The sequence below is a fragment of the Bradyrhizobium sp. Bra64 genome (genome assembly GCF_024519875.1).
GTDB lineage: Bacteria > Pseudomonadota > Alphaproteobacteria > Rhizobiales > Xanthobacteraceae > Bradyrhizobium > Bradyrhizobium japonicum_G.
This window is the reverse complement of the sequence record NZ_JALJRD010000002.1, coordinates 630,243-860,928: the sequence shown is the minus strand read 5'-3', so window position 1 is coordinate 860,928 and position 230,686 is coordinate 630,243. Positions and strand designations below refer to the sequence as shown.

The following is a 230,686-nucleotide window of genomic DNA, read 5'->3' as shown; positions in this document are numbered from 1 at the left end:
GGCTTTTCTCATGATGCCGTCCTGCGCAAGCGGTTCTTTCCGTCTGCGGCGGGCTTGGTCTCGGCGACGAACACGGCCGGAACCGGCGACGGGATTCGGCTCGCGGCGGCCGCCGGCGCCGCGCTCAACACCGATGCGACCAGCCCGGCCTATTGGGTGCCGGCCTCGCTGTTCCGGCGTCCCGATGGCAGCCGTGGCATCTTCCCGCATACCGTGACGGACCGCGCCAAGCCCGGCGTGATCGCGGTCAATGCCGCGGGCCGCCGCTTCGTCAACGAGGCGCTGTCTTACCACGAGTTCGTGCTCGCAATGCTCCGCGACGGCAATGGCGAGCCGGACCGGCCGTTCTACCTGATCTGCGATCGCCAATTCCTGTGGGCATATGGCCTCGGCCGTATCAAGCCTTTAACGCGTGGTGTCCGGCGCTATGTGGCAAGCCGTGAGTTGATCGAGGCGCCCGACATCGCGCAGCTCGCAGAGAAGATCGGCGTCAAGCCGTCCACGCTCTCGGCGACGGTCGCAAGTTACAACATCGGTGCGAAGGAGGGCCGCGATCCCGAATTCGGCCGTGGCAGCACGATCTACCAGCGCCATCTCGGCGATGCTGCACACAGGCCGAATCCTTGCGTCGCGCCGATCCTCCGCGCGCCGTTCTTTGCCATGCGCATCTATCCGGCGGACCTCGGCACCGCGATCGGCATGAAGGTGGATGCGCAAGGACGCGTGCTGCGCGAGGACGGTACGCGGGTCGCGGGGCTCTATGCCTGCGGCAACGACATGGGCTCGATCATGAACGGCAATTATCCGGGGCCGGGGATCACGCTCGGGCCGGCGCTGACGTTCGGGTACATTGCGGGGCGGCATCTGGCGGAGGGGACGACCACAGCGTCGAGTGCAGCGAGGGCATCTGTCGAGTTGTAGTCTCCACGATCACGGTCATTGCGAGCGTAGCGAAGCAATCCAGACTGTCTCAGCGGAAAGATTCTGGATTGCTTCGTCGCAAGGGCTCCTCGCAATGACGCGGGGAGAGAGCCCGCCCTCTCACCGCTACTCCGCCGCCGCTGCAAAGCGGCTGTTCTCCAGCTCCGCCTCCAGCCGCGCCTTCTCGGCGGCGGCCAGCTTGATGTTGGCTTCCTTGACGTGGCCGAAGCCACGGATGGTCTCCGGCACGCGCGCGAGCCTCGTCAGCAACGGGATCTGTGCGGCATTCAGCCCGGCGATCCGCTGATCGATCATCGCATGATAGTCCTCGACCAGCTTCCGCTCGGTCCGCCGCTCCTCGGTTCGGCCGAACGGATCGAATGCTCCTCCGCGCAAAAACTTCAGCTTGGCGAGCACGCGGAAAGCGTGGATCATCCAGCCACCAAACTCCTGTTTCTGGAGATGACCGGTCGTCTTGTCGCGCTGCGCGAAGATCGGCGGGGCGAGATGGTATTTCAGCGTGAAATCGCCGTCGAATCTTTCGGACACCTTCGTGGCAAAGCTGCCGTCCGTGTAGAGCCGTGCGACCTCGTACTCGTCCTTGTAGGACATCAGCTTGAAGAGGTTCTTCGCCACGGCTTCGGTCAGCTCCGTGGATGCCGGCGAGGCCGCATTCTCCGCCTTCCGCACCTGGGCAACGGCCGCGAGGTAGCGGTCGGCGTACGCCTTGTCCTGATAGCCGGTCAAAAACTCCGCGCGGGTCGCGATGATGTCGTCGAGCGACTTCGTCGGCGCGGATGCCCGGCTCTTGAACTGCAGCACGCTGCGCACCCGCGACATGTCGTGGGCGGCGAGGCGCCCCCAGGTGAAGGCGAGCTTGTTCATCTCGATTGCGGCGCCGTTGATCTCGATGGCGCGGAGCAGAGCCTCCAGCGACAGCGGGATCGCCCCCTTCTGGAAGGCGAAGCCGAGCATGAAGGGGTTGGTCGCGATGCTGTCGCCCATCAATGCGGAGGCAATGCCTGTGGCGTCGATGATGTCGAGGTTCTTCTCGCCGATCGCGTCGCGCAGCACGGTCTGCATCGTGCCCATCTCGAAATCGAGATCGGGATTTTGCACGAAGCTCGCGGTCGGCTGCAGGTCGGCATTGATATAGGCCTTGGTCACGCCACGCTCGGCGCGGCTGAGCGCGGAGGGACCTGCCGAGACGATCATGTCGCAGCCGAGGATGACGTCGGCGCCGCCGGTTGTGATACGGACTGCGGAAATATCCTCCGGCTTCTGCGCGATGCGGACATGGCTCATCACCGCGCCGTTCTTCTGTGACAGGCCGGTGAAATCCAGCGCCGAGCAGCCGCGGCCATCGACATGGGCGGCCATGCCGAGCAGAGCTCCGATGGTGATGACACCGGTGCCGCCGATGCCGGTGACGAGGATGTTGTACGGCACCTCCAGCTCGCGGGCAGGCGGCAGCGGCAAATCGGCGAACAACTGTCCGGAATCGACCGCCGACGTCTTCATGCGCTTCAGGCTGCCGCCATGCACGGTGACAAAACTCGGACAAAATCCCTCGACGCAGGAAAAGTCCTTGTTGCAGTTCGACTGGTCGATCTGGCGCTTGCGGCCGAACTCGGTCTCCAGAGGTTGCACCGAGACGCAGTTGGAGGCCTGCGAGCAATCGCCGCAGCCTTCGCAGACCAGCTCGTTGATGAAGGCGCGCTTGGCGGGATCGGGATAGAGGCCGCGCTTGCGGCGGCGGCGCTTTTCCGCGGCGCAGGTCTGGTCGTAGACGACGACCGTGAGGCCCTTGATGTCGCGCAGCTCGCGCTGCACGGCATCGAGCTCGCGGCGGTGATGGATGGTCGCGCCTTGCGGGAAGTAGTTGCCGTCAGGGTATTTGCTGGGATCGTCGGAGACGATCGCCAGACGCTTCACTCCCTCTGCCCAGACTTGGTGCGCGATCTGGGCGACGTTGAAGGCGCCTTCAGCGGGCTGGCCGCCGGTCATAGCGACGGCGTCGTTATAGAGAATCTTGTAGGTGATGTTGATGCCTGCGGCGGAGGCGGCGCGCAGCGCCAGCAGGCCGGAGTGGGTGTAGGTACCGTCGCCGAGATTCTGGAAGATGTGCTGCTCGGTGGTGAAGGGTGACTGGCCGATCCAGTTCACGCCCTCGGCGCCCATATGTGAGATCAGATCAGTGCGACGGGTCGGCATGCTCAGGGCCATGCCGTGGCAGCCGATGCCAGCCATGGCGCGGCTGCCTTCTGGTACGCGCGTCGATGTGTTGTGCGGGCAGCCCGAGCAGAAGAACGGCGTGCGCGCCAGCTTGATTTGCACAGCGGCCGGAACAGGATTGTCGAACGCCTCGAGCCGCGCCAGCCGCTGCTCCAGCAACGGGCTGTGATGACCGAGCTTTCGCAGCCGCGCCAGGAGTGCGGACGCGACGATGGTCGGCGTCAGCTCGCCTTCGCTCGGCAGCAGCGGCGCGCCACGTTCGTCGCGTTTTCCCGTGACGGTCGGTCGCCTGGACGCATCGATATTGTAGAGGATGCGCATCAGCTGGTCTTCGATGAAGCCGCGCTTCTCCTCGACAACCAGCACGTCCTGAAGACCTTCCGCGAAGCGCTTGGCGCCGCTTTCTTCCAGCGGCCAGGTCATCGCGACCTTGTAGATGCGCAAGCCGAGATCCTGCGCATCCTTGTCGGTAATACCGAGGTCGGCGAGCGCCTGGCGCAGATCGAGATAGGCCTTGCCGGTCGCGACGATGCCGAGCCGCGCCGGCTTTGAATCGAGTACGATGCGGTCGAGCTGGTTGGCGCGGGCAAAGGCCTGCACCGCGGCCATCTTCGGGCCGAACAGGCGCTTCTCCGCATCCAGCGGCGGATCGGGCCAGCGGATATTGAGCCCGCCGGGCGGCATCTCGAAATCGTCGGGGAGCTTGATCTGGATCCGCTCGGGATCGCTGTAGATGGAGGCCGAGCTTTCGACGGTCTCGCTGATCGCCTTGAAGCCGACCCAGCAGCCGGAGAAGCGCGACAGCGCAAAGCCATAGAGGCCGAGATCGAGATAGTCCTGCAGCGTCGCGGGATTGATCACCGGGATCAGCGCCGCCGCGAACACCTGTTCGCTCTGATGCGCCAGCGTCGAGGACTGGCAGCCGTGGTCGTCGCCGGCCAGCGCCAGCACGCCGCCGTTCAGCGAGGTGCCGGCTGCGTTGGCGTGCTTGAGCGCATCAACCGAGCGGTCGACGCCGGGACCCTTGCCGTACCAGATGCCGAACACGCCATCGACCTTGGCGCCGGGAAACAGGCCGACCTGCTGGCTGCCCCAGACGGCGGTGGCCGCGAGGTCCTCGTTGAGGCCGGGGACAAAGGCGATGTCGTGCTGCTGGAGGTGTTCCCTCGCGCGCCACAGCGCATGGTCGTACATGCCGAGCGGGGAACCGCGGTAGCCGGAGATGAAGCCACCGGTGTTGAGGCCCTGGAGCCGGTCGCGTTCGCGCTGCAACATGGGCAGGCGGACCAGGGCCTGAGTGCCGGACAGGAAGATCCGCTTCGATTCGAGCCGGTATTTATCGTCCAGCTCGACTTGCAACAGCGTCATTTCGGAAGTCCTCGTCTCTTGTTCGGCGTGGGGTTGCGCTGCGGGAGGGGGAGCGGCTGCGCGACGCGAATTGTGACAGTCAAGAGCATGGGCCAGCGAAGTCAATATCGCTGGCCGCATCCGTGGCGCTCCTGCTAGTCATGGCTTCCAGTGGAGAGCACCATGGCTGCAAACGCATTCGACACCGAAATCACAGAGACGGCCGAGGCGCTGATCGGGCCGTGGCGCCAGCCGCGTCAGATGCTGCAGGCGCAAACTTACGACGCGCACGCGTCCATCCATGACGATGCGACTGCGCAAAAGCTCGGCTTCAAGGGCGGCACCATCGAGGGGCCGACGCATTTCAGCCAGTTCGCGCCGCTCGGCGAGCGCCTGTGGGGACATGCCTGGTTCGAGAGCGGTTGCCTCTCCGCGCACTATCGCAGCGTCTGCTACGAAGGCGAGGAGGTGCAGGCGATCCTGTCGAAGCCGCTGCCCGGCACGAGCCAGTGTCAGATCCAGATGGTCAAGCGTGACGGCACCGAAGTGCTGCGCGGCACCGCCTCGCTCGGTGATCCGTCAGTGCCGACCGCGCTCGAGACGCGTCTGGCCGAACTCAAGCCGCTCGCCGATCCCGTGATCCTGCGCGACGTGAAGGTGGCGCAAACGAGCAAGCGGCGGGCGGTGCGGATGGCGTTCGACCAGACCATGGGCGATCTCTATCCATTCTCGCTGCAGCAGAAGCTCGCCGTCATCACCGAGGCCTCGCCATACTATTCGAGCGCCAACGATTCTTCTTCGAATCCTTGGCGCAAGGCCATCATCCCGATGGAGATGCTGAGCGTGCTGTTCCAGTACCGCTCCAAGGAGGATCCGCTCACGGCCAAGGGTCCGGCGGTCGGCCTGTTTGCGGATCAGGAGATCAGGCTCATCAAGGGGCCGCTCTTCGTCGACGAAGAATACGAGGTCGAGCGCGAGGTGGTCGCGCTGTCCGGCAGTCGACGCACCGAGAGCGCCTGGATGAGGACGCGCGTGTTCGACAAGGCGGGCACGGTGGTGGCGACCATGCTGCTCAACATGGCGACGCTGAAGGATTCGTATGCACCCTATGAGGACGAGCATCGGCGCCTGTACGGAAGTACTGCCCGCTAGGAAAGCGAGCGCCACCGCCGCTCATCCTTTGAGCAATTGCACGTCGCTCAGCCGTCGCACAGGGAATAAGCAGCCGGTAGTTCTCCTTCTAACTTCCTGACAGCACAGCGAATTTCTTCGGAGATTTCGCTCCGCAGCTATTGTACACAATGGCATGGCGCTTGCAGAACTCCTGGCAAAGAGAGTTCTCGCGGGGCCTGCGTCATGTTGAACTCAGCCAAGCCGACACTGGGCGTCATCAGCGCCGAGCCCGAGCCGATCAAGCTCGACTGGCCCGCCACCGCGCTTCTCATCATCGACATGCAGCGCGACTTCATGGAGCCCGGCGGCTTCGGCGAGACGCTCGGCAACGACGTCAGCCAGCTCGCGCGCGCGGTCAAGCCGATCGGTGCCGTGCTGAAGGCGGCGCGCGACGCCGGCATGCTGGTGATCCACACCCGCGAGGGCCATCTGCCCGATCTGTCGGACGCGCCGCCGGCGAAAGTCGAGCGCGGTGCGCCGTCCCTGCGCATCGGCGATCCCGGCCCGATGGGCCGCATCCTCATTCGCGGCGAGGCCGGCCACGACATCATCCCGGAGCTTTATCCGCTCGACAGCGAGGTCGTGATCGACAAGCCCGGCAAGGGTGCGTTCTACGCCACCGAGCTGACGGACGTGCTGGAGAAATACGGTATCGAGAATTTGCTGGTGTGCGGCGTCACAACGGAAGTGTGCGTCAACACCACCGTGCGCGAGGCCAATGACCGCGGCTACCGCTGCGTCGTCATCTCGGACGGCTGCGCATCCTACTTTCCCGAGTTTCACGAAATGGGCCTGAAGATGATCAAGGCCCAGGGCGGCATCTTCGGCTGGGTCGCGAGCTCAGCTGCGGTACTGGAGGCGATGAAGACTTCGGACATTTCAGCTTAGGGGCATCACCATGAGCACAGGTATGACGGGGACGGCAGGCAAATCTGATCTGAGCAAGTCCGAGTTCAAGCCGGCACTTTGGACACCGGGCGACTGGAACGCGTTTTTCGGCTTCGGTACCAACATCCTCGTCAACATGCTGGTGCTCACGGGCCTGTTGCGCTTTGTGTTGAAGATGCCGGACAGTCTGGTGTTCGGCCGCATCCTGCCCGCGCTCGGGCTGATGATGTGCCTCTCCACCTTCTATTATGCCTTTCTCGCTTATCGTCTCGCGCAGAAGACCGGCCGCAACGACGTCTGCGCGCTGCCCTCGGGCGTCAGCGTGCCGCACATGTTCATCGTCACCTTCGTGATCATGCTGCCGATCACGCTCAAGACCGGCGATCCGCTGAAGGGCTGGTCCGCCGGCCTCGTCTGGGTGTTCTTCCAGAGCTTTATCCTGATGATCGGCGGCTTCATCGCGCCGTTCATCCGAAAGATCACGCCGCGCGCGGCGCTGCTCGGCACGCTCGCCGGCGTCTCCGTCACCTTCATCTCGATGCGCCCGGCGCTGGAGATGTACATGACGCCGCAGATCGGTCTGGTCTGCTTCGCCATCATTCTGGTGAGCTGGTTCGGCGGCGTGAAATATTGGCGCGGCATTCCGGCGGGCCTCGTCGCCATCGCGGTCGGCATGATCATCGCCTGGGGCTCGAACCTGTTCGGCCTCGGTCTCGGCGGATTGAGCATCGCCGGCGTCGGCGCAGCTTTTGCCAATTTCGGCTTCTCGGTGCCGATCCCGGCGGTGGGCCACGTGTTCTCCGGCTTCGAATTCCTCGGCGTCATCCTGGTCACGGCCATTCCGTTCGGCATCTACGACCTCGTCGAGGCCATGGACAATGTCGAGAGCGCGGAAGCCGCCGGCGACGAATATCCGACCACGCGCGTGCTCACTGCCGACGGAATCGTCAGCCTGATCGGCTGCCTGATGGGCAACCCCTTCATCAACGCGGTCTATATCGGCCATCCCGGCTGGAAGGCGATGGGCGGCCGCATCGGCTATTCGGCTGCGACCGGCATCATGGTGGTCGTGCTGGCCTGGTTCGGCATCATCTCGGTGCTGCTGGCGCTGGTGCCGGTGGTCGCGATCTCGCCGATCCTGCTCTATATCGGCATGCTGATCGGCGCGCAGGCGTTCCAGACCACGCCGGTCAAGCATGCGCCCGCGATCGTGCTGGCGCTGACGCCGCATCTGGCCGCCTGGGCCAAGCTCCAGATCGACACGATGCTGGGCTCGACCATGAATGCGGCGGCGACCGTCGGCGGCATGGCCGCCGACAAGGCCGACGCGGTCAAGCTGGCTGCGATCGCCGCGCTGCCGCAGCAGGGCGTATTCTATCACGGGTTAGAGGTGATGGGCGGAGGCTCCATTCTCGGCGGCCTCATCCTGGGTGCGATCGGCGTCTTCATCATCGAGCGCGATTTCGAGAAGGCTTCGGCGTTTGCGCTGGTTGGTGCGGTTCTCACCTACTTTGGCTTCATGCACGGCGAAGCCGTCGGCATCGGTGGCGGCTTTGGCGTGACGCCGGCCGTGGCGTTCGCCTACGCGGTGATGGCCGCCGGTCTGTTCGCGGCCAGCAGGCTCGGCGCCAGCGAGCCCTACGTTGCGCATCCGGAGATGCACGCGGCACCGGCGGAGTAGGCAGGCAAAAACGACGCGGCCGAGCGACATGTAACGCCCGGCCGTTTCATTTCAGCCGCCCTTCACAGCTCCAGCCGTGAGCCCGGCAACGATCTGGCGCTGGGCAAATACCGTCAGCAGCAGCACCGGCAGGGTGACGATCAGCGCCGCAGCCGCCAGCGGCCCCCAGCTCAGCTGGTCGAACGAGATCATGTTGTAGACCGCGACGGGCAGGGTGCGCGTCTCGCGCCCGGCCAGCACGATGCCGAACACGAAGTTGTTCCAGGAGAAGATCACGGCCAGGATGAAGGCGACCGCGATGCCGGGCTTTGCGATCGGCAGCGCGACATGGCGAAACACCTGCCAGCGCGTGGCACCGTCGATGAGGGCGGCTTCCTCCAGTTCCATCGGCGTCGTCTCGAAATAGCCGATCATGATCCAGATCACGATCGGGACCGTCACGACGAGGTGGATGATGATCTGCGGCACCAGCGTGCCGAGCAATCCCAGCCATTGAAACAGCAGGAACAGCGGAATCAGGTAGGACAGGCCGGGCGTAATGCGGGCGATGAGGATCACGATCGCGGATTTGTGCGCGGCCATGCGCGCGATGCCGTAGCCGGCGGGGACGCCGACCAGCAGCGCCAGCGCGGTCGCGCTGCCGGTCACGATCAGGCTGTTGACGAAATAGGTCAGGAAACGGTTGGACGCCAGCACGTCGGCATAGTTCTTCCAGGCGATGCGCTCCGGGAAGAACACCGGCGGGTAGGCGGCATTGTCGACCTCGAATTTGAGCGAGAGCGACGCCATCCAGAGGAAGAACAGGATCGCCGGCGACACGATGACGAACACCGAGAGCCAGAGGCCGATCCTGCCCATGACCTGGCGCAGGTTGATCTGTCGTAGATTGGTCTGGCTTGGGTTCATGCGCCGCTCGAGATCTCGGTCCACAGCATGCGCTGACGGGCGTAGAGCATCACCGCCGCAAGCAGGACAATCAGCAGGAAGAACACGACCGCGATCGCCGAGCCGTAGCCGAGGTCATAATAAGTGAAAGCGACGCTGTAGAGGTAGATGTTGATCGTCTCCGAGGCCGAGCCCGGCCCTCCTTGCGTGATCGCGAAGATGATGTCGAAGCTTTTCACCGCGTCGATCATGCGGATCATGCCGGCGATGAACAGGAACGGCATGATCAGCGGCAACGTGATGAAACGAAAGACCTGCCAGAAGCTTGCGCCGTCGATCTGCGCGCTCTCATAAGGCTCGGTCGGAATTGCGGCGAGGCCGCCGAGCACGATCAGCATGACTAGCGGCGTCCATTGCCAGGTCTCGACCAGCACGAGTGAGGGAATCACGGTTGCAGGGTGGAAGACCCAGAGCTGTGCGGGGATTCCGACCAGCGACAGCAGGTAATTCAGGATGCCGAGCTGGGGATGGAACATCATGGTCCAGACCAGCGCGATCGCGACGGGCGTTGCCATCATCGGCATAATGAAGATGCCGCGCAGGAAGCCGCGGCCGGCGAATTTCTGGTGAAACACCACGGCGGCAAGCGTGCCGAGGATCAGGGGCAGCAACACCGACAGGACGGTGTAAACCATGGTGTGGCCCACCGCCTCGAGGAAGCGCGGATCGCTCGTCAGCCGCAGATAGTTGGAGAGTCCAACGAAGGTGGTGGGCGAGCCGACCTTCCACTCGTTCAGGCTCATCCAGATCGTGAAGACCCACGGGAATATAATGATGGTGAGCACGACGACCAGCGCCGGTACCACGAACGGCCAGTAGGACGGCGGCCGCAACTCCTTCTCCGGCGCGGCATCAGACTGTGCCGCGGCCGGAGCCGATTGTGTCAATGCGCTCACGCCTTTTCGCTACGCTCCAGGATCGGCCGGTACTGCTCGTGCGCCTTCTTCAGCTCGGTCGCAGGATCGGCGCCGGCCAGTGTCGCGGTGATGGCAGCACCGACGAGATCGCGGAATTCGGCGACCGGAATCACGACAGGCAGGCCGAGCTTGCTGATCTTGGCAGAATCGATCACCGATTGCAGCCATTCCTTGGGCATTTTCACGCCCTGCTGGACTGCGGGATCGCCAAGGATCGAGTTGCGGAACGGCACGCCGCCGCCGGCTTGCAACAGCCGCGCGCCCTGCTGCTTCGAGACCGCCCACTGGCAGAGCAGATAGGCGGCTTCCTTGTTCTTGCTCGCCGCCGCAATGCCGAGGCCGTCGCCATAAGTGGCCGAATATTGTCCCTTCGGTCCGGCCGGGACGACGGTATATCCGACCTTGCCGACGACGCGCGAGGCGGCCGGATCCTCCAGCGGCGGCGCCCAGCCGACGCCGTCGATCCACATCGCCGAGCGTCCTTGCGTGAACGAGGCCATCGACTCCATCCAGTTGAAGCCGGCCACGCCGGGCGGAGCGACTTTCGTCAGCAGCGTCTGATAGAGCTTCGTTGCCGCAATCGCTTCCGGACCGTCGGTCAGGATGTTGCCCTTGGCGTCGAGGAATTCGCCGCCATAGTCGAGGAAGAAGTTGGTCCACAACGTCATGTTGGCGTTGCGCAGGCCGCGTCCGACGAAGCCGTAGGTGCCTTCCTTGGTATCCGTGAGCTTCTCGGCGGCCGCAACCATCTCGTCGAGCGTCTTGGGGATTGCGACGCCCTTCTTCTGAAACAGCTCCTTGTTGTAGTAGAGGATGAAATAGTCGACCGACCAGGGCAGCGACAGCATCTGGCCCTTGTCGTTCTTGGCGTATTGCAGGCCCGCGGCCGAGAAATCGCTCTCGACGAGATCGGGCGCGGTCAGCGTCGGGTCTTTCATGTAGGGCGTTAAGTCGGCGAGCCAGCCGCCCTTTTCAAACTGCCGCTTCTGCACGTGATAGCTGAGATGGATGACGTCGAAGCTCGGCCGGCCGGAGGTCAGCTCGATCACCACCTTCTGGCGCTGCTGCTGCTCGGGAATCTGCTCGGATTCCACCTGGATGCCGGTGAGCTCGGTAAATTCCTTGATGTACTTTTGCAGATTGTCGCCGCGCGGGCCCTTGGCGAGGATGACCTCCAGCTTGGTCCCGGCGTATTTCTTCCAATTGACCTCGGCGTGCGCCGGCATTCCGGTCAGGCTGAGTGCGCCCGCCGCCGCGGTGCCCTTCAAGAGCGTACGACGTGATATGTTGTGGTTGGTCACTTCAAATCCTCCCTTTGATTCATTCTCTTTGGGAGGGATACTAGCGACCGTGCCGCGTCTGCCTAGTCCTAATCTACGATCAGGGGCGAACGGCCGGTGTCTCCATTGGCAGGCCGCGCGCCCGCGACATCAGGTAAAGCTCGAGCGCGACCAGCTCGGGCGAGCCGTAATCATAGGCCTGGGCGCGAACGCCGGTCATGCAACTGCGCAACCGGCGCTCGATCGACCCCAGTGTCTGCCACTCCAGGCGGTAAAGCGGATAGCCGGTCGGCTGCGCTTGCGTGATCGGCGCGCCCGCGAGGCGCTTGTCGAAATTGTGGTCGTGGCAATTGGCGCAGGCGAGGTTTAGCTGACCCTCGCGCTGCATGAAAAGGTCGCGGCCCTGTTCGAGGAAGGGCTTGAGCTCCGGATCGCCGCCGGCCGTGATCGGAACGCCGCGGGACTGGTGGGCGACAAAGGCGGACAGCGCCAGTAGGTCGCGGCTCTCGTAGGACAGCGGTGTCGCTTTCTGATGATTGCCCCGGCAGAGGTTGATGCGCTGGTCTAGCGTGACGGGACGCGCTAGCGTCTTGTCGAGGGCGGGATAGCGCGCTGCGACGCCTTTCATGCTGCTCCGGGCATCGCCATGGCAATCCGCACAGGCTTTCTCCGCGCTGCCGGTCTTCTTCGTCCAGAGCGCCTCGCCGTCGAGCACGAACAACATGCCCGGATTGGACGTGTCGTCATCCTGCATCGCGCGGCTGTCCGGACCCATGAAGGAATAGCCGGAGCGGCGCTCGTCCGGCGGAATCTCGCCGGCGAGCAGGGCGGAGTTCGTGGCGAGAAGCGCCGCCGCCGCTATCGCGCGCCAGAAAATCATTCGACCGTGATCGATGCCGATGCGCTGGACGAATAGCCGTTGTCGCCGGTCCACTCGAACTCGAACTTGCCGCTTTCTTTCGCAACCGTGAAGAACGACAGATATGGATTCGCCGCGATTGCCGGGAAGAGGTCGGCGCTGAAGATCTCGGTGCCGTTGTAGCGGCAGGTGAAGCTCGTGACGATGTCGCGTGGTACCAGCGCGCCGTCCGCGGTGTGACGGAAGCCGGTTTCCATGATGTGGGAGGTCAGCGTGCGGATCTCGATGATGTCGCCGCGTCTGGCCTTCGCCGGAACGTTGATGAGCGCGGTCATCAGTTCATCTCCTCGGTGCAGGCGGCGAGCGTCACGACGACGTCGGCGGCAACCTGCCAGAAAGTGTCATCGGAGAGGCGTGCGATCGCGATCACCCTCTGGGTGTCGGCAAGCCGGATCCTCGTCGAAACCTGGGCGCGGCCGGCCGAAAGGCCGAGATGGAAATTGCCGATGTTCGGCTGCGGGTTCTTCTCGTTGAAAACGTGGATGCTCTTGACGTAATCATCCGCGGTCATCGGGCTGGCGACGCTCACGGTCATCGGCACCGTGTTGCCGTTCTCGACCAGCGGTGGAATGTCGAGCTTCACCTTGCCGGTTCGTACAGCGGCTTCGCCGACGATGTTGCGTACCGCGGCGGTGAGCATCGCTGGTGTCGCTTGAAGCGGCTGCAGCGTGACGATCGGAATCGCCCCGGCGGCCGTCACGCCTCCGGCAAGGCCCAGGAATCGTCGTCGCGTGGTCGGCATGAACCTAGTCCCGAAGCGTTGCAAGAAAGGCCACGATGTCCTCGATCTCGGCGGCCGACAATATCGGTTTGCCGACAAAATTGCGCCCGACCCGCACGAGCCCGCCATTGCGATAATAGGACGGCATGATGGTCTGTGGGTTGAAGCGCGCCGCATCGACCAGCCGAAGCCGCAACTGGCTCGCCGACCAGCGGTTCCCGGTCCCCCTAAGGTCGGGCGCGAGGTCACCCTGGAACCGCGTTTCCGGGAAGGGGCCGGAATGGCAGAGGATGCAGGTCGTGGTGCGCGCGAGCACCAGCGCGCGGCCGCGCGCGGTATCGCCGGGCGCGCCGGTGAGCGATTGGCCAATTCCGTCGCCGGTGATCCTGTAGGGCACGAGGTCTTGTGCTTCTGCACCAGAGGCAAGAGTGGCGGCGACCAGCGTTGCGATATGGAGAGATGTCCTAGCCAAAGGTATCCGCCGTGATGGTTTGAAACCAGCGCTCGGCCTCGGCTGCCTCGCGGGCGCGCAGTTCTCGCGGGGCGTCGACCGGGCTGGTCGCGCCGCCCTCGACCTCGGCAAAGATATCGCCTTTGGGCTGGTAATTGCCGGCCAGCGAAAAGCCGTAACCGGGCGCGACGGTGTTGTAGCAGACGCCGGTCAGCCGCGGCGCCTCTGGCGTGCGACCCGCGAGCAGACTGACGATGGCAGCGGCGCAGGCCTTGCCCTGCGCGCTTGCGGCTGACGCCGATTTGGGAATGCCGCCGCCGAGACAGGCATCGCCGACGACATGGATGTTTGGGACGAGCTTCGACTCGAAAGTCGCAGGGTCGATCGGGCACCAGCCGGTCGCATCCGCAGCGCCGGCGATCCCGGCGATGAGGCCGGCGCGCTGCGGCGGGATGACGTTGGCGACGTCAGGGGTGTAGTTGCCGAACTCGGTGACGATGGTCTTGGTCGAAGCGTCAACCGAAGTCACGCGGCCGCCTTGCGACAGCGCGATGCGCTCGATCATGTCGCCGTAGAGCTCCTTCCACGCCCTCTCGAATAGCCGCTGCTGGGAGAAAGTGTCCTTGGCATCCAAGACCAGCACCTTCGAGCGCGGCTTGTTGATCTTCAGGTAATGCGCGATCAGGCTGGCGCGCTCGTAAGGCGCAGGCGGACAGCGCGAGGGATTGGCGGGGATCGTAATGGCAACCGTGCCGCCGTCCGGCATTGCCTCCAACTGCTTGCGCAGTAAAAGCGTCTGAGCGCCGGCCTTCCAGGCGTGCGGCATCTTTTCCGCCGCGGCCTCGTCGTAGCCGGGCAGGGCTTCGAAGTGGAAGTCGATGCCGGGGGAGAGCACAAGACGGTCGTAGGGCAGCGCAACACCATCGGCCGTCAAGATGCTGCGCCGCTGCGTCTCGATCGTGGTCACGGCCTGGCCGATCACGGTGACGCCCTGGGCCGCGAGCTTGTCGTAGCCAAACTGCTGCGCGTCGATGTCGCGCAGGCCCGCAATCACCTCGTTGCTGAAGGGGCAGGAAGTGAAGACTGCATTGGGCTCAATCAGGATGACCTGCAGGTTTCCCTGCGCACGCTTCAGCGCGCGAGCGCAGGCCGCGCCGCCAAAGCCGCCGCCGACCACGACGACGCGGCCTGCGGACTGCGCACGCAGGATCGAAGGTACGGCGAACGATGTGGCCGCGGCGGTGATGCCGAGGACGGCATTCCGCCGTGTAACCGGCGCATTCATGGGCCTCATCCGGAAAATGCCGCGGCGGCCGTCGTGGCCGCCGCGGCGTCTCTTAGGCGAAGGTGATGTTCTGGTCGCGCAACGGCACAGAGCGGATGCGCTTGCCGGTCGCGGCGAAGTACGCATTGAGCACCGCCGGCGCCGCGACGCCAATGGTCGGCTCGCCGACACCGCCCCAGAACCCGCCGCTCGGCACCATCACCGCTTCCACCTTCGGCATCTCGTTGATGCGCATCGAGTTGTAGGTGTCGAAGTTGGTTTGCTCGATTTTGCCGTCCTTGACGGTGCAGCCGCCGTAGAACAGTGCGGAGAGGCCGTAGACGAAGGAGCCGGCGATCTGCCGCTCCACCTGCGCCGGATTGACGACGTAGCCTGGATCGGTGGAGGCGACGATGCGATGCACCTTGATCTTGTTGCCGTCGGTCACCGAGATTTCGGCGGCACCGGCGACATAGCTTCCATAGCCCATGACCTGCGCGATGCCGCGATAGACGCCCTGCGGCGCCGGCGTGGTCCAGCCGATCTTTTCGGCCACGGCATTGAGCACCGCCAGATGCTTGGGATGTTTGCCCATCAGCTTGCGGCGGAATTCGAGCGGGTCCTGCCCTGCGGCCTGGGCCAGTTCGTCCATGAAGCATTCCATGTAGATCGCGTTGTGATTGACGTTGACGCCGCGCCAGAAGCCGGGCGGAACGTGCGGATTGCGCATCGCATGCTCGATCAGGAGGTTCGGCACCGAATAGCCGAACGCGGCCTCGCCGGATTGGGCGACGCCCTGGAATGCAGCCGGATCCATGCCGTTCTGCAGCGCTTCGGGGCGGAGCGAGAACAGGATCGACTGTCCGGACAGGCGGTAGTGCAGCGCGACCAGATTATTGTCGGCATCGAACGCGCCGGTCATCTTGCACTGGGTGATCGGATGATACCTGCCGTGCGCCATGTCCTCTTCGCGTGACCACAACAGCTTGATCGGCGTGCCCGGCATCTGCTTGGCGATTATGACCGCCTGGCGGACATAGTCGGTCTGGCCGCGCCGGCCGAAGCCGCCGCCGGGCATCACCTTGTGCACGTCGCACTTCTCGGCCGGCAGGCCGGACGCCTCCAGCACCGCCGCGAAGGCGGCCTCGCCATTCTGCGTGCCGCACCAGGCCTCGCACTTGTCTGCCGTGTAGAGCACGGTGGCGTTCATCGGCTCCATCGTGGCATGGTTCTGGTAGGGGTAGCTGTAGACGGCGTCGATCTTCCTGGCTGCGCCGGCAATCGCGGCCTTGGCGTCGCCGTTCTTGTTGCCGACATAGGCCGGCTGGCCGTTGTCGAGGCCCTCGGCCAGCCATTTTGCAATGGACTCGCTCGAGACCTTGGCGTTGTCGCCCTCGTCCCAGACGATCGGCAGCGCTTCCAGCGCGGTCTTGGCGTGCCACCAGGTGTCGGCAACGACCGCGACCGCGGTATCGCCGACCTTGACGACCTGCTTGACGCCTTTCATGCCGGCGATCTTGGCTTCGTCAAAGCTCTTCAGCTTGCCGCCGAACACCGGGCAGTCCTTGATCGCGGCGTTCAGCATGCCCGGCAGCTTGACGTCGATGCCGTAGATCATGGCGCCGGTGGTCTTGTCGGCGGTGTCGAGCCGCCTCACGCCTTTGCCGATCAGCTTCCAGTCCTTCGGATCCTTCAGCTTGACGTCGGACGGTGGCGTCAGCTTGGCTGCGGCCTCGGCCACCTTGCCGTAGGTGGTGGTCTTGCCGGATGGCGCATGGGTGATGACGCTGTTCGCGGCGGTGCATTCGGACGCCGGGACTTTCCACGCATCGGCGGCGGCCTGGATCAGCATCAGGCGCGCGGTGGCGCCGCCCTTGCGGACATAGTCGTGCGAAGAGCGGATGCCGCGGCTGCCGCCGGTCGAGAAATCGCCCCAGACGCGCTTGCGGGCAACGCTCTGGCCCGGTGTCGGATATTCGGTCGAGACCTTCGACCAGTCGCATTCGAGTTCCTCGGCGACGAGCTGGGCGAGGCCGGTGAGCGAGCCCTGGCCCATCTCGGAGCGGGCGATGCGGATCACGACGGCATCGTCGGGCCTGACCACGACCCAGGCGCCGATCTCGGGCGAGCCGTCGGCCGCGCGCACCACGGCGGGGCCGCCGAACGGGAGATCGAGGCCGATCGCAAGGCCGGTGCCGACCGCGGCGGTGCCGATGACGAAGGCGCGGCGGTTCATCTTGGGAGAGACGTGCTTGTTCATGGGGCGGCTACTTACGCGCTTGCGATCATGTGGATCGCTTCGCGCACCTGTTGGAAGGTGCCGCAGCGGCAGATATTGGTGATGGCCTCGTCGATATCGGCGTCGGTCGGTTTCGGTCTTTCGATCAGCAGCGCCGCCACCGCCATGATCATGCCGCTCTGGCAATAGCCGCATTGCGGAACGTCCTGGGCGATCCAGGCTTCTTGCACCTTGTGCAGCGAGCTGCCGGACGCCAGTCCCTCGATCGTGGTGATCTTCTTGCCCTCGGCCTCAGCGACCGAGATCCCGCAGGAACGCGTGGCGACACCGTCCATGTGAACGGTGCAGGCGCCGCATTGTGCGATGCCGCAGCCATATTTGGTGCCGGTCAGGCCGGCATTCTCGCGGATCGCCCAGAGCAGCGGCGTATCTGGCTCGACATCGAGTGTGAAGGTTTTTCCGTTGATTGTTAGGTTTGCCATCGCAGTCCCCTGATTGGCCCAATCCACCGATTGAACTCAGGGGCGCAATGTGTCGGGCAAATTGGAACTGTTCAAATCAAGAGTCCGCGGGGTGTCGTCGATGATTTTCGCGCTCGCAGGATGATTAAGGGGCGGGCGGTGTTGCGTCCGCCTGTTTTGCGCGAAAACCTCCGCCCCGGGGTCCGCACCCGAGGCCATTCGCCGCGTCCCTTGTACGCCTGCGCACAGCCTCGGACGACGTCTCCTGCTTTGGCGCGCCAGCCACCATGGAACAATCGGCAACAGTTTGTCCCTTTTGCCGGGATGCAAGACCAAGATGCTCTGCTACACTGGGGCGAAGCCAGAAGGGGTTCCATGAACGTACCGAAGCCTTGCAACGTGCTGATGCTCTATCCGCTCTTCACGGCGGAGTCCTTCTGGAGTTTTGGCGAATCCTGCGAACTGATGGGCGTGAAACGCCCCGCTGCTCCTCTCGGCCTGATCACCGTTGCCGCGATGCTGCCGGCCAACTGGACGGTGCGCCTCATCGACTGCAACACGCAGCCTTTCTGCGACGACGATCTCGCCTGGGCCGACGTCGTCTTCACCGGCGGAATGTTGCCGCAGCAGGCCGACACGTTGCGCCTGATCGACGTATGCCGCGCGGCGGGCAAGCCGGTGGTGGTCGGCGGCCCTGATCCCACCTCCAGCCCCCATGTCTACGAGCGAGCCGACTTCCGGGTGCTCGGCGAGGCCGAAAGCGTCATCGACGAATTCATCGCGGCCTGGGACAGCGGCGCACGCGCCGGCGTCTTCACCGCGCCGAAATTCCAGGCCGACGTCACCTCGACGCCGGTGCCGCGCTTCGACCTGCTCAAATTCGAGGACTATCTCTACCTCGGTGTGCAGTATTCGCGCGGCTGCCCTTTCACCTGTGAGTTCTGCGACATCATCGAGCTCTATGGGCGCGTGCCGCGCACCAAGACGAATGAGCAGATGCTCATCGAGCTCGATAGGCTCTACAATATGGGCTATCGCGGCCATCTCGACTTCGTCGACGACAATTTCATCGGCAACAAGAAGTCGCTCCGGCTGTTCCTGCCCCAGCTCGCCGAATGGCAGCGCGCGCACGGCTATCCCTTCGAATTGTCCACCGAGGCCTCGGTCAATCTCGCCGACGATCCTGAATTGCTCGACCTGATGGGAGCGGCCAATTTCTTCGCTGTCTTCGTCGGCATCGAAAGTCCGGATCCCGCAACCCTGGTCGCGATGCGCAAGAAACAGAACACGCGGCGCAACATCGCCGAGAGCATCCACAAGATCTACGCCGCCGGCATGCTGGTCACCGCGGGCTTCATCGTCGGCTTCGACAACGAGAAGGTCTCGATGGCGGAGGCCATGGTCGATTTCATCGAGGAGGCCGCCATCCCGGTTGCCATGATCGGGCTGCTCTACGCGTTGCCGAACACGCAGCTCACGCGGCGCCTTGCAAAGGAAGGCCGATTGCACGCGGACCACGATCTGGCATCGACGACGGGCGGCGACCAGTGCACCGGCGGCATCAACTTCGATCCGGTGCGGCCGCTCCGCGATATCCTGATGGACTACAAGACCGTGCTCGAGCGTGTCTACAGCCCGGCCGCCTATGCGGGCCGCGTCGACAAGTTGATGACGCTGCTCGACCGGTCCAGGCAGCGCCACGAGCTTGCCGAAGGCGACATCCGCGCCAGGGTCGGGGCGATGGAGACCGTTCATCGCGTGGTCACCTCCATCCCCGACGGGCGCCCGCTTTGGCAAACCTTCATGAACTGCGCCAAGCGCGACACGTCATCGGCGCGGATCGCGGTACAGATGATCGCGGCCTATGCGCATCTCGGACCGTTCTCGCGCAAGGTCATCGATGCCATCGACGTGCGCCTGGCTGCGCTCGACGACGAGACGGTCATCGCGGCAGCGGCGACGGTCGACGCGACAGCCGCGCGGCATCTGGCCTGAGGGTCTTACTTCACCGCGAGCCGCAACAAGCTCATGACGCTGCCGAGCGCGGCAAAGCCGGCGCCGAGCGCAAGTGCCACCGTTGCGCCCTGGTGTCCGGCGAGAGCAAAACAGGCCGCGGCGAGCGCGGCTCCCGTCGTCTGTCCGGTCAGGCGCGCGGTCGCGACGATGCCGGAGGCGCTGCCGCTGCGGTGCGGCGGTGCGCTCGACATCACCGCCTTCATGTTCGGCGCCTGGAAGAAGCCGAACCCCATGCCGCAGATCACCATTCGCCAGATGATGTCGGGGATGGCGGGATTGGCCGGAAGCATCGCGAGCAGCGCCATGCCGAGGCCGAGCAGCACAAGGCCGATGCCGCCCAGCAATCCGACGGCATGGCGATCGGAGAGGCGCCCCGCGATCGGCGCCATGATGCCGACCACCAGCGGCCATGGCGTCATGAAGAAGCCGGTCTCGACCTGCGAGCGTCCCAGCACGTCCTCGAAATAGAACGGCAGCGAGACGAAGGCGAGGCCCTGCACGGCGAAGGAGCACACCGCCGTCGCCGCTGACAGCGCGAACATCGGGCGGCTGAACAGGTCGATCGGCAGCATCGGTGCGGGATGGTCGGCGTGCCGGCGCGTCAGGATGAAGCCGAGCGCGAGGGCCGTGACCAGCTCGACGCCGACGACCACCGGCGACAGATTGTGCGCGGCGCTGCCGATGCCCGTGATGAACAGCCCGAGGCAGGCCGACGCCAGCACCGCGCCGAGAAAATCAAAGCCGTGATCGGCGCGCGGCGTCTTCGGCAGCATCGCAAAGCCGATGCCGATCGCGACGAGGCCGAACGGGATGTTGACGGCGAACAGCCACGGCCACGGCCCGAGCGCCAGGATGGCCGAGGCAATCGAGGGACCGAAGGTGAAGGCGGTCGCGACCACCAGCGCGTTGTGGCCGAAGCCGCGGCCCAGCATCCGGCCGGGATAGACGAAACGCACCAGCGCGGTGTTCACGCTCATGATGCCGCTGGCGCCGAGCCCTTGCAGGGTACGGGCGACCAGCAGGCTGTCCAGCGACCACGCCACCGCGCAGAACAGCGAGGCGATGGTGAAGAGGATCAGGCCGCCGAGATAGATGCGCTGGTGCCCGACAATCTCGCCGAGCGCACCGAGCGGCAGCAGCGTCGCCACCAGCGCGATCTGGTAGACGTTGACGACCCAGACCGACTGCTCCGGCGTGACATGCAGATCGGCGGCAATGGCGGGCAGAGCGATGTTGGCGATCGCGGTGTCGAGCGAAGCCATCGCCAGCGCGGTGAAGATCGCGGCAATGGCCCAGCGCCGCTGCGCAGCGGGCAGGCCGTCGGACACTGTGTGGTCGGGCTCGCGCGCGGCGGCAGGTAACGTGATTGTCATTGCCTTGTTATCATGGACTTGCGCGTTGTTTCGGCGGCGTGGCTGAACGGGACTTTCGGCATGTACTACGCCAAAGGCCGCTTCCACAGGCATATGCTTGCATGCTGTGTATGCGCGAAGGCTGGGCGAAGCCGCCGTGCTCCGGCGTATGATCGTTCTGCTGCTGCAATTTGAGGGGACCGCCATGCAACTCGTCGTTTTGCCCGGTGACGGCATCGGACCGGAGATCACGACCGCGACATCGGGCGTGCTGCGCGCGGCCTCCGAGCGCTTCCAGCTCAATCTGCGGCTGGAGGAGCACGCGGTCGGGCATGCGAGCCTGCAGCAGTTCGGCACGACGGTGCGCCCCGAACTGCTCGACATCGTCCGCGCCGCCGACGGCCTGATCCTCGGCCCGACCGCGACCTTCGACTTCAAGGACGAGGCGCATGGCGAGATCAATCCGTCGCGTCACTTCCGCAAGAGCCTCGACCTCTACGCCAATGTCAGGCCCGCACGCACCTATGCGGGGCGGCCCGGCCGGTGTGGGGATTTCGATCTCGTCGTGGTGCGCGAGAATACCGAAGGCTTCTATGCCGACCGCAACATGGAGCAGGGCAATGGCGAAATGCTGGTCACGCCTGATGTGGTGATCTCGCTGCGCCGGATCACGCGCCTATGCTGCGAACGCATCGCGCACGCCGCCTGCCGTCTGGCGATGAAGCGGCGCAAGCATCTCACCATCGTGCACAAGGCCAACGTGCTCAAGATCGGCGACGGGATGTTTCTCGACATCTGCCGCGAGGCGGCGAAAGCTTATGCCGGCCTCGCGGTCGATGACATCCTCGTCGACGCCATGATGGCGCATGTGGTGCGCAACCCGGATCGGTTCGACGTCATCGTCGCCACCAACATGTTCGGCGATATCCTGTCCGATCTCACGGCGGAGCTGTCGGGAAGTCTCGGCCTCGGCGGCTCGCTCAATGTCGGCGACCGTTATCCTATGGCGCAGGCGGCGCACGGTTCGGCGCCTGATATCGCGGGGCAGGACGTCGCCAATCCGGTCTCGTTGATCCTGTCGACGGCCTTGCTGCTCGCCTGGCACGGCGAGACGAGCGGCGCCGTCCGCTACGAGGAAGCCGCGCGTGCGATCGAGGCGGCGGTGGCGAAAGCGATCGGCGAGGGCAGGGCGACGCGCGACGTCGGCGGCAAGCTCGGCACCATCGCGGCGGGCGCCGCGATTGCGGAGATCCTGCAGGCGGAGTGAGTTGTTCGTGCGGGCCTTTGCGCTTTTTTCTCAGGGTCCAAAACTAAAACGTCGAAAAACAACCCCATGCACAGTAGAAGGTCCCTTGAAGGTTAAGGGTTTTTCGAGTCGCGCCGCGGTGACATTCGCTGCCGCGATCAAGTTGACCCGTCGGGCAAAACACTGGCAGAATGCTATCGTGACAGAGGCCCGGGCGAAGACCAGACCGCGTGTGCATGAATGCGCGATGTGCCCGCTCCCAGATGGGGCAGACCTGTGCAGCCGGCTCCGGCATTTCGCCTCCGACTCGTCGCGGTCAAAACAGGTCGGCGATAAAGCGCTGGTTGCGTAAAACCGGAACTAGAACCCTTGGCTTTTTCGATCATGGCTTTTTGGATAGCGGGCGCGGTTGGATTGGTGATCGCCTATCTCTTGGGTTCTACGCCCACGGGCTATCTCGCGGGAAAACTCCTCAAGGGCATTGATATTCGAGCGCATGGCTCCAGATCCACCGGGGCGACGAACGTATTGCGGACCCTGGGCAAGTGGCCGGCGTTGGCGGTGCTTGTCGCCGATGTGTTGAAAGGCGTGGCGGCCATCATCGTTGCCCGCTCCTTCTGTCCCTGGCTCTATACCGAGCTGTCTGCGACCCCGCCGACAGCGTCTGATTTGCAGATATGGGTGTCATGGGCAGTTTGCCTGGCCGGGATTGCAGCGCTGTTTGGGCATAGCCGCTCGATCTGGCTGAACTTTACGGGCGGCAAATCCGCTGCGACCGGGCTGGGTGTGTTGCTGGCGATGTCATGGCCCGTGGGATTGGGGGCTGCAACAGTCTTCGGCGTCGCGCTGAGCATCACCCGGATGGTTTCCGTGAGCTCGATCCTCGCGGCGTTGACGGCAATCGTTCTGGTCTGCGGGTTTGAGCAACCGTGGCCCTATCGGCTGCTGGTGATCGGAGGCGGCATATACGTGATCGTTCGCCACCGCGCCAACATTCAACGGCTATTGGCGGGGACGGAGCCGCGCCTCGGTCAGAGCAGCGCGGATGCGGAAGCGCAAGCCTAGCGCACGCGTGTAGCGGGGCTTCGATAGGGACCGCTTCTGACCGCGGTTACCCCATCCTGGACCGTCGGCGTCCGAGTGATGGACTCAGAATGTTTTCCGTACGCCGCATAATTGATGTAGCCTGATCGCTCAGCCGCCGACGGGTAGTGCCGAACGCCCGTCTATTCTCAGCGGTATCTTGCGGGGTCTATGGTCTTTCGCTCAACGCGGCTTTAGCCGCCTGTTTTTGTTGAGCCCGAAGTAAATCTTGCGCCCCAATTTTCCGAACATTCCCCGACAGGAGGAAGTCACTATGCATTTCTGTATGACAGGGCAATACACCCCAAAATCTCTCAACAGCATCATGGAAAATCCAAAAACCAACCGGTACGAAGCGGCCAAGAACCTCATCGAAGCCGCCGGCGGAAAATTGATATCTATGTACAGCACCTGCGTCTCTAGGTTGGGCTCAGAGCGCGTCAAAGAGCTGAGCCCAACGCCCCTTGATCGACAAGGTATCTTCAGGCGGCGCCGTCGCGACCCTGCGCGTCGCGACGACGTTGACAGGTCGGGCAAAACACCGTCACGATGCTATCGTGGCACCGATGCACGGATGTTCGTTAGGTTCGCGATCGCGTCTGGGATGTCTCGTGGCTGCTCCGCTGGCGATGCCGTTAGTCCGTTTCCTCAGCGCCAGGTCGCTTGCCGCTGCTGACTGGAGACCGGCTTCCTGAGACGGTCCAGCAACCTTCGCGCATCGTCGAGATCAGGCAAATCAATGCCTTCGGTGAATTTACGATAGATCGGCGCCAGCAACTTTCGGGCTTCAGTATCGCGGCCTTCCCCGCTCCACAGGCTGGCCAAGCTATGCGCAGCGCGCAGCTCCCAAAACGTTGCCTTCTGAGTCTGCGCGGATTTCAGCGCTGAGACAAAGCAGTCCTCGGCTCGCCGGCGATCGGTGGGATTTGCGGTGAGCAGGATCGTTCCCTTGAGGCGTTGGGCCTCGGCAGCCCACCAGTGTTCGCCGGACCGCTCGACCTCGCCGATCGCCTGCTCGGCGAAATCGAGTGCGCGTGCATGATTGCCGGCGCGGGCATAGGCCTCCGCGAGACAGGACAGGTTAAACGAACTCTGAAAATTCGCCCCGGTGTCGCGATGTTCCATGAGCGCAGCGTCCATCAGTGAAATTCCCTCCGTGGCCCGACCGCCCGCGACGAGATTGACAGCCTTCAGGATATTGGCGCGGGAAATGTGGTAGGGGCTGCGCTGCTCGGTGGCGATGGCAAATCCCTCTTCGGTCGCGGCGATCGCGGCCTGCAGGTCGCGTGTGTGGAGGAAGAAGCGTGCCGAGGCCAGCAGCGCCGATACCAGGGTAAAGGGATGGAGGCGGCTTCGCGCGTCGCTCACGGCGGCCTCTCTCGTTTCCGTCGCCAGTTTCAGCTTGCCGAGATAAAGGTAAGTAAGGCTGAGCCAGACCAGCGAAAACGTTCGGATATTATTGCCGGCCATAAATGCGACCGGTGTTTCTTCTTCGTAAAGCGAGAGCCCCTTTTCGAGGTGAAGTCTCGCGTCCTCGAACCTGCCGATGTGCAGATAGGCGGTGCCGGCCTCGTAATGACTAACCATCACGCCGGGCGGGTCAACGCGGCGACGAAGGAATGGCTCTGCAAGCTGCAGGAGCTTTGGCGATTCCGACCGGATCAAGTGATAGTTGCACAGGGCACCGAGCGCCCGAAGCGCTTCGATAGGATAGGCGGCTTCATCGAGCAGGGCCCGCGCCTTTGTCAGCGCGGTGGCGACATCGGGCGAGGCAAATCCTCTGGTCATGATAAAGGTGTTGCCAAGCTCGACCTGGATGCGGGCCTCGAATTGCTGACGGGCCGTCTGATCCGTAATGTTCGGCAGCAGCGTCATGGCCTTTTCCAATTGGGCCTCCGCCTCGATGCCGGCCGAACGAGCAAGCGACTTACGGGTGGACTTGAGCCAGTAATCGATGGCCTTGCCGGAGCTTCCCGCCTCGGTGCAGTGATAGGCAAGCACGTCCGGGTTACGTTCCAGCATTTCGGGAAATTGGCGCTCGAAGATCTCGACGATGCGGGTGTGAATCGCGGCGCGCTGGCTTTTGAGCATGGTGCCGTAAGCGGCATCCTGCACCAGCGCGTGCTTGAACGTGTAAACGGCGTGCGGAACGACGCCGCGCTGGTGCACCAGCCCGGAAGCGACCAGCTGCCTGAGCAGCGGCGCGAGCTCGGCATCGCCGAGATTGCAGACCGCCCGTATCTGCGGGTAAGCGAATTCACGTCCGAACGCCGCTCCGGCCTGCACCACCGCGCGCAGCGAGGCGAGCCGGTCCAGCCGGGCGACCAATGAAGCCTGTAGCGTCGTTGGCACGGCGAGAGACGGCAACGACTGCGTAAGCACGTAGCTGCCGTTTTCCTCGCGCATGATGTCGATTTCCAGAACCGACTTCGTCATCTCCTCGATGAATAGCGGCACGCCATCGGTTCGCGCCACGATCTGTTCGAGCAGGATGGGCGGGAAATCCTTGCCGTTCGCGACCTGTCGGATCACTTCGATGTTGTCGTGCCGGCCAAGCCTGTTCAGCGTCATGACCGTCACGTGGGACTGGCCAAGCCACGGCGGGACGAATTCTGGCCGGTAGGTGATAATGAGCAGAACTGGAAGCGTGCGGATGCGTTCGGTCAGGATATCGAACAGTTCCTGCGTGGTCGGGTCAACCCAATGCGCGTCTTCGAGCACGATCAGCACCGGCTTCTCGGCGGCAAGACCAGCGATCTGGCCGACCAACTGCTCCAATAGCAATTCCTTGCGTCGCTGCGGACTGATCGACAGCACGGACGAACCAGTCTGGCACGGAATCGAGAGCAGCTCACCGAAAAGCGCTGTGTCCCTCGCCAAATTTTGCGACGACGGCGCCAGCAACGCTTTGAGTTTATCGAGCTTGGTAGCATCGCTGTCACCGGCCGAAAGACCGGCCGCATGTTCGAGCTGATTAATGACCGGATAAAACGCAGTCTGGACGCGATGGGGCGAGCACTGCAGGCGCAGGCAATGGTGCGGATCCGCCTTGATCTCCTCCCGCAGGGCGAAAACCAAGCGCGACTTGCCGATCCCGGGCTCGCCATAGACCAGGACCAGCCGGCCCTCGCCAGTCTTGATCTGGCTCCAGCGTCGTTGCAACAGCGCGAGCTCTTCCTCGCGGCCGATCAGCCTCACGGGCTCAGCATGCAGCGCTTCGAAGCGGCTGGTTGCCGTGCTTTCCGAAAGCAGTTGCCAGGCCCTGACCGGATCGACGCTCGATTTCAACCCAAGCGATCCGAGATCGCGATAGGTGAACAGCGCGCCAACGAGGCGATGTGTAGTTGCGGAAATCACCAGCGCACCCGGCTCGGTAACCGCCAAGAGACCGGCCGCCAACGGCAGCACATCACCTATTGCTGCATGGTCGGCAGCAATGCCGATCTCGTTCAGATCGCCGACAATGACGAGGCCGGTCGCAATAGCAACGCGCGCTTGCAACGGCATTTTGGCGTGGAGCCGCAACCCTGCGACTTCCTGGATGACCGCAAGGCCGGCGCGCACTGCGCGCTCCGCATCATCTTCGCGCGCGCACGGGTATCCGAAATAAACGACAACCTTGTCGCCCAAGGATTTGCCGATGAAGCCGTCGTGCCCGGCGATCACTGCCTTGATGCGGTCCTGACAAGCGGACATGAGAAACAGGAGGTCTTCAGGGTCCCGGCCCGATAAATGAGTGCGGGCGCCGATGAGGTCGCAGATCATCACCGAGAGTTGCCGGCGTTCCGGCCGCTCCATCTTGCGCGCCGCGTCGGGTCGATCCGTCGGCTGCGGGGGGGCCGCCGCTTCGCCCCCAGGAAGCGGTTCCCGCTCGCATCGTTCCTCGACCTCGCCCACAAAGCGAAACCCCTTGCGAGGCAGCGTGCGGATCAGGATCTGCCGCTCTCCATCGTCACCTATGGCATGGCGAACCGCGTTAACCTGGCTGCTGAGGGTCGATTCCGAAACGATACGGCCGCTCCAAATCGCAGCCAACAGGTCATCCTTGCTGACCACGCGCTCGCGATTTCGAACGAGATAGAGGAGGAGATCAAAGGTCTGAGGCTCGGCGGCGACCAGCGCAGTCGCACGCCACAATTCCCGGCGGTCCGTATCGAGTAGATACTCCTTGAATGCGTAGATCATTACAATCCCGCCAGCGCCTGCCGTTTCGAAAAACAAAACCAGCAAATTCCCAAGGCAAATCCAAGCATATCCCAAAGACGCCCTCTTGCTCTAGCGCTTATAGGAAGCCCGAAGAGCACAGGAGGCAGCCATGGACGTGTTTTTGACCGCAATCGCGATCTGGATCTCCGCCAATTACGCCCTGCCCGCCAGTCTCAATCACCCGCACATCGAGCGGGTAGCCTCAGTCGAGATGGCGGGGCTTCGCACCAAGGGCCTGCTGTCGGCGCTCCAGCACGAGACCACTGCACTCCACGAGCAGGAATCATCCTTCGAAAAGAGGCGGGACGTGGTCGCTTTCTATGATGACCGGACCAGGACAATCTACCTTTCGGATAAATGGACCGGCACGACGCCTGCCGAATTGTCCGTTCTCGTGCATGAGATGGTGCATCATCTTCAGAACCAGGCCGGCGCAGCTTACGAATGTCCGGCCGAGCGGGAGAAGCTCGCCTACGAGGCGCAGGATAAGTGGCTGCACCTGTTCGGCCGCGATCTCGAGGCCGAGTTTGGAATCAACGGCCTTGCACTTCTGGTTTCGACCTCTTGCGCCATGGCCATGGGGCTGTACTGAGTTCGCGGGCAGCTCCGGCGCCCGCCTCGATGCGACTTAAGGCCTATCCGCCGCCCTGCGCGCTGGAGCTGAAGCGGGCGATTGAGCAGAAGACGCCAATCATCTCGAGCAAAGGTGCGAGCGAAGCAATGAAGAGTTCTTGCCGTTCTCAGAAGAGACTTTCCTAGGCGCAAATCGCATCTGACCCGGCCAAGCAGTGATGTCGCCATTGGACCACGGAGCCGATTCTGTCCGCTCAGGCGAGCAGAGCGGACGTCGCACGCTTTCACCAACCGACCGAATCCGCAGCCCGCCCTCAGAACTGATACCGCCGCAAGCCGCCATCCACCGGGATCACCGTTCCCGTGATGTAGCGGGCCACGGGTGATGCCAGGAACACCGCGAGTGCCGCGAGGTCCTCCGGCTCGCCCCAATAGCCGACCGGGATTTCTTCCTCCGCGAAGCGCTCGCGATAATCCGGCGGGTAGTTGCGGCGGATTTGCTCGCTCATGATGCGCCCGGGCGGGATGCAGTTGATGGTGATGCCGTGCTCGCCGATCTCGCGCGACAGGCCCTTGGCCCAGGCGTGCACGGCGGCCTTGGCGGCGAACGCGGCGTTCAGACCCTCCGGCTCGGACTTGCCGGTGATGTTGACGATGCGGCCCCATTTGCGTTCGATCATCTGCGGCAGCAGCGCATGCGTGATGCGGCGGTAGCTGGTGAAGTTCAGCGCGATCGCCTCGTCCCATTTGCTGTCGGGCGCATCGACGGGCAGGGGGCGGCTGCCGCCGGCATTGTTGACGAGGATGTCGACATGGCCGAGCTCCTTCAGCGCGAACGCCGCGATCTTCTCCGCCGCGTCCTTGGCCATCACGTCCTGCTCGAGCGGCGTGATCAGCCCCCCGCCGACCTCCTGCACCAGCTGGGCGAGCAGCTCGGCGCGCCGGGCCACGCCGACGACGCGCACGCCTTCGGCAGCCAGGCCCTTGGCGATGGCGCGGCCGATGCCGATGCTCGCGCCGGTGACGACAGCGGTTTTCGATTTGAGCCCGAGGTCCATGGTCGCACGCTTTCTTGTTTGCTTTTTTGCCTGTTGCCGTTGGTTTTGCTGTTCGTTTCCTGCCCTGTCCCCGTCAGGGTGATTTGCCCGACCGGGACGAGCAGTGGTAACCAAGAGCCGCGTTGAAGGAAACACGAAAAAAGAAAAGGCGCTGAACGATGGTCTGGGACCCGCAGCAATATCTGAAATTCTCCGGCCACCGGCTCCGGCCCGCGGTCGACCTCTTGATGCGGATTCCGGAATTTGGTCCGAGCACGATCGCCGATCTCGGCGCCGGCGCCGGCAACGTGACGAAACTGATCAAGGAGCGCTGGCCGGATGCGACCGTGACCGGCGTCGAGGGCTCGGCCGAGATGGTAGCCGCCGGCCGCAAGGCGGCGCCGGAGGTGCAATGGTCCCATGAGGATCTCGGCCAGTGGCGTCCGGCCAAGTCATATGACCTGATCTATTCCAATGCCGCACTGCACTGGCTGCCTAATCATGCGGCACTCTTCCCCTCGGTGATGGAGAAGGTCGTGCCCGGCGGCATGCTCGCGGTGCAGATGCCGCGCAACTTTCTGGCTCCCTCGCATGTGCTTATCGGCGAGACCGCCCTGGACGGTCCCTGGCGCTCCAAGGTCGAGCATCTCGTGACCCCGCCGCCGGTCGAGGGGCCGGCCTTCTATCATGATCTTCTTCTGCCCCTGTCCCAAAACATCGATATCTGGGAGACCGAATATCTGCAGGTGCTCGAAGGCGATAACCCCGTGAAGGAATGGACCAAGGGGACCTGGCTGACGCGCTACCTCGATGTCTTGCAGGGCGACGAGAAAGCCGCGTTCGAGGCCGCCTACGGGATGCGGGTCGCGAAGGCCTATCCGAAGAATGCCGCGGGGCAGACGCTGTTCCCGTTCCGGCGCCTGTTCATGGTCGCCCAGCGAAAAGGCTGATTGCACTGCTGCAGTGCGACATAAGCGATCGCTCCACAGGAGGGGAGCAAGCGCCGGGTTGCGTCTGCAACGGCCGTCAAGATAGCTTGGCAGCGGCAAATTGGGCTTAGGTCTAGTTGTTTGGCTGTCGGATTGCTGCCACTACTGAAACCGCAAAACAAGAAAAGAACCCGGTTTTAGAAGTTGTTGGGAGGTTACTTCATGCGCAAGCTGCTTCTTGCGGTCGCTGCCGCTGCTATTCTCGTGGCTCCTGCCGTCGTCCAGGCCCAGAGCCCGATCGTCATCAAGTTCAGTCACGTCGTCGCCAACGACACGCCGAAGGGCAAGGGCGCGCTCAAGTTCAAGGAACTCGCCGAGAAATACACCGACGGCAAGGTCAAGGTCGAGGTCTATCCGAACTCCACGCTCTACAAGGACAAGGAGGAGATCGAGGCGCTCCAGCTCGGCTCGGTGCAGATGCTCGCGCCCTCGACCGCGAAATTCGCGCCGCTCGGCGTCAAGGAATTCGAGGCGCTCGATCTGCCCTGGCTGTTCAAGGACGACGAGACCTATGCCCACGCGATGAAGGGCACGGTCGGCAAGTGGCTGTTCCAGAAGCTCGAGGCCAAGGGCATCTCGGGGCTCGCCTATTGGGACAACGGCTTCCACATGGTCTCTTCGAATCGCCCGCTGATGAAGCCGACGGATTTCCAGGGACTCAAGTTCCGTATCTCCGGATCGAAGATTGCCGACCAGTATTTCCGCCTGATGGGCTCGATCCCGCAGATCATGGCGTTCTCCGAAGTCTACCAGGCGCTGCAGACCGGCGTGGTCGACGGCTGCGAGAACACCGCGTCCAACTATCTGACGCAGAAGTTCTACGAGGTGCAGAAGGACATCACCGTGTCCTATCACGCGCATCTGCAATACGCGGTCATCGTCAATTCGAAATTCTGGAATGGCCTGCCGCCTGATATCCGTACCCAGCTCGACAAGGCGATGGCGGATGCGACCGACTACACCAACTCGATCGCGCGCAAGGAGAACGAAGACGCGCTGGCCGAGATCAAGAAGACGGGCAAGACCACGCTGCATTATCTCTCCGATGCCGACCGCAAGGCGTGGCAGGAAGCGATGCAGCCGACTTATAAATGGGCAAAGGGCCGGGTCGGGCAGGAAGTGCTCGATCTCGTCGCCAAGGAACTCGACGTCAAGATGAACTGACGGCGGCGCTCCTTCAAGAACAACCATGAACGGTCGGGGGTGATCGCACTCCCGGCCGTTTCGCTCTTGAACGACCAGCCTATCCTGGGGGGACCAAGTTGCTGCGCGTGCTGAATCGTTTTCTCAATCATCTCGAGGAATGGCTGATCGCGACGCTGATTGCGGCCGCGACGTTGCTCATCTTCGTCGCCGTGCTGCACCGCTACGGGGCGGGGCTGTCGATCGACATTGCTAAATGGGCGGAGGCCCGCAACTTGACTTTCCTCGCCGTGCCCATGCGAGCGGCGTTCGTCTGGCTCGCCGCGCTCGACCTGTCCTGGGCGCAAGAGCTCTGCATCTACATGTTCATCTGGATGGCCAAGTTCGGCGCGGCCTATGGCGTGCGAACCGGAATCCATGTCGGCGTCGACGTGCTGGTCAATGTCCTTCCCGGCGGGTCGCGCCGCCGCGTGATCACCTTCGGTCTGTTGTGCGGCGCCCTTTTCACTTCCATCGTGTGCTATTTCGGCGCCGCGTTCGTCGGCCAGATGTGGCAGACCGGCCAGCAGTCGAACGATCTCGAAGCGCCGATGTGGCTGGTGTATCTCACGATTCCGCTCGGCTCCGGCCTGATGTGCTTCCGCTTCCTGCAAGTCGCCTGGTCGTTCTATCGCACCGGCGAGCTGCCGCATCACGACATGGCCGGCGTCGAGGGCGTCGAGGCAGACCCGGTTCATCCGGCACCGGTCACGCGCAGTCAGGTGGTCCGGGACGAGCGCAGTCCGCTCGGCTGGATCCTGATGCTGCTGCCGGTCCTGATCGTCGCAGTGTGCTTCGCCCATGCGGCCCATTTGATCACGTTGCCGCAAGGCCTGCGGGTCGCCATCGTTTTCGGTCTCCTGCTGTCATTGATGCTCACGGGCATGCCGATCTCGATCGCGCTCGGACTGACCGTGCTCAGCTTCATGTTCACGCTGACCGACGTGCGAACGGAATCGGTGGCGCTGAAGCTGTTCACCGGTATCGAGAGCTTCGAGATCATGGCGATCCCGTTCTTCATCCTTGCCGGCAACTTCCTCACCCATGGCGGCGTGGCGCGACGGATGATCGCGTTCGCGACCGCGCTGGTCGGTCATTGGTATGGTGGTCTTGCCCTCTCGGGCGTGGTCGCCTGCGCGCTGTTCGCCGCAATTTCCGGCTCGTCGCCGGCCACCGTGGTGGCGATCGGATCGGTGATCCTGCCCGCCATGGTCGCCCAGGGATTCCCGAAACGGTTCGGCGCCGGCGTGATCACGACTTCCGGCTCGCTCGGGATTCTCATCCCGCCGTCGATTCCGATGGTTCTCTATGCGGTCTCCACCAACACTTCGGTGGGCAAGCTCTTCATCGCCGGCATCGTACCGGGGTTGGTGCTCGCCATGCTGCTCGGCGCCACGACGTTCTATCGCGCCTGGCAGAATGACTATCCGCGGATGCCGAAGGCGACGTTCATGCAGCGCCTCGACGCGTTCAGGAATTCGATCTGGGGAATCCTGCTGATCGTGATCGTGATCGGCGGCATCTACAGCGGGCTGTTCACGCCGACCGAAGCTGCCGCCGTCAGCGCGGTGTACGCCTTCATCGTCGCGGTGTTCATCTACAAGGATTTGAAGCTGCGAGACGTGCCGCGGGTGCTGCTGTCATCGGCGAATCTGTCGGCGATGCTGCTCTACATCATCACCAACGCCGTCCTGTTCTCGTTCCTGATGACCTACGAGAATGTACCGCAGGCGCTCGCGCAATGGATGATCGACCAGGGCCTCGGCTGGATCGGCTTCCTCCTCGTCGTCAACCTCCTGCTGCTGATCGCGGGCAACGTGATGGAGCCGTCCTCGATCATCTTGATCATGGCGCCGATCCTGTTTCCGGTCGCGATCAAGCTCGGCATCGATCCGATCCATTTCGGCATCCTGATGACGGTCAACATGGAGGTCGGGCTGTGCCATCCGCCGGTCGGCCTGAATCTCTATGTCGCGTCCGGCATCGCCAAGATGGGCATCACCGAGCTCACGGTGGCGGTCTGGCCATGGCTCCTGACCATGCTGGCGTTCCTCGTGGTCGTCACCTATTGGCCAGGTCTGTCGTTGTGGCTGCCTCGTTTGTTGGGGATGTAGCGGAACCAGCCGCGATTGGCGGCGCCAGCGGGGACGCCGAGGGAAGCGTCTCCATCGGCCTCGCCCGAAGGGCGGCAGATGGCTAACGCACGGTAAACCCGCGCGCTCAAATGCAACTGCCGTGCGGTGAACGCCTTTTTACCGATGTGCGGTAGGACGATGCCAGCAGATGGGGCTGGCATGTTGTTCAACAGAATGGAAACAGGGCGGGCGTCGATTTCCGACGCCGTCTATATGGAAGTGATCGCGGGCCTGCACGGCACGACGATGCCTACCATTCTCGCGGCCGCCTGCCAGGCGATGGTCGGCGCCATTACGACCTACGAGACCGGCGACAAGGTGACGGCGGTCTTGACGGTCGCCGGTGTCGCGGTGGCCATCGTTCGCCTGTTCGAAATTTTTGCGTTCCGGCGCCGCCTCGCGCGGTCGCAGCAGCTCGGTCGGGCCGAGGCTGCGATCTGGGAGCGGTGCTATATTGCCGGCACAGTCGCGACGGCCTTCGTGCTTGGTGTGTTTGCCGCGCGCAGCATCGTGCTGGGTGATGCGCTCTGTTGCGTGATGGCGATCGGCATCGGCTTCGGGTTCGGCGCCGGCGTGGTGGCGCGGCTGGCGCTGCGTCCCGTCGCGGCGTTGCTCGATCTCGTCGCGATCGCCGCGCCGGCCGCGATCGTGACGTTCATGCAGCCCGATCTCCGCCATGTCGGGCTTGGGCTCCTCATCCTGATGTATGTGGTCGCGAGCTTCGAGATGGTGCGGCTGAGCTTCAACGCCTCGATCAGCCAGATCACGCTGAAGCGGCAGTTCGAGCAGCTCGCGCGCTCGGACCCCATGACCGGCGTGTCCAATCGCTCGGTGCTGGCCACGGACTTGCCGCCGATGCTGGCGGCGGGGATGGTTGCGGTCCATACGCTCGATCTCGACCGCTTCAAGGAAGCGAACGACAGGTTCGGCCACCCCGTCGGCGACGCGCTGTTGAAGCAAGTTGCAGGGCGATTGAAGATCCTTGCCACAGCCGACGACCTCGTGGTCCGGATGGGTGGCGACGAGTTCGTCCTGGTGCAGCGCGCGGCGGCTGATGCGGAAGCGGAAGCGATGGCACAGCGGATCCTGCAATCGATCAGCATGCCGTATGATGTGGACGGACAGGCGATCGAGCTCGGCGTCAGCGTCGGCGTCGCCGTTGCGCCGGGCGACGGGCGCACCGCGGAAGCGCTGCTGTCGCGCTCGGACAGGGCGATGTACCGGGCCAAGCAGGACCGCGGCGGCTATGTGCTCGCTCGCGCCTTGCGGATGCCTGACGCGACCGCATCGGCCCAGAGGGTCGCCGAAGGGCTGGCTGCATAAGGAGCAGTTGGAACCACAATCGAGATGCGGTTAGATGCCTCCCCAACAAAGATAAGCCGGGGAGAGCCTTATGAGCAGCTTCGAGACAGCTGATATGCCCAAGGACGCCTCGCCGTCCGTCATCGCGCGGCAAACGGCGATGCTGAATGCGCTGCCGTTTTCCGACACCCGGGATTTCGACGATGCCGCGCGCGGCTTCCTCGGCACGATCGAGAACGCGGAGATCACCAATCCGCAGGGAAGGACGGTCTGGAGCCTCAAGCCTTACGGCTTTCTCTCCACTGAGGCGGCGCCGCCGACGGTCAATCCGAGCCTGTGGCGGCAGTCGCGGCTCAACATGCAGCACGGCTTGTTCGAGGTCGTGCCCGGAATCTACCAGGTCCGCGGGCTCGACATCGCCAACATGACGCTGATCGAAGGCGACAGCGGTGTCATCGTGGTGGACACGCTGACCTCGATCGAGGGCGCGCGTGCCGCGCTCGATCTCTATTTCAGGCATCGCGGCGCGCGGCCCGTCGCCGCCGTGATCTTCACCCACACCCACACCGACCATTGGGGCGGAGCGCGCGGCGTGCTGGAGGAGGATGCGCTCGCCAGCGGCCGGGTGCCGATCATCGCGCCGAACCTGTTCATGGAGCATGCCGTCTCCGAGAACATCATCGCGGGACCGGCGATGCTGCGGCGGGCGCAGTACCAGTTCGGGCCGCTCCTCGCCAAGGGCGCGCGCGGGCAGGTCGATTGCGGCCTCGGCAAGTCGATGGCGACGGGCTCGGTCGCGCTGCTGCGCCCGACCGATTTGATCATGGCGACCGGCGACACGCGCGTGATCGACGGCGTCGAATTCGAATTCCAGATGGCGCCGAACAGCGAAGCGCCGGCGGAGATGCACTTCTTCGTCGCGCGCTACAAGCTTCTGAACCTCGCCGAGAACTGCACGCACAATTTTCACAATCTGCTGCCGTTCCGCGGCGCCGATGTGCGCGACGCGCTGGCCTGGTCGAAATATCTGAACGAGGCCCTGCTGCTCTGGGACGGCAAGGCGGAGGCGATGTGCGGCCAGCACCACTGGCCGGTGTGGGGGCGCGAGCGCATCGGCACGATGATCCGGCAGCAGCGCGACCTCTACAAGTTCGCGCACGACCAGACCATCCGCCTGATGAACCACGGGCTGACCGCGGCCGAGATCGCCGAGACGATCCAGTTGCCGAGGAGCCTGGAGGGCGCCTGGCACGGCCGCGGCTATTACGGCCACATCCGGCACAATGTGAAGGCGATCTACCAGAAATATCTGGGCTGGTACGATGCCAATCCGGTCAATCTCGATCCGCTGCCGCCGGTGGAATCCGGCAAGAAATATGTCGAGTATATGGGCGGCGCCGACGCGATCCTCGCGCGCGCGGCTGCGGACTTTGCCAAGGGCGAATTCCGCTTCGTGGCGCAGGCGCTCGGTCATCTCGTCTTCGCCGAGCCCGGCAATCAGGCGGCGCGTGACCTGCTGGCGGACACGCTGGAGCAGCTCGGCTACGCCGCCGAAAGCGCGACCTGGCGCAACGCCTATCTGTTCGGCGCGCAGGAGTTGCGACAGGGCATGCCGAAGGTGCCGCCGCGCCCGCCGATGCCGCGCGAGACGCTGGCCGCGCTGCGTACCTCCCAGATCTGGGACGTGCTCGGCATCCGCCTCAACGGGCCGAAGGCGGACGGCAAGCACATCGTGCTGAACTGGCGTTTTACCGATACCGGCGAGACGTTCGTGCTGAATCTGGAGAACTCTGCGCTCACCTACACCGAGGGCGTGCAGGCGGAAGGCGCCGATGCCAGCTTCACGCTCGCGCGGGCCACGCTCGACGAGGTGATCGCCAAGCTCACCAGCTTTCCGGAGGCGGTGGCCGCCGGCAAGGTCGAGCTCGCCGGCAACCCGATGCGCCTCGCCGAGCTGATGGGCTTGATGGACGAATTCCCGCGGATGTTCGAGATCGTCGAGCCGAAGCGGGCGGCAGTAACGTAGGCCACCGCTTTCTCCCGTCATTGCGAGCGCAGCCAGAGTCTTTCCACGGAGGCGGTCTGGATTCTTCGCTGTACTCGCAATGGCGGCTGATAGAGTGGGGCACTACCTGCAAACGTCAATGGCCGGGGCGAGCCCGGCCATGACGTCTACCATAGGAGTTGTCGCTACTCGGCGCTGCTCACCAGCTTGATCCGCGGCGCCTGTTGCTCGGCCAGGCTGCGATAGGCCGCGAGATAGTCGAGCGCCATGCGCCGTGCCGTGAAGCGCGTCTCGAACTGCTTGCGAATGGCGGAGCGGTCGAGTTGCGCGAGGCGGCCGACGACGCCGGCCGCGCTGAGGACGTCCTCGACGACGAAGCCGGTCAGCCCCTCGTCGATGATCTCGGGCACCGAGCCGCGGTTGAAGGCGACCACCGGCGTTCCGCAGGCCATGGCTTCGATCATCACCAGGCCAAACGGTTCCGGCCAGTCGATCGGCAGCAGAAGTCCGAGCGCGCCGCTCAGGAAGTCGGACTTCTCGTGATCGCCGATCTCGCCGATGAAATCCACCAGCGGATTATTCTCGATCATCGGCCGGATCAGCTCGTCATAATAATCCTGGTCGGCACGATCGACCTTGGCCGCGATCTTCAGCGGAATGCCGCAATGGGTCGCGATCTTGATGGCGCGGTCGACGCCCTTTTCCGGCGCGATACGGCCGAGCACGGCGAGGTATTCCTGCTTGGCGGGCTTCGGCGTCAGCAGATTCTCCGGCAGGCCGTGATGGATCGTCCTCACCCAATTCGCCTGCGGTACCGGCCGCCGCTGCGCGTTGGAAATCGAGATGACGGGGACCTTCGAGAAGGTTTTGAAGACCGGCTGGTGCTCCGGCAGATCGAGCCGGCCGTGCAGCGTCGTCAGGAACGGCGTCGGCTGCCGGTAGAACATTGACCACGGATAGTAATCGAGGTGGAAGTGGAGGAAGTCGAACTCCTCGTCGTCACATTTCTGCCGCACCCGCTCCAGCATCACCATATGCAGCGCATTGGGATCGCGCACGGAACCGTCGAGGCGAAGCGCCCGCGGCCAGGTTGCATCCAGCTTCGCCGATGTCTGCGAATCGCCGCTGGCGAACAGCGTCACGTCGTGTCCAAGGGCCACCAGCTCTTCCGTCAACCAGTGCACCACCCGTTCGGTGCCGCCATAGAGCTTGGGTGGAACAGCCTCCGTCAACGGAGCTACCTGCGCGATGCGCATTTCGCGATCTCCTCTGCGATCATGATCATTGAAACCCCAGCCTCGGCACCGGCATGCCAAGAGTGGAACGTTCTCGCATGTGCGAAGTTCCTCTTGGCGAACGTTACTTCTTCGACACACTGCGGCGTGGTCGCGATGATGCCATCAGCTCTTCTCACATCGTCCGCATCCGCATGTCGTGATGGTCTTGCCCGGGAACCGAGGCGAAGCGGTCGATGTTCGGTCGACAGTTAAGAACAATTGGAATCATCGCGACGGGGTTGCAGTCACATGGATCATCTTTCTGGATACGCGCGCAGGCCATTTGCCTTTGTCTTGCGCTATCTGCGGCGACGTCTGGCCTCACACCTGGTTATCCTGACCGCTGTCGTTGCAGCCGTCGCCTGCTCCGTGGGCACGCAATATGGCGTCAAATCACTGGTCGATGCTCTGTCGGCGGGACCATCGCATGGTGGCAGCGTATGGCTGGCATTCATTCTGCTCATGTCGCTGATCGCCGCGGACAACTTCCTCTGGCGGATCGCGAGCTGGACAGCGAGCTTTACCTTCGTTCGGGTCACGGGCGATTTGCGTCGTGACATATTTCGTCATCTGACCGGGCATGCGCCGAGCTATTTCTCGGACCGGATGCCGGGCATGCTGACCAGCCGCATTACGGCCACATCCAATGCCGTGTTCACGGTCGAGAACATGTTCGTCTGGAATGTGTTGCCGCCGTGCATTGCCACAGTTGCGGCGATCGGCTTGATTGGAACCGTCAGTCCCTACATGGCGCTTGGCCTGATCGTGATCGCGGGCGGCATGGTGGCCGCCATGTTCCGTCTCGCCGCGGCCGGCAAGCCGCTCCACGACGACTTCGCCGACAAGGCCGCTGTCGTCGACGGCGAGATGATCGACGTCATCAGCAACATGCCTCTGGTCCGCGCCTTCTGCGGCATCCGCCATGAGCACGAGCGGTTTGACGCCACTGTGAACCGGGAACTTACGGCGCGAAGCCGCAGTCTGCGTTATCTGGAGAAGCTGCGCCTGCTGCATGCCGCCGTGACCGTGCTGCTGACCGTCGCCTTGATGGCGTGGGCGGTCACGCTCTGGCAACAGGGCGAGGCGACCACAGGCGACGTCGTGCTGGTCTGTACGCTCGGGATTTCGATCCTCAGTGCGACGCGCGACCTCGCCGTGGCGCTGGTCGATGTCACCCAGCATGTCGCGCGCCTGACCGAGGCGATCGCGACGCTGCTCGTGCCGCATGAGCTGCGCGATCATCCCGAGGCAGAGCCGTTGGTCAAGAACGGCGCCGCGATCGCGTTCAACAACGTCACCTTCGGCTATCCCGGCGGCGAGAAGATCTTCGAACGGTTCAGCCTGCGGCTGCAGCCCGGCCAGCGTGTCGGCCTGGTCGGCCAGTCCGGCGGCGGCAAGTCTACGCTGTTCACCCTGCTGCAGCGCTTCTACGACGTCGACGAGGGCAGTGTCACCGTCGACGGCCAGGACATTTCCATGGTGACCCAGCTCAGCCTGCGGGATGCCATCTCCGTGGTGCCGCAGGACATCTCCTTGTTCCATCGTTCGATCCGCGAGAACATCCGCTACGGCAGGCCCAATGCGACCGACGACGAGGTGCTGCGCGCGGCGATCGCGGCGCGCTGCGACTTCATCGACAGCCTGCCGGAAGGCCTCGACACCATGGTCGGCGACCGCGGAGTCAAGGTGTCCGGCGGCCAGCGCCAGCGTATCGCGATCGCACGCGCCTTCCTCAAGGACGCGCCGATCCTGCTGCTGGACGAGGCGACCGCCGCTCTCGACAGCGAATCGGAGGAAGCCATTCGCGAGGCGCTGTCGCGCCTGATGCGCGGGCGGACCGTGATCGCGATCGCGCATCGGCTGGCAACGCTGCGGAATTTCGACCGCGTGGTCGTGCTGAAGGGTGGTAAGATCATCGAGGACGGCTCGCCCGAGCGTCTGATGCAGGGCCACGGGCCCTATCGTGAGCTGGTCACGCAGGAAATGAGCCGGCTCGCGCAAGCGGCCGCGTAAATCGACAGTCGCGTTCGAGTCGTTTGCGTCTTGAAACAAGCGCAGGGGAGCAGCCCATGGCGGCCGAAGCCGTAACACAACTCGTCTCGGTGACCCGGACCTCGGAACAGGTCGCCGAGCAGCCTTTCTATATTCCGATGACGGGGCCATCGGCGCGACCGCGGCGCTCGCTCAAGCATGACGATACGTTCATCGTGCTCGACAGCCACGGCGACATCGGCGCGTCCGCGGGCGGGCCGGACGGCCTTTTCAACCAGGACACGCGCTACCTGGCGAGGCTCGAGCTCGTGCTCGACGATCTCCAGCCGCTGCTACTCGGCTCGAACCTGCGCGACGACAATTCGGCGCTGACCGTCGATCTCACCAACCCCGACATCTACCGCGGTGGCAGCCTGGTGCTGCAGAAGGACCTGCTGCACATCGTGCGCACGATCTTCCTGTGGCGCGGCACGGCCTATCAGCGCATCGGCGTGCAGAACCATGGCGATCGGTGCGCCAGCTTCGAGCTGACGCTGCTTTTCGGCAACGACTTTGCCGATCTGTTCGAGGTCCGCGGCGAGCGCCGTCCGCGCCGCGGCATCGGCTCGAGCCGGCTGTTGGGTCCGACCGACGTGCTGTTCGATTATCGCGGTCTCGATGACGCCGAGCGGACCACCGGCCTGCACTTCGACCCGCGCCCGACCAAGCTGTCGGTGAACGCCGCGACCTGGCAGCTCGAACTCGACCCGCATCAGTCGAAATCACTGTTCGTCGCCGTCTCCTGCAACCGGCCGATCGCGGAGAAGCCGGCGCGCTTTTTCAGGGGGTTGCTCGCCCATCGCCGCGAGATGCGGCAATCGACGATGGGGGCGGCCAGCATCGAGACCTCCAACAACATCTTCAACGAGGTGCTGTGCCAGGCCATGGCCGACCTCAACATGCTGATGACCGAGACGCCGCAGGGGCGCTATCCCTATGCGGGGATTCCCTGGTACTCGACGACGTTCGGCCGCGACGGGCTGATCACTGCGTTGCAGATGCTGTGGGTCGACCCGCGGATCGCCAAGGGCGTGCTGCGGCGGCTCGCGCATTTCCAGGCGAAGGCGGTCGATCCGCTCGCGGATGCCGCGCCCGGAAAGATTCTGCACGAGATGCGTGGCGGCGAGATGGCGGCGCTGCGCGAGGTGCCGTTCGCGCAATATTACGGCAGCGTGGATTCCACCGCGTTGTTCGTCCTGCTCGCCGGCAGCTATTTCGAACGCACCGGCGACGAGAAGACGCTGACCGAGCTGTGGCCGGCGATCGAGGCGGGGCTGGCCTGGATCGACGGCCCCGGCGACCCCGACAAGGATGGCTTCGTCGAATACCAGCGCGCCACGGAAAAGGGGCTCGCCAACCAGGGCTGGAAGGATTCCTTCGATGCGATCTTCCATGCCGACGGCCAGCTTGCGGAGGGCCATCTCGCGCTGGCCGAGGTGCAGGGGTACGTCTTCGCCGCCAAGCAGCTCGCCGCGCGCTGCGCGCTGTGGCTCGGCAAGCCCGATCTCGCCGGCAAGCTCGAGGCGGAGGCCAAGGCGCTGGCGGAGCGGTTCGAGGCCGCGTTCTGGTGCGAGGAACTCGGTACCTACGCGCTCGCGCTCGATGGCAAGAAGCGGCCCTGCAAGGTGCGGACCTCGAATGCCGGTCAGGTCCTGTTCAGCGGCATGGTCAGCGAGGACCGTGCGCGCCTCGTCGCCGCCGATTTGATGCGGCCGCATTTCTTCTCGGGCTGGGGCATCCGCACCGTCGCTGTCGGCGAGGTGCGCTACAATCCGATGTCCTATCATGACGGCTCGATCTGGCCGCACGACAATGCGCTGATCGCGCTCGGGCTTGCGCGCTACGGGCTCAAGCATTCGGTCGCGCATGTCTTCAAGGGGCTGTTCGATGCCGCGACCTACATGGATCTGCGCCGGTTGCCCGAACTGTTCTGCGGCTTCCGGCGCGAAAAGCGGCGTGGCCCGACGCTCTATCCGGTCGCCTGCGCGCCGCAGGCCTGGGCCAGCGCGACGCCGTTCACGCTGCTGGAGGCGGCGCTGGGCATCGAGTTCGATGTGGCGCGCGGCGAGATTCGCCTGCGCAATCCGCATCTGCCGGCGTTCCTGCACGAGGTGATCTTGCGCGACCTGCGTCTGGGCGAGTCCAGCGTGGATCTGCGCGTCAGCCGCCACGGCGACGACGTGGCGCTCGAGGTGTTGCGCACGCGCGGCCGGATCCAGGTCTCGATCGTGCTGGCGCGCTAGCGGCGCGCCGGGAGGAGGGTGCATGCGTACGGGCAGTTGGATCCTGAGCGTGGCGATCGTCGCGGGATTGACGGTCGCCGTATCGCGGGCCGCGGAGGAGCCACCCGCGACCGAAGCGAAAGCGCCGCCGACGGTACAGCCGCCGGCCTCATCGGTGCCCGTCACGCCGAAGGATGCCGCGCCACCGCCGTCGGTGACGATCATCGGCGCGAGCGACGCGCACGGCGTGCTTGGCCGTGACGTGCTCAGCGCGGCGAATGAGGGCATGGGCCGCATCGTCGACGTCATCGTCGATCGGAGCGGGCACGTGCGCGCCGCCGTGATCGACTTCGGCGGCTTCCTCGGCGTCGGCAGCCGCAAGATCGTGGTGGACTGGAACGCGATGCGGTTCGGCAAGATCGTCAACAAGAAGGACAGCATTACGCTGGAATTGACCAAGGCGCAGGTCGCGGCCGCGCCGGAATACAAGGAAGACGCGCCGATGGTGGTGCTCGGCGCGTCCGGCAGCCTGCAGCCGCTGCAAGCGATACAGTGAGGCACGGGGAGGGATGGCGGCCGGTGCTGTTGTCGGGGAAGCCCAAACATGCAGATCGCGAGGGCCGCGTTGAGCAGGACAACGTTTCGGCACCGCGGCCTGCGGGCATTCCGGCGCCGTCGCGCCAGAGCCTGCGCGGCCTCGACTGGTTCATCTTCTTTCTCGCCGACGTCCAGACCGGATTCGGGCCTTTCATTGCGGTCTATCTGACGACCCAGAAATGGACCCAGGTCGAGATCGGCCTCGTGCTGTCGATCGGCGGCATCGTCGCCCTGATCGGCCAGATGCCGGGCGGCGCGATCATCGATGCCGCGAAATCCGAGCGGCTGGTCGCAGGCCTCGCCATCGCGACCATCGGCTGCTGCGCGCTCGCCTATGCGGCGATGCCCATCTTTCCGGTGGTGGTGGCGGCCGCAACGCTGCACGCGGCGGCAAGCTGCGTGCTTGGACCGGCAATCGCGGCGATCAGCCTCGGCCTGGTCGGCCCGTTCGCGATCGGCGAACGTCTCGGCCGCAATGCGCGCTTTGCCTCGCTCGGCAACGGCGTCGCCGCCGCGGTGATGGGCACGGCCGGCTATCTGCTGTCGAGCCGCTCGGTGTTCCTGGTCACCTTCCTGCTTGCGATCCCGACCCTGATCTCGCTGTCGCGCATCCGTGAAGAGGAAGTCGACATCGCGCGCTGTCACGGCGAACTGCCGCGCGAAGCGCCGGTTCCCGGCGACACCAATATCTGGCACCTGATCCGGCAGCGTCCGCTCATCGTCTTTGCGTTGAGCGTTCTGCTGCTGCAGCTCGCGAACGCCGCGATGATGCCGCTGATGGCGAGCGCCGTGACGGCGCGGTCGAGCCAGTGGGCGACGGTGCTCGTCGCCTTTTGCATCGTCGTACCGCAGGCCATCGTGGCGCTGCTGTCGCCGACCGTCGGGCGCAAGGCGCAAGCCTGGGGCCGCCGGCCGCTGCTGCTGATCGGATTCGCCGCGCTGGCGATTCGCGGTCTGCTGTTCGCGACGGTCCGCGACCCCTATCTGCTGGTGCTGGTGCAGGTGTTCGACGGCATCACCGCAGCGGTGTTCGCGGTGATGATCCCGCTGATCGTGGCCGACGTCGCCTTCGGCAGCGGCCATTTCAACCTCGCTCAGGGTATCGTCGGCACGGCAACGGGCATTGGCGCGTCGCTGAGCACGGCGCTGGGCGGCTATGTCAGCGACAAGTTCGGCAACGCCACCGCCTTCATCGGGCTGGCCGGCGTGGCTGGCGCCGGGCTTCTGCTGATCCTCCTCGTGATGCCGGAGACGCGGCGCATGGGCATGATCGCGGCAAAAAAGGAAATGGCCGGCTGAACCAGGTCAGCCGGCCATGAGTGGACGGGGAAGAAGACGTCAGGCGTCGAGATGGTGCAGGCGCTGGCGGTTGCGAAGCACGATCTGGCGGGCGCCGGAGAAACCCAGAATCCCTTGGGCGTGAAGCTGCGACAGCGCGCGCGACACGGTCTCCAGCGTGAGGCCGAGATAGTCGCCGATGTCGCGGCGGCACATCGGCAGCGCCATCATGCCGGCAACCGCGAGGCGGCGGTCCATTTCGAGTAGGAAGGTGGCAACGCGCTCCATTGCGGTCTTGCGGCCCAGGAGCAGCATGTGGTCTTCGGCGTGGCGAAGCTCGCCGGCGGTCATGGTCCATAGCTTGCGGGCGACCTGAACGTCGGTGCCGGCCGCCTTTTCCAGGCTCGCGCGCTTCACGAGGCGCACATTGGTGTCGATGATGGCCTCGGCAGCGAGGCGATGGGTGGGGCCGGATTCGAGGCCGAACACGTCGCCGGCAAGGTGGAAGGCGCCGATCTGGCGGCGGCCGTCGGAGAGGAGCTTGTAGCTGCGCACGGCGCCTGACACGACCTGGTAGACATATTCGGCCGGTTCGTCCTCGCCGTAGATCTCTTCTTCCTTGCGGTAGGAGAACTCGGTGGCGACGATGCCGACATGGCCCGCGATTGCGCCGAACTGGTCGGTGACGGGAAGGGCGGGGGCAATCTTGCCACCGATCTGGGTGTTGATCGCCTGGGTGTTGAGCGTCTGGGTCAGCATCTGCGCCATCTCCGTTGTGATGACGCCTTGGTACGCGGTATCGGGGGCTTCGAAAATTTCGCGAGATATCTTAAGGGGGGGGCCTTACGTAGAATCCCGTAGGTCAGTTTCCGCGCCTGGCCTGGATGGCGTGGCGGATGCGCTTGACCAGGTTTTCGTCGAGAAGCGGCTTCAAAATCACGTCCTTGACGCCCACGGCTGCCGCCCGGACCGAGATATTCCCGTCGGGATAGCCGGTGATCAGGATCACGGGCGTGCCTTCGTCGGACTGGCGCAGCCGGCCGGCGAGCTCGATCCCGTTGATATCAGGCATCTTGTAGTCGATCACGTAGCAGTCCGCTCCGTGCGCGCCGCTGGCATTGAGCAGCGCGGTGCCGCTCCTGAAGGTCCGCACGGCGAAGCCGTCGGTTTCCAGCAGGAACCGCAGGGATCCCAAGACGGCGGCGTCGTCATCGACCACAAAGACCGTGGGCTGTGTGGGGGACGGCAACCGCTCATGGTGCGAGCTGATCTCAATCATGATGCTTGGCTAGCACAGGGCGCGGGAAACGAGTTGACTTGCCTCAATCGTTCAGCATCCCGGCGCGCATGGCCAGCCGCACCAGTTCCGAGAGGCTGTTGGCCTGCATCTTGGTCATCACGTTGGCCCGGTAGACCTCGATGGTGCGCGGACTGATGTCGTATTCGCGGGCGATCAGCTTGTTGGAGAGGCCCGCGATCAGACCTTCCATGACCTGGCGCTCCCGCGGACTCAAGGAGGCGACGCGGGCGGCGATATCCTGGGCGACGGCCTCGTTCTTGGCCGCAGGCTCGGCCTGGCGAATCGCGGCCTCGATCATGGTGAGAAGACGGTCGTCCTCGAACGGCTTCTCCAGGAAGTCGACGGCACCGAGCTTCATCGCCTCGACCGCCAGTGGCACATCGCCATGACCGGTCATGATCAGGATGGGAAACGGGCTCGATTGCGCCTTCAGGCGCTTCAGAAGCTCGATTCCATCGAGGCCCGGCATGCGCACGTCGGAGACGATGCAGCCGAAGGCGAGGCCGGGCAGGGAATCGAGGAAGGCCTGGGCGTCGTCGAACAGGGTGACGCCGAAGCCGGCGGAATCCAGCAGGAAGTTCAGCGAATCCCGCATCGCCGCGTCGTCGTCGATGACGTAGACATGTCCCTTGGTCGTCATTGATCAGCTCTCATCGGCTGCCGGCAAGGTGAATCGGAATGTTGCGCCGCCCGACGCGTTGCTCTCGGCCCACATCCGGCCGCCGTGAGCTTCGATGATCGAGCGGCTGATGGACAGTCCAACGCCCATGCCGGTTTCCTTGGTGGTGAAGAAGGTCTGAAACAGGTTCGGAATGACATCGCCGTGGAAGCCGGAGCCGGTGTCGGAGACCTCGACCTCGATCATGTCGTCGGCGACGCTCGAGTTGGCGACGACGAGCTCGCGCCGCTCGGATTGTGCCATCGCCTCCAGCGAGTTGCGAAACAGATTGACCAGCACCTGCTGGATCTGCACCCGGTCGGCGAGGACGAGATCGGCGCCGGGATCGAGGCTGAAGCGGAGCTGCACGTTCTGCTCGCGTGCGCCGGCGAGCCCGAGCGCGCCGGCTTCCTCGATCAGCTTGGACAGGCTCTCGACCCGCTTCTCGGATTCGCCGCGGGAGACGAAGTCGCGCAGGCGCCGGATGATCTGGCCGGCGCGCAAGGCCTGCTCCGCCGCGCGGTCCAGCGCGCTCTCGATCTTCGGCGTGTTCGGGTCGATGCTGCCGGCCAGGAGGCGCCGCGATCCCTTCATGTAATTGCTGATCGCGGCCAGCGGCTGGTTGAGCTCGTGGGCGAGCGCGGAAGCCATTTCGCCCATCGCGGTCAGCCGCGAGACATGGACCAGCTCGGATTGCAGCTCCTGGAGCCGCGCCTGGGTCTGCTGGTGCTCGGTGAGGTCGCGGACGAAACCGGTGAAATAGGGCTCGCCGCCGGACTGCATTTCGCCAATCGACAGGTGCATCGGAAAGGTGGTGCCGTCGCGGCGCCTGCCGGTCACGATGCGGCCGATGCCGATGATGTGCGGATCGCTGGTGCTGCGATAGCGGGCGATGTAGCCGTCATGCCGGGAGCGGTCGGGCTCCGGCATCAGGATGCTGACGTTCTGTCCGATCGCCTCGTGCTCGGACCAGCCGAACAGGCGCTCCGCGGCCGTGCTGAACAGCTGCATGACGCCGTGGCCGTCGATGACGATCATGGCATCTGGAATGGTGTGGAGGATGGAGCGCAGGTGGCTCTCGCGCGTGCGCAGCGTCTCCTCGACCTGCTTCTCCTCGCCGATGTCGAGAAAGATTCCGCTGAGATGACGCGCGGCGCCGGCATCATCGCGGATCAAGCCGGCACGCGCCCTGATCCATTGTCCCTTGCCGGACGCTCCGGCGATCCGGAAGGAGACGTCAAAGCCGCCGCCGCGTTCGGAGACGCGCCGGATCGCATCCTCGACGCGCTCGCGATCCTTTGGCTCGAGCCGTGACAGCAAGAGCTGGTAGCTCTCTGGCTGGCCCGGCTCGACGCCCAGCAAGGCTCTGGACGTCTCGGACCATTCCAATTCCATCGATTTGAGATCGAGATCCCAGGTGCCGACGCCGAACCCTTCGATTCGAACGCGGAAGTGCTCGCCCCGACCGTCATCTTGCGGATGCGTAACACGGGTCGGCGACAAGCGATTGCTCCCATCTTCGTGCGGTAGCCCGGATGCCGCTACCGCCGATGCAATGTCGCCCAAGGCCGGGCCGGAGGCAAGTTCGGACGTCTTATTCCATCGGCGGATGCCCCCGCGGTGCCGTGCCCGGCACGTTTGATCTATCTCATTCTGCGGAGCGGCGACAGGCCTACAGTCTCACGAAAGCCCATCGCCCCGGAGATTCCCGATGACATATGCGACCGTGATGGTCAGCCTGGCGCTCGATCAGTCCAACGAGGCGCGCCTTCAGGCCGCCGGCGAACTCGCCGAACGATTCGAGGCAGCCATCATCGGCGTCGCCGCGGCGCAGTTCGCACCGCCGCTCTATTTCGCCGACGGCGTCGAGGCGCAAGCGCTCATCGACGAGGGCGAAGCCTCCGTCAAGCGGCGGCTTGACGGTCTGGAGGCGCAATTCCACGCCGCCACAAAGAATCGCGGCGGGCACGCCGAGTGGCGCAGCGCCATGGATTTTCCGGCGCGATTCGTCCTGGCGCAGGCCCGCTGCGCCGACATCATCGTCAGCGGCGGGCGGAGCCCGGCCTTCTCCGACGCGTTCGCCCTCGCAAGCCCCAAGGATCTGGTGATGCAGGCCGGCCGCCCGCTTCTCGTCGTCCCCGACCGGGCCAACTGGCTCGACCTGCGCAGCGTGCTGGTGGCGTGGAAGGACACGCCGGAGGCGCGGCGGGCGGTGGTCGACGCGCTGCCGATGCTTCGCAAGGCGAGAGACGTCACTATCGCCGGGATTCCGGAGCGCGACGATGACCGTTCGGCGGTGATGGCCGGCGTCACCGATGTCGCCGCCTGGCTCGCCCGTCACGGCGTCACCGCGACCGCGCGCGCCCCGGATGCCGTGGGAGGCGAAACCGCCGCCGCACAACTGGAGAAAATCGCCAGCGACGTCGGCGCCGGCCTGATCGTTGCAGGCGCTTATGGCCATTCGCGCTTTCGCGAACTGATCCTTGGCGGGGTCACCGAGTATCTGGTCACGCAATCCGTCCGCAGCGTGCTGCTGTCGCACTAGGCCCCCATAAGGGCGATTCGAGGAGGACCGGTCGTGTACAAGTTTCTTGAAGAGACCGTCGACGGCTACATGACGCGCAACGTCAAGACGGTAAAGCGCGATCAGGATCTGCTCGCGCTCAGCGAGATGTTCGAGACCGACGATTTCAACTCCTATCCGGTCGCGGACGACGGGCAGGTGGTCGGCATCGTCACCAAATTCGACATCCTGAAATGCTTCGCCTTCACGCCGAGCCAGATGCTGCCGCGCTATCACGACCTGATGAGCCGCAAGATCGGCGACGTCATGACGCCCGAGTTCATCTATGTCAGCCCCGACACACGGCTGACGCGCGTGCTCCAGATCATGGTCGAGCACCGCATCAGGAGCATCATCGTGCTCGACGGCGCACAGAAGCTGGTCGGAATCATCGCCCGCGAGGACGTCATCGCGGCGCTCAAGGCAACTGCACGCGACTGACGCCCTGCCTTTGATTCCTGCGATTCGGGGCTCCCGTGGTTTCACGGGAGCGAGCCGTCGTCGCGCGCGCCGCAGAGCATAAGCGATTGATATCGCTCTTTGATGCGCAAGCGCCTCACATTAACAGAAATCCATCTAGCTTGATTTCAATCAATTCCCCGCGAGGGTGAATGTGGTTTCTGGCCCGTGTTCTTTCGAAAGAGAATCCACATGAGCCAGCCCTCCATCTCCAAGTCCATGACGTCAGGTGAAAGCGGCCTGGCGGCGCTGTTCGCGGTCACCGCCTTCCTCTGCGTGATCGCCTCGGCCAAGGCGCTCGATGCGCCCTTCGCCTTCCACGCCGCGATCGGCGCGGCCGCGAGCCTGGCCGCGGTGTTCGTCATCGTCAACCGCTACTTCGATCGTCCCGCGGCGCTGCCGCCGGCGGAGATCAACGGCCGGCCCAACTACAACATGGGACCGATCAAGTTCTCCTCCGTGATGGCGATGTTCTGGGGCATCGCCGGCTTCCTCGTCGGCCTCATCATCGCCTCGCAGCTGGCCTGGCCCGCACTGAACTTCGACCTGCCATGGACCAGCTTCGGCCGGCTGCGGCCGCTGCACACCTCCGCGGTGATCTTCGCCTTCGGCGGCAACGTGCTGATCGCGACGTCCTTCTATGTCGTGCAGAAGTCCTGCCGCGTACGCCTTGCCGGCGATCTCGCGCCCTGGTTCGTCGTGGTCGGCTACAACTTCTTCATCCTGATCGCGGGCACCGGCTATCTGCTCGGCGTCACCCAATCCAAGGAATATGCCGAGCCGGAATGGTATGCCGACCTGTGGCTGACCATCGTCTGGGTCGCCTATCTGCTGGTCTTCCTCGCCACGATCATCAAGCGCAAGGAGCCGCACATCTTCGTCGCGAACTGGTTCTATCTCGCCTTCATCGTGACGATCGCGGTCCTGCATCTCGGCAACAACCCGGCGCTCCCGGTTTCGGTGTTCGGCTCGAAATCCTACGTCGCCTGGGGCGGAATTCAGGACGCCATGTTCCAGTGGTGGTACGGCCACAACGCGGTCGGATTCTTCCTGACCGCCGGCTTCCTCGCCATCATGTACTACTTCATTCCGAAGCGCGCGGAGCGGCCGATCTATTCCTACCGGCTGTCGATCATCCATTTCTGGGCGCTGATCTTCCTCTACATCTGGGCAGGTCCGCACCATCTGCACTACACCGCGCTGCCGGACTGGACGCAGACGCTCGGCATGACCTTCTCGATCATGCTGTGGATGCCCTCCTGGGGCGGCATGATCAACGGCCTGATGACGCTGTCCGGTGCCTGGGACAAGCTGCGCACCGATCCCGTGCTGCGCATGCTCGTGGTCTCCGTCGCGTTCTACGGCATGTCGACCTTCGAAGGCCCGATGATGTCGATCAAGGTGGTCAACTCGCTCAGCCACTACACCGACTGGACCATCGGCCACGTGCATTCCGGCGCGCTCGGCTGGGTCGGCTTCGTCTCCTTCGGCGCGCTCTACTGCCTCGTGCCCTGGATCTGGAATCGCAAGGGTCTCTACAGCCTCAAGCTCGTCAACTGGCACTTCTGGATCGCCACGCTCGGCATCGTTCTCTACATCTCCGCGATGTGGGTGTCCGGCATCCTCCAGGGCCTGATGTGGCGCGCCTACACCTCGCTCGGCTTCCTCGAATATTCCTTCATCGAGACCGTCGAGGCGATGCATCCCTTCTACATCATCCGCGCCGCCGGCGGCGGGCTGTTCCTGATCGGCGCGCTGATCATGGCCTACAATCTCTGGATGACCGTTCGCGTCGGCGAGGCGGAAGTCCAGATGCCCGTCGCGCTTCAGCCGGCGGAATGAGGAGTTCTCCATGTCGTTCTGGACACGCCACCAAATCTTCGAAAAGAACTCGATCATCCTGGTCGTGGGCATCCTGCTGGTGATCGCGATCGGCGGTCTCGTCGAGATCACCCCGCTGTTCTACCTCAAGAGCACGATCGAGGCGGTCGACGGCGTCAGGCCGTATACGCCGCTGGAGCTCGCCGGGCGCAACATCTACGTCCGCGAAGGCTGCTATCTCTGCCACTCGCAGATGATCCGCCCCTTGCGCGACGAGGTCGAGCGCTACGGCCACTTCTCGCTCGCCGCCGAGAGCATGTACGACCACCCGTTCCAGTGGGGCTCGAAGCGGACCGGTCCCGACCTTGCCCGCGTCGGCGCCAAATATTCCGACGACTGGCACGTGACCCATCTGACCAATCCGCGCGCGATCGTGCCGCAATCGGTGATGCCTGGCTACCCGTTCCTGGGCAAGACCGAGGTCGATCCCGACACCATCGCCGACCACATGCGCACGCTGCGGACCGTCGGTGTACCTTACACCGACGACCAGATCGCGAGCGCAGGCGCCGATCTGAAGGCCCAGGCCGATCCGGACAATTCCGGCAGCGACGCCTTCAGCAAGCGTTATGCCAAGGCCGTCGTGCGCAATTTCGACGGCAAGGCCGGCACCCCGACCGAGATGGACGCGCTGATCGCCTATCTGCAGATGCTCGGCACGCTGGTCGACTTCAAGATCTACAACGAGAAAGCCAATCTTCGCTGAGAAGGCATCACCGATGAAAGCCATCCTGACACTCGACAATCTCGCGTCCGGTCTCGTGACCACGATCTGGACGCCGGTGTTCGTCGCGATCTTTCTCGCGATCGTCGCCTACGCACTTTGGCCTCGCAACAAGGCTGCTTTCGACGAAGCGGCGCGCCTGCCGTTGCGGGAGGAGTAAGAGATCATGACCGATCATCATAGCGACATCGATTCCGTCACCGGCAAGTCCACCACCGGACATGAGTGGGACGGCATCAAGGAGCTCAACACGCCGCTGCCGCGCTGGTGGGTGATCACCTTCTACCTCACCATCGTCTGGGCGATCGCCTACTGGGTCGTCTATCCGGCCTGGCCCCTGATCTCCAGCAATACCACGGGCATGTTCGGATACTCGTCCCGGGCCGACGTCGCGGTCGAGCTCGCCAATCTCGACAAGATCCGGGGTGACAAGATGGTGGCGCTGGGCGCGGCCTCGCTCGCCGACATCGAGAAGGATCCGGCCTTGCTGGCGCTTGCGCGCGCCAAGGGCAAGACCGTGTTCGGCGACAATTGCGCGCCGTGCCACGGCTCGGGCGGCGCCGGCGCGAAGGGCTTCCCGAACCTCAACGACGACGACTGGCTGTGGGGCGGCACGCTCGACCAGATCATGCAGACCATCCAGTTCGGCGCGCGTTCCGGCCACGCCAAGGCGCATGAGGGCCAGATGCTCGCCTTCGGCAAGGATGGCGTGCTGAAGGGCGACGAGATCGTCACCGCCGCCAATTACGTGCGCTCGCTGTCGGGCCTGTCGACCCGCAACGGCTTCGACCCCGCCAAGGGGCAGAAAATCTTTGCGGAGAATTGCGTCGCCTGCCACGGCGACGGCGGCAAGGGCAACCAGGAGATGGGCGCACCCGATCTGACCGACAAGATCTGGCTGTACGGCTCGGACGAGGCGACCCTGATCGAGACGATCAGCCAGGGCCGCGCCGGCGTCATGCCGGCCTGGGAAGGGCGGCTCGATCCCGCCACCATCAAGGCGATGGCAGTTTACGTCCACTCGCTGGGCGGTGGAAAATAGCCTGCCGGCGGCAGGCGGGGGCGAACAAAAGCGCCCCCGCTTGAGCTGGATCAACTGACGCGCGCGCGCCGGGTCTAGGTTCAATCGCACCTTTTCGAAAAGCACCAGGCGATGAACAAGACCGTGAATCCGAACGACCTCACATTGGAAGACGACAACGGGCCGCTCTACGCAGCCCGGAAGAAGGTCTATCCCCAGAGTATCTCCGGCACCTTCCGCCGGATCAAATGGGGCCTGATGGCGTTCTGCCTCGGCGTCTACTACTTCCTGCCCTTCGTGCGCTGGAATCGCGGCCTCGGTGCTCCCAGCCAGGCGGTGCTGATAGACCTTCCCAACAGCCGCTTCTATTTCTTCTTCATCGAGCTGTGGCCGCAGGAGGTCTACTACTTCACCGGGCTGCTGATCGTCGCTGCGGTGGCGCTGTTCCTGATGAACTCGGTCGGCGGCCGCATCTGGTGCGGCTATCTCTGCCCGCAGACGGTGTGGACCGATTTGTTCTATGCCGTCGAGCGCCTGATCGAGGGCGACCGGCGCGAGCGGATGAAGAAGGACAAGTCGTCCGACCCGATGAGGCTCGAGCGCATCTCCGAGATCGTGCTCAAGCATTCGATCTGGCTGCTGATCGCGTGGTGGACCGGCGGCGCCTGGGTGCTCTATTTCAACGATGCGCCGACGCTGGTGAAGGAGCTCGTCACCTTCCAGGCGCCGATGATCGCCTATATCTGGATCGGCATCCTCACCGCGACGACCTACGTGCTCGCCGGCTTCATGCGCGAGCAGGTCTGCACCTACATGTGCCCGTGGCCGCGCATCCAGGCGGCCCTGACCGACGAATGGGCGCTGAACGTCACCTATCGCTACGACCGCGGCGAGAAGCGCACCTCGGTCAAGAAGGCGGCCGAACTGCGCGCGCTCGGTCAGCAGGTCGGCGACTGCGTCGACTGCTATCAATGCGTCGCGGTCTGCCCGACCGGCATCGACATCCGCAACGGGCCACAACTCGAATGCATCCAGTGCGGGCTCTGCATCGACGCCTGCGACAACGTCATGACCAAGATCGGCCGGCCGAAGCGGCTGATCGGCTACGACAACGACATCAACATCCAGCGCCGCCAGGACGGCAAGGCGCCGGTCTACAAGATCGTGCGCGCTCGAACCGTTGTCTACAGCGCGATCATCGCAGCCATCGGCGGTTTCATGATCTACACGCTCGCGACCCGCAGCCTGCTCGACGTCAACGTGTTGCACGACCGCAACCCGGTCGCGGTCAGGCTCAGCGACGGCTCGATCCGCAACGCCTACACGGTGCGTCTCCTCAACAAGAGCGGCTATGACCGCGTCGTTGCGATCGACGCGAACGGTCCGGCCAACTTGACGATTCACGTCGTCGGCGTCGATTCCGTAACGCCGGACCGGCCGATGATCGTGATCCCCCGCGATTCCACCAGCGAGCTGCGACTGCTGGTGACCGCGCCTGCAGAGGGCAATCCGGAGAAGTCGATTCCGGTCCGTTTCCACGTCACCGACATCGGGCTCGGCGAAGCCGCGTCCGCCACCGACAATTTCGTCTCGCCCTAGGATCAGGAGACTACCATGGCCTCCAAGCCGCTGACCGGAACCAAGGTGTTCCTGATGCTGGTCGCCTTCTTCGGAGTAGTGATCGGCGTCAACGTCACCATGATGAAGCTGGCGATCGCGACGCTGCCCGGCACCGACGTCGACAGCCCCTATGCCGCGAGCCTCGCCTACGACAGCGAGATTTCGGCGGCGCATGACCAGGATTCACGCAAATGGAAGGTCAACGCCCATATCGAGCGCCGTAACGATGGCGGCGCCGTTCTACAGGTCGAGGCGCGCGATGCCGCCGGCCAGCCGATCGCCGGGCTGAAATTCGGCGGCCGCCTGGAGCGGCCGACCGACAAGCGCGCCGATCTCGCGGTCGAGTTGTCGGAGTCCGGCATCGGCATCTATCGCGGCAATGCCGCGTCGGTTGCGCCGGGCCAGTGGGATCTGGTGATCGAGGGCGAGGCGCGGGGGACCCGCGTGTTCCTGTCGCGCAACCGCGTGATCCTGAACTGAAGGACTCCGTCATGCACGTCACGCGGGATTTCTCGCATTACGTCCGGACTGCGGGCGAAGGCGTCCAGCACATCGACCTCGCGGTCGAGGGCGTGCACTGCGCCGGCTGCATGGCCAAGATCGAACGCGGGCTGTCAGCCATCCCCGATGTCACCCTGGCGCGTGTGAACCTCACCAATCGCCGCGTCGCGCTGGAATGGAAGGCGGGCACGCTCGATCCCGCCCGCTTTATCGATCGGCTCGAAGAGCTCGGCTACAAGGCCTACCCCTACGAGACCGAGAGCGCGGAAGCGACGGAGGTCGCCGAATCCCGCTTCCTGCTGCGCTGCCTCGGTGTCGCCGCGTTCGCCACCATGAACGTGATGATGCTGTCGATCCCGGTGTGGTCGGGCAGCGCCGGCGACATGCTGCCCGAGCAGCGCGATTTCTTCCACTGGCTGTCGGCGCTGATCGCGCTGCCGGCGGCGGCCTATGCCGGACAGCCGTTCTTCCGCTCGGCCTGGCGCGCGCTGTCGCACAAGACCACCAACATGGACGTGCCGATCTCGATCGGGGTGTGCCTTGCGCTCGGCATGTCCGTGGTGGAGACCATTCACCACGCCGAACACGCTTATTTCGACGCGGCGATCATGCTGCTCACGTTCCTGCTGGTGGGCCGCGTCCTTGACCAGAACATGCGGCGGCGGACCCGCGCCGTCGCCGGCAATCTCGCGGCACTCAAGGCCGAAACCGCGGCCAAGTTCGTCGGCCCCGATGAAATATCGCAGGTGCCGGTGGCGGCGATCCATCCCGGCGACATCGTGCTGCTGCGGCCCGGCGAGCGCTGCGCGGTCGACGGCACCGTGATCGAGGGACGCTCCGAAATCGACCAGAGCCTGATCACCGGCGAGACGCTCTATGTCACGGCCGGGCAGGGCACGCCGGTCTATGCGGGCTCCATGAACATCTCCGGCACACTGCGGGTGCGCGTTTCGGCGGCCTCCGAAGCGACGCTGCTGGCCGAGATCACCCGACTGCTCGACAACGCGCTGCAGGCGCGCTCGCGCTACATGCGTCTCGCCGACCGCGCCTCGCGGCTCTACGCGCCCGTGGTGCACGCCACCGCGCTCATCACCATCCTCGGCTGGGTCATCGCGGGCGCCGGCTGGCACGATGCGATCGTTACCGGCGTGGCCGTGCTGATCATCACCTGTCCCTGTGCGCTCGGCCTTGCGATCCCGACCGTGCAGACGGTCGCCTCGGGCGCAATGTTCAAGGCGGGCGTGCTGCTCAATTCCGGCGATGCCATCGAGCGCCTCGCCGAAGCCGACCACGTCATCTTCGACAAGACGGGCACGCTGACGCTGCCGGAGCTCGAGGTCACGAATGCGGCCGACATTCCCGCCGCCATCTTCGATCTCGCCGGCCGCCTCGCGCTGTCGAGCCATCATCCGGTCGCCGCCGCGGTCGCGCAGGCCGCCGACGCGAAATCGCCGATCGTCGGCGCTGTCGAAGAGGCCGGGCAGGGCGTGCGCGCGACTGTGGACGGCGTCGAGATCCGTCTCGGCCGGCCTTCCTTCTGCGGCGCGGAGGCGTTGATCGGCCGCGCCACGCTCGATCCCGAAGCCTCCATCGTGGCCTTCAGCAAGGGGGCTGAAAAATTCGTGCTTTCGGTGCGTCAAGGTCTGCGCCCGGATGCGCATGCCGTGATCGCGGCGTTGAAGATGCGCAATCTCGGCATCGAGATTCTCTCCGGTGACCGTGAGCCCGCGGTGACGGCGGCGGCCCACGCGCTCGGCATTCCGGAATGGCGCGCCGGCGTCACGCCGGCCGACAAGATCGCGCGGATCGAGGAACTGAAGCAGCGAGGCGCAAAGGTGCTGATGGTCGGTGACGGCATGAATGACGCTCCGTCGCTTGCGGCGGCGCACGTCTCGATGTCGCCGATTTCGGCCGCGCATTTGAGCCAGGCGACCGCCGATCTCGTCTTCCTCGGCCGGCCGCTGGCGCCGGTCGTCGCCGCCATCGATTCCGCGCGCAGAGCGCGGCACCTGATGCGGCAAAATCTCTGGCTTGCGATCGGCTACAACGTCCTCGCGGTGCCGGTCGCGATCAGCGGAATCGTGACGCCCCTGATCGCGGCAGCCGCCATGAGCGGATCGTCGATCCTGGTCATGCTGAATTCGCTGCGGGCGCGCAGCGCCTCTCGGGAGGTCGTGTGATGGAGATTCTGGTCATCCTGGTCCCGCTGGCGCTGATGCTCGGTGGCGCCGGTCTCGTCGCCTTCCTCTGGTCGCTCCGGAGCGGCCAGTACGACGATCTCGACGGCGCCGCCTGGCGCGCCATCGCCGACGACGAGCCGCCGCAGGAAGCTCCGGCCAAGCGTTAGCGCTTCAACGCGAATGTGAGCAGGGCGGCGGCCGCGAGAGCTACGCCGATTCCGGTGACGCACGCATGCCAGCCGAAGGCGTCGAACAGGCGTCCGAGCACGGCCGTGCCGACAAGCCCGCCACAGAAATAGCACGCCAGATAGGTGCCGCTGGCGACGCCTCGATTGTCGGCCGCAGCCTGTCCGACGAACCCGGTGGCGACCGCCTGCGCGAAGAAGGTGCCGATTCCGACCAGGATCATGCCGGCGAGCACTTCGCCCAGATGCGGCGCCAGCAGCAGCGGCAGGCCTAATCCAGCGACGGCCAGCGAGCCCCAGATCGTCGGTCGCGTTCCCAGGCGTGCCGCCACCTTGCCGGCCAGCAACGTCGTGACGACCGACGGCAGGAAGACGAAATAGACGAGGCCGAGGTCCATCATGCCGAGCGACAGCGGCGGGCGGACCAGCACGAAGTTGACGAAAGTGAAGGTGCCGATGAAGGCGAACAGGATGCAGAAGCCGATGCCGAAGGCGGCGCGCAGCCGCGGATTTCGCCAATGCGCGATCATGGCGGGGAGCGGTGATCCCGCCGGCATCATCGTGTGCATCGGTTGAACGTGCTTGATGGTGAAATAGACCAGCACGGCGCCGGCGAGATTGAGGGCTGCAAAGAAATAGAAATTCCAGGCGAGGCCCAGACCGTCGGCGACCGCCGCCGAGATCAGCCGGCCGATCAGGTTGCTCGCGACGTTTCCGGTGATATAGGCGGCAAAAGCGCCGCCGGCGTCCATGGCGCTGCATTGTTCGCCGAGATATGCGAGCGTGAGCGCGAAGGCGGACGCCATGCAAAGGCCCTGCACGACGCGCAGAGCGGTAAAGACGGCAAGATTGGGAGCGGTCGCCAGCAGGCCGGTAGGGATCGCCAGAAACAGGAGGCTGAGCAGGATGCCGGTCCGCCGGTTGATGCGCGGACTGAAGAAGCCGACGACGAGGCTCGCGACGGCCATGCCGAAGGTGCTGGCGTTGACGGCAAAGCCCATCGCTGCCGGCGTGACCCCGTAATGACGGGTCAGCGAGGGCAGGATCGCCTGGGTCGCGAACAGGTCGACGACGGTCAGGAAGGCGGTCAAGCCGATCACGAGCGAGCGAAGCGCGAGCCCCGGCGAATGCGCGTCCATCGGTATCCTGATCGGCTTCATCCGTACGGACAGATCGGTCATGGCGTAGCATCTCCGGTGGGGGATGTGGCGCCCGGCATGCCGGATGGCATGGGGATTTCGGACGCCACATCCTGTAACGAACGCGCTGGGGCCTGAGGCGCTCGTCACATGTTGTGGTCGTGCGGATCCTTGCGGACGTCGCCGACATAGAGAATGACCGTCTCCTTGCCGAGGTTCTTCCACCAGTGCGAGGTGCCGTGGACTTCAGGGCGGAGGTCGCCGGCCTTGTGCACGATCGGATCGATGCAGTTGGAGGCGTGTTCGACGATCTCGCCCTGCTGCACGAAGATCAGGGCAGGGCGGTCGTCATGGCTGTGCCAGGGCACGATGCCGCCGGGCGCGATCGTCAGCTTGCGGAAGCGCAACTCGCGGCCTTCGATATGCGCCGGTTGCTTGCCGAGGTCGATGGCACCGAGCGTGACGTCGGTGACGCCGACGGGCTTGTAGTCGACCATCTGTTGCGCGTTCGGCTTGACCTTGTCGGCCGGACACTCGCCGGCGGACGCCGGTTGCGCCGAAACCATGAGGGCTCCGGCAAGCACGATGCTGGAACAGATCACGCGCGATGCGATGGGATGCTTGAACACGGGGAGGTCTCCTTTGTTGGCCGTGACCCCGCTGGTCGCCGGCGATGGCATCAGCTTCGTCGAAGCAGCCCTTGTGCTGAAATGCCCTCTTGCTCTCGATGCGATAGCCCCGCGCTATCGCGGCGCGATAGGCCGCAGCTATCGAACTGATTGGGTATCGGTATTGCCCCTCGACGAAGATTCGCGCTCGGATGGTGGATGCCCCCTTGCGGGAAGGGGCGAACGCAAAAATAATGCGAACTCCTGCTGCCGGAGCGGAAGATGACCTCACTCTCACCAGCGGATGCCGAACGGCTCAAGCTCGCCTTCCAGCGCTGCCGCGACATGGATGGTACGCTGAACGAACAGCTCCGCGCCTACGCCGATGCCAGCCGCGAGGTCTTTCCGGCCTATGGCGAGGCTGTCGATCGCTTGGTAGCGCGACTGGGCGAGAACGGCGGCGGCGCGACGGCGCCGCTCCCGGGCGATGCGATGCCGCCATTCATGCTGCCGGACGAAAGCGGACATCTCGTCACGCTGCCTGCGCTGCTGGAGAGCGGCCCGGTCGCCGTGATGTTCTTCCGCGGCCATTGGTGTCCTTATTGCCGGCTCAATGTCCGCGCGGTGGTCCAGGCGCTGGATCGCATCGAGGCCATGGGTGCGCGGATCGTCGCAGTCATGCCGGAGACGCAGGAATTCACCGGGCAGCTCAAGGCGGAAGCGGGTGCGCCATTTCCGATCCTGACCGATCTCGACAACGGCTATGCGCTGTCGCTGGATCTCGCGATCTGGCTCGGCACCGAGATCCAGGGCCTGTTGTCCTATCAGGACATGAATAAATTCCACGGCAATGACGGCTGGATGCTGCCGATTCCGGCCGTGTTCGTGGTCGGTCGCGACGGGATCGTGAAAGCCCGCTTCGTCGATCCCGATTTTCGCAAGCGCATGGAGATCGATGATCTCCTCGCGGCGCTGGAGAGCGCGAGTCGGGAGAACTGAGCCTGAAGGTTTGATGGCGCGGCATGTTCTTCCCCCCTCCCACAGGGGGAGGAAGGAAGAAGAGCAGCGATCGTTCTACCAGCTACCCCGCGATCGCCCGCCAGTCCGCACCACGCAGCATCCGCATCACGGCATTGGCCACCGCCGTACGTTGCCGGCCGGCGACGCCGTAGAGACTGACCGTGCGGCGCGCGTCCAGCCCGGTGACTGCGGTGCGTTTCAGGCTCTCCGGCACAGGCGAGGTGCGCGGCATCATGGCGATGCCGATATCGGCTTCCACGAGCTCGATCAGGTCGTGCTCGCTTGAAATCTCGTGGCCCTGATCGACGTCAATGCCGTGCTCTCGCAGGCTCGCGGAGATGCGCCGCGAATGCTCGCAGAAGGTTCGGCTGAGAAATTGTTCCGCGTGCAGATCGTCCAGCTCGATTGTGTCGCGCTCCGCGAGCCGATGCTCCTTGCTCACGACGAGCTCGAAAGCCTCGGTGAACAGCGGCCAGACGTCGAGCCGATCCCAGGATTCATCGATCTCGGCGGCGATGCCGAGCTCGGCTTCACCTTTCTTCAGGAGATCGGCGACCTCGCGGCTCGTTCCGCGCAGGAAGCGCAATTCGAGCCGGTTGAACTGCCGCTTGATCTCGCTGAGATGGGGAATGAGCAGGGCCAGATCGATCGAATGCGCCAGCGCGATGCGCAGTGCGCCGATCTCGCCGCCCTTGAACGAGGAGGCGAGCGAGCGCGCGCCGGCAGCGGCGTCATAGCACTGCTTCAGCAGCGGGTGCATACGCTGGCCGAGTTCGGTCAATTGAGACGCCGGCCGCTCGCGACGGAACAGGTCGCCGCCGAGCTCGGCCTCGAGCTGCTTGATCGCGCGTGTCAGCGACGGTTGCGTCACGTTGCATTCCTCGGCGGCGCGCGTGAAGTTCAACAGCTGCGCCACCGCGAGGAAATAGCGGACCTGGTGCATTTCCATGGATCGGCTCCGAGCAAGACCGGCCGCAAATCTAGCCGATCGGGCCGGGGAAAGACATCCCGCCCGCGATAGCGCGCGCGTATGGTTTCGGAAGCCAGCCGGTATTTCCGTTCGAGCCGGCGGTCCTCCAGAGTTCTGCGGAAGCCCGGACTTGCCATCGCTTTGGGCCATCGTCTTGGGCCATCGTCTTGGGCGATCGCCAACGGAGGATCTTGCCATGAACATCCCGGTGAAACTGCAGACGTCCGACCTCGCACGTGCTCTGGCCGGCAAGGTGGCGCTTGTCACGGGTTCGACCAGCGGCATCGGACTTGGCATCGCCAGAGCGCTGGCCGCAGCCGGTGCCGATATCGTGTTGAACGGCCTCGGTGTCGCGGCCGAGATCGGCCGGACGCGCGAGCAGATCGCCGCCGAATTCGGTGTCAGGGCGAGCTATTCGTCGGCGGACATGACGAGGCCGAGGTCGATTGCCGAGATGATGGCGGCCACGATCGCCGAGTCCGGCCGGCTCGATATCCTGGTCAACAACGCCGGCATTCAGCATATCGCGCCGCTCGACCAATTTCCGGTCGAGAAATGGGACCAGATCCTCGCAATCAACCTGTCATCGGCGTTCCACACCACGCGGCTCGCACTACCCGCGATGCGCGAGAACGGCTTTGGCCGGATCATCAACATCGCCTCGGCGCATGGCCTGGTCGGCTCGCCGTTCAAGGCGGCCTACGTCACGGCCAAGCACGGCATCGTCGGCCTGACGAAGGTCACGGCGCTGGAGACCGCCGAGCAAGGCATCACCTGCAACGCGATCTGTCCCGGCTACGTCTACACGCCGCTGGTCGAGGCGCAGATCGACGGGCAGGCCAGGGCGCACGGCATCTCGCACGATCAGGTCATCCGCGACGTCTTGCTCGCCCAGCAGCCGAACAAGCGTTTTGCCACGGTCGAGGAGCTCGGCGCGCTCTCTGTATTCCTGTCGACCGATGCGGCCGGCTCGATCACGGGAATCGCACTGCCGGTCGACGGCGGCTGGACGGCGCATTAGCATGAGCCGCGGTAGCCTGGGCAGGCGTAACAAGACGCAGCGGCCAGCGAATATTCGATCGGTGCAGGCTCACCAGGAGCGAGACATGAACGGCACGCAGGACAATACGCAACACAAGGGTAAGGACTTGCCGGGCCAGGTCGTGCTCGTGCTTCAGGGCGGTGGTGCGCTCGGATCCTACCAGGCCGGGGTGTATCAGGCGCTGCACGAGGCGGGGATCGAGCCGGACTGGGTCATCGGCACCTCGATCGGCGCCATCAATGCGAGCCTGATTGCGGGCAACGAGCCCGGACAGCGACTTGCACGCCTGAGGGAGTTCTGGAAGCGGATGGAGCAGAACCCGGTGTGGAATTTCCGCACCGCGTTTCCCGATTTCAACGAGAAACTTTCTTATTGGTCGACCGTCACCAATGGCATTCCCGGCTTCTTCCGGCCCAATGCTCTGGCGCACGCCGGCGATTCCTATCCGCTCGGCCCCGACAATGCCGGCTTCTATTCGACCGCGCCGCTCGAGAAGACACTGCTCGACCTTGTCGATTTCAGCCTGGTCAATCGTTGCGCGCCGCGGCTGACGGTTGGCGCGGCCCATGTCCGCACCAGCCAGATGCGCTATTTCGACAGCCGCGATGGTGAGCTGACGGTCAAGCACGTGATGGCCTCGGGCGCGCTGCCGCCGGCATTTCCTGCGGTGCGGATCGATGGCGATCTCTATTGGGACGGCGGCATCCTGTCGAACACGCCGACGGAGGCCGTGTTCGACGACAACCCGCGCAAGGACGCGCTGATCTTCTCCGTGCATCTGTGGAATCCCGTCGGCGCCGAGCCGACCACGATGGCGGAGGTGCTGAATCGGCACAAGGACGTGCAATATTCCAGCCGCATCGCAAGCCAGATCGTCCGCCAGCAGCAGGCTCATCGCCTGCGCCACGTCATCAACCAGTTGGCCGCGCGTCTGCCTGAGAGCGAGCGCAACGATCCGGCGGTTCGTGAACTGGCGAGCTATGGTTGCCCGACACGCATGCACGTCGTGCGCCTGCTCGCGCCGCAGCTCGACCGCGAGAACCACACCAAGGACATCGATTTCAGCCCGTCGGGCATCATGCGGCGGTGGGATGCGGGCTATGCTCACACGAGGTCTGTGCTCGAGCGAAAGCCGTGGGTCGGCGAATTCGACCCGCTCGCCGGTGTGGTGCTGCACGAGCATATGGACGTGCTGCCTATTGCGGCGGAGTGAGGGCGTTGTCCGTCATTGTTCTGCGTCGTGACGATTTCACGAGGACGCAGTCCGGGTTATTGTGGCCGCGTCTTCATCGCGAGGCTTGCAATTGGTCGTTGAGAGCGATCTGGAATTAGCCCTCGATATCGTCCGCGCCAACGCGGCGGGACCGGTTGCCGGCGTGTTCGGTCCGACCTCGGTAACCTGGCAAATCGACCGGGAGGCCGTGATCTTTCTCGGCGCCGGCCGTGCGCTGCTGCTTCAACTCGCGCACCCCTGGGTCGCTGCCGCCATCGCCGAGCATTCGAAAACCTTTGCCGATCCGATCGGCCGTTTCCATCGCACCTTCGACATCGTCTTTGCCATGGTGTTCGGCTCGCTCGACCGTGCCTTGCTGTCGTCCCAGCAGCTGCACCGTCGCCATGCCATGATCGTCGGGCAAATGCCCCAGACGGTCGGTCCGTTCGCAGCGGGATCGCGCTATTGTGCCAACGACATCCCGTCGCTGCGCTGGGTCCATGCCACGCTGGTCGAGACCGCGCTGATGGCGCATGACCTGGTGCTGCCGCAGCTTTCGGCGGGAGAACGCGAGCGCTACTGGGCCGAGAGCCGGACTTTTGGTGCGTTGTTCGGATTGACGGCGGATGATCTGCCGGCGGACTGGGCCGGCTTTGCCGCCTACACCGCGGCGATGGTGCAGTCGGATACGCTCACCGTCAGCCCGGCGGCGCGCGAGATAGCGACGCAAATCTTCAGCGGCGCGCGCCCGTGGCTGCGGCCGCCACGGTGGTATCGCGCGCTCACGGCGAGCCTGCTGCCGGAGCGCTTGCGCGCGGGCTTTGGTTTTGAGCTTTGCGAGCGCGATATCAGGTCCGCCGACAACGCACTGAAATGGATCAGGCGCGTCTATCCGAGATTGCCCGATCGGCTGCGCTATGTCGGTCCCTATCAGGAAGCGCAGGCGCGGCTGCGGGGAGAGCCGCAGCCCGACTGGATGACCCGCTGCCTCAACCGTGCCTGGATCGGGCGGCCGCGGATGGACCAGCGCCGGAAGGGGTGAACGGAGAATGTGGAAACGTCTCGGTCTCACGCCGACGCCAGCTTTCGGTACAGCGCGTTGTAGCTGCCGGCCGAGATGCTCCAGGAGAACGACCGTCCCATCGCGCTGCGGCGCATGGTGTCGAGCTGGTCCTGCGCCATGAAAGCCGAGAAGGCGCGGCGAACGCCGCCGAGGAAAGACTCGTGCGAGGGTTTCGAGAACAGGAATCCGGTCTCGCCGTCGGTGATGGTTTCGGCGAGGCCGCCGGTCTGGTGACCGATTGGCAGCGAGCCGAAGCGCTGGGCGTACATCTGGCTGAGTCCGCACGGCTCGAAGCGCGACGGCATCAATGTGAAGTCGCTGCCGGCGAAGATGCGGCGCGCCTGCGCGTCGTTGAAGCCGATCACGACCCCGATGGAGTCGGGACGGCGGCGATGCGCGTCGATCAGGGCCTGCTCGAGCGCGGGTTCGCCGGAGCCGGTGACCACGATCTGCCCCCCGGCATCGACGATCTCGTCGGCCGCCGCCAGCACGAGGTCGATGCCTTTCTGATGCACGAGGCGGGCGACGATGCCGAACATCGGGCCGCGCGATACCGCAAGCCCGAACTGCTTGCGCACATAGTCCGCATTGGCCTTCTTGCCGACCCAGTCGCCGGCGCCGAACTGCTGGGCGAGCTGGGCGCAGGAGCGCGGGTCCCAGCTCTCGTCGATGCCATTCAGGATGCCGGTGAGCTCCGAAGCGTCGGAGCGGACGCGAAGCAGGCCTTCGAGGCCGCAGCCGAATTCATCCGTGGTGATTTCCCGCGCGTAGGTGCCGCTGACGGTGGTGAGGTGCGAGGCGTAAACCAGCCCGGCCTTGAGGAAGGAGAGCTGATCGTAGAACTCGACGCCGTCGATGTGGAAGGAGCTCTCCGGTGCGCCGATCCGCCGCAACGAGTCCTTCGGGAACAGGCCCTGATAGGCGAGGTTGTGAATGGTCAGGATCGACGGCAGCTTGGCGCCGCGCCAGGCGAGGTAAGCCGGCACGAGCGAGGCCTGCCAGTCATTGGCATGGACCAGGTCTGCTGCCCAATTCTTGTCCAGCTTGCCCATGGCAAGCTCAGCGGCTGCCGAGGCGAAACGAGCGAAGCGGATGTCGTTGTCCGGCCAGTCGCGCCCGGACTCGTCGCCATAGGGATTGCCGGGCCGGTCATAGAGTTGCGAGCACAACAGCACATAGACCGGCAGGCCGTCCTTGGTCGCGGCCCGGCCGAGCGAGCAGGCCGGCATCTCCGCCAACGCCGGACAGCGGCCAACGATCTGAATATGCGTGAGTTGCTCGATGATGTCGCGGTAGCCGGGCAGCATGACCCGGATATCGGCGAAGGGGCGGAGGGCTCGGGGAAGAGCCGCGGAAACGGCTCCAAGTCCGCCGACGCGGACGAAGTCGTCCATCTCTGTCGTAACGAACAAGACCCTCAAGAACTGCTGCCCTCATCCGATCCCGTTTGCTGCTATGCAAGAACGGGTCCAGTTGCCCCTGGAATTCTCAAGCCCGCCTGCCTGACGCGTCCGTTCGGTAAAGACTTTCCTACTCAGCCGCCGCCCTCTAGGGTCGGCGCACCAACAATAGAGAACTTCGATAGTTCCTAAGCGACCGAGCACCGGCAAGGACGTAAGCAGGCATGCCACTAGCAGATAAGCATGAGGGGACGACGACAAAGGCCTTCGCGGGCCTCAGGGTTCTGGATTTTTCGACCACCATCGCCGGCCCCCATTGTGCCCGGATGCTCGCCGACATGGGCGCCGAGGTCATCAAGATCGAGACCGACGGCGGCGAGACGATGCGGACCCGGCCGCCGCTGCGCAAGGGCTGCAGCACCGTGTTCGGCCAGCTCAATGTCGGCAAGAAGAGCGTCGTGCTCGATCTCAAATCCGAAGACGGCAGGGAGGCGGTGCGCCGGCTGGCCGCGACCGCCGACATCCTGGTCGAGAACTTTCGCCCCGGCGTGATGCGCCGCCTGCGGCTCGACTACGACGATCTGCGGCCGGTCAATCCGAAGCTGATCTACTGCTCGATCTCCGGCTACGGCCAGAGCGGTCCCTCGGCCGAGCTGCCGGCCTACGCGCCGGTGATCCATGCGGCCTCCGGCTACGACATGGCGCATCTGGCCTACCAGCCCGGCCGCAGCCGTCCGGACTATTGCGGCATCTACCATGCCGACGTCGTCACCGGCACCTACGGTTTTGGCGCGATCGCGTCGGCGCTCTATCAGCGCACGGTCACGGGCCTCGGCCAGCACATCGACGTCTCCATGCTGGAATCGATGCTGACGCTGACAGTGATCGAGTTGCAGAGCTCGCAGTTCACCGTGAAGCCGCCGCCGCGGCCGATGTTCGGGCCGACCGAGACGGCCAATGGCTACGTCATGATCACGGTCGCGAGCGAGAAGACGTTTCAGGGATTGATGGGCGTGATCGGCCGCCCCGAATGGATCTCCGACCCGCGCTTCTCCGTCTACGCCGCGCGGCGCGAGAACTGGGCCGATTTGATGGACGGTGTGGAAGCCTGGTCGCGCCAACTCACGACCGACGCATGCCTCGTCGCGCTTGGCGCGGCCGGCGTGCCGGCCTCGGCCTATCGAACCGTGTCCGAGGCGCTGGCCGATCCGCAACTCGCGCATCGCCGCGCTCTCTCGTCCGTGGAGGACGCAGGCGGCTCGTTCCAGGTCCTCAATCTGCCGTTCCGGATGTCGGGCGCCGACACCGCGCCGGCCAGAACGATGGCCGTGCTCGGCGAGCACACGGACGCATTGCGCCAGGAAATCGGCCTCGCCGACGATGCCCCAATTCCGTCAGGCAAAACGGCCGTTCAGGGCTGAAGCGGGGCTGAAGAGGGGCCCGCTGCGGCGGGCAATGCGGCCTTGCGCGCGGGCGCCTTGCCACCATCGGCCGCCGTCAACTAGACAGAGGCAAGTTTGTCTCGCCCCTCCGGCCATGGCATGGTGGCGCGGCAACAAGAAGCATGCGGGAGGACGCCGATGAAGAGTTTCAAGGTCGCCGATTTCAAGGCGCCGCTGCAGGAGTTCGACGAGGCCACGCCGCAGCCGTCGGGCACGCAGGTGCTGATCAAGGTGAAGGCCGCCGGCGTCTGCCACAGCGACCTCCACATCTGGGAAGGCGGCTACGATCTCGGCCATGGCCGCAAGCCGCTGTCGCTGAAGGACCGCGGCATCAACCTGCCGCTGACCATGGGTCACGAGACCGTCGGTGAGATCCTGGCGTTCGGACCCGACGTGAAGCCGACCGACCAGGGCGATCTCAAGCTCGGCGATGTCGGCCTCGTCTATCCCTGGATCGGCTGCGGCAAATGCGCGACGTGCCTCGCCGGTGACGAGAACATGTGCCTGACGCCGCGCTCGCTCGGCGTCTATTGCGACGGCGGCTATGCCGACCACATGCTGGTGCCGCATCCGCGCTACCTGCTCAATCTCAGGGGACTCGACCCGGCGTCGGCCGCACCCTATGCTTGCTCGGGCGTCACCACCTACAGCGCGCTGAAGAAGGTCGAGCAGTATTTCGACACGCCGATCGTGATGTTTGGCGCCGGCGGCCTCGGCCTGATGGCGCTGTCGCTGCTGAAAGCGATGGGCGGCAAGGGCGCGATCATGGTCGACATCGACGCCAGGAAGCGCGAGGCGGCGGAGAAGGCCGGCGCGCTCGCAACCGTGGATCCCAAGGCGCCGGATGCGCTGGAGCAACTCGCCAAAAAAGCGGGCGGCCCGATCCGCGCAGTGATCGACCTCGTCGGCAATGCCGCGACGACACAGCTCGGCTTCGATTGCCTCACCAAGGGCGGCAAGCTCGTCATCGTCGGCCTGTTCGGCGGCGGCGCGACCTGGGCGCTGCCGCTGATCCCGATCAAGGCGGTGACGATCCAGGGCAGCTATGTCGGCAATTTGCGCGAGACGCAGGAATTGCTCGACCTCGTGCGCGCCAAGAATATACCGCCGATTCCGGTGACGCGGCAGCCACTCGCCAAGGCCAACGATGCACTGGTGCAGCTGCAGCAGGGCGCGGTGGTCGGGCGCACGGTGCTGACGCCGTAGCCAATGCTCTTTCCGCCGTCATTGCGAGGAGCGAAGCGACGAAGCAATCCAGGGTGTCTGTGCGGACGCATTTCTGGATTGCTTCGTCGCAAGAGCTCCTCGCAATGACGCGCTCCTCTTCGCGCAGGAACTCCAATGTCAGCAAACAACGCCTTCCACATTGCCGTGCTCGCTGGTGACGGCATCGGTCCCGAAGTCATGGCGCCGGCCATTGAAGTGCTGCGCAAGATCGAAGCCAAGTCGGGCCTCAGCTTTCGCTTCACCGAGGCGCCGGCCGGCGCCAACAATTATCTCGCGACCGGCAAGTCGATGCCGGATACGACGATCAAGCTGTGCGAGGAGGCGGACGCGATCCTGCTCGGGGCCTGCGGCCTGCCGTCGGTGCGCTACCCCGACAATACCGAGATCGCGCCGCAGATCGAGCTGCGTTTCATCTTCGATCTCTATGCCGGTGTACGTCCGGCGCGGCTCATTCCGGGTGTGCCGAGCCCGATCGTCGGCGCCGACACGCGCGGCATCGATCTCGTCGTGATCCGCGAGTCCACCGAAGGCCTGTTCGCCTCGATGGGCAAGGGCGTCGTTACCCATGAGGAGGCGCGCGAGACCATGGTGATCACGCGCAAAACCTCCGAGCGCCTGTTCGAGTTCTCGTTTCGCCTCGCCGAGCGTCGCAAGGCGCGCGGCAAGCCGGGGATGCTGACCTGCGTCGACAAGGCCAACGTGTTCAAGGCGTTTGCGTTCTTCCGCAGCATCTTCGACGAAATCGAGAAGCGTCATCCCGAGGTGAAGACCGACCGGCTCTATGTCGATGCCTGCTCGGCGATGCTGGTCAAGCGGCCCTGGGATTTCGACGTGATGGTGATGGAGAACATGTTCGGCGACATCGTCTCCGACATCACCGCGAGCCTGATCGGCGGCCTCGGCATGGCGCCGTCAGCCGACATCGGCGACAAATACGCCGTGTTCCAGCCGTGCCACGGCACCGCGCCTGATATCATGGGGCAGGGCAAGGCCAATCCCACCGGTATGATCCTGTCGGCGGCGATGATGCTGGACTGGCTCGCCGACAAGCACGGCGTCGAGAGCGCGGCGGAAGCCGGCGAGACGATCGAGCGTGCGGTGGATCAGGTTTATGCCGGCGGCATCAAGCCGATGGAGTTCGGCGGCAGCAACGGCACGGCTGATATTACGAAAGCTGTGCTCGCCGCGCTGTAGCCAATACATTTAGAGAAAAGGGGCCCAGTGGGCCCCTTCGTCATTCACCAGCGGCGCCAGTGGCGGTGGCCGCCCCAGCCCCACGGACGCGGACCGTAACCGTAGAAGCGTCGCGGGCCACCGTAATAGCCATAGGCGCGGTAATAGTTCGGACGCCACCAGCAGCGGCCCCAGGCATTGCAGACCATGCGCACCTGATCGACATTCGCGGCCGGACCGCTTGCGACGCGATCGGCCTGCGGGATGCCGTTCGGCATCGCTGCGATCGCTTGTCCCGACGCCAGCGCAGCGCTGCCGAGCGCAGCCAGACCGAGAACGGCAAACTTGATTTTCATCGCAATCTCCCTCGTTGGTGGCGGAAGAACTTGCGGGAGATCAGTTGGTTGCTACCGCAGCGAAGCGGCCGGGGAATTTAATCTTCCTGAATGAAAATTCAGCTTCGCGCGTTCGACGTCATTTGCCCTGGAACTGCGGCGTGCGCTTCTCCATGAAGGCCTGCCGGCCCTCGCGGAAATCCGCACTGTCCATGCAGGCCGTGCCGATCGCCTTGATCGCGTCCATGTCGCGCCCGCTCTCGTCCTTCAGCACCTGCGCGATGGTGATCCTGGCGGCCTTGATTGCGAGCGGGGCGTTCTGCGCGATCGTCTCGGCTACTCCCATGACCTCGCCCCAGAGCAGATCCTCCGGAAACACACGCTCGACGAGGCCAATACGCAACGCCTCCGCCGCATCGATCCGCATGCCCGTGTACATCAGAAAGCGCGCCCAGGACGGGCCGACCAGCGACACCAGGTGCCGCAAGCCGTCATAGCCATAGGCAATGCCGAGTTTTGCCGCGGGAATGCCGAACTGGCTGCCGTGGGAGGCGATGCGGATGTCGGCGAGCATCGCGACCTGCATGCCGCCGCCGAGACAAAAACCCTGGATGCAGGCAATGGTCGGCTTGGGGTAGTCGGCGAACAGCGCGCGCTGGGTGGCGCTGCGTTTGGCATATTCTTCGGACGCGGCGGCGTTGTGCCTGACCTTCTCGAACTGGCTGATGTCGGCGCCCGAGACGAAGGCCTTGCCGCCGGCGCCGCGCAGGATCACGACTCGCACGGCGTCGTCGTCGCGCAAGGCCGTCAGCGCCTCGCCAAATCCCTCCCACATCTCCAGCGACATCGCGTTGCGCTTGTCGGGATTGTTGAAGGTGACCACGCCGACGCCGCCGGCCGTGTGCTGGAGGATCTTGCCGTCGGCGTAGGATATTTCGGTCGTGCTGGACATGTCGGGCATCGCGCTCGCTTTTCGTTGGCGAGGCGCGATGTTCGGCCGGGGGGACGCCAGGGTCAACCGCGGCGAGGGAGGCGGCTTTGCATCCGCCTGTGCCGCGATTGCATGGCCGCTAGCGCGTCATATGCGCGGTCAGCGAGTGGCTGCCGGCATTGCTGAAGAATGCCAGTCGACCGAATGCGGGTCGATCGGGTTGTCGTGGGCGTCGAGCACCTCCATGTGCATGCGCGACAGGTAGGTCGGATCCTTGCGCATGTGCGCGGAGATCTCGGTCTTGGCGATCGAGGAGGGCACCGTCCAGGTCGGATTGAGGACCACGCTGGTGATCTGGGCCGTCAGTGTCGGCGAGGGCTTTCAGTCTTGCCGACGATCACGCGATAGCACCGCACCACCACGTCGTTCTCGACCGCCTCGGCGAAGGCCGCGGGGACGTTGACCACCACATAGCGTCGGACGCGCGGTCTCTGGATTGGGTCGCGACAAGGCCGGAATGGGTTCGCGAAAACCGCGGGCGACGGCGGGAAAAATCGTCAACAAAAAGGGGCGGCATCCGCCCCGGGAAAGACCGCGCGCAAGCGCGCGGGTCCGGATGAGTCCAATCATGTACTCGTCCAATCCGGCCGCGTCCCCGTGACGCGGCGGATTGAACAATCGGCCGAACAGGCGCGAACGCCGATCGGCTCAGGCCTCGTTCGCTGCGATCGATTCCATCAGCGAGACCAGCTGCCGCTGCACCGTCTGGTCCTTGATCTTGCTGTAGGCGCGCAGCAGGCGGAGGCTGAAGGCCGAGTCCAGGAAGAGCAGGCTCTCGACTTCGCGCGCCTTGTTGTCGCCGTCATAGAAGAAGGTCACGGGCACGTCGAGGGAGGTGGCGATCTGCTGAAGCCGAGCCGCGCCGACGCGATTGACGCCCTTCTCGTATTTCTGGACCTGCTGGAAGCTCACGCCGAGCTTCTCGCCGAGCTCGGCCTGCGAGATCTTCATCTCGACGCGCCGCAGACGGATGCGTTTGCCCAGCTCAATGTCGGGCTTGCCGGCACTGCGCTGCTTCATTCTCTTCGCCGCTGTTTTCATTCGTTTTCTCATCGTTCTTCGGTTGAAAATCCCCCGAAGAGCTGGGTCAGGGGTTCGCCCATATACGAGTCCTTGAATTCATGCGGGTGCACGAATTCTTCCTTAAACCACGGGAATCGCGCCGGACTGAAGGCTTCGATCAGCCAGTCAATCATGTGCCGCACTCTCGGAATCCGGCCGCTACCGGGATGGTAGGACAACCAGATATCCAGCGGTCTGTTCAGCTCGACCTCCAGTGGAATCAACTTCCCGCCAAGCGCAATGGCGTAGCTCGGGAATACGCCGATTCCGGCGCCATTCGCGACCGCCCAGTAGTTGGCGCTTGAGACGTTGGTCTTCATGACCAGAAGGTCACGCTCCGGAACGCCGGGGAAGAAGCTCTCGAAAGTTTCCTTGGCGGCGAGCTGGTCGGCGAATTGCAGCACTAGGCGGTGCTTGATCAACTCCATCGCCGTGCGCGGCGCGCCATGTTTCGCAATGTATTTCTCGGAGGCCCAGAACATCAGATGCATGCGGCCGAGCCGCACCAGCTTGACGTCGAGCGCCGAAGGCCGCGCCAAATGGATGGCGACATCGGCCTCGTGGCGGGAGACGTCGGCCGAGCGCATCGCGCAATGCAGATCGACCAGGATTTTCGGATAGGCCTGCTGGAATTCGACCAGCCGCGGGGCGAGCCAGAACGTACCAAGTCCCTCGGTCACGGCGACACGGACCTCGCCAGACAGGGCATTCGCAGTCGAATCGCTGGTGCGCAGCACGTCGAATGCAGCTGCCTCCATCTGCTCGACGGCGGACACCACCAGCGCGCCTTCATCGGTCAGATGGGTGCCGTGCACGTCGCGGGTGAACAGGGTGGTGCCCGTCTGGCGTTCGAAATCATCGATCCGGCGGCGGACGGCATTGATCGACAGCGACAGGCGTTCGGCCGCCGAGCGGAAACTTCCGCATCGGACGACTTCCAGGAAAATGCGGGCCGCATCCCAATCGGAGAGGCCGCTGATGTTTGTTTTTGGGCGTTCCTCCAGTGGAACGCCCCTTTCCGCCAAGGAGTGCATACAAGTCCCTTCGGGTCGCTAAACTGGCAGAATCTTGCGGAAACCACAACCACGGCGGGTTGGGGAATGACGAGTTTTGAACGTCATCCTTACTGTGTCTCAAGTGGTATTCGAGTGCTGCCAAGGGCTGGGAATCGGGCAAGCTATCGTCCGTATGAGGGGTGTGGGCGTGAGTTCCGTTATGAGCCGTAACATGGCTGCGGGATCGTCGGCGCTGTCCGCGATGGACCTCCTTGCGCGAGCACCGGTGTTGCTCTCCGGGATGGATCATTCTCAGCAACCCGGGCGTTCTTTTCCTGGCCGTGTCGATAACAGTGGACGGCGCAACGGGGCGGCGTTCGCCGGAACCGCGTTTTCCACGCGGAAACACATTGAAATCATGTTCAGGGGCGCAATGGCCTCGTGCTATTCTCGATCCCCCAAGGGGGCCAAAGAGGTCGTCACAACCACGTCTCACAGGCCGAATTAACGGAAAGAACGCCGGTGTCGCATTCAGACCAACAATTGCAGTCGGTGCTGGAAACGCTCGTGGAGTGCCGCAGGGTTCTCAATGAGAGCAACAGCCGTGAGTCGGCCGAGCTGCTGTCCATTGTCATCCTCGACGTCAGGATGAAACTCAAAGGAATTGACGGTGCCGATCTCAAGGCATTGTGCGACGAAATGCTGCGGAGCGCCGGAAGCGAACCGCAGCCCCCTTCCAAGCAGACGCAGGACCAGCCCCGGCGTCCGCTGCTCCGCGTGGTGAAGTAGCCGCGCCGCCGAGTCTCGCTTTTTGGCGAGATTTGTGCGCGTCCCGATGCCGCATCTGTGATTGCGGACGGCATCGGGAGGAGCCCTGGTTTTGTGCGCCTCTGTTGCGCATTTTCCGGCATCGGCTACACCTGAGCCGGTTCGGCCCCGGGCCGCGCGCATTCCCCGCGCCGCACCGGGGCCTGAGATGGCTCCGACTGCATCATGCAAAATGTCTCGATCCCGGCGGCGCTGATTGCCGGCCTCGTCAGCTTCCTCTCCCCTTGCGTCCTGCCGCTGGTCCCGCCCTATCTGATCTATCTGACGGGCGCCACGATCGAGCACGTCGAGAGCGACGAGCCGGCATCGGCCTCCAAGCGCGCGATCATGATGTCGGCGCTGCTGTTCGTGCTCGGCTTCTCCACCGTGTTCGTGGCGCTCGGGGCCAGTGCCTCGCTGATCGGCGGGCTGATCCGCGCCTGGTCGGCCGAGCTCTCGATCCTCGCCGGCATCGTCATCATTGTCATGGGCCTGCACTTCCTGGGCTTGACGCGCATCGGGTTCCTGATGCGCGAAGGCCGGCTGCCGATCCCGAAGCCCGTCGGGCTGTGGGGCGCCTATATCATGGGGCTCGCCTTCGCCTTCGGCTGGACGCCCTGCATCGGCCCGATCCTTGCGGCAATCCTCTCGGTCGCCGCGGCTGAAGCGACGGTGACGAAGGGCGCGGGCCTGCTCGCGGTCTATTCGGCCGGCCTCGGCATTCCCTTCCTGATCGCAGCCTTGATGATCGAGCAGTTCTCGAAACTGTTCGCGCGCATGAAGGGCCATCTCGTCAATGTCGAACGCGCCATGGGCGTCCTGATGGTCATCACCGGCATCGGCTTCCTCACCGGCGCCGTCTCGAATGTCAGCATCTGGCTGCTCGAGACGTTTCCGGCGTTGCAGACGATCGGCTAAAGCGCGATGAGATTGGGGCGATCGTCATCGCGCTTTACGATATTGTTTGAGCATGATCTTTTCGGAAAACCGCTTCGCACTTTTCCGGATCATGCTCTAGGCACTCACCGCGAACCGCGCCAGCGCTTCGCGATCGACCTCGATGCCGAGACCCGGACCGTCCGGCACGCGCACGACGCCCTTCGCGTGCTCGATCGGCTCCTTCAGAATCGCCTGCCGGATCGGATGTTCGGTGCGGTCGAATTCGAGCATCGGCTCGAGCGGTGCCAGCGAGGTCGGCGTGTGCGACGGCAGCACGGCGAGAAGCTGGAGCGAGGCCGCGATCGCAATCCCGGTGCCCCAGACATGTGGATTGTAGCGGATGCCGAACGCCTCGCTCATGTCGGCGATCTTCTTGCATTCGGAGAGGCCGCCGGCTGCGCAGGTGTCGGGCTGGGCGATGTCGAGCGCATGGGAGGCAAACAGGTCGCGGAAGCCGAAGCGCGTGAACTCGCATTCGCCGCCGGCAATGGGAATGGAGAGCGCGGATTTCACCGCGCGATAGCCTGCGACGTCCTCCGGCGGTACCGGCTCCTCGAACCATCCGATATCATAGCGCTCGATCAGTCGGCCGAGCCGGATCGCAGCGATCGCGTCATAGGCGTGGTTCGCATCGACCATCAGCGCGACATCGGGGCCGATCGCCTCGCGCACCGCGCGCGTCACCGCGGCATCGTCCGCGATGCCGAAGCCGACTTTCAGTTTCACGGCGCGGAATCCTTCCGCGGCATAACCCGCCGCCTCCTCCGGCAGATATTTCAGTGGATCGCCCGACTTGCGCCGGTAGAGACCGGTCGCATAAGCCGCAACCTCCTTGCGCGCGGCGCCGCCGAGAAGCTGGTGCGCGGGCACGCCAAAATGCTTGCCCTTGATGTCCCATAACGCGATGTCGATGCCGCTCAGGCCCTGGATCACGACGCCCTTCTGGCCGTGATCGCGCAAACGCGCGTAGACCATCTGCCACAAGACGTCGGTGCGCAGCGGATCCTCACCGGTCAGCCATGGTTCGATGCTGCGGACCACTGCCGCCGTCATGCGTGCCGGGCCGTAACATTCGCCCCAGCCGACGAGACCGTCATCGGTCTCGACCTCGACCAGCATCGCGGTGCGCGTGTCGTACCAGGCGCGCGAATAGGCGAAGGGCTGCGAGAGCTTTGCTTCGAGGATGTGCGTGCGAACGCTCGTGATCTTCATTGCCATTCCCCGTTCACCGCGCCTCGTCCAGCGTGCAGATCACCGTGCAGACCACGCCGCGCGGCAGGAAGTCGACGGTCGCCTCGCCGCCGAGCTGGTCGCGCGCGCTGCGCTCGATCAGGCGCGAGCCGAAGCCGCGCTGCACCGGCGCCGTCACCGGCGGGCCGCCGATCTCGGTCCAGATCAGGCGCAGCCGCGGCTTCGGCGCATCGGCGATGACCTCCCATTCCAGCGTGACACGGCCGGTCTCGTTGGAGAGTGCGCCGTATTTTGCGGCGTTGGTGGCGATCTCGTGCACGATCATCGACAGCACCACGGCGAGCCGCGGCGACAGCGGCGCGGCGGGGCCGTCCATCCGGATGCGTTCGGGATTGTTCAGCAGGAACGGTTGAAGCGCGCGGGCAATCACGTCCTTCAGCTCGGAGCCTGCCCATTTTTCCTGGCTCAGCAGGTTATGCGCCTCGGCGAGGGCGCCGAGCCGGCCCTCGAATTTCGCCCGCTCGTCGCGGCTGGCGCTGCGGAAGGTCTGCACGGCGATCGCCTGCATCAAGGCGAGCGTGTTCTTGACGCGATGGTTGAGCTCGTCGATCAACAGATCGTGCAGCATCTCGCCGCGCGCGATCGTGGTCGCCATCCTGACCGCGAAGGTCAGGCCGGTCAGCAGCAGGATGCCGCCGATCAGGCTGGTGATCGCGATGTTGCGCCAGAGCGGGGCAATCAGCGAGCTCTCGGCGACGCCGGCGGCCACCGTCCAGCCCGTCAGCTGCGAACGGGTGTAGGCGGAGGCGAGCGGAATGCCGTCGAGCGACACGGTCGAAAGCGATGCCTCGTTGCTCCGGAACATCGCCGCGTAGAGCGAGGGGGAAGCCCGCTTGCCGAATGTCTCGCTCGGATTGGGAGTGCGCGCGAACACGATGCCCTTGGTATCGAGCAGCGATACGGTCCAGAGCTGGTCGGGCCGCTGCTTTTCCACCAGATGCTGAAAGATGCCGACCGGCGGGCTGAAGCAGAGGTCGTAGATCACCTCGCCATCGCGGAGCACCGGGACCTCGACCGTGAGCACCTGTCGCCCGTTGATCGCGCCGGTGAACAGGTCGGAATATTGCGGCGACCTGGTCGCAAATACCTTCTCGATGATCTCGATATGATCGCGCGGCGGCAGGCTTGCGGTGTCCTCCGTCGCGGAGGAGAACAGCAGCCGGCCCTTGCGATCGGAGATCAGCACGAGGCCGCCCTTGCCGTACTGGTCGACGAAACCGAGCGCGATGCGGCGGAAGTTCTCGAAGTCGTCGTTGCGCAGCGAATTCGTCAGCGCAAGGACTTGCAAGCCGCCGGTCATCCGCTGCACCTCGGAGTCCAGCACGAGGCGCATGCTGCGCACGTTCTCCAGCACGCGGCGGGTCGCGTCGTTCCGGTCCTGCTTGTAATTGTAGACGGCAATGCCGACCGCGAAGACGATCAGCGGCAACATCGTTCCCGTGACCAGAAGGGCGAGCCGGACCGGCAGGGTGAGCTTTGACAAACGCGGGCGTCCCGGTTCCGGCGCAGGAGAGCGCCGGATTTATGATTTTGGGAGACCATAGGGGCGGGATATGCGCTGCGCCATGATTTTCGCATCTGGGCGAGCCGCCCAGCGGCGGGATATTGCAGCGCAGTTCGGGCGCCTGCGCCTCAGCTCAGCTCATGCTGAGTGCGGTCAGTAGGAGACACATGGCGTAAACGGCCGCCAGGCTGAGCCCGGCGATCCGGGCCTCTCGATGCGATCTCATGCGGTCAACTCCGGGGAAGGCGGCCGCCTTGGAGGTGACCGCCCTCGCGCCTTGATCAATCGATTTCCTGAACGACCGTGCGCGAGCCGGGGTCGACGAGCATCACGCGTTCGCCGGAGTAGACATAGCGATACCTCGTGAGGGACGGACCCCAGTCTGCCGGAACGGCCTCGAGTTCGACATCGCTCGGCACTGTCGCGCCGACGATGATCTTTTGCTTCGTCGTCACCGGACGGAGATGGTGCTCGGTGACATAGGATTTGATCCTGGTCCGGTATTGCGGCTCGATCTGAACCGCTGCCGCGTGACCGGTTCCGGTCGTGGTCACCACGGTGGATTGCGCGAAAGCGCCGGTCGACATCAGGACGACAGCGGCGGATAGCAGGAACAGCTTCTTCATATTCTCCTCCTCATACGGATCAGGCGCCGCATCAACATCTCACCGTGCGCGACGTTCCTGCCCACAGGAACAAATTGCCGATTTTTCCCGTTGGTGAATCGACCGGGCCGGAAAGCCCGGCAACTGGAGGAGGAGAGTATGAAGCTGAAAGTAGCGACCGCAGCGCTGATGCTCGCTGCATTGTCCCTGCCGGCGTTCGCGGCCGACGAGTTCTACGTCGTCCAGGACGTCAAGACGAAGAAGTGCACCATCGTCGACAAGAAGCCGACGGACACGACCACGACCGTCGTCAGCCCCTCGGGCACGATCTACAAGTCGCGCATCGAGGCTGAGAGCGGCATGAAGACCGTCAAGGTCTGCACGTCAAACTGAGGAGGATGACAAATGCCGGTTCTGATTCTGTGGGCCGTGCCGGCCGTGCTGGTCATCGGCGGCGGCATCTATCTGATCGGCCACCTGCACTAAGCCGCAGTGGAAGGCGAGCGGGTCTGTGCGTGCAACGCACAGACCCGCAAGTCTTTCGTATCCCAAGTCGTCCGCCTCTTGCTGAATGGGAGGGCCCCCGTAGCCTGCCGCGCGCCGGCGGGAGCGCGAGTTGCAGTGCAACAGCCCGCGCAGGAGCGGCCCCTGCGACGAAGAGTACCTCCCGCGCGCGCGAAATGACTTCCGTCCCGCCGATGTTTTCCCTACGCTTCCCTTTCGCAAGCCGCATACCGGCTGCGCTCACGGCCCGGCTACAGGGCCGGAGCATCAAAGGGAGGGCAGAGGATGAAGCGAAGATCATTTCTCGCTGGGCTCGGCGCGACCACTGCGACGGCCGTGGTCGGCATGCCGTCGATCGCCAGGGCACAGGCGCCGATCACGCTGAACGGTGCGGTCCAGTTCAACGACGACCACGCCTTCAACCGGGCACTGATCCGGTTCGAAGAGCTGGTCAAGAAGTACTACGGCAAGCCGGTCAACTTCACGCTGCACAAGAACTCCTCGCTCGGCCTCGAGAAGCAGTATTTCGAGTACATGTCGCAGGGCAAGGCGGTCGACTACGGCATCGTCTCGCCGGCCCACATGTCGACCTTCGCCAAGGCGGCCCCGTTCATCGATGCGCCCTTCGTGTTCAAGGGCATCGAGCACATGAACAAGGTCGTCGAAGCCAATATCCTGGCGCCGATCGCCGACGAAGTCGCGGCGAAAGCCGAGGTCGTTCTGATCGGGTATGCCGGTGGTGGCATCCGCAACATCTTCGCCAACAAGCCGCTCAAGAATCTCGCCGATCTCAAGGGCCTCAAGGTTCGCGTGCAGGGCGCGCCGATCTGGTCGAAGACCTTTGCGGCGGTCGGCATGAGCCCGACGGTGATCGCCTATAACGAAATCTACAACGCGATCCAGAACGGCGTGATATCGGCCGGCGAAAACGAGGCGGCAGGCGTCGAGGCGATGAAGTTCTACGAAGTGGCCCCGCATCTCAACCTGACACAGCACGCGGTGTCGATCCGGCCGATCTGCTTCTCGGTGAAGACGCTGAAGACCTTGCCGAAGGATTTGCAGGACGCGATCATGAAGGCCGGCAAGGAGGCCGGCGACTACGGCCGTCAGCTCGAATCGAGCGAAGAGGTCGTCAAGCTCGACACGCTCGAGAAGGCCGGCAAGCTCAAGCGCGTTCCGTTCGAGGAGCGGGACGCCATGAAGAAGCTCGCCGACCCCGTGATGGCCGCCTACGCCAAGGAAATCGGTGCGGAAGGCATTTTCGAGAAGATCAACGTCGCCTGAGGTCGTTGCGTCCGTCGACAACAATCCGGGCAGGCCCCGCTTCCTGCCCGGACGCAGCGGACGAACTGCCGCACGGAGCCCAAATGTCTGAAATGCCCGTCCCGTCCGCACCGCTGTGGCGTCGCGTAACGGCGGCCTATGCGAGATTGCTGGAATTCCTGCTGGCCGCCTGCGTCGGCGTCCTCGTCATTCCGGTCACGCTGCAGATCATCTCACGCTACACGCCGTTCATTCCATCCTACATCTGGACTGAGGAAATGGCGCGGTTCCTGTTCATCTGGACGATCATGATCGGCGCGATGGTCGGTGTGCGGGAAGCGCAGCATTTCGAGGTCGACGTGTGGCCTGACCTGTCGCGGCGTGCGGAGGCCACGGTGCGGATCCTCGCGCGGCTCGGTGTGCTGGCCCTGGCGCTGGTGTTCGTCTCCGCCGGCATCGAGTTCACGCGCTTTGCCTGGAACAGAACTTCGGAACTGGCCGATCTGCCGCTTTGGCTGATCCACGTCGCCTGGCCGGTGACCGGCGCGACGTGGATCGCGTTTGCCGGCGAACAGATCGTCGATGAAATGCGCATTCTGGCTGGGGCGGAGCGATGAGCGGCAATGTGCTTTCCGCCGGACAGGCCGCGATGGTGCTGTTCGGGGTCTTCGTCGGCCTGCTCATCGTGCGTGTGCCGGTCGCCTTCGCGCTCGGCCTTGCCTGCGTGCCGATCCTGCTGATCGAGCCGCATCTGTCGCTGATGACGCTCGCGCAGGAAACCTTCAACGCCTACAATTCATTCATCCTGCTGGCGGTGCCGTTCTTCCTGCTGACGGCGAACCTGATGAGCATCGGCGGCATCACCGACCGGCTGGTGGCGTTGTCGCGCTCGATGGTCGGGCACTGGCCGGGGTCACTGGCGCAGATCAACGTCGTGTTGTCGGTGTTCTTTGCCGGCATCTCCGGCTCCTCCACCGCGGATGCGGCGAGCCAGTCGAAAATCTTCATCGACGCCCAGACCAGGGAGGGCTACGACCTTTCGTTCTCCATCGCCATCACTGCGGTTTCTGCGGTGCTTGCAGTCATCATTCCGCCGTCGATCCTGATGATCGTGTGGGGCGGGCTGATCTCGACCTCGATTGCGGCGATGTATCTGGCCGGCATCGTGCCGGGCCTGCTGATCGCGGGCGCGCAGATGGCGACGGTGCACATCTATGCGGTGCGCCGTGGCTACCCGACCTATCCGAAGACCACCTGGGTCGAGATGCGATGCGCCATCTGGCAGTCGATACCGGCGCTGATGACGCCGTTCATCATCGTTGGCGGCATTCTGCTCGGGTGGTTCACGGCGACCGAGTCCGCCTGCGTCGCGGTGCTCTATTCCGTGGTGCTCTCGGCCTTCTTCTATCGCGAGACGGGTCCACGCGAACTGTACAAGGCCTTGCTAGACACCGGGCGTCTGGCCGGTGTCGCGCTGTTTTGCGTGGGCACGGCCAGCGCGTTCGGCTGGCTGCTCGCCTACTACAAGATTCCGCAGGAGCTTCTGGCCAATGTCTCGACATGGGGGATGGGCACCGTCACGGCCGGCTTCTTCATCGCCTTCTGCTTTCTGGTGGTGGGCTGCTTCCTCGACGCCATCCCTGCGATCATCATCGTCGGCACCGTGCTGGAGCCGCTCGCCAGGTCCGTAGAGCTCCATCCGGTCCAGTTCGCGATCATTTCCATCGTATCGCTGGCCTTCGGACTGGTGACGCCACCCTATGGCTTATGTCTGATGATCGCTTGTTCGATCGCCGGCGTGCGGCTGCGTTACGCGCTGAAGGACACGGTGATCATGCTGATTCCGATGCTGCTCGTGTTGGCGGCAGTCATCATCTGGCCAGGCGTGTCGCTGTTCTTGCCGCGTCTGATCGTGCCGGAGATGCTCAAATGAGGGCGCGATATCGCGATCCCGCGGCCGTCGGCCGCGAGATCGATTCAATTGGTTACAGATTGCTCTCGGTGATCGCGGCGTAGACCATGCTGCGCAGCTCGCGCCGGAGCGGATAGGCGCTCGACGGCAGCACCTGCGTCATGAAGATCGCGATCAGCTCCTCGGCCGGGTCGATCCAGAACGACGTCGTGGCCGCGCCGCCCCAATTGTATTCACCGGGGCTGCCGGCGATCAGCGTCTCCGCCGGGCGCATGGTCACGGCGAAGCCGAGGCCGAAGCCGATGCCGTTATAGGTCGCTTCGGAGAACAGCGAGCGCGATACCTCGGGGAGGAAGCGGCCGCCCGGAATGTGGTTGGTCGTCATCAGCGCCAGCGTCTTCGGCCCGATCAGCCTGACGCCGCCGAGCTCGCCGCCATTGAGCAATGCGCGGCAGAAGGTGAGATAGTCGGCGACCGTCGAGCACAGGCCGCCGCCGCCCGAGATGAAGGAGGGCGGGGAGAGGAACGAGCTCTTGGTGGGATCGTCCTGGAGCGTCAGGCCCTCGCGGCGCTGGCCGGCATGGAAGGTCATGCCACCGCCCGGATCGGCCGAGTAGCAGGCGGCGAAGCGATGGGCTTTCGAGGCCGGCACGTGGAAGTCGGTGTCGGTCATGCCGAGCGGATCGAGGATCCGTGTCTTGAGGAACTGCTCGAAGGGAATACCGGAGATCTTGCCGATGAGGTAGCCGAGCACGTCGGTCGCCACCGAGTAGTTCCAGGCTTCGCCCGGCGAGAACTCCAGCGGGATCTTTGCGAGGCTCTCGATCATGGTCTGGAGGGTGCCTGCCTTCTCGACCTCGCCGATCTTTTCAGTGCGATAGGCGGCATCGACGTTGGAGCGCTGCTGGAAGCCGTAGGTGAGGCCGGAGGTGTGGCGCAGCAGGTCGACGATCAGCATCGGCCGCGCCGGCGGCCGGGTCAGGAAGGCCGGCGCGGTGCCGGCGACGAAAACGCCGAGATCCTTCCATTCCGGAATGTATTTGGCGACGGGCTCGTCGATCGCGACCAGCCCTTGCTCGACCAGCATCATGAAGGCGACGCTGGTGAGCGGCTTGGTCATGGAATAGATGCGGTAGATGGTGTCGTCCTTGACCGGCAGCTTGCGCTCGACGTCGGCAAGGCCCTGCACCGAGCTGTGGGCGATCTTGCCGCGGCGATAGACCAGCAAATGGGTGCCCGGGAAGCGGCCGGCATCGATGTAGCGGCTCTTCAGATGCGCATCGACGCGGTCGAGCGCGGCCTTGGACATGCCCACGGATTCGGGCGAGGCGGGGGTAGGGGCGAGCATCGGTTCCTCCGGGCAGTTTTGTCCGACGTTGATAGCCGAAATGGCGGTCTCATTCCAAGCCGGTCGCGCTTAACGCCGGCCGGCCGGTTGGTGTAGGCTCCAGCCTGGAACGCCTCCAAGCAGCCCCAAAGATCCCCAATGGGGCCAACGAGAAAACGCAGGCAAACGCACCATGACCCAGTTCAACGAGACCGAACTCACCGCAGCAGTGGTCGAAAGCTTCGACAAGACGCCGAACCCGCGCGCAAAATTCCTGCTCCAGGAATTGGTGAAGTCGCTGCACGATTACGTGAGCAAGACCGGTCTCACCTTCGAGGAATGGGAATACGCCATCGATTTCCTGACCCGCACCGGCCAGAAATGCACCGACACCCGCCAGGAGTTCATCCTCTTGTCCGACGTGCTCGGCGTCTCCATGCTGGTCGACGCGGTCAACCACCGTGAGCGCGAGGGCGCCACGCAGACGACGGTGCTCGGCCCGTTCTATGTGGGCGAGCACAAGGTGACGGCCCACGGCACCGACATCTCGCCGAACAACCAGACCGGCGAACGGATGTTCGTGCAGAGCCGCGTCACCGATCTCAAGGGCAAGCCGCTCGCAAATGTCCCCGTCGACGTCTGGCACGCCGACGATGACGGCTTCTACGATTCACAGAAGCCGAACTATGACGCGGTCGGCGCCTCCGCGCGGGCGCGCTTCATCACCGACGGCGACGGCCGTTTCTTCTTCCGCACCATCCTGCCGTGCAGTTACCCGATCCCGACCGACGGTCCGGTCGGCGAGATGATCGTGCAGACCAACCGCCACCCGATGCGCCCGGCGCATGTGCATTTCCTGGTCAATGCCAAGGGCTACGAGCCGCTGATCACCCACGTCTTCATGGACGGCGACAAATATCTGGATTCCGACGTGGTGTTCGGCGTCAAGGACGATCTCGTCGCCAAGGTCGAGCCGCGCAACGATCCGGCGATGCCCGACGGCACCAAGGCGAACGGGCAGTGGCACCTGATGAGCTACGAATTCCATCTCAAGCCGGGCGGCGGCATGGCGCCGAAGCCTCTGGGGGTGAAAAGCGAGGAGCCGGCCTGACGATCAGGCGAGCCGCATGCGCCGCCTCTCATGTGCCGAGATAGGCGGCAAGCTCGTCAGGCGTACCCATTGGAAAGGCTTCCTTCAAAAAGTCGAGGAAGGCGGATACGCGCGCGCTGAGCAATCGCCGCGATGGGTAGAGCGTCCACAACGTGATCTCCGGTCCATCGACGTCACCCCAATGCACCAGCGTGCCGGCGGCGATGTCGTGGCTGACAAGAGAAACCGGCAGACATCCGGCGCCGACCCCGGCCCGGACAGCATCGCGGACCATGACCAGCGATGACAGGCGAAGGACAGGATCGACCGCGATGCGGGATCTTCCGACGGGGCCCGTCACGTCCCAAGCCTTAGTCCGATCGCCTGCCCCGCGAACGACAGCGGGAGCCACGACATTGTCCGTCGGTCGTTCCAGGTCAGGGCTCGCCACGACCACCAGCCGGTCGCGCAGAAAAATCCTTCCGACAAGGCTCTCGTCCGGATCCGGATTGACCCGAATGACGAGGTCATAGGCTTCCTCCACCATGTCTACGGCCCGGTCTTCCGTCGTGATCTCGAGCCGGACCTCGGGGTATCTCAGCGCAAACGCAGCGGCGAGCTTGCCCATCGCGGTCTGGGAGAACAGCAGCGGTGCGCTGATCCGCAAGCTGCCCCGCGGCCTGTTGCCGCCCGAAGCGATCGCGGCTGCCGTCTCGTCGAGCTCGGTGAGCAGTGCGCCCGTCCGCTCGTAGAGGGCGCGTCCTTCCTGGGTGAGTTTCAGGGCGCGCGCGCCGCGCTCGAACAGGCGCAGGTCGAGCGCGGCCTCCAGCTCGGCGACCCGCCGGGACAGGGTGGCTTTCGGGCGCCCGGCGGCCCGTGCGGCCCGTCCGAACCCGCCGTGCCGGGCGACGAGATTGAAATCGGCGAGTGCGAGCAGGTCCATCGTTCCACCAGTGAGACAGTCTGTCTAGATATATCATCTATCGGTTCAAATGTGGATCGCTAGTTTCCCGGATGTCTTCTGACCCCAACCCGGAGTGATCCCATGACCATCCTCGTTACCGGCGCAACCGGCACCATCGGCCGTCACGTCGTCGAACAGCTCGTCAAGCGCGGCGCCGATGTCCGCGCCCTTGCCCGCGATCCCGCCAAGGCAAACCTGCCGGCGGGCGTCACCGTCGTGCGGGGCGATCTGCTCGACGTCGACTCGCTCCGCGGCGCTCTCTCGGGTGTCTCCACCCTGTTTCTGCTCAACGGCGTTGTACCCGATGAATTCACGCAGGCGCTGATTGCGCTCAACCTGGCCCGCGAGGCTGGCGTCGAGCGGGTCGTCTATCTCTCGGTGATCCACAGCGATCGCTACGTGAACGTGCCGCACTTTGCGGGCAAGTTCGGCGTCGAGCGGATGATCGAGCAGATGGGCTTCAACGCCACCATCCTGCGCCCCGCCTACTTCATGAACAACGATGTCACGATCAAGGATGTGGTGACCGGCTACGGGATCTACCCGATGCCCATCGGGAGCAGGGGGCTGGCCATGATCGATGCACGCGACATCGGCGAGATCGCGGCCATCGAGCTCCTCCGTCGTGAGCGAGCCGCAGCGCCGCTTCCACTCACTCGCATCAATCTCGTCGGTCCCGAGACGCTGACCGGCGCGAAAGCCGCCGCGGTCTGGTCGGAGGTGCTGGGTCGCGCGATCTCCTATCCCGGTGACGATACCGCCGCCTTCGAGAAGAATCTCAGGCAGTTCATGCCGAGCTGGATGGCCTTCGACATGCGGCTGATGAGCGAGCGTTTCCTCACCGAGGGAATGGTCCCCGAGGCCGGCGACGTCGAGCGGCTGACCGCGCTTTTGGGCCGTTCCCTGCGCTCCTATCGCGACTTCGTCTCCGAGATCGCGGCCTCTGCCTGACGCGGCAAGTGTCGATCACATCAACAAGGATTACGATCATGATCTATTCGACCGCCACCGTTCCGGTGAATCCGCAAGGCGAGACGCCGCTGACCCGCGCGCAAGTCTGGCAAGGCCTGGTTCTCAAGGCCCGCGATGCGCGGCTGTTTCTTCCACCCGATCTTTGCACCCGCTGTGAGGTGGTGGAGGAGAGCGCGACGCACATCGTGCGCGAAGCCACGATCGCAGGCGACGATCTGCGCGAGATCATCAGCTTCGAGCCGGAGCGCAAGGTGACCTTCTTCCAGGCCGCCGGTCCGCGCGAAGGCGCGATCGTCAACGAGCTGTTCGAGGGCGAAGCCGGCGCGCTGCAACTGCGGTTCTATTGCTACACGGGCCTGCGCGGCAAGAAGCCCTTCGGCCCCGAAGAGCAGGCCGAACAGGCGCAGTTCGACAGCGACACGGGCTACAAGGCCGCCCTGCTGTCGACGCTGAAGCGCACACAACAATTGCTCGCCGAAGGCAAGCTCTGATCATCACAACAAACGTGAGCCACGGGACTGCCTCTCCGGAGGCAGCCCGAGGCCACACCCTTGATCAGCGCGCGTGCAGCAGCGCAAGCAGGACGACCACGACGCAGGCGAGCGCCGCCGTGGTCAGCTTCCAGAACATCAGCGGGCTGCGCTCCAAGAGCGGCGTGATCCGCGTGTCGAGATAGGCCGGATTGGGCGTGCGAAGCTCGAAGACGAATTCGGACAGATCCTGGTGCCGCTTGTAGGGATCCGGGTTGAGCGCGCGCCTGAGCGCGCCGTCGACCCACGCAGGCACGTTGCGGTTGTCGTCGGCCGAACGGTACTTGAGCCTTCGCACGTCCGGCTTGCGCCGGATCCTGGCGACCTGCGTGCCATAGGGAAGCTTTCCCGTCAGCATCTGGTAGCAGATCACCGCCAGCGAAAACATGTCGGAGCGCGGCGAGCCGCCCTCGCCGAGAAAATATTCCGGCGCCGTGTACTGAACCGTACCCAGGATGTCGTCGGCCTCGCCCGGCGGCGCGGCCTCTGCGACGCCCGCCACCCTGACCGATCCGAAATCGATGATCTTCGCGGTGCCGGTCTTGTCGATCAGGATGTTGTCGGGCCTGAGATCCTGATGCAGCATCTCCATGCGATGGAAGGCGCGCAGGCCCGATGCGATCTGCTCGATCAGTCCGCGCACGGTTTCGAGATCGGGGCGCGGATTGTCGGTCATCCACTGCCTCAGGGTCTGGCCTTCGACGAATTCGGTTGCGACATAGAGATAGCTGCGCCGCCGCGACTGTGACAGCGGCTTCAGCACGTGCGGACTGTCGATCCGGCGCGCAATCCATTCCTCCATCAGGAAGCGTTTGAGATAGGCGGCATTGTCGCGCAAATCGATCGACGGCAGCTTGAGCGCGACCGGCTGCTCGGTCTCGGCGTCGACGGCAAGGTAGATATGGCTGCGGCTGCTGCCGTGGATTTCCCGGACGATCCTGTAGCCGTCGAACATCGCCCGCGGCTCCGGCAGCGGAGGCAGCGGCAATTGTGAGGTCTGATTGAAGATGCCGGCCGGCTCGCGCTGCGGTACCGCATCGATACGGAGGATCTGGACGGTGATGTTGTCGTCGCTGCCGCGCCGGTAGGCTTCCTCGACGATCGCCTTCGCCGCCCCGTCGAGCTCGGCTGCATGCTCGCCGAGCGCGTTCGTGATGAAGCGCGCATCGACGAATTCATAGGCGCCGTCGGTCGCCAGCAGGAACGTGTCGCCGGCCTCGATCTCGAAACTCTGGTAATCGATCTCGAGCTGCGGATTGATGCCGAGCGCGCGGCCGAGATAGGTCTGCTCTGAGGAGACGATGATCCGGTGATCGTCGGTCAACTGCTCGAGCGCCTTGCCGGCGACGCGGTAGACCCGACAGTCGCCGACATGGAAGATGTGCGCGGTGGTCGCCTTGATGACCATGGCGCTCAGCGTGCAGACGTAGCCCTTGTCGCGGTCATAGGCGTATTGGCTCTTGCGCGTCTGCGCATGGAGCCAGGAATTGGTCGCATCCAGAACGCGGCGCGCGGAGGTCTTCACCGTCCAGGATTCCGACGTGCAGTAATAGTCCATCAGGAAGCTCTTGACCGCCGACTCGCTGGCGATCTGGCTCACCGTGCTGCTGGAGATGCCGTCGGCGAGGACGGCCGCAATGCCCTTCAGGCTGAGCATCGGCTCGTCCGGAATCAGGACGCCGTGAAAATCCTGGTTGACGGGCTTGCGACCCTTGTCGGAATGCTGGCCGACCGAGATGTGAAGTCCGCGGGTCATCGTCATCACCGGCAGAAGGGAGCCTCACCCTGCTCGGGCGAGGCTCCCCTGTCGAGACGTTGTTTGATCAGGCCGCGACGCGGGGATGCGTGGCCTTGCCGGGCTGGCGCTTCGGCAGGGTCATGACGTGCGTGGCGTAGAGCGTCATGCCGGTGAAGGCGAGACCGCCCACGAGGTTACCCAGCACGGTCGGGATCTCGTTCCAGATGAAGTAGTCCATGATCGAGAACTTGGCGTGGAGCATCAGCCCCGACGGGAACAGGAACATGTTCACGACGGAATGCTCGAACACCATGTAGAAGAACACCAGGATCGGCATCCACATCGCGATGACCTTGCCGGGGACCGACGTCGAGATCATGGCGCCGACGACACCGGTCGAGACCATCCAGTTGCAGAGCATGCCGCGAATGAACAGCGTCGCCATGCCGGCCGCGCCGTGCGCTGCATAGCCGAGCGTTCGGCCTTCGCCGATATTGCCGATCGCCGCGCCGACCTTGTCCGGGTCCTGCGTGAAGCCGAAAGTCGTGACGAAGGCCATCATGAAGGCCACCGTAAGGGCGCCCGCGAAATTGCCGATGAAGACAAGACCCCAGTTCCGCAATACGCCGCCGACGGTAACGCCCGGGCGCTTGTCGATCAGCGCCAGCGGCGCCAGCACGAACACGCCGGTCAAAAGGTCGAAGCCCAACAAATAGAGCATCGAGAATCCGACCGGGAACAGCAACGCGCCGATGATCGGCTGGCCCGTGTTCACGTTGATGGTGACGGCGAACCAGGCAGCGAGCGCGAGGATGGCGCCGGCCATGTAGGCCCGAATGATGGTATCCCGGGTGGACATGAAGATCTTGGATTCGCCCGCATCCACCATCTTGGTGACGAATTCCGAAGGCGCGAGATACGACATCAATGGTTCCTTTTGCTCGTGTGAATAGATAGCGCGGCGGTTTCGGACGGTACCGTTGTCAGGCCACTGCCTCCGCACGAGCCGGCGAACCGGGAATCTGCGGGCCAAAGGAATTCGGAATCTCGCTTGGGATCGCGTGACGACGACTGCGCCAAAACGGGCCCAGCGAAGCAATATTGCTCTCCCCGAGTTTCAGCCTTTGGAGGCCTCAACATGTCGGCGGACCGCAGTCGTCGTTGACTGAGTGGTTATTCTGGAAGCAATCCATGTGCCAGATGATGGGCCGGGGATCGCGACGGCCTGCTGGCGCGGTTGTGGCGCGTTTTGGCCACCCTTGCATGCCGAGCGGAGCACCGACGGACCAAGGTTCAGAAGAGACGAAAAGTCAGGTCTGCCTAATTGTTGTGCGGTGCACAAAGACTGAGCGGTTAGCCGAATTTGACGGCGCGCCGAGATTTGTCACCAACAGCCTCCTCGGCACAACGCTCTGTTTTTGCTTGGTATTGTCGAATTGTTCGCTCTGGCACGCTTTTTGTTTGAGAAGGCGCGACGCCATCGATGCCGTCCCTCGAAGATCTCCATCCGAATTGTGACTTCCGCCATCCGGGGCCTCCCCGGAGACGTGCCGCCGTGCGCGTCGTGTGGTCGGCATGTGCGGATGGTCGCTCCGGTCACAAAGGATCACCACATTCAATGACGAAGCCAACTGATCAGTCCTCGCGCAGCGGTCGTCACGGCCACCATCTTGGGGGAGCCAGCGCGAACGCGCTTATGCTGCTCGACCGCCGCACGTTCCTCGCCGCAGGCACCGTCGCCGCGGCGTTTGCTGTCGCTCCCGGCCGCGTCCGCGCCGCCGCGCTCAAGCCCGAAAAGGACGAACTGAAGCTCGGCTTCATCAAGCTCACTGACATGGCGCCGCTCGCCGTCGCCAAGGAGAACGGGTACTTCGAGGACGAAGGTCTATTCGTCACGCTGGAGGCGCAGGCCAACTGGAAAGTTCTGCTCGACCGCGTCATCAGCGGCGAACTGGATGGCGCGCACATGCTGGCGGGCCAACCGCTGGCGGCCACGATTGGCTTCGGCACCAAGGCACACATTATCACGCCGTTCTCGATGGACTTGAACGGCAACGCCATCACGGTCTCGAACGAGATCTTCGCGATGATGAAGCCGAACATCCCGAAGGATGCGAGCGGCAAGCTCGTGCATCCGATCAAGGCCGATACGCTGCGCCCGGCGATCGAGAAGCTGAAAGCCGACGGCAAGTCCTTCAAGATGGGCATGGTCTTCCCGGTGTCGACCCACAATTACGAGCTGCGCTACTGGCTTGCGTCGGGCGGCATCAATCCCGGCTATTATTCGTCCGGCGACGTGACCGGAACGGTCGCGGCCGAAGCGCTGCTGTCGGTGACGCCGCCGCCGCAGATGCCGGCGACGCTCGAAGCCGGCACCATCAACGGCTACTGCGTCGGCGAGCCCTGGAACCAGGCCGCGGTGTTCAAGGGCATCGGCGTTCCCGTGATCACCGACTACGAGATCTGGAAGAATAATCCGGAGAAGGTGTTCGGCATCACTGCGGCCTTTGCCGAGAAGAATCCCAACACCGTGCTGGCCCTGACCAAGGCGCTGATCCGTGCCGCGATGTGGCTGGACGAGAATGCCAACGCCAATCGCGCCAAGGCCGTCGAGCTGTTGTCGAAGCCCGAATATGTCGGCGCCGACAAGGCGGTCATCGCCAACTCGATGACCGGCACCTTCGAATACGAGAAAGGCGACAAGCGCTCCATTCCCGACTTCAATGTGTTCTTTCGCTATTTCGCGACCTATCCCTACTATTCCGACGCCGTCTGGTATCTGACGCAGATGCGCCGCTGGGGGCAGATCGCGGAGGCCAGGGACGACACATGGTACGAGGCAACGGCCAAAAGCGTGTACCGTCCGGACATCTATCTTTCCGCGGCCAAGCTCCTGATCGCCGACGGCAAGGCGAAGAAGGAAGATTTCCCCTGGGAGAGCGACGGTTATCGCGCGCCGACCGCGGAATTCATCGATGGCCTCAGCTACGACGGTCGCAAGCCCAACGCCTACATCGACAGCCTGAAGATCGGTCTGAAGGGCAAGCAGAAGATCGACGGCGCCAAGGTCATCGACGGCTGACGCGCATGAGCCGGGCCGCCGTCAGGCCGGCCCGGCCTCCTTACTCGAAGTCGGGCGATGAACGCCGGGGGACAAGGCTATGGCAGTGGTTACCGACTACATCGACCTGAGCGCAGAGGAACGCAAGCGCGCCCGCCGGGAGCGGGTGTTCGCGCGCATCAACGCGGCGGCGATCTATCTCAACATCCTCGGACTGGGATGGCTCGTGCCGCTGGCACGCATCGCGGCCGGCGACAGCGTCAAGCCGCAGTTGAAGGAGCTGCGCCAGGGATTGCTGGTGCCGTTGATCGGCATCGGCGTCTTCCTTCTAGCGTGGGCCTGGGCCGCGCCGCGGGTCAAGACGTCGCTCGGCGCCATCCCCGGGCCGGCCGAGGTCTGGACGCAGGCCGGAAACCTCTACGCCGATCATCTGGCCGAGCGCGCCAAGCAAGCGGCCTTCTATGAGCGCCAGGACGCACGCAACGCCAAGGTGGTGGCCGACGGTCATCCCGAGGATGTCCGGCATCGCGGCTATGCCGGCAAGCCGACTTATTTCGACCAGATCCTGACCAGCCTCCTGACGGTGGCGCTCGGCTTTGCCGTAGCGACGCTTGTCGCGGTGCCGCTCGGCATTCTGTGCGGCCTCTCCCGGACCATGAACGGTGCTCTCAACCCGCTGATCCAGATATTCAAGCCGGTATCGCCGCTTGCGTGGTTGCCGATCGTGACCATGGTGGTCTCGGCGCTTTACGTGAACCCGTCGGAATTGCTGCCGAAGTCGCTGGTCATCTCCGCCATCACGGTGACGCTGTGTTCTTTGTGGCCGACGTTGATAAACACTGCGCTTGGAGTGGCTTCGATCGACAAGGACCTGCTCAACGTCGGGCGCGTGCTGCAGCTGCCGACATGGCGCACCGTCACCAAGCTGGTTCTGCCAAGTTCGCTGCCGCTGATCTTCACCGGATTGCGACTCTCTCTCGGCGTGGGCTGGATGGTGCTGATCGCGGCGGAAATGCTCGCGCAGAATCCGGGCCTTGGGAAGTTCGTCTGGGACGAGTTTCAGAACGGCTCGTCGCAGTCGCTGGCGCGGATCATCCTGGCTGTCCTGACGATCGGTATCATCGGCTTCCTGCTTGATCGCGTGATGTACGCGCTCCAGTCCGCTTTCACCTTTTCCAGCCAGCGCTGAGGCCCCGATGTCGTTCCTGTCGCTGAAGGGGCTCTGCAAGGGCTACGGTGCCGGCGCCAAGCGCACCAACGTGCTGTCGAACGTCAATCTTGAGGTCGCCGAGGGCGAATTCATCGCCATCGTGGGCTTCTCGGGCAGCGGCAAGACGACGCTGATCTCGGCGATCGCCGGGCTGGTGCAGCCGGATGCCGGCGAGATCACGCTCAAAGGCAAGCCGGTCGCGGGGCCCGGGCCGGACCGCGGCATCGTGTTTCAGTCGTACTCGCTGATGCCGTGGCTTACGGTACGCGGCAACATCGCTCTCGCTGTCGATCAGGTGTTTGCCCGCGAAAGCAAGGCTCAGCGCGCCGGCCGCATCGACCGCTACATCGATATGGTCGGGCTGTCGCACGCGGCGACCCGCCTGCCGGTGGAGCTGTCCGGTGGCATGCGCCAGCGCGTCGCCGTTGCGCGTGCGCTCGCAACCAGCCCTGAGATCTTGCTGCTCGACGAGCCGCTGTCGGCGCTCGACGCGTTGACCCGCGCGAAGCTCCAGGACGAGATCGTTGACATCTGGTCGCGCGAGAAGCGCACCGTGGTGCTGGTTACCAATGACGTCGACGAAGCGATCCTGCTCGCCGATCGCATCATTCCGTTGTTGCCGGGTCCGAACGCCACGCTCGGCCAGCAGTTCAAGGTCGACATCCCGCGCCCGCGCGACCGGTCCTCGATCAACGAGGATCCGCATTTCAAGCGGCTGCGGCAGGCCGTCACCGGCTATCTCCTGGACGTCGTGAACGAGCGCTCGGCCAATGCCGATGCGACGGTTCGTACCCTCCCCAACGTTGTGTCCATCACGCAGATGGACAAGCCGCCGACGGCCTATCAGAAGGCGGCCACTGCGGTCACGTTCAATACAGATCGCTATCTCGAATTCTCCCAGCTCTCGAAGGTCTATCCGACGCCGACGGGGCCGCTGACCATCGTGGAGAACTTCGATCTCAAGGTTCGCAAGGGCGAGTTCATCTCGGTGATCGGTCATTCCGGCTGCGGCAAGTCGACGGTGCTGTCGATGACCGCCGGTCTCAACGAGGTCTCGCTCGGGGGCATCATTCTCGATGGCCGAGAGGTGACGACGGCCGGTCCCGACCGTGCGGTCGTATTCCAGGCGCCTTCACTGTTTCCCTGGCTCACGGCACGTGAGAACGTTGCGCTCGGTGTCGACCGCGTCTATCCGCACGCCACGCGGCGGCAGCGCGACGAGATCGTCGACTATTACCTCGAGCGGGTTGGGCTTGCGGATTCATTCGACAAGTCGGCCGCGGCGATGTCCAACGGCATGCGCCAGCGGGTCGGCATTGCGCGCGCCTTCGCGCTGTCGCCGAAGTTGCTGTTGCTGGACGAGCCGTTCGGCATGCTCGACAGCCTCACCCGCTGGGACCTCCAGGAGGTGCTGATGGAGGTCTGGAAGCGCACGCAGGTGACGGCGATGTGTGTGACCCATGATGTCGACGAGGCGATCCTGCTTGCCGATCGGGTGGTGATGATGACCAACGGGCCGAACGCCCGGATCGGTCACATCATGGAGGTCGACATTCCACGGCCGCGCACGCGAAAGGCCCTGCTCGAGCACCCCAACTACTACCGATATCGCCGCGAGCTGCTCGATTTTCTCGAGGCTTACGAGCATGGAGCCGTGTCAAAGGCGCCGAAGACACAAGCCGTCAATCCAGAAGCGGCGTGAGCAGGCGCGCATGCACGTTCAAATCATTTGCACCAAGCTCAATCCTTGTGCGTCGCACAAGGATTGAGCGAATCGCAAAATTTGCATGCGAAATTGGCCTGCAAACATTTCGGGCAATTCGAACAAGCCTCTGAATTCCCTGTATTTCCCGATAACGCGCAACTGGCACGGAAATTGAAATGCTTTAGCGCGACGCCAACGACGACGTCCCTCAACATCATCAATCAGCATCGTAACTCGCCACCGGGGTGAAGCCCCGGAGCGCGCCTCCGTGGCCGGAGGCTGAGCCTGCAACGACGCAGCGGTGAGACTGGAAGGGATATTCTTCAATGACCAAGAGTCCGACTGGAAATCAAACCTGGATTTCTGACTGGCGCCCCGAAGATGAGGCGTTCTGGAATGCGACCGGCAAGACCATCGCGCGACGCAACCTGATCTGGTCGATCGTGGCCGAGCATATCGGCTTTTCGGTCTGGCTGATCTGGAGCATCGTCACCACGAAGCTGCCGCAGGCGGGCTTCCATTACACCACCGACCAGCTGTTCCAGCTCGTCGCCGTGCCGGGCCTGATCGGCGCGTTGATGCGCTTTCCCTACACCTTCGCGGTGACGACGTTCGGCGGCCGCAACTGGACCATCTTCAGCGCGGCGATCCTGTTCATCCCGACGCTCTCGCTCGCCTATTTCGTGAGCCAGCCGGATACGCCGTTCTGGCTGATGCTGCTGATCGCCTCGACCGCCGGTCTCGGCGGCGGCAATTTCGCCTCCAGCATGACCAACATCTCGTTCTTCTTCCCCGACAAGATGAAGGGATGGGCGCTGGGCCTCAACGCAGCCGGCGGCAATATCGGCGTCTCCAGCGTGCAGCTGCTGACCCCGATCCTGATGACGCTCGCGGTCATCAACCTGTTCCAGGCCACGCCGGTCGACGGCGTGTTCCTTCAGAACGCCGGCCTGATGTGGGTGCTGCCGATCGCGATCGCGGTGTTCGGCGCGGTGTTCTTCATGAACAACCTGACCACGGCGAAGTCGTCGATCAGGAACCAGCTCGCGGTGGTCAAGCGCAGGCACACCTGGATCATGGCATATCTCTATATCGGCACGTTCGGATCCTTCATCGGCTACTCGGCCGCGTTTCCGCTGCTGATCAAGACCCAGTTCCCGCAAGTCACGATCGCGATCGCGTTCCTGGGGCCGCTGGTCGGCTCGCTGTCGCGCCCGTTCGGCGGCTGGCTCGCCGACAGGATCGGCGGCTCGGTCATCACGTTCTGGAATTTCATCGTGATGGCAGGCGCCACGGTCGGCGTGCTCTACTTCGTCGGGCAGAAGGATTTCATCGGCTTCCTGTCGATGTTCCTGATCCTGTTCGTGACGACGGGCATCGGCAACGGCTCGACCTACCGCATGATCCCCTCGATCTTCCGCGAGCAGAATTTGTTCAGGGTGCGCGGCAAGGGCGATGCGGAGCGCGCGATCGCGTTGAAGACGGCGAGCATCGAGAGCGGCGCGGCGGTCGGCTTCATCGGCGCGGTCGGCGCCGTCGGCGGCTATCTGATCCCGAGCGGCTTCGGCAAGTCGATCGCGCTGACCGGCGGCCCGCAGCTCGCGCTGGCGATCTATCTCGGCTTCTACGCCTCCTGCCTCGCACTGACCTGGTGGTTCTACCTGCGTCGCAGCCCGCAGGGCGAAGGCGCGCCAAGCCTTGCTGGAGCAAGGGTGTAACGCTTGGTACGAATCTCGCTTCTCCCCGTACGCGGGGAGAAGCATTGCCCGACAGTTTGACCATGAACCTGGTTCGCAATGGCGCGCACCAAGGCAAACCCAACAGGCAGGAGAATATCATGACGCCAGAACAGATCACCCTCGTCCAGCAGAGCTTCGCCAAGGTCGCGCCGATATCGGAAACGGCCGCGGTGCTGTTCTACGACCGCCTGTTCGAGGTGGCGCCGTCCGTGCGTGCGATGTTTCCCGAGGACATGACCGAGCAGCGCAAGAAGCTGATGGGCATGCTCGCCGCCGTCGTCGGCGGCCTGTCGAACCTGGACTCGATTCTTCCCGCGGCCTCGGCGCTCGCCAAGCGTCACGTCGCCTATGGCGCCAAGGCCGAGCACTATCCCGTGGTCGGCGCGACCTTGCTGTGGACCCTGGAGAAGGGGCTCGGCGAAGCCTGGACGCCCGAACTCGCCACGGCCTGGACCGATGCCTATGGCGTGCTGTCCGGCTACATGATGTCCGAAGCCTATGGCGCCAAGGCGCAGGCTGCCGAATAGGAGATGCCTTGTGAGTGAACCGCTGGTCATCGTCGGCAACGGTATGGCGGCCGCGCGTCTGGTCGACGAGCTCGCCAAGACCGCGCTCGGCCGCTACGCGGTCGCCGTGATCGGCGAAGAGCCGCGGCTCGCTTACAATCGCGTGCTGCTCTCCTCCGTGCTGGCCGGCGAGACCGGCTCGCACGAGATCGAGCTGCGGCCGGCCGACTGGTGGCGCCATCGCGGCGTCACGGTACGCTACGGCTATCGCGTTACCGAGATCGACACCGGCCGCCGCGAGCTCAAGATCGAAGGCGAAGAGAGCATGGAATATTCCAAGCTCGTGCTCGCCACCGGCTCGACCCCGCTGCGGCTCAACGTGCCGGGCGCCGATCTTGCCGGCGTGCACACTTTTCGCGACACCCGCGATGTCGATCTGCTGCTGACGCTCGCCGCGGCCAGGAAACGCGTCGTCGTGGTCGGCGGCGGTCTGCTCGGGCTTGAAGCGGCTTACGGTCTTGCCAAGGCCGGCGCCCCGGTGACGCTGCTGCACCTGATGGACCGGCTGATGGAGCGTCAGCTCGATGCGCCCGCGGCCGATCTGCTGAAGACGCTGGTCGAGCGCAAGGGCATCCGCATCCTGCTCGATGCATCGACTGCCCGTATCCATGGCGAACGTCACGTCGAGGCCGTCGAACTTGCCGACGGCACGCGTATCGAGGCCGATGCGGTCATCTTCGCCGCCGGCATCAGGCCGAATGTGGCGCTTGCCAGGGATGCCGGTATCGCGGTCAACCGCGGCATCGTCGTCAACGACGAGATGCAGACCGCCTCGCCGGACATCTACGCCCTCGGCGAATGTGCCGAGCATCGCGGCACCTGCTACGGCCTGGTCGAGCCCGCCTACGAGCAGGCGCGCGTGCTGGCGCGGCATCTTGCCGGTCGGCCCGCCGCCTATCCGGGCAGCGTGGTCTCGACCAATCTGAAGGTGTCGGGCGTCAGCGTGTTCTCGGCCGGCGATTTCATGGGCGGGGAGGGCAGCGAGAGCCTCGTGCTGTCAGATCGCAGGCGCGGCACCTACAAGAAACTCGTCATTGCCGACGGCCGGCTCACCGGCGCCGTGCTGATCGGCGATACCGTCGATGCGCTCTGGTATCTCGAGCTGATCCGCAATCGCGACAAGGTGACGGCGATCCGTACCGACATGATGTTCGGCCGCGCGCTGGCGCGTCCTTCCAAGGCGGCTTGACAAGGCGGGTTGATATGACAGCGATCGATCCCACGCTCCGCACCACCAAGACGACCTGTCCCTATTGCGGCGTCGGCTGCGGCGTGCTGGCGACCCCCGACGGCAGGGGCGGCGCGGCGGTCGTCGGCGATCCCGATCATCCCGCCAATTTCGGCCGGCTGTGCTCGAAGGGGTCCGCGCTCGGCGAGACCGTCGGGCTGGAAAGCCGTCTGCTCTATCCGATGATCCGCTGCAAGGGCGCGCTCGAGCGCGTTGCCTGGAGCGATGCGCTTGACCACATCGCCCATCGCATGCAGCACATCGTCGCGCGCGACGGCGCCGACGCGGTCGCGTTCTATCTCTCCGGCCAGCTCCTGACCGAAGACTATTACGTCGCCAACAAGCTGATGAAGGGCTTTGTCGGCACCGCCAATGTCGACACCAATTCGCGGCTCTGCATGTCGTCCTCGGTCGCCGGTCATCGCCGCGCCTTCGGCGCCGACACCGTGCCCGGCTGCTATGAGGATCTCGACGAGGCCGATTTGCTCGTGTTCGTCGGCTCGAACGCGGCCTGGTGCCATCCGGTGCTGTTCCAGCGCATGCTGAAGAACCGGCAGGAGCGCGGTGCGCGCATGATCGTGATCGATCCGCGCCGCACCGATACCGCCACGGACGTCGACCTTTTTCTCGGTCTCAAGCCCGGCACCGACACCGCGCTGTTCTGCGGCCTGTTCGTGCATCTCGTCGACCATGGTGCGCTCGATCAGGACTACATCGCGCAATACACCTCGGGCTTCGACGACGCGCTGGCGCGCGCACGCAACATCGCCGGCAGCGTCACCGCGACTGCGCTGGCGACGGGGCTGTCCGAGCAGGACATCGCGACCTTCTTCAAGATGTTCCGCGACACGCCGCGCGTCGTGACGCTCTATTCGCAGGGTGTCAACCAGTCGGCGCAGGGGACAGACAAGGTCAACGCGATCCTGAACTGCCATCTTGCCACGGGCCGTATCGGCAAGCCCGGCGCCTCGCCGTTCTCGCTCACCGGCCAGCCCAACGCGATGGGCGGCCGCGAGGTCGGCGGCCTCGCCAACCAGCTCGCCGCGCACATGAACTTCACGCCGCCCGACATCGACCGTGTCAGGCGATTCTGGAAGGCGCCGCGCATCGCCACCCATGAGGGATTGAAGGCGGTACAGCTGTTCGAGGCCATCAATCGCGGCGAGGTCAAGGCGCTGTGGGTGATGGGCACCAATCCGGCGGTGTCGTTGCCCGACGCCGACTTCGTGCGCGAAGCGCTGAAGAAGCTCGAGCTGTTCGTGATCTCCGAGAACGTGCTCTCCAACGACACGGTCGAGGCCGGCCCGCATGTGCTGCTGCCGGCGCTTGCCTGGGGCGAGAAGTCGGGCACCGTCACCAACTCCGAGCGCCGCATCTCGCGCCAGCGCTCGTTCCTGCCGGCACCGGGCGAGGCGCGGCCGGACTGGTGGATTCTCAGCGAGACCGCCAAACGTCTCGGCTTCGGCGACAGCTTCAATTACAAATCCGCCGCGGATATTTTCCGCGAGCACGCGGCGCTCTCGGCGTTCGAGAACAATGGCAGCCGCGACTTCGATATCGGCGCGCTCACTGCGCTGTCCGATGATGGGTTCGACGCCTTGGACCCCGTGCAGTGGCCTGCCCGCGAAGGCGAGGCACCGGGCGAGCGCTTCTTTGCCGGCGGCGGCTTCTTCACCAATGACGGCAGGGGCCGTTTCGTCGCGCCGGAAGTGCCGGCGCTGCGCGGCGAGACCGGGCCGTCGCGGCCGTTGCGGCTCAACACCGGCCGCATCCGCGACCAGTGGCACACCATGACCCGCACGGGCCTCAGCCAGCGGCTGGGCGCGCATCTGCCCGAGCCGTTCGTCGAGATTCATCCCGACGACGCCAGCAAATACAGCATCGCCCATGACGGCTTCGCCCGTATCACCACCGATTACGGCCAGTGCATCCTGAAGGTCGTCGTCAGCGACCGCCAGCAGCGCGGCACGCTGTTCGCGCCGATCCACTGGAGCGCGATGAATGCCTCGCACGGCCGCGTCGGCGCGCTGGTCGCACCGTTCACCGATCCGTTCTCGGGGCAACCGGAATCCAAGGCGACGCCGGCCGCGATCGCGCCGTATGAATACGTCTTCCGCGGCTTTGCGCTGTCGCGCAAGCAGCTCGATCTGCCGCCGAACCTGATGTGGACCCGCGTCACCGTGAGCGGCGGCTTCGGCTATCTGTTCGCCGACAATGCGGATCTGTCGCGCTGGCCGGCCTGGCTCGACAGCGTTGCCGGCGAGGACGTCGCCGACTATCGCGATTTCGGCGGCGGCGTCTACCGCGCGGCGTCGTTTGTGGGCGACCGCATCGAGACCTGCCTGTTCGTCGGCCCCGCGCATGATGCCGGCGATTGGGAGGTGGTGAAGAGCCTGTTCGTGGCCGACCACGTCACCGACGAGCAGCGCCGCATGCTGCTGTCCGGCAAGTCCAGTGAGGGCGCAGCTTCGACGGGTCCCGTTGTCTGCGCCTGCTTCGGCGTCGGCCGCGGCACCATCTGCGACACCATCGTCGCAGGCGCCCGCACGGCCGCCGAGATCGGCGCAAAGCTCAAGGCCGGCACCAATTGCGGCTCCTGCATCCCGGAGCTGAAGCGCCTGATCGCAACGACGGAGGTTGCGCCGGTGAAGCAGGCCAAGCTCGCGGGCGCCGCGGGCTAGGCGCTGCTCTCGCCGTCGTCATTGCGCGCCAACGGGTCCGCGCGAAGCGCGGCCCGATGACGGGCTCCGTGAAGCAATCCGGAGTTCCTCCGCGGTGGGCAGTCTGGGTTGCTTCGCCTCCGCCTTCGCTCTTCGAGCTACGGCGGACAGGGCGCTCGCAACGACGGGGTTGATGGAGGCGTGCTTCCTATCTTTCCGTCGTCGTCCACCCATTGCCCCGATCAGTTGCTGAAGCGCACCGCCGCCACCATCTACTGCGGCAACATCTCCCTGTGGTAATGGGTCCTGGCTTTCGCCAGGACGACATAGATTTCGGAGACGAACATGAACACACATGCCTTCGGCAAGACCGGCGCCAACGTCTCCGTCATCGGGCAGGGCACCTGGTATCTCGACCACGGCGACCGCAAACGCGCCATCGCTGCGCTTCAGCGCGGACTCGATCTCGGCATGACCCATATCGATACCGCTGAAATGTATGGCGATGCGGAACTCGTCATAGCCGATGCGATCGCGGGCCGGCGCGACGACGTGTTCCTGGTTTCAAAGGTGCTGCCGAGCAACGCCTCGCGGCGCGGAACCATCACCGCGTGCGAGCGCTCGCTGAAGCGGCTGAAGACCGATCGTCTCGATTGCTATCTGCTGCACTGGCGCGGTTCCTATCCGCAGGAAGACACCGTGGCCGCCTTCGAAGAGCTGGTGAAGGCTGGCAAGATCAAATCGTGGGGCGTCTCCAATTTCGACGCAGACGATCTCGACGAGATGCTCGATGTCGCCGGCGAAGGCCGGATCGCCTGCAACCAGGTGCTCTATCATCTGAAGGAACGCGCGATCGAGCATGCGGTGATCCCGTGGTGCGCGCAGCATGGTGTCGCCGTGGTCGCCTATTCGCCGTTCGGTCATGACGATTTCCCAGCTGATGGCAGCAAGGGCGGCGCCGTGCTGGCGCGCATCGCAGAGGCGCGTCGTGCGACACCGCGTCAGGTCGCGCTGAGCTTCCTCACCCGTGCGACTACGGTGTTCGCGATCCCGAAGGCATCGTCTTCGGAACACGCCGGCGAAAATGCCGCGGCCGGCGATCTCATGCTGACGAAAGAGGAGATTGCTGCGCTGGATGCGGCGTTTCCGCGCGGTCCGAAGCCGCGCGGCCTACCAATGCTGTAGTGCAGCAAACGGGCAAATTAACGGAGTATTGACGCGCGCGGACCTCAGCGCATATCGGCATCCTGTTTTCGGAAGTTGTGAAACCGGCGCATTTGTCGTTTTTTAAGGCCGTCCCCGATTCGCATTTTCCAGAGTTCCAGCCGTGACTCCGCCGCCCGCCGCAGCCGTTAGGCTCGACAGTATTTCCGTGCCCATGCCCGAGAAGAAGAGCGTCGGCCGTCGTGCTCCTGCGCGCGTCGATCATCCCTTCAAGGGTATCGCGCTTGTGCTGCTGTCGACGATCTTTCTAGGTTGCTCCGACGTCACCGCGAAATATCTGTCGACGAGCCTGCCGTCGATCGAGATCACCTGGATCCGCTTCGTGACGTTCGCGCTGATGTTCACGCCGGTGATGCTGCCGGGCTCGCCGCTGCATGCGATGCGCACCGAGCGCCTCGGCCTGCAACTGATGCGCGGTGCCGCGCTGCTCGGCTCCTCGCTGTTCTTCATCACGGGCCTGAGCTTCCTCCCCATCGCGGAAGCGTCCGCGACCGGCTTCGTCTCGCCGCTGTTCGTCACCGCGCTGTCGATCGTCTTCCTGAGCGAGAAGGTCGGTATGCGCCGCTGGATCGCGACCGCGATCGGCCTGACGGGCGTGCTGATCATCCTGCGGCCGGGCTCCAGCGCGTTTCACGTCGCCGCGTTCTTCCCGATCATCTCGGCATTCTGCTGGGCCGCGGCGCTGATCCTGACACGCATGATGAGCGGCCGCGAAGCCGTCCTCACCACCATGGCCTATTCCGCGCTCACGGGTCTTGCGATTCTCAGTGTGATGGTGCCGTTCGTCTGGGTGACTCCGACCTGGACTGCAATCGGGCTTGGCATCGTGATCGGCGTTGCCTCGACCGTCGGCCAGTGGATCATCGTGTTGGCCTATCGCTACGGCGACGCCTCGGTGCTGGCGCCGTTCTCCTACACGCAATTGCTCTGGGTCAGCATTCTGGGCTTCTTCATCTTCGGCGAAGTGCCTGATGTCTGGACCGTCGTGGGTGCGGCCTTCATCGTCGCCAGCGGTCTCTACATCGCCCACCGCGAGCGCGTCCGCCGTGCCCAGCTCCTGGTGCTGGAAGAGCGTTCCCCAAACGCCTGAAGCAATATCACGGCTTCCGCTTCGTGCTATCAACGGCTCCAACAACACGGGAGGAGCCGGATGCGCGCTGCGATCTTCAGGAACGGTGAGATTATCGTCGACGAAATGGCCGAGCCGACGCCGGGCAACGGCCAGGTGCTGGTCAAGACGCTCGCCTGCGGCATCTGCGGCTCCGACCTGCACGCGCGCCAGCACGCCCATCGCATGGTGGAGATGGCGCGAAAGACCGGGCGCAAGCCGATGGACCTCACCCGCGACGTCGTGTTCGGCCACGAGTTCTGCTGCGAGATCGTCGACTACGGCCCCGGCACCGCGCGCAAGCTGAAGCCCGGCACACGCGTCTGCTCGCTGCCAGCGCTCGTGACGCCGCAGGGCATCGAAGGCATCGGCTATTCCAACGACAATGTCGGCGGCTATGCCGCGGCGATGCTGCTCAGCGAGCCGCTGCTGCTCGAAGTACCCAATGGACTTGCGCCCGAACATGCCGCGCTGACCGAGCCTCTCGCCGTCGGCGTCCACGCCGTGGCGAAAGCCAACATAAGCGGTGGCGAAGTGCCGCTCGTGATCGGCTGCGGTCCGGTCGGGCTGGCGGTGATCGCGGCGCTCAGGATCAGGGGCCTGCATCCGATCGTCGCCGCCGACTATTCGCCGGCGCGGCGCGCCCTCGCGGCCAGGCTCGGCGCCAATATCGTGGTCGATCCAAAAGTGTCGCAGCCCTATGCGACCTGGGCCGAGCATGCGCAGATGTCCGAGGCCGAGAAGGCGGCGCGGCCGCCGCTGCAGGCGATGCTGCCCGCACTCAAGCCCGCGATCATCTTCGAATGCGTCGGCGTGCCCGGACTGTTGCAGCAGGTGTACGAGGGCGCGCCGCGCGATGCCAGGATCGTCGTGGTCGGCGTCTGCATGGAAAGCGACAAAAGCGAGCCGATGCTCGGCATCATGAAGGAGCTCAACGTCCAGTATGTGCTCGGCTACACGCCGGACGAGTTCGCAGCTTCATTGCGCCTGATCGCCGAAGGGCAGGTGGATGCGGCAGCGATGGTGACGGCGCAAATCGGCATCGATGGCGTCGCAAAAGCCTTCGCCGACCTCGCCAATCCCGAGGCGCACACCAAGATCATCGTGCAGCCGTGGCGGTGACGGTCCTGTAGGATGGGCAAAGCATAGCGTGCCCGCCATTCCCATCACAAGCGCGGACGCATGGTGGGCACGGCGCTACGCGCCTTTGCCCACCCTGCGAGATCTTCTTCAGTACTTCGACGGCACGTACATCTCCGGCGGAATTGGGCCGCGGTGATAGTCCGGATTGCGGACGCGCGGCGGCAGCACCACCGGCACGCGTGCGACCTCCTGGTACGGCATCTGGCTCAGGAAGTGAGCGATGCAGTTGAGCCGGGCGCGCTTCTTGTCCACGGCATCCACGATCCACCACGGCGAATCCGGCAGGTGCGTGTGCTCCAGCATCGTCTCCTTGGCCTTGGTGTACGCCTCCCAGCGGCTGCGCGCCTCGACGTCCATCGGGCTCAGCTTCCACTGCTTCAGTGGATCCCTGATGCGCATGCTGAAGCGGAACTGCTGCTCGTCGTCGGTGATCGAGAACCAGTACTTGACCAGGACGATGCCGGAGCGGATCAGCATCCGCTCGAACTCCGGCACCGTCTTGAAGAACTCCTGGTACTCGTCCTCGGAGCAGAAGCCCATCACCCGCTCGACGCCGGCGCGATTGTACCAGCTGCGGTCGAACAGCACGATCTCGCCGCCGGCCGGCAGGTGCGAGACGTAGCGCTGGAAGTACCATTGCGTGCGTTCGCGCTCGCTCGGCGCCGGCAGCGCGGCGACGCGGCAGATCCTGGGATTGAGGCGCTGGGTGATGCGCTTGATGACGCCGCCCTTGCCGGCGGAGTCGCGGCCCTCGAACAGCACGACGACCTTCTTCTTTTCGCTCTGCACCCAGTCCTGGAGCTTCACGAGCTCGCCCTGGAGCCGCAGCAACTCCTTGAAATAGAGCCTGCGATCCACCGTCGGACTGAGCGTGTCGTTCTCGTCCAGGAGCTCGTCGAGCCGGCTGTCGTCCAGCTCGAGCTCCAGCTCCTCGTCGAGATTGTCGGCCATTTCCTGGTAGATGCGCTCGCGCATGGCGGTGGTGGGGCGATCGGCTGCGGTCATGGGTCATTCTCTCGGCTCGGGTGCCAATCCCCACGACCATCGATGGGGTTTATTGCGCCCATGTGACACCGGCGGCCGGCCGGTTCCGAAATGGGCCGGGCAAGCCGTCACACCGGCAATGCGATCGAATATTTGACCTGGCTCAGCGCAAAGCTCGACTCGATCGAAGCGATGCCGTCGAGCCGGGTCAGCTTGGTCTTCAGGAATGTCTCGTATGACGCGAGGTCGGCCGCGACCACGCGCAGCAGGTAGTCGCGGTTGCCGGTCATCAGATAGCACTCCAGCACCTCGTCCCATTTCGAGATCGCGCGCGCGAAGCGGTTGAGGTCCTCCTCCTTCTGCCGCGCCAGCTTGATCGAGATGAACACGCTGACATGCAGCCCCAGCGCCTTCTGGTCGACGGTCGCGATGTAGCGCGAGATCACGCCGCGCTCCTCCAGCAGCTTGACCCGGCGATGGCAGGGCGAGACCGAGAGCCCGACCTTGTCGGCGAGTTCCTGCATGGTCAGTCGGCTGTCGTTCTGGAGCAAGGCGAGGATCTTGCGGTCGATGGCGTCGAGGTCCGGCATTGGGATGAAACCTGTATTCTGTGGGCATGCTTTGGTAAATTATCCCAATATCAGCGGGTATGGCGCGAAAAATTGAGAAGTTTGGCGCGCTCCGCAGGGGTATGATCGGGGCCTTGTTTTCCGGAGCATCGCCATGCCCGTTGAGTCCGCTCGCCTTGAAACCCTGACCGCGCTGGCCCGCAAGGCGCTGTGGCTGTCGTCATGGACCATCCACCACGCCAACCACATCCGCCCGAACTCGGACGGCCTGAAGGTCGGCGGCCACCAGGCCTCGTCAGCCTCGTTGGCAACCATCATGTCGGCGCTGTATTTCCACGTGCTGAAGCCCGAGGACCGCGTCGCGGTGAAGCCGCATGCGAGCCCGGTGTTTCACGCCATCCAGTATCTGTTCGGTCGCCAAACCCGCGACAAGCTGGAGAATTTCCGCGGCTTCAAGGGCGCGCAATCCTATCCTTCCCGCACCAAGGACGTCGACGACGTCGACTTCTCGACCGGCTCGGTCGGCCTCGGTGTCGCGCAGACGCTGTTCGCCTCGCTGGTGCAGGACTACGTCAAGGCGCATGGCTGGATGAAGGATCGCCGCGAGGGGCGGATGATCGCGCTCGTCGGCGACGCCGAGATGGACGAGGGCAACATCTTCGAGGCGCTTGCGGAGGGCTGGAAGCACGGCCTGCGCAATACCTGGTGGGTGGTGGACTATAACAGGCAGTCGCTCGATGCCGTCGTCCGCGAAGGGCTCTGGGAAAAATTCGAGACCATGTTCCGCAATTTCGGCTGGGACGTGGTGATCGTGAAATACGGCCGCCTGATGCGCGAGGCCTTTGCCGAGCCCGGCGGCGAGGCGTTGAAGCGCTGGATCGACAATTGCCCGAACGCACTCTATGCGGCGCTGTGCTTCCAGGGCGGCGCGGCCTTCCGCAAGCATCTGCACGACGAGATCGGCGACCAGGGCCCGATCACAAGGCTGATCGACAAGCGCAGCGACGACGAGCTACTGGCACTGATGTCGAATCTCGGCGGCCACGACATGGCGAGCATGCTGGACGCCTTCGAATCCATCGACCACGACCGCCCGGTCTGCTTCATCGCCTACACCATCAAGGGCGTCGGCCTGCCGTTCCAGGGCCATAAGGACAATCATGCCGGCCTGATGACGGTCGCGCAGACGGAGAAGTATCGCGAGAGCCAGAATATCCGCCCGGGCCACGAATGGGACAGATACGAGGGCCTCGCGCAGGATGCCGCCGAGCTCGACGCCTTCCTCGCGCGCGTGCCGTTCAACCAGGATGGCCGCCGGCTGACCGCGCCCGTGGTCGAGGTGCCCTCGCAGCTCGCGTTCAAGCCATCGGCGCAGATGTCGACCCAGCAGGGCTTCGGCCTCGTCCTGAACGAGATCGCGCGCGACGACAGTGAACTCGCCAGCCGCATCGTCACGACCTCGCCCGACGTCACCGTCTCGACCAATCTCGGCCCCTGGGTGAACCGCCGCGGCCTGTTCGCGCGCGGCGAGAAGGCGGATTTATTCCGCAGCGAGAAAATTCCCTCCACCTTCAACTGGGACTTCTCGCCCAAGGGCCAGCATCTCGAGCTCGGCATCGCCGAGATGAACCTGTTCATCATGCTCTCCGCACTCGGCCTGTCGCACCAGATCAACGGCGAGCGGCTGCTGCCGGTCGGTACGCTCTACGATCCCTTCATCGAGCGCGGGCTCGATGCGCTGAATTACGCCTGCTATCAGGATGCCCGCTTCATGGTGGCGGCGACGCCGTCCGGCATCACGCTCGCACCGGAAGGCGGCGCGCACCAGTCGATCGCGACGCCGCTGATCGGCATGGCGCAGGACGGCCTTGCCTCGTTCGAGCCGGCCTTCGTCGATGAGCTCGCCGTGATCATGGGTTGGGGTTTCAACCACATGCAGCGCGATCCGGGCGAGGGTGGTTCCGTTTACTTGAGGCTCTCGACGCGCAGCATCGAGCAGGCGCAGCGGATCATGACACCGGAGCTGGAGCAGGGCATCACCGACGGCGCCTATTGGCTGCGCAAGCCGGGCCCGAATGCCGAACTCGTGATCGCCTATACCGGCGCGGTGGCGCCCGAAGCGATCGAGGCGACCGGCTTCATCGGCGAGAGCCGCCGCGACATCGGCCTGCTCGCGATCACCTCGGCCGATCGCCTGCATGCTGGCTGGACCGCCGCGCGAAAATTGCGGCGCGATCGGCGCGGCGTGCAGCATCTCAGCCACATCGAAAAGCTGCTGGCGCCGCTGCCGCGCGACTGCGGCATCGTGACCGTGATCGACGGCCATCCGGCAACCCTCGGCTGGCTCGGCAGCGTTCGCGGCCACCGCGTCGAGGCGCTCGGCGTCGAGCAGTTCGGCCAGACCGGCACCATCGCCGACCTCTATCGCCACTACGGCATCGACGCCAACGCCATCATCGATGCGGCCGAAAGCCTCACCACCGGCGCGCCGGTGCTGCATCGGAAGATGGCAGTGTAATGGAAATAACGGGGTCGTCATTCCGGGGCGCGCGAAGCGCGAGCCCGGAATCCATAGCCACCATCGGGAGTATGGAGTCCGGGCCCGAGCCAAGAGGGCGCGTCCCGGAATGACGACCGAGGGAGCCTTGCCTCGTTCCCGCCATCGGCTCATATAACCTCCGTCCGCCGCAACGCTGGCCCCGCATATGGCGGGTTCAATTGTCGGCGCTTTCGTGCAAGGATGCCTGCCGAAACGCCCCCCAAGCCCCCAAGAAGAGGTTAACGATGGTCAATCGCATGCAATTCTACATCGACGGCGCCTGGGTCGATCCCGCCGTCAAGAAGTCGACCGCCGTGGTCAATCCGGCGACGGAAGAGGCGATGTACGAGGTTGCGCTGGGCTCCAAGGCCGACGTGGACAAGGCCGTTGCCGCCGCCAAGCGCGCCTTTGCAACCTTCTCCCAGACCAGCCGCGAGGAGCGTGTCGCGCTGCTCACGAAAGTCATCGAGATCTACAAGGGCCGTCTCAAGGAGATCGGCGCCGCCGTGTCCGACGAGATGGGGGCGCCGCTGCCGATGGCCGAGAAACTCCAGGCCGGTGCTGGCCTCGGCCATCTCATGACTACGCTCGACGTGCTCAAGAACTATCATTTCGAGGAGCCGGTCGGCACCGCCATGGTGCTGCGCGAGCCGGTTGGTGTGGTCGGCATGATCACGCCCTGGAACTGGCCGCTGAACCAGATCGCCTGCAAGGTCGCGCCCGCGCTTGCCGCCGGCTGCACCATGATCCTGAAGCCGTCGGAGTTCACGCCCACCTCGGCGCTGATCTTCGCGGAGATCCTCCATGAAGCCGGCGTGCCGAAGGGCGTGTTCAACCTCGTCAACGGCCTCGGCCCCGAGGTCGGCGCCGCCATGAGCGAGCATCCCGACATCGACATGATCTCGTTCACGGGCTCGACCCGCGCCGGCATCGACGTTGCCAAGCGCGCAGCGCCGACCGTGAAGCGCGTCAGCCAGGAACTCGGCGGCAAGTCGCCGAACGTCATCCTCGAAGGCGCCGACCTCACGAAGGCGGTGACCGGCGGCGTGATGCACATGTTCAACAACTCCGGCCAGTCGTGCAACGCGCCCTCGCGCATGATCGTGCCGGCCTCGAAGATGAAGGAAGTCGCCGCGATCGCGAAGGCCGTCGCCGACAAGACCAAGGCCGGCGATCCCCGCGCCGAAGGCACCACCATCGGCCCCGTGGTCAATCGCGGCCAGTGGGACAAGATCCAGGGCCTGATCAAGAAGGGCATCGACGAGGGCGCAACGCTCGTCGCCGGCGGCCCGGGCCTGCCCGAGGGCGTCAACAAGGGCTTCTACGTCCGTCCGACCATCTTCGCCGACGTCACCCCCGACATGACGATCGCCCGCGAAGAGATCTTCGGACCGGTGCTGACCATCATCGGCGCCAAGGACGAAGCCGAGGCCGTGCAAATCGCCAACGACACGCCCTATGGGCTCGCGGGCTACGTCACGGGCGCTTCGGTCGAGGACGCCAAGCGCGTCGGCCGGCAGATCCGCGCCGGCAACGTCAACCTGCAGGGCGTGCCCAACGACCGCACCGCGCCGTTCGGCGGCTACAAGCAGTCGGGCAACGGTCGCGAGTGGGGCAAGTACGGCCTCGAGGACTTCCTCGAAGTGAAGGCGGTCGCCGGCTTCAACGCGGCGTAAGCGTTAGCTCCTGAACAGACAGACGCCGGAGCGGGAAACCGCTCCGGCGTTTTTCGTTCCGGCATCTCTAACCGCCGTCATTGCGAGCGAAGCGAAGCAATCCAGAATTGGTCCGCGGAGACAGTCTGGATTGCTTCGTCGCAAGCCCTCCTCGCAATGACGAGAGGCGTGACGACCGAGAACCTATCCCCCCACCGCGCCCTGCGTGTTCACATACAGCGCGTAGATCGACTGGCTCGCGGCCATGAACAGGCGGTTACGCTTGACGCCGCCGAAGCAGAGATTGGCGCAGCGCTCGGGCAGCGCGATGCGGCCGATCATGACGCCATCAGGTGCGAACACCACGACGCCGTCGAGCTCGGGATCGCCCATGCCCCAGCCGCACCAGAGATTGCCGTCGATGTCGCAGCGCATGCCGTCAGGCGTGCCGGGGCCCGCATCGATGTGCACGCGCTTGTTGGAGATCGTGGTACCATCCGCCGAGACGTCATAGGCGAGGATTTTGCGGTTCGGCACGCCCCGCGATTCCACGACGTAGAGGATTTTCTCGTCCGGCGAGAAGCACAGCCCGTTCGGCCCGAGCACGCCCTCGGCGACGATGGTCGCCTTGCCGGTCGCGGGATCGAGCCGGTAGACGTTCGGATCGATCTCGGGCTCGGCCTTGTAGCCCTCGTAATTGCCGAGCAGGCCGAAGGTCGGATCGGTGAACCAGATCGAGCCGTCCGATTTGACAACGACATCGTTCGGCGAGTTCAGCCGCTTGCCGTTGAATTGATCCATCAGCACGGTGATGCTGCCGTCGTACTCGGTGCGGGTCACGCGCCGTCCGCCATGCTCGCAGGTGACGAGCCGGCCCTGGCGATCCCTTGTGTTGCCGTTGGCGAAATTGGAAGGCTTGCGGAACACCGAGACCGCGCCCGTCTCCTCCTCCCATTTGAGGATGCGCTGGTTCGGGATGTCGCTGCACAGGAGGTAGCGCCCGTCGCCGAACCAGACCGGTCCTTCGGCCCAGCGCAGGCCGGTCGTCAGCCGTTCCACCGCCGAAAGCTTCAGCCAGTATTTTTCGAAGCGGGGATCGAGTGCGTGAATGGCCGGATCTGGATAGTAGCTCGCCGGCCGCCAGCCTGACCGCTCCTGGGTGTGGGACGATGCCTCATTCATGTCGGTTCTCTCGTTTCGTTCCCTCTGGACAATGCTGCTATCATTAGAGACACGTGACGGCAAATCGGTTGAAGCAGCGAGGACTGACATGCGCATCTTGATGACGGGAGCTTCGGGCGGAATCGGAACGCGCCTGCGCAAATTGCTGCCGCCGATCTATCCGGATCTGCTGCTCTCCGATATCCGCAAGCCTGCTGATCTCGGCCCGAACGAGCAGTTCAAGGCGGCGGACCTGTCCGACATGGCGCAGGTGGAGGCGCTCTGCGAGGGCGTCGACGGCATCATCCATTTCGGCGGCTATTCGGTCGAAGGCCCCTGGGACGACATCCTCCAGGCCAACATCATCGGCGGCTACAATCTGTTCGAGGCCGCCTACCGCAAGGGCGTCAAGCGCGTGGTGTTCGCGTCCTCGAACCATGCCGTCGGCTTCTATCCGCGTCACCACAAGATCGGCACCGACGTCACGCCGCGCCCCGACGGCCGCTACGGCGTCAGCAAGGTGTTCGGCGAAGCGCTCGGCGCGCTCTATGCCGACAAGCACGGCCTCAAGGTCACCTGTCTGCGCATCGGCAATTTCGGCGACATGCCGCTCGACCAGCGCCGGCTCGCAATCTGGCTGAAGCCGGAGGATCTGGTGCAGCTCTGCCAGATTGGGCTGGAGCATCCCGACATCCATTTCGAGGTGTTCTACGGCGCCTCGCTCAACGAACGCGCCTGGTGGGACAACCACCGCGCCTACGAATTCGGCTACCGCCCCACCGGCCGCGCCGAGGATTTCCGCGACCACGCGCTGGCCGAGCAGGCCAAGCTGAAGCCCGACCCGGTCGGCGACCACTTCCAGGGCGGCGCATTCTGCAGCAACGAGTTCGACGGCGATGCGAGCCGCATCATCGACTGGAACAAGCGGTAGGCGCTTGACCGGATAGCTGAGCTGCCGCCGCGCTCCCTCCCCCCGTTCTTACGGGGAGAGAGTGGGGTGAGGGGCTGTCTCCGCGGGGACGGTGAGAGGCGAAAGAGGCCCGGCGCCCTAAACCACGCGTTTGCCGGCCTGGGCCGCAATCGGCCGCTGCACGAAATACATCAGGATCAGGGAAATCACCGCCGTCGTCACGACGACGTATCCCAGCCGGTCGAAGTGCCGCAGCGTACCGTCGGCCTCCTGCGCAATGAGCGCGGCGGCGAGCACGGAGCCGAGCCCGCCGGAGAGCTGTTGCAGCGAGGCGCCGACCGCGCTGAAGGAGCCGCGTTGCGCCGGCTCGGGGATTGCGGAAATCAACGCCTGCGACGGGATCATGCGGGAAAAGATGCCGACGAACATCAGGACGTTGACCAGGATCGCGACCGTCAGGCTCACCTCGCCGAGATGGGTGTAGATCAGCACCATGACGATGGACATCGCGCTGCCGAAGACGAAGGTGGGGTATTTGCCGAAGGCATCGCTCGCGCGTCCCACCAGCGGGCCGATGAAAATGCTGAACAGTCCGGAGACGAGATAGATCGTCGGCAGATGCACGATATCGATGCCGAGGTTGTGCACGGTGTAGGCGCTGCCGAATGGCATCAGCATGTAGCCGCCGGTCGCCAGCAGCGTCGTCACCGAAAACGCCATCCAATAGCGTGGCTGCGCGAGTGTTGCGATCAGATGCCGGAACGGATTTCTGTCCTGCTTCAGCGCGAGATGGCCGTTCACCGGCTTCATCAGGAACATCACGGCGGCCATCCCGATCACCGACAGGCCGACCAGTGCGCCGAACGCGACTTGCCAGTTCCACTGGTTGGCGAGGAAAAGACCGGCCGGGATGCCCAGCACCTGGCTTGCGGCGAAGGCGGTTTGCACGAAACCCATGACGCGGCCGCGCAATTGCAGCGCAAACAGATCGGTCACGATGGCGAGCACGACCGAGCCGATCACGCCGCCGAACAGGCCGGTGACGATTCGCCCGAACAGCAGCACGTGATAATTGGGCGCCATCGCGCACAGCGCCGTTCCAAGGGTGAAGCCGGCGTAGAAAAACAACAGCAGCCATTTGCGGTCGAACCGGTCGGCAAAGCCGGCCGCCAGGATGCCGGAAACTCCCGCGCTGAATGCGTAGGCCGAGACGGCCACTCCGAACTGTGCGGCCGAAATAGCGAGCGCCGGCATCATGATGGCGCCGAGCGGCGACATGATCATGAAATCGATGATGATCGTGAACTGGACCAGCGCCAGCAGCGCGACGAGGATCGACCGGTAGCGCGTAAAGCCGCGGGACAGCTCTTGCCGCTGGTCGATCGGCTCGGTCAGGGTTTGTTCGGTCATGCCAATTCATTCGGGAGGAAGGAGGGGAGGATTTGCGATTCGGGGTCGGGCGCCGGTCCCTATCTATTTCCGGCCGCGCGCGATTTCGATGGCTTGACAACCAATTTTGATACCGATCTCGACGCGCTGCCTCAGCTCATAGAGAACGAGCGCGTGCAAGGGCCGAGCTCCGGTTTTGGCCGTCCCGCCCATTGATCCAGGTCAACCTTGCTCTCGGCATCTGGGTCTCGATCTGTGCGATCGCGATTCGGCAACCGGTGCCTCGATCGCGGTTCAACGGCGGCAGCGAGGGTCACGACAATGAAAATCAAATTTTCAGCCGTCGTACTGCTCGCGATGATCGTGTCAGGATCGTCGCGAGCCGCAACGCTCAGCGACGCCGAGGCGACGTTTCTCGACCAGCTCGTCACCGCGTCCGCGGTGCTCGAACAACGATGCGTCGGCTACGAGGTCAATGGCGCGGGCAGCGTTCAACTCGGCGCCCGGCTTCTCGGCGGCCCCGAGGCCGCGATGGCCATGATCGACGCCTATGCTGCGGCCATCAAGGCCCGCGATGGCGAGAGCTATGATCCGGGCAAATTCCGCCCCGAGGTGTCCGAGGCGGCCGGCAAGGCGTTCAAGCGCGTGCGGGCGGATTTGATCAAGACCCCGACAAGGGCTTGCGCCGCTTACGGCGATGCCAGCGTGGATCGCGGTCTACTGAGGCGGTACTGAACCGGGACTTGAGGGATTTAGATATCCGCAAACGAAAGGGCCGTCTCGAAAGACGGCCCTTGGTTGTTATTCGACGATCTCGACGATCCGGTGTGTTCGCGGTTCGACCAGCACGGTGCGACCGTTCACCACCGTATAACGATACTCGCGGGCGCCGTACTCGGCCGGCACCTCGTAATAGGTCACGCCCTCTTCAGGAAGAACCGCCCCGACTCTCACGTCCTCGCGATACTGATAGGAAGGGCGTCGCTGTTCGACGACGTAGGAGTGAAAGCGAGGACGCTGATCGACACCAAGGACTCCTGCCACGCCGCCAACGACGCCGCCGACCACGCCACCCACAACCGCCCCAACCGGGCCTGCCGCTCGCTCGCCATCCCGCGCACCGCGTTCGACACCTCCGGGTACGCCCTGGGCCTGGGTCGTTACGGGAAGCAGGACGGCGACGGCAACAGCGGCGGCTCCGACAAAACGGCAAATCATGGCAGCTCCTATGGTGGGGGATTGGTGCAAGACAAGCACCAAGCCGACCATAGGTTCCCCAGCAATGTGGACTGCGGGCGTTATCGCCGGAATGGGCTCGTACGGCCTGCAATTGCAAGCAATCCAGCGCGCTTTACCGCGTACGCTGCACCAACCTTGCTACGGGCTCGCCTGCCGCGAGGGATGTCAAGCACGCAGCCCGATCGCCGGCCGAAATGGCGGATCGTCATCGGACCGCGATATTGCGGCATAGTGGTCAAAGCGCATTGTTTGCGTGGCGAGCCGGTCATCCGGGAGTTTTTGTTGATCATCCCTGCGGCTTGACTGGCGTGTCGGCAAACGCCTTTCGAAGAGCATGCAATCGTTCTGCTAGCGCCATGTTTTCAGCGGCTCGCTCCAGATCACGCCAAAATCCGCCTTTGGCTGAGGTGAGGTGGCCAAGTTGTTCCAAAATGTCGAGCGCCAGCTCCAGTTCGTTGTGATCGAGGAATGCTTGGTATTGAGCCATGAGTGCTACGCGCTCTTGCTCGTGCTGCGGGATGGTCTCAGGCAGGGCGCGCCGCGCGCGCTCAAGCAGCGTCTCGGTAGTCTTCCAGCGTTTGATAAGTTCTGGGTCTGGCATCGAATTATTCCAGTGTGCGGCCGTAGTGTCACCTTGCTCTGGTGTCAGCTCTCCTCCCCCGCAATCCTTGCCAGATAATCCTTCTTGCTGAACTGCATGTGATCGACGCAGAGCTGGGCCAGCGCCCAGCTGTCACGGCCTTTCAACAGCTCGATCATAAGCTCGTGCTGGCGCCGTGACTGCGCGAGGCCGTCGCGGTCGGCGAGATTTTTCGCGCGCATCGGCAGCGTCAGGTTCATGTAGTCCTGCAGCGAGCGCACCAGATAGGGATTGCCGCAGGCTGAAAAGAGGGCGAGGTGGAAAGCGTCGTTGGCCTCGTGGATGCCGCGCAGGTCCTGCACGTCGGCTCTCGCGCAATATTGCCGCTGCAAGGCAGAGAGCTCGTCGATCAGGCCTTGCTGTGCGGGCAGGGGGATCATCAGCGCGGCCTGCCGGGTCAGCATCTCCCGGACCTCGTAGATCTGCCCGACCTCCTCGGCCGAGTAGAACCGCACGGTGGCTCCGACATTCTTCTCGCGGCGGACGATGCCGCGCCGCTCGGCATCCACCAGCGCCTGGCGCACGAAGTGGCGCGAAGTGCCGTAAGCCGACATCAGCGCGTCCTCGGTCAGGCGCGCGCCGGGCGCGAGGCGGCCGAAGATGATGTCCTCCTCGAGCCGCGCGACCACGTCGTCCGGATCGTCGCGCCGGACCGTCATGGCGTCTGCGGTGTGAATGTCGGGCATCCCTCAGCCTCCGGCTCCGCGCCGGTGCCTCCTGTGGAGCAGGGAAGGCCAGGATTGTCAATAATCTGTTCCTTTGGCGGTGCGGCAATGCAGAAATTGCCGGTTGGACGCCTATCTTATTGACAATCGGGGAGCAGACTGTACGACAATGGCATGGTGATTGGAGTGGCATGATGACGAGTGGCTTGCGCAAGGGTCTGACGAGCTACGGCGATGCCGGCTTCTCGCTGTTCCTGCGCAAGGCGTTCATCAAGGCCATGGGCTATTCCGACGACGCGCTTGAGCGCCCGATCGTCGGCATCACCAACACCTACAGCGACTACAATCCCTGCCACGGCAACGTCCCGCAGATCATCGAGGCCGCCAAGCGCGGTGTGATGCTGTCCGGCGCGATGCCGTTCGTGTTTCCGACCATCTCGATCGCCGAGAGCTTTGCGCATCCGACCTCGATGTATTTGCGCAATCTGATGGCGATGGACACCGAGGAGATGATCCGGGCCCAGCCGATGGATTCGGTGATCGTGATCGGCGGCTGCGACAAGACTCTTCCCGCGCAGGTGATGGCCGCGATCAGTGCCGATTTGCCGACCGTGGTCATTCCCGTAGGCCCCATGGTGGTCGGCCATCACAAGGGCGAGGTGTTGGGGGCCTGCACAGATTGCCGCCGGCTCTGGGGAAAATATCGCGCCGGCGAGATGGACGATGCGGAGATCGAGGCGGTCAACGGCCGTCTCGCGCCATCGGTCGGCACCTGCATGGTGATGGGCACGGCCTCCACTATGGCCTGCATGATCGAAGCCATGGGCCTGTCGCTGCCGATGAGCGCGACGATTCCGGCGCCGCATGCCGAGCGCTTCCGTCTTGCGGAGGCCAGCGGCAGGGTGGCCGCGGAGATGGCCAAGACCAAGGGCCCGAAGCCGAGCGAGGTGCTCACGCCGGCGTCTTTTAAAAATGCGCAAGTGGTGCTCCAGGCGATCGGCGGCTCGACCAACGGCCTGATTCATCTGACCGCGATGGCGCATCGCTCGCCGCACCGGCTCGATCTCGCGGTGTTCGACCAGATCGGCCGCGAAGTGCCGGTGCTGGTCGATCTCAAGCCGTCCGGCGAGCATTACATGGAGCATTTCCATCACGCCGGCGGCGTGCCGAAGTTACTGGCGCAGCTCGGCGACCTCGTCGATCTCGATGCCGGGACCATCAGCGGCCAGACGCTGCGCGACATCGTTGCGAATGCGGAAGACGTGCCCGGCCAGGACGCGATCCGCCCGCGCGACAATCCGATCAAGAAGGAGGGCGGGCTCGCCGTCCTGCACGGCAATCTCGCGCCGCGCGGCGCGGTGATCAAGCAATCGGCCGCGAGCGCTAAACTGTTGCAGCACACCGGGCGCGCGGTGGTGTTCGAGTCCGTCGAGGACATGACGCTTCGCGTGGATGATCCCGATCTCGACGTCACCGCCGACGACGTGCTGGTGCTGCGCAATGCCGGCCCGAAGGGCGCGCCCGGCATGCCGGAGGCGGGCTATCTGCCGATTCCGAAGAAGCTCGCGCGCGGCGGCACCAAGGACATGGTGCGCATTTCGGATGCGCGCATGAGCGGCACCGCGTTCGGGACCATCGTGCTTCACATCACGCCGGAATCCGCCGTCGGCGGACCGCTGGCCCTGGTGAAGAACGGCGACATGATCCGCCTCGACGTTGCCAAGCGAAGCATCGAGCTGCTGGTCGACACCGCGGAGCTGGAACGGCGTCGCGGCGCATTGAAGCCCGCGGCTGCGCCGGACGAAGCGCGGCGCGGCTACGCCTGGCTGTTCAACGAGACCATCATGCAGGCCGACGAGGGCTGCGACTTCGATTTCATGCAGAGGACTGGGAAGAAGACCGAGACAGGCTGACCGAGCAACGAACGCCCAGACCGCACAAGCGGCGGGCGATAACACAGGGGGAAACGATGATTGCACGATCCATGCGTGGGTTGGTGGCCATGGCCGCCATGCTGTTCGTCACCGGGGCCGGGGCACAGGAGGTGAAGCATTATCGCTTCGCCTACGACCAGCCGCGCAACACCGGCTATTCCATCGCGGGCGACCTCTTTGCCGACAAGCTCAAGGAATTGAGCAAGGGCACCATGATCATCGACCAGTATCCGGGCGCGCAGCTCGGGCAGGAGCCGCAGGTGCTCCAGCTCGTGAAAGCCGGAGATGTCGAGTTCTCGATCATCTCATCGGCCAACACCGCGACGATCTCGCCGCAAGCCGGCGTGATGTCGCTGCACTATCTATTCCGGGACGAGAACCACGTGGTCAAGGGGCTGGCGGATCCCCGCGTGTTCGAGGCGCTCAAGACCATGATCGACGAGACCACGCAGGGCCTGCATGTGATCGCGACCGGCTCGCAGGGCGTGCGCCACATGTACTCCAAGAAGGAGATCCACAATGTCGGCGACATCAAGGGCCTGAAGATTCGCGTGCAGGCGACCGCGACCGAGGACACCATGTTCCCGGCCTACGGCGCCCAGACCGTGCACATGCCGTTCGGCAGCGTCTACACGAGCTTGCAGACCGGCGTGGTCGACGTCGCCGAGAACAGCATCAACGTGTACCTCGTCAACAAGCACTACGAGGTCGCCCCGGTCCTGAACATCACCGAGCATGAGGCCAACAACGCGCTGGTGTTCATCTCCGACAAGCTCTGGCAGAGCCTGTCGGCCGAGCAGAAGGGGTGGGTGCAGACCGCGGCCAACGAGATCAGCACCAAGGAGCCGCAGAAGGCATTCGACCTCGAACGCACCGCGGCCGACAAGCTGAAGAAGATGGGCGTCAAGATCGTCGACAACGTCGACAAGAAGAGCTTCGCGGCGATCGCCGATCCCTATCTCGACAAGCTCGCCAAGGAACTCGGCCCGCACGCCGAGAAGATCAAGGATCTGATCCGGTCGATCAATTAGGTCGGCGGCCATCCTTCGAGACGCCCGCCTGCGGCGGGCCCTCAGGGTGAGGTCGCGTTTCGCGGCGAGATATCAGACCCTCATGGTGAGGAGCCGGCTGAAGCCGGCGTCTCGAACCATCGAGGCCGAGCACGATCGGCAGCTTCCCAGCTGTCGCAGGCGATAGCTCCGGGACGACGAGGAAGTAGATGGCCATCGCCGACAAGCTGCTCGTTCAGCGCCAGCGCCACCTCAAATGGCGCTGGCTTGACTGGCTCGAGCTCGTGCTGATGATCCTCTGCGGCGTGCTCTGCTTCGGCTTCTCGCTGTCGGTGACCGCCGACATCGTCACCCGCACGATTGGTCATCCCTGGCTGTGGCTTCAGGAGGTGACGTCGACCCTGTTCATCTACGCGATCTTCGTCGGCACGGCGGCAGCGACGCGGCGTAACGACCATCTCTATCTCACCGCGATCTCCGAGGCGATGCACGGCACGCCGCGGCTGATCGTCGAAGTGATCATCCGCCTCGTCGTGCTCGGCGTCGCCTTCTGCCTGATCTGGTACGGCTATCAGAACTATCTCCGCGGTTTCGGCAGCTTTCGCCTGCCGTCGGGCACGCCGATTGCCTCGCTCTATGCGATCATCCCGCTATCGGGCGTCTTGATCGGCCTGTTCACCATCGAGCAGCTCGTCAACGGCCTGCGCAACGGCTTTGACCATTCCGAGCCGCCGGAGGAGGACGGCGCACCCGTCATCACCGACGCGCAGATGAGGGCACAGCCGTGAGTGCACCCATCGTCCTGGCCTTGATGACGATCTGCTTCCTGTCGTTCGGCTATCTCGGCGTGCCGGTGCCGTTCTCGCTGATGGCCGGCGTCTTCATCGGCGCGATCCTGTCGGACGTTTCGCTCGCCGCGATCATCCAGAAGATATTCGACGGCGTCGATTCCGAGGCGCTGCTCGCGATCCCGTTCTTCCTGCTGGTCGGCGAGCTCATGAGCTCGGCCAACGTGGTGGTGCGAATAGCCAACCTGTCGGTGTCGCTGGTCGGGCACATCAGGGGCGGGCTGTCCCAGGTCGTGGTCGTCTTCAGCATGTTCTTCTCGGAGATGTCGGGCTCGACCACCGCCGACGTCGCGGTGATGAGCCGTGCGCTGGGCGGCCCGATGAAGCGCGAAGGCTACGAGCCCGCCTTTATCGCCGCCATCATCGCCTCGGCCTCGACCATCGCGGCGCTGGTGCCGCCGAGCATCACCGCCGTGGTCTATGGCGCGGTGGGCAACGTCTCGATCGCCGGCCTGTTCATGGCAGGCGTCGTGCCGGGCCTGATGATCGGCTTCGGCCTGATGATCTACTGCTATTTCTTCGGCCCCTCCGGCCTGCGCAAGCCGCGCGCGCCGCTGCGGCAGGTGGTGTTCGCGGCCGGCGATGCGGCGTTGCCGCTGATGATCCCGGTGATCCTGCTGGGCGGCATCCTGACCGGCTGGTTCACGCCGACGGAAGCCGGTGTCGTCGCCGTGGCCTGGATCGTCTTGGTCGTGATCCCCGCGCTCAACCGCGGGCACATCAGCAAGATCCCGTATGATTTCTGCCTTGCCGGGCTGATCTTCTCGCTGCCGCTGATCACGATCGGCGCTGCCAATGCGTTCGGCTGGATGCTCGCTTACTTACGCGGTGCGAGCTACATCGCCGACGTCATCACCTCTATCGCCGGCAACGATCCGCATCTGATCATGCTGCTGATGGTGCTGCTGTTCACGGTGGTCGGCGATTTCATCGAACCGGTCCCGACCATCATCATCTTCATGCCGCTGGTCAACACGCTGACGGAAGCCGGCGACATCAACGGCGTGCATATGGGCGTGGTGCTGATCGCCACGCTCGCCTTCGGCCTGATCACGCCGCCTTATGGCCTGGTGCTGCTGATGGCGTCGAAATTCGTCGGCGTCAGTTTCGCAAAAGCGCTCCGCGCGGCACTGCCGATCTACCTCGTGTTCTTCGCGACCATCGCGTTCGCGATCTACTTCCCGAGCGTGGTGCTGTGGCTGCCGCGGCAGGTGCTCCCCGAATCGGTCGGCTGCTTCAAGTCGCCGGCGGGCACGGGGTACATCTGTCCGCGGTGAAGGGCTACTTGCCCTTGCTCGTGAACTTCTTCACGGCGACGCGAAACTCGTCCGTGTTCATCGCCATGATGATCCTGTGCTCCTCGGCGTCGAGCTGCTGCTTCACCGGCGTGGTGGCGGCCTGATAGACCAGCGATTTGGTCCCGGCGATCGCGGCGAGCGGATTCTGTGCCAGCCGCTCGGCGAGCTGCCGCGTCGCCGCCTTCAGCTCGGTCGCCGGAACGGTCTTGGCGACGAGGCCCCATTCGAGGGCCTGCTGCGCGGTGAAATTGTCCTCGGACAGGAAGATCTGCAGCGCGCGGCGGGAGCCGACCGTGCCGACCATGCCGACCGTCGAGCCGCCGTCCGGCGACACCCCGATCTTGGCATAGGCCGGCGTGAACTTGGCGTCGTCGGCGGCGATGCAGAGATCGGTGACGAAGGCGAGGCCCATGCCGGCGCCGGCGGCCGAGCCGTGCACGCTCGACAGCGAAATCTTCGGCATGCGCCGGATCATCTCGATGAAGGCGTGGTAGTGCTTCAGGAGCTCGCCGACGACAGGCGTCACCGTGCCCGCCTCGGCGGCGGCCCCGATGGTCTGCAGATCGCCGCCGGCCGAGAAGGCGCGGCCTTCGCCCTCGATCACCACCACCTTGATGTCGTCGGCGCCCTCGAGATAGGCCGCAAGCTGCTCGAGCTTTTGCGCGATTGCAAGGTTGATTGAATTGAACGCGGCGGGCCGGTTCAGCGTGATGGTCGCGATCGGGCCGTCGATCCGCAGCAGGGCGGGATCATCGGGTCGGGAGACGGGAGCGGTCATTGGAAAATCCCCGGCAGGAGGTCATTTCTGCAACTAAATCGCAGAAGGCGAGGGGTGACAATCCCCGGCGCGAGCGGCCGGCGGAGGCTCTTGCGTCGGCCGGAACGATAGGGTCAAATGCACTGCCTTCGTTGAGGGACGGACACGAGCGCCGGCTCCTCCTGGGCAAGCAAAGCCAAAATCAGCGAGAGAGGAGACGACATGGGTGACGCTCGTGTCTCCGGAAATGGGCTGTTCCAATGACTGATGGTCCGGTGATCATCGTCGGGGCCGGCCATGGCGGCTACCAGGTCGCGGCATCCCTGCGCCAGGCGGGATTTTCCGCTCCCATCTGCCTGATCAATGACGAGGCGCATCTGCCCTATCAGCGGCCGCCGCTGTCCAAGGCCTATATCAAGGGCTCGGCCGGGCCGGAGAGCCTGATGTTCCGGCCGGAGAAATTCTACCATGACCAGACCATCGAGCTGATCGCGGACCGCGCGGTGTCGATCGACCGCGCGGGACGCAAGGTCCTGCTCGCTTCGGGCAAGACGCTGCCCTACGGCCATCTCGTGCTGGCGACGGGCGCGCGCAACCGGCTGCTCGATCTGCCCAACGCGAACCTTCCCGACGTGAAATACCTGCGCATCCTCGACGAGAGCGAGGCGCTGCGAAGCATCATTCCGTCGAAGACCCGCGTCGTGGTCATCGGCGCCGGCTTCATCGGGCTGGAATTCGCGGCCACCGCCCGCATCAAGGGCCTCGAGGTCGACGTGCTCGAGCTCGCCCCGCGCGTGATGGCGCGCGCGGTGACGGCCGAGGTCTCGGAATACTTCCAGCAACGGCATCGCGACGCCGGCATCCGCATTCATCTCGGCGTGCAGGCAACTTCCATCGAGGCCGACGGTGGCAAGGTCACCGGTGTTTCCTTGAGCGACGGAAGGCATCTGCCCGCCGATCTCGTCGTGGTCGGCGTCGGCGTGCTGCCCAATATCGAGCTCGCGGCGGAGGCGGGGCTTCCCGTTGCCGCCGGCATCATCGTCGACGAATTTCTTGCGACGGCCGATCCCGACATCTCGGCGATCGGCGATTGCGCGTTGTTCGCCAGCCCGCGCTTCGGCGGATCGCTGCGGCTGGAATCGGTGCAGAACGCCACCGACCACGCCCGCTGCCTCTCGGCGCGGCTGACCGGCGACCGCAAGGCCTATGACAGCCATCCCTGGTTCTGGAGCGACCAGGGCGAGGACAAGCTCCAGATCGCCGGCCTCACCACCGGCTACGACCGCGTCGTGCTGCGCGGCAGCCCTGCGAACAAGGCGTTCTCCGCGTTCTGCTACAAGGGCGACAATCTGCTCGGCATCGAATCGATCAACCGCGCCGGCGATCACATGTTCGGCCGCAGGTTGCTCGGCATGGACCGCTCGATCACGCCGGCGCAGGCCGCCGACGAAAGTTTCGATCTGAAGAGCGCGCTGGCGTGATCAGCCGGCGCTGAGCACCGCCGCCACTTCCGCAGCCGTCGGCATCGACGGCCCGGCGCCCATGCGCTGCACACTGATCGAGGCAGCGATGTTGGCATAGGCGAGTGCCGCGCGCAGCGGCGCGCCATCGGCCAGTTGTGCGGCAAGCGCGCCCACGAAGCAATCGCCGGCGCCCGTCGTGTCGACCGCCTTCACCACGCGGCCGGGCACCGCAAGCTCATCGCGTCCAGCGAGCGCGAGCAGGCCGCGCTTGCCGAGGGTGACGCAGATGGTCTGGTCATCTCGTGCCTGAAGCTGCCGCGCCACGGCGATGATCCGCGCGGCCTCGTCGCTCTCGGAGAGCTCGGCGCCGGCGAAGAAGCCGAGCTCGGTCTCGTTCAGCACGAGGATGTCGACGAGCGCGAGCAATTCGCTCGACATTTTCTGCGCCGGGGCCGGGTTGAGCAGCGTGATCGCACCGGCCTCGCGCGCCCGATGGAAGAACGCGGCGATCGTGGGCAGGGGAATCTCGAACTGGCTGACGGCGACGTCGCCCTGCACGAGCGGCACGACACGGACATCCTCGGCGCTGAGCAGCGAATTGGCGCCGGGGATGACGACGATGGTGTTGTCCGCCTCCGCCACCGTGATGATCGCAGTGCCGGTGTGGGCCTGGGGGGTCTGCTGGAGATAGCCGAGGTCGATGCCCTGGTCGCCGAGAAATGTCCTCAGCTCGGCGCCGAACGAATCCTGGCCCAGCCGTCCGATCAGCGTGGTGCCGGCACCGAGCCGCGCCGCCGCCACGGCCTGGTTCGCGCCCTTGCCGCCCGGGAAATACAACACCTGCTTGCCGGCGACGGTCTCGCCCACCCTGGGGTGGCGATCGGCCGTCGCCACCACATCCATGTTGATGCTGCCGGCGACGAAGACGCGCCCCATGCGAGACCTCAGCGAACCCTAAACCCTGATTTCGAACTCGTGCCGGACCTTGGCGATGTCGACAAGCGTCGGCAGGCCGGCCTCGTTGCCGAGGCGCTGGATCTTGAAGGTGGAGGCGGCGCGGGCAAAATCGAAATGTTCGCGCCAGCTTTTGCCGGGATGGGCAAGGTAGGAATAGACATAGGCGCCGTGGAAGACGTCGCCGGCGCCGTTGGTGTCGATCACGCGCTCGCGCGGGATCGGCATCGCCGGCATGACCTCGACCGCGCCTGTCTCGTTGTACCAGAGCAGGCCCTTCTCGCCCATGGTGATGCCGCCGATCTTGCAGCCGCGGCTCTTGAGGTAGTCGAGCATCTTCTCCGGCGTCAGGTCCATCTGCTCGCACAGGCGCTCGGCGACGATGGCGACGTCGATGAATTCGAGCAGCTCGTGCGTGTTGGTGCGCAGGCCGCCGCCGTCGAGCGAGGTCAGGATGCCGGCCTCGCGGCAGACTTTTGCGTAGTGGAGCGCGGCATCCGGCTGATGGCCGTCGACATGCAGCACGCGGCAGCCGCCGAGATTGAGCATCGGGAATGGGTGGATGTGATCGTCGTCGCGGCAGCGGACGATGGCCCGCTTGCCGTCCTTGGGCATGATGAAGGAGAGCGAGGACTGGTTGACCTTCCGCCCATGCAGCGAGATTCCGTACTTTGCGCACATGTCCATGAACATGCGGCCGAGCCAGTCGTTGGCCGCGGTGGCGATGAGATCGGGCACGATGCCGAGCTTGGCGCAGCAGAACGCCGCCGTGACCGCATTGCCGCCGAAAGAGACCGCGTAGTCGGTCGCCACGTGCTTCTCGTCGCCGGTCGGCATGTGGTCGGTAATGAAGACGACGTCGATATAGGTCTGTCCGATGAAGAGAGCCTGCATTGCTTGTCCGTGATGCGCTTTGTGGTCCCGGCCGGCGCGCTTACTGTAACACCGGTTCCGCCGAGGGGCCGCTGAAATTATTCGCAAAACCGCCGCCCGAAGCGCTTGAGGTCGGCATGGGGCCGGAATACGACCATGACAGGGCAATGCCAAGCCCGGGCAAACGCCGTCTTTCGGTCCATGGTTCCGGGTCGATCAACGGGGGGAAAGATGATCACCGGTCTCGATCACGTCGTCGCTCTGGTCAGGGACATCGGTGCGGCCAGGGCGGCCTATCAGACGCTGCTCGGACGGGCGCCGGCCTGGCAGAATTCGGGCGAGGGCGCCGACCGGGTGCTGTTCACCCTTGCCAACATGACGATCGAATTGATGGCGCCGAGCGGCTCCAGCGTCATCGCCGACCGCATGCGCGCGCTGCTGGACGACCAGGAAGGCATGCTCGCGAGCCTGTGCTTTCGTGTCGCGGACATGAGCAGGATGCACCGGCGGCTGGAGCGGGTGGCGCTCAAACCGGATCCGGTGGCTGAGGTCGAAAGCGGCGACGCGGAGAGCGGCGCGGTCCTGCACTGGAAACGGACGCGCGCGGCCACCGAGTTGACGCGCGGGTTGCGCATGTTCTTCCTCGAACTTGCCGACGAGCGCCCACTCTCGCCCGCGACCGACATCGCGCCGATCGACGCGCTCGACCACGTCGTGATCACCACCGAGGATTCCGAGCGTGCCGCCGCGCTCTACGGCGCGCGGCTCGGGCTTGATCTGGCGCTCGACCGCTCGCATCAGGACTGGGGCCAGCTGATGTTCTTCCGCTGCGGCGATCTCGTCGTCGAGGTGGTGCGCCGCCCCGTCGCGGGCGGCGACCTCACGCGCGACCGTCTCTGGGGCCTGAGCTGGCGGGTGGCCGACATCGACGCCACGCGCGCCCGACTGATCGCCGGCGGCCTCGACGTCACCGAGGTCCGCAACGGCCGCAAGCCGGGCACGCGGGTGATGACGGTGCGGAGCGGCACCTGCGGCATCCAGACCGTGCTGCTGGAGCGCTCGCCGAAGCCGGTGGATTGAGGCCGGTCTCTCCGCTCGTCATTGCGAGCGTAGCGAAGCAATCCAGCATCCCTCACCGGAGACAGTCTGAATTGCTTCGTCGCAAGGGCACCTCGCAATGACGGCGCGCGCGTGTTACACGGCATCCTGACAGCACCCAGCGAGCGACCGGTTTGGCGATAGCGAAGGCAAAGCGAACTCTGAAATGGCAGCGCGATCCCGAGGGGATGCGGCTGCGCATTCTCGAAGCCGCCAAGCAGGAATTCTCGGCTCACGGGCTCGCCGGCGCCCGCGTCGACCGGATCGCGGCCAAGGCCGGCGCCAACAAGCGCATGCTCTACTATCACGTCGGCAACAAGGACGAGCTCTATCTCACGGTGCTCGAAGGCGCCTATGACAAGATCCGCAGCGAGGAAAGGGGGCTCGATCTCGAGCATCTCGATCCGCCCGAGGCGATCCGGCGCCTGATCGAGTTCACCTGGAATTACTTCCTGCGCAATCCCGAGTTCCTGTCGCTGCTGCAGACCGAGAACCTCGCGCGCGCAAAGCACCTGAAGCGCTCGACCAAGGTCAAGTCGATGCACTCGCCCTTCGTCGAGATGATCCGCACCGTGGTGCGGCGCGGCGTCGACAGCGGCGACTTCCAGGTCGCGGTCGATCCGGTACAGCTCTACATCTCGATCGCGGGACTTTGCTTCTTCTATCTGTCGAACTCGGCGACGCTGAGCGTGATCTTCGGCCGCGATCTGCTGGACAAGAAAGCCAAGGACGAGCGGCTCGCCCACATGGTCGGCCTCGTGCTGGCGGCGCTGACGGGGCAGTCGACCGCGCTGTTCGACGTGGTGAAAGCGCCGAAAAAGCGCGCGACGGTGGCGCAGACGGTTTAGCGGCGCAATTCGCGCGCCGCCCAACGGGTACGCTCCCGCCTCACCAATCTCTCACCGCGCCCGCGAAAGCGGGCGATCCAGTATTCCAGACACGGTGAAGGAATACGGATAGGCCGCGGCGTCCTGGATTGCGCCTTCGCGGGGAATGACACCGAGGATGCGGCGCCACCAACGCATCCTCCGAATCCCGGAACCCCGGCGCAAACGTCACAGGGAAAGGGCTGGACAGTATTTATCCAACGGGTTAATTTCTCCCCAGAACGAACAAGAATGCCGGGAGTGAGACGTGGCTGAGTTGAAGCCGCAAAGTGCGGTGTCCAAGATGCTGAATGCGGCCTGGGTTCGGCCGTTCTTGTTCCTCGTCTTCATCGTCGTCGCCTGGGACCTGGCGATCCGGCTGTTCAGGATCCCCGCCTACCAGATCCCGTCGCCGGGCGATGTCCTTGCGGTGCTGCGCACCGACTGGCCGGAACTGCTGCGGCAATCCTGGCCGACGACCTATGCGACCGTCTGCGGCTTCCTGCTGTCGGCGCTGTTCGGCATTCCGGTCGCGATGCTGATCGCGGGGTCGAAGACGGTGGAGAGCTACGTCTATCCGCTGCTGGTGTTCTCGCAGTCCGTGCCGAAGATCGCGATCGCGCCGCTGTTTGTGGTGTGGTTCGGCTTCGGCATCATTCCGAAAGTGATCTCGGCGTTCCTGCTCGGCTTCTTCCCGGTGGTGGTTTCCGCCGTCCAGGGCTTCAAATCTGTCGATCCCGATATGGTCGATCTCGCCCGCGCCATGCAGGGCAGCCGTTTCCAGGTGTTTTGTGCCGTGAACCTGCCGCATGCGCTGCCGGCGATCTTCTCCGGCCTCAAAGTATCGGTGACGCTGGCCGTGGTCGGCGCCGTCGTCGGCGAGTTCGTCGGCTCCAATTCCGGCATCGGTTATGTGATGCAACGCTCGATCGGAACCTTCGACCTTCCGACCATGTTTGCAGCGCTCGTGATCCTGGCGCTGCTCGGCGTGATGCTGTTCTGGATCGTGGACCGGATCGAGAAGCTGGTCATTCCCTGGCATGTCAGCCAGCGCGAGGACGTGATTTTCGCAGCATAATTAAAGCAACGAGCGGCCAGCAACGGCCCAAGCAACAGAACATAAGTAACAGCACATAAGCAACAACGACAAGGGAGAGTGACGATGAAGCGGTGGATAGGAGCTGTCTCTGCGGCGCTGATGGTGTTCGCGGCCATGCCGGCGCAAGCGGCCGACAAGGTCGTGCTGATGCTGAACTGGTACGTCTATGGCGAGCACGCGCCGTTCTATTACGGCAAGGCCAAGGGCATTTACGCAGCCGAAGGCATCGATCTCGAGATACAGGAAGGCCGCGGCTCCGCTGCGACCACGCAGGCGGTCGCCGCCAAGACCGCCGACTTCGGCTATGTCGACGTGCCCACCATGATGCGCGCCGCGATCAAGGGCGCACCTGTGGTCTCGACCGGTGTGCTGCTCCAGACCAGCCCGATGTCCGCGATGGGCTTCGTCGACAAGAACATCAGGAAGCCCGAAGACATCAAGGGCAAGACGGTGGCGATCACGCCGGCCGACTCCATGACCCAGATCTGGCCGCTGTTCCTGAAGAAGACCGGCCTCAAGGAAAGCGACTTCCAGACGGTCGCCGGCGACGGCCAGACCAAGCTCAACGCGGTCATCAACGGCCAGGCCGATCTTCTGCTCGGCTACGTCATGGACCAGTCGATGAAGATCAAGGACGCCACCGGCAAGGATGTCTATCCGATCAAGTTCGCCGACTACGGCATCAACATGGTCTCCTCGGGCATCATCGCCAACTCCGACTACGTGAAGGCCAATGCCGACCTCGTCCGCCGCTTCATGTCGGCGACGACCAAGGCGGTCGAGGCCGCCGAGAAGGAGCCGAAGGCGGCGGCGCAGTCGATCCTCGATGCCAACCCCAAGGGCGGCAAGATCGATACCCTGACGCAGGGCTTTGAGCTGACCGTTCCGCTCTACCGGACCCCCGAGACCAAGAGCAAGCGGCCATTCCAGGTCACCGACCAGAACATGACTGATACGGTCAACCTCATGGTCGAATATGGCGGGCTCGATGCCAAGGCCAAGGAGAACCCGAAAGCCTTCTACACCAACGACTATCTGCCGAAGAGCGGCTCGTGAAACCAGCGACTATATCGAGTGACACCGTGCAGCCGGCCGCGCATCTGAGACTGGTGAGCGACCGGGCTGCCGGCGATGCGTCGGGCATCAGGCTATCAGGCGTGTCGAAGACCTACCGGACGCGCGACGGCGATGTGCCGTCGCTGCGGCCGCTCGACTTCCACATCAACGACGGCGAGTTCTTCGTCGTGGTCGGCCCGTCCGGCTGCGGCAAGTCCACGCTGCTCAAGCTGATCTCGGGATTGCTGCCGCCGACGGCGGGCGAGATCCTGGTCGAGGGCGAGAAGGTGACGGCGCCGCACGGCAATGTCGGCATCGTCTTCCAGAACGCGCTGTTGCTGCCATGGCGCAACATCCTGTCCAACGTGATGCTGCCGATCGACATGAAGCGGCTGCCGCGGCAGACATATCTCGACCGCGCCAAGGCGCTGTTGAAGCTGGTCGGGCTGGAAGGCTTCGAGAAGAAGCTGCCCTGGCAGCTCTCCGGCGGCATGCAGCAGCGCGCCTCGATCTGCCGCGCCCTGGTGCATGATCCCAGGATCATGCTGATGGACGAGCCGTTCGGCGCGCTCGATGCGCTGACGCGCGAGCGCATGAATGTCGAGCTGATGCGGATCCAGCGCGAGACGAAGAAGACCGTGCTGCTGATTACGCATTCGATTCCCGAGGCCGTGTTCCTCGCCGACCGCGTGCTGGTCATGACCGAACGGCCCGGCGCGGTCGCCGCGATCTACGACGTGCCGCTGCCGCGCCCGCGCTCGCTCGACGTGATGGCCGATCCGGTGTTTACCGAGCTCGTGCAACGCATCCGCAAGCACTTCTTTTCACAGGGTGCATTGGACTAGGTGGTTATGGTGTTCTCTGAACGGGCCATATGCGCGGTGCGCTCCCTCCCCCGCCTGCGGGGGAGGGCTGGGGAGAGGGTGTCTCCACTCGCGAGAACCCCCAAGGGAAGAAAGCCCTCACCCGGCGCTGCGCGCCGACCTCTCCCGCAAGCGGGAGAGGTGCACTGCCACCTGAGTCACATCTCGGGAGCCAGGTAACACCATGGCCCCCCGCCTGAAGCTGCGAGGCATCGCCTTCTTCGAACGACCCGTGCATTTCGCGCGGCCGTTCCGCTTTGGCGCCATCACCATCAACGCGACGCCGCAGCTGTTCGTGCGGGTCGAGATCGAGGTGGAGGGCAGGGGCAGTGCGGTCGGCGCCAGCGCCGAACTGCTGGTGCCAAAATGGTTCGACAAGCGGCCGGAGCTGTCGCCGGCGCAGACGGTCGACGGCCTGCGGCGCTCGCTTCAGATCGCACGCGGTCTTTATCTGGCGCGCACTGGATTTCAGACCGCGTTCGATCTGCATGCCGCGTGCCTCGGCGCCCAGGTCGCGACTTGTGCGAAGAAGAACATTCCGGCGCTCGCGGCGGCTTATGGCCCCGCGGAAATCGACAAGGCGATCCTCGATGCGCTGCTCCGGGCCGCCGAGACCAGCTTTTTCGACGGCATGGCCGGCAACATTGCCGGCATCGATGCGCGGCTTTCGCCAGACCTGAAGGAAACGGATGTTACGACGTTTCTCTCCGCCCGGAAGCCGCTGCCGCGCGTTGCTATCAGGCATACCGTCGGCCTCGACGACATCGTCGAAGGCAAGGGCGGCGTTGCCGATGTCCATGAGAACGCCGGCGCGAGGTACTTCAAGCTGAAGCTGTCGGGTGACCCATCGGCCGATGCGACGCGGCTGGCACGCATCGGCACGGAGCTCGAGGCGCTTGGTCATGACTATAAGGTGACGCTCGACGCGAACGAGCAGTACGCCGATCTCGACGCACTGCATGCCCTGGTCAATCGCCTCGATCATGACGCCGCATTGCGGCCGATCGCCTCGCGCCTGCTCTATGTCGAACAGCCGATGCCGCGCGACATCACCCGGCAGTCGCCGCTCGGCTCGCTGGCTGCACGCGGCTTCATCATCGACGAGGCGGATGATTCCTATGACGCCTTCCCGGCGGCGAGGGCCCTCGGCTATCACGGCATCTCCTCGAAATCCTGCAAGGGCCTTTACAAGTCCATCGTCAACGCAACGCGCGCGGCGAAGTGGAGTGAGGGCGGAGAGAGGTTCTTCGTAACCAGCGAGGACCTGACCTGTCAGCCCGGCCTTGCCGTCCAGCAGGATCTCGCGCTTGGCGCTCTGATCGGCGTCACCCATGCCGAACGCAACGGCCATCACTATGTCGATGGCTTTGGCGAGGCGCCCGCCGCCGAAGCGCAGGCCTTCGCGGCCGCACATCCCGATCTCTACGCCGATGCCGGGCAGGGCATCCGGCTCTCCATCCACGACGGCGATCTCCTGACGGGATCGCTTCACGCTGCGGGGTTTGCGACGTCGGTCGATCCGGACTGGCCGGCGCTCCGCCCGCTCGAACAGCCAACATCACTTCAGGAGCAATTGGCATGACCACCCAACGCCTCGGCCTCATCATGAACGGCGTCACCGGCCGCATGGGGCTCAACCAGCATCTGATCCGCTCGATCGTCGCGATCCGTGAGCAGGGCGGCGTCCGCTTGAAGAACGGCGACCGCATCATGCCCGATCCGATCCTGGTCGGCCGCAGCGCCGAGAAGGTCGAGGCGCTTGCCAAGCGCTACAACATCACGCGCTGGACCACCGACCTCGACGCCGCGCTCGCCGACAAGAACGATACCATGTTCTTCGACGCCGCGACCACGCAGGCCCGGCCCGGCCTGTTGACCCAGGCCATCAATGCCGGCAAGCACGTCTATTGCGAGAAGCCGATTGCGACGAACTTCGAGGAGGCGCTCGAGGTCGTCAAGCTTGCCAACGCCAAGGGCGTCAAGCACGGCACGGTTCAGGACAAGCTGTTCCTGCCCGGCCTGAAGAAGATCGCCTTCCTGCGCGATTCCGGCTTCTTCGGCCGCATCCTCTCGGTGCGCGGCGAGTTCGGCTATTGGGTGTTCGAAGGCGGCTGGCAGGAGGCGCAGCGGCCGTCCTGGAATTATCGCGACGAGGACGGTGGCGGCATCATTCTGGATATGGTCTGTCACTGGCGCTACGTGCTCGACAACCTCTTCGGCAATGTCCAGAGCGTGGTCTGCATCGGCAATACCGACATTCCCGAGCGCTACGACGAGCAGGGCAAGAAGTACAAGGCGACGGCAGACGATTCCGCCTATGCAACCTTCCAGCTCGAGGGCGGCGTCATCGCCCATATCAACATGTCCTGGGTGACGCGCGTCTATCGTGACGACCTCGTCACCTTCCAGGTCGACGGCACGCTCGGCTCCGCGGTCGCGGGTCTCTCCGATTGCATGATTCAGGCGCGGCAGGCGACCCCGAGGCCGGTGTGGAATCCCGACGAGAAACGGTTGCACGATTTCTACGGCGACTGGCAGAAGCTGCCCGACAACGTCACCTACGACAACGGCTTCAAGGAGCAGTGGGAGATGTTCATCCGCCACGTCTACGAGGATGCGCCCTACAAGTTCACGCTGCTCGAAGGCGTCAAGGGCGTACAGCTCGCCGAATGCGCGCTGAAGAGCTGGAAGGAGCGGCGCTGGATCGACGTCGCCCCGATCAAGGTCTGAGGAGGCAGACATGAACAAGCCCGTCCTGCCAATGTCGTCCCTATCGCTGAAGCTGCCGAAGGCCGATCGCTCGATCGAGACCTACCGGCTCGCGGCGTCGCGAACGTTTCCGGCCAAGCTCGAGGGCCCGCTGAACCGCATCGCGTTCTCGGCCGTCCATACCGTGACCGATCCCTTCGCCGACAACGATCCCTGGCTCTCCGCCGCGGTCGACTGGGACAAGACCATCGCCTTCCGCGAGCACGTCTGGGACCTCGGGCTTGGCGTCGCCGAAGCCATGGACACCGCGCAGCGGGGCATGGGGCTGGACTGGCCGACCTCGCTGGAGCTGATCACGCGCTCGGTGTCCGCCGCGAAGCGGCGCAACGCGATGGTGTTCTCCGGCGCCGGCACCGATCATCTCGCGGTCGAGGATGCCAAGAGTCTCGACGACGTGATCCGCGCCTATGAGGAGCAGATTTCGGCGGTCGAGAAGGTCGGCGGCCGCATCATCCTGATGGCGTCGCGCGCGCTGGCCAAGCTCGGCCGCAACGCCGACGATTATGCAAGAGTCTATGACCGGGTGCTGTCGCAGGTTCGCGAGCCCGTGATCATCCACTGGCTCGGCGACATGTTCGATCCGGCGCTGACGGGATATTGGGGCACCAAGGATCTCGACGGGGCGATGGACACCGCCGTGGCCATCATCAACAACAACGCCGCCAAGGTCGATGGCGTCAAGGTCTCGCTGCTCGACAAGCAGCGCGAGATCGACATGCGCCGTCGCCTCGACAAGCGCATCAAGATGTATACCGGCGACGACTTCAACTATGCGGAGCTGATCGCCGGCGACGAGCAGGGCTTTTCCCATGCGCTGCTCGGCATTTTCGATGCGATCGCACCGGCGGCCTCCTACGCCCTGTCGCGGCTTGCGGCGGGTGACGAAGCCGGCTTCCACGACGTGCTGGGGCCGACGGTGCCGTTGTCGCGCCACATCTTCAGGGCGCCGACACGCTTCTACAAGACAGGCGTGGTGTTCATGGCCTATCTCAACGGCCATCAGGACCACTTCACCATGGTCGGCGGGCAGGAGAGCACGCGCTCGACGCTGCATCTGGCCGAGCTGTTCCGGCTGGCCGACAAGGCCGGGCTGCTTGCCAATCCGGAGCTGGCGACGCGGCGGATGAAGGCGGTGCTCTCAACGCACGGAATCGAATCCTGATGCGTGATTTCTCGTCCGACCATCGCTGGCTGTCGCTGAACACGGCGACGGTCCGCAAGCAGGGTGACCTCGTTCAGATCATCGATGCCTGTGCAAAGCACGGCATCCGCGCCATCGATCCCTGGCGCGACCAGGTCGCAGCCGTCGGTCTCGATCGCGCCGCGCGCGCGGTGCGCGAGGCCGGCCTCGAACTGTCGGGCTATTGCCGCGGCGGCATGTTCACCTCCGACGCGTCGCGCCGGGGCGAGGTGCGCGACGACAACCGGCGCTGTGTCGATGAAGCCAAGGCCATGGGTGCACCCTGCATCGTGCTCGTCGTCGGCGGCCTGCCGCAATATTCGCGGCCGGGCAGCGAGGTTTCGAAAGATATCGTGGCGGCGCGCGGGCAGGTCGAGGATGCCTTGGCCGAGATGCTAGACTACGCGAGGCAAGCAAAACTGCCGCTGGCGATCGAGCCGCTGCATCCCGCCTATGCGGCCGACCGCGCCTGCGTGAACACGACAAAGCAGGCGCTCGACATCTGCGACCGGCTCGACCCTGGCCGCAGTGGCATGCTCGGCGTCGCGCTCGACGTCTATCACATCTGGTGGGATCCGGAGCTGATGGGTCAGATCGCGCGCGCCGGCAAGAACCGCCTGCTCGCGTTCCATGTCTGCGACTGGCTGGTGCCGACCAGGGACATCCTCAACGACCGCGGCATGATGGGCGACGGCGTCATCGACATCAAATCGGTGCGCGCCGCGGTCGAGGCGCAGGGTTTTGCCGGCTTTTCGGAGATCGAGATTTTCTCCAACGACTGGTGGGGCAAGCCGATGGATGAAGTGCTGCGCACCTGCATCGAACGGCACAAAACGGTCGTTTAGCCTTCCCCGGTATCCATCGCGCGCAGCGCCGCTGATCGCCTGAACTATCAAACGGTTGCACGGAGTCGCCGGGGCATCTCGCGGCGACCGCCGCCTACTGTGCATGGGGTTGTTTTCGACTTTTTTGTTGTGGGGCCTCAGCCGATCGCGCAGGGCACGCTCAAAAACCCGCGGAACCGCACCCGTCCGCCCCGCACCGGCCGCCCGCTGACGGCATAATCCGGGAAGCGCGCCAGGAAGCGCGAGATCGCGATGGCGCCTTCCAGCCGCGCCAGCGCCATGCCGGCGCATTGATGCGCGCCGGTGGCGAAGGCGAGATGCCGGTTCGGCGACCGCGCGACATCGAAGCGTTCGGGATCCGGAAACTGCGCGGGGTCGCGGTTGGCAGCTCCAATGCACAGCGTCACCGACGTGCCGGCATCGAGCACGACGCCGCCGAGCTCGACCCGTTCGGTGGTCATGCGGTTGCCGAGCTGGTTCGAGCTTTCATAGCGCAGCATCTCCTCGACCGCGGTCTTGATCAGATCCGGGTTGTCGATCAGCCGCTGCTTCTGGTCCGGATTGCGGTGCAGCGCCACGAGGCCGTTGCCGATCAGATTGGTGGTGGTCTCGTGACCGGCATTGAGCAGGAAGATGCAATTGTGCAGCAGCTCCTTCTCGGTCAGCCGCTCGCCGTTCTCCTCCCCCTGGATCAGGCGCGTCAGCACGTCGCGCTCGGGATTGCCGGGCTTCTCGCGCCGGCGCGCAACCAGCGTTTCGAGATAGGCCAGGAAGTCCTTAACCGCCGTGTTGCCGCGCGCCGCCACTTCGCTGGACACCACGGGTTCGAGCGCACCGAGGATCGCCAGCGACCAGTCGCGCAGTGGCGTGCGCTCGTCATGGGGCACGTCGAGCAGATTGCCGATCACTTCGATCGGGATCGAGGCGGCGAAATCCTCGATCAGCTCGCAGGCACCCTTGGCGGCAATGGCGTCGAGCAGGCCGTCGACCAGCCTGACGATATCAGGCTCCATCCCCGCGATCGCGCGCGGTGACAGCGCGCCCATGATCAGGCGGCGCACGCGCGTATGCGCCGGCGGATCGTTGAAGACGAGGCTGGTGGTGTGGTGCTCGTAGAGCGGGGTGTCGCCGTATTTCGGCGCGAACTCGCGCTTCTTGTCCGAGCTGAAAGATTTGGTGTTCTTGTAGGTGGTGACGAGGTCGTCGTAGCGGGTCAGGAACACGGTGCCGTTGGGGAGGCGCTTGACCGGCTCGTTCTCCCGCAGTGCACGATAGGTCGGGTAGGGATCGTCGTAGAATTCCGCCGTCAGCTTCTCCAGATCAAAATGAGCCGCCAGTTCTTTCGCATCTGCGTTCATGCCGCCATACTCGCCGGTTGAGACCGATATGCTGTTTTCGCTCTTTCGAGCGGTTGGGATCACCGTCTACAGTCGGGTCCTGATTTGCAAGCCGACCGGACAGGAAAATGCACGCCCGCGCTGACGCTGCCGAGACGACGGCGCCGACATGGCCCGACGATATCTTCGCGACCTTGCAACGCTTCGATGTCCGGCAGGTGCCTTACGTGCCCGACGCCGGCCATTCCAGGCTGATCAACCGCGTGCTGGCTTCATCCTCGATGCGCGGCATTCCGCTCACGACGGAGGAGGAGGGCGTGGCACTTCTCGCCGGTGCCTGGACCGGCGGACAGCGCGGCGTCCTGTTGATGCAATCGAGCGGGGTCGGCAATTGCATCAACATGCTGTCGCTGATCCCGATCCTGCGTTTTCCGTTCCTCACGCTCGTGACGATGCGCGGCGAGTGGGGCGAGTTCAATCCGTGGCAGGTGCCGATGGGATCGACCACGCAGGGCGTGTTCGAACTCTCCGGGGTCAAGGTGCTGCGCGCCTCCGATGCGGCCGAGGTGCCGGCCGTGCTCGAGGCGGCGTCGGCGCAGGCCTACAACGCGCTCACGCCCACCGCGGTCCTGCTGTCGCAGCGCCTGATCGGCGCCAAGGTCTTCACCAAATGAGCAAAGCCAATCTCCTCGACCGCCGCCAGGTGGTGTCCTCGTTGCTTGCGCACCGCAAGGATGTGGTTGCGATCGGCGGCCTCGGGGCCTCCACCAACGACATGTGCGCGGCCGGCGATCACGCCCGCAACTTCTATCTCTGGGGCGGCATGGGCGGCGCTGCGATGATCGGGCTGGGGCTCGCGCTGGCGCAGCCGAAGCTGCCGGTGCTGGTCATCACCGGCGACGGCGAGATGCTGATGGGCATGGGGAGCCTTGCCACCATCGGCCTGCAGAAGCCGCCCAACCTCTCGATCGTCGTGCTCGACAACGAGGCCTATGGCGAGACCGGCGGCCAGACTAGCCACACCTCGGCGGCCGCCGATCTCGTTGGCGTCGCCAGGGCCTGCGGCATCGAGGACAGCCGATCCGTCACGACCATGGCCGAGGTCGAAGCCTTCGCCAAAGCCGTCCACGACGTCGCGGCGGGTCCGCGCTTTGCCAATGTGAAGATCGACAGCGCCAATCTGGAGCGGATCTTGCCCAGCCGGGACGGGACCTACATCGTCAACCGGATCCGCGGTGACCTCGGCTTCCAACCGATCTAGGTGCGCGTTCCGGCGCACTGGTCTGCACGGTGGCCGTGCAGGCGAGGCCGATTTCCACTGAAACTACAACGCACTCAGGTTGCGATGCAGCATAGTGCTTGACTTTTGCGTGGGTGAGTGCTTACTCACCGCGCATGAGCTCACTGCGAATGACGAGCGACCTGAGGCGTCAATTGATCCTCGGCGCCGCAAAGCGCTGCTTTGCCCGACACGGCTATACCGGCACCACGACGAAGAGCGTGGCGGCTGCGGCTGCCATTTCCGAGGCGCTGCTGTTCAAGCATTTCCCGTCCAAGGCGGCGCTCTACGCCGAGATTCTCAGCGACGAATGCGAGGCGGACCCGGCATTGATGGAGTTGCTCGAGCGGGAGCCCTCGACGGCCACCCTGGTCGAACTGATCCGCGGCATGGTCCAACATTTCCTCCACATCGCCGACGGGCCCGACCAGGAAGAGGCCCAGCGCCTGCGACTGATGGCCACGAGCCATTTGGATGACGGCGAATTCGCCCGTTTGCTATACGCCAAGATCGAGACGCTGATCGGGGCTGTTTTCGTCGCTTCGCTCGAGCGCGCCGTTGCCGCCGGGGACGCGCGGCCGTGCGCTGGCGATCCGCTCAACCTGTTCTGGTTCGCGCATCATTCAGTGATGACGGCTGCGCTGACCAGGCTGCCGGCCACGCCCTGCCTCGCCTACGGCAGGGCGAACGATCTCGAGCGGCAGCTGTGTGAGTTTCTCCTGAGGGGTATCGGACTTAACGACGCCGCAATTGTTTCGCATTTGGGCCGCAATCAGGCCAGTTGTGCGGGCAAGACGGCGATTGCAGAAAGTGCATGACATGAACATCGTAACCGAACACAAGATTTCGGGCGAACCGATCGACAACAAGGCTCCCAAGCGTCCGGTCCGGCCGGTGCTCTGGTTCATCATCGTCGGCACGCTCCTGGGCGTGCTCGTGGGCGGCCTCGTCTGGTTCAATTATTTCCGCGGCCAGATGATCAAGCAGTTCTTCGCCAACAACAAGCCGCCGCCGACGGCAGTCAGCGCGGCCGAAGCGAAGTCCGAGGTGGTGCCGAACCTGCTCACCGCGGTCGGCTCCCTTGTCGCCGTCCACCAGGTCGATGTCAGCGCCGACGTCAACGGCCGCGTCACCGAAATCAAGTTCGAACCGGGTACCCATATCGAAGCCGGTACGCCGCTGGTGCAGCTGTTCGACATGCCGGAGCAGGGCGACCTCGCCAATTACAAGGCGCAGGCGACCGTCGCGCAGCTGTCGCTCGACCGCGCCAAGCAATTGGCCTCGCGCCAGTTCGGTCCGCAGGCGACCGTCGACACCGCGCAGGCCGCCTACGACCAGGCGCTGGCCGGCATCGCCAAGACCGAGGCCTTGATCTCGCAGAAGCTGGTCCGCGCGCCGTTCTCCGGCGATCTCGGCGTCCGCAAGGTCGAGGTCGGCCAGTATCTGACGGCCGGCACGGCCATCGTGTCGCTGACCGATCTGTCGGAGCTGTGGGCCAACTTCACGGTGACGGAAAAGGATTCCGGCAACCTCAAGGTCGGTCAGGTCGTCAGGCTGAGGGTCGACGCCTATCCGGGCCGCACCTTCGAGGGCAAGATCACCACGATCGAGCCGCAGATCGCGACCGATACCCGCAACATCCGCGTGCAGGCGACCATTGCCAATCCGGAGAAGATCCTCAAGCCCGGCATGTTCGTGACCACCACCGTGGTGCTGCCGGACAAGCCGGCGGTGATCACCGTGCCGGAAACGGCGGTCGACTACACGCTGTACGGCGACTCCGTGTTCGTGATCACCGAGAAGAAGGATGCGGACGGCAAGACCAGCCTTTCCGCGGTGCGCACCTTCGTGCAGACCGGCAACCGGGTCGAGGGTCGTGCTGAAATCCTCAAAGGCCTGAAGCCGGGCGACAAGGTCGTCGCCGTCGGCCAGCTCAAGCTGCAATCGGGCGCAGCGGTGTCGATTTCGACCGACCCGGCTCCGGCAATCCCGGCGCAACCGCCGCGTTACTGACATGTGCTCGCGTGATCCGGCCTGGCCGGATCACGTTTCTTGAGACAAAGAGATCGAGATCGACGCGATGCGCTTTACCGACATTTTCATCAAACGACCGGTGCTGTCGGTCGTCGTCAGCCTGCTGATCCTGCTGATCGGCCTGCGCGCGGCGATGGTGCTGCCGATCCGGCAATATCCGAAGCTTTCGAACACGGTCATCAACATCACGACCGTGTATCCCGGCGCGTCCGCCGACCTGATCCAGGGCTTCATCACCACGCCGATCGAGCAGGCGGTCGCCTCCGCCGAGGGCGTCGATTACATCACCTCGTCCTCGGTGCTCGGCACCTCGACGATCCAGGTCTACATCAAGCTGAACTTCGATCCGAACCAGGCACTCACCGAGGTGCTGGCCAAGACGAACTCGGTCAAATACCTGATCCCGAAGGAATCCAACGATCCGATCGTCACCAAGACGACGGGCCAGACCACGGCCGTGATGTATCTCGGCTTCTCGTCCGAGGAACTGTCGGGATCGGCAATCTCCGACTATCTGACGCGCGTGGTGCAGCCGGTGCTGTCGACCGTCGACGGCGTCGCCTCGGCCGACATCCTCGGCGGCCAGACTTTCGCGATGCGGCTGTGGCTTGACCCGGTAAAGATGGCCGGCCGCAACGTCTCGCCGGCCGATGTGGCGGCGGCGATCGCCGCCAACAACTTCCAGTCCGCGGCGGGCCAGACCAAGGGCTACCTGATCGTCTCGAACATCTCGACGAATACCGGCCTCACCGACGTCAACCAGTTCAAGAAGATGATCGTCAAGGCCAAGGACGGCGGCTTCGTACGGATGGAGGACATCGCGACCGTCGAGCTTGCGGCTCAAAGCACGGACGCGAGCGTCGCCTTCAACGGCGAGCACGCGATCTTCATCGGTGTCCAGGCAACCCCGCAGGGCAACCCGCTGACGCTGGTCAAGGGTGTGCGCGCGCTGTTCCCCGAACTCGAGCGCAATTTGCCGCCGTCGATGAAGATGAAGGTGGCCTACGATTCGACCAAGTTCATCCAATCCTCGATCGACGAGGTCGAGAAGACGTTGGGCGAAGCCGTGATCATCGTGATCGTGGTGATCTTCCTGTTCCTGGCGTCGTTCCGTTCGGTCATCATTCCCGTCGTCACCATTCCGCTGTCGATGATCGGTGTCTGCACGCTGATGCTGGCGCTCGGCTTCAGCTTCAACCTGCTGACGCTGCTTGCCATGGTGCTCGCGATCGGCCTAGTGGTCGACGACGCCATCGTCGTGGTGGAGAACATCCATCGGCATCTGGAAGAGGGCAAGACGCCCGTGCAGTCGGCCTTGGAGGGCGCGCGCGAAATCGTCGGTCCGGTCGTCTCGATGACGATCACGCTCGCGGCCGTGTACGCGCCGATCGGCTTCCTGGGCGGCCTGACCGGTTCGCTATTCCGCGAATTCGCCTTCACGCTTGCCGGCTCGGTGATCGTGTCCGGCGTGATCGCGCTGACGCTGTCGCCGATGATGTGCTCGGTGCTCCTCAAGAATGCCGAAGAAGGTCGTTTCGCCAAGCTCGTCAACAGGGTCTTTGGCGCGGTCACGCGGTGGTACGGCCGCAGGCTCGACCGCTCGCTCGACTACAAGGCCATTACCGGCCTGTTCGCGGTGACCATCCTCGGGCTCGTCGGCTTTCTCTACATGCACACCTCGAAGGAGCTGGCGCCGGAGGAAGACCAGGGCATCGTGTTCGCGGTGACGAAGGCGCCGAAATACGCCAACATCGACTATGTCGATTTCTATGGCGAAAAGCTCGACAAGGAGTTCCAGAAATTCCCCGAGACCGATCTGCGCTTCGTGCTGAATGGCATCAACGGCCCGCAAGGCGGCATCGCCGGCATGCTGCTGAAGCCGTGGGACGAAAGGAAGCGTTCCTCGATTCAGCTGAAGTCACTGGTGCAGGCCGAGCTCTCCAAGATCGAAGGCGTTCAGGCCTTCGCGTTCAACCTGCCGCCGCTACCGGGCGGGCCGGGCGGCCTTCCCGTGCAGATGGTGATCAACTCGACCGCGGGCTTCCAGGCCGTCTTTGAGCAGATGGAGAAGCTGAAGGACGCCGCCCGCAAGAGCGGCATGTTCATCGTCTCCGACAGCGATCTCGCCTATAATCAGCCGACTGTAACGGTGAAGATCGACCGCACCAAGGCTCAGGATCTCGGCGTCAACATGCAGAACGTCGGCAGTGCGCTCGCCGTGCTGCTTGGCGGCAACTATGTCAACCGCTTCAATCTCGAGGGTCGTTCCTACCAGGTGATCCCGCAGGTGCCGCGCGGCCAACGGCTCTCGCCGGAAGCGCTCGGCGGCTTCTACGTGACGACCAATACCGGTCAACAGCTTCCGCTGTCGACCCTGGTATCGATCGAGACGAAGACCGCCCCCAATTCGCTGACCCACTACAATCAGCTCAACTCGGCGACCTTCTCGGCGGTGCCGATGCCGGGCGTGACTGTCGGCGCGGCGGTCGACTTCCTCGAAAGCGAGGCCAAGAAGCTGCCACAGGGATTCAGCCACGACTATCTCGCAGACAGCCGGCAGTATGTGCAGGAGGGCAACCAGCTCGCGATCACGTTCGGCTTCGCACTCGTCATCATTTTCCTGGTGCTGGCGGCGCAGTTCGAAAGCCTGCGCGACCCGCTCGTCATCATGATCTCGGTGCCGATGGCGATCGTGGGCGCGCTGATCCCGCTGTTCTTCGGCGCAGCGACCATGAACATCTACACCCAGGTCGGTCTGCTGACGCTGGTTGGTCTGATCACCAAGCACGGCATCCTGATGGTGGAGTTCGCCAACGAGCTCCAGGTCAACGAGCGGCTCGACCGCCGCTCGGCCATCGAGATGTCGGCTCGCATCCGGCTGCGGCCGATCCTGATGACGACGGCCGCGATGGTGACGGGCCTGATCCCGCTGCTGACCGCGACCGGCGCGGGTGCGGCCAGCCGTTTCTCGATCGGTCTGGTGGTCGTCGCCGGCATGTCGATCGGCACGCTGTTCACGCTGTTCGTGCTGCCTGCGGTGTACGTGGTGCTGGCGACCGACCATCGCGCGGCGGCCGATTCCGAGCGGAATAAGCAGGTCAACGATCTCGATCTCGGCAACAAGGCGCTGCGGCCGACCTGAGGTCACAGATCAGCGAACCGGAGGGCGGCGGCGGCCAACCCGTTGCCGCCCTTTTTCGTTATCGCCCGGGGTCATCCGCGGTTCCGCCGGCGAGACAAGGAGCGGCCTTCTTGCTAGGTTTGGCAGGATGAGCCTTTCCCTCCATCCCGATACCTCGCAAGCGAGGACGCTGCCAAGCGCGGCACCGGATGGCGCCGCCTCCGGAGCGGCGGCGGGGCAGGGGATCAGGACGCGACTTTTCACCAAATATGTCGCGCTGTTCGTGGCCGTTGTCGCCATCGCGCTGCTGGCCAACGGCCTGTTCGAGGTCTTCTTCTACTATCGCGAGCACAAGGCCGCTTTGATCCGGGTCCAGCATGAGCAGGCCGAGGCGGCAGCGGCCAAGATCGGCCAGTTCGTCAAGGAGATCGAGAGCCAGCTCGGCTGGACCACGCAACTGCCCTGGTCGGGGGGCTCGATCGAGCAGCGCCGGTTCGACGCGCTGCGGCTCTTGCGCCAGGTGCCTGCCATCACCGAGCTCGCTCAGGTGGATTCGACCGGCAAGGAGCGATTGCGGGTCTCGCGGCTGGCGATGGATGCGATCGACAGCGGGATCGACCTGTCGGGCGATCCGAAGTTCACCGAGGCGGTTGCGCACAAAGTATATTACGGGCCGGTCTATTTCCGCAGGGAGTCGGAGCCTTACATGACGCTGGCGCTCGCCGGCCCGCGCAAGGATGCGGGTGTGAGCATCGCGGAGGTGAACCTGAAGCTGATCTGGGACGTCGTGTCCCAGATCAAGGTCGGCGAGCACGGACATGCCTATGTGGTCGGCCCGGAGGGACGCCTGATCGCACATCCCGATATCAGCCTGGTCCTGCGCAACACCGACATGTCCGGCCTCGCGCAAGTGCGCGCTGCGCTGGCCGGAGCTACCGTGGACGCGCTCTCCGAGGCGCGCAACATCCAGGGACAGAAGGTGCTGACCGCGTCGGCGCCGATCGCGCCGCTGCACTGGACCATGTTCGTCGAGCTGCCGGTCGAAGAGGCCTATGCCGCACTCTATGCCGCGTTGCAGCGGCTCGCGATCGTGCTGCTCGCAGCCTCGATCTTCGCGGTGCTCGCCGGGATATTTCTGGCGCGTCGCATGGTCGGGCCGATCCAGGCGCTGCGTCGCGGCGCCGAGCGGATCGGGGGCGGCGATTTCGCCCAGCGTATCTCGATCAAGACGGGCGACGAGCTCGAAGGGCTCGCCGACCAGTTCAACGACATGGGCGCGCGTCTGCAGGAATCCTATGCTGACCTCGAGAACAAGGTCGAGCAGCGCACCGCAGAACTCCGGCAATCTCTGAACGATCTGCGCGCCGCGCAGGATCGTCTGGTCCAGACCGAGAAGCTCGCTTCGCTCGGCCAGCTCACGGCGGGCATCGCACACGAGATCAAGAACCCGCTCAATTTCGTCAACAATTTCTCCGCGGTCTCGACCGAGCTGATCGACGAGCTCAACGAGGTGCTCGACGCGGCAAAGCTCGACGGCAAGACGAAGCAGGAGGCCGATGAGCTGACCGGCATGCTCAGGGGCAATCTCGAGAAGGTGGTGCAGCACGGCAAGCGCGCCGATTCCATCGTCAGGAACATGCTGGTGCACTCGCGCCAGGGTTCCGGCGAACATCGCTCCGTCGATATCAATGCGGTCGTGGAGGAGAGCCTCAATCTGGCCTATCACGGCGCGCGCGCCGAGAAGCCCGGCTTCAACGTCACGCTCGACCGCGACTTCGATCCCGCTGCCGGTATGGTCGATATCTACCCGCAGGAGATCTCGCGCGTCTTTCTCAATCTGGTCTCGAACGGCTTCTATGCCACCGCCAGGCGCAAGGAGAGGGCCACGGACGGTTTCGAACCCACCCTGCGCGCGACGACGAAGAATCTTGGCGACAAGGTCGAGGTCCGCATTCGCGACAATGGCACCGGCATTTCACAAGAGGTGAAGGAGAAGATGTTCAATCCCTTCTTCACGACCAAGCCGGCCGGCGAGGGCACCGGGCTCGGCCTTTCCATGAGCCATGACATCGTCGTGAAGCAGCACGGCGGCACGATCGACGTGAACACCGAGTCCGGTGTATTCACCGAATTCATCATCACCCTGCCGCGCATGATGGCGGCAGACGGAACTACTGGAGACAAGGCTTGAACGTTTACATCCTGGTCGTCGATGACGAGCCTGACGTCGAGGCGCTGTTCCGGCAGCAGTTCCGGCGCGATCTGCGCGCCGGCCGTTTCCAGATGGAATTCGCGCCGTCCGCGCCGGATGCGCTGAAGCTCGCCGCCGAGGTGCGCGATCCTTCGCTGATCCTGATTCTATCCGACATCAACATGCCCGGCATGAGCGGGCTCGACATGCTGCCAAAGGTGCGTGACGCGCACCCGAACGTTCCCGTCATCATGATTACGGCCTATGGCGACGCGGAGACGCGCAGGAAGGCGATCGAGCGCGGCGCGGTCGGACTTCTCACCAAGCCGATCGATTTTGCGCTGCTGCGGCAGGAAATCGACACGCGGCTCGAGCAGGCCGCATGACCGCCACCATCCTCTTCGTCGACGACGAGCCGGATCTCGAGGCGCTGGTCCTGCAAAAATTCCGCAGACAGATCCGTGATGGGCTCATCGACATCATGTTTGCTCGCGACGGTCTCGAGGCGCTGCAATCGCTCGAGCGGAATCCGCATGTCGACATGGTGGTCTCCGATATCAACATGCCGCGGATGGACGGGCTGTCGCTGCTGGCGAAGCTCCAGGAAGCCGAGGACAAGAAGTCCACCATCATCGTCTCGGCCTATGGCGACATGAGCAACATCCGCACGGCCATGAACCGCGGTGCGTTCGACTTCCTGACCAAGCCGATCGACTTCGTCGACCTGGAGATGACGATCCAGAAGACCGTTCGCCATATCGAGATGCTGCGGGAGGTTCGGCGCCGACAGATGGAGGCGGAGCGCGCTCATGCTGCCCTGTCGCGCCATTTCTCGCCCGAGCTCGCCAAGCGTCTGGCGGCGGGGGGCGAAGGTGAGGGCATCGAGGTGCAGTGGCGCGACGTCGCGACCATCTTCACCGACATCGCCGGTTTCACCTCACTGGTCGAGAGCGCGCCGCCCGAGATGCTGGGAGAGCTCCTCAACGAATATGTCGGCGGGATGACCGAAGTCGTCTTCGCGCATGAGGGGACGGTCGCAAAGATCATCGGCGATGCGATCCAGGTGCTGTTCAACGCGCCCGGCGACCAGCCCGACTATGCGACACGCGCGGTCGCCTGCGCCCATGATCTCGATGCCTGGGCGCAGGGCTTTTGCGCGCGCCAGAAGGCCAAGGGTGTGAATTTCGGCACCACCCGTATCGGCATTCACGCCGGGCCGGCGCTGGTCGGCAATTTCGGCGGAAACCGGTTCTTCGACTACACCGCGTATGGGGATTCGATCAACATCGCGGCGCGGCTGGAAGGCGCCAACAAGCATCTGGGGACACGCATTTGCGTCAGCGCAAGCGCCGCCAAGGCGGCCGAGAATTTTCAAGGCCGTCCCGTCGGTGAGCTGATGCTGCGCGGACGCAGCGAGCCGTTGCGTGCATTCGAGCCGTTGCCGCAGGAAAAATTCGAGGCGCCGGAAACGGCGCTCTATTCCGAGGCTTTCGGCAAGATGGAGGCGGGCGACGTCGCGGCCATGCCGGCCTTTGCCGCGCTGGTCGGCATGCACGCCGACGATTCCCTGGCCGGCTTTCACCTGAAGCGCCTGCTCAATGGCGCCAAGGGCATTCGCATCCAACTGGACTAGGAGTTCAAGATGAATCGTGACTTCGCCGCCGGCAATTATCGTTTCATTCCGTCCGTGTTCCAGTATTCGGCCGGTGCGGCCGCGGACGATGGCTATGAGATCGAGCGCGTCCGGTTCGACCGCCTGGTGCCGCTCGCCGAGGGATTTGCGCTCGCGGCAAAGTACATCCAGGAAGCGGGACGGCCGCTGACGGCCTTCTGCGCCTGCGAACTGCGCTCACCGGCGGCCTTCAGCGAAGAGGGCTTTCGCGCGTTCAACCTGCACTATGTGAAGACACTGTCCGAATGGGGTATCTTCGACGGCAGCACCAATCCGGTGGCACGCAGCAATGTCTGCCCCGAGATCGATCCGCCGTCCGAGCCGTCGTTCTATGCCTTCTCCTTCACGCGGCCGACAAGCTCGAAGGCACCGAGCTTCGTCATCGCCGGCGGTGCCGAGGCGCGCGAGGGCGGCGGGACCTATGTCGAGCGCACGGTGCGCTACCGCGACCTCAGCCCGGAGGGCCTTCGCGAGAAGGTGCGCTTCACCACGACGTCGCAGATGGAAAACCGGATGACGGCGTTCGGCTTCGGCTGGAAGGACACCACCGGCGTACAGGCCTATTCGGTGCACGACTTCCACCACGCGCTGGTCGACGAACTGGTCCGCCGCGGCGCGCTGCGGTCCGGCCTGACCTGGCACTTTGCTCGCCCGCCGGTGGTCGATCTCGAATACGAGATGGATTGCCGCCGCGTGCTGCGGGAGATCGTGATTTGAGGTCCTCATCCTGAGGAGCGGCCGTCAGGCCGCGTCTCGAAGGATGGCTCCAGGTGACAGTCGGGCCTTCATGGTTCGAGACGCGCGTAAGAACGCGCTCCTCACCATGAGGGAGATCTAAAGCGCGATGAGATTGGGATGAATCGTCATCGCGCTTTAGGTTCTTGTTTGAGCATGATCTTTTCGGAAAACCGCTTCGCACTTTTCCGGATCATGCTCTAGCGCTGGCGCGGGTCGAGGGCGTCGCGCAGCCCGTCGCCGAGCAGGTTCAGCGACAGCACCACGAGGAAGATCGCAAGCCCCGGCCAGATCGCCATCCACGGCGCCTGGGTCAGGAAGCGTTGCGCCGCATTGAGCATGCTGCCCCAGGACGGCGCCGGCGGCTGCTGGCCGAGGCCGAGGAACGACAGCGCGGCTTCGGCGATGATGGCGGCCGCAATCGACAGCGTCGCCTGCACCAGCAGCGCAGGCAGGATGTTCGGCAGGATATGCGAGAATGCGATCCGCCACGGTGGATTGCCGAGCGCGCGCGCCGCCTCGACGTAGTCCTCGGCCTTGACGACCAGTACCTGGCCGCGGGTCAGGCGGATGAAGATCGGCGTTGCCGAGATGCCGATCGCGATCATGGCATTGCCGAGGCTCGGCCCGAGGAATGCGGCGAGCGCGATCGCCAGGATCAGGAACGGGCAGGCCAGCATCGCGTCCGTGATCCGGCTGATCAGCGCGTCGGTGAAGCCGCCGCGATAGCCGGCGACGAGGCCGAGCGGCACGCCGATGCCGAGCGCGATCGCAACCGAGATCAGGCCTGCGAGCAGCGATGCCCGCGCACCATGGACGACGCGGCTCAGGATGTCGCGGCCGAGCTCGTCGGTGCCGAACCAGTGTGCCGCGGTCGGCGGCTTGCGCACCAGGCTCCAGCTCGTTGCAATGGGATCATAGGGCACGACAAGCGGCGCGAGCAGCGCGAGGGCAATGAACATCGTGATCACGACGAGTCCAAACACGGCGGCCTTGCGCTTGAACAGCCGCCGCCGGGCGCGGCGTGCCGGGCTGTCGAGCTCGTAGGCTTGCGTGGCGGGGCTGGCTGGCAGCGCAGCGTCTGTCATCGCCTAACCCCTCAGCCGCGGATTGACGAGGACATAGGCGACGTCGGCAACGAGGTTCAGAGTGATATAGATCGTGGCCGTCACCAGCACCACGCCCTGCACCACCGCATAGTCGCGGTTAAACACGGCGTCCACGATCAGCTTGCCGAAGCCGGGAATGGAGAAGATCTGCTCGGTCAGCACCGCGCCCGACAACAGCGTGCCGAGCTCGAGCGCGCCGAGCGTGATGATGGGCGTCAGCGCGTTGCGCATGGCATGCTTGAGGATCACCGAGCGCTCGGACAGGCCCTTGGCGCGCGCGGTGCGGACATAATCGCTCTCCAGCACCTGGAGCATGGCGCTGCGGGTATGCCGCATCAGGACCGCGGCGATCGCGTTGCCGAGCACGAAGGCGGGCATGATGGTGGCCGCCAGGCTCGCGCGCCAGTTCTCGGTGAGCGGCACGTAGCCGGAAGCCGGCAGCCAGCCGAGCTCGATCGAGAACAGGAAGATCAGCATGATCCCGAGCCAGAAGTTGGGCATCGAGATGCCCCACAGCGCAAACAGGTTCGCGCCGTAGTCCCAGGCCGAACCCTTCTTCACGGCGGCGACGATGCCGGCGGGAATGCCGATCAGGAACGCGATCACGATCGCCATCGAGCCGAGCTGCAGCGTCACCGGCAGCTTCTGTGCGATCAGCTCGCGCACCGGCATCTTGTTGCGCAGCGACTCGCCGAAATCGCCCGACAGTACGCCCTTGATCCAGTAGGCGTATTGCACGGGGACGGGTTGATCGAGCCGGTACTGGTGACGGATCTGCTCGATTACCGCCGGATCGCGCTCTTCGCCCGCCATCACCAGCGCGGGATCGCCCGGCAGCAATTGCTGAAGCGAGAAGATCAGCACCGAGACGAAGAACAGCGTCGGTACGATCTGCGCAAGGCGGCGGGCGATGAAGTTCAGCATTCTCGCGGCGTCACTTCAGCTTGAGCCCGATGACGCGGACGAGGCCGTCGGGCATCTGCTTGTAGCCTTCGAGCCTCGTCGTATGCGCGATGATGATGCGCCGGTGGTAGAGGTACAGCAGCGGCTCTTCCTCCTGGACCAACTTGGCCAGGGTCTCATAGCTGGCCTTGCGCTTGGCGGGGTCGGTGATCGATCGCGCGTCCTCCAGCGCCTTGTCGGCCTGCGGATTGTTCCACGCGCCGTAATTCTGCGGCGCGCCGCTGTGCAGGAAGACGTAGGTGTTGCCGTCGGGATCGACGCGCCCGCTCCAGGCGAGCATGTAGGCCTGGTAATCGCCGGCCTCGGCCTGCTTGAGCCCGGTTGCGAATTCGGTGACGCGGAGCTTCATGTCGAACCCGGCTTCCGCCGCCATCGACTGGATCACCTGCGCCGGCGTCTCGGTCTCCGCGCCCTTGGGCACCAGAAAGTCGACGCTGACGGGCGGTGTCACGCCGGCTTCCTTTAGCAGCGCCTTGGCCTTCTCGACGTTGCGGGGACGGACTGGAAGCGATTTTTGGTAGTAGGGATGATCAGGGTTGACCCATTGATTGCCGACTTGAAACTCGCCGTTGAACACAACCTGGTTGATCGCGTCGCGGTCGATGGCGAGGTCGAGAGCCTGCCGCACCTTGGCGGACTGGCTGAGCGGCCCCTTGGCCTTGTCCTTGCCGATGTTGAGGGTGATGCCCTGATAGCCGAGCTCGATGGCGGTCGCGACCTTCAGCCGCGAGTCGGCTCGCACCTCCTTCAGATCGGTGGCGAGCACGCGCTCGATCAAATCGAGGCCGCCGGACTTCAGGTTCGCGAGCCGCACGGTGGCGTCGACGATCGGCTGGAATACGATCTTGTCGATGAAGACGTTGTCCTTGTTCCAGTAGTCGGCGAATTTCTCGAACACGATGCGATCCTGCTGCACCCGTTCGACGAATTTGTAGGGGCCGGCGCAGACCGGGCGCAGGCCGAACTTGTCGCCGGCCTCTTTCGCCGCTTTCGGCGACATCATCATGCCGGCGCGGTCGGTGAGCTGGGCGAGCAGCGGCGAGAACGGCGACTTCAGGACCAGCTTGATCGTGAGCGGATCGACGACCTCGATATGATCGACCGAGGCCAGCTCCGGCTTGCGGAACGAACCGGGCAACGTCAGATGCCGCTCCAGCGAGAATTTGGCGGCTTCAGCGTCGAAGTGTTCGCCGTCGTGGAATTTAACACCGGGCCGCAGCTTGATGACGAGGCCCTTGCCGTCGTCGACGGTTTCGCTCGACAGCGCGAGCTGCGGCACGATGTTGAGCTTCTCGTCGATGTCGAACAGCTTGTCGCAGAACGCGGAGAACACGATGCGGCCGACATAGGTGCGCGCCATCGTGGGATCGAGGATGTCGGGGTCCTCGGCGAGGCCGATGCGCAGCGTGGTCTGGGCCTGTACGGCTCCGATCGACAGCAGGACGGCGGCGGCCGTTACGGCCAGGCGAAACATCTTCATCGGACAATCCCCATTGCTTCGGCTATTTCGTTGTGGACGCGGCGCATTGTATATTAACCCCGGCCGGGCGCCCGCCTTCCGTCTTTCGGCTGAAGGCGGCGACCAATTTCGACAGCGTCGGCGAAAATCCGCCGTCGGTCGGCAGAATGGCGTCGGCAGACGGCAGCTCCGCCGTGCGGTGGCAGGCGGTGGCGTGGCCCGCGCCGTCAGCCAGGAGCGCAGGCGCTTCGCTGCGGCAGCGCTCGACAACGAAGGGGCAGCGGGTATGGAAGCGGCAGCCGGCGGGCGGATTGAGCGCGCTCGGGATCTCGCCCTCCAGCAGCACGGTCGCGCGCTTCGCCTTCGGCTGCGGCAGCGGGATCGCTGACAGCAGCGCCCGGCTATAGGGATGGCGCGGTGATGCGAACAGCGCATCGGCCTCCGCCGTCTCGACGATCTGGCCGAGATTCATCACCGCCACGTGGTCGGCGATGTGCTTGACCACGGCGAGATCATGCGAGACGAAAATGTAGGCGAGGCCGAGCCGGTCCTGCAGCTCGCGCAAAAGGTTGAGGATCTGCGAGCGGATCGAGACGTCGAGCGCCGAGACCGGCTCGTCGCAGATGATCAGTTTTGGTTCGACCGCGAGTGCCCGGGCGATGGCGATGCGCTGGCGCTGGCCGCCGGAGAATTCGTGCGGGTAGCGCCGGGCCAGCCGAGGCTCCAGCCCGACCAGCCGCAAGATTTCCTCGACGCGTTCGCGCCGCCGCGCAGCCGGCACCAGATCGTGCAGCGCCAACGGCTCGGCCAGGATCTGGCCGACCGTCATGCGCGGATTGAGCGAGGCGTAGGGATCCTGGAAGATGATCTGCGCCTCGCGGCGGAACGCGCGCAGCGCTCCGGCGTCGAGAGCAAGCAGATCGCGGCCTTCGAAACGGATTGCACCTGCATCCGGTTCGATCAGCCGCAGCACCAGGCGGCTGACGGTGGATTTGCCGCAGCCGGATTCGCCGACCAGTGCCAGCGTCTTGCCGGCTTCGAGTGAGAAGCTGACGCCATCGACGGCTTTGACATGCGCCAGCGCCCTGCCGAACAACGAGCGCTCGGCAACGAAATGCTTGACCAGGCCTTGGACCTCGAGCAGCGCCATCACGACACCAGAAGTTCGAGCGGCGCGCGGATGCAGCGCGAGAGGTGGCCGGCGCTGATTTCGACGAGCGGCGGCGGCGTCCTAGTGCAGGCGTCCAGCACGAAAGGGCAGCGTGCACTGAACCGGCAGCCCGCCGGCGGCTGCGCCATGTTCGGCACCATGCCCTCGATCGTCGCGAGCTGCTCGGCGCGATGGTCGAGCCGCGGGATCGAGCCGAGCAAGCCGACGGTGTAGGGATGCTGCGGCGCGGAGAACAATTCGTCCACCGTCGCGCGCTCGACGATCTCGCCCGCATACATCACCGCGACCTCGTCGCAGACCTCGGCGACCACGCCGAGATCGTGGGTGATGAGGATGATCGCGGCGCCGCTCGCCGCCTTCAATTCCCGCATCAGTTCGAGAATCTGCGCCTGCAGGGTGACGTCGAGCGCAGTGGTCGGCTCGTCCGCGATCAGCAGCTGCGGGTCGCAGGCCAGCGCCATCGCGATCATCACGCGCTGGCGCATGCCGCCGGAAAGCTTGTGCGGGTAGTCGTCGATCCGCCGCTCGGCCGAGGGAATGTGGACGCGGCGCAAGAGCTCGATCGCACGCTCGCGGGCGCTCTTTCGCGAGCCGCCGCGATGACGCAGGATCGTCTCGATGATCTGGTCGCCGATCGTGAAGCTCGGATTGAGCGAGGTCATCGGCTCCTGGAAGATCATCGCCAGCCGGTTGCCGCGGAGGTCGCGCAGCGTCTGGTCCGAGGTTTTCAGCAGGTCAAAACCGTCGAAGCGGATCGCGCCTGAGATCTCCGCGTTCTGTTTCGGCAGCAGGCCCATGATTGCGAGTGACGTCACGCTCTTGCCGCAGCCGGATTCGCCGACGAGGCCGAGCGTGGCGCCATTGGCGACGCTGAGATCGACACTGTCGACCGCATGGGTGACGCGGCCGTCGTCGCCGTGGAAGCGGATGCGCAGATCCTCGATCTCGATCAGTGGGCTCGTGCTCATGATCGTCTTGCACGCGCTGCGGCGATGCTGGCGTCGATGACGCTGCGATCGGTGTTGCCGGCCGGGTTCTGCCGCGTCGGCATGGAGGCGCGAAAATGCACCCAGAGTTCCTGGCTGACCCCTTCGAGCCGCTCGAGCTCGCCGAGCGGGTCGGGATGATCGTCGGAGCGAATGTCCAGCGCCGCCCATTCCTCCTCGCCGTGGATCAGCAGCGCCGCCGATTGCTTGCCGCGCTTGTCGCCGCCGGCCGCTTCGCCCGCGCGCATGGCAGCGAGCAGGCGGCGCGGGAAGGGCAGGCTGTCATTGGCAATGTAGGTTTTTGCGGTCTCGTCGAGCACGTCAGGGCCGGCCAGCATGTTGCCGGCGATTGAGAAGCCGCTCCCTGCGATGTGGCCGCACCAGTCGACGCAGTCGCGGCCCGTATGGGCGGCGATCTCGCCGCTCGCATCCATGAGGTGGATTTGGCGGCTCTCGCGGCCGTCGTCGGTCGCGAGCAGCGCGGCAAGCACGTCATGCGCATTCAGGCCCTCGCGCAGCAGCTTGACGCCGTCGATGCCATAATAGGGATTGACGAAAGCTTGCGTCGCGATGGCACCGAGGCCGGCCGCGATATAAGGGACCCGTGCGCCGACGGCGAAGAAGCGCGTGGCGACGGCGATGCCGAACTGGCCGGTGGCAGGATCGCGCGCGATGATCGACCAGGTCATGTGTTGCCTTCAACGCCCCGCGGCGTAACCTTGCATGCCGCGCGGGTTGGCCGCGGCGCGCCGCCGCACTCCGACGCGCGAAGCCGCCGTGAGACGGCCTTCCGACCAGTCGGGGCCGACTTCCACGATATGTCCGCGTTCGCGAAGATTCTCGATCGTCGCCTTCGGCACGCGGTTCTCGACCACGAGCACGCCGGGGCGTGCGGTGCGCGGCCAGAACGAGATCGGAAAATGCTCGGAATGCCAGGCCGGCGCGTCGATCGATTCCTGGAGATTGAGATTGCAATGGACGTGGCGCAGGAAGAATTGCGTGATCCACTGGTCCTGCTGGTCGCCTCCGGGCGAACCCCAGGCGAGATACGGCTCGCCGTCGCGCAGCGCCATGGTCGGCGACAGCGTGGTGCGCGGCCGCTTGCCCGGCGCGAGCGCGGCGGGATGGTCTTCCTCCAGCCAGAACATCTGAGCGCGGCTGCCGAGGCAGAAGCCGAGCTCGGGTATGATCGGCGACGATTGCAACCAGCCGCCCGACGGCGTCGAGGACACCATGTTGCCGGCCTTGTCGATGATGTCGAAATGCACGGTGTCGCCGCGTACCTCGCCGAATCGCCCGACCGTCGGCTCGCCGGCGCCAAGCGCGCCGACCGCCTCGCGTTGCCCCTCGGCGCGGCGCAACTTCACCACACCGCCAAAACCTTCGACCGAACCGGGAAGGAAGTCGAGCGAGGCCTTGTCCGTGACGAGCTTGCGGCGCTCGTCGTTGTAGGTGTCCGACAATAGCGTCGCGATCGGGATCTCGGTGAACTTGGGATCGCCGTAGAATTTTTCGCGGTCCGCAAAGGCGAGTTTTGCGCATTCGATCTGGAGATGGATGAACTCCGGTCCGGTCGGATCGAGTCCGTCGAGCGCAAAGCCCTTCAACAGCGCGAGCTGTTGCAGCGTCACGGGACCCTGGCTCCAGACGCCGGCCTTGCAGACGGTGTAGCGGCCATAATCGTAGGTCAGCGGCGCCTCGACGGTCGGTTGCCACCGCGCCATGTCGTCGGCCGAGAGCACGCCGCGATGTGGCGAGCCGCTGACGTCCATCACGTCCTGGGTGCGGCAGAACTTGTCGATGGCTTCCGCAACAAAACCCTGCGACCAGGATTTTCGTGCACGCTCGATCTCGGCGTCGCGGCCTCCGCCGCCGCTCTCGGCTTCGCTCAGGATGCGGGCGTAGGTTGCCGCCAGCGTCTTGTTGGTGAACAGCGTACCGGGCTTCGGCACTTCGCCGTTCGGAAGATAGACCGCGGCAGAGGTCGGCCAGTGCTTGCGGAACAATTGTTCGACGGTCTGGATCGTGGCGCAGGCGCGCTCGACCAGCGGATAACCGTCGCGGGCATAGGAGATCGCGGGCTCCAGCACGTCGCGCACGCGCATCGTTCCGTAGTCGCGGAGCAGCATCATCCAGGATTCGAAGGTGCCGGGCACGCAGGCGGCGAGCAGGCCGGTGCCGGGCACCATGTCGAGACCCTCGTTCTTGTAATGCGCGATGGTGGCGCGCGCCGGCGCCGGACCCTGGCCGCAGATCACCTCGGTGCGGCCGCGTTTCACGTCGTGCACGATGATCGGGACGTCGCCGCCGGGGCCGTTCAGATGCGGTTCGACCACCTGCAGCGTAAAAGCGGTGGCGACGCCGGCGTCGAAGGCATTGCCGCCCTTTTCCAGAATGGCCATGCCGACGGCCGTCGCGATCCAGTGGGTGGTGGCGACGACCCCGAAAGTGCCTTCGATCTCGGGCCTCGTCGTGAACGGATCGGGATTGACGTTGCTGGCCATGGGTTACCTCAGTTGCGGCGCGCGCAATTGATCACAGGGAATGCCGGGTCGCCAATGCGCTGCTAGCATGGCACGCGCGCGTCACGCAGGCACCGGCGCGGTGTTGACGGCGTGGCAGGCGATGCCGTCGATCAGTGCCGGGACTTCCTTGCGGCAGAGATCGAACGCCAGCGGACAGCGCGGGTTGAAGGCGCAGCCGGACGGCGGATTGATCGGGTTCGGGATCTCGCCCTTGACCGGGATGCGCTGGCGACCGCTCATCGCAAGATCGGGCACGGCGCCCAGCAGCATCTTGGTGTAGGGCATGCGAGGACGGGCGAACAGTTCACGCCCCTCGGCGATCTCGACAATGCGGCCGAGATACATCACGCCGACCCGGCTCGCCATGTGGCGGACCACGGCGAGGTTATGGCTGATGAACATGTAGGTCAGGCCGAGCTTGTCCTGGAGGTCGCGCATCAGGTTCAGGATCTGCGCCTGCACGGAGACGTCGAGCGCGGAGGTCGGCTCGTCGCAGACGATGAACTCGGCGTCGGAGGCGAGTGCCCGCGCAATCGCGATGCGCTGGCGCTGGCCGCCGGAGAATTCGTGCGGGAACTTCAAGCGGTCGTCGGGATGCAGACCGACGAGGCTGAGCAGCTCGCCGACCCGGGCCTGGATGTCGCGCTCGCCCTGGATCAGGTCGAAGGCACGGATCGGCTCGGAGATGATGGCATCGACCCGGAAGCGCGGGTTCAGGCTCGCATAGGGATCCTGGAAGATCATCTGGATGCGGCGGCGCAGCTTTCGCCGCGCTTGGGCCTGCCGCGGATCGGTCATCGAGATGCCGTCGATCAGGACGTTGCCGGAACTCGGCGGCAGCAGGCCGACGACCATCCGCGCCACCGTGGTCTTGCCCGAACCGGATTCTCCGACCAGCGCAAAAGTCTCGCCCTTCCTGATGTCGAAAGTGACGCCGTCGACGGCCTTGAGATATTCGAGATGGCCGCCCTCGAGCACGCGGTTGAGCCAGGGCTTTGAGACGTCGAAGACGCGGCGCAGATTTGTGGCCTGGACGAAGGGAGTGCTCATGCCGCGCTCTCCGCCGGCACGCTGTCATAGAGATGGCAGGCGACGGATTGCGTGCCGCGCGGCAGCGGCTCCGGCCTCTCCACGCGGCAGCGATCGAAAACGAATGCGCAGCGCGGATTGAACGAGCAGCCCCGCGGGATCGCCGACAGCCGCGGCATGGAGCCGGGAATTTGCACGAGACGCTTGTCGTCGCCGGCAAGCGTCGGGATCGCGCCCATCAAGCCCTTGGCGTAAGGGTGCAGCGGATTCCTGACGACGTCCTGTACGGGGCCGATCTCGGCGACGCGGCCGGCATACATCACCGCCACGCGGTCGGAGGTCTCGGCGATCACGCCCATGTCGTGGGTCACCAGCATCACCGCGGTGCCGTGGTCGCGCCCGAGCCGCTTGATCAGCGAGATGATCTGCGCCTGCACGGAGACGTCGAGCGCGGTGGTGGGCTCGTCCGCGATGATCAACTCCGGCTCGGCGCAGATCGCGAGCGCAATCACCACGCGCTGCCGCATGCCGCCGGAGAATTCGTGGGGATAGCCGTCGATGCGTTTCTCCGGCGCTGGGATGCCGACCTCGGCAAGCAGGTCGATGGCACGACGGCGTGCAGCTGTCTCGGAGAGATTCAGATGCGTTCTGATCGTCTCCACGATCTGGTCGCCGACCCGGTACAGTGGATTGAGCGAGGTGAGGGGATCCTGAAAGATCATGCCGATGCGTTTGCCGCGAATACGGCGGATCTCCTCCGGCGGCAGATTGTCGATGCGCAGGCCTGCGAGACGAATCTCGCCGCCGGCGATGCGGCCGGGCGGATCGATCAGGCCGATCACCGAAAGGCCGGTGACGGATTTGCCGGCGCCGGATTCGCCGACTACGCCGAGCACCTCGCCCTTGGCAATGTCGAAGGAGACGTCGTCGATGGCGCGCAGCGTGCCGCGGCGGGAGGCGAACTCCACCTTGAGATTGCGTACGGAGAGAACAGGTTCGGTCATGGGCGACGCACACTCATCGAAGTTTTGGGTTGAGCGCGTCGCGCAGCCAGTCGCCGAGCAGGTTGATGGAGAGGATCAGCGCGGCGAGCGCGAACCCCGGGAAGGCGACGATCCACCATTCACCAGCGAACAGATAATTGTTGCCGATGCGGATCAGCGTGCCGAGCGAGGGCATGGTGTCGGGCAAGCCGACGCCAAGGAAAGACAGCGTCGCCTCGGTGATGATGGCGAGCGCGAGATTGATGGTGGCGATGACGAGGATCGGGCCCATTGTGTTCGGCAGCACATGCCGCAGCATGATCACGGGGGCAGGCAGGCCGATCAGCTGCGCAGCGGCCACGTAGTCCTTGTTCTTCTCGACCATCACGGAACCGCGCACGGTCCGGGCGTACCCGACCCAGAAACTCAGGCCGATCGAGATCACCAGCACCACCAGCATGCTGGTGGCATCCAGCCGGTTGCCGAGGATCGATTTCGCGATGCCATTGACCAGCAGCGCGATCAGGATGGCGGGGAAGGTGAGTTGGACGTCGGCGATCCGCATGATCACGCTGTCGACCGCGCCGCCGAAATAGCCGGCCATCAGGCCGAGCGCGATGCCGAGCGCACCGGCGAAGATCACGCCGGCCATGCCGACGGCGAGCGAGATACGCATGCCATAAAGGATGGCGGAGAATACGTCGCGGCCCTGCTCATCGGTGCCGAGCAGGAACGGGCTCTGGCCGTCGGCTGTCCATAGTGGTGAAATCCGCGAGTTCATCAGCTGAAGTTGCGCCGGATCGAACGGGTTCTGTACCGCAAGCCATGAGGCAAAGATCGCAAGCAGGAAGAACAAGACCGTGATGGCGGCCGCAACCATGGTGAGCTTGGAGCGGCGGAAAGAATAGAAGACGTCGCTGTCGAGCGCGCGGCTGAGCCAGCCGCGGGCGGCATGCGCCGGCGGCGCGCCCTGCTTGTCGGAATTGGAGACGACTGCGTCGGACATGCAGGCTGCCTTACGTGGCGCGGCCGACGGTCGAGCGCAAGCGCGGATCGACCACGGTGTACAGGATGTCGACCACCAGATTGATGGTGACGAAAATCAGCGAGACCATCAACAGGTAGGCGGCCATGATCGGGATATCGACGTTTTGCACGGCCTGAACGAACAGAAGTCCCATGCCCGGCCACTGGAACACGGTTTCGGTGATGATCGAAAATGCAATAACCGAGCCAAACTGGAGGCCTGCTACCGTGATCACGGGAATGAGCGTGTTCTTCAGTGCGTGGCCGAAATGGATGGCGCGTGTGGTCAACCCCCGGGCGCGCGCGAAGCGGATATAGTCGGTTCGCAGCACTTCCAGCATCTCCGCGCGCACCAGTCGCATGATCAGGGTCATCTGGAACAGGCCAAGCGTGATCGAGGGCATGATCAGCGCCTTCAGGCCCGACAGCGTGAGCAGGCCCGTGGTCCACCAGCCGAGCTTGACCACCTCGCCTCGGCCGAACGAGGGCAGCCAGCCCAATGTCACCGCGAACAGATAGATCAGGAGGATGCCGATCAGGAACGTCGGCAGCGAGATGCCGATCAACGAGACCGCCTGGAATAATTTGGCGAGCGCGGTGTCGCGCTTGAGCGCCGAATAGACGCCCATCAGGATGCCGAACACCATTGCGAATATGGTCGCGCAGATCGCGAGTTCGAGCGTCGCGGGCATGCGCTCCATCAACAGCGTCGAGACCGGCTGGCGGAATTGGTAGGAGACGCCGAACTTGAACTGCGCGGCGTCGCCGAAATAGCGCACGAACTGCACCGGCACGGGATCGTCAAGGCCGAGCGACTTGCGCACGGCTTCGCGTTCGGCCGCCGACGTGTCGATCGAGACGATCTGGTTCACGGGGTCGCCGGCGAAGCGGAACATCGAGAACGCGATGATGCCGACGGCGAACATGACGCCGATGGCCTGAAGGGCGCGGCGAAGAGTGAAAGCGAGCATGCCTTCCACTATCCTTGGGTGTGCGTACGGCCAACGTGCCTGTCAGCCGAAAAAAGGAAAGGTCCCGGAAGCCTGACGCCGCCGGGACCTCGTGATCAACGGACGCTATTCCTTCTTGGTCGCCCCGCGGAACATGACCAGATTGTCGGCGCGCTGCGGCAGGTCCACCTTCTTCGATACGCCCCAGGCGAGCGCCTGCTGGTGTAGCGGGATGTAGGCCCAGTCCTTGATGCTGATCTCATAGGCTTGCTTGATCAGCTGGTTGCGCTTGGCGGCGTCGGTCTCGACCAGCACCTTGTCGGTGATGGCGTCGAACTCCTTGTTGCAATAGCCGCCGAGATTGGCCTCGCCCCGCGAGGATTTCGCATCGTCGCGGCAGCCCATGATGTCATAGAGCACGTTGTGGGAGTCCATCGTGCTCGGAGTCCAGCCCAGCAGGTAGAACGAGGTCTGGTAGCCGCCCTGCTTCAGCACCTTGGCGAAGTACTGCGCCTTCGGCTGCGCCAGCAGGTTGATCTTGACGCCGATGCGGGCGAGCATGCCGACGACGGCCTGGCAGATCGCGGCGTCGTTGACGTAACGATCGTTCGGGCAATCCATCGTGACCTCGAAGCCATCCGGGTACCCGGCCTCGGTCAGGAGCTTCTTGGCGCCATCGGGGTCGAATTTCGGCCGCGTGAACTCCTTGGACAGCGCGTACAGCTCCGGCGCGATCATCAGTGCCGACGGCGTCGACAGCCCGCGCATCACGCGCGTCTTGATCAGCTCGATGTCGATCGCCTTGTAGAACGCCTCGCGGACGCGGACGTCCTTGAACGGGTTCTTGCCCTTGATGTTGGAGTAGAGCAGCTCGTCGCGAGTCTGATCGAAGCCGATGAAGATGGTGCGCAGCTCCGGCCCCTTCAGCACATGGGCATTCGGGCTGGAATCGACGCGGGAAATGTCCTGGACCGGCACCGGCTCGATGACGTCGACCTCGCCCGAGAGCAGCGCGGCGACGCGGGTGGCGTCGGAGGCGATCGGAGTGAAGATGATCTCTTTCAGGTTGCCTTCGACCTTGCCCCAGTAGTTGGGATTGGCCTTGAACACCGTCTTCACGCCGGGCTGATGGCTTTCGATGATGAAGGGACCGGTGCCGTTCTCGTGGAGCGAGGCGTAGCTCGGCGTGGTCGCCGCCACCGGCGTCGGATCGACGACGTTGTTCTCCTCGGCCCATTTCTTGTCCATGATGTACCAGACGTCCCATGCCGAATGCAGGATGGGATTGGGCGAGGGCAGGATGAAATCGACGGTGTAGTCGTCGACCTTGACAACCTTGACGTCGGGCGCAAGGCGGGTCTGCATATTGGACCCCTTCTTGCGGACGCGATCGGCGGAGAACAGCACGTCGTCGGCCGTGAAGGGGTCGCCGTTGTGGAACTTCACGCCCTTCCGCAAATGGAAGCGCCAGCGGGTCGGCTCCAGGGTCTCCCAGCTCTCCGCCAGCGCCGGAATGATCTTTAGATCCTTGTCGCGGGCGGTGAGGCCTTCATAGGCGTGACCGAGATGGGCGTGGGTGGTGCTCTCGTTGAGCGTATAGGGATCGAGCGACTTCAGGTCGCCCTGGTTGGCATAACGTAGCGTCTGGCTCGACGCCGGCGAGACCGCCAACGCAAGCATACCGGCGAGCGTCGCCGCAAACAGACTTCGACCGACTGACATTCTTGACCCTCTCCACTCTGCCGCGCCGTGATTTTTGATTGTTCGGCGGGCGTCCCAATCCATGTTGCCCAGAGTTCTCGACCCGTGCAAGCGCCATTCCAGCAAGGAACGCGCCAAGTTGCACCGCTTTGCAGCAATGCTGACCGACAATTTAGCGGCGAGAGGCGCACGGGCGACATTCGACTTTCGACCTGCGAGGTCCCGGCATAACGAGGGAAATCGCCCCGCAGGCGCCCGGCGGGCATGTACATGGCGAAGCGTTTTGATTGACCATATCCGCCGATAGCCAAGTCCGGCGCCCGTCCGTCTGCCTCAGGTCGCTTGCGTCACATGCCATGTCGCGGCGATACTGTGCCAGGCCGCTCGAATCTCAACCGGAGGGGACATGAAAGTTAACATCGAAATCGACTGCACCCCCCTCGAGGCCCGCCAGTTCTTCGGATTGCCGGATGTCTCGCCGATGCAGGTTGCCGTCATGGAAAAACTGCAGCAGCAGGTCTTGAGCAATATCGACAAGGTCTCGCCGGAATCGCTGATCCAGAGCTGGTTCACCTTCGATCCCAAGATCGCCGAGCGGTTTCAGGACATGTTCGTCACCATGGCCGGCCTCGGCGGCACGCGCAGCGGCGACAAGAAGAAGTAATGCCGTCCGGGCCGGACGGGCCGCAGACCTCAGACCGGCTGCGGCCGCCGGGCCTTGGCTTGCTGCTCGCGGAGGCCCGTGGGCTCTTCGAATTCAATGCCAGCCTGCTGCTGTCGCCGGTCCTGATGCGCGCGCCCAAAGGCGATGGCCATCCGGTGCTGGCGCTGCCGGGCTTTCTCGCCAGCGACCTCTCGATGGCGCCGATGCGGCGTTATCTCAGCGAACTCGGTTATGGGGCACATGCCTGGCGGATGGGCCGCAATTTCGGCGGGCTTGGACGGATACGGGATTCGCTCCGCGCCCGTCTCGCCGAAATCCACGCTGCGAGCGGACGCAAGGTCAGCCTGGTCGGTTGGAGCCTTGGCGGCGTCTATGCGCGCGATCTCGCGCTCCAGGCGCCGGAGATGGTCCGTTACGTCATCACGCTCGGTAGCCCTTTTGCCAACGATGTTCGGGCGACCAATGCGACGCGGCTCTACGAGGCGCTGTCCGGAGAGCAGGTGGAGGATTTTGCCGAACTGCGCGCGGCGATCGCGGGCGATCTGCCGGTGCCGGCGACGTCGATCTATTCGCGCGCCGACGGTGTCGTGAACTGGCGGACCTGCCTGCTGCGTCCTTCCGACCGTGCCGAGAACATCGAGGTGCACCTGGCGAGCCATATCGGGCTCGGGGTGAACCCTGCGGCGCTGTGGGCGGTGGCGGACCGCCTGGCGCAACCGGAGGGGGAGTTCTGGCCATTTGACCGGGCAGGGCCGTTTGCCATTGCATATGCCCCGCCGGAACAGGCAATATCGGCCTGACGAGAAGCGCCGGGAAAGGCGCCCGTCAAAACTCGCGGAGGGAACCATGGCCGACGGTAAGAAGCTGTCGTCGCTGGACGCATCATTTCTTTATCTGGAAACGCCGGAAATGCCGATGCATGTCGGCAGCATGGCGATCTTTCGGTTGCCCGACGACTACAAGGGCGACTTCTTCGAAGACTTCAAGGCGATGATCGTCTCGCGCCTGCACATCGCGCCGATCCTGAGGGCGCGGCTGGAGAAGGCGCCGCTCGACATCGATCATCCGTCCTGGGTCGAGGACGACCAGTTCGACATCGACCGCCACATCTTCCGCGCCAGCCTGCCGGCGCCGCACGATCGCGCCACGCTCGAGCGCATCGTCGGCTGGATGCACGCCAAGCTCCTGAACCGCGCCCGCCCGCTCTGGGAGTTCTACGTGTTCGAGGGCATGAAGGACAACGAGGTCGGCCTCTATTCCAAGATGCATCATGCCGCCATCGACGGCGGCGCCGGCGCGGCGCTGACCAACATGATCTACGACATCTCGCCGATCCCCCGGAAGGTCGATCCGCCGACGGCAGGAGCCAAGCCCGGGCAGGAGCCGCGCGATATCGCCGCGAACCTGCTCGATTCCTATCAGCAGCTCTTCACCCAGCCGCTCGATGCCTCGGCGGCCGCCAAGAATCTCCAGCTGCCGCGCACCGGCAAGAGCGACATCGGCTCGATCCTGTTCGACAACGCGATGTACCAGATCGAGAGCGCGGTACGTTTTGCCGGCAACATCCCGACCATGGTCAAGAGCGTCTCCGACGTGCTCGGCAAGATTTCCGATCCGAAGTCGCGCGAGAGCCTGGCCAGCATGGTGTCGCCGCCGACCATGCTCAACAAGTCGATCTCGTCCGAACGCAGTTTTGCCGGCGTGTCGATCTCGCTGTCGCGATCCAAGGCGCTGGCCAAGCAGGCCGGCGGCAAGCTCAACGACGTGGTGCTCGCGCTCGCTTCCGGCGTGGTCCGGCGCTACCTTCAGCAATACGGCACGCTGCCGGCGAAGTCGCTGACCGCGGCGGTTCCGATTTCGTTGCGCGAAGAGGGCAACACCGAAGCCAACAACCAGGTGTTCGGCATGATCTGCTCGATCGCGACCAACATCGACGATCCCAAGGCGCGGCTGGAAGCCATCATCGCGCAATCGACCAAGTCCAAGGAAATGTCGCATCCATTGCGTGCCTTGATGCCGCAGGTCTCCAACATCTCGATGCTGGGTGCGCCGATCATCGTCCAGATCATGGCGCTGCTCTACAGCCGCTCCGACCTGTCGGACGTGCTGCCGCCGGCGGCGAATATCACGGTGTCCAACGTGCCGGGACCGCGGCAGACGCTCTATGCCGCCGGCGCCGAGCTCTTGCACATCTTCCCGGTGTCGATCTCGACGCACGGGCAGGCGCTCAACATCACCGTGCAGAGCTATCGCGATCAGCTCGATTTCGGCTTCATCGTCGGCGCCAACGTCATTCCGCATGTGCAGGTGATGTGCGATATGCTGCCGGAAGAATTCGCCGCGCTGGAGGCGGCCTATGCGCCGCCGGCGGCGGACATCAAGGGCGCCGCGGAGTAGGAATGTGTCGATGATCGAAATGCCGCCGCTCCAGTTCGCGCAGACGAACGGAATCCGCATGGGCTACTACGAGGCGGGCCCGGCCGATGACAAGCCGCCGATCGTGCTGTGCCATGGCTGGCCCGAGCTCGCCTTTTCCTGGCGTCACCAGATCAAGGCGCTGAGCGAGGCCGGCATCCGGGTGATCGCGCCGGACCAGCGCGGCTATGGCGCGACCGACCGGCCGGAGCCGGTCGAGGCGTATGACATAGAACATCTGACAGGCGATCTCGTCGGACTGCTCGATCATCTCAACATCGATAAGGCGATCTTTGTCGGTCACGACTGGGGCGGCTTCATCGTCTGGCAGATGCCGCTGCGGCACATCGACCGGGTCGCCGGCGTGGTCGGCATCAATACGCCCCATACCAACCGCGCCTGGGCCGATCCGATCGAGCTCCTGCGCGCGCGCTTCGGCGACAAGATGTACATCGTGCAGTTCCAGGACCCGGCGCGTGAGCCTGACAGGATCTTTGGCAGCCGCGTCGAGCAGACCTTTGACGCCTTCATGCGCAAGCCGGCGCCGCGCCCGGCAGATGCTCCGGCGGAGGAAGTCGTCGCTGGTGTCGGTGCCTCGCCGCGGCTGAACCTGGCATTCCCGCAAATGATCGCGGGCTATGATGCCAAGCACGATCCCCGGACGCCGATCCTGTCGGCGGAGGAGAAGAAAGTGTTCGTCGATGCCTTTACCAGGACCGGATTCACCGGCGGCATCAACTGGTATCGCAACATGTCGCGCAACTGGGTGCGCTCCGAGGGGCTCGATCATACGGTGCGCGTGCCGTCGTTGATGATCATGGCCGAGAATGATGCGGTGCTGCCGCCGTCGTCCGCCGATGGCATGGAGAAATTCATTCCCGATCTGGAAAAGTACCTGGTCCGCGACAGCGGCCATTGGACGCAGCAGGAGAAGCCTGAGGAGGTCAGCGCCAGGCTGATCGAATGGCGTAGAAGGCGGTTCGGCTAATTCGTCATTGCGAACTCGTCATTGCGAGGAGCGAAGCGCCGAAGCAATCCAGACTGCTCCGCGGATATATTTCTGGATTGCTTCGCTTCGCTCGCGATGACGACATTGAGGCAGGGGGACTACATTTCGATGTCATCCAAGAACCGTCTGGATCCGATCCCGCAGCCGCCGACCAAGCCGGTGGTCGGCAACATGCTGTCGCTGGACTCGGCCGCCCCCGTGCAGCACCTGACGCGGCTTGCGAAGGAGCTGGGCCCGATCTTCTGGCTCGACATGATGGGCTCGCCGATCGTCGTCGTCTCCGGCCATGATCTCGTCGACGAGCTCTCCGACGAGAAGCGGTTCGACAAGACGGTGCGTGGCGCGCTGCGGCGCGTGCGCGCGGTGGGCGGCGACGGACTGTTCACGGCCGACACCCGGGAGCCGAACTGGAGCAAGGCGCACAATATCCTGCTCCAGCCCTTCGGCAACCGCGCCATGCAGTCCTATCATCCGAGCATGGTCGACATCGCCGAGCAGCTCGTCAACAAATGGGAACGGCTCAACGCCGACGACGAGATCGACGTGGTCCACGACATGACGGCGCTGACGCTGGACACGATCGGCCTGTGCGGCTTCGACTACCGCTTCAATTCGTTCTACCGGCGCGACTACCATCCCTTCGTCGAGTCGCTGGTGCGCTCGCTCGAAACCATCATGATGACCCGCGGCCTGCCGTTCGAGCAGATCTGGATGCAGAAGCGGCGCAAGACGCTGGGCGAAGACGTCGCTTTCATGAACAAGATGGTCGACGAGATCATCGCCGAGCGGCGCAAGAGCGCGGAAGCGATTGACGACAAGAAGGACATGCTGGCCGCGATGATGACCGGCGTCGACCGCTCGAGCGGCGAGCAGCTCGACGACGTCAACATCCGCTACCAGATCAACACGTTCCTGATCGCGGGCCACGAGACCACCAGCGGCCTGCTGTCCTGCACCCTCTATGCGCTGCTCAAGCACCCGGACATCCTGAAGAAGGCCTATGACGAGGTCGACCGCGTCTTCGGCCCTGATGTCAATGCGAAGCCGACCTACCAGCAGGTGACGCAGCTCACCTACATCACGCAGATCCTGAAGGAGGCACTGCGGCTGTGGCCGCCGGCGCCCGCTTACGGTATCTCGCCGCTCAACGACGAGACCATTGGCGGCGGCAAGTACAAGCTCCGGAAGGCCACGTTCACCACCATACTGGTGACGGCGTTGCATCGCGATCCCTCTGTCTGGGGACCGAACCCCGACGCCTTCGACCCCGAGAATTTCAGCCGCGAGGCGGAAGCCAAGCGGCCGATCAATGCCTGGAAGCCGTTCGGCAACGGCCAGCGCGCCTGCATCGGCCGTGGCTTCGCCATGCACGAGGCCGCGCTCGCACTCGGCATGATCCTCCAGCGCTTCAAGCTGATCGATCACCAGCGCTACCAGATGCACCTGAAGGAAACGCTGACGATGAAGCCGGAGGGCTTCAAGATCAAGGTGCGTCCGCGCGCCGATCGCGAGCGCGGCGCCTATGGCGGGCCCGTAGCGGCGGCTTCGGCGCCGAAGGCGCCGCGTCAGCCGACCGCGCGTCCCGGCCACAACACGCCGATGCTGGTGCTTTACGGCTCCAACCTCGGCACCGCCGAGGAACTCGCGACGCGGATGGCCGACCTTGCCGAGATCAACGGCTTTGCCGTGCAACTCGGCCCGCTCGACGATTACGTCGGCAAGCTGCCGCAGGAGGGCGGCGTGCTGATCATCTGCGCCTCCTATAACGGCGCGCCGCCGGACAATGCGACGCAGTTCGTCAAATGGCTCGGCGACGATCTGCCAAAGGATGCCTTCGCCAATGTGCGCTATGCCGTGTTCGGCTGCGGCAACAGCGACTGGGCGGCGACCTATCAATCGGTGCCGCGTTTCATCGACGAGCAATTGTCGGCGCATGGCGCGCGCGCAGTCTATCCTCGCGGCGAAGGCGATGCGCGCAGCGATCTCGATGGCCAGTTCCAGAAATGGTTCCCGGCGGCCGCGCAGGTCGCGACCAGGGAATTCGGCATCGACTGGAATTTCACCCGCACCGCCGAGGACGATCCGCTCTACGCGATCGAGCCGGTGGCGGTGACCGCGGTCAACACCATCGTAGCCCAGGGCGGCGCGGTGGCGATGAAGGTGCTGGTCAATGACGAGCTGCAGAACAGAGGTGGGTCCAATCCGTCCGAGCGTTCGACGCGTCACATCGAGGTGCAGCTGCCGTCCAACATCACCTACCGCGTCGGCGATCATTTGAGTGTCGTTCCGCGCAATGACCCGACACTGGTGGATTCGGTCGCCCGCCGCTTCGGCTTCCTGCCGGCAGACCAGATCAGGCTTCGCGTCACTGAGGGCCGCCGTGCGCAATTGCCGGTCGGCGATGCCGTGTCGGTCGGCCGCCTGCTCAGCGAGTTCGTCGAGCTGCAGCAGGTGGCGACACGAAAGCAGATCCAGATCATGGCCGAGCACACCCGCTGTCCGGTCACCAAGCCGAAGCTGCTGGCCTTCGTCGGTGAGGAAGCAGAGGCGGCCGAGCGCTACCGAACCGAGATTCTGGCGAGACGCAAATCGGTGTTCGACCTGCTGCTCGAATACCCGGCCTGCGAATTGCCGTTCCACGTCTATCTGGAGATGCTCTCGCTGCTGGCGCCGCGCTACTACTCGATCTCGTCCTCTCCGTCGGTCGACGCGTTACGTTGCAGCGTCACCGTCGGCGTGGTCGAGGGGCCGGCCGCCTCCGGGCGCGGCACTTACAAGGGCATCTGCTCGAGCTATCTCGCCAACCGGCGCACGGGCGATGCGATCTACGCCACCGTGCGCGAGACCAAGGCCGGCTTCCGGCTCCCGGATGATTCGTCCGTGCCGATCGTCATGATCGGCCCGGGCACGGGACTGGCGCCGTTCCGCGGCTTCCTCCAGGAGCGCGCCGCGCGCAAGGCGAAGGGCGCCACGCTCGGCCCGGCCATGCTGTTCTTCGGCTGCCGCCATCCTGATCGGGATTTTCTCTACGCGGACGAGCTGAAGGCGTTCGCGGCCGATGGCGTCACCGAGCTGTTCACGGCCTTCTCGCGCGCAGATGGACCAAAGACCTACGTGCAGCACGTGCTCGCCGCGCAGAAGGACAAGGTCTGGCCGCTGATCGAGCAGGGCGCCATCGTCTATGTCTGCGGCGACGGCAGCAGGATGGAGCCCGACGTGAAGGCGGCCCTCGTCGCGATCCACCGCGAGAAGAGCGGCAGCGACGCCGTGGCGGCTGCGCGCTGGATCGAGGAGATGGGCGCGACGAACCGGTATGTGCTGGACGTCTGGGCGGGAGGGTGATTGTTGGTCCGACCGTGCTAAAGCTCTCGCATGATTCCCTGGGAAAAGATCGATACCGCGAAAATCCCCGGCTCCGACGAGGAGCTCCGCCTGATGCGGCGCGGCAAGGAGTTTTCCATCAAGCTCGGCACCAACGAGCTGATGAACAACCGACTGTCGGGCTCGGAAGCCGCACTCGCGACGCTTGCGGCGAAGCAGATCGAGATGGTCGCAAAACCTGTCGTTCTCATCGGCGGCCTCGGCATGGGTTTTACGCTGCGCGCGGCGCTCGCCGTGCTGGGAGGCAAGGCGAAGATCGTGGTGTCCGAGCTCGTGCCGGCGGTGGTCGCCTGGGCGCGAGGCCCGATGGCGCAGGTTTTTGGCGATAGCCTCGATGATCCCCGGGTGAGCATCCGGGAGACCGACGTCGGTGAAATCATCCGGGCGCAACGCTCGACCTTCGACGCGATTCTCCTCGACGTCGACAATGGGCCGGAGGGACTGACCCGCAAGGGCAATGACGCGCTCTATAGTGCGAGCGGATTGAAGGCGGCGAAGACCGCGCTGCGGCCGGGCGGGGTGCTGGCTGTCTGGTCCTCTGGGCCCAACCCTGCATTCGCCAAGCGGCTTGGAAGCGCCGGCTTCGACGTCAACGAGGTCAATATCCGCGCCACCGGCAGGGGTGGCGGCGCGCGTCATGTGATCTGGATGGCGAAAAAGAGCTAGGCCGCCTGCGCAGTCCCCAGTTCGATCCGTCAGAACATCGTGTTGCTGTTGGCGGGAATTTCGGGGACGGCCTGGACGACGTCCCAGTGTTCCACGATCTTGCCGTTCTCCAGCTTGAAGATGTCGACAATCGCATTGCCCCTGGTGCCGGGTTCGCGAACCGCGTGAACGTGCAGGATGACGTAGTCGCCATCCACGAAGCTGCGCTTGATCTCGCTGTGCGAGTTCGGGAATTTCTCGCGCAGGAAGCCGATGAACTTTCGGAAGCCGTCCGGACCGTCGGCCGCGTTCGGATTGTGCTGGACGTAGCGGTCGCCGACATAGGCGAGGGCTGCATCGGCGTCCTTCTGGTTGAGGCCCTTCTCGTAGAAGGCAAGCACGGCGGCGCGGTTGGCTTCTTCCTGCGCGCTGGCGGCGATCGCGGCGCCGTTGCCGAGGGACAGCATGAGAATGGAAGCCGCAATCATTGCGACGGACCGGACGATGAGACGCATGTGAGCTCCGAGAGGCCGCGGCCTCTGTCTTGCGATTGAGGGAGGCCTGTATAGCTTTCGTGCCGGCCTGCGTTAAGAGAGTAACCGGAAGCTCACATGGTTACCGCGAGGAGACCTCCGCCGGTCTACGCCGCCTGCGCTGCCGCACCATGCGCGTGCTTGTCGATGGCACCGATGATCTCGGGCCAGAAGCGCATCGGCAGCGCGTGGCCCATGCCTTCGATCATCAACAGCTTTGCGCCGGGAATTGATGCTGCCGTGTCCTTGCCGCCTTCGGGATGGACCAGGGGATCGACCGTGCCGTGGATCACCAGCGTCGGCGTCTTCACGCCATGCAGCCGCTCCTTGCGGCTGCCGGAGGCGAGCACCGCGCGGAGCTGCCGGCCGACGCCGGCGGGATTGAGCCCGCGCGCGAACACGCGTTCGGCACGGCCGGGGTCGAGCGCCTCCTCTTCCGGGAAGGACCCGGCGCGCAAGATGTTCCAGGTCTGGCCGTAGCGGACGATGAACTCCTCCTTGCTGCGCGGCGGCGGCGCCATCAGCATCGCGGCGGCCTCGCGTGTCGGCGGCGGCACGCGCGGATTGCCCGTCGTCGACATGATCGAGGTCAGCGAGCGCACGCGCTCGGGAAACGACAGTGTCACCTCCTGCGCGATCATGCCGCCCATCGAGGCGCCGACCAGATGCGCCGACTTGATGCCAAGTGCATCCATCAGCCCGACCGTGTCTTTCGCCATGTCGATCAGCTTGTAGGTTGCCGCGACGGGAATCTTGAGGAAGCGCAGCTTCAATAGCTCGAGCGGCGTCAGGCGCTTGCCGCCGGTGAGGTGGCTCGACTTGCCGATGTCGCGGTTGTCGAAGCGGATCACGCGAAAGCCATGCGCGGCGAGCTGCTCGCAGAACGCATCGTCCCAGTGGATCATCTGGGCGCCCAGCCCCATGATCAGCAGCAGCGGCTCGGCATTGTCGTTGCCGAAAATCTCGTAGCAGATATCGATGCCATTGGCGCGGACGGTCTGGGGCGGCTGATGGGCGGTCACGGATGCGTTCCCTCGGCTTTTGATCGATTGTGTATCGCACGGTTTCCCGCCGCAATGAAGCATGCGCGACACCGCGCCGCCGCTTGCCGGTTGACCGGCACCTCGCAACGGTGTGGTATGACGGAAAAAGAAGGGCGTCGAAGCTCTCGATTTCAGGAGGACGCCGATGACCGACAAGACCAACGACCCGGTCGCCATGTGGCAGAAGATGATGGGCGAGATGGAGAAGGGCTTCAACTCCTTCGCCAACCAGGCCATGTCGTCGCCCGAGTTTTCACTAGCCATGAACCGGGCCGGCGGCGTTGCTGCAGGTGCTCAGAAGCAGCTTGGCGAGCTCATGGAGAAGTATCTGGTCTCGATGAACCTGCCGAGCCGGGAGCAGGTCACGGCCCTTGCGGAACGGCTGCAATCCATCGAAGCCCAGGTCGGCGAGATGAAGTCGATGCTGAGCCAGATGGCGGCGAGTTCCGGCATCTCGCAATGCCTCGACGGGGCGCCGAAGCCGCCGCGGACGAAGCGTCCGCCCTCGGAAAACGGAGGGCAGACATGAACGCGCCGGCGGGACTTGATTTGGCGTCGATCCCGGAGCGCATCCAGTCCGAGGTGCAGCGCGCGATCCAGCGCAGCATCAAGGGCGTCGAATATTTTTCGACCTCCGGGCCCACCCTCGGCTCGACGCCGAAGGACGTGCTGCATTCGCGCGGCACGATGAGCCTCTATCACTACCGGCCGATGTCGGACGAGATCTACCGCGTGCCGGTGCTGATCGTGATGGCGACCACCAACCGCGGCTACATTCTCGACCTCGTGCCGGGCCAGAGCTTCATCGAGTTCCTCTTGAAGCGCGGCTACGACGTCTACATGCTGGACTGGAGCGCGCCGCGGCCGGAGGAAAAGAGCCTGCGGATGGAAGACTATGTCCTCGACTTCATCCCGGACTGCGTCCGCCGCGTGCAGCAGGATTCCGGCGAGCAGGACGTCTCCGTGATCGGTTACTGCTTCGGTGGCGTGCTGTCGTTGCTCTACGGCTCGATCTTCATGGACGGGCCGATGAAGAATTTGATCTGCTTCACCACGCCGATCGACTTCCGCGAGATGAAGCTGTTCTCGAATTTCTCCGACCGCCGTTATTTCGACGTCGACCGCCTCGTCGACAGCGTCGGCAACGTGCCGCCGGAGATGATCCTGTCGTCGTTCGAGATGCTGCGCCCGGCCTCGCGCGCGGTGAGCCAGATCCAGCTCTGGGAAAACATCTGGAACGACGAGTTCGTCAAATCCTACCGGATGTTCGACCGCTGGGCGACCGACACGCTGCCGCTGGCTGGCGAATATTTTCGTACGATCACCAAGGACCTGATGTGGGACAACAAGCTGTTCAACGACACCATGTCGGTTGGCGGCCGCGCGGCGAAGCTCGCGAACATCAAGGTGCCGTTCCTGCATGCGGTCGCCGAGCACGACCACATCGTGCCCTATGACGCCGCAAAGCACCTGATCGCCAAGATCGGATCCGGGGACAAGGAAGAGGTGATGCTGAAGGGCGGTCACGTCTCGCTCGTCGCCGGCGCCAATGCGGTGAAGCGGCTGTGGCCGAAACTGGATTCCTGGCTTGGGAAGAGATCGACATGAGCGAGCAGCGTTCCTATCCGCGTCACGTCAAGACCGATGCCGGAGATATCGAGATCCGCCTGATGTCGCCCGCGGACGAGGCCGCCGTGCTCGCCTTCGGCAAGGGCCTGCCGACCCACGATCTCCTTTTCCTGCCTCGCAACATCAGCGAGCCAAAAGTGCTCTCGGCCTGGGTCAAGGAGATCGAGCGCGGCGCGATCACGAGCCTGCTCGCGGTGAAGGACGGCAAGGTCGTCGGCTGCGGCACGCTGGTGCGCGATCCTCACTCCTGGTCGCCCCATGTCGGCGAGATCCGGATGGTCGTCTCGCTCGACGTGCGCGGGAAGGGGGTGGGGCGGGCGTTGTCGCAGGAGACCTTTGCGCTCGCGCTCGGCGCCGGCCTCGAAAAGCTCTCGGTCCAGATGACGGTCGACCAGCAGGCGGCGATTGCCGTGTTCGAAAGCCTCGGCTTCAAGGCCGAGGCGCTGCTGCGCGACCACGTCCGGGACGTCGACGGCAAGACGCACGACATCGTCGTGCTCGGCCACAACATTGCGCAGGTCCAGGCACAGATGGAAGCCTATGGGCTTCCGGGCGCCGTCCAGCACTAGGTTCCCAGCGGGGCCCGACTGGCTACGAAGGCACCATATTGCCTACCCTGAAGGCTATTCACGATTTCGTGATATCGCAGCGCAATATGAATATTGCATCGCACAATTAACTATGCCATATAAGCAGTGCCCCGGGCCAATGAGGACGGGGTGAGCCCATAGCTCAACCAATGAGGATGGAGAAAACCCCATGACCACCGAAACCAACACCGCTTTCGAGGGCTTCAAAGACGCTTTCAAGAACATCCAGAACCTGGAAGTTCCCGAGGCTGCCCGCGAATTCGTCAAGAAGTCCGCCAGCACCGCCAAGGATCGTGCTGCCGAAGTGTTCGCTGGCTCCGAGCGCGTGACCGCCGCCGTCGAGAACGCGGTGACCGAGTCCGTCACTGAAGCCGGCAAGATCAGCCGCAACATCCAGCAGGCGATCTTTGAGGACGCCGAGGCGTTCTTCTCGGGCATCGACAAGCTGGCGTCCGCCAAGTCGTTCAGCGAAGCCGTCGAGATCCAGTCCAGCCTGCTCCGTGCACGCGGCGAAGCCTTCGTCTCGCGCGCCAAGGCGACCACCGACTATCTCGGCAAGCTCGCCACCAACGGTGCGAAGTCCGCTCAGGACAATTTTGCCAAGGTCTACAACAAGACCGCCTGATCTGTCTGGACGAGAAACTGAATTTGAGGCCCGCTTCGGCGGGCCTTGTTTTTTGCCTTGCCGTCATTGCAAACGAAGCGAAGCCATCCGGACTCTTTCTGCGGAACGATTCTGGATTGCTTCGCTTCGCCTGCAATGACGGGTACTGTGATGCAGTCATGACTCCATCGGGCAGCTTCTCCTTCGACTCCCCCGGCGATGCCGAACGCGCGGCCGAACTGCGCCGAGTGAAGGCGCTGGCTACGCTGGTGCTGGCCTCGACGCTTCTGCTGTTCGTCGTCGCGAAATGGCTTCTCCCCGTGCATCCCGTATTCGGCTTCATCGCCGCCTTCGCGGAAGCTGCGACCATTGGCGGGCTCGCCGACTGGTATGCCGTGGTCGCGCTGTTCAAGCGTCCGCTTGGCCTGCCGATCCCGCACACCGCGATCATCCAGAGCAACCAGGCCCGCATCGCCGACAAGCTCGGCGAATTCATCCAGGTGCATTTCCTCGAGGCCGGTCCCGTCGAGGCCAAGCTGCAGGAGATCGACTTCGGCTCGTTCGTTGCGGACTGGCTGCGCGATCGCAAGCGCAGTGACGACCTGGCGCGCTTTGCGTTGCGCCTGCTGCCCGAGGCCTTCTCCGCGACCGAGACCTCCGGCCTGATGACCTTCATCATCCGCCGCATGTCCTCGCAGCTCCAGGCGATCGACCTGGCGCCGCTCGCGGCCGGCACGTTGCGCGGCTTTGTTGCGGAGGGGCGGCACCAGATCCTGTTCGACGATCTCCTGCGCGTGATGCACGAGACGCTGAACCAGAAGGAGACGATGGCGATAATCCGCGACAAGGTGCGCGCGGAGTTGCCGACCCTGCTCAGGCTCTATCGTGCCGACAAGTTTCTGGTGAACAAGATCGTTGCGTCGGCGACCGCCTTCTTCAATGAGGTGCGCAGCGATCCCAAACATCCGTTCCGGAGTGAGTTCGACCGTATGGTGCTGAGCTTCGTCGACCGGCTCGGCACCGACCAGGCCTATGTCGAACGCATCGACGGCTTGAAGCGCGACCTGCTCGCACGGCCCGAGCTTGCCGATCTCGCCCGCACGGTCTGGGCCAACACGCGGTCCTTCATCGAGCGAAGCGCGAGCGGCGAGACGCAGGTATTGCAGCATCATCTCGCCGGCATGTTCGTCGCCGCCGGCGAAGCGCTCGCCGGCGATGCCGAGCTGCGCGGCGAGATCAACAAGGGCCTGGTGGCGGTGCTGCGCAGTTTCGTCGCGGACCAGAAGAGTGGCGTCTCGACCTTCATCTCCGACCAGGTCAAGGCGTGGGACATGGCGCAGCTGATTTCGCTGATCGAGATCAACATTGGCCGCGACCTGCAATACATCCGCTTCAACGGTTCGCTGATCGGCGGGCTCGCTGGTCTTGCGCTCTACTCCGTAGAATTCCTGCTTCGATTGTTGTGACTTTTGCGTCACGCACGTTGGCATTCACGCGCCGGCCTATTGTGGCCTTTGGCTTCACCCGCTTGAATGTCGGGAACCGGCGCCCTAGCTGATTCATGTTGCGCTGCGGAACGTTCGAGAAGCCGGCGTGTTGGAATTCAACCCATTTGCCGGCATCGCAGCCGGTGACCTTTTCAGCAATTCTTCCGAGGGACCATTGATGACCGCTACTGCCCAGACGCTGCGTCCGCCGTCCCGTACTCTGATGTTCCTGGAAGGGCGCGCGATCCACGAGTTCGGTGCATTCCTCGGCTCACTGCCGCTGCTGAGCCTTGCGTCGCGCGGCGATGGGCATCCGGTGCTGGTGCTGCCGGGCCTTGTGGCCTCCGACACGTCCACACGCGCACTGCGCACGTTTCTGGCGGGCAAGGGCTATGCGGTGAGCGGCTGGCGCCAGGGCCGCAACTATGGCCTGCGCGAGGGCGTGCAGCACGCGATGGTCGATCTGGTCCAGGAGCTCAGCGATACCCATGGCCGCAAGATCAGTCTGGTGGGCTGGAGCCTCGGCGGCCTCTACGCGCGCCAGCTCGCCAAGATGATGCCGGAGCGCGTGCGCCAGGTGATCACGCTCGGCAGCCCGTTTGCGGGCAATCCCCATTCCACCAATGCCTGGCGCGTCTATGAATGGGCGAGCGGGCGGAAGTCCGACGAGGTCGATCCGCAGTTCGGCGGCGAGCTCGCCGTGCCGCCGCCGGTGCCGACCACCGCGATCTTCAGCCGCACCGATGGCGTCTGCGCCTGGCAGGGCTGCATGGAGAAGGCGGGCGCGCAGACCGAGAGCATCGAGATCGAGAGCAGCCATTGCGGCATGGGTCATCATCCGGCCGCGGTCTATGCGGTCGCCGATCGCCTCGCGCAGAAGGAAGGCCAGTGGCGGCCCTTCGACCGCAGCGGCTGGCGCAGCCTGGCCTATCCCGACCCGCATCGGTAGTGCACGTCCTCACCTCGCCCCGTGACAACGGGGAGAGGGAGAGCAACAGCGTCGCTCCCGTCCATTGTCGCGCCAGCACCAAACGCGCTATGCCTCGCGCATGGCGCATCCGTTGTCCCGCATCATCGACCAGCTCAAGCGCGAGCCGTCGCGCACCGGCTCCATCGTCATCACCGTGTTCGGCGACGCCATCGTGCCGCGCGGCGGCTCGGTGTGGCTCGGCACGCTGCTGGAATTCTTCGAGAGTCTGGCCATCGACAGCGGCGTGGTGCGCACGGCGATGTCCCGGCTCGCAGCCGATGGCTGGCTGACGCGCGAAAAGGTCGGCCGCAACAGCTTCTATCGCCTGGCCGATAAGGGGCAGCAGACCTTCGCGGCCGCCACGCGTCACATCTACGATCCGCCGCCATCTGACTGGACCGGACGCTTCGAGCTGCTCCTGATCGGCAATGGCGAGGATCGCGACGCCTCGCGCGAGGCGCTGCGCAACGCCGGCTTCGGCAGCCCGCTGCCTGGTGTGTGGGTTGCGCCGTCGGGCGTGCCGGTGCCGGACGAGGCCGCGGGCGCGATCCGGCTGGAAGTCTCGGCCGAGGATGACAGCGGCCGCCGTCTGCTCAGCCAAAGCTGGCCGCTCGACCGTACCGCGGACGCCTATCTGAAATTCATGAAGACGTTCGAGCCGCTGCGCGGCGCGCTCGCGCGCGGCACGAATTTGTCCGGGGCCGACGCGTTCACCGCGCGCATTCTCCTGATCCACTATTATCGCCGTGTCGTGCTGCGCGATCCCCTGCTGCCCCAGAGCCTGCTGCCGCCGGACTGGCCGGGGCGGGCTGCACGCGAACTCTGCGGCGAGATGTATCGCGCGCTGCTTGCCCCGTCCGAACAATGGCTTGATGGCCATGGAACCAACGAAAGAGGGCCATTGCCGCCGGCCCGGAAGCTTCTGGAACGCAGATTCGAGGCCTGATCGACATGTTACAGAAATATCTTGCATGAGATAATTCTTGTTATATATTGCCTCCCAATAAAACGGGAGGATGCGCATGTATACCCAGGCGCTGAACACGGCCGAGGCGGATGACCGCAGCCTCGAGGACGTAGCCAAGGCGGCCCAGTTCCAGGCCCGCATCGACGCCGAGGAGCGCATCGAGCCGAACGACTGGATGCCGGCGGCCTATCGCAAGACGCTCACCCGTCAGATCTCCCAGCACGCCCATTCCGAAATCGTCGGCATGCTGCCCGAAGGCAACTGGATCACGCGCGCGCCGACGCTGCGCCGCAAGGCGGCGCTGCTCGCCAAGGTGCAGGACGAGTGCGGCCACGGGCTCTATCTTTATGCCGCCGCGGAGACGCTTGGCGCCTCGCGCGAGGAACTGGTCGATGCGATGCTTGCCGGAAAGGCCAAGTACTCGTCCATCTTCAACTATCCGACGCTGACCTGGGCCGACATCGGCACCATCGGCTGGCTGGTGGACGGCGCCGCGATCATGAACCAGATCCCGCTGTGCCGCTGCTCCTACGGTCCCTATGCGCGCGCGATGATCCGCGTCTGCAAGGAGGAATCGTTCCACCAGCGCCAGGGCTACGAGATCATGCTGACGCTGTGCCGCGGGTCGGACGAGCAGAAGGCGATGGCGCAGGATGCGCTGGATCGGTGGTGGTGGCCGGTGCTGATGATGTTCGGCCCGCCCGATGCCACCAGCCAGCATAGCGACACCTCGACGAAGTGGAAGATCAAGCGCTTCTCCAATGACGAGCTGCGTCAGAAATTCGTTGATGCCACCGTGCCGCAGGCGCAATATCTCGGCCTCACCATTCCCGATCCCGGCATGACGCAGGACGCAGACGGGCACTGGCGCTACAGCGCGATCGACTGGACCGAATTCAAGCAGGTGCTTGCCGGCAACGGACCTTGCAACCGCGACCGCATGGCCGCGCGCCGCAAGTCGCACGACGAGGGCGCCTGGGTGCGCGAGGCTGCCGCTGCCTATGCCGCAAAGCGCGCGCAGCGTCAGACCGCACAAGCTGCGGAATAGGGAGATCACGATGACCACGCCGAACACGCCGCTGTGGGAAGTCTTCATTCGCAGCCGCAACGGGCTTGCGCACAAGCATGTTGGCTCCCTGCATGCCAGCGACGCCACCATGGCGCTCCAGGCCGCCCGCGACATCTACACCCGCCGCGGCGAGGGCCTGTCGATCTGGGTCGTGCCGTCGACCGCGATCACCGCCAGCGATCCCGCCGAGAAGGGGATGATGTTCGAGCCGGCGGAATCGAAGATCTACCGGCATCCGACGTTCTATGAGGTGCCGGAAGAAGTGGGGCACATGTGATGCCTGTCGCCAACATCCAGGTCTCCGAAACACCGCTGGTGCTCTATGCGCTGCGCCGCGCCGACGATGCGTTGATCCTCGGTCATCGGCTGTCCGAATGGTGCGGGCATGCGCCGATGATGGAAGAGGACATGGCGCTCTCCAACATCGCGCTCGATCTCATCGGCCAGGCGCGCGAGCTCTACACCTACGCCGCCAAGGCTGAAGGCAACGACAACGACGAGGACAAGCTCGCCTACCTGCGCGATGTCAGGCAGTACCGCAATCTGCTGCTGGTCGAGCAGCCGAACGGCGACTTCGCCCAGACGCTGGTGCGGCAGTTCTTCTATTCCGCTTTCGCCGACCTCTATTGGCGCGCGATGATGACATCGCGCGACACGACGCTCGCGGCGATTGCCGCGAAGTCGGAGAAGGAGAGTGCCTATCACCTGCGGCACGCCTCGGAGTGGATCATCCGTCTCGGCGACGGCACCGAGGAGAGCCATGCCCGTGCGCAGGCCGCGATCGATCATCTCTGGGCGTTCACCGGCGAGATGTTTGCCGTCGACGATGGCGAACGCGCCTTGATCCATGCGGGTATCGCCGTCGATCCGGGTGTTCTGCGCGGCCGCTGGCTGAAGATGCTCTCCGATGTCGTCAGCGAGGCCACGCTTGAGCTGCCGCAGAACGACTGGATGCAGCAGGGCGGCCGCGTGGGCCGGCACAGCGAACATCTCGGCCATCTCCTGTCCGAGCTGCAGTCGATGCAGCGCACTTTCCCGGGGCTGGCATGGTGACGGTGCTGGAATGCGATAGCGAGCTGCGCCAGCGTGCCTGGGACGCCGCGGCCAGCGTTGTCGATCCCGAAATTCCGGTGCTGAGCATCGCCGATCTCGGCGTGCTCAGAGACGTCGTTCTCGACGGCGATCATGTCGAGGTCGCGATCACGCCGACCTATTCGGGATGTCCGGCCATGAACATGATCGCGCTGGAGATCGAGGTCGCGTTGGAGCGCGCCGGATTCCGTGGCTCAAAGGTGCGCACGGTGCTGTCGCCTGCCTGGACCACCGACTGGATGAGCGATGAGGGTCGGCAGAAGCTGCGTGCCTACGGCATCGCCCCGCCGCAGGCCTCCAACTCGCGCCGCGCGCTGTTCGGCGAACAGGCCGTCGCTTGCCCGCAATGCGGCTCGGACAATACCGAACTGTTGTCCGAATTCGGCTCGACTTCCTGCAAGGCGCTGTGGCGCTGCAAGGCCTGTCGCGAGCCCTTCGATTACTTCAAGTGTCATTGAGTTGAACGAGATGCCAGCCACATTGTCATTGCGAACGCAGCGAAGCAATCCAGACTGTCTCCGCGGAAGCAGTCTGGATTGCTTCGTCGCAAGAGCTCCTCGCAATGACGGCGGTGAGGCCGATGTAGGGTGTCCATGATGTCCGCAGCCGCCCCCCGCTTCCATCGTCTGGCCGTCAGCGATCTCCGCCGCGAGGCGTCCGACGCCGTCTCGATGACCTTCGCGATCCCGCGCGAACTCTCCGATGACTATGCTTTCAACCCCGGCCAGTATCTCACGCTCCGGACCATGCTCGATGGCGAGGAAGTGCGCCGCTCCTATTCGATCTGCTCCGGTCCCGATGACGGTGAAATCCGCATCGCTGTGAAGAAGATCGACGGCGGCGCGTTTTCGAGCTGGGCCGCCGATGAACTCAAATGCGGCGACGAACTCGACGTGATGACGCCGACCGGCCGCTTCGGCGTGGTCGCGCCGGCCGATACGGGGCGGATCCATGTCGGCTTTGCCGCAGGTTCCGGCATCACGCCGATCCTGTCGATCGTCAAGGGCATCCTCGCACGCGAGCCGGACAGCCGCTTCTTCCTGTTCTACGGCAACCGCGCGACCGACAACATCATGTTCCTCGAAGCACTCGAGGAGCTCAAGGATCGCTTCATCGACCGCCTCTCGATCTTTCACGTCATCTCCGGTGAAGAGCAGGACATCCCGATCCTGCATGGCCGGCTCGACGGCGACAAGGTGAGGGTGCTGCTGCGCTCGCTGGTGCCGGCGGCAAGCGTCGATCACGTCTTCATCTGTGGTCCGTCCGGCATGAGCGAGGACATCGAGGCGACCTGCCGTGATCTCGGCATCGCGGACGAGCGCATCCACGTCGAGCGCTTCGTCTCCGAGTTCGGCGGCAAGCCGCGGCCGAAGAAGGCCGTCGCCCCGGATGCGCCGCCGAAGGCGATCGCATCGCTGATCATCGACGGCAAGCGCCGCGACGTGCCGGTCGCCGAGGACGAGGCCATCCTCGATGCCGCGCTTCGCGCCGGCGTCGATCTGCCCTTCGCCTGCAAGGGCGGCATGTGCTCGACCTGCCGGGCAAAACTGGTCGAGGGCGAGGCACCGATGGACATCAACTATTCGCTGGAACCCTGGGAGCTGAAGGCCGGTTTCGTCCTGACCTGCCAGGCAAAGCCTTCGTCGGCGCGGGTCGTCGTCGATTACGACCACGTTTGACAGTGCGAGCCAACCAGAACAACATCATGAGCAAGCCATTGGCCGGGAGAAGCGCGTGAACGTCAAAGCCGCCCTGTCGCCTGAGGATGTTGCCCGTGCCTGCGCCGACGCGATGTGGGCGGAGGACGATGCTTCCAAGGGCCTCGGGATGGAGATCGTCGAGATCGGCCCAGGCCTTGCAACGCTCGCAATGACGGTCCGGCCGGACATGGTCAATGGCCAGCGCATCGCTCATGGCGGCTTCATCTTCACGCTGGCCGATTCCGCTTTCGCCTTTGCCTGCAACTCGCACAACGACCGCGTCGTCGCGGCCCAGGGCCAGATCACCTTCATCAAGCCGGGCTTGCTCGGCGACCGCCTCGTTGCGAGAGCAAGAGAGATTACTCGGAGCGGCCGCTCCGGCATCTACGACGTGCGCGTCACCGCCGGCGATACCGTCATCGCGGAATTCCGCGGACATTCGCGCGTCATTCCCGGCAATTGGCTGCCGGCACACGACGAATAAAGAAAAGAACAGATCAATGCGGGGAAACCAGGATGGCTCTGACGAGGCTCAAGGCAGGTGGCGACGCCTATAGCGCCGAGACGGACGCGCACGAGCGCGCCTCGCGCGACGAGATCATGGCGCTCCAGAAGGAGCGGCTGGCCTGGTCGCTGAAGCACGCCTATGACAACGTCGCGCATTATCGCAAGGCTTTCGACAAGGCCGGCGTGCACCCGTCCGACTTTCGCGAACTGTCCGACCTCGCGAAATTCCCGTTCACGGTGAAGACGGATCTCCGCGACAACTATCCCTTCAACATGTTCGCAGTGCCGCGCGAGAAGCTGGTACGCGTACATGCCTCCTCCGGCACCACAGGCAAGCCGATCGTGGTCGGCTATACGCAGGCCGACATCGATACCTGGTCCGCGGTGATGGCGCGCTCGATCCGCGCCGCTGGCGGCCGCACCGGCATGATCATCCACAACGCCTATGGCTATGGGCTCTTCACCGGGGGGCTCGGCGTCCACTATGGCGCGGAGAAACTCGGCTGCACCGTGGTGCCGATCTCCGGCGGCATGACCGAGCGGCAGGTACAGCTCATCAACGATTTCCGGCCCGACATCATCACGGTGACCCCGAGCTACATGCTGGCGATCCTCGACGAGTTCAAGCGCCAGAAGCTCGATCCGCGCCAGTGCTCGCTCAAGGTCGGCATCTTCGGCGCCGAGCCCTGGACCAATGCGATGCGCGGCGAGATCGAGGACGCATTCGACATGGACGCGACCGACATCTACGGCCTGTCCGAGGTGATCGGCCCCGGCGTCGCGCAGGAATGCATCGAGACCAAGGACGGCCTGCACATCTGGGAGGATCATTTCTATCCCGAGGTGATCGACCCCGAGACCGGCGCGGTGCTTCCCGACGGCGAGAAAGGCGAGTTGGTTTTCACCTCGCTCACCAAGGAAGCCTTTCCGGTGATCCGCTATCGCACCCGCGACCTGACGCGGCTGCTGCCGGGCACGGCGCGGCCGGGCATGCGGCGCATGGAGAAGGTGACCGGGCGCTCGGACGACATGATCATCCTGCGTGGCGTCAATCTGTTCCCGACCCAGATCGAGGAGGTGTTGCTCGCGACCGACTGGTGCGGCGGGCATTTCATCATGGAGCTGACCCGCGAAGGCCGCATGGACGAGCTGACCATCATTGCCGAAGCGCGGCCGGAGAGCTGGGACGGCCGGGGTCTGGTCGACCACGCGGACCGGATCTCGACCCACATCAAGAACACCATCGGCATCAGCTCCCGGGTGCAGGTGGTCGCGCCGGCCACGCTGGAGCGTTCGCTCGGCAAGGCCAAGCGCCTCTACGACAAGCGGCCGAAGGATTGACTTGACCATCCGTAAGGGCGACAAGGCCCGCGAGAAATCGCGGGTCTTTTCCATGTCACCAGCCGATAGCAAAGCCGTCGAGGCGCGCTGCGTGCGCCTCAATGCCAAGGCCGAGAGCGCCGCGGCGCTTGCGCCCGCGGTCGAGCGTCAGAATTTAACACGCGGTCCAGGCGACCTCCTGATCGAGGTGAAGGCAGCCGCCGTCAATCCGTCCGACATCAAGGCCGCGACCGGGCTGATGCCCTATGCCGTATTCCCGCGCACGCCCGGCCGCGACTACGCGGGCGTGGTGATCGATGGGCCGGCCGATACGATCGGCCGCGAGGTGTTCGGCTCATCCGGCGATCTCGGCATCCGCCGCGACGGCACGCACGCAAGCCATCTCGTTGTGGAAGCCGACGCGGTGGTGGAGAAGCCGAAGGCGCTGTCCTGGGAGGAGGCGGCCGGCATCGGCGTGCCTTTCGTCACCGCCATGGAGGGCTTTCGCCGCGCCGGCGTGCCGAAGAATGGCGAGATCGTTCTGGTGTTCGGCGTCAACGGCAAGGTCGGTCAGGCTGCGGTGCAGATCGCGACCTGGCAGGGCGCGCGCGTCATCGGCGTGGTGCGCAAGGCGGAAGCCTATGAAGGCCATGCCAATGGGCCCATCGAAGTGATCGACGCTTCCGCGACCGATGTCGCGACGCGCGTGCGCGAAGTGACCGGCGGCAAGGGCGCCGACATCGTCTTCAACACGGTCGGCGATCCCTATTTCCAGGCGGCGCACAAATCGCTCGCACTTCGCGGCCGCCAGATCCTGATCGCCGCGATCGACCGCATCGTGCAATTCAACATCCTCGAATTCTACCGGGGCCAGCACACCTATGTCGGCATCGACACACTCGGCCTGTCCTCGGTGGCAACGGGCGCCGTGCTGCGCGATCTCGGCCCCGGCTTTGCGAGCGGCCATCTTAAGCCGTTTCCGATTAGGGCGAATGCCGTCTATCCGCTGGAGCGCGCCAAGGAGGCGTATGTCGCGGTTGCCGGCTCGTCGCGGGATCGCGTGATCCTGAAGCCGTAACACGTCGTCATTGCGAGCGCAGCGAAGCAATCCAGAAATGTATCCGCGGAGACAGACTGGATTGCTTCGCTGCGCTCGCAATGACGGAGAATGACGAGAGATCTGAGAACAGCCGATGGAATCCACCCAACTCGTCATCCTCGCCGGCCTCGTCATCGGCCTGATCTATGGCGCCGTCGGCCTGCTCAGCGGCTTCTGCCTGATGAGCAGCATGCGTGGCTGGCTGGCCGGGGGAGACGGGCGGCTGGTGCGCACTTATGCGCTGGCGATCGCGGTTGCGATCGGCGCGAGCCAATTCCTCGCCGGCAGCGGTATGGTCGATCTCGGCAAGTCGATCTACCTGCAACAATCCTTTTCCGCTCCGGTGCTGTTCCTCGGCGGCCTGCTGTTCGGTTATGGCATGGTGCTGTCGAACGGCTGCGGTTCGCGTGCGCTGGTGCTGCTCGGCCGCGGCAATCTCCGCTCCTTCGTGGTGGTGATCGTGCTTGGTATTGCCGCTCAGATGAGCCTCAAGGGGCTGATCGCGCCAGCGCGCATTGCGCTGGTTCAGGCTACGCAAACCACTGTCGCCGCCAATTCGCTGCCGTCGTTGCTGGTGACGTTCGGTCCGGGCGACGCGGTCTCGCGCGTGCTGGCCGCGACCGTGATCGTCGTTGGGCTGATCCTGTTTGCTTTCGCGCATCCAAAGTTCCGGCGTTCGCCGGGCCAGATCGCGGCCGGCGCTATCGTCGGTGTCCTCGTCGCCGCCGGCTGGTTCGTCACCGGCTTTCTCGGCGCCGACGACTTCAATCCCGTGCCGGTGACCTCGCTCACCTTTATCGCGCCGATCGCGGATGCGCTGCAATACGCCATGCTCTCGACCGGCCTGACGCTCAATTTCGGTATGGCGACGGTCGGCGGCGTATTCGCCGGCAGTCTCGTGACTGCGCTCGCGACGGGCAGCTTTCATCTCGAAGGCTATTCTTCGCCGCGCCACATGCTGCGCTCGGCCGGTGGGGCCGCGCTGATGGGCATCGGCGGGGTGATGGCGTTCGGCTGCTCGATCGGGCAGGGGCTCACAGGCGTATCGACGTTGGCGCTGGGCTCGTTCGTCGCGGTTGCCGGCATCCTGCTCGGCACGACGGCTGGCCTGCGCGGAAGCTTGCGCGTTCAGCCCCTCGCGGTCGCCTGACCGCGCAGCAGCCGGTCGCCCAGCGTCGCAAGGCCGATACCGGCGACGATCAGCCCGGCTGCGACAGCAAGACTGATGTCGATCGGCTCGCCCAGCAGGATCGCGGCACTGGCGATGCCGACGAGCGGTGTCCCGGTGGTGCCGAGCGACGTCGTCAGCGCCGAGATGCTCTTGTTGACCATCGACATCGCCCAATAGGCCAGCGCCGTCCCGATCAGTCCGGAGTACAGGAACAGCAGGACGAGCCGCCACGACCATTCCGCATGCGGCAGGCCGTCCGTGACGGTCGCGCTGACGGTCAGCACGATCGTTGCGACGAGTACCTGCCAAATCAGCAACTGGAGCGGGGATGCGATCCAGCGATGCGCGCGGATATAGATAATGTTCGCGGCCCAGGACATCGCGGCCAGGATGACCATGCCGGCGCCGAGCACGACGTTGCTATTGGTCCAGTCGATCGATGCCGGGTTCAGGATCACGGCAAGGCCGATCAGTCCGAGCAGGGCGCCGGCAAGTTTTGGCGCGGTCAGCGTATCCTTCCCGAGCAGGGGCGCAGCGATCGCGACCCAGAGCGGCGTGGTGTAGCCGAGCACGATGGCCTTGCTCGCGGGCAAGAAGCGCACGCCGGCCGCAACCAGGACCGAGAACACCGTCATGTGCAGCAGCGCGACGCTCAGAACCACAGGAATGTCGCGACGCTCCGGGATCACCAGATTGTTGCTCAGTCCCAGGATCACGAACAATCCGGCCAGCGCGATCCAGCTTCGGATCGCCGACGTCCACAGCGGCGGAAGGAACTGGACGAGCTGCTTCGTCACCGACCAGTTCACGCCCCAGGCCAGCACGACGATGAGGAACAGGCCGACGGCCGTGCGGGGTGAGAGGAAGTTCATCGCAAAATCCTTGAAGCAGTCCAGCCCGGCGGATAGCATCTCGATTGGCACCAGAAAAAGTGCCAGATCGGAAAGGAATAAGGTGCCAGTTTCGGAAAGCATGATTTCTGCCCTGATCGACCTGAGGCGGGCCGATGATGACGGGCTGGTGGCTCAGTTGACCAGCCAGCTCCGAGGCCTGATCGCGACCGGCCGTCTCCACAAGGGTCGTGCGCTGCCGTCGAGCCGCCGGCTGGCGAGCGATCTCGGCGTTTCCCGCAACACGGTCACCTACGCGTTCGAACAGCTCGCCGCCGAGGGATATCTCGAGGCATCGCATGGCCGTCGCCCGGTGGTGACGGTCGACGGCGGCGCGCACGGTGAAGGGGTGGGGGCGTTCGTATCCGGCGTGCGCTCCGCAAAGCCGCGGCTCTCCCCGTGGGCTTCGAAGCTCAAGCAGACGGACTGGCCGATGTCCTATCAGGCACCGCTCAAGCCGTTGCGTCCGGGGCATGGCGATTTCAGGGAGTTTCCGAGCGAAGTCTGGGCCCGCTGCCTGCGCCGCAGCGCTGTGCGCGCGGCCAAGCGTGAACTCGGGCCGGTCAACCGGACCCGCCTGCGCGAGGCGCTGGCGCATTATCTGGCGACCAGCAGGGGCGTTCACGCCACTGCGGACCAGATCATGATCCTGCCGAGCGCGCAGGCTGCGCTGACGTTGATTGCGGCGTCGCTCATCGCGCCCGGCGATGACGTCTGGGTCGAGAATCCCGGTTATCCCGGCGCCACGGCTGCCTTCCTTGCGTCCGGCGCACGCGTCACCGGCATGAGGCTGGACGAGCAGGGTATGCAGCGAATGCCCGGAATAGCCACGCCAAAGCTCATCTTCATGACACCATCTCACCAGCACCCGACCGGGCGGCTGATGTCGCTGGCCCGCCGCACCGAGTTTCTCAGGTTGAGCCGGCCCGGCAAGACCTGGATTGTGGAGGACGATTACGACGGCGAATTCCACTATGACAGCCGGCCAGTGCCGGCCTTGCAGGGCCTCGATGCCCATGGCCGCGTGTTCTATGTCGGCACGTTCTCGAAGGCGATGACATCGGACATCCGGCTTGGCTATCTCGTCGTGCCGCCGGCGCTGGTCGGGACCCTGGAAATCGCGCAACGGCACATCGGGCTGATTGCTTCCAGCCATATCCAGGAAGCGCTCGCCGAGTTCATCGCCGACGGGCATTTCCTCGCACATCTGCGCCGCGTGCGCCGGCTCTATCACGCACGCCGCGATCATCTCGTCGAGGGCCTGGAGCGCCATCTTGGTGGGGCGCTTTCGGTCGAGGTCCCCTCGGGCGGCATCCAGCTCGTCGCGCGCCTCAAGCGCGGCCGCGCTGATCAGGCGGCGGTCAAGCTGCTGGTCGAAGCGGGCGTCGAAACGCGTGCCTTGTCCAGCCTGTCGTTGGGTCGGCCGCGCGATCACGGCCTGCTGCTCGGCTTTGCGGCCTGGCGCGAGAACGAGATCAGCGCGGCACTGCGGACGATGGCGGCGTGCTTCTAGAGCATGATCCGGAAAAGTGTGAAGCGGTTTTCCGAAAAGATCATGCTCAAACAATAGGGCGCTAGTCCACGGCCTTGGTCACGATGCGGATCTCCGAGGTCAGCGTCCGGTGCACCGGGCACTTGTCGGCGATCTCCATCAACTTCTTTCGCTGTTCGGCATCGAGCGCGCCGTCCATGGTGATGTCGCGTTCGATCTGGTCGAGCATGCCGTCGCGTGTTTCGCACTCCTCGCAGTCCTTGGCGTAGATCTTGGAGTGCTTCAGCGTGACCGTGACGCGGTCGAGCGGAAGCGACTTGCGTTCGGCATAGAGGCGCATGGTCATGGATGTGCAGGCACCGAGACCGGCAAGCAGGAAGTCATAGGGGCCGGGGCCGGCATCCTCGCCGCCGGCGGCGACGGGCTCGTCCGCCACCAGATGATGCGGCCCGACCGTGATGATCTGGTTGAATTTGCTCTTGCGCGTCTCCTGCACCACGACCTGGCGCGGCGCCTCAGGGAGATCCATCGCCTTCGCGGGTTTGGCCATCTCGATGTACCGGCTCGCCCAGGCCGCGATCACGTCGGCCGCATAGAGCGCGTCGGCGGGCTTGGTCAGGAGATGATCGGCGTGGTCGAGCGAGACGAAGCTCTTGGGGTGCCTGGCTGTAACGAAGATCTTGGTCGCATTGTCGATGCCGACGGTATCGTCGACCGGTGAATGCATCACCAGCAGCGCCTTGTGCAGGCCGGTGACGTCCTTCATCAGCTCATGCTCGGCGACGTCGTCGAGAAACTCACGCCTGATCCGGAACGGGCGGCCCGCGAGCGAAACCTCGACTTCGCCTTGGGCGCGGATGCTGTCGAGATGCTCCTTAAACAGGCCGGTGACGTGCGCGGGATCGGAGGGCGCTGCGATGGTCGCAACTGCCTTGGCTTCGGGGATTTGTCCGGCTACCGCCAGGACCGCGGCGCCGCCGAGGCTGTGACCGATCAGGATCGACGGCGCCTTGCGGACGCTACGCAGATGATCGGCGGCGCGCACGAGATCGGCGACGTTGGAGGAGAACGTCGAATTGGCGAAATCCCCCTCGCTGGAGCCGAGCCCCGTGAAGTCGAAGCGCAGCACCGCGATGCCTCGGGCTGCGAGCGCGACCGAGATGCGCTTGGCCGCCAGCGTGTCCTTGCCGCAGGTGAAGCAGTGCGCGAACAGCGCAAAGGCCGCTGGCTCACCGTCCGGCAGTTCGAGTGCGGCCGAAAGCTGATGGCCGCCTTCACCCGTGAACTGAAAGCGTTCCGTCGACATGGGCTTTCCCCCCGTTTCCAAACTCTAATCGTCGGAGTAGCGCTGTTCGGCCCAGGGATCGCCGCGGTTATGATAGCCGCGGACTTCCCAGAAGCCCGGCGCATCCTCGGTCAGGAATTCGATGGCTTGCAGCCATTTGGCGCTCTTCCAGAAATACAGATGCGGCACGACCAGCCGCACCGGGCCGCCATGCTCTTCGGTCAGCGGCTTGCCGGACCAGCTATGGGCGAGCAGCGCGTCCTCGGCGGCAAAGTCTTCCAGCGCGAGGTTGGTGGTGTAGCCGTCATGGGAATGCAGCACGACGAAGCGTGCATCGTCGCGCGGCTGGCAGGCCGCCAGCAGTTCGCGCGTCGCAAGCCCTTCCCATTGGTTGTCGTAGCGCGACCAGGTGGTGACGCAGTGGATGTCGGAGGTGAACTGCACCTGCTTCTGGGCGGCAAACTCGGCAAAGGTCCAGAACACCGGGTTCTCGATCGCACCGTAGACGTCGAGCCGCCAGCGCTCGCGCGAAATCGGTGGCATGACCCCCAAATCGAGGACCGGCCAGTCCTTGGTGAGATGCTGGCCGGGCGGCAGCCGCTGGTCCTCGGGACGCGTGGTCCTACCGGTGAGGAAGCGGCCTTCGCGCGCCCATTTCTCCTTGGTGCGCGTCAGCTTGCTGTCGGGCGGCTCGTTGTCGTCGGCCATGACCTACTCGTGGCGGTGCATCGCGGAGGCGTGCTTGGTGTCGCGCATGGTGGAATAGATGATCAGCGACAGGCAGATGATGCCGGCAAGATAGTAGTAGAACCACGCCTCATGCCCGATGCTCTTGAAATACAGCGCGATCGCGGGAGCGGTGCCGCCAAAGATCGAAACCGTGATCGCATAAGGCAGGCCGACGCCGAGAGCGCGGACGTTGGTCGGAAACAGCTCGGCCTTCACGACGGCGTTGATCGAGGTGTAGCCGGCGACGAACAGCCATGCGGCGCAGATCAGGATGAAGGCCATGAAGGGCGACTTCGACTCCTTCAGCGTCATCAGCAGCGGCACGGTCGCGAGCGTGCCGGCGACACCGAAGAAGATCAAGAGCGGCTTGCGCCCGATCTTGTCGGAGATCGCGCCATAGATCGGCTGGAGGATGGTCGCGAAGATCAGCGTGCCGAAGATCACGAAAGTGGTCTGGTCCTCGGTGAGCCCGACCGAGAGCTTCACGAAGGTCTGCATGTAGGTGGTGAAGGTGTAGAACGCCGCGGTGCCGCCGGCGGTGAGGCCGACCACGAGCAAAAGCTCCCGCGGATATTTCAGCAAATTGGCGAGCGAGCCGGTCGGCTTCACGACCTTCCTGGCTTCCTCGAACGCCTCGGTCTCGTGCAGGCCGCGCCGCATCACCGCCGCGAAGATCGCGAGCGCCGCGCCGATCGCGAACGGGATGCGCCAGCCCCAGGCCTTCAGTTCTTCGGGCGTGAGGAAGACCTTTTGCAGGAGCAGCAGCACGATGATCGCGGTGAGCTGGCCGCCGATCAGGGTGACGTATTGGAAGCTCGAATAGAAGCCGCGGTGCTTGGGATCGGCGACCTCGCTGAGATAGGTCGCGCTGGCGCCATATTCGCCGCCGAGGCTCAGGCCTTCGATCACGCGGGCAAGCGCCAGGATCACCGGCGCGGCAAAGCCGATCGACGCATAGGTCGGCGTCAGCGCAATGATCAGCGAGCCGAAGCACATGAAGACGACCGACAGCGTCAGCGAGATGCGCCGGCCGAAATGGTCGGCGATATAGCCGAACAGCCAGCCGCCCAACGGGCGCATCAGGAAGGTCGCCGCGAACACCACGGCGACGTTCAATTGTTGCACGACGGGGTCGTTGCCCGGGAAGAAGGCCGGGGCGAAATAGAGTGCAAACGCCGTGTAGGCGTAGAAATCGTACCATTCGACGAGATTGCCGATCGATCCGATGAAGATCGCCTTGATACGGCGCTTGGCGTCGGCGATGTCAATGTGGTCGGAGGCCAGTTGGGTAGCTTGCTCAGTCACGTCCGGCCTCTCCGCATCGCTGTTTGGAGAGGCCTACATCGCCTTTCCGAGCAGAAATGGCAACTGGCGGGGGCCTCTCACCGTGCCCTGCGACCAGGTCACGGTGCCTGCCGGATCGAGGGCGAAGTCCGGAATCCGCTTCAGCCATTCCTCCAGCGCAACCTGCATCTCCATCCGCGCCAGGTTGGAACCGACGCAGCGATGGATGCCGAGGCCGAAGGCGGCGTGTCGGTTCTCGCGGCGGTCGATCACGACTTTGTCAGCGTCCGGAAACACGCTGGGATCGCGGTTGGCAGCCGGGAAGGACAGCAGCACCATGTTGCCCGCCTTGACCGGGCAGCCGGAGATCGTGGTCTCCTTGACCACCTCACGCGCCATCGTCACCGGCGAGTAGGCCCGCAGCAGCTCCTCCACGGCGGTCGGGATCAGGCCCGGCTCGGCGATGAGGCGCTCGCGGTCGGCCGGCGTCTTGGCGAGATGCCAGAGCGACGAGCCGATCGCGCTCCAGGTGGTATCGATGCCGGCGATCAGGAGCAGGCGCAGCGAGCCCAGCACGTGGGACTCTTCCAGCGGCTGGCCTTCCTTGTCCCTGGCATTCATCAGATAGGAGATGAGGTCGTTGGTCGGCCTCGATCTGCGTTCCTCGATGTGTGTCCTGAAATAGGCGCTCATCTCCTGCACGGCTTGGAGCAGCTTGGTCTCGTCCTTGATGCCGAGCTCGAGGATCATGTGGATCCAGTTGACGAAAAGGTCGCTGTCGCTCTCGGGAATGCCGAGCATGTGGGCGATCGCGCGCACCGGAATGTGCTTGGTGTAGCGCGCTGCCGCGTCTACCCGGCCTTCGGCGATGAAATCGTCGATCAGCTCGTTGCAGATGGCGCGTACGCGCGGCTCGAGCTTCTTCATTGCGTCCGGCGTGAACGGCGGCAGCAGCAATTGCTTGGCCGGCTTGTGCACGGGCGGATCGGAGGTGATCGGCGGTGCGGCGTTCCTGGCGACCTCGGGCCGGACGTCGCGGACGATGATGCGGCGTGAGGAGAAATGCTCGGTGTCGTTGGCGATCTCGCGCACCGCCTCGTAGGTCGTCGGCATGTAGCATCCGAGAAAACGCTCGGTGTGCACGATCGGGCTCGCGGCGCGCAAATCGTCCCAGATCGGGAAGGGATCCTCCGTCCATTGCGGATCGGTGTGGTCGAAATCATGGATCCAGTCGGTCACGGGCGGATGGGCGGCGGGCTGGCTGACGTCGGACATGGCAGGAAATCCCTTGGGGCTCGTTCGGGAAAGGCACGTGGGGCGCGGGCAGGGGCTGCGCTACTCTTCGATCACGTCGATTGCGATTTCCGGACAGTTTGATTTGGCAAGCCAGGCCTTGTCTTCGAGGCCGGGCGGGACCGTGCCGTCGCCGGCTTCATGGGCGTTGCCGTATTCGTCGAGCTCGAACAGCTCCGGCGCCAGCGCCTTGCAGCGTGCGTGTCCCTGGCATTTGTCGGGATCGACGCGAACCCTCAGTCGCTCTGTCATGGCGGCTTCCTCGGTCGTATGCACGCTGGCCCGGAAGGCGGCGCGTTCCTCTTGTCAATCTTTTGTCCACGGCATTTGCCGCTGGTCTTAAGTTATATGCTATTACATTCGTCGCAGGCTTCCCCTGTCAAGTGCAAACTTATAGGCTCGGCGCAACATGCGTTCACAACTTGCCCGCAAGCCAGGGAATCCCTACCACCATGGCGATCTGCGCGACGCCCTGATCAAGGCCGCGCTGCGCGAAGCGGAACAGGGTGGGGCCGAGGCGATCAGCATCAAGGCGCTGGCAAAGCAGCTCGGCGTCTCGCAGCCGGCGCCATACCGGCATTTTGCCGATCGCGAGGCGCTCCTCACGGCGATAACGGCAGAGGCGTTCCGGCAGTTCAGCGCGATCCTGCGCGAGGCGATGGCGAAGCCGTCCAGGCAATCGAAACTGTCGCGATTGGCGCAGGCGACGCTCGATTTCGGGCTGCGTCGCAACGGTATCTACCGCTTGATGTTCGCGTCCCGCACCGTGTCATGCGCCGCCAAGGGCAGCGAGCTGCACGAGGCGACGCGCGAGACCTTTGCGCTGGTGATCGAAGCTTTGGAAGCGCCGGCCGTCGGTTTCTTGCGCGAACGGCAGGCGCTGAAGATCTGGGCGGCACTGCACGGTGTGGTGATGCTGGCCGAGCAGGGCCTGTTCACCGGCGAGGCCGCGCATGCCACGCGCGAGGAGCTGGTCGAGGATTTCGTCAGCGAAACGAAGGCAGCGCTCGCGGTCGCGATCCGGGGCGCGCGTCAGAAGCCAAAGGTCCGCGCCTAGGCCTTCGCCGCAAGCAGCTTCATCAGCTTCTGCACTGCGCTGTCCGGCGTGGTCACGACGGGGCGGCCGGTGGTCTCAGCAACCAGCGGAGCCGTTGCCGCGATGCTGAACTGCGCCAGCGCGACGACGTCGCAACCGCGCAAGTCCTTTGACGCTTCTGCAATCAGCCGGTCGTGCGTGGCGCGGTCGCCGCGGTCGAGGGCGGCCAGTGCGCCTTCGGCAAGTTTCGGCACGACCTCGACGGAGGCGGGAAACTCGGGCGGCATCGAGGCCAGGGTCGGTGGGAAGGTGGAGAGCAGGCCGATCCTTTTGCCCATCGTCACCGCCTGCTCGATCATGGCTTCGTTCGGCTTGAGCACCGGGATCGGCGCATGCGCCTGCGCGACCGCCTCGATGCAGGGGCCGAAGGCCGAGCAGGTGAACAGGATTCCGTCCGCGCCCGTTGCTGCCGCATAATCGCCGAGCGCGAGGAAGCGATCGGTCATGGCATCGCTGAGCGCGCCGTCACGCGCCAGATCCGCCGACAGACTGTCGTCGAGCAGGTTCATCAGCCGCGCCTCTGGCCACGCCTGCGCGAATGCCGCCTCGATCGGCGCGATGGAATGCTTGAGGGCGTGGATCAGGGCGATGCGCATGGGGTTTCTCTTTGTCCTCTCCCCGCAAGCGGCCGCAAGCGGGGAGAGGTGAACTTCCTACTTGAACGGCACCGCGTACATCAAGCCGCCCTTGGTCCAGAGGCCGTTGAGGCCGCGGTCGAGCTTGAGCGGGCTGGCCTTGCCGACATTGCGCTCATAGATCTCGCCATAATTGCCGGTAGCCTTGATCGCCGTGACCAGCCATTTGTTGTCGAGCCCGAGCCGCGAGCCGAGATCGCCGGAGGCACCGAGCAGCCGCTGGATCGCGGGTGTCTGCGACTTCGCCATCTCGTCGACATTGGCCTGCGTCACGCCGAGCTCTTCGGCCTCGATCAGGCCGTAATGCAGCCAGGTGATGATGTTGCTCCAGACCTCGTCGCCGTTGCGGGTGAAGGGGCCGAGCGGCTCCTTGCTGATGGTCTGAGGCAGCACGACGTAGTCGGCCGGATTTGGCGCTGCGGTCGTCACCGCGCCCGCGAGGGCGGAGGCGTCCTGGGTCATGGCATCGCAGCGGCCGCCGAAGAAGGTCTGGTACATGGTGTCGACGCGGTCGAACACCAGCGGCTTCCAGTCGATGCCGTTGGCGCGGCCGTAATCGCCGAGCGTAACCTCGTGCGTGGTGCCCTGCGCGACGCAGACGGTGGCGCCCTTGAGGTCCTTGATCTCCTTTACGCCGAGGTCCTTCTTCACGACAAAACCCTGGCCGTCGTAGAAATTGATCGGCCCCTGCTGCAGGCCCAATGTCACGCCGCGCAGATAGGTCTGCGTCGAGTTGCGATAGAGCACGTCGATCTCGCCCGATTGCAGCGCGGTGAAGCGGTTCTGCGCGGTCAGCGAGACGTAGCGCACCTTGCTGGCATCGCCCAGCACGCCGGCCGCGAGCGCGCGGCAATAGTCGACGTCGAGTCCCTTGTAGTTGCCCTGCGAATCCGGCGCGGAGAACCCGGCAAAGCCGGCGCTGACGCCGCATATCAGCGTGCCGCGGCTCTTCACCGTGTCGAGCGTCGCTGCCTCCGAGACCACCGCAGATGCCGCGAGCAGGCCCGCCGCAAGAACCACTTTCCTCATCATGATACTCTCCCCTCAGTGATTGACACTACGCAACACGTTGTCGACGGCCGTGCCGAGCTTGTCGACGATCTGGTCGATCTCATCAGTCGAAACGATATAGGGCGGCGCCAGCAGCACGTGGTCGCCGCGGACGCCATCCACCGTGCCGCCGCCGGGATAGCAGCCGAGCCCGTTGGCGAAGGCCTCTGCCTTGATCTTCTGGTTCAGCTTGAGCGCCGGATCGAATGAGGTGCGGCTGGCGCGATCGGCGACGAGCTCGATCGCCCAGAACAGCCCGCGTCCCCTGATATCGCCGACATGGCGGTGATTGCCGAAGCGGTCGATCAGGCGCTGTTCGAGCTGCTTGCCGCGCTCCTTGACGCGCTCGAGAAGACCGTCCTCGCGGATGACATCCTGCACCGCGAGCGCGGCTGCGCAGGCGAGGGGATGCGCCAGGTAAGTGTGGCCATGCTGGAACGCGCCGGAGCCGGCGCGGATGGTGTCGATGATCCTTCCGCTTGCGAGCATCGCACCGATCGGCTGGTAGCCTCCGCCGAGACCCTTGGCGATCGCCTGGATGTCGGGCGCGATGCCTTCCTGCTCCCATGCGTGCGTGGTGCAGGTGCGGCCCATGCCGCACATGACCTCGTCGAGGATGAGCAGCGCACCGTGCCGGTCGCAGATCTCTCGTACCGCCTTGAAGTAGCCGTCCGGCGCGGTTACCGCACCGGCGGTGGCGCCGACGACGGGCTCGGCGAGAAACGCTGCAACGGTGTCAGGGCCGAGCCGCTGGAATTCGGCCTCGAGCTCGGCGGCGAGCCGCGCCACGAATTGCGCATCGGACTCGCCATCGTGCTTCTCGTGATAGGCAAAGGCTGGCGTCACATGGCTGAAAGCGCCGGAGAGCAGCGGCGCATAGGGCGCGCGACGCCAGGCGTTGCCGCCTGCCGCGAGCGCGCCGAGCGTGTTGCCGTGATAGCTCTGGCGCCGCGCGATGAAATGCTGCCGCTGCGGCTCGCCGCGCTCGATGAAAAATTGCCGAGCGAGCTTGATGCTGGCTTCGATCGCCTCGGAGCCGCCGCTGACGAAATAAGCGTAGGCGAGACCGCCGGGCTCATGGCCGACAAGCGTCTCGGCCAGGGCTTCGGCCGGCTCGGAGGAAAAGAAGGCGGTGTGCGCATAGGCCAAGGTCGAGGCCTGCTTCGCCATCGCCGCGATCACGCGCGAATGCTGGTGGCCGAGGCAGGAGACCGCAGCCCCGCCGGAGGCGTCGATCACGCGCCGTCCGTCCTCGGCAAAAAGATAGACGCCTTCGCCGCCGATCGCCTTGGGCGGCGTCTCACGCAACGAGCGGTGCAGCACGCGGCTGGTGCGAGAGGCCATGGATTAATCCTTCTCCGAGACGTAGGTGGAGGCCGCGGCGAGCCGCGCCTCGGTATTTTCCAGGCGCTTCTTCGCGGCCGTGCCGCCGAGCGAGAACGTCACCGCGGCGAGCGACTGCGCGATCGCGATGGCGCCGGTCAGACTCGGGAAGAAGCCGGGCGAGGCGGCGGCCTCGAACAGCAGCACGTGGTCGGCACCCTCTGCCATCGGTGCTGTCACGCTGTCGGCGATCGCGATCAGCTTCGCGCCGGCGCGATAGGCGGCCTGTGCGACGCGAACGCTCGCATGCGTATAGGGCATGAAGCCGATGACGATGACGATCTCGCCGGGACGGATCGCGCCGAGATCGAGATCGTCGGGGCCCGATGCACCGACGATCTGCACCTGTTCGGGACGGAACAGCCGCAGCTCGTAGTTCAGCAATTCCGCGACGCTACGGCAACTTCGGTAGCCCGCAATCCAGATCCGCTTTGCGTCGTGCAGCATGCGGGCCGCTTCCGCGATCGGAGGCACCGGGATGCGCGGAAGGCCCGCGGCCTCGGCCTCGAGCTTGTCGGTGACGAGCGTGACGTCGGCATTGGGGCCGTGGCGGCGGCCCTTGGCGCGGATGGAGAAGGGCGCTATCTGCGCCGGCCGCCGCGCCTCCGTCAGCGCCGCGCGCAATTCGTCCCAGCCGGAATAGCCGATCGCCTTCGCAAGCCGCGTGAAGGCCGCAGGGTCGGCGCCAGCAACCGCTGCGAGATCGCGCATCGAACGGGTGGTGGCGTCGTAATCATTGGCGGCGACGAAGCGTCCGACCTCCTGCAGCCGCATCGGGAGCGATGGCAATGCAATGCGCAGTTCGCTCAGCGGCGAGGATTTAGCGGGCTCGGCCATGAAACATTTGTTGCACGATTTGAAGAATGGTGCAACAGTTGACGTGCGCCGCCGGAAATCGTTGTCTTGAGAAGGATTTTTGTGCTGTGACTTCGGACGCTCCAAGACCGCCGCCGCGCCGCCGCTTCTTAGGCGCCTTCGGGCGCCGCGAGCTGCAAGGCCTGTTCTGGCAGGTCCTGGTGGTCGGGATCGTAGTCGGGGTCATCGTCTTCCTCTGGTCCAACACCGTCACCAACCTGTCGGCCCGCCGCATCACCACCGGTTTTGCCTTTCTGGGCCGCGAGGCCGGCATGCCGATCGCGGACAGCCTGCTCACCTACAATCCGAGAAACACGTATCTGTGGGCCTTCGTCGTCGGCATCGCCAACACGCTGCGCGTCGCGGTGATCGGCATCGTGCTTGCAACCATTCTGGGGACGCTGATCGGCATTTCGCGGCTGTCGGCCAACTGGCTGTTGTCGCGGCTGGCAGCCGTCTATGTCGAGACGCTCCGCGACATCCCGCTGCTGCTCCAGCTGCTGTTCTGGTACGTGCTGATGCAGACGCTGCCCGCCGCGCGCGCGGCGTTCCGGCCCGTTGAGGGCGTGTTCCTGTCCAATCGCGGCCTGATCCTGCCGGCGATCCCGATCGGGGCGCCGCAGCTCTGGGTGCTCGGCACGGCAGTGCTCGGGCTTGTGGCGTACTTTCTGATCCAGCGATGGCTGGTCGCTCAGCAGATGCGCGATGGCAAGCCGCGGCCGGCCTGGCCCTTTGCGGTCGGCCTCGTCCTCGCGCTGCCGACGGCAGTATCCGTGGCGCTCGGCGTGCCCTGGGCGATCGAATGGCCGGAGTTGCGCGGCTTCAACTTCGTCGGCGGGTTGACGCTCGCGCCGGAATATTTCGCGCTGCTGATCGCGCTCGTCACCTACACCTCGGCCTTCATCGCCGAGATCGTGCGCAGCGGCATCCAGTCGGTGCCGCGCGGCCAGTGGGATGCCGCCAATGCGCTCGGACTGCGTCGCAGCTTCATGCTGCGGCAGATCATTCTGCCGCAGGCGTTGCGCGTCATCGTGCCGCCGATGACGAGCCAGTATCTCAACCTGACCAAGAACTCTTCGCTGGCAGTGGCGATCGGCTACCAGGACGTGGTCTCGATCGCCAACACCACGCTGAACCAGACCGGGCAGGCGATCGAGGCGATCGCCCTGATCATGGCGGTGTTCTTGACCATCAGCCTCGGCATCAGCTTCTTCATGAACTGGTACAATTCGCGCATCGCGCTGGTGGAGCGCTGACCATGACGGCGATCACCGACATGCCGGAGTTGCCGCGCGCGGCCCGCCGCCCGCAAATCGGAAACCCGGTGCTGCGCTGGCTGCGCGCCAATCTGTTCTCGTCGATCCCGAACGGCATCCTCTCGGTCGTGCTGCTGGCGGTGCTTGCCAAGGGTATCTTCAGCTTCGTGCAATGGGGCATCGCCAATGCGGTCTGGTTGACGCCGGCAAACGATTCCAGCGCTTGCCGGGCGGTGCGCGGCGTCGGCGCCTGCTGGGCGATCATCCCCGAAAAATATCGCTTCATCCTGTTCGGCACCTATCCGTTCGACGAGCAGTGGCGGCCGGCGCTGTCGGTGCTGGTTTTCATCGCGCTGTTCTATCTCTCCACGCGCCGCGCCCTGTGGCGGCGCGAGCTGGCCTATCTCTGGATCGGGGCGCTGGCGCTGATCAGCATGCTCATGTGGGGCGGTGTGTTCGGTCTGTCCTTCGTTTCTCAGGACCGCTGGGGCGGCTTGCCGGTGACGCTGATCCTGGCGACCTTTGGTCTGGCCTTCGGCTTCCCGCTCGGGATTCTCGTCGCGCTCGGCCGGCGCTCAAGGCTGCCGGCGATCCGCTCGCTCAGCGTGCTCTATGTCGAATTGATCCGCGGCGTACCGCTGGTGAGCCTGCTCTTCATGGCGAGCGTGATGTTTCCGCTGTTCATGCCGAACGGATTCAACATCGACAAGCTCTTGCGCGCGCAGATCGCGATCATCCTGTTCGCAGGCGCCTATCTGGCCGAGGTCATTCGCGGCGGCCTCCAGGCGGTGCCGCGCGGGCAGTATGAGGCGGGCGATGCGCTCGGGCTATCCTACTGGCGCAAGCATCGCCTGATCGTGCTGCCGCAGGCGATCCGCCACGTCATTCCGCCGCTGGTCAACACCTTCATCGCCTTCTTCAAGGACACCAGCCTCGTGCTGATCATCGGCATCTTCGATCTGCTGACGACGGCGAAGACGGCGATCATCGATCCGGCGTGGCAGCAGTTCTCGGTCGAGGTCTACATCTTCGTCGCCGCGATCTATTTTGTCTTTTGCTTTGCGATGTCGCGGTACAGCCGCAGCCTGGAGGCGACCAGCGGGAGGTGATCCTCCGCCTCTCCCCGCAAGAGCGGGGCGAGGGAGCGCACCGAGTGCGTGGCGTGCCGATTGTCTTACTTCTTCACCTTCGGGTCGATCGGCGTCGTTTCGCGCAGGCCCAGAATATCCTCCAGCACCTTCGCGCCCGCGATCACCTGCGCATCCGCGCGGGGCGCCCCGACCACCTGCACGCCGACGGGCAGGCCCGAAGCCGTGAAGCCGCAGGGCAGCGACAGCGATGGGCAGCAGGCCAGCGTGATCGCATAGACGATGCCGAGCCATTCGACGTAATTGTCGAACTTCTTGCCGGCGCATTCGGCGACATAGCGGTGCTCGATCGGGAAGGGCGGCACGATCGTGGTCGGCACCAGCAACAGATCGTAGGTCTTGAAGAACTCGATCGCGCGTGCGGTCATGCCGACGCGCTGCGCCTCGGCGCGCTCGAGTTGCTCGACGGTGAGCTTGAGACCCTCCTCGATGTTCCAGATCACTTCGGGCTTGAGCAGGTCGCGCTTGGTGCGCAGCAACTGCGCCTTGCTGATGGCGAAGTCGAAGGCGCGCAGCACGTGGAAGCACTCATGCGCCTCGCGCCAGTCCGGATGCGCCTCCTCGACGATCGCGCCGGCTTCCGCGAAGCGTTCAGCCGCCTTGCGCGTGATCGCCTTGACCTCGGGATCGACCGGCGTGATGCCGAGATCGGGCGAATAGGCGATGCGCTTCGGCTTGTTGCCCGAGCGCGCCGCCGACAGGAACGAGGTCGCCGGCGCCGGCAGCGACAGCGGATCGGCCGCGTAGTCGCCGCTCATGGCATCCAGCAGCAGCGCGAGATCCTCGACGTTGCGCGCCATCGGGCCGAGGACGCCGAGATTGCGGTCGATCGCCGCTTTCGGCGTATGTGCAACCCGGCCGATGCTTGGCCGCATGCCGGCGATGCCGCAGAAAGCTGCCGGGCTGCGCAGGCTGCCGCCCATGTCCGAGCCCTGCGCGAGCCAGGCCATGCCGGTTGCGAGCGCCACGGCGGCGCCGCCCGAGGAGCCCGCGGCGGACTTGGATGTATCCCAGGGATTGAGGGTCGCGCCGAACACCTCGTTGAAGGTGTTGGCGCCGGCTCCGAACTCCGGCGTGTTGGACTTGGCGTAGACCACCGCGCCGTTACCTTCGAGGTTCTCCACCATGAGGTCGGACTGTTTGGGCACATTGTCCTTGAAGATCGGCGAGCCCTGCGTGGTCAGAACGCCCGCAACGTCGGTCAGGTCCTTGATGGGCACCGGCAGGCCTGCGAGCAGCCCGCGTGCGCCGGCCGGCTTCTGCATCAGCGCCTTGGCGCTGTTCCGCGCGCGATCGAAGCACAGCGTCGGCAGCGCATTGACCTTGCCGTCGACGTCGCTGATGCGTTTCTCCAGCACATCCAGCAGCTCGAGCGGCGAGACGTCGCCGGACCGCAGCTTGTCGACGACGGCGCATGCGGTTTCACGGATCAACTCTTGAGACAATTATTCTACTCCTACTCTTGCAAAAGGTCGGAAATACTAACCCCATCCCGCGCTGATCCCGCCGTCCACCGTGTAGATCACGCCCGACGTGTAGCCCGCGCGGTCCGACGCCAGGAACGCCATGAGATCGCCGATCTCGCGCGCATGCGCAGGCCTGCCGAGCGGCAGGCTCTTCTGGAATTCCTTGTAGCGGCTCTCGTCGCCGAACTGGTGCTTCGCACGCGTCTTGAGCAGCGTGACGTGACGGTCGGTCCCGACCGGGCCGGGGTTGATGCCGACCACGCGGATGTTGTCGGCGAGGCTCTTGCCGCCGAGCGCGCGGGTGAAGGCCATCAGTGCGGCATTGCCGGCGCTGCCGCAAATGTAGTTCGCGTCGAATTTCTCGCCGGCCGCGCCGATGTCGTTGACGATCACGCCGCCCCCCTTCGCCTTCATCTGCGCGTAGATCTGCCGCGTCAGGTTGATGTAGCCGAACACTTTCAATTCCCAGGCGTGCCGCCATGTCGCCTCGTCGATCTTGTCGATCGAGCCGCCCGGGATGTCGCCGGCGTTGTTGACGAGAACGTCGATGTCGGCGGCTTCCCTGGCGAGCCGCGCCAAATCCTCGGCCTTGCGCAGGTCCACGATGCTGGTCGCGGCATCGATCTTCTGCGCGGAGCGCAAGCGGTCCGCCAGCGCCTTGAGCTGCTCGCCGTTGCGGGCGGCGAGCAGCAGATGCGCGCCTTCCTCGGCAAATGCCTCGGCGGCGGCTGCGCCGATGCCCTTGGACGCGCCCGTGATCAGGACGCGCTTGCCACGCAGATGCAGATCCATGGGATGTACTCACTCGGTGGGAACGGAATGAAATCAGTAGGCGGTCGGCCGCGCCACGGTCAACATTGCAGTGCAGCGTTGCACTGTCGCCGCGTTTGGTCCATTGCAGTGCGGTCAAAAGGACGGCGGTTGCCGGACCAAAAAGGGACGTTCTCGATGAGCAAGAAACAATACCGGATCGCGGTCATACCCGGCGACGGCATCGGCAAGGAAGTGATGCCCGAGGGACTGCGTGTTTTGGAGGCTGCCGCCAAGAAACATGGCGTATCCCTGCATTTCGACCATTTCGACTTCTCGTCCTGGGACTATTACGAGAAGCACGGGCAGATGATGCCGGATGACTGGAAGGAGAAGATCGGCAAGCATGATGCGATCTACTTCGGTGCGGTCGGCTGGCCGGCCAAGATTCCGGATCACGTCTCGCTGTGGGGGTCGCTGATCAAGTTCCGCCGCGAGTTCGATCAGTATGTGAATTTGCGCCCGGTGCGTCTGATGCCCGGCGTGCCGTCGCCGCTGGCGGGCCGCAAACCCGGCGACATCGATTTCTGGGTCGTGCGCGAGAACACCGAAGGCGAGTATTCCTCGGTCGGCGGCCGCATGTTCCCGGACACCGACCGCGAGTTCGTGACGCAGCAGACGGTGATGACCCGCGTCGGCGTCGATCGCATCCTCAAGTTCGCGTTCGAGCTCGCCCAGTCGCGGCCGAAGAAGCACCTGACCTCGGCGACCAAGTCGAATGGCATCTCCATCACAATGCCCTATTGGGACGAACGCGTGGAGGCGATGGCGAAGAAGTTTCCGGGCGTGAAGTGGGACAAGTACCACATCGATATCCTCACCGCGAACTTCGTGCTGCATCCAGACTGGTTCGACGTCGTGGTCGGCTCGAACCTGTTCGGCGACATCCTCTCCGACCTCGGCCCCGCCTGCACCGGCACGATCGGCATCGCGCCTTCGGGCAACATCAATCCCGAAGGCGATTTCCCCTCGGTGTTCGAGCCGGTGCACGGCTCGGCGCCCGATATCGCGGGGCAGGGCATCGCCAACCCGATCGGCGCGATCTGGTCGGGCGCGATGATGCTCGAGCATCTCGGTGAGAAGGAAGCCGGCCGGTCGATCGTCGATGCGATCGAGCGCACGCTGGCCGAACGCACGCTGCGTACCAAGGATCTCGGCGGCAACGCCGACACCACCGCCTGCGGCAAGGCGGTCGCGGACATGGTGGATTAGTTCGCTGTTTTACCCTCTCCCCTTGTGGGAGAGGGTGGCTTCGATGCGAAGCATCGAAGACGGGTGAGGGGGGTCTCTCCGTGGAGACAGCGCTCTCATTTGGGAAATTATTCGTCGCGGAGCGAACCCCTCATGCGTCGCTTCGGGCCACCTTCTCCCACAAGGAGAGAAGGGGAAGCAGCACGTCGCATCAGGCCAATCAACCTGCGATCTTCTCGATCGCAGCCTGATCGAGCCCGAACTTCTTCCCGGCTTCAAGAATCTCCTGCCACGTGGTCGGGTCGACCGGGATGCCTTCAGCCAGCCGCTTCTTCTTGGTCTCGCGCTCGGGCTCGCCGGCGATCCTCACCTTGTCGACGCCGGGGGCGGGCGGCGAGCCGGTGTGCCAGGCGACGAAGCTCTCGACTTCGCGCGCCAGGTTCTCGCCGGTGCCGAGCTTGCCCGGATCGATGATGATCGAGAGCATGCCGTTGAGGACGTTGTGCTTGCCGTCGGACGGGCCCTTGACCGCCTGCCCGCCGGAGAGCGCGCCGCCGAGGATTTCGCATACCAGTGCGAGCCCCGAACCCTTGTGCTCGCCGAACGGCAGGATGGCGCCGTGCGGCGAGATCACGGTGTAGCGCGGATTGACGGTGGGCTTGCCTTCGTTGTCGATGATGGTGCCGGGCTCGAGTTCGACGCCCTTGTTATGGGCGACGCGGGTCTTGCCCTGCGCGATCCTGCTGGTGGCAAAGTCGAGCACGATGGGGTCCTTGCCCCTGCGCGGGATGCCGACGCAGAACGGGTTGGTGCCGTGGCGCGCATCGCTGCCGCCCCAGGGCGCCACGATCGGGCGCGAGATCACGTTGACGAAGTGGATCGAGACCAGCCCGTGGTCGATGCACTGCTCGGCCCAGTGGCCGATGCGGCCGATATGGTGCGAGTTCGAGAGGCCGACGAGACACACGCCGTTGCGCTTGGCGCGCTCGGCCGCCAGCTCCATCGCTTCATGACCGATCACCTGGCCGTAGCCGGTGAGGCCGTCGAGGGTGAGAAGCGGACCGGTGTCGAGCACGATCTTGACGTGCTGGTTCACGGCGAGGCCGCCCGTGGTGACGCTCTGGACATAGCGCGGGATCATGCCGACGCCGTGCGAGTCGTGCCCCTTGAGATTGGCCTCGACGAGGTTCGTCGATACGAGCTCGGCCTCGCGGTCCGAAGATCCGCCCGCCTTGACGATTGCGCGGATGGCGTTAGTGAGGGGCTCAGCCCTGATGGTGCGGTAATCGGCCATTGTTGTTGCTCTTATCCCTTCACGATCCGGCGGCAGTGGACCAACGCCGCTTCAATCAGGTTTTCGCTCGCCTCCGGTGTGCGGAAGGCCGAATGCGCGGACAGCGTCACGTTTGGAATCTTCGTCAGCGGGTGGTCCGCAGGCAGGGGCTCGATGTTGAAGACGTCGAGGCCGGCATGGCGGATGTGGCCGGACTTCAGCGCGTCGATCATCGCGGCCTCGTCCACGACTGCGGCGCGGGCGGTATTGACGAGGATGACGCCGGGCTTCATCGCAAAAATCTTCTCGCGGGTGATCATGCCGCGGGTCTCGTCGTTGAGCAGCAGATGCAGCGACACCACGTCGCTACTTGCCAGCACCGCGTCGAGATCGGTGAACTCGACGCCCGGAAAGCTCTTGGGCGAGCGGTTCCAGGCGATCACCTTCATGCCGCTGCCCGATGCGATGCGCGCGACCTCGGCGGCGATGCCGCCGAAGCCGATCAGGCCGAGCGTCTTGCCGGTGAGCTGCATGCCGTCCTCGCGCAGCCAGTTGCCGCCGCGCATCTCGCGATCCATCATCGCGATGACGCGGGCCGAGGCCCACATCAGTGCGATCGCGGACTCCGCCACCGCGGTGTCGCCATAGCCCTTGATCAGATGCACGGAGATGCCAAGCTCTGCCAACTCTTCCGGGTTCATGTAGCTGCGCGCGCCGGTGCCGAGAAACACGACGTGCTTGAGCCCAGTGCACTTCTTCGCGACCTCGGTGGGAAGCGCCGTGTGATCGACGATCGCGATCTCGGCGCCATCGAGGATGTCAGGATATTGCTCGGGCTTGATGTCGGGGTCCCTGTGGATCCGCACTTTGGGGTCCCCGGGCCGCTCCAGCCGCTCCATGATCACGGCGAGGGCTTCGTTGGCATCGACGAAAACTCCGCGCATGGTCTTTCTCCGGTCAGGATGCGACGCCGGCGATCGCCAGCACCGTGTGCATGAGAACGTTGGTGCCTGCGGCGCAGTCGGGCTGCGTGGCGTCTTCCAGCTCGTTGTGGCTGATGCCGTCCTTACAGGGCACGAACACCATCGCAGCGGGGATGATAGTGTTGAGATTGCAGGCATCGTGGCCCGCGCCGGAGGTGATGCGGCGAGAGGAATAGCCGAGCGTCTTTGCGGCATTCTCGACTGCCGCAATCAGCTTGGGGTCGAAATGCGTCGGCGGCTTGCGCCAGACGAGGTCGATCTTGACCTCGACCTTGCGGCGCGCGGCGATCTCGGCAATGGCGGCACGGAGGTCGCGGTCGAGCGCATCCATGATCGCGCCATCCGCACTGCGGCAATCCATGGTGAAGGCGATCTCGCCTGGAATGACGTTGCGGGAGGGATTGGCGATCACGGCCTCGCCGATGGTGCCGACCGCTTTCGGCCCGTGCTTCTTCGCAATAGCTTCCATTGCCAGCACGATCTCGGACAGTGTCGCCAGCGCATCGCGCCGCAGCGGCATCGGTGTCGAACCCGCATGGCTTTCGAAGCCGGAGATCTTGCCGTCGTACCAGAGCACGCCCTGGCCGGAATCGACCACGCCGATGGTCTTGCCCTCGGCTTCCAAAATCGGGCCCTGCTCGATGTGCAGCTCGACGAAGCAGCCGAGCTTCTGGAAGCCGACCGGCTTGTCGCCGCGATAGCCGATGCCGTCGAGCGCCTGACCGACGGTCGTGCCTTCGGCGTCCTTGCGCGAGAGGATGTCGTCGGTGGTGAAATCGCCGACATAAGCCGCGGAGGCCATCATCGCCGGTGCGAAGCGCGAGCCTTCCTCATTGGTCCAGTTGACGACGCAGATCGGCGCCTCGGTCTCGATGCCGGCGTCGTTCAGCGTGCGGATCACTTCCAGCGCGCCGAGCGTACCCAGAATGCCGTCATACTTGCCGCCGGTGGGCTGGGTATCGAGATGCGAGCCGATGCCGACGGGCAGCTTCGACATGTCGCGTCCCTTGCGCAGGCCGAACTGTGAGCCGAGCGCATCGGTGTGCACCTCGAGGCCGGCCTCCTCGCAGGCCTTGCGGAACCAGTCGCGCACCTGCTTGTCTTCCGCGCTCAGGGTCAGCCGCCGCACGCCGCCCTTGGCCGTTGCGCCGAATTGTGCGGTCTCGTGGATGGAGCCCCAGAGGCGGGCGGAATCGATTTGCAGATTGGTGGCGGCTCGGCTCATGCGGTCGGTCTCTCGATTGTCCGGCGCCTGTTTCAATGACGCGCCGGCGCGGCCTCGTCAACCGCGAGGCTGCTCTGCGCAATCTGCCGTGCAAGCTCGGCGACGCGCTCGATTGCCACGACGTCGGGTGAGGCGAGCCAGCTTGCCGTGAAGGTCAGCGGCGCGATGGTGAGATCGGTGTCGAGCAGCTGCAACCGCCCGTCGGCGAGCTCGTCCTCGACGATGGCGTCGGGGATCACGGCGATGCCGAGCCCTTCGACCGCCATGTGGATGACCGTTGCCAGCGAAGCAGAGGCGTGCAGACGGATCGGCGGCAGCTCCGGCCGGTCGAACACTTCGCGCACGACTTCGTAGGGCCGGGTCTTGCGCGGGAAGGTGATGATCGGAAACCGCGCCAGCTCGGCCCTGGTCACCGGGCCGCTGCCGAACCCGAGCGAGGGGCTTGCGAGAAAGCCGATCGGATAGTCGGCGAGCACGCGATTGTGCACGCCGGAAGTCGACAGCGGTCCCACCACGAAGGCCAGCTCGATCTCCTGCGCGAGCAGGCGTGCGGTGAGGTTCGGCGTGATGTCGACCTCGATCTCCAGCGACAGGTTCGGGTAGACCTCGTTCATGCTCTTGACGAGCCGCGGCAGCCAGGTGTGCACGATGGTCTCGGCGACACCGAGCCGCATCACGCCGCGCATCGCCGAGCGGTCGCCGATCTCGGCTATCATCGCGGCGCGCAGGCCGATCAGCTTCTCCGCATAGACCATCATCTGCCGGCCGCTCGGCGTCGGCGACGCCACGCGATGATCACGGTTGAGGAGTTTCACCCCCATCTCGCGTTCGAGCTGAGCGATGCGCTGGGAGATCGCGGGCTGGGTGGTATTGAGCCTTTGTGCGGCGCCGCGAAAGCTGCCGAGCTTCACAACCCAGAGGAACGTCTCGATTGACCGGAAGTCCAGCATTGGAAGGATTTTCCTGTTCGATAAACAAAATTTATCGATCTTGATTAGAAACGACGATTAGACTTTATAACACGCTTGGTGTTGGCTTGTCTTTGTCGAGTTTATAGGCAGGTCGATCTCATGACTGTTTTGGTGGCAGCGCAGCAAACTGAAACGCCCGACACGCTCCCGAGCCGTACGGCGCGGCTCGCCTACCGCGAGGGGCTGGTCGCCTCCACCGCCGGCGTTGCCTCCGGCTTCGTCCAGGGCAATCTGGCGATCCTTCCGGCGGAATATGCCAGCGCCTTTCACCGCTTCTGCCAGCTCAATCCCAAGCCGTGCCCGATCATCGGCATGTCCGATATCGGCAGTCCGCACATTCCGGCGCTGGGCGCCGATCTCGACATCCGCACCGACGTGCCGCGCTATCGCGTCTGGCGCGACGGCGAGGTCGTCGACGAGCCGACCGATGTGACCAAGCATTGGCGCGACGATCTCGTGACCTTCGTGCTCGGCTGCTCGTTCTCGTTCGAGGAGGCGCTGCTCGACGAGGGCATGCCGATCCGTCACATCGAGCAGAACGTGCGCGTGCCGATGTACCGCACCAACATCGCTTGCGGCGAGTCTGGTCCGTTCGCGGGTCCCATGGTGGTGTCGATGCGTCCGTTCAAGCCGGCGGATGCGATCCGCGCGGTGCAGATCACCTCGCGCTATCCCGCCGTGCACGGCGCGCCCGTGCACCTCGGTCATCCGCATCTGATCGGCATCAAGGACATCGCCAGGCCGGACTACGGCGACCCGGTGCCGGTTGCCGAGGACGAGATCCCGGTGTTCTGGGCCTGCGGCGTGACGCCGCAATCGGTCATCAATGCCGCCAAGCTGCCGTTCGCGATTACGCATTCGCCCGGTCTGATGCTGGTGACGGATCTCAAGAACAGGACCATGGCCGTGATTTAGTAGGCAGCGTTTGCTGCTTGTTCGGGCTTTACCGCATCCATCAATCGCTTCATTCGATCAGCCGAAATTCAGAAACAGGGGACTATGCCATGACGATTACTCGCCGCGACGTGTTGTTGGGAGCTACCGCCACTGCCGCGCTGGTGCCGCTGGCAGCGCGGGCACAGACTTCGGAAGTCGTTATCGGCGTGATCTACCCGTTCTCCGGCGGCAGCGCGCAGCAGGGCGTCGACGCACAGAAGGCCTATGAGACCGCGCTCGAGGTCATCAACAAGGACACCGATTTCGACCTGCCGCTGGCGAAGGGCGAGGGCTTGCCGGGTCTCGGCGGCGCCAAGATCCGCCTCGTGTTCGCCGATCACCAGGCCGACCCGCAGAAGGGCCGCGCCGAGGCCGAGCGCCTGATCACCCAAGAGAAGGTCTCCGCCATCATCGGTACCTATCAGAGCGCGGTGGCCGTCACCGTCAGCCAGATCTGCGAGCGCTACCAGATCCCGTTCGTCTCCGCCGACAACTCGTCGCCGAGCCTGCATCGCCGCGGCCTCAAATATTACTTCCGCGCGTCCCCGCACGACGAGATGTACTCGGCCGCGATGTTCGACTTCTTCGATGCCATGAAGAAGAAGGGCGCCAAGATCGAGACGCTGTCGCTGTTCCACGAGGACACCATCTTCGGCACCGATTCGGGCAACGCCCAGGCCAAGATCGCCGGTGAGCGCGCCTACAAGATCGTCACCGACATCAAGTACCGCGCCAACTCGCCGTCGCTCTCGGCCGAGGTGCAGCAGCTCAAGACCGCCAATGCCGACGTTCTGATGCCCTCGAGCTACACCACCGACGGCATCCTGCTGGTCAAGACCATGGCCGAGCTCGGCTACAAGCCGAATGCGATCGTGGCACAGGACGCCGGCTTTTCCGAGAAGGCGCTCTACGACGCCGTCGGCGACAAGCTCGAAGGCGTGATCTCGCGCGGCACCTTCTCGCTCGACCTCGCGCAGAAGCGCCCCATGGTCGGCAAGGTCAACGACATGTTCAAGGCGAAGTCGGGCAAGGATCTCAACGACCTCACCTCGCGCCAGTTCATGGGCCTGATCGTGCTGGCCGACGCCATCAACCGCGCCAAGTCGGCCGACGGCGAGAAGATCCGCGACGCGCTGGCCGCGACCGACATCCCGGGCGAGCAGACCATCATGCCCTGGAAGCGCATCAAGTTCGACGAGACCGGGCAGAACAACGATGCTGACCCGGTGCTGCTGCAATATGTCGGCGGCAAGTTCGTCACCATCTTCCCGCCGCAGGCAGCGATTGCCGAGGCGATCTGGCCGATGAAGTAAGCGTTTTCGGAGAGCGGGAGCACAGACGGCAGCTCCCGCCCTCATCCTGAGGAGCGGGCGCAGCCCGCGTCTCGAAGGACGAGGGCTGGGCCATCCTTCGAGACGCGCGCTTGTGCGCGCTCCTCAGGATGAGGATGAATTTCGGGGGACAGACTTTTGACAGCCCAAGCCATTATCCAGAGTCTCGCGAGCGGCCTGCTCATGGGCCTGCTCTACGGACTGATTGCCGTCGGCCTCGCGCTGATCTTCGGCCTGATGGACGTCACGAACTTCGCTCATGGCGAGTTCCTGATGATCGCGATGTACCTGTCCTTCTTCCTGTTCGCATTCTTCGCGATCGACCCCCTGCTGTCGGCGCCATTGGTCGCCGCGGCCATGTTCGTGTTCGGAGCGGTGGTCTATCTGCTCGTTGTACGCTTCGCCATGCGGGCCAAGGCCAATGCCGGCATGGTGCAGATCTTCACCACGTTCGGCCTTGCCATTCTCATGCGCGGCCTCGCGCAGTTCTTCTTCACGCCGGACTATCGCAGCATTCCGCAGTCCTGGGCCGGCGGCAAAACCGTCTCGGTCGCCGGCATCTTCCTGCCGGAGCCGCAGCTGATCGGCGCGGCGGTCTCGATCGCCGCCTTTGCCGCCCTCTATTTCTTCATCCATCGCACCGATTTCGGCCGCGCGCTGGAAGCCACCCGCGAGGATCCTGGCGCGGTCGCACTGGTCGGCATCGACAAGAACCGCGTGTTCGCGTTCGGTTGGGGCCTCGGCGCCGCGCTGGTCGGTCTCGCCGGCGCGATCATGGCGGTGTTCTTCTACATCTATCCGGACGTCGGCGCGTCCTTTGCGCTGATCGCCTATGTCACGGTGGCGCTCGGCGGTTTCGGCAGCGTGTTCGGCGCGTTTGCCGGCGGCATCATCGTCGGCCTCGTCGAAGCGACCACCGCTTTGGTGCTGCCTCCCTCTCTGAAATCGGTCGGCATCTACGCGGTTTATCTGCTGGTCGTCTTCATCCGGCCGCGCGGCCTGTTCGGGTCAATGTGATGGACAAGACTTTTGCCGCGCGGCGCCGCCGCGACCTCATCATCGCCGCGGCTCTGGCCGGGCTCGCAGCGCTCGCGCCGCTGTTCATCAAGGATGTCTACGTCCAGAACATCCTGATCCTGACCCTGATGTACGCGGCGCTGTCGCAGAGCTGGAACATCCTCTCCGGCTATTGCGGGCAGATATCGCTGGGACACGCGCTCTATTTCGGCATCGGCGCCTACACCACCGAGCTTCTGTTCACCAAGTTCGGCGTGCTGCCCTGGTTCGGCATGCTCGCCGGCGGCGTGATCGCGGCCGTGATTGCGATGGGGCTCGGCTATCCGTTCTTCCGCCTGCGCGGCCACTACTTCGTGATCGCCACCATCGTGATCGCGGAGATCGGGCTGCTCCTGTTCCAGAACTGGGAATGGGCAGGAGCCGCGATGGGAATCACCGTTCCGGTGCGTGGCGACAGCTGGCTGAAATTCCAGTTCATGCGCAGCAAGCTGCCATACTTCTATTTTGCGCTGGCGCTGTGCAGCCTCGCCTGGTTCGTCACCTGGTGGCTCGAAGACTCCAAATGGGGCTTTTGGTGGCGCGCGGTGAAGGACAATCCGGACGCCGCCGAAAGCCTCGGCGTCGTCGTGTTCAACTCCAAGATGGGTGCGGCTGCCGTCTCCGCTTTCCTGGTCGCCATCGGCGGCGCCTTCTATGCGCAGTTTCTCGCTTATATCGATCCCGAGAGCGTCATGGGCTTCCAGTTCTCGCTGCTGATGGCGCTGCCGGCCGTGCTCGGCGGCATCGGCACCTTGTGGGGGCCGGTGCTCGGCGCTGCCATCCTGATCCCGATGACGGAGCTGACGCGCTCTTACATCGGCGGCTCCGGTCGCGGCGTCGACCTCATCGTCTATGGCGCACTGATCGTGGCGATCTCGCTGGCCCTGCCGCAGGGACTGGTGAGCCTGTTTTCCCGTTCAAAGGCGAAGGGAGCCACGCGATGACCGCGCTGCTCGAGACCCGCGGCGTCTGGCAGCGCTTTGGCGGCCTCGTCGCCAACAGCGACGTCTCTATCTCGGTCGGCCGCGGCGAGATCGTCGGCCTGATCGGCCCCAACGGCGCCGGCAAGTCGACGCTGTTCAATCTCATCGCCGGCGTGCTGCCGCCGACGCAAGGCTCGATCTGGTTCGACGGCAAGGATGTCACCAGCCTGCCGGCGGCCGAGCGCTGTCAGCGCGGCGTCGGGCGCACCTTCCAGGTCGTCAAGAGCTTTGAGACCATGACGGTCATCGACAACGTCATCGTCGGCGCGCTGGTGCGCAACACGGTGATGCGCGAGGCCCGCCGCAAGGCGCATGAGGTGCTGGAGTTCACCGGCCTTGCCGCGCGCGCCGACGTGCTCGCGAGCGATCTCGTGCCGGCCGAGAAGCGCCGCCTCGAAGTCGCCCGCGCGCTGGCGACCGAACCGAAGCTGCTGCTGCTCGACGAGGTCCTCACCGGCCTCACGCCGACCGAGGCGCAGACTGGTGTCGCTCTGGTGCGCAAGGTGCGCGATGCCGGAATTACCGTGCTGATGGTCGAGCATGTCATGGAGATCGTGATGCCGCTGGTCGACCGCGCCATCGTGCTCGACCTCGGCAAGGTGCTGGTCGAGGGCAAACCCGCCGACGTCGTTCGCGATCCCAAGGTGATCAGCGCATATCTGGGGGATCGTCATGCTGTCAGTGCATGAAGTCACGACCGCCTATCAGGGCCTGGTCGCGATCTCCGCGGTCTCGATCGAGGTCCAGAAGGGCGAGATCGTCTGCGTCGCGGGCGCCAACGGCGCGGGCAAGTCGACCCTGCTGAAATCCATCGCCGGCGCCGAGCGCCCGCGTTCGGGTACGGTGACGTTCGACGGCAAGCGCCTCGACGGCATGGCGCAGCATCACATCACGGCCACCGGCATCGCCTATGTGCCGGAGAACCGCCGCCTGTTTCCGCGCCTGTCTGTGCGCGACAATCTTCGCCTCGGCAGCTATCTCTATCGCGGCGAGGCCGACCGCGAAGCGCCGCTCGATCTCGTCTTCACGCTGTTCCCGCGTCTGTCCGAGCGCCTCGAGCAGCGCGCCGAGACTCTCTCCGGCGGCGAGCAGCAGATGCTCGCGATCGGCCGCGCGTTGATGACGCGCCCGCGGCTTCTGATGCTGGACGAACCCTCGCAGGGCATCATGCCGAAGCTGGTCGACGAGATATTTCAGGCGGTGCTGCGCATCCGCGATGCCGGCATGACCGTGCTGATCGTCGAGCAGCGCATGGCGGAGTGCCTCGAGATTGCCGACCGCGCCTACATCCTGCAAACCGGCCGCGTGCTGATGCAGGGGCCGGCGGCTGAGATCAGGGGTAATCCGGACGTGCGCAAGGCGTATCTGGGGCTGTAAGGCACATTGGCCGCTCCGTCATTGCGAGCGAGCGAAGCAATCCAGAGTCTTTCCGCGGAGGGATTCTGGATTGCTTTGCTGCGCTCGCAATGACGAGGTTGGAGCCAGGATCAATGCTCGTGCCCATGCTCCGGCAACGCCACCCCGAACACCTTCATCAAATCCGTCACCTGTTCCGGCGACAGATAGCGCGGGTTCATCCCGCGTAGCAGCAGATACAGCTTCGCCGTCTCCTCCAGCTCCTCGGTCGCGAACACCGCCGCTTCCAGCGTGTCGCCCGCAACGACCGGCCCGTGATTGGCGAGCAGCACGGATGAATATTTCCCCGCCAGCCCCTTGATCGCATCCGCAACCGCCGCATCGCCGGGGCGGTAATAGGGCACGAGCGCAGTGGCGCCGCATTTCATCAAATAATAGGCCGTCATCGGCGGCAGCGCGGCCCGCGGGTCGATCTCGGGCAGCATCGAGAGCGCGACCGAATGGGTGGAGTGCAGGTGCACGATCGCCCGTGCGCTCTCGCGCGTGTCGTAGAGTGCGGTGTGCAGCGGAACTTCCTTGGTCGGCGCGTCGCCCGAAACCAGCAGGCCTTGATCGTCCAGCCGCGACAGCCGCGCCGGATCGAGGAAGCCGAGCGAGGCGTTGGTGGGCGTCACCAGCCATCCGCCATCGTGCATCTTGACGCTGATATTGCCGGAGGAGCCCGGCGTCAGCCCGCGCTCGAACAGGGACCGTCCGAAGCGGCAGATCTCCTCGCGCAGCCTTGTCTCGTTGCTCATGGCCGTCATGCCCGCTTGTCTCACGCTTTGGCAGCGCGGCCAAGCCGTGTTATTCGAGATGACGAGCTGCCGCAAAGGGCGGCCGCCCGGGAAACGTTCGCAAGGATCAGTTGCATGTCCGCCTCCACGTCACAAAATCAGCGTATCGCCGTCATCGGGCTCGGCTCGATGGGCTATGGCATGGCGACCTCGTTGAAGCGCGCCGGCCATGCTGTCACTGGCTGCGACGTTTCGGCTGATGCGGTGGCACGGTTCGTGACGGATGGCGGCGCCGGCGCCAACACGCCGGCCGAAGCGGCCAAGGGCGCCGATATCGTCGTCAGTGTCGTCGTCAACGCCGCGCAGACCGAAACGATCCTGTTCGGCAAGGACGGCGTCGCCGAGACCATGCCGAAGGACAGCGTCTTCGTATCTTCCGCCACGATGGACCCGGATGTGGCGCGTCGCCTTGCAAAACAGCTGGAGGCGAGCGGCAGGCTCTATCTGGATGCGCCGATCTCCGGCGGGGCGCAACGCGCTGCGCAAGGCGAGCTGACGATCCTCGCCTCCGGCAGTGCGGCCGCGTTCGCGAAAGCGCGGCCCGCGCTCGATGCCATGGCCGCAAAGCTCTACGAGCTTGGCGATGCCGCAGGCCAGGGCGCTGCGTTCAAGATGATCAACCAGCTGCTCGCCGGTGTGCACATCGCCGCCGCCTCCGAGGCGATCGCGTTCGCCGCAAAACAGGGCCTCGACATCCGCAAGGTCTACGAGGTGATCACGGCATCGGCCGGCAATTCCTGGATGTTCGAGAACCGCATGCCGCACGTGCTGGACGGCGACTATTCGCCGCGCAGCGCGGTCGAGATCTTCGTCAAGGACCTCGGCATCATCCAGGACATGGCGCGCAGCGCCAGATTCCCGGTGCCGGTCTCGGCCGCCGCGCTCCAGATGTTCCTGATGACATCGGCCGCCGGCATGGGCCGCGACGATGATGCGTCGGTGGCGCGGATGTATGCGCAGGTCACCGGCGTCAAGCTTCCCGGCGACAAGTAGAAGAGGATTCCAATGCCCCGTTTCGCCGCCAATCTCTCGATGATGTTCACCGAGGTGCCGTTCCTCGATCGGTTCGATGCCGCCGCGGCAGCCGGCTTCACCGCGGTCGAATTCCTCTTTCCCTATGAGCATCCGGCCGAGGCGGTCGGCGAGCGGCTCAAGCGCAACGGCCTGACCCAGGCGCTGTTCAACCTGCCGCCCGGCGATTGGAATGCGGGCGAGAAGGGTTTTGCTGCGCTCCCGGCGCGCTTCGCCGATCTCAAGGCCAGTCTCGAGACTGCGCTGCCTTACGCCAAGGCCACCGGCGTCAAGCGGCTGCACCTGATGGCGGGCCTCGCCAATCGCGGCGAGCGCGTCGCGATCGAGGCGTTCTACAAATCGGTGGCGTGGGCGGCTGAGTTCTTCGGGCCGCACGGCATCGACATCGTGATCGAGCCGATCAATGCCCGCAACGTGCCCGGCTATTTCCTCAACGATTTCGGCTTCGCGCGCGACCTGATCCAGGAGTTGCGGCTTCCGAACCTCAAGCTCCAGTTCGATATCTATCACTGCCAGATCATCCATGGCGACGTCACGATGCGGCTGCGCGAGATGATGCCGATCGTCGGCCACATCCAGGTCGCCAGCATCCCCTCGCGCAACGAGCCCGATGGCGAGGAGCTGAACTATCCGTTCCTGTTCGACGAACTCGACCGGCTCGGCTATGCCGGCTTCGTCGGCTGCGAATATAATCCGCGCGGCAAGACCACCGACGGCCTCGCCTGGTTCAAGCCTTATGCGGGAGTAAAGCCGTGACACTTGCGTTGGGCTGCATCGCCGACGACTACACCGGCGCCTCCGATCTCGCCAACACGCTGACGCGCGCCGGCCTGCGCACGGTGCAGACCATCGGCGTGCCCGCCGACGACCTCGCACTGCCCGAGGTCGACGCCGTCGTAGTGTCCTTGAAGAGCCGTTCAATCGAGGCCGGTCTTGCCGTGTCGCGCTCGCGCGCGGCGGAGACATGGCTGCGCGGCCGCGGCGCGAGCCACGTGCTGTTCAAGATCTGCTCGACCTTCGATTCCACCGATGCCGGCAACATCGGCCCGGTGATGGATGCGTTGCGCACCTATGGCGGCGAGGGTGTCGTTCTGGTGACGCCGGCCTTCCCGGAGACCGGCCGCACCGTCTACCAGGGCAATCTGTTCGTCGGCGCCGTGCCGCTGAACGAGAGCCCGCTGAAGGACCATCCGCTCAACCCGATGCACGATTCCAACCTGGTCCGTGTGCTGGCGCGCCAGAGCAAGACGCAAATCGGCCTCGTCGACCTCGCGACCGTCACGCGCGGTGCGGAGGCGGTACGGGCACGCCTTGCGGAATTGTCGGGCAAGGGCATCGGCGCCGCCATCATCGACGCCGTGTTCGACCGCGACCTCGAAACCATCGGCCTCGTCGCCGCCGGGCACCGGCTGTCTGTCGGCGCCTCCGGCATGGGTCTTGGGCTGGCGCGGGCGCTGGTGTCGACAGGCAAGGTCAAATCGACGGCGGCGAGCAGCGAGGCGGGGGCAGCGGTCGGCGGACCTGCGGCCTGTCTTGCAGGGAGCTGTTCGCAGGCGACGCTCCAGCAGATCGCCAATGCCGAAGGCGTCATGCCGGTGCTGCATCTCGATCCGGACCGTATTATTGCGGGCAAGGACGAGGTGCAGCGCGCGCTGGCCTGGGCGAAGCCGCGACTCGCCGACGGTCCGGTCCTGATCGCATCGAGTTCGACGCCGGATCAGGTCGCAGCGCTCCAGGCGCGCCACGGCCGCGACGCGGCCGGTCATGCCATCGAGCAGGCGATGGCGGATATCGCCGAGGGTCTGGTGCGGGCCGGCGTCAAGCGCCTGATCGTGGCCGGCGGCGAGACATCCGGCGCCGTGGTCGATCGGTTGAGAATTCCCGGATTTCTCGTGGGGGTCGAAATCGCGGCGGGCGTGCCGGTGTTGCGCGCGGTCGGCGCAGAGGCAGGCGAGATGTTGCTCGCCTTGAAGTCAGGCAACTTCGGTGGCGCGGCGTTTTTCACGGATGCGCTTGGACTCATGCGCTGAGCGCAGGGCATTCTTAGCGCCACGTTCATTTGTTTCGGGCTTCCGTACTCGTACGGAGTCGTAGTTAACATCTGCTCAGGTGCCCTGGTGTTGGATGTCGGTGCTGCTCCCTTTGGTTGATTCGTAAAACCTCGGCCGCGCCGGCGCGCCAGCACAAAGAGACCCGATTATGCTCACCACCATTTCCATCCGCGCCAAGATCATCAGTGTCGTGGCGTTCCTGCTGGTCGCGATGGCCGGCATGGGCCTGCTCGCCGTCATGAAGATGCGGGCCATCAATGCCAACACCGTCGACATCACCACGAACTGGATGCCCAGCGTGCGTGTGATCGGCGACCTGCGCGCCGGCGTCATCACCTACCGCAACGTCATCCGGGAGCACATGCTGGCGGAGACGCTGGAGGAGAAGCTGGCGGCCGAGAAGACGCTGGCGACGGTGGTCGAGGCGAACACCAGGTTTCGCAAAGCTTATGAGGCGATGATCACCTCGCCCGACGAGAAGGCTCTTTACAGTCAGTGGTCCAAGAGCTGGGAAGACTACAAAAAGGGCACCCAGGAAGTCATGGCGCTGTCGCGTCGGGATGCAGGCAAGGTCCCGCATGACGCGCATGAGCTGAACTCCAAGACGGTCAACAAGATCGGGCTCGAGGCTGACACCATCCTGGCCAAGGACATCGAACTCAACACCAAGGGCGGCGATCAGGCCTCCGCCGACGCCTCCGATACCTATTATTACGCCTTCATGCTGGTCGCGATCATTCTCGGTGCGGCCGTTGTCATCGGGATCGGGGTCGGCTTCTATCTCGTCCAGGACGTCTCCAGCGGCATCAACTCGATCGTCGAGCCGATGCAGGCGCTGGGCAAGGGCGACCTTTCCGCCGAAGTCCCGCACCGCGGCGAGAAGACGGAGATCGGCGCCATGGCCGACGTGCTCCAGATCTTCAAGGAAGCGCTCATCGCCAAGAAGGCCGCCGACGAGGCCGCCGCCGCTGATGCCGAAGCCAAGATCGAGCGCGGCCGCCGCGTCGACAACATCACCCGCGAATTCGAAACGATGATCGGCGAGATCGTCCAGACCGTGTCGTCGGCTTCGACCCAGTTGGAGGCCTCCGCCTCGACGCTGACCTCGACCGCCGACCGTTCCCAGCGGCTGGCGACCACGGTTGCCGGTGCGTCGGAGGAAGCCTCGACCAACGTGCAGTCGGTAGCCTCGGCGACCGAGGAGATGGCCTCGTCGGTCGGCGAGATCAGCCGCCAGGTCCAGGAATCGGCCCGCATGGCGGGCGACGCCGTCGGCCAGGCCCGCGCCACGACCGAGCGCGTCAGCGAGCTGTCCAAGGCCGCCTCGCGCATCGGCGACGTCGTCGAGCTCATCAATACCATCGCCGGCCAGACCAACCTCTTGGCGCTGAACGCGACCATCGAAGCCGCCCGTGCCGGCGAAGCCGGCCGCGGCTTTGCGGTGGTGGCCTCCGAAGTGAAGGCGCTCGCCGAGCAGACCGCGAAGGCGACCGGCGAGATCGGCCAGCAGATATCCGGCATCCAGGCGGCGACCAACGATTCGGTCGGCGCCATCAAGGAAATCTCCTCGACCATCGAGCGCCTGTCGGAAATCTCCTCGGCCATTGCGGCTGCGGTGGAAGAGCAGGGCGCGGCGACCCAGGAGATCGCCCGCAACGTGCAGCAGGCGGCGCAGGGCACCCAGCAGGTCTCCTCCAACATCACCGACGTGCAGCGCGGCGCAACCGAGACCGGCACAGCCTCGTCTCAGGTGCTGTCGGCGGCGCAGATGCTGTCGAACGACTCGGGACGGCTGAAGAGCGAAGTCGGCAAGTTCCTAACCAACGTCCGCGCGGCGTAAGCTTCCGCGCCAATCACCCATCGACGAAAGAGCGGCGCCGCAAGCGCCGCTCTTTTTTGTTGCGGCGGTAGCATGATGTCGCCTGCAGGTAGCATCGTGAGGTCTTGCCGTATTCTTACGGGAAGGCCGTTTCATCGATAGTTAAATTCGGCTTACAAGAATAGGCCAAGGACCGCCGGTAGCAGCCCTGATTGGAATCATCTCACACTCATCCGTCTTTGGGGGCCTCGATGCGCAAGAATTTTCCTGTCACCACGGTCGAATATCCCGTTAGTGACGAGACGCTGATCGTCTCCAGGACCGACCTCAAGGGCAAGCTCGCCTACTTCAACGACGACTTCCTTGCTGCTGCTGGCTTCACGTCTTCGGAGCTTATGGGGCAGCCGCACAATATCGTCCGTCACCCCGACATGCCGCCGGAGGCGTTCGACAACCTCTGGGACACGCTGAAAGCCGGCAAGCCGTGGCTCGGCGCGGTCAAGAACCGCCGCAAGAACGGCGATTTCTACTGGGTGCTGGCAACTGCATCGCCGATCCGCGAGAACGGCCAGGTCACCGGCTATACATCGATCCGCACCAGACTGCCGGCCGACCAGCGCAAGCTTGCCGAGGAAGTCTACGCCGCGATTCGCGACAAGAAGCCCCATGGCTATCGCATCGACGGCGGCATCATTCGCCGGCGCTCGCTGCTCGACCGCTTCAGCGTCTTCACCAGGACGGTGAAGGCGCGCCTCGTGACCACGATGGTCCTCCAGCTGCTCTTCGTGCTCGCGCTCGGCATCGGCGGGGGGCTCTCGACCAGCGGTTCGACCAGCCTGAGCCTGGCGCTGCTCGCCGTCGCCGGAGCTGCCGTCCTCGGCTTCGCCGGATTTGCGACCATGCGCGCCATTCAAGGGCCGATGCAGCAGCTCAACGACACCCTGGTCAATCTCGTCCAGGACAAGCTGGACAACCGCATCGTCGTCGAGCGGGACGACGAGATCGGCGAGGCGCTGCGCAACCTCCAGACGGTGCAGACCATCATCCGCTTCAGCCGCGACGAGGTGCAGGCGGTGCAGCGCCGCGCCGAGGGACAGCGCAAGGCCGACATGACCAAGCTTGCCGATGGCTTCGAGGCCGCGATCGGGGAGATCGTGGAAACCGTATCGTCGGCCGCGACCGAGCTCGAAGCATCGGCCTCGACGCTGTCGTCGACCGCCGGCCGTGCGCAGGAACTGGCGACCGTTGTTGCCGCCGGCTCCGAGGAAGCCTCGACCAACGTTCATTCGGTGGCAACGGCTGCCGAAGAGATGTCTTCCTCGGTCCACGAAATCAGCCGTCAAGTCCAGGACTCCGCGCGGATCGCCGGCGAGGCCGTCAGCCAGGCACACGCCACCACCGACCGAGTCAGCGAGCTGTCGCGGGCCGCATCCCGGATCGGCGACGTCGTCGAGCTCATCAATGCCATCGCAGGTCAGACCAACCTGCTGGCACTGAATGCCACGATCGAAGCGGCGCGCGCCGGCGAGGCCGGCCGCGGCTTCGCCGTGGTGGCATCCGAGGTAAAGGCGCTGGCCGAGCAGACCGCGAAGGCGACCGGCGAGATCGGCCAGCAGATTGGCGGCATCCAGGCGGCGACGCAGGATTCGGTCACCGCAATCAGTCAGATCAGCGACACCATCGCGCGCCTGTCGGAAATCTCCTCGGCGATTGCGGCTGCCGTGGAAGAGCAGGGTGCCGCGACCCAGGAGATCGCCCGCAACGTGCAGCAGGCGGCCAACGGCACCCAGCAGGTCTCTTCCAATGTCGGCGACGTCCAGCGCGGCGCATCCGAAACCGGATCGGCGTCCTCGCAGGTGCTGTCGGCGGCGCAGATGCTGTCCCGCGATTCCAACCGCCTCAAGCTCGAGGTCGGCAAGTTCCTGAATTCCGTCCGCGCGGCGTGAGGCGCTCGGCCGCATAGCTGCGATGCCGATTTCGCAGTGCGGTAGCAGGGAAGTGAAAGCAGGAAAGCCGCCGGTCATTAGCGTTTCCGGCGGTGCTCGGGTAAAGGGAAAAGAGGATCCCCGCGGGGGCGGATTCCGTATCCCTGCCTGACCTGGAATTGCCTGGCGAATGATTGCTCTGGTCCGTATTGCCCTGAGCCGGCCCTACACGTTTGTCGTGCTCGCGCTCCTGCTCCTGATCATCGGACCGCTGGCGGCGCTGCGGACGCCGACCGACATCTTTCCGGACATCCGCATCCCCGTGATCGGCGTGGTCTGGCAGTACACCGGCCTGCCGCCCGACCAGATGTCGGGCCGCATCACCACGCCATTTCAGCGCGCGCTGACGACGACAGTCAACGACATCGAGCACATCACCGCCAACTCCTATAACGGCTTTGGCATCATCAAGATCTTCTTCCAGCCCAATGTCGACATCCGCACCGCCAACGCCCAGGTCACCGCGATCTCGCAGACGCTGATCAAGCAGATGCCGCCGGGCGCGACGCCGCCATTGATTCTGAACTACTCCGCCTCGACCGTGCCGATCATCCAGGTGGCTCTGTCGGGCGATGGCCTCACCGAGCAGAACCTCGCCGACATCGGCATCAACCAGCTCCGCACGCCGCTGGTCACCGTGCCCGGCGCGGCGATCCCATACCCCTTCGGTGGCAAGCTGCGTCAGGTCCAGATCGACCTCGACCCGACCGCGCTCCAGTCTCGCGGCCTGTCCGGACAGGACGTCGCCAACGCGCTCGCCGCGCAAAACCTGATCACGCCGGTCGGCACCCAGAAGATCGGCCAGTTCGAATACAACATCCAGCTCAACAACTCGCCGCTCAAGATCGAAGAGCTCGGCAATCTGCCGATCAGGACCGTCAACGGCGCGATGGTATATGTGCGCGATGTCGCGACCGTGCGCGACGGCAATCCGCCGCAGACCAACATCGTCCACGTCGACGGCAACCGCTCGGTGCTGATGATGGTCTTGAAGGCGGGCGCGACCTCGACGCTCGACATCATCGCCGGCATCAAGCAGAAGGTGATCGACGTCAAGGACCAGCTGCCCGACGCGCTGAAGATCGGCTTCATCGGCGACCAGTCGGTGTTCGTCCGCGGTGCGATCGAAGGCGTCGCGCTCGAAGGCGTGATCGCGGCGCTGCTCACCAGCGTCATGATCCTGCTGTTCCTCGGCAGCTGGCGCTCGACCGTCATCATCGCGGTCTCGATTCCGCTGTCCGTGCTCGGCGCCATCATCATGCTGTCGGCGATCGGAGAGACGCTCAACATCATGACGCTCGGCGGCCTGGCGCTCGCGGTCGGCATCCTCGTCGACGACGCCACCGTCACCATCGAGAACATCAACTACCATCTGGAGCAGGGCAAGCCGGTCGAGCAGTCGATCCTCGACGGCGCCAACCAGATCGTGACGCCGGCCTTCGTCTCGCTGCTCTGCATCTGCATCGTGTTCGTGCCGATGTTCTTCCTCTCCGGCGTCGCCCGCTTCCTGTTCGTGCCGATGGCCGAAGCGGTGATGTTCGCGATGATCTGGTCGTTCATCCTGTCGCGCACCCTGGTGCCGACCATGGCGAACTACCTGTTGCAGGCGCATGTCCATCACGAGGGCGGACCGCCGAAGTCACGCAATCCTTTCGTCTGGTTCCAGCGCGGCTTCGAGGCGCGGTTCGAGCGCATCCGCGGCGGCTATCATGACTTTCTCGGCCTCGCACTGGCCCATCGCGCGGTGTTCGTGATCGGCTTCCTCTGCGTGGTCGGCGCGTCCTTCGCGCTGGTGCCGTTCCTCGGGCGCAACTTCTTCCCCGCGGTCGATGCCGGCAACATCCTGATGCATGTCCGCACCCAGGTCGGCACCCGCGTCGAGGAGACTGCCAACCAGCTCGCCGACGTGCAGAAGGCGATCCGCAAGCTGATCCCGGGCGAGATCGAGACGCTGACCGACAACATCGGCATGCCGATCTCCGGCATCAACATGACCTACAACAACACGGGTGTAATCGGCCCGCAGGACGGCGACATCCAGATCAAGCTGAAGGAAGGCCACAAGCCGACCGAAGAGCATGTGCGCGTGCTGCGCGAGCAGCTGCCGCGGCTGTTCCCGGGCGTCAGCTTCGCCTTCCTGCCGGCCGACATCGTCAGCCAGATCCTGAACTTCGGCGCGCCGGCGCCGATCGACCTGCAGGTTCGCGGCGCCAATATCAGTGCCAATTTCGCTTATGCCAACAATCTGCTGGCCAAGGTCCGCAGGATTCCCGGCGTTGCCGATGCGCGCATCCAGCAATCGCCGAACAATCCGACCTTCAACATCGATGTCGACCGCACTCGCGCGCAATTTGTCGGTCTGACCGAGCGCGACGTCACCAACAGCCTCGTGGTCAATCTCGCCGGCTCCTCGCAGGTCGCGCCGACCTACTTCCTCAATCCGGACAACGGCGTGTCCTACTCGATCGTGATGCAGACGCCGCAATACCAGATCGACTCGCTCAGCGCGCTCCAGACGCTGCCGATCACCGCGGCCGGCAATGCGCAGTCGCCGATCCTCGGCGGCATCGCCGACATCAAGCGCTCGACGTCGAGCGCGGTGGTCTCGCAATACGACATCCAGTCGATGGTGCAGATCTTCGCCACGACCTCGGGGCGCGATCTCGGCGCGGTCGCGACCGACATCCGCAAGCTGATCGCCGATACCGCCAAGGAGGTGCCGAAGGGCTCCTCCGTCGTGCTGCTCGGCCAGGTGCAGACCATGAACAGCGCCTTCACCGGCCTGCTGTTCGGCCTGCTCGGGGCGGTCGTGCTGATCTATTTCCTGATCGTCGTGAACTTCCAGTCCTGGTCCGATCCCTTCGTGATCATCACGGCGCTGCCGGCCGCGCTCGCCGGCATCGTCTGGATGCTGTTCGCGACCGAGACGACGCTGTCGGTACCGGCGCTGACCGGCGCCATCATGTGCATGGGCGTCGCCACCGCCAACAGCGTGCTCGTGATCTCGTTTGCTCGCGAGCGCTACGAGGAACTCGGTGACCCCGTCGCCGCTGCCCTCGAAGCGGGATTCGTCCGGTTCCGCCCGGTGCTGATGACCGCGCTCGCCATGATCATCGGCATGGCGCCGATGGCGCTGGGGCTCGGCGAGGGCGGCGAGCAGAATGCACCGCTCGGCCGGGCCGTGATCGGCGGCCTGATCTTTGCAACCTTCGCCACGCTGATGTTTGTTCCCGTGGTGTTCAGTATGGTACACAAGAAGCAAGGCGCCAAGGCCGCCTCCCCCTCGGAGACCCCGCATGTCACCCACTGAATCCCGCTCCCCGGTGTCGCGCCGGAAACTGGGCATTTTCGGCGTGGTGGTGCTGATTGCGGCTGGCTTCGTCGTGGGCACCGGCATCCGGGCCCGCGAGGAGCAGGGCTCCAAGCTGAAGGAATGGACCGACGATCAGGCGGTTCCCAGCGTCGCGGTCACGCTGCCCAACGCCAGGGCTCTTAACGCCAACCTCGACCTGCCGGGCCGGTTGGAGGCCTATTACCGTGCCCCGATCTTCGCCCGCGTATCCGGTTATTTGAAGAGCTGGAGCGCCGATATCGGCGCCCGCGTCAAGGCGGGTCAGGTGATCGCCGAGATCGAGGCGCCCGACCTCGATCAGCAGCTCTTGCAGGCCCGCGCCGATCTCGCCAGCCAGCAGGCCAGCGCCCGGCTGTCGGAGGCAACGCTCAACCGCCGCAAGACGCTGGTCGCCTCCAATTTCGTCTCCGCGCAGGAGATCGACGAGCGTACCGCCGATCTCTCCAACAAGAACGCCGCCGTGCATTCGGGGCAGGCCAATGTCGAGCGGCTGGAAGCGCTGGCCGGCTACAAGAAGATCACGGTGCCGTTCGACGGCGTGGTCACCGCGCGCGACACCGATGTCGGCGCGCTGATCAATGCCGGCGGCGGCTCGGGCCCGGCGATGTTCGTGGTCTCCGATATCACCAAGCTGCGCGTCTACGTCAACGTGCCCCAGAACTACGTGCCGGCGATCAAGATCGGCGCCAAGGCCACCCTCGTGATGCCGGAATATCCGAACCGGACCTTCCAGGCGACGGTGGAGGCCTCCTCGCAGGCCGTCGACGTTGCCTCCGGCACCACGCGCATGCAGCTTGGGCTCGACAATTCCAGCGGCGAGCTGATGCCCGGCGGCTATGCCAGCGTGAAGCTGAGCCTCCAGCGCGATTCCACCCCGCTCAGTATCCCGGCAAGCGCCCTGATCTTCAACGGCAACGGCTTGCGCGTCGCGACCGTCGGCGCAGACGACAAGGTCTTGTTCAAGCCGGTGACGATAGCGCGCGACCTTGGCCGCGAGATCGAGCTCGCCTCGGGCATTGCTCCCGACGACCGCATCATCACCGCCCCGCCGGACGGCCTGTCCGACGGCGACCCGGTCCGCGTGACCGGCGCCAAGGGCAAGCCGGCCACGGCGTCGGAGAAGCAGGCGCCGAAGGGGTAGGGCTGTCTTGTAGGGTTGGGCAAAGCGAAGCGTGCCCATCACTCTATGCGATCCCGAAAATCATGGTGGGCACGGCGCAAGTGCGCCTTTTGCCCACCTACGAGCGCTACGCCACCCGCCACTCCGGAACGCCATCGGCGGCCATCGCGATCTCTCCGAGCGAGCCGACCGGCGTGCGGTCCATATTGAGCAGATGCGCCAGCGTCGCCGTGTCGCTCGCCGGAATCCGCGCCAGCGTGCGCCGGTCGTCTTCGGTGCGCAGCATCACCACGCCGTGCTCGACATCGCCACCACGGCCGTAGAGCACCGTAAAGCTCTCGACCTTACCCTTGCCGCCGGCGTCCGTGACGAACTCCGGCACCGCGCGCTTGTTGCGGTCGGCGTCCGCCTGCACGCTCGTCTCCTGCGCCAGCGCCTGACGCGGCGGCATCTTTGAAACCACCAGCGCGTGATGCTTGGTAACGAAGCCGCCCTGGCCGTAGAGCAGGCCAAGCCTTGCGCCGTCGCGCAGGCGCCGCACCATCGCGCAGGCCGCATGCGTCATGTAGGTGTTGAGCGGCGCACCGAAGAAGGTGAGGCCGCCGGTCACGGTCGGCTGCACGTCGGCGGATAGGCCCAGTGTCCGACGCGCCATCTTGGGCACGCACGGGAAGCAGCTGTACAACTCGATCGCGTCGAACGCCTTGCCGTCGCCGCCGGCAAGGTCCATCGCAGCCTTCAAGACGGCGTTCTGCGGATGGCTCTCGAAAAACTGGTCGCGCAGCAGATAGTCGCGCGGCTCTTCCGCCGAGGCGCCGCCGAGCGGGTAGACGAGCTTGTCCTCGGCAATGCCGGCCGCGCGGGCCTTGGCGAGGCTGGTCAGCAGCAGCGCACCGCCCATGTTGACGCTTGGGTTGGCCACCATCAGCTTGTTGTAGGGCCACGCGATCAGGCGGTTGTCCGCGGTCGGCGTCGTGATCTCGTCAGGCGCATAGCGCCGCTTCAGCCAGGCATTGGGATTTTGCGCGGCGGCTTCCGAATAGCGCGACCACAGCGTTCCCGATTCCGCCATCGCTTCGCGCGGCGTCTGGCCCCAGTGCGCGGAGGAGGCCGCCTCATAGAAGGGATAGACGGTGACGGGGCGGAACACGCCGAGCGTCACGGCCAGCGGTTTCTGGAACGCCGCGCCGCGCTTGGGCTCCTCGACGTCATGGGCAAACGGTGTCCATGGCAGCTTCGCGCCTGCGCGCTCCGCCTTGGTCGCGGTCGACTGCGCTTCCGCGCCGCAGATCGCGGCCACCGTGCATTCGCCGCGCGCGACGCGCTTTGCCGCCTCGTGGATGTAGCGGATCGGGCTCTCGCCGCCGACCGGGCCGTAATAGCAATGCGCAGGCGCAATGCCGAGCCGCTGCGCCAAAAGCTTCTCCGGATCGCGATAGCGCCAGCTCAGGAAGTTGACGACGTCGAGCGACTGCACCTCGCCGAGCAGCTTTGCGCCGGCATCCTGCTCGGCGCGCCGCAGCGCCTGTTCAAGCAGGTCGAGCGGCTCGAGGCCCGCGGTGATCTCCTTCGGGCGGTCGACGATCTCGCCGATGCCGACGATGACGGGGATGCGGTCTTCGGGGATATTGGTCTTGTCGGTCATGGCCTCAATTCACGATATCGGTTGTTTCGTCATTGCGAGCGAAGCGAAGCAATCCAGACTGCCTCTGCGGAAGGACTCTGGATTGCTTCGATGCGCTCGCAATGACAGAAGGGATCACTCCGCCACCAGGGCATTCATGTGCTCGACGGCCTCGGCAAAATCTTCCTTGAACTCCTGCACCACGGCACCGGCCGACCTCACGCTGTCGATCAACCCGACGCCCTGGCCGACGAAGTAACTCACGAGATCGCGCGCCCTTGCATTGCCGCTCGCCGCCGCGCGGTCGATCGAGTTGAAGGCGTCGCGGCTGATGATGCTCTGCAGCGGCATCGGCAGCGCGCCGGGACTTTCCGGCGCGCGGTCCCAGGCATCGGTCCAAACCGAGCGAAGCTGCCGCGCCGGCTTCCCGGTGCGGCCCTTCGAGCGCACCGCATCGCGCGAGGACGCCGCAATCATCTTCTCGCGAAAGATCTCCGTGGTCTCGGCTTCGACGGTCGCGAGCCACACCGAGCCGGTCCATGCACCGGCGGCGCCCATGGCCATGCAGGCCGCCATCTGCCGACCCGTCATGATGCCGCCGGCGGCCAGCACCGGCACGTCGCGGATCGGCTTGATCGCCTTGATCACCTCCGGCACCAGCACCAAGGTCGAGACCTCGCCGCAATGGCCGCCGGCCTCGGTGCCCTGCACGACGAGGATATCGACACCGGCTGCAACCTGGCGCAGCGCGTGCTCCTTGGCGCCGACGAGCGCGGCAACCGGCACGCCATGCGTCTTGCCCATCTCGATCATCGCCTTCGGCGGTACGCCCAGCGCATTGGCGATCAAACGGATCGGATGGTTGAAAGAGACCTCCAGGAGTTGCAGCGCCGTCTTCGCATCGAATGGCTGCGGCTGGTTGTCGGCCACGTTGGTTGCGGTCAGCTCGATGTCGTACTTCTTAAGGAGGCCTCGCGTGTAGTCGCGGTGCTCCTGCGGCACGCGCGCCTCCAGGCTCTTCCACGTGACGTCCTTCTCGCCTGCGGTCGAGATGTTTTCGGGGATCAGCACGTCGACGCCGTAGGGCTTTCCGTCGACGTGCTCGTCGATCCATTTCAACTCGCGCTCAAGCGTATCGGGCGTGTGCACGGTCGCGCCGAGCACACCAAAGCCGCCGGCGCGGCTGACGGCGGCGACGACATCGCGGCAATGGCTGAAGGCGAGCAGCGGGAACTCGATGCCCAGCATGTCGCAGATTGGCGATTTCATCGTTCTCTCCCGGCGGCCTCGCGTTCTTGTTGCTTGCGCTGGCGAAGCAAAGGCGACGCTAGCCTATCGCCGCTCGCGATGCCATTCCGGATTCGGCCGAGCATCTTGCGTGTAGACGCCGCGCGGTACGCTGGCCGTTCCGCCGCGCAAAATAAGCAGGGCAGCAGGCGCCGATAAGCCTCTTGCGCTTTCGCCGACCTGAGAGAATGCTGGTGCCAACAACAGAAAACAACAAGGGAGCGCCAGCCGATGTCGTCAGCGCAAGCGAGTCCGGTCCAGGCCACGGAAGCCTATGACGTGGTCGTCGTCGGCGCGGGTTTCGCCGGCATGTACATGTTGCACCGCTTGCGCGGTCTTGGCTTCTCGGTGCGTGTCTACGAGCGGGGCGGCGGCGTCGGCGGCACCTGGTACTGGAACCGCTATCCCGGCGCGCGCTGCGATGTCGAGAGCATGCAATATTCCTACTCGTTCTCGGACGAGCTGCAGCAGGAATGGGACTGGAGCGAACGCTACGCGCCGCAGCCCGAGATCCTGAAATACGCCAATCACGTCGCCGACCGTTTTGATCTGCGCCGCGACATCCAGTTCGACACCGGCGTCGAACGCGCGGTGTTCGACGAGCATGCGAGGCGATGGGCGGTGACGACAGCCGACGGCAAAACGGTTCAGGCGCAATTCGTCGTGCTCGCGACCGGGTGCCTCTCGAATGCGCGCAAGCCGGACATCGAGGGTCTCGAGACCTTCAAGGGCGCTGTCTATCACACCGGCAGCTGGCCGCACGGAGGCGTTGACTTCACCGGCTTGCGCGTCGGCCTGATCGGCACGGGATCATCGGGGATTCAGTCCGCACCAATCATCGCCGAGCAGGCCAGGCACCTCACGGTGTTTCAGCGCACGGCCAATTTCTCGATTCCTGCCCGCAATGCCGCGCTGACCGACGAGGAGCGCACCACGTTCCGCGACAACTATCCGCAGATCCGCCGCTTCGCCCGTGAAGTCGCGCGCAACGGCATTTTCGCCGAGCAGCCGGACTGCGGGGCGCTCGACGACAGCGACGATGCCAGGCTCCGGAAGTACGAGGCCCGCTGGGAGCGCGGCGGACTCACCTTCATGTATGTCTACAACAATCTCGGCCTCGACCGCGCAGCGAACGACACCGCGGCGAATTTCGTCCGCGGCAAGATCGCCGAGATCGTGAAGGCCCCCGAAACGGCAAAGCTGCTGCAGCCGGATAGCCATCCGATCGGCACCAAGCGCATCTGCATCGATACCGGCTATTTCGCGACCTTCAACCGGCCGAATGTCTCGCTGGTCGACATCAAGGCCAATCCGATCCAGGAGATCACGGCGAACGCGGTCCGTGTCGCGGAGGAGGACCACGAGGTCGACGCACTCGTGCTCGCGACCGGCTTCGACGCCATGACCGGATCCGTCGCGAAGATCGACATTCGCGGCCGTGGCGGGCAGGCGCTGAACCAGAAATGGGCGGAAGGCCCGAAGACCTATCTTGGGCTGATGAGCGCCGGCTTTCCAAATCTCTTTATCATCACCGGGCCCGGCAGCCCCTCGGTGCTCTCCAACATGATCGTGTCGATCGAGCAGCATGTCGACTGGATCGCCGATGGCCTCGTCCACATGCGCAAGCAGGGCCTTGCCACGATGGAGGCGGGCAGGGATGCCGAGGAGAAATGGGTGACCCATGTCAACGAGGTCGCCCATGGCACGCTCTATCCGCAGGCCAATTCCTGGTACATGGGCGCCAACATCCCGGGCAAGCCGCGCATCTTCATGCCCTATATCGGCGGAGTCGGGGTCTACCGGCGGATCTGCGACGAGGTCGCGGCGAAGGGCTATGAGGGATTCGTGATGGAGCGGGCGGAGCAGCCGCGCAGGGTGGTGACGGGTTAGGCCAGATGCATGACGCCGGCCTGAGGCCCGCGCCGGACGCAGAGCCGGCAGGACTTGTCATCGGCCAATCGCGGGCTAATTAATGCAGGCGCATCTTTCCGCCGGAGCCCATCGCATGACCGACACCCCTTACGTGCCGCCCAAGGTCTGGACCTGGAACAAGGAGAACGGCGGGCAGTTCGCCAGCATCAACCGCCCGATCGCCGGCCCCACCCATGACAAGGAGCTGCCGGTCGGCAAGCACCCCTTCCAGCTCTATTCGCTGGCGACGCCGAACGGGGTCAAGGTCACCGTGATGCTGGAGGAACTGCTGGCGCTCGGGCACAAGGGCGCCGAATACGACGCCTGGCTGATCAGGATAGGCAATGGCGACCAGTTCGGCAGCGGCTTCGTCGACATCAATCCGAACTCCAAGATTCCGGCGCTGATGGACCGCTCCGGCCCTGAGCCGATCAGGATATTCGAGTCCGGCTCGATCCTGCTCTACCTCGCCGAGAAGTTCGGCGCCTTCCTGCCCAAGGACATCAAGACCCGCACCGAGGCGATGTCCTGGCTGTTCTGGCAGATGGGCAGCGCGCCCTATCTCGGCGGCGGCTTCGGCCATTTCTACGCCTATGCGCCGACCAAGATCGAATACGCCATCGACCGTTTCGCGATGGAGACCAAACGCCAGCTCGACGTGCTCGACCGGCGCCTCGCCGACAACGAATATCTCGCCGGCAGCGAGTATAGCATCGCCGACATCGCAGTGTGGCCCTGGTACGGCGCGCTCGCCAAGGGGCTGGTCTATGGCGCCGGCGAATTCCTGTCCGTGCAGGACTACAAGCACGTGCAGCGCTGGACCGACCAGATCGCCAAGCGCCCGGCCGTCAAGCGCGGCCGCATGGTCAACCGCGTCTCCGGCGATCCCGCCAGCCAGCTCCACGAGCGGCACGATGCGTCCGATTTCGAGACCAAGACGCAGGACAAGATCGCGCCCGCGATGTAGGGCGGTGCCGCTTCATCTCGCCCCGCTTGCGGGGCGAGGGAGCGCGCCTTCGCCGCGACGCGCCTACTTCCCCTTCGCGCCTTCGGCCGCCGGAAACACC

Annotated in this window: 202 protein-coding genes and 1 pseudogene (2 of these 203 only partly in view); 123 read left to right on the top strand and 80 right to left on the bottom strand. The window is 64.6% G+C overall.

Features of this window, described 5'->3' with window-relative positions; translation table 11 throughout:
- Window positions 1-921: the 3' portion of an FAD-dependent oxidoreductase gene (locus tag NR187_RS11440; protein WP_211382602.1), read on the top strand. It extends 810 nt beyond the left edge of the window; 921 of the gene's 1,731 nt are visible here — the last part of the coding sequence; its start codon lies off the left edge, out of view; its stop codon occupies window positions 919-921.
- Window positions 922-1,047: 126 nt separating this feature from the next.
- Here NR187_RS11440 and NR187_RS11435 read toward each other — a convergent pair whose 3' ends face one another.
- The gene (locus tag NR187_RS11435; protein WP_256806514.1) at window positions 1,048-4,524 is read right to left on the bottom strand and encodes an indolepyruvate ferredoxin oxidoreductase family protein; all 3,477 of its coding nucleotides are present in this window, start codon (window positions 4,522-4,524) and stop codon (window positions 1,048-1,050) included.
- A 162-nt stretch (window positions 4,525-4,686) separates the two neighbouring features.
- Here NR187_RS11435 and NR187_RS11430 point away from each other — a divergent pair, with 162 nt between their 5' ends.
- The 3 genes from NR187_RS11430 to NR187_RS11420 all read left to right on the top strand — a co-directional run bounded on the left by NR187_RS11430 (window position 4,687) and on the right by NR187_RS11420 (window position 8,245).
- Window positions 4,687-5,655 (top strand): hypothetical protein, encoded by a 969-nt coding sequence (locus NR187_RS11430; protein ID WP_256806512.1) that lies wholly within the window; start codon window positions 4,687-4,689, stop codon window positions 5,653-5,655.
- Between the two features lie 204 nt (window positions 5,656-5,859).
- Window positions 5,860-6,564 carry a cysteine hydrolase family protein gene (locus tag NR187_RS11425; protein WP_211382605.1) on the top strand — a complete coding sequence of 235 codons (705 nt, stop codon included), beginning with the start codon at window positions 5,860-5,862 and terminating at the stop codon, window positions 6,562-6,564.
- A 10-nt stretch (window positions 6,565-6,574) separates the two neighbouring features.
- Entirely contained in the window at window positions 6,575-8,245 is a 1,671-nt protein-coding gene (locus NR187_RS11420; protein WP_211382606.1) for a regulator, read from the top strand.
- Between the two features lie 51 nt (window positions 8,246-8,296).
- On the opposite strand, the gene NR187_RS11415 is transcribed toward NR187_RS11420, so the two are convergent.
- The 10 genes from NR187_RS11415 to NR187_RS11370 form a co-directional block, all read right to left on the bottom strand.
- On the bottom strand, window positions 8,297-9,151 hold the full coding sequence (locus tag NR187_RS11415) for a carbohydrate ABC transporter permease (protein ID WP_249128933.1): 855 nt from the start codon (window positions 9,149-9,151) through the stop codon (window positions 8,297-8,299).
- Complete coding sequence (locus NR187_RS11410; protein WP_256806511.1) at window positions 9,148-10,086, bottom strand: carbohydrate ABC transporter permease; 939 nt, start codon at window positions 10,084-10,086, stop codon at window positions 9,148-9,150. Before NR187_RS11410 ends, NR187_RS11415 begins: the two co-directional genes overlap by 4 nt.
- Window positions 10,083-11,408 carry an ABC transporter substrate-binding protein gene (locus NR187_RS11405; RefSeq protein WP_211382608.1) on the bottom strand — a complete coding sequence of 442 codons (1,326 nt, stop codon included), beginning with the start codon at window positions 11,406-11,408 and terminating at the stop codon, window positions 10,083-10,085. The genes NR187_RS11410 and NR187_RS11405 overlap by 4 nt, the downstream gene beginning before the upstream one ends.
- A 79-nt stretch (window positions 11,409-11,487) precedes the next feature.
- Window positions 11,488-12,267 (bottom strand): sulfur oxidation c-type cytochrome SoxA, encoded by a 780-nt coding sequence (soxA, locus tag NR187_RS11400; RefSeq protein ID WP_211382609.1) that lies wholly within the window; start codon window positions 12,265-12,267, stop codon window positions 11,488-11,490.
- Window positions 12,264-12,581, bottom strand: a complete 318-nt coding sequence (soxZ, locus tag NR187_RS11395; protein WP_211382610.1) for a thiosulfate oxidation carrier complex protein SoxZ — start codon at window positions 12,579-12,581, stop codon at window positions 12,264-12,266. The genes soxA and soxZ overlap by 4 nt, the downstream gene beginning before the upstream one ends.
- Entirely contained in the window at window positions 12,581-13,048 is a 468-nt protein-coding gene (locus NR187_RS11390; protein ID WP_211382611.1) for a SoxY-related AACIE arm protein, read from the bottom strand. Before NR187_RS11390 ends, soxZ begins: the two co-directional genes overlap by 1 nt.
- Window positions 13,049-13,052: 4 nt before the next feature.
- Window positions 13,053-13,499, bottom strand: coding sequence for a sulfur oxidation c-type cytochrome SoxX (gene soxX / locus NR187_RS11385; protein ID WP_211382612.1), 447 nt, complete (start codon window positions 13,497-13,499; stop codon window positions 13,053-13,055).
- The gene (locus tag NR187_RS11380) at window positions 13,492-14,763 is read right to left on the bottom strand and encodes an NAD(P)/FAD-dependent oxidoreductase (RefSeq protein ID WP_211382613.1); all 1,272 of its coding nucleotides are present in this window, start codon (window positions 14,761-14,763) and stop codon (window positions 13,492-13,494) included. Before NR187_RS11380 ends, soxX begins: the two co-directional genes overlap by 8 nt.
- A 52-nt stretch (window positions 14,764-14,815) precedes the next feature.
- Entirely contained in the window at window positions 14,816-17,002 is a 2,187-nt protein-coding gene (locus tag NR187_RS11375; RefSeq protein WP_211382614.1) for a xanthine dehydrogenase family protein molybdopterin-binding subunit, read from the bottom strand.
- Window positions 17,003-17,013: 11 nt separating this feature from the next.
- Window positions 17,014-17,463 carry a (2Fe-2S)-binding protein gene (locus NR187_RS11370; protein WP_256806508.1) on the bottom strand — a complete coding sequence of 150 codons (450 nt, stop codon included), beginning with the start codon at window positions 17,461-17,463 and terminating at the stop codon, window positions 17,014-17,016.
- A gap of 354 nt (window positions 17,464-17,817) precedes the next feature.
- Between NR187_RS11370 and NR187_RS11365 the strand changes: the two genes are divergently transcribed.
- Window positions 17,818-19,437, top strand: a complete 1,620-nt coding sequence (locus NR187_RS11365) for a B12-binding domain-containing radical SAM protein (RefSeq protein WP_211382616.1) — start codon at window positions 17,818-17,820, stop codon at window positions 19,435-19,437.
- Between the two features lie 5 nt (window positions 19,438-19,442).
- Here the strand turns inward: NR187_RS11365 and NR187_RS11360 are convergent, their stop codons facing one another.
- Window positions 19,443-20,831 (bottom strand): MFS transporter, encoded by a 1,389-nt coding sequence (locus NR187_RS11360; protein WP_211382617.1) that lies wholly within the window; start codon window positions 20,829-20,831, stop codon window positions 19,443-19,445.
- 184 nt (window positions 20,832-21,015) lie between these two features.
- On the opposite strand from NR187_RS11360, the gene NR187_RS11355 reads away from it, so the two are divergent.
- Window positions 21,016-22,077, top strand: coding sequence for an isocitrate/isopropylmalate dehydrogenase family protein (locus NR187_RS11355; protein WP_256806506.1), 1,062 nt, complete (start codon window positions 21,016-21,018; stop codon window positions 22,075-22,077).
- Between the two features lie 363 nt (window positions 22,078-22,440).
- Entirely contained in the window at window positions 22,441-23,121 is a 681-nt protein-coding gene (gene plsY, locus NR187_RS11350) for a glycerol-3-phosphate 1-O-acyltransferase PlsY (RefSeq protein ID WP_256806583.1), read from the top strand.
- 666 nt (window positions 23,122-23,787) lie between these two features.
- On the opposite strand, the gene NR187_RS11345 is transcribed toward plsY, so the two are convergent.
- Complete coding sequence (locus tag NR187_RS11345; protein ID WP_256806504.1) at window positions 23,788-27,324, bottom strand: AAA family ATPase; 3,537 nt, start codon at window positions 27,322-27,324, stop codon at window positions 23,788-23,790.
- Window positions 27,325-27,454: 130 nt separating this feature from the next.
- On the opposite strand from NR187_RS11345, the gene NR187_RS11340 reads away from it, so the two are divergent.
- Window positions 27,455-27,937, top strand: a complete 483-nt coding sequence (locus NR187_RS11340; protein WP_211382620.1) for a DUF6647 family protein — start codon at window positions 27,455-27,457, stop codon at window positions 27,935-27,937.
- A gap of 295 nt (window positions 27,938-28,232) precedes the next feature.
- Here NR187_RS11340 and NR187_RS11335 read toward each other — a convergent pair whose 3' ends face one another.
- Window positions 28,233-28,976: an SDR family NAD(P)-dependent oxidoreductase gene (locus NR187_RS11335; RefSeq protein WP_211382621.1), complete on the bottom strand. Its 744-nt coding sequence runs from the start codon at window positions 28,974-28,976 to the stop codon at window positions 28,233-28,235.
- Between the two features lie 158 nt (window positions 28,977-29,134).
- Between NR187_RS11335 and NR187_RS11330 the strand changes: the two genes are divergently transcribed.
- From NR187_RS11330 to NR187_RS11305, 6 genes and pseudogenes are all read left to right on the top strand, one after another.
- Window positions 29,135-29,905, top strand: coding sequence for a methyltransferase domain-containing protein (locus NR187_RS11330; RefSeq protein WP_256806498.1), 771 nt, complete (start codon window positions 29,135-29,137; stop codon window positions 29,903-29,905).
- Window positions 29,906-30,106: 201 nt separating this feature from the next.
- A complete protein-coding gene (locus tag NR187_RS11325; protein ID WP_211382623.1) occupies window positions 30,107-31,108 on the top strand; it encodes a DctP family TRAP transporter solute-binding subunit in 1,002 nt (333 codons plus the stop codon).
- Window positions 31,109-31,215: 107 nt separating this feature from the next.
- Window positions 31,216-31,740: pseudogene (locus NR187_RS11320) on the top strand (TRAP transporter small permease); the annotation flags it as partial.
- Window positions 31,741-31,959: 219 nt separating this feature from the next.
- Window positions 31,960-33,240, top strand: coding sequence for a TRAP transporter large permease (locus NR187_RS11315; RefSeq protein ID WP_249128988.1), 1,281 nt, complete (start codon window positions 31,960-31,962; stop codon window positions 33,238-33,240).
- 180 nt (window positions 33,241-33,420) lie between these two features.
- Window positions 33,421-34,584 carry a GGDEF domain-containing protein gene (locus tag NR187_RS11310; protein WP_211382625.1) on the top strand — a complete coding sequence of 388 codons (1,164 nt, stop codon included), beginning with the start codon at window positions 33,421-33,423 and terminating at the stop codon, window positions 34,582-34,584.
- Window positions 34,585-34,654: 70 nt separating this feature from the next.
- Entirely contained in the window at window positions 34,655-36,589 is a 1,935-nt protein-coding gene (locus tag NR187_RS11305; RefSeq protein ID WP_256806497.1) for an alkyl/aryl-sulfatase, read from the top strand.
- A gap of 164 nt (window positions 36,590-36,753) precedes the next feature.
- On the opposite strand, the gene NR187_RS11300 is transcribed toward NR187_RS11305, so the two are convergent.
- Window positions 36,754-37,824, bottom strand: coding sequence for a glycosyltransferase family 4 protein (locus tag NR187_RS11300; protein WP_211382627.1), 1,071 nt, complete (start codon window positions 37,822-37,824; stop codon window positions 36,754-36,756).
- A gap of 270 nt (window positions 37,825-38,094) precedes the next feature.
- Between NR187_RS11300 and NR187_RS11295 the strand changes: the two genes are divergently transcribed.
- Genes NR187_RS11295 through NR187_RS11280 form a run of 4 tightly spaced genes read left to right on the top strand, consistent with a single transcriptional unit; the run spans window position 38,095 to window position 43,994 of the window.
- On the top strand, window positions 38,095-39,858 hold the full coding sequence (locus tag NR187_RS11295; RefSeq protein WP_256806495.1) for an ABC transporter ATP-binding protein: 1,764 nt from the start codon (window positions 38,095-38,097) through the stop codon (window positions 39,856-39,858).
- A gap of 56 nt (window positions 39,859-39,914) precedes the next feature.
- Entirely contained in the window at window positions 39,915-42,119 is a 2,205-nt protein-coding gene (locus NR187_RS11290) for an amylo-alpha-1,6-glucosidase (RefSeq protein ID WP_256806494.1), read from the top strand.
- Window positions 42,120-42,141: 22 nt separating this feature from the next.
- Complete coding sequence (locus NR187_RS11285; protein ID WP_256806492.1) at window positions 42,142-42,654, top strand: PRC-barrel domain-containing protein; 513 nt, start codon at window positions 42,142-42,144, stop codon at window positions 42,652-42,654.
- 23 nt (window positions 42,655-42,677) lie between these two features.
- On the top strand, window positions 42,678-43,994 hold the full coding sequence (locus NR187_RS11280) for an MFS transporter (protein WP_211382631.1): 1,317 nt from the start codon (window positions 42,678-42,680) through the stop codon (window positions 43,992-43,994).
- Window positions 43,995-44,033: 39 nt separating this feature from the next.
- Here NR187_RS11280 and NR187_RS11275 read toward each other — a convergent pair whose 3' ends face one another.
- The 4 genes from NR187_RS11275 to fixL form a co-directional block, all read right to left on the bottom strand.
- Complete coding sequence (locus tag NR187_RS11275) at window positions 44,034-44,732, bottom strand: helix-turn-helix domain-containing protein (RefSeq protein ID WP_211382632.1); 699 nt, start codon at window positions 44,730-44,732, stop codon at window positions 44,034-44,036.
- A gap of 103 nt (window positions 44,733-44,835) precedes the next feature.
- A complete protein-coding gene (locus NR187_RS11270) occupies window positions 44,836-45,252 on the bottom strand; it encodes a response regulator transcription factor (protein WP_211382633.1) in 417 nt (138 codons plus the stop codon).
- 43 nt (window positions 45,253-45,295) lie between these two features.
- A complete protein-coding gene (fixJ, locus tag NR187_RS11265; RefSeq protein WP_211382634.1) occupies window positions 45,296-45,913 on the bottom strand; it encodes a response regulator FixJ in 618 nt (205 codons plus the stop codon).
- Between the two features lie 3 nt (window positions 45,914-45,916).
- Window positions 45,917-47,434: a sensor protein FixL gene (gene fixL, locus NR187_RS11260; protein WP_256806486.1), complete on the bottom strand. Its 1,518-nt coding sequence runs from the start codon at window positions 47,432-47,434 to the stop codon at window positions 45,917-45,919.
- Between the two features lie 208 nt (window positions 47,435-47,642).
- On the opposite strand from fixL, the gene NR187_RS11255 reads away from it, so the two are divergent.
- The 10 genes from NR187_RS11255 to ccoS all read left to right on the top strand — a co-directional run bounded on the left by NR187_RS11255 (window position 47,643) and on the right by ccoS (window position 57,047).
- Window positions 47,643-48,476, top strand: a complete 834-nt coding sequence (locus NR187_RS11255) for a universal stress protein (RefSeq protein WP_256806484.1) — start codon at window positions 47,643-47,645, stop codon at window positions 48,474-48,476.
- Between the two features lie 33 nt (window positions 48,477-48,509).
- Complete coding sequence (locus NR187_RS11250; RefSeq protein WP_256806482.1) at window positions 48,510-48,935, top strand: CBS domain-containing protein; 426 nt, start codon at window positions 48,510-48,512, stop codon at window positions 48,933-48,935.
- Window positions 48,936-49,145: 210 nt separating this feature from the next.
- Window positions 49,146-50,795, top strand: a complete 1,650-nt coding sequence (gene ccoN, locus NR187_RS11245) for a cytochrome-c oxidase, cbb3-type subunit I (protein ID WP_211382638.1) — start codon at window positions 49,146-49,148, stop codon at window positions 50,793-50,795.
- 10 nt (window positions 50,796-50,805) lie between these two features.
- A complete protein-coding gene (gene ccoO / locus NR187_RS11240; protein ID WP_211382639.1) occupies window positions 50,806-51,540 on the top strand; it encodes a cytochrome-c oxidase, cbb3-type subunit II in 735 nt (244 codons plus the stop codon).
- Between the two features lie 13 nt (window positions 51,541-51,553).
- Window positions 51,554-51,718 (top strand): cbb3-type cytochrome c oxidase subunit 3, encoded by a 165-nt coding sequence (locus NR187_RS11235; protein WP_211382640.1) that lies wholly within the window; start codon window positions 51,554-51,556, stop codon window positions 51,716-51,718.
- A 6-nt stretch (window positions 51,719-51,724) separates the two neighbouring features.
- Window positions 51,725-52,600: a cytochrome-c oxidase, cbb3-type subunit III gene (gene ccoP, locus NR187_RS11230; RefSeq protein ID WP_211382641.1), complete on the top strand. Its 876-nt coding sequence runs from the start codon at window positions 51,725-51,727 to the stop codon at window positions 52,598-52,600.
- A 111-nt stretch (window positions 52,601-52,711) separates the two neighbouring features.
- Window positions 52,712-54,178: a cytochrome c oxidase accessory protein CcoG gene (ccoG, locus tag NR187_RS11225; protein WP_211382642.1), complete on the top strand. Its 1,467-nt coding sequence runs from the start codon at window positions 52,712-52,714 to the stop codon at window positions 54,176-54,178.
- 15 nt (window positions 54,179-54,193) lie between these two features.
- Window positions 54,194-54,679 (top strand): FixH family protein, encoded by a 486-nt coding sequence (locus NR187_RS11220; RefSeq protein ID WP_211382643.1) that lies wholly within the window; start codon window positions 54,194-54,196, stop codon window positions 54,677-54,679.
- Between the two features lie 11 nt (window positions 54,680-54,690).
- A complete protein-coding gene (locus tag NR187_RS11215; protein WP_211382644.1) occupies window positions 54,691-56,880 on the top strand; it encodes a cation-translocating P-type ATPase in 2,190 nt (729 codons plus the stop codon).
- The gene (ccoS, locus tag NR187_RS11210) at window positions 56,880-57,047 is read left to right on the top strand and encodes a cbb3-type cytochrome oxidase assembly protein CcoS (protein ID WP_008550618.1); all 168 of its coding nucleotides are present in this window, start codon (window positions 56,880-56,882) and stop codon (window positions 57,045-57,047) included. The genes NR187_RS11215 and ccoS overlap by 1 nt, the downstream gene beginning before the upstream one ends.
- Here ccoS and NR187_RS11205 read toward each other — a convergent pair.
- Both NR187_RS11205 and NR187_RS11200 read right to left on the bottom strand, forming a co-directional pair.
- A complete protein-coding gene (locus NR187_RS11205) occupies window positions 57,044-58,246 on the bottom strand; it encodes an MFS transporter (RefSeq protein WP_211382645.1) in 1,203 nt (400 codons plus the stop codon). The two genes, ccoS and NR187_RS11205, sit on opposite strands and share 4 nt — an antisense overlap.
- Window positions 58,247-58,350: 104 nt before the next feature.
- Window positions 58,351-58,770, bottom strand: coding sequence for a cupin domain-containing protein (locus NR187_RS11200; protein WP_372703058.1), 420 nt, complete (start codon window positions 58,768-58,770; stop codon window positions 58,351-58,353).
- A gap of 324 nt (window positions 58,771-59,094) precedes the next feature.
- Here NR187_RS11200 and NR187_RS11195 point away from each other — a divergent pair, with 324 nt between their 5' ends.
- Window positions 59,095-59,811 carry a peroxiredoxin-like family protein gene (locus tag NR187_RS11195; RefSeq protein WP_256806471.1) on the top strand — a complete coding sequence of 239 codons (717 nt, stop codon included), beginning with the start codon at window positions 59,095-59,097 and terminating at the stop codon, window positions 59,809-59,811.
- A gap of 82 nt (window positions 59,812-59,893) precedes the next feature.
- Here the strand turns inward: NR187_RS11195 and NR187_RS11190 are convergent, their stop codons facing one another.
- A complete protein-coding gene (locus NR187_RS11190; protein ID WP_256806469.1) occupies window positions 59,894-60,781 on the bottom strand; it encodes a LysR family transcriptional regulator in 888 nt (295 codons plus the stop codon).
- 217 nt (window positions 60,782-60,998) lie between these two features.
- Between NR187_RS11190 and NR187_RS11185 the strand changes: the two genes are divergently transcribed.
- From NR187_RS11185 to NR187_RS11175, 3 genes are all read left to right on the top strand, one after another.
- On the top strand, window positions 60,999-61,823 hold the full coding sequence (locus NR187_RS11185) for a 3-hydroxybutyrate dehydrogenase (RefSeq protein WP_211382649.1): 825 nt from the start codon (window positions 60,999-61,001) through the stop codon (window positions 61,821-61,823).
- Between the two features lie 85 nt (window positions 61,824-61,908).
- Window positions 61,909-63,057, top strand: a complete 1,149-nt coding sequence (locus tag NR187_RS11180; RefSeq protein ID WP_211382650.1) for a patatin-like phospholipase family protein — start codon at window positions 61,909-61,911, stop codon at window positions 63,055-63,057.
- Window positions 63,058-63,148: 91 nt separating this feature from the next.
- Complete coding sequence (locus NR187_RS11175) at window positions 63,149-64,099, top strand: oxygenase MpaB family protein (RefSeq protein WP_211382651.1); 951 nt, start codon at window positions 63,149-63,151, stop codon at window positions 64,097-64,099.
- 26 nt (window positions 64,100-64,125) lie between these two features.
- Here NR187_RS11175 and glgA read toward each other — a convergent pair whose 3' ends face one another.
- A complete protein-coding gene (gene glgA / locus NR187_RS11170; RefSeq protein WP_211382652.1) occupies window positions 64,126-65,541 on the bottom strand; it encodes a glycogen synthase GlgA in 1,416 nt (471 codons plus the stop codon).
- A 203-nt stretch (window positions 65,542-65,744) separates the two neighbouring features.
- Here glgA and NR187_RS11165 point away from each other — a divergent pair, with 203 nt between their 5' ends.
- The 3 genes from NR187_RS11165 (at window position 65,745) to NR187_RS11155 (ending at window position 69,383) form a co-directional block, all read left to right on the top strand.
- Window positions 65,745-66,941 (top strand): CaiB/BaiF CoA-transferase family protein, encoded by a 1,197-nt coding sequence (locus NR187_RS11165; RefSeq protein WP_211382653.1) that lies wholly within the window; start codon window positions 65,745-65,747, stop codon window positions 66,939-66,941.
- Between the two features lie 159 nt (window positions 66,942-67,100).
- On the top strand, window positions 67,101-68,168 hold the full coding sequence (locus NR187_RS11160; protein WP_256806467.1) for an alcohol dehydrogenase: 1,068 nt from the start codon (window positions 67,101-67,103) through the stop codon (window positions 68,166-68,168).
- A 135-nt stretch (window positions 68,169-68,303) separates the two neighbouring features.
- Window positions 68,304-69,383, top strand: coding sequence for an isocitrate/isopropylmalate dehydrogenase family protein (locus NR187_RS11155; protein ID WP_211382655.1), 1,080 nt, complete (start codon window positions 68,304-68,306; stop codon window positions 69,381-69,383).
- Window positions 69,384-69,427: 44 nt separating this feature from the next.
- Here the strand turns inward: NR187_RS11155 and NR187_RS11150 are convergent, their stop codons facing one another.
- From NR187_RS11150 to NR187_RS11130, 5 genes are all read right to left on the bottom strand, one after another.
- Window positions 69,428-69,718 (bottom strand): hypothetical protein, encoded by a 291-nt coding sequence (locus tag NR187_RS11150; RefSeq protein ID WP_211382656.1) that lies wholly within the window; start codon window positions 69,716-69,718, stop codon window positions 69,428-69,430.
- A gap of 118 nt (window positions 69,719-69,836) precedes the next feature.
- Window positions 69,837-70,658 (bottom strand): enoyl-CoA hydratase, encoded by an 822-nt coding sequence (locus NR187_RS11145; protein ID WP_211382657.1) that lies wholly within the window; start codon window positions 70,656-70,658, stop codon window positions 69,837-69,839.
- A 129-nt stretch (window positions 70,659-70,787) separates the two neighbouring features.
- On the bottom strand, window positions 70,788-70,973 hold the full coding sequence (locus NR187_RS11140) for a hypothetical protein (RefSeq protein WP_256806466.1): 186 nt from the start codon (window positions 70,971-70,973) through the stop codon (window positions 70,788-70,790).
- 363 nt (window positions 70,974-71,336) lie between these two features.
- Window positions 71,337-71,708 carry a helix-turn-helix domain-containing protein gene (locus NR187_RS11135; protein ID WP_211382658.1) on the bottom strand — a complete coding sequence of 124 codons (372 nt, stop codon included), beginning with the start codon at window positions 71,706-71,708 and terminating at the stop codon, window positions 71,337-71,339.
- A 29-nt stretch (window positions 71,709-71,737) separates the two neighbouring features.
- Entirely contained in the window at window positions 71,738-72,784 is a 1,047-nt protein-coding gene (locus NR187_RS11130; RefSeq protein WP_211382659.1) for a LysR family transcriptional regulator, read from the bottom strand.
- A 483-nt stretch (window positions 72,785-73,267) separates the two neighbouring features.
- On the opposite strand from NR187_RS11130, the gene NR187_RS11125 reads away from it, so the two are divergent.
- Together NR187_RS11125 and NR187_RS11120 are read left to right on the top strand one after the other, a co-directional pair.
- The gene (locus tag NR187_RS11125; RefSeq protein WP_211382660.1) at window positions 73,268-73,534 is read left to right on the top strand and encodes a hypothetical protein; all 267 of its coding nucleotides are present in this window, start codon (window positions 73,268-73,270) and stop codon (window positions 73,532-73,534) included.
- A gap of 204 nt (window positions 73,535-73,738) precedes the next feature.
- Complete coding sequence (locus NR187_RS11120) at window positions 73,739-74,470, top strand: cytochrome c biogenesis CcdA family protein (protein ID WP_211382661.1); 732 nt, start codon at window positions 73,739-73,741, stop codon at window positions 74,468-74,470.
- Window positions 74,471-74,566: 96 nt separating this feature from the next.
- On the opposite strand, the gene NR187_RS11115 is transcribed toward NR187_RS11120, so the two are convergent.
- The 3 genes from NR187_RS11115 to NR187_RS11105 form a co-directional block, all read right to left on the bottom strand.
- The gene (locus NR187_RS11115) at window positions 74,567-75,703 is read right to left on the bottom strand and encodes a mandelate racemase/muconate lactonizing enzyme family protein (protein ID WP_211382662.1); all 1,137 of its coding nucleotides are present in this window, start codon (window positions 75,701-75,703) and stop codon (window positions 74,567-74,569) included.
- Window positions 75,704-75,716: 13 nt separating this feature from the next.
- Window positions 75,717-77,174 (bottom strand): sensor histidine kinase, encoded by a 1,458-nt coding sequence (locus NR187_RS11110; RefSeq protein WP_211383523.1) that lies wholly within the window; start codon window positions 77,172-77,174, stop codon window positions 75,717-75,719.
- A gap of 353 nt (window positions 77,175-77,527) precedes the next feature.
- Entirely contained in the window at window positions 77,528-77,872 is a 345-nt protein-coding gene (locus NR187_RS11105) for a DUF1236 domain-containing protein (RefSeq protein WP_211382663.1), read from the bottom strand.
- Window positions 77,873-78,010: 138 nt separating this feature from the next.
- Here NR187_RS11105 and NR187_RS11100 point away from each other — a divergent pair, with 138 nt between their 5' ends.
- From NR187_RS11100 to NR187_RS11085, 4 genes are all read left to right on the top strand, one after another.
- Window positions 78,011-78,244, top strand: a complete 234-nt coding sequence (locus tag NR187_RS11100) for a hypothetical protein (RefSeq protein WP_211382664.1) — start codon at window positions 78,011-78,013, stop codon at window positions 78,242-78,244.
- Between the two features lie 396 nt (window positions 78,245-78,640).
- Complete coding sequence (locus tag NR187_RS11095; RefSeq protein WP_211382665.1) at window positions 78,641-79,639, top strand: TRAP transporter substrate-binding protein; 999 nt, start codon at window positions 78,641-78,643, stop codon at window positions 79,637-79,639.
- Between the two features lie 83 nt (window positions 79,640-79,722).
- Window positions 79,723-80,235, top strand: coding sequence for a TRAP transporter small permease (locus tag NR187_RS11090; RefSeq protein ID WP_211382666.1), 513 nt, complete (start codon window positions 79,723-79,725; stop codon window positions 80,233-80,235).
- A complete protein-coding gene (locus tag NR187_RS11085; RefSeq protein WP_211382667.1) occupies window positions 80,232-81,551 on the top strand; it encodes a TRAP transporter large permease in 1,320 nt (439 codons plus the stop codon). Before NR187_RS11090 ends, NR187_RS11085 begins: the two co-directional genes overlap by 4 nt.
- 52 nt (window positions 81,552-81,603) lie before the next feature.
- Here the strand turns inward: NR187_RS11085 and NR187_RS11080 are convergent, their stop codons facing one another.
- Window positions 81,604-82,878, bottom strand: coding sequence for a serine hydrolase (locus NR187_RS11080; RefSeq protein WP_211382668.1), 1,275 nt, complete (start codon window positions 82,876-82,878; stop codon window positions 81,604-81,606).
- 172 nt (window positions 82,879-83,050) lie between these two features.
- Between NR187_RS11080 and NR187_RS11075 the strand changes: the two genes are divergently transcribed.
- Window positions 83,051-83,968: an intradiol ring-cleavage dioxygenase gene (locus tag NR187_RS11075; RefSeq protein WP_211382669.1), complete on the top strand. Its 918-nt coding sequence runs from the start codon at window positions 83,051-83,053 to the stop codon at window positions 83,966-83,968.
- Between the two features lie 28 nt (window positions 83,969-83,996).
- Here NR187_RS11075 and NR187_RS11070 read toward each other — a convergent pair whose 3' ends face one another.
- Window positions 83,997-84,890 carry a LysR family transcriptional regulator gene (locus NR187_RS11070; protein ID WP_211382670.1) on the bottom strand — a complete coding sequence of 298 codons (894 nt, stop codon included), beginning with the start codon at window positions 84,888-84,890 and terminating at the stop codon, window positions 83,997-83,999.
- 102 nt (window positions 84,891-84,992) lie between these two features.
- Between NR187_RS11070 and NR187_RS11065 the strand changes: the two genes are divergently transcribed.
- On the top strand, window positions 84,993-85,862 hold the full coding sequence (locus NR187_RS11065) for an SDR family oxidoreductase (RefSeq protein ID WP_211382671.1): 870 nt from the start codon (window positions 84,993-84,995) through the stop codon (window positions 85,860-85,862).
- 38 nt (window positions 85,863-85,900) lie between these two features.
- Complete coding sequence (locus tag NR187_RS11060) at window positions 85,901-86,374, top strand: SRPBCC family protein (RefSeq protein WP_211382672.1); 474 nt, start codon at window positions 85,901-85,903, stop codon at window positions 86,372-86,374.
- 64 nt (window positions 86,375-86,438) lie between these two features.
- Here NR187_RS11060 and NR187_RS11055 read toward each other — a convergent pair whose 3' ends face one another.
- Both NR187_RS11055 and NR187_RS11050 read right to left on the bottom strand, forming a co-directional pair.
- The gene (locus NR187_RS11055) at window positions 86,439-88,175 is read right to left on the bottom strand and encodes a bifunctional protein-serine/threonine kinase/phosphatase (RefSeq protein WP_211382673.1); all 1,737 of its coding nucleotides are present in this window, start codon (window positions 88,173-88,175) and stop codon (window positions 86,439-86,441) included.
- 61 nt (window positions 88,176-88,236) lie between these two features.
- Window positions 88,237-89,076, bottom strand: coding sequence for a formate/nitrite transporter family protein (locus NR187_RS11050; protein WP_211382674.1), 840 nt, complete (start codon window positions 89,074-89,076; stop codon window positions 88,237-88,239).
- A gap of 693 nt (window positions 89,077-89,769) precedes the next feature.
- Between NR187_RS11050 and NR187_RS11045 the strand changes: the two genes are divergently transcribed.
- The 10 genes from NR187_RS11045 (at window position 89,770) to NR187_RS11000 (ending at window position 103,774) form a co-directional block, all read left to right on the top strand.
- Window positions 89,770-91,233 carry a CmpA/NrtA family ABC transporter substrate-binding protein gene (locus NR187_RS11045; RefSeq protein ID WP_211382675.1) on the top strand — a complete coding sequence of 488 codons (1,464 nt, stop codon included), beginning with the start codon at window positions 89,770-89,772 and terminating at the stop codon, window positions 91,231-91,233.
- A 79-nt stretch (window positions 91,234-91,312) separates the two neighbouring features.
- Complete coding sequence (locus tag NR187_RS11040; RefSeq protein WP_211382676.1) at window positions 91,313-92,401, top strand: ABC transporter permease; 1,089 nt, start codon at window positions 91,313-91,315, stop codon at window positions 92,399-92,401.
- A gap of 7 nt (window positions 92,402-92,408) precedes the next feature.
- Complete coding sequence (locus NR187_RS11035; protein WP_211382677.1) at window positions 92,409-94,124, top strand: ABC transporter ATP-binding protein; 1,716 nt, start codon at window positions 92,409-92,411, stop codon at window positions 94,122-94,124.
- Window positions 94,125-94,453: 329 nt separating this feature from the next.
- Window positions 94,454-95,845, top strand: coding sequence for an MFS transporter (locus NR187_RS11030; RefSeq protein ID WP_211382678.1), 1,392 nt, complete (start codon window positions 94,454-94,456; stop codon window positions 95,843-95,845).
- Window positions 95,846-95,964: 119 nt separating this feature from the next.
- The gene (locus tag NR187_RS11025) at window positions 95,965-96,393 is read left to right on the top strand and encodes a globin family protein (protein ID WP_211382679.1); all 429 of its coding nucleotides are present in this window, start codon (window positions 95,965-95,967) and stop codon (window positions 96,391-96,393) included.
- 10 nt (window positions 96,394-96,403) lie between these two features.
- Entirely contained in the window at window positions 96,404-97,621 is a 1,218-nt protein-coding gene (locus tag NR187_RS11020) for an NAD(P)/FAD-dependent oxidoreductase (RefSeq protein WP_211382680.1), read from the top strand.
- A gap of 14 nt (window positions 97,622-97,635) precedes the next feature.
- Window positions 97,636-100,341, top strand: coding sequence for a nitrate reductase (locus NR187_RS11015; protein WP_211382681.1), 2,706 nt, complete (start codon window positions 97,636-97,638; stop codon window positions 100,339-100,341).
- Window positions 100,342-100,665: 324 nt separating this feature from the next.
- Entirely contained in the window at window positions 100,666-101,505 is an 840-nt protein-coding gene (locus NR187_RS11010) for an aldo/keto reductase (protein ID WP_211382682.1), read from the top strand.
- A 187-nt stretch (window positions 101,506-101,692) separates the two neighbouring features.
- On the top strand, window positions 101,693-102,634 hold the full coding sequence (locus NR187_RS11005) for a DMT family transporter (RefSeq protein WP_211383524.1): 942 nt from the start codon (window positions 101,693-101,695) through the stop codon (window positions 102,632-102,634).
- A gap of 60 nt (window positions 102,635-102,694) precedes the next feature.
- Window positions 102,695-103,774, top strand: coding sequence for a zinc-binding dehydrogenase (locus tag NR187_RS11000; protein ID WP_211382683.1), 1,080 nt, complete (start codon window positions 102,695-102,697; stop codon window positions 103,772-103,774).
- Window positions 103,775-103,882: 108 nt separating this feature from the next.
- On the opposite strand, the gene ppk2 is transcribed toward NR187_RS11000, so the two are convergent.
- Window positions 103,883-104,800, bottom strand: a complete 918-nt coding sequence (gene ppk2, locus NR187_RS10995) for a polyphosphate kinase 2 (protein WP_256806457.1) — start codon at window positions 104,798-104,800, stop codon at window positions 103,883-103,885.
- A 107-nt stretch (window positions 104,801-104,907) separates the two neighbouring features.
- Window positions 104,908-105,369 (bottom strand): Lrp/AsnC family transcriptional regulator, encoded by a 462-nt coding sequence (locus NR187_RS10990; protein WP_014497003.1) that lies wholly within the window; start codon window positions 105,367-105,369, stop codon window positions 104,908-104,910.
- Between the two features lie 133 nt (window positions 105,370-105,502).
- On the opposite strand from NR187_RS10990, the gene NR187_RS10985 reads away from it, so the two are divergent.
- Window positions 105,503-107,866, top strand: coding sequence for a transketolase (locus tag NR187_RS10985; protein ID WP_256806452.1), 2,364 nt, complete (start codon window positions 105,503-105,505; stop codon window positions 107,864-107,866).
- 266 nt (window positions 107,867-108,132) lie between these two features.
- Window positions 108,133-109,563: an aldehyde dehydrogenase family protein gene (locus NR187_RS10980; RefSeq protein WP_211382686.1), complete on the top strand. Its 1,431-nt coding sequence runs from the start codon at window positions 108,133-108,135 to the stop codon at window positions 109,561-109,563.
- A 183-nt stretch (window positions 109,564-109,746) separates the two neighbouring features.
- Here the strand turns inward: NR187_RS10980 and NR187_RS10975 are convergent, their stop codons facing one another.
- Entirely contained in the window at window positions 109,747-110,724 is a 978-nt protein-coding gene (locus NR187_RS10975; protein WP_211382687.1) for an SMP-30/gluconolactonase/LRE family protein, read from the bottom strand.
- Between the two features lie 88 nt (window positions 110,725-110,812).
- Here NR187_RS10975 and NR187_RS10970 point away from each other — a divergent pair, with 88 nt between their 5' ends.
- Window positions 110,813-111,634, top strand: a complete 822-nt coding sequence (locus NR187_RS10970) for an NAD(P)-dependent oxidoreductase (protein WP_249128935.1) — start codon at window positions 110,813-110,815, stop codon at window positions 111,632-111,634.
- A gap of 117 nt (window positions 111,635-111,751) precedes the next feature.
- On the opposite strand, the gene NR187_RS10965 is transcribed toward NR187_RS10970, so the two are convergent.
- The gene (locus NR187_RS10965) at window positions 111,752-113,023 is read right to left on the bottom strand and encodes an MFS transporter (protein ID WP_256806447.1); all 1,272 of its coding nucleotides are present in this window, start codon (window positions 113,021-113,023) and stop codon (window positions 111,752-111,754) included.
- Between the two features lie 300 nt (window positions 113,024-113,323).
- On the opposite strand from NR187_RS10965, the gene NR187_RS10960 reads away from it, so the two are divergent.
- Window positions 113,324-113,737, top strand: a complete 414-nt coding sequence (locus tag NR187_RS10960; protein WP_256806445.1) for a hypothetical protein — start codon at window positions 113,324-113,326, stop codon at window positions 113,735-113,737.
- A gap of 66 nt (window positions 113,738-113,803) precedes the next feature.
- On the opposite strand, the gene NR187_RS10955 is transcribed toward NR187_RS10960, so the two are convergent.
- The 3 genes from NR187_RS10955 to NR187_RS10945 form a co-directional block, all read right to left on the bottom strand.
- A complete protein-coding gene (locus tag NR187_RS10955; protein ID WP_211382690.1) occupies window positions 113,804-114,220 on the bottom strand; it encodes a DUF1236 domain-containing protein in 417 nt (138 codons plus the stop codon).
- 307 nt (window positions 114,221-114,527) lie between these two features.
- Window positions 114,528-114,842, bottom strand: a complete 315-nt coding sequence (locus NR187_RS10950; RefSeq protein WP_211382691.1) for a hypothetical protein — start codon at window positions 114,840-114,842, stop codon at window positions 114,528-114,530.
- A 44-nt stretch (window positions 114,843-114,886) separates the two neighbouring features.
- A complete protein-coding gene (locus NR187_RS10945) occupies window positions 114,887-115,567 on the bottom strand; it encodes a GntR family transcriptional regulator (RefSeq protein WP_211382692.1) in 681 nt (226 codons plus the stop codon).
- A 173-nt stretch (window positions 115,568-115,740) separates the two neighbouring features.
- Here NR187_RS10945 and NR187_RS10940 point away from each other — a divergent pair, with 173 nt between their 5' ends.
- The 4 genes from NR187_RS10940 (at window position 115,741) to NR187_RS10925 (ending at window position 120,615) form a co-directional block, all read left to right on the top strand.
- Window positions 115,741-117,459 carry an IlvD/Edd family dehydratase gene (locus tag NR187_RS10940; RefSeq protein WP_211382693.1) on the top strand — a complete coding sequence of 573 codons (1,719 nt, stop codon included), beginning with the start codon at window positions 115,741-115,743 and terminating at the stop codon, window positions 117,457-117,459.
- 56 nt (window positions 117,460-117,515) lie between these two features.
- Window positions 117,516-118,511, top strand: coding sequence for a TRAP transporter substrate-binding protein (locus NR187_RS10935; RefSeq protein WP_211382694.1), 996 nt, complete (start codon window positions 117,516-117,518; stop codon window positions 118,509-118,511).
- Window positions 118,512-118,699: 188 nt separating this feature from the next.
- Entirely contained in the window at window positions 118,700-119,278 is a 579-nt protein-coding gene (locus tag NR187_RS10930; protein ID WP_211382695.1) for a TRAP transporter small permease, read from the top strand.
- Window positions 119,275-120,615 (top strand): TRAP transporter large permease, encoded by a 1,341-nt coding sequence (locus NR187_RS10925; protein WP_211382696.1) that lies wholly within the window; start codon window positions 119,275-119,277, stop codon window positions 120,613-120,615. The genes NR187_RS10930 and NR187_RS10925 overlap by 4 nt, the downstream gene beginning before the upstream one ends.
- Window positions 120,616-120,619: 4 nt before the next feature.
- Here the strand turns inward: NR187_RS10925 and NR187_RS10920 are convergent, their stop codons facing one another.
- The gene (locus NR187_RS10920; protein WP_211382697.1) at window positions 120,620-121,414 is read right to left on the bottom strand and encodes an enoyl-CoA hydratase/isomerase family protein; all 795 of its coding nucleotides are present in this window, start codon (window positions 121,412-121,414) and stop codon (window positions 120,620-120,622) included.
- Between the two features lie 239 nt (window positions 121,415-121,653).
- On the opposite strand from NR187_RS10920, the gene NR187_RS10915 reads away from it, so the two are divergent.
- Complete coding sequence (locus NR187_RS10915; protein WP_256806442.1) at window positions 121,654-122,874, top strand: NAD(P)/FAD-dependent oxidoreductase; 1,221 nt, start codon at window positions 121,654-121,656, stop codon at window positions 122,872-122,874.
- On the opposite strand, the gene rbsK is transcribed toward NR187_RS10915, so the two are convergent.
- Together rbsK and NR187_RS10905 are read right to left on the bottom strand one after the other, a co-directional pair.
- On the bottom strand, window positions 122,875-123,792 hold the full coding sequence (gene rbsK, locus NR187_RS10910; protein WP_256806441.1) for a ribokinase: 918 nt from the start codon (window positions 123,790-123,792) through the stop codon (window positions 122,875-122,877).
- Between the two features lie 18 nt (window positions 123,793-123,810).
- Window positions 123,811-124,704 carry a sugar kinase gene (locus NR187_RS10905; protein ID WP_211382700.1) on the bottom strand — a complete coding sequence of 298 codons (894 nt, stop codon included), beginning with the start codon at window positions 124,702-124,704 and terminating at the stop codon, window positions 123,811-123,813.
- Window positions 124,705-124,914: 210 nt separating this feature from the next.
- Here NR187_RS10905 and NR187_RS10900 point away from each other — a divergent pair, with 210 nt between their 5' ends.
- From NR187_RS10900 to NR187_RS10860, 9 genes are all read left to right on the top strand, one after another.
- The gene (locus tag NR187_RS10900) at window positions 124,915-125,763 is read left to right on the top strand and encodes a VOC family protein (RefSeq protein WP_211382701.1); all 849 of its coding nucleotides are present in this window, start codon (window positions 124,915-124,917) and stop codon (window positions 125,761-125,763) included.
- A 158-nt stretch (window positions 125,764-125,921) separates the two neighbouring features.
- On the top strand, window positions 125,922-126,629 hold the full coding sequence (locus tag NR187_RS10895; protein ID WP_211383526.1) for a TetR/AcrR family transcriptional regulator: 708 nt from the start codon (window positions 125,922-125,924) through the stop codon (window positions 126,627-126,629).
- A gap of 286 nt (window positions 126,630-126,915) precedes the next feature.
- On the top strand, window positions 126,916-127,725 hold the full coding sequence (locus tag NR187_RS10890; RefSeq protein ID WP_211382702.1) for an ABC transporter permease: 810 nt from the start codon (window positions 126,916-126,918) through the stop codon (window positions 127,723-127,725).
- A gap of 84 nt (window positions 127,726-127,809) precedes the next feature.
- A complete protein-coding gene (locus NR187_RS10885; protein ID WP_211382703.1) occupies window positions 127,810-128,802 on the top strand; it encodes an ABC transporter substrate-binding protein in 993 nt (330 codons plus the stop codon).
- Complete coding sequence (locus NR187_RS10880) at window positions 128,799-129,647, top strand: ABC transporter ATP-binding protein (RefSeq protein ID WP_256806440.1); 849 nt, start codon at window positions 128,799-128,801, stop codon at window positions 129,645-129,647. Before NR187_RS10885 ends, NR187_RS10880 begins: the two co-directional genes overlap by 4 nt.
- 202 nt (window positions 129,648-129,849) lie before the next feature.
- Window positions 129,850-131,247, top strand: coding sequence for a hypothetical protein (locus NR187_RS10875; RefSeq protein ID WP_256806439.1), 1,398 nt, complete (start codon window positions 129,850-129,852; stop codon window positions 131,245-131,247).
- Window positions 131,244-132,395, top strand: coding sequence for a Gfo/Idh/MocA family protein (locus NR187_RS10870; protein ID WP_211382706.1), 1,152 nt, complete (start codon window positions 131,244-131,246; stop codon window positions 132,393-132,395). The genes NR187_RS10875 and NR187_RS10870 overlap by 4 nt, the downstream gene beginning before the upstream one ends.
- A gap of 10 nt (window positions 132,396-132,405) precedes the next feature.
- Window positions 132,406-133,596, top strand: coding sequence for a dihydrodipicolinate synthase family protein (locus NR187_RS10865; protein ID WP_211382707.1), 1,191 nt, complete (start codon window positions 132,406-132,408; stop codon window positions 133,594-133,596).
- Window positions 133,596-134,459: a sugar phosphate isomerase/epimerase gene (locus NR187_RS10860; protein WP_256806438.1), complete on the top strand. Its 864-nt coding sequence runs from the start codon at window positions 133,596-133,598 to the stop codon at window positions 134,457-134,459. The genes NR187_RS10865 and NR187_RS10860 overlap by 1 nt, the downstream gene beginning before the upstream one ends.
- 137 nt (window positions 134,460-134,596) lie before the next feature.
- Here NR187_RS10860 and NR187_RS10855 read toward each other — a convergent pair whose 3' ends face one another.
- On the bottom strand, window positions 134,597-135,817 hold the full coding sequence (locus NR187_RS10855) for a cytochrome P450 (RefSeq protein ID WP_256806437.1): 1,221 nt from the start codon (window positions 135,815-135,817) through the stop codon (window positions 134,597-134,599).
- Between the two features lie 107 nt (window positions 135,818-135,924).
- Here NR187_RS10855 and NR187_RS10850 point away from each other — a divergent pair, with 107 nt between their 5' ends.
- The 9 genes from NR187_RS10850 (at window position 135,925) to NR187_RS10810 (ending at window position 146,810) form a co-directional block, all read left to right on the top strand.
- Window positions 135,925-136,470, top strand: a complete 546-nt coding sequence (locus NR187_RS10850) for a phosphonopyruvate decarboxylase (protein WP_256806436.1) — start codon at window positions 135,925-135,927, stop codon at window positions 136,468-136,470.
- A complete protein-coding gene (locus tag NR187_RS10845; protein WP_256806435.1) occupies window positions 136,467-137,057 on the top strand; it encodes a thiamine pyrophosphate-dependent enzyme in 591 nt (196 codons plus the stop codon). The genes NR187_RS10850 and NR187_RS10845 overlap by 4 nt, the downstream gene beginning before the upstream one ends.
- A 134-nt stretch (window positions 137,058-137,191) precedes the next feature.
- A complete protein-coding gene (locus NR187_RS10840; protein ID WP_256806580.1) occupies window positions 137,192-137,893 on the top strand; it encodes a TetR/AcrR family transcriptional regulator in 702 nt (233 codons plus the stop codon).
- Between the two features lies 1 nt (window position 137,894).
- Complete coding sequence (locus tag NR187_RS10835; protein WP_211382712.1) at window positions 137,895-139,088, top strand: efflux RND transporter periplasmic adaptor subunit; 1,194 nt, start codon at window positions 137,895-137,897, stop codon at window positions 139,086-139,088.
- 67 nt (window positions 139,089-139,155) lie between these two features.
- The gene (locus tag NR187_RS10830) at window positions 139,156-142,251 is read left to right on the top strand and encodes a MexW/MexI family multidrug efflux RND transporter permease subunit (RefSeq protein WP_211382713.1); all 3,096 of its coding nucleotides are present in this window, start codon (window positions 139,156-139,158) and stop codon (window positions 142,249-142,251) included.
- A gap of 127 nt (window positions 142,252-142,378) precedes the next feature.
- Complete coding sequence (locus tag NR187_RS10825) at window positions 142,379-144,421, top strand: ATP-binding protein (RefSeq protein ID WP_256806434.1); 2,043 nt, start codon at window positions 142,379-142,381, stop codon at window positions 144,419-144,421.
- Window positions 144,418-144,807, top strand: coding sequence for a response regulator (locus tag NR187_RS10820; RefSeq protein ID WP_211382715.1), 390 nt, complete (start codon window positions 144,418-144,420; stop codon window positions 144,805-144,807). The genes NR187_RS10825 and NR187_RS10820 overlap by 4 nt, the downstream gene beginning before the upstream one ends.
- Window positions 144,804-146,054 carry an adenylate/guanylate cyclase domain-containing protein gene (locus tag NR187_RS10815; RefSeq protein WP_256806432.1) on the top strand — a complete coding sequence of 417 codons (1,251 nt, stop codon included), beginning with the start codon at window positions 144,804-144,806 and terminating at the stop codon, window positions 146,052-146,054. Before NR187_RS10820 ends, NR187_RS10815 begins: the two co-directional genes overlap by 4 nt.
- Before the next feature lie 9 nt (window positions 146,055-146,063).
- Window positions 146,064-146,810 (top strand): hypothetical protein, encoded by a 747-nt coding sequence (locus NR187_RS10810; protein WP_256806431.1) that lies wholly within the window; start codon window positions 146,064-146,066, stop codon window positions 146,808-146,810.
- A 218-nt stretch (window positions 146,811-147,028) separates the two neighbouring features.
- On the opposite strand, the gene NR187_RS10805 is transcribed toward NR187_RS10810, so the two are convergent.
- The 12 genes from NR187_RS10805 to NR187_RS10750 all read right to left on the bottom strand — a co-directional run bounded on the left by NR187_RS10805 (window position 147,029) and on the right by NR187_RS10750 (window position 160,751).
- Window positions 147,029-147,916 carry an ABC transporter permease gene (locus NR187_RS10805; RefSeq protein WP_256806430.1) on the bottom strand — a complete coding sequence of 296 codons (888 nt, stop codon included), beginning with the start codon at window positions 147,914-147,916 and terminating at the stop codon, window positions 147,029-147,031.
- 3 nt (window positions 147,917-147,919) lie between these two features.
- Window positions 147,920-148,861, bottom strand: a complete 942-nt coding sequence (locus tag NR187_RS10800) for an ABC transporter permease (protein ID WP_211382719.1) — start codon at window positions 148,859-148,861, stop codon at window positions 147,920-147,922.
- A 10-nt stretch (window positions 148,862-148,871) separates the two neighbouring features.
- On the bottom strand, window positions 148,872-150,380 hold the full coding sequence (locus NR187_RS10795; protein ID WP_256806429.1) for an ABC transporter substrate-binding protein: 1,509 nt from the start codon (window positions 150,378-150,380) through the stop codon (window positions 148,872-148,874).
- 22 nt (window positions 150,381-150,402) lie between these two features.
- Window positions 150,403-151,509 carry an ABC transporter ATP-binding protein gene (locus NR187_RS10790; RefSeq protein WP_211382721.1) on the bottom strand — a complete coding sequence of 369 codons (1,107 nt, stop codon included), beginning with the start codon at window positions 151,507-151,509 and terminating at the stop codon, window positions 150,403-150,405.
- Window positions 151,509-152,498 carry an ABC transporter ATP-binding protein gene (locus tag NR187_RS10785; protein WP_211382722.1) on the bottom strand — a complete coding sequence of 330 codons (990 nt, stop codon included), beginning with the start codon at window positions 152,496-152,498 and terminating at the stop codon, window positions 151,509-151,511. The genes NR187_RS10790 and NR187_RS10785 overlap by 1 nt, the downstream gene beginning before the upstream one ends.
- On the bottom strand, window positions 152,495-153,205 hold the full coding sequence (locus NR187_RS10780; protein WP_211382723.1) for a DUF1028 domain-containing protein: 711 nt from the start codon (window positions 153,203-153,205) through the stop codon (window positions 152,495-152,497). Before NR187_RS10780 ends, NR187_RS10785 begins: the two co-directional genes overlap by 4 nt.
- Window positions 153,206-153,214: 9 nt before the next feature.
- Entirely contained in the window at window positions 153,215-155,020 is a 1,806-nt protein-coding gene (locus tag NR187_RS10775; RefSeq protein WP_211382724.1) for a gamma-glutamyltransferase family protein, read from the bottom strand.
- A gap of 81 nt (window positions 155,021-155,101) precedes the next feature.
- Window positions 155,102-156,091: an ABC transporter ATP-binding protein gene (locus NR187_RS10770; RefSeq protein ID WP_211382725.1), complete on the bottom strand. Its 990-nt coding sequence runs from the start codon at window positions 156,089-156,091 to the stop codon at window positions 155,102-155,104.
- Complete coding sequence (locus NR187_RS10765; protein WP_211382726.1) at window positions 156,088-157,074, bottom strand: ABC transporter ATP-binding protein; 987 nt, start codon at window positions 157,072-157,074, stop codon at window positions 156,088-156,090. Before NR187_RS10765 ends, NR187_RS10770 begins: the two co-directional genes overlap by 4 nt.
- Before the next feature lie 13 nt (window positions 157,075-157,087).
- A complete protein-coding gene (locus tag NR187_RS10760) occupies window positions 157,088-158,059 on the bottom strand; it encodes an ABC transporter permease (protein WP_211382727.1) in 972 nt (323 codons plus the stop codon).
- Window positions 158,060-158,069: 10 nt separating this feature from the next.
- A complete protein-coding gene (locus NR187_RS10755) occupies window positions 158,070-159,050 on the bottom strand; it encodes an ABC transporter permease (RefSeq protein WP_211382728.1) in 981 nt (326 codons plus the stop codon).
- A gap of 105 nt (window positions 159,051-159,155) precedes the next feature.
- Window positions 159,156-160,751 carry an ABC transporter substrate-binding protein gene (locus tag NR187_RS10750; protein WP_211382729.1) on the bottom strand — a complete coding sequence of 532 codons (1,596 nt, stop codon included), beginning with the start codon at window positions 160,749-160,751 and terminating at the stop codon, window positions 159,156-159,158.
- Between the two features lie 385 nt (window positions 160,752-161,136).
- On the opposite strand from NR187_RS10750, the gene NR187_RS10745 reads away from it, so the two are divergent.
- The 6 genes from NR187_RS10745 to NR187_RS10720 all read left to right on the top strand — a co-directional run bounded on the left by NR187_RS10745 (window position 161,137) and on the right by NR187_RS10720 (window position 168,865).
- Window positions 161,137-161,394: a DUF6489 family protein gene (locus NR187_RS10745; RefSeq protein WP_211382730.1), complete on the top strand. Its 258-nt coding sequence runs from the start codon at window positions 161,137-161,139 to the stop codon at window positions 161,392-161,394.
- Window positions 161,394-162,194: a triacylglycerol lipase gene (locus NR187_RS10740; RefSeq protein ID WP_256806428.1), complete on the top strand. Its 801-nt coding sequence runs from the start codon at window positions 161,394-161,396 to the stop codon at window positions 162,192-162,194. Before NR187_RS10745 ends, NR187_RS10740 begins: the two co-directional genes overlap by 1 nt.
- 46 nt (window positions 162,195-162,240) lie before the next feature.
- On the top strand, window positions 162,241-163,791 hold the full coding sequence (locus NR187_RS10735; RefSeq protein ID WP_256806426.1) for a wax ester/triacylglycerol synthase family O-acyltransferase: 1,551 nt from the start codon (window positions 162,241-162,243) through the stop codon (window positions 163,789-163,791).
- Between the two features lie 10 nt (window positions 163,792-163,801).
- A complete protein-coding gene (locus NR187_RS10730; RefSeq protein WP_211383528.1) occupies window positions 163,802-164,797 on the top strand; it encodes an alpha/beta fold hydrolase in 996 nt (331 codons plus the stop codon).
- Window positions 164,798-164,926: 129 nt separating this feature from the next.
- The gene (locus NR187_RS10725; protein ID WP_256806425.1) at window positions 164,927-168,160 is read left to right on the top strand and encodes a bifunctional cytochrome P450/NADPH--P450 reductase; all 3,234 of its coding nucleotides are present in this window, start codon (window positions 164,927-164,929) and stop codon (window positions 168,158-168,160) included.
- 30 nt (window positions 168,161-168,190) lie between these two features.
- Window positions 168,191-168,865, top strand: a complete 675-nt coding sequence (locus tag NR187_RS10720) for a spermidine synthase (RefSeq protein ID WP_256806424.1) — start codon at window positions 168,191-168,193, stop codon at window positions 168,863-168,865.
- 29 nt (window positions 168,866-168,894) lie between these two features.
- Here the strand turns inward: NR187_RS10720 and NR187_RS10715 are convergent, their stop codons facing one another.
- On the bottom strand, window positions 168,895-169,359 hold the full coding sequence (locus NR187_RS10715; RefSeq protein WP_211382735.1) for a nuclear transport factor 2 family protein: 465 nt from the start codon (window positions 169,357-169,359) through the stop codon (window positions 168,895-168,897).
- 125 nt (window positions 169,360-169,484) lie between these two features.
- Window positions 169,485-170,399: an alpha/beta fold hydrolase gene (locus NR187_RS10710; RefSeq protein ID WP_211382736.1), complete on the bottom strand. Its 915-nt coding sequence runs from the start codon at window positions 170,397-170,399 to the stop codon at window positions 169,485-169,487.
- A gap of 166 nt (window positions 170,400-170,565) precedes the next feature.
- On the opposite strand from NR187_RS10710, the gene NR187_RS10705 reads away from it, so the two are divergent.
- From NR187_RS10705 to NR187_RS10630, 16 genes are all read left to right on the top strand, one after another.
- Window positions 170,566-170,949 (top strand): hypothetical protein, encoded by a 384-nt coding sequence (locus NR187_RS10705; protein WP_256806423.1) that lies wholly within the window; start codon window positions 170,566-170,568, stop codon window positions 170,947-170,949.
- On the top strand, window positions 170,946-172,028 hold the full coding sequence (locus tag NR187_RS10700) for an alpha/beta hydrolase (protein WP_211382738.1): 1,083 nt from the start codon (window positions 170,946-170,948) through the stop codon (window positions 172,026-172,028). Before NR187_RS10705 ends, NR187_RS10700 begins: the two co-directional genes overlap by 4 nt.
- Window positions 172,025-172,618 (top strand): GNAT family N-acetyltransferase, encoded by a 594-nt coding sequence (locus tag NR187_RS10695; protein ID WP_211382739.1) that lies wholly within the window; start codon window positions 172,025-172,027, stop codon window positions 172,616-172,618. The genes NR187_RS10700 and NR187_RS10695 overlap by 4 nt, the downstream gene beginning before the upstream one ends.
- A gap of 190 nt (window positions 172,619-172,808) precedes the next feature.
- Window positions 172,809-173,264 carry a phasin gene (locus tag NR187_RS10690; RefSeq protein ID WP_211382740.1) on the top strand — a complete coding sequence of 152 codons (456 nt, stop codon included), beginning with the start codon at window positions 172,809-172,811 and terminating at the stop codon, window positions 173,262-173,264.
- 158 nt (window positions 173,265-173,422) lie between these two features.
- Window positions 173,423-174,709 carry a DUF445 domain-containing protein gene (locus tag NR187_RS10685; RefSeq protein WP_211382741.1) on the top strand — a complete coding sequence of 429 codons (1,287 nt, stop codon included), beginning with the start codon at window positions 173,423-173,425 and terminating at the stop codon, window positions 174,707-174,709.
- A gap of 199 nt (window positions 174,710-174,908) precedes the next feature.
- Window positions 174,909-175,679, top strand: coding sequence for an alpha/beta fold hydrolase (locus NR187_RS10680; RefSeq protein WP_256806422.1), 771 nt, complete (start codon window positions 174,909-174,911; stop codon window positions 175,677-175,679).
- A gap of 100 nt (window positions 175,680-175,779) precedes the next feature.
- Window positions 175,780-176,646, top strand: coding sequence for a phenylacetic acid degradation operon negative regulatory protein PaaX (gene paaX, locus NR187_RS10675; protein WP_211382743.1), 867 nt, complete (start codon window positions 175,780-175,782; stop codon window positions 176,644-176,646).
- Window positions 176,647-176,722: 76 nt separating this feature from the next.
- Complete coding sequence (gene paaA, locus NR187_RS10670; RefSeq protein ID WP_256806421.1) at window positions 176,723-177,715, top strand: 1,2-phenylacetyl-CoA epoxidase subunit PaaA; 993 nt, start codon at window positions 176,723-176,725, stop codon at window positions 177,713-177,715.
- Window positions 177,716-177,725: 10 nt separating this feature from the next.
- Window positions 177,726-178,013 carry a 1,2-phenylacetyl-CoA epoxidase subunit PaaB gene (paaB, locus tag NR187_RS10665; RefSeq protein ID WP_092186062.1) on the top strand — a complete coding sequence of 96 codons (288 nt, stop codon included), beginning with the start codon at window positions 177,726-177,728 and terminating at the stop codon, window positions 178,011-178,013.
- Window positions 178,013-178,789, top strand: a complete 777-nt coding sequence (paaC, locus tag NR187_RS10660; protein WP_211382745.1) for a 1,2-phenylacetyl-CoA epoxidase subunit PaaC — start codon at window positions 178,013-178,015, stop codon at window positions 178,787-178,789. Before paaB ends, paaC begins: the two co-directional genes overlap by 1 nt.
- On the top strand, window positions 178,783-179,286 hold the full coding sequence (gene paaD / locus NR187_RS10655) for a 1,2-phenylacetyl-CoA epoxidase subunit PaaD (protein WP_256806420.1): 504 nt from the start codon (window positions 178,783-178,785) through the stop codon (window positions 179,284-179,286). Before paaC ends, paaD begins: the two co-directional genes overlap by 7 nt.
- Window positions 179,287-179,424: 138 nt before the next feature.
- Window positions 179,425-180,507: a 1,2-phenylacetyl-CoA epoxidase subunit PaaE gene (paaE, locus tag NR187_RS10650; RefSeq protein WP_211382747.1), complete on the top strand. Its 1,083-nt coding sequence runs from the start codon at window positions 179,425-179,427 to the stop codon at window positions 180,505-180,507.
- A gap of 55 nt (window positions 180,508-180,562) precedes the next feature.
- Window positions 180,563-181,012, top strand: coding sequence for a hydroxyphenylacetyl-CoA thioesterase PaaI (gene paaI / locus NR187_RS10645; RefSeq protein WP_211382748.1), 450 nt, complete (start codon window positions 180,563-180,565; stop codon window positions 181,010-181,012).
- 32 nt (window positions 181,013-181,044) lie between these two features.
- Window positions 181,045-182,376: a phenylacetate--CoA ligase PaaK gene (paaK, locus tag NR187_RS10640; protein ID WP_211382749.1), complete on the top strand. Its 1,332-nt coding sequence runs from the start codon at window positions 181,045-181,047 to the stop codon at window positions 182,374-182,376.
- A gap of 52 nt (window positions 182,377-182,428) precedes the next feature.
- The gene (locus NR187_RS10635) at window positions 182,429-183,433 is read left to right on the top strand and encodes a zinc-binding alcohol dehydrogenase family protein (protein WP_256806419.1); all 1,005 of its coding nucleotides are present in this window, start codon (window positions 182,429-182,431) and stop codon (window positions 183,431-183,433) included.
- 115 nt (window positions 183,434-183,548) lie between these two features.
- Complete coding sequence (locus NR187_RS10630; RefSeq protein ID WP_256806418.1) at window positions 183,549-184,604, top strand: YeeE/YedE family protein; 1,056 nt, start codon at window positions 183,549-183,551, stop codon at window positions 184,602-184,604.
- Here NR187_RS10630 and NR187_RS10625 read toward each other — a convergent pair.
- Window positions 184,583-185,497 carry a DMT family transporter gene (locus tag NR187_RS10625; protein ID WP_211382752.1) on the bottom strand — a complete coding sequence of 305 codons (915 nt, stop codon included), beginning with the start codon at window positions 185,495-185,497 and terminating at the stop codon, window positions 184,583-184,585. The two genes, NR187_RS10630 and NR187_RS10625, sit on opposite strands and share 22 nt — an antisense overlap.
- Window positions 185,498-185,597: 100 nt before the next feature.
- On the opposite strand from NR187_RS10625, the gene NR187_RS10620 reads away from it, so the two are divergent.
- Entirely contained in the window at window positions 185,598-187,028 is a 1,431-nt protein-coding gene (locus NR187_RS10620; protein WP_211382753.1) for a PLP-dependent aminotransferase family protein, read from the top strand.
- Between the two features lie 61 nt (window positions 187,029-187,089).
- On the opposite strand, the gene NR187_RS10615 is transcribed toward NR187_RS10620, so the two are convergent.
- Genes NR187_RS10615 through NR187_RS10595 form a run of 5 tightly spaced genes read right to left on the bottom strand, consistent with a single transcriptional unit; the run spans window position 187,090 to window position 191,850 of the window.
- Window positions 187,090-188,313: a bifunctional alpha/beta hydrolase/OsmC family protein gene (locus NR187_RS10615; RefSeq protein ID WP_256806416.1), complete on the bottom strand. Its 1,224-nt coding sequence runs from the start codon at window positions 188,311-188,313 to the stop codon at window positions 187,090-187,092.
- A 24-nt stretch (window positions 188,314-188,337) separates the two neighbouring features.
- Window positions 188,338-189,000: a sulfite oxidase-like oxidoreductase gene (locus NR187_RS10610; protein ID WP_211382755.1), complete on the bottom strand. Its 663-nt coding sequence runs from the start codon at window positions 188,998-189,000 to the stop codon at window positions 188,338-188,340.
- A gap of 3 nt (window positions 189,001-189,003) precedes the next feature.
- Window positions 189,004-190,326, bottom strand: coding sequence for an MFS transporter (locus tag NR187_RS10605; RefSeq protein ID WP_211382756.1), 1,323 nt, complete (start codon window positions 190,324-190,326; stop codon window positions 189,004-189,006).
- Between the two features lie 33 nt (window positions 190,327-190,359).
- Window positions 190,360-191,580, bottom strand: a complete 1,221-nt coding sequence (locus NR187_RS10600; protein ID WP_256806414.1) for a cytochrome P450 — start codon at window positions 191,578-191,580, stop codon at window positions 190,360-190,362.
- Between the two features lie 60 nt (window positions 191,581-191,640).
- Entirely contained in the window at window positions 191,641-191,850 is a 210-nt protein-coding gene (locus tag NR187_RS10595; protein ID WP_045008980.1) for a ferredoxin, read from the bottom strand.
- Window positions 191,851-192,007: 157 nt separating this feature from the next.
- On the opposite strand from NR187_RS10595, the gene NR187_RS10590 reads away from it, so the two are divergent.
- Window positions 192,008-192,655, top strand: a complete 648-nt coding sequence (locus tag NR187_RS10590; RefSeq protein ID WP_211382758.1) for a TetR/AcrR family transcriptional regulator — start codon at window positions 192,008-192,010, stop codon at window positions 192,653-192,655.
- Here NR187_RS10590 and NR187_RS10585 read toward each other — a convergent pair.
- Genes NR187_RS10585 through NR187_RS10570 form a run of 4 tightly spaced genes read right to left on the bottom strand, consistent with a single transcriptional unit; the run spans window position 192,652 to window position 196,599 of the window.
- On the bottom strand, window positions 192,652-193,290 hold the full coding sequence (locus NR187_RS10585) for an aspartate/glutamate racemase family protein (protein WP_256806412.1): 639 nt from the start codon (window positions 193,288-193,290) through the stop codon (window positions 192,652-192,654). The genes NR187_RS10590 and NR187_RS10585 overlap by 4 nt on opposite strands.
- A gap of 57 nt (window positions 193,291-193,347) precedes the next feature.
- On the bottom strand, window positions 193,348-194,361 hold the full coding sequence (locus NR187_RS10580) for an amino acid ABC transporter substrate-binding protein (RefSeq protein ID WP_211382760.1): 1,014 nt from the start codon (window positions 194,359-194,361) through the stop codon (window positions 193,348-193,350).
- Between the two features lie 12 nt (window positions 194,362-194,373).
- Window positions 194,374-195,723 (bottom strand): aspartate aminotransferase family protein, encoded by a 1,350-nt coding sequence (locus tag NR187_RS10575; protein ID WP_211382761.1) that lies wholly within the window; start codon window positions 195,721-195,723, stop codon window positions 194,374-194,376.
- Between the two features lie 3 nt (window positions 195,724-195,726).
- Window positions 195,727-196,599, bottom strand: coding sequence for a MurR/RpiR family transcriptional regulator (locus NR187_RS10570; RefSeq protein ID WP_256806411.1), 873 nt, complete (start codon window positions 196,597-196,599; stop codon window positions 195,727-195,729).
- Between the two features lie 86 nt (window positions 196,600-196,685).
- Between NR187_RS10570 and NR187_RS10565 the strand changes: the two genes are divergently transcribed.
- Together NR187_RS10565 and NR187_RS10560 are read left to right on the top strand one after the other, a co-directional pair.
- A complete protein-coding gene (locus NR187_RS10565; RefSeq protein ID WP_256806410.1) occupies window positions 196,686-197,873 on the top strand; it encodes an amino acid ABC transporter permease in 1,188 nt (395 codons plus the stop codon).
- 2 nt (window positions 197,874-197,875) lie between these two features.
- A complete protein-coding gene (locus NR187_RS10560) occupies window positions 197,876-198,982 on the top strand; it encodes an amino acid ABC transporter permease (protein WP_256806409.1) in 1,107 nt (368 codons plus the stop codon).
- A gap of 65 nt (window positions 198,983-199,047) precedes the next feature.
- Here the strand turns inward: NR187_RS10560 and NR187_RS10555 are convergent, their stop codons facing one another.
- Both NR187_RS10555 and NR187_RS10550 read right to left on the bottom strand, forming a co-directional pair.
- Entirely contained in the window at window positions 199,048-200,466 is a 1,419-nt protein-coding gene (locus tag NR187_RS10555) for an amidase (protein WP_211382764.1), read from the bottom strand.
- 36 nt (window positions 200,467-200,502) lie between these two features.
- The gene (locus NR187_RS10550; RefSeq protein WP_211382765.1) at window positions 200,503-201,279 is read right to left on the bottom strand and encodes an SDR family oxidoreductase; all 777 of its coding nucleotides are present in this window, start codon (window positions 201,277-201,279) and stop codon (window positions 200,503-200,505) included.
- 156 nt (window positions 201,280-201,435) lie between these two features.
- On the opposite strand from NR187_RS10550, the gene NR187_RS10545 reads away from it, so the two are divergent.
- A complete protein-coding gene (locus tag NR187_RS10545) occupies window positions 201,436-202,509 on the top strand; it encodes a tartrate dehydrogenase (protein ID WP_211382766.1) in 1,074 nt (357 codons plus the stop codon).
- A 199-nt stretch (window positions 202,510-202,708) separates the two neighbouring features.
- Here NR187_RS10545 and NR187_RS10540 read toward each other — a convergent pair whose 3' ends face one another.
- Genes NR187_RS10540 through NR187_RS10525 form a run of 4 tightly spaced genes read right to left on the bottom strand, consistent with a single transcriptional unit; the run spans window position 202,709 to window position 206,919 of the window.
- Window positions 202,709-203,782, bottom strand: a complete 1,074-nt coding sequence (locus tag NR187_RS10540; protein WP_211382767.1) for a malate/lactate/ureidoglycolate dehydrogenase — start codon at window positions 203,780-203,782, stop codon at window positions 202,709-202,711.
- Window positions 203,783-203,793: 11 nt separating this feature from the next.
- Window positions 203,794-204,705, bottom strand: coding sequence for an NAD(P)-dependent oxidoreductase (locus NR187_RS10535; protein WP_211382768.1), 912 nt, complete (start codon window positions 204,703-204,705; stop codon window positions 203,794-203,796).
- Window positions 204,706-204,718: 13 nt separating this feature from the next.
- Window positions 204,719-205,969 carry a Zn-dependent hydrolase gene (locus NR187_RS10530; protein WP_211382769.1) on the bottom strand — a complete coding sequence of 417 codons (1,251 nt, stop codon included), beginning with the start codon at window positions 205,967-205,969 and terminating at the stop codon, window positions 204,719-204,721.
- A 32-nt stretch (window positions 205,970-206,001) separates the two neighbouring features.
- Window positions 206,002-206,919 (bottom strand): LysR family transcriptional regulator, encoded by a 918-nt coding sequence (locus NR187_RS10525; protein WP_211382770.1) that lies wholly within the window; start codon window positions 206,917-206,919, stop codon window positions 206,002-206,004.
- A gap of 120 nt (window positions 206,920-207,039) precedes the next feature.
- Here NR187_RS10525 and NR187_RS10520 point away from each other — a divergent pair, with 120 nt between their 5' ends.
- From NR187_RS10520 to NR187_RS10495, 6 genes are all read left to right on the top strand, one after another.
- The gene (locus tag NR187_RS10520; RefSeq protein ID WP_256806408.1) at window positions 207,040-207,855 is read left to right on the top strand and encodes a putative hydro-lyase; all 816 of its coding nucleotides are present in this window, start codon (window positions 207,040-207,042) and stop codon (window positions 207,853-207,855) included.
- A gap of 89 nt (window positions 207,856-207,944) precedes the next feature.
- Window positions 207,945-209,189 carry an ABC transporter substrate-binding protein gene (locus NR187_RS10515; RefSeq protein ID WP_211382772.1) on the top strand — a complete coding sequence of 415 codons (1,245 nt, stop codon included), beginning with the start codon at window positions 207,945-207,947 and terminating at the stop codon, window positions 209,187-209,189.
- Between the two features lie 156 nt (window positions 209,190-209,345).
- The gene (locus NR187_RS10510) at window positions 209,346-210,224 is read left to right on the top strand and encodes a branched-chain amino acid ABC transporter permease (RefSeq protein WP_211382773.1); all 879 of its coding nucleotides are present in this window, start codon (window positions 209,346-209,348) and stop codon (window positions 210,222-210,224) included.
- On the top strand, window positions 210,224-211,207 hold the full coding sequence (locus tag NR187_RS10505) for a branched-chain amino acid ABC transporter permease (RefSeq protein ID WP_211382774.1): 984 nt from the start codon (window positions 210,224-210,226) through the stop codon (window positions 211,205-211,207). Before NR187_RS10510 ends, NR187_RS10505 begins: the two co-directional genes overlap by 1 nt.
- Complete coding sequence (locus NR187_RS10500) at window positions 211,204-211,935, top strand: ABC transporter ATP-binding protein (RefSeq protein ID WP_211382775.1); 732 nt, start codon at window positions 211,204-211,206, stop codon at window positions 211,933-211,935. The genes NR187_RS10505 and NR187_RS10500 overlap by 4 nt, the downstream gene beginning before the upstream one ends.
- A complete protein-coding gene (locus NR187_RS10495; RefSeq protein WP_211382776.1) occupies window positions 211,919-212,623 on the top strand; it encodes an ABC transporter ATP-binding protein in 705 nt (234 codons plus the stop codon). The genes NR187_RS10500 and NR187_RS10495 overlap by 17 nt, the downstream gene beginning before the upstream one ends.
- A gap of 110 nt (window positions 212,624-212,733) precedes the next feature.
- On the opposite strand, the gene NR187_RS10490 is transcribed toward NR187_RS10495, so the two are convergent.
- Window positions 212,734-213,408, bottom strand: a complete 675-nt coding sequence (locus NR187_RS10490; RefSeq protein ID WP_256806407.1) for an aldolase — start codon at window positions 213,406-213,408, stop codon at window positions 212,734-212,736.
- Between the two features lie 105 nt (window positions 213,409-213,513).
- On the opposite strand from NR187_RS10490, the gene ltnD reads away from it, so the two are divergent.
- The 7 genes from ltnD (at window position 213,514) to NR187_RS10455 (ending at window position 224,818) form a co-directional block, all read left to right on the top strand.
- A complete protein-coding gene (ltnD, locus tag NR187_RS10485; protein ID WP_256806406.1) occupies window positions 213,514-214,431 on the top strand; it encodes an L-threonate dehydrogenase in 918 nt (305 codons plus the stop codon).
- Window positions 214,432-214,443: 12 nt separating this feature from the next.
- A complete protein-coding gene (gene otnI / locus NR187_RS10480) occupies window positions 214,444-215,226 on the top strand; it encodes a 2-oxo-tetronate isomerase (RefSeq protein ID WP_211382779.1) in 783 nt (260 codons plus the stop codon).
- The gene (gene otnK / locus NR187_RS10475) at window positions 215,223-216,500 is read left to right on the top strand and encodes a 3-oxo-tetronate kinase (protein WP_211382780.1); all 1,278 of its coding nucleotides are present in this window, start codon (window positions 215,223-215,225) and stop codon (window positions 216,498-216,500) included. The genes otnI and otnK overlap by 4 nt, the downstream gene beginning before the upstream one ends.
- A 169-nt stretch (window positions 216,501-216,669) precedes the next feature.
- Complete coding sequence (locus NR187_RS10470; RefSeq protein WP_256806405.1) at window positions 216,670-218,361, top strand: methyl-accepting chemotaxis protein; 1,692 nt, start codon at window positions 216,670-216,672, stop codon at window positions 218,359-218,361.
- Window positions 218,362-218,591: 230 nt separating this feature from the next.
- Window positions 218,592-220,286, top strand: coding sequence for a methyl-accepting chemotaxis protein (locus tag NR187_RS10465; RefSeq protein WP_211382782.1), 1,695 nt, complete (start codon window positions 218,592-218,594; stop codon window positions 220,284-220,286).
- A gap of 169 nt (window positions 220,287-220,455) precedes the next feature.
- Window positions 220,456-223,635 carry an efflux RND transporter permease subunit gene (locus NR187_RS10460; protein ID WP_256806404.1) on the top strand — a complete coding sequence of 1,060 codons (3,180 nt, stop codon included), beginning with the start codon at window positions 220,456-220,458 and terminating at the stop codon, window positions 223,633-223,635.
- Window positions 223,622-224,818 carry an efflux RND transporter periplasmic adaptor subunit gene (locus NR187_RS10455; protein ID WP_211382784.1) on the top strand — a complete coding sequence of 399 codons (1,197 nt, stop codon included), beginning with the start codon at window positions 223,622-223,624 and terminating at the stop codon, window positions 224,816-224,818. Before NR187_RS10460 ends, NR187_RS10455 begins: the two co-directional genes overlap by 14 nt.
- 106 nt (window positions 224,819-224,924) lie before the next feature.
- Here NR187_RS10455 and NR187_RS10450 read toward each other — a convergent pair whose 3' ends face one another.
- Together NR187_RS10450 and NR187_RS10445 are read right to left on the bottom strand one after the other, a co-directional pair.
- The gene (locus NR187_RS10450) at window positions 224,925-226,442 is read right to left on the bottom strand and encodes an acetyl-CoA acetyltransferase (RefSeq protein WP_211382785.1); all 1,518 of its coding nucleotides are present in this window, start codon (window positions 226,440-226,442) and stop codon (window positions 224,925-224,927) included.
- Window positions 226,443-226,556: 114 nt separating this feature from the next.
- Complete coding sequence (locus NR187_RS10445; protein ID WP_256806403.1) at window positions 226,557-227,690, bottom strand: nitronate monooxygenase; 1,134 nt, start codon at window positions 227,688-227,690, stop codon at window positions 226,557-226,559.
- 249 nt (window positions 227,691-227,939) lie between these two features.
- Here NR187_RS10445 and NR187_RS10440 point away from each other — a divergent pair, with 249 nt between their 5' ends.
- Together NR187_RS10440 and yghU are read left to right on the top strand one after the other, a co-directional pair.
- Complete coding sequence (locus NR187_RS10440) at window positions 227,940-229,598, top strand: NAD(P)/FAD-dependent oxidoreductase (protein WP_211382787.1); 1,659 nt, start codon at window positions 227,940-227,942, stop codon at window positions 229,596-229,598.
- 115 nt (window positions 229,599-229,713) lie between these two features.
- Entirely contained in the window at window positions 229,714-230,586 is an 873-nt protein-coding gene (yghU, locus tag NR187_RS10435) for a glutathione-dependent disulfide-bond oxidoreductase (RefSeq protein ID WP_256806402.1), read from the top strand.
- Between the two features lie 63 nt (window positions 230,587-230,649).
- Here the strand turns inward: yghU and NR187_RS10430 are convergent, their stop codons facing one another.
- A protein-coding gene (locus NR187_RS10430) for a flavin reductase family protein (protein WP_211382789.1) crosses the window boundary here: on the bottom strand, window positions 230,650-230,686 show its end. 581 nt of this gene lie beyond the right edge of the window; only the last 37 of its 618 coding nucleotides appear in the window; its start codon lies beyond the right edge, outside the window — the gene reads right to left on this strand; the stop codon is at window positions 230,650-230,652.

Excerpts from the sequence above, each read along its gene's own strand:
- NR187_RS11435 (WP_256806514.1), bottom strand. The coding sequence starts at position 4,524 with ATGACGCTGTTGCAAGTCGAGCTGGACGATAAATACCGGCTCGAATCG.
- NR187_RS11430 (WP_256806512.1), top strand. The coding sequence starts at position 4,687 with ATGGCTGCAAACGCATTCGACACCGAAATCACAGAGACGGCCGAGGCG.
- NR187_RS11425 (WP_211382605.1), top strand. The coding sequence starts at position 5,860 with ATGTTGAACTCAGCCAAGCCGACACTGGGCGTCATCAGCGCCGAGCCC.
- NR187_RS11420 (WP_211382606.1), top strand. The coding sequence starts at position 6,575 with ATGAGCACAGGTATGACGGGGACGGCAGGCAAATCTGATCTGAGCAAG.
- NR187_RS11415 (WP_249128933.1), bottom strand. The coding sequence starts at position 9,151 with ATGAACCCAAGCCAGACCAATCTACGACAGATCAACCTGCGCCAGGTC.
- soxA (WP_211382609.1), bottom strand. The coding sequence starts at position 12,267 with ATGATTTTCTGGCGCGCGATAGCGGCGGCGGCGCTTCTCGCCACGAAC.
- soxZ (WP_211382610.1), bottom strand. The coding sequence starts at position 12,581 with ATGACCGCGCTCATCAACGTTCCGGCGAAGGCCAGACGCGGCGACATC.
- NR187_RS11390 (WP_211382611.1), bottom strand. The coding sequence starts at position 13,048 with ATGCCGACCACGCGACGACGATTCCTGGGCCTTGCCGGAGGCGTGACG.
- NR187_RS11380 (WP_211382613.1), bottom strand. The coding sequence starts at position 14,763 with ATGAATGCGCCGGTTACACGGCGGAATGCCGTCCTCGGCATCACCGCC.
- NR187_RS11375 (WP_211382614.1), bottom strand. The coding sequence starts at position 17,002 with ATGAACAAGCACGTCTCTCCCAAGATGAACCGCCGCGCCTTCGTCATC.
- NR187_RS11370 (WP_256806508.1), bottom strand. The coding sequence starts at position 17,463 with ATGGCAAACCTAACAATCAACGGAAAAACCTTCACACTCGATGTCGAG.
- NR187_RS11365 (WP_211382616.1), top strand. The coding sequence starts at position 17,818 with ATGAACGTACCGAAGCCTTGCAACGTGCTGATGCTCTATCCGCTCTTC.
- NR187_RS11360 (WP_211382617.1), bottom strand. The coding sequence starts at position 20,831 with ATGACAATCACGTTACCTGCCGCCGCGCGCGAGCCCGACCACACAGTG.
- NR187_RS11355 (WP_256806506.1), top strand. The coding sequence starts at position 21,016 with ATGCAACTCGTCGTTTTGCCCGGTGACGGCATCGGACCGGAGATCACG.
- plsY (WP_256806583.1), top strand. The coding sequence starts at position 22,441 with ATGGCTTTTTGGATAGCGGGCGCGGTTGGATTGGTGATCGCCTATCTC.
- NR187_RS11345 (WP_256806504.1), bottom strand. The coding sequence starts at position 27,324 with ATGATCTACGCATTCAAGGAGTATCTACTCGATACGGACCGCCGGGAA.
- NR187_RS11340 (WP_211382620.1), top strand. The coding sequence starts at position 27,455 with ATGGACGTGTTTTTGACCGCAATCGCGATCTGGATCTCCGCCAATTAC.
- NR187_RS11335 (WP_211382621.1), bottom strand. The coding sequence starts at position 28,976 with ATGGACCTCGGGCTCAAATCGAAAACCGCTGTCGTCACCGGCGCGAGC.
- NR187_RS11330 (WP_256806498.1), top strand. The coding sequence starts at position 29,135 with ATGGTCTGGGACCCGCAGCAATATCTGAAATTCTCCGGCCACCGGCTC.
- NR187_RS11325 (WP_211382623.1), top strand. The coding sequence starts at position 30,107 with ATGCGCAAGCTGCTTCTTGCGGTCGCTGCCGCTGCTATTCTCGTGGCT.
- NR187_RS11310 (WP_211382625.1), top strand. The coding sequence starts at position 33,421 with ATGTTGTTCAACAGAATGGAAACAGGGCGGGCGTCGATTTCCGACGCC.
- NR187_RS11305 (WP_256806497.1), top strand. The coding sequence starts at position 34,655 with ATGAGCAGCTTCGAGACAGCTGATATGCCCAAGGACGCCTCGCCGTCC.
- NR187_RS11300 (WP_211382627.1), bottom strand. The coding sequence starts at position 37,824 with ATGCGCATCGCGCAGGTAGCTCCGTTGACGGAGGCTGTTCCACCCAAG.
- NR187_RS11295 (WP_256806495.1), top strand. The coding sequence starts at position 38,095 with ATGGATCATCTTTCTGGATACGCGCGCAGGCCATTTGCCTTTGTCTTG.
- NR187_RS11290 (WP_256806494.1), top strand. The coding sequence starts at position 39,915 with ATGGCGGCCGAAGCCGTAACACAACTCGTCTCGGTGACCCGGACCTCG.
- NR187_RS11285 (WP_256806492.1), top strand. The coding sequence starts at position 42,142 with ATGCGTACGGGCAGTTGGATCCTGAGCGTGGCGATCGTCGCGGGATTG.
- NR187_RS11275 (WP_211382632.1), bottom strand. The coding sequence starts at position 44,732 with ATGCTGACCCAGACGCTCAACACCCAGGCGATCAACACCCAGATCGGT.
- NR187_RS11270 (WP_211382633.1), bottom strand. The coding sequence starts at position 45,252 with ATGATTGAGATCAGCTCGCACCATGAGCGGTTGCCGTCCCCCACACAG.
- fixJ (WP_211382634.1), bottom strand. The coding sequence starts at position 45,913 with ATGACGACCAAGGGACATGTCTACGTCATCGACGACGACGCGGCGATG.
- NR187_RS11255 (WP_256806484.1), top strand. The coding sequence starts at position 47,643 with ATGACATATGCGACCGTGATGGTCAGCCTGGCGCTCGATCAGTCCAAC.
- ccoN (WP_211382638.1), top strand. The coding sequence starts at position 49,146 with ATGAGCCAGCCCTCCATCTCCAAGTCCATGACGTCAGGTGAAAGCGGC.
- ccoO (WP_211382639.1), top strand. The coding sequence starts at position 50,806 with ATGTCGTTCTGGACACGCCACCAAATCTTCGAAAAGAACTCGATCATC.
- NR187_RS11235 (WP_211382640.1), top strand. The coding sequence starts at position 51,554 with ATGAAAGCCATCCTGACACTCGACAATCTCGCGTCCGGTCTCGTGACC.
- ccoP (WP_211382641.1), top strand. The coding sequence starts at position 51,725 with ATGACCGATCATCATAGCGACATCGATTCCGTCACCGGCAAGTCCACC.
- ccoG (WP_211382642.1), top strand. The coding sequence starts at position 52,712 with ATGAACAAGACCGTGAATCCGAACGACCTCACATTGGAAGACGACAAC.
- NR187_RS11220 (WP_211382643.1), top strand. The coding sequence starts at position 54,194 with ATGGCCTCCAAGCCGCTGACCGGAACCAAGGTGTTCCTGATGCTGGTC.
- NR187_RS11215 (WP_211382644.1), top strand. The coding sequence starts at position 54,691 with ATGCACGTCACGCGGGATTTCTCGCATTACGTCCGGACTGCGGGCGAA.
- ccoS (WP_008550618.1), top strand. The coding sequence starts at position 56,880 with ATGGAGATTCTGGTCATCCTGGTCCCGCTGGCGCTGATGCTCGGTGGC.
- NR187_RS11205 (WP_211382645.1), bottom strand. The coding sequence starts at position 58,246 with ATGACCGATCTGTCCGTACGGATGAAGCCGATCAGGATACCGATGGAC.
- NR187_RS11200 (WP_372703058.1), bottom strand. The coding sequence starts at position 58,770 with ATGGTTTCGGCGCAACCGGCGTCCGCCGGCGAGTGTCCGGCCGACAAG.
- NR187_RS11195 (WP_256806471.1), top strand. The coding sequence starts at position 59,095 with ATGACCTCACTCTCACCAGCGGATGCCGAACGGCTCAAGCTCGCCTTC.
- NR187_RS11190 (WP_256806469.1), bottom strand. The coding sequence starts at position 60,781 with ATGGAAATGCACCAGGTCCGCTATTTCCTCGCGGTGGCGCAGCTGTTG.
- NR187_RS11185 (WP_211382649.1), top strand. The coding sequence starts at position 60,999 with ATGAACATCCCGGTGAAACTGCAGACGTCCGACCTCGCACGTGCTCTG.
- NR187_RS11180 (WP_211382650.1), top strand. The coding sequence starts at position 61,909 with ATGAACGGCACGCAGGACAATACGCAACACAAGGGTAAGGACTTGCCG.
- NR187_RS11165 (WP_211382653.1), top strand. The coding sequence starts at position 65,745 with ATGCCACTAGCAGATAAGCATGAGGGGACGACGACAAAGGCCTTCGCG.
- NR187_RS11160 (WP_256806467.1), top strand. The coding sequence starts at position 67,101 with ATGAAGAGTTTCAAGGTCGCCGATTTCAAGGCGCCGCTGCAGGAGTTC.
- NR187_RS11155 (WP_211382655.1), top strand. The coding sequence starts at position 68,304 with ATGTCAGCAAACAACGCCTTCCACATTGCCGTGCTCGCTGGTGACGGC.
- NR187_RS11150 (WP_211382656.1), bottom strand. The coding sequence starts at position 69,718 with ATGAAAATCAAGTTTGCCGTTCTCGGTCTGGCTGCGCTCGGCAGCGCT.
- NR187_RS11145 (WP_211382657.1), bottom strand. The coding sequence starts at position 70,658 with ATGCCCGACATGTCCAGCACGACCGAAATATCCTACGCCGACGGCAAG.
- NR187_RS11135 (WP_211382658.1), bottom strand. The coding sequence starts at position 71,708 with ATGAAGCAGCGCAGTGCCGGCAAGCCCGACATTGAGCTGGGCAAACGC.
- NR187_RS11130 (WP_211382659.1), bottom strand. The coding sequence starts at position 72,784 with ATGCACTCCTTGGCGGAAAGGGGCGTTCCACTGGAGGAACGCCCAAAA.
- NR187_RS11120 (WP_211382661.1), top strand. The coding sequence starts at position 73,739 with ATGCAAAATGTCTCGATCCCGGCGGCGCTGATTGCCGGCCTCGTCAGC.
- NR187_RS11115 (WP_211382662.1), bottom strand. The coding sequence starts at position 75,703 with ATGAAGATCACGAGCGTTCGCACGCACATCCTCGAAGCAAAGCTCTCG.
- NR187_RS11110 (WP_211383523.1), bottom strand. The coding sequence starts at position 77,174 with ATGTTGCCGCTGATCGTCTTCGCGGTCGGCATTGCCGTCTACAATTAC.
- NR187_RS11105 (WP_211382663.1), bottom strand. The coding sequence starts at position 77,872 with ATGAAGAAGCTGTTCCTGCTATCCGCCGCTGTCGTCCTGATGTCGACC.
- NR187_RS11100 (WP_211382664.1), top strand. The coding sequence starts at position 78,011 with ATGAAGCTGAAAGTAGCGACCGCAGCGCTGATGCTCGCTGCATTGTCC.
- NR187_RS11095 (WP_211382665.1), top strand. The coding sequence starts at position 78,641 with ATGAAGCGAAGATCATTTCTCGCTGGGCTCGGCGCGACCACTGCGACG.
- NR187_RS11090 (WP_211382666.1), top strand. The coding sequence starts at position 79,723 with ATGTCTGAAATGCCCGTCCCGTCCGCACCGCTGTGGCGTCGCGTAACG.
- NR187_RS11085 (WP_211382667.1), top strand. The coding sequence starts at position 80,232 with ATGAGCGGCAATGTGCTTTCCGCCGGACAGGCCGCGATGGTGCTGTTC.
- NR187_RS11080 (WP_211382668.1), bottom strand. The coding sequence starts at position 82,878 with ATGCTCGCCCCTACCCCCGCCTCGCCCGAATCCGTGGGCATGTCCAAG.
- NR187_RS11075 (WP_211382669.1), top strand. The coding sequence starts at position 83,051 with ATGACCCAGTTCAACGAGACCGAACTCACCGCAGCAGTGGTCGAAAGC.
- NR187_RS11070 (WP_211382670.1), bottom strand. The coding sequence starts at position 84,890 with ATGGACCTGCTCGCACTCGCCGATTTCAATCTCGTCGCCCGGCACGGC.
- NR187_RS11065 (WP_211382671.1), top strand. The coding sequence starts at position 84,993 with ATGACCATCCTCGTTACCGGCGCAACCGGCACCATCGGCCGTCACGTC.
- NR187_RS11060 (WP_211382672.1), top strand. The coding sequence starts at position 85,901 with ATGATCTATTCGACCGCCACCGTTCCGGTGAATCCGCAAGGCGAGACG.
- NR187_RS11055 (WP_211382673.1), bottom strand. The coding sequence starts at position 88,175 with ATGACGATGACCCGCGGACTTCACATCTCGGTCGGCCAGCATTCCGAC.
- NR187_RS11050 (WP_211382674.1), bottom strand. The coding sequence starts at position 89,076 with ATGTCGTATCTCGCGCCTTCGGAATTCGTCACCAAGATGGTGGATGCG.
- NR187_RS11045 (WP_211382675.1), top strand. The coding sequence starts at position 89,770 with ATGACGAAGCCAACTGATCAGTCCTCGCGCAGCGGTCGTCACGGCCAC.
- NR187_RS11040 (WP_211382676.1), top strand. The coding sequence starts at position 91,313 with ATGGCAGTGGTTACCGACTACATCGACCTGAGCGCAGAGGAACGCAAG.
- NR187_RS11035 (WP_211382677.1), top strand. The coding sequence starts at position 92,409 with ATGTCGTTCCTGTCGCTGAAGGGGCTCTGCAAGGGCTACGGTGCCGGC.
- NR187_RS11030 (WP_211382678.1), top strand. The coding sequence starts at position 94,454 with ATGACCAAGAGTCCGACTGGAAATCAAACCTGGATTTCTGACTGGCGC.
- NR187_RS11025 (WP_211382679.1), top strand. The coding sequence starts at position 95,965 with ATGACGCCAGAACAGATCACCCTCGTCCAGCAGAGCTTCGCCAAGGTC.
- NR187_RS11015 (WP_211382681.1), top strand. The coding sequence starts at position 97,636 with ATGACAGCGATCGATCCCACGCTCCGCACCACCAAGACGACCTGTCCC.
- NR187_RS11010 (WP_211382682.1), top strand. The coding sequence starts at position 100,666 with ATGAACACACATGCCTTCGGCAAGACCGGCGCCAACGTCTCCGTCATC.
- NR187_RS11000 (WP_211382683.1), top strand. The coding sequence starts at position 102,695 with ATGCGCGCTGCGATCTTCAGGAACGGTGAGATTATCGTCGACGAAATG.
- ppk2 (WP_256806457.1), bottom strand. The coding sequence starts at position 104,800 with ATGACCGCAGCCGATCGCCCCACCACCGCCATGCGCGAGCGCATCTAC.
- NR187_RS10990 (WP_014497003.1), bottom strand. The coding sequence starts at position 105,369 with ATGCCGGACCTCGACGCCATCGACCGCAAGATCCTCGCCTTGCTCCAG.
- NR187_RS10985 (WP_256806452.1), top strand. The coding sequence starts at position 105,503 with ATGCCCGTTGAGTCCGCTCGCCTTGAAACCCTGACCGCGCTGGCCCGC.
- NR187_RS10980 (WP_211382686.1), top strand. The coding sequence starts at position 108,133 with ATGGTCAATCGCATGCAATTCTACATCGACGGCGCCTGGGTCGATCCC.
- NR187_RS10975 (WP_211382687.1), bottom strand. The coding sequence starts at position 110,724 with ATGAATGAGGCATCGTCCCACACCCAGGAGCGGTCAGGCTGGCGGCCG.
- NR187_RS10970 (WP_249128935.1), top strand. The coding sequence starts at position 110,813 with ATGCGCATCTTGATGACGGGAGCTTCGGGCGGAATCGGAACGCGCCTG.
- NR187_RS10965 (WP_256806447.1), bottom strand. The coding sequence starts at position 113,023 with ATGACCGAACAAACCCTGACCGAGCCGATCGACCAGCGGCAAGAGCTG.
- NR187_RS10960 (WP_256806445.1), top strand. The coding sequence starts at position 113,324 with ATGAAAATCAAATTTTCAGCCGTCGTACTGCTCGCGATGATCGTGTCA.
- NR187_RS10955 (WP_211382690.1), bottom strand. The coding sequence starts at position 114,220 with ATGATTTGCCGTTTTGTCGGAGCCGCCGCTGTTGCCGTCGCCGTCCTG.
- NR187_RS10950 (WP_211382691.1), bottom strand. The coding sequence starts at position 114,842 with ATGCCAGACCCAGAACTTATCAAACGCTGGAAGACTACCGAGACGCTG.
- NR187_RS10945 (WP_211382692.1), bottom strand. The coding sequence starts at position 115,567 with ATGCCCGACATTCACACCGCAGACGCCATGACGGTCCGGCGCGACGAT.
- NR187_RS10940 (WP_211382693.1), top strand. The coding sequence starts at position 115,741 with ATGACGAGTGGCTTGCGCAAGGGTCTGACGAGCTACGGCGATGCCGGC.
- NR187_RS10935 (WP_211382694.1), top strand. The coding sequence starts at position 117,516 with ATGATTGCACGATCCATGCGTGGGTTGGTGGCCATGGCCGCCATGCTG.
- NR187_RS10930 (WP_211382695.1), top strand. The coding sequence starts at position 118,700 with ATGGCCATCGCCGACAAGCTGCTCGTTCAGCGCCAGCGCCACCTCAAA.
- NR187_RS10920 (WP_211382697.1), bottom strand. The coding sequence starts at position 121,414 with ATGACCGCTCCCGTCTCCCGACCCGATGATCCCGCCCTGCTGCGGATC.
- NR187_RS10915 (WP_256806442.1), top strand. The coding sequence starts at position 121,654 with ATGACTGATGGTCCGGTGATCATCGTCGGGGCCGGCCATGGCGGCTAC.
- rbsK (WP_256806441.1), bottom strand. The coding sequence starts at position 123,792 with ATGGGGCGCGTCTTCGTCGCCGGCAGCATCAACATGGATGTGGTGGCG.
- NR187_RS10905 (WP_211382700.1), bottom strand. The coding sequence starts at position 124,704 with ATGCAGGCTCTCTTCATCGGACAGACCTATATCGACGTCGTCTTCATT.
- NR187_RS10900 (WP_211382701.1), top strand. The coding sequence starts at position 124,915 with ATGATCACCGGTCTCGATCACGTCGTCGCTCTGGTCAGGGACATCGGT.
- NR187_RS10885 (WP_211382703.1), top strand. The coding sequence starts at position 127,810 with ATGAAGCGGTGGATAGGAGCTGTCTCTGCGGCGCTGATGGTGTTCGCG.
- NR187_RS10875 (WP_256806439.1), top strand. The coding sequence starts at position 129,850 with ATGGCCCCCCGCCTGAAGCTGCGAGGCATCGCCTTCTTCGAACGACCC.
- NR187_RS10870 (WP_211382706.1), top strand. The coding sequence starts at position 131,244 with ATGACCACCCAACGCCTCGGCCTCATCATGAACGGCGTCACCGGCCGC.
- NR187_RS10865 (WP_211382707.1), top strand. The coding sequence starts at position 132,406 with ATGAACAAGCCCGTCCTGCCAATGTCGTCCCTATCGCTGAAGCTGCCG.
- NR187_RS10860 (WP_256806438.1), top strand. The coding sequence starts at position 133,596 with ATGCGTGATTTCTCGTCCGACCATCGCTGGCTGTCGCTGAACACGGCG.
- NR187_RS10855 (WP_256806437.1), bottom strand. The coding sequence starts at position 135,817 with ATGAACGCAGATGCGAAAGAACTGGCGGCTCATTTTGATCTGGAGAAG.
- NR187_RS10850 (WP_256806436.1), top strand. The coding sequence starts at position 135,925 with ATGCACGCCCGCGCTGACGCTGCCGAGACGACGGCGCCGACATGGCCC.
- NR187_RS10845 (WP_256806435.1), top strand. The coding sequence starts at position 136,467 with ATGAGCAAAGCCAATCTCCTCGACCGCCGCCAGGTGGTGTCCTCGTTG.
- NR187_RS10840 (WP_256806580.1), top strand. The coding sequence starts at position 137,192 with ATGAGCTCACTGCGAATGACGAGCGACCTGAGGCGTCAATTGATCCTC.
- NR187_RS10835 (WP_211382712.1), top strand. The coding sequence starts at position 137,895 with ATGAACATCGTAACCGAACACAAGATTTCGGGCGAACCGATCGACAAC.
- NR187_RS10830 (WP_211382713.1), top strand. The coding sequence starts at position 139,156 with ATGCGCTTTACCGACATTTTCATCAAACGACCGGTGCTGTCGGTCGTC.
- NR187_RS10825 (WP_256806434.1), top strand. The coding sequence starts at position 142,379 with ATGAGCCTTTCCCTCCATCCCGATACCTCGCAAGCGAGGACGCTGCCA.
- NR187_RS10815 (WP_256806432.1), top strand. The coding sequence starts at position 144,804 with ATGACCGCCACCATCCTCTTCGTCGACGACGAGCCGGATCTCGAGGCG.
- NR187_RS10810 (WP_256806431.1), top strand. The coding sequence starts at position 146,064 with ATGAATCGTGACTTCGCCGCCGGCAATTATCGTTTCATTCCGTCCGTG.
- NR187_RS10805 (WP_256806430.1), bottom strand. The coding sequence starts at position 147,916 with ATGACAGACGCTGCGCTGCCAGCCAGCCCCGCCACGCAAGCCTACGAG.
- NR187_RS10800 (WP_211382719.1), bottom strand. The coding sequence starts at position 148,861 with ATGCTGAACTTCATCGCCCGCCGCCTTGCGCAGATCGTACCGACGCTG.
- NR187_RS10795 (WP_256806429.1), bottom strand. The coding sequence starts at position 150,380 with ATGAAGATGTTTCGCCTGGCCGTAACGGCCGCCGCCGTCCTGCTGTCG.
- NR187_RS10790 (WP_211382721.1), bottom strand. The coding sequence starts at position 151,509 with ATGGCGCTGCTCGAGGTCCAAGGCCTGGTCAAGCATTTCGTTGCCGAG.
- NR187_RS10785 (WP_211382722.1), bottom strand. The coding sequence starts at position 152,498 with ATGAGCACGAGCCCACTGATCGAGATCGAGGATCTGCGCATCCGCTTC.
- NR187_RS10780 (WP_211382723.1), bottom strand. The coding sequence starts at position 153,205 with ATGACCTGGTCGATCATCGCGCGCGATCCTGCCACCGGCCAGTTCGGC.
- NR187_RS10775 (WP_211382724.1), bottom strand. The coding sequence starts at position 155,020 with ATGGCCAGCAACGTCAATCCCGATCCGTTCACGACGAGGCCCGAGATC.
- NR187_RS10770 (WP_211382725.1), bottom strand. The coding sequence starts at position 156,091 with ATGAGCACTCCCTTCGTCCAGGCCACAAATCTGCGCCGCGTCTTCGAC.
- NR187_RS10765 (WP_211382726.1), bottom strand. The coding sequence starts at position 157,074 with ATGACCGAACCTGTTCTCTCCGTACGCAATCTCAAGGTGGAGTTCGCC.
- NR187_RS10760 (WP_211382727.1), bottom strand. The coding sequence starts at position 158,059 with ATGTCCGACGCAGTCGTCTCCAATTCCGACAAGCAGGGCGCGCCGCCG.
- NR187_RS10755 (WP_211382728.1), bottom strand. The coding sequence starts at position 159,050 with ATGCTCGCTTTCACTCTTCGCCGCGCCCTTCAGGCCATCGGCGTCATG.
- NR187_RS10750 (WP_211382729.1), bottom strand. The coding sequence starts at position 160,751 with ATGTCAGTCGGTCGAAGTCTGTTTGCGGCGACGCTCGCCGGTATGCTT.
- NR187_RS10745 (WP_211382730.1), top strand. The coding sequence starts at position 161,137 with ATGAAAGTTAACATCGAAATCGACTGCACCCCCCTCGAGGCCCGCCAG.
- NR187_RS10740 (WP_256806428.1), top strand. The coding sequence starts at position 161,394 with ATGCCGTCCGGGCCGGACGGGCCGCAGACCTCAGACCGGCTGCGGCCG.
- NR187_RS10735 (WP_256806426.1), top strand. The coding sequence starts at position 162,241 with ATGGCCGACGGTAAGAAGCTGTCGTCGCTGGACGCATCATTTCTTTAT.
- NR187_RS10730 (WP_211383528.1), top strand. The coding sequence starts at position 163,802 with ATGATCGAAATGCCGCCGCTCCAGTTCGCGCAGACGAACGGAATCCGC.
- NR187_RS10725 (WP_256806425.1), top strand. The coding sequence starts at position 164,927 with ATGTCATCCAAGAACCGTCTGGATCCGATCCCGCAGCCGCCGACCAAG.
- NR187_RS10720 (WP_256806424.1), top strand. The coding sequence starts at position 168,191 with ATGATTCCCTGGGAAAAGATCGATACCGCGAAAATCCCCGGCTCCGAC.
- NR187_RS10715 (WP_211382735.1), bottom strand. The coding sequence starts at position 169,359 with ATGCGTCTCATCGTCCGGTCCGTCGCAATGATTGCGGCTTCCATTCTC.
- NR187_RS10705 (WP_256806423.1), top strand. The coding sequence starts at position 170,566 with ATGACCGACAAGACCAACGACCCGGTCGCCATGTGGCAGAAGATGATG.
- NR187_RS10700 (WP_211382738.1), top strand. The coding sequence starts at position 170,946 with ATGAACGCGCCGGCGGGACTTGATTTGGCGTCGATCCCGGAGCGCATC.
- NR187_RS10695 (WP_211382739.1), top strand. The coding sequence starts at position 172,025 with ATGAGCGAGCAGCGTTCCTATCCGCGTCACGTCAAGACCGATGCCGGA.
- NR187_RS10690 (WP_211382740.1), top strand. The coding sequence starts at position 172,809 with ATGACCACCGAAACCAACACCGCTTTCGAGGGCTTCAAAGACGCTTTC.
- NR187_RS10685 (WP_211382741.1), top strand. The coding sequence starts at position 173,423 with ATGACTCCATCGGGCAGCTTCTCCTTCGACTCCCCCGGCGATGCCGAA.
- NR187_RS10680 (WP_256806422.1), top strand. The coding sequence starts at position 174,909 with ATGACCGCTACTGCCCAGACGCTGCGTCCGCCGTCCCGTACTCTGATG.
- paaX (WP_211382743.1), top strand. The coding sequence starts at position 175,780 with ATGGCGCATCCGTTGTCCCGCATCATCGACCAGCTCAAGCGCGAGCCG.
- paaA (WP_256806421.1), top strand. The coding sequence starts at position 176,723 with ATGTATACCCAGGCGCTGAACACGGCCGAGGCGGATGACCGCAGCCTC.
- paaB (WP_092186062.1), top strand. The coding sequence starts at position 177,726 with ATGACCACGCCGAACACGCCGCTGTGGGAAGTCTTCATTCGCAGCCGC.
- paaC (WP_211382745.1), top strand. The coding sequence starts at position 178,013 with ATGCCTGTCGCCAACATCCAGGTCTCCGAAACACCGCTGGTGCTCTAT.
- paaD (WP_256806420.1), top strand. The coding sequence starts at position 178,783 with ATGGTGACGGTGCTGGAATGCGATAGCGAGCTGCGCCAGCGTGCCTGG.
- paaE (WP_211382747.1), top strand. The coding sequence starts at position 179,425 with ATGTCCGCAGCCGCCCCCCGCTTCCATCGTCTGGCCGTCAGCGATCTC.
- paaK (WP_211382749.1), top strand. The coding sequence starts at position 181,045 with ATGGCTCTGACGAGGCTCAAGGCAGGTGGCGACGCCTATAGCGCCGAG.
- NR187_RS10635 (WP_256806419.1), top strand. The coding sequence starts at position 182,429 with ATGTCACCAGCCGATAGCAAAGCCGTCGAGGCGCGCTGCGTGCGCCTC.
- NR187_RS10630 (WP_256806418.1), top strand. The coding sequence starts at position 183,549 with ATGGAATCCACCCAACTCGTCATCCTCGCCGGCCTCGTCATCGGCCTG.
- NR187_RS10625 (WP_211382752.1), bottom strand. The coding sequence starts at position 185,497 with ATGAACTTCCTCTCACCCCGCACGGCCGTCGGCCTGTTCCTCATCGTC.
- NR187_RS10620 (WP_211382753.1), top strand. The coding sequence starts at position 185,598 with ATGATTTCTGCCCTGATCGACCTGAGGCGGGCCGATGATGACGGGCTG.
- NR187_RS10615 (WP_256806416.1), bottom strand. The coding sequence starts at position 188,313 with ATGTCGACGGAACGCTTTCAGTTCACGGGTGAAGGCGGCCATCAGCTT.
- NR187_RS10610 (WP_211382755.1), bottom strand. The coding sequence starts at position 189,000 with ATGGCCGACGACAACGAGCCGCCCGACAGCAAGCTGACGCGCACCAAG.
- NR187_RS10600 (WP_256806414.1), bottom strand. The coding sequence starts at position 191,580 with ATGTCCGACGTCAGCCAGCCCGCCGCCCATCCGCCCGTGACCGACTGG.
- NR187_RS10595 (WP_045008980.1), bottom strand. The coding sequence starts at position 191,850 with ATGACAGAGCGACTGAGGGTTCGCGTCGATCCCGACAAATGCCAGGGA.
- NR187_RS10590 (WP_211382758.1), top strand. The coding sequence starts at position 192,008 with ATGCGTTCACAACTTGCCCGCAAGCCAGGGAATCCCTACCACCATGGC.
- NR187_RS10585 (WP_256806412.1), bottom strand. The coding sequence starts at position 193,290 with ATGCGCATCGCCCTGATCCACGCCCTCAAGCATTCCATCGCGCCGATC.
- NR187_RS10580 (WP_211382760.1), bottom strand. The coding sequence starts at position 194,361 with ATGATGAGGAAAGTGGTTCTTGCGGCGGGCCTGCTCGCGGCATCTGCG.
- NR187_RS10575 (WP_211382761.1), bottom strand. The coding sequence starts at position 195,723 with ATGGCCTCTCGCACCAGCCGCGTGCTGCACCGCTCGTTGCGTGAGACG.
- NR187_RS10570 (WP_256806411.1), bottom strand. The coding sequence starts at position 196,599 with ATGGCCGAGCCCGCTAAATCCTCGCCGCTGAGCGAACTGCGCATTGCA.
- NR187_RS10560 (WP_256806409.1), top strand. The coding sequence starts at position 197,876 with ATGACGGCGATCACCGACATGCCGGAGTTGCCGCGCGCGGCCCGCCGC.
- NR187_RS10550 (WP_211382765.1), bottom strand. The coding sequence starts at position 201,279 with ATGGATCTGCATCTGCGTGGCAAGCGCGTCCTGATCACGGGCGCGTCC.
- NR187_RS10545 (WP_211382766.1), top strand. The coding sequence starts at position 201,436 with ATGAGCAAGAAACAATACCGGATCGCGGTCATACCCGGCGACGGCATC.
- NR187_RS10540 (WP_211382767.1), bottom strand. The coding sequence starts at position 203,782 with ATGGCCGATTACCGCACCATCAGGGCTGAGCCCCTCACTAACGCCATC.
- NR187_RS10535 (WP_211382768.1), bottom strand. The coding sequence starts at position 204,705 with ATGCGCGGAGTTTTCGTCGATGCCAACGAAGCCCTCGCCGTGATCATG.
- NR187_RS10530 (WP_211382769.1), bottom strand. The coding sequence starts at position 205,969 with ATGAGCCGAGCCGCCACCAATCTGCAAATCGATTCCGCCCGCCTCTGG.
- NR187_RS10525 (WP_211382770.1), bottom strand. The coding sequence starts at position 206,919 with ATGCTGGACTTCCGGTCAATCGAGACGTTCCTCTGGGTTGTGAAGCTC.
- NR187_RS10520 (WP_256806408.1), top strand. The coding sequence starts at position 207,040 with ATGACTGTTTTGGTGGCAGCGCAGCAAACTGAAACGCCCGACACGCTC.
- NR187_RS10515 (WP_211382772.1), top strand. The coding sequence starts at position 207,945 with ATGACGATTACTCGCCGCGACGTGTTGTTGGGAGCTACCGCCACTGCC.
- NR187_RS10505 (WP_211382774.1), top strand. The coding sequence starts at position 210,224 with ATGGACAAGACTTTTGCCGCGCGGCGCCGCCGCGACCTCATCATCGCC.
- NR187_RS10500 (WP_211382775.1), top strand. The coding sequence starts at position 211,204 with ATGACCGCGCTGCTCGAGACCCGCGGCGTCTGGCAGCGCTTTGGCGGC.
- NR187_RS10495 (WP_211382776.1), top strand. The coding sequence starts at position 211,919 with ATGCTGTCAGTGCATGAAGTCACGACCGCCTATCAGGGCCTGGTCGCG.
- NR187_RS10490 (WP_256806407.1), bottom strand. The coding sequence starts at position 213,408 with ATGACGGCCATGAGCAACGAGACAAGGCTGCGCGAGGAGATCTGCCGC.
- ltnD (WP_256806406.1), top strand. The coding sequence starts at position 213,514 with ATGTCCGCCTCCACGTCACAAAATCAGCGTATCGCCGTCATCGGGCTC.
- otnI (WP_211382779.1), top strand. The coding sequence starts at position 214,444 with ATGCCCCGTTTCGCCGCCAATCTCTCGATGATGTTCACCGAGGTGCCG.
- NR187_RS10470 (WP_256806405.1), top strand. The coding sequence starts at position 216,670 with ATGCTCACCACCATTTCCATCCGCGCCAAGATCATCAGTGTCGTGGCG.
- NR187_RS10465 (WP_211382782.1), top strand. The coding sequence starts at position 218,592 with ATGCGCAAGAATTTTCCTGTCACCACGGTCGAATATCCCGTTAGTGAC.
- NR187_RS10460 (WP_256806404.1), top strand. The coding sequence starts at position 220,456 with ATGATTGCTCTGGTCCGTATTGCCCTGAGCCGGCCCTACACGTTTGTC.
- NR187_RS10455 (WP_211382784.1), top strand. The coding sequence starts at position 223,622 with ATGTCACCCACTGAATCCCGCTCCCCGGTGTCGCGCCGGAAACTGGGC.
- NR187_RS10450 (WP_211382785.1), bottom strand. The coding sequence starts at position 226,442 with ATGACCGACAAGACCAATATCCCCGAAGACCGCATCCCCGTCATCGTC.
- NR187_RS10445 (WP_256806403.1), bottom strand. The coding sequence starts at position 227,690 with ATGAAATCGCCAATCTGCGACATGCTGGGCATCGAGTTCCCGCTGCTC.
- NR187_RS10440 (WP_211382787.1), top strand. The coding sequence starts at position 227,940 with ATGTCGTCAGCGCAAGCGAGTCCGGTCCAGGCCACGGAAGCCTATGAC.
- yghU (WP_256806402.1), top strand. The coding sequence starts at position 229,714 with ATGACCGACACCCCTTACGTGCCGCCCAAGGTCTGGACCTGGAACAAG.